At 63.4% G+C, this 230199-nt stretch carries 214 protein-coding genes, 3 tRNA genes and 2 pseudogenes (1 of these 219 running past the window's edge); 84 read left to right on the plus strand and 135 right to left on the minus strand.

Annotated elements, in window-relative coordinates; genetic code table 11:
- Nucleotides 1-215: 215 nt before the first annotated feature.
- Entirely contained in the window at nt 216-1124 is a 909-nt protein-coding gene (locus N7650_RS02320; RefSeq protein ID WP_279896946.1) for a 2-dehydropantoate 2-reductase, read from the plus strand.
- Nucleotides 1125-1200: 76 nt separating this feature from the next.
- The gene (locus N7650_RS02325; protein ID WP_279896948.1) at nt 1201-2676 is read left to right on the plus strand and encodes an aldehyde dehydrogenase family protein; all 1476 of its coding nucleotides are present in this window, start codon (nt 1201-1203) and stop codon (nt 2674-2676) included.
- A gap of 41 nt (nt 2677-2717) precedes the next feature.
- Here the strand turns inward: N7650_RS02325 and N7650_RS02330 are convergent, their stop codons facing one another.
- Complete coding sequence (locus tag N7650_RS02330) at nt 2718-3869, minus strand: alpha-hydroxy-acid oxidizing protein (protein ID WP_279896950.1); 1152 nt, start codon at nt 3867-3869, stop codon at nt 2718-2720.
- 185 nt (nt 3870-4054) lie between these two features.
- Between N7650_RS02330 and N7650_RS02335 the strand changes: the two genes are divergently transcribed.
- Nucleotides 4055-4837 (plus strand): EAL domain-containing protein, encoded by a 783-nt coding sequence (locus N7650_RS02335; RefSeq protein ID WP_279897128.1) that lies wholly within the window; start codon nt 4055-4057, stop codon nt 4835-4837.
- Nucleotides 4838-4965: 128 nt separating this feature from the next.
- Here the strand turns inward: N7650_RS02335 and N7650_RS02340 are convergent, their stop codons facing one another.
- From N7650_RS02340 to N7650_RS02400, 13 genes are all read right to left on the minus strand, one after another.
- Entirely contained in the window at nt 4966-6396 is a 1431-nt protein-coding gene (locus N7650_RS02340) for an aldehyde dehydrogenase family protein (protein ID WP_279896952.1), read from the minus strand.
- A gap of 75 nt (nt 6397-6471) precedes the next feature.
- The gene (locus N7650_RS02345; RefSeq protein WP_279896954.1) at nt 6472-7971 is read right to left on the minus strand and encodes a CoA-acylating methylmalonate-semialdehyde dehydrogenase; all 1500 of its coding nucleotides are present in this window, start codon (nt 7969-7971) and stop codon (nt 6472-6474) included.
- A gap of 41 nt (nt 7972-8012) precedes the next feature.
- A complete protein-coding gene (locus N7650_RS02350) occupies nt 8013-8372 on the minus strand; it encodes a RidA family protein (protein ID WP_009399638.1) in 360 nt (119 codons plus the stop codon).
- Between the two features lie 48 nt (nt 8373-8420).
- Nucleotides 8421-9455: a zinc-dependent alcohol dehydrogenase gene (locus N7650_RS02355; RefSeq protein ID WP_279896957.1), complete on the minus strand. Its 1035-nt coding sequence runs from the start codon at nt 9453-9455 to the stop codon at nt 8421-8423.
- A 104-nt stretch (nt 9456-9559) separates the two neighbouring features.
- The gene (locus N7650_RS02360) at nt 9560-10351 is read right to left on the minus strand and encodes an IclR family transcriptional regulator (protein ID WP_009399642.1); all 792 of its coding nucleotides are present in this window, start codon (nt 10349-10351) and stop codon (nt 9560-9562) included.
- Nucleotides 10352-10443: 92 nt separating this feature from the next.
- Nucleotides 10444-11613 (minus strand): FAD-dependent oxidoreductase, encoded by a 1170-nt coding sequence (locus tag N7650_RS02365; RefSeq protein ID WP_279896960.1) that lies wholly within the window; start codon nt 11611-11613, stop codon nt 10444-10446.
- Entirely contained in the window at nt 11610-13091 is a 1482-nt protein-coding gene (locus N7650_RS02370; protein WP_279896962.1) for a 2Fe-2S iron-sulfur cluster-binding protein, read from the minus strand. The genes N7650_RS02365 and N7650_RS02370 overlap by 4 nt, the downstream gene beginning before the upstream one ends.
- On the minus strand, nt 13088-13903 hold the full coding sequence (locus N7650_RS02375) for an ABC transporter permease (RefSeq protein WP_279896963.1): 816 nt from the start codon (nt 13901-13903) through the stop codon (nt 13088-13090). Before N7650_RS02375 ends, N7650_RS02370 begins: the two co-directional genes overlap by 4 nt.
- 4 nt (nt 13904-13907) lie before the next feature.
- A complete protein-coding gene (locus N7650_RS02380) occupies nt 13908-14789 on the minus strand; it encodes an ABC transporter permease (protein ID WP_279896965.1) in 882 nt (293 codons plus the stop codon).
- The gene (locus N7650_RS02385) at nt 14786-15844 is read right to left on the minus strand and encodes an ABC transporter ATP-binding protein (protein WP_279897129.1); all 1059 of its coding nucleotides are present in this window, start codon (nt 15842-15844) and stop codon (nt 14786-14788) included. The genes N7650_RS02380 and N7650_RS02385 overlap by 4 nt, the downstream gene beginning before the upstream one ends.
- Nucleotides 15845-15959: 115 nt before the next feature.
- Nucleotides 15960-16970 carry an ABC transporter substrate-binding protein gene (locus N7650_RS02390; protein WP_279896967.1) on the minus strand — a complete coding sequence of 337 codons (1011 nt, stop codon included), beginning with the start codon at nt 16968-16970 and terminating at the stop codon, nt 15960-15962.
- A 38-nt stretch (nt 16971-17008) separates the two neighbouring features.
- A complete protein-coding gene (locus N7650_RS02395) occupies nt 17009-18040 on the minus strand; it encodes a polyamine ABC transporter substrate-binding protein (RefSeq protein WP_279896969.1) in 1032 nt (343 codons plus the stop codon).
- 144 nt (nt 18041-18184) lie between these two features.
- On the minus strand, nt 18185-19483 hold the full coding sequence (locus tag N7650_RS02400) for an FAD-binding oxidoreductase (protein WP_279896971.1): 1299 nt from the start codon (nt 19481-19483) through the stop codon (nt 18185-18187).
- A gap of 524 nt (nt 19484-20007) precedes the next feature.
- Between N7650_RS02400 and N7650_RS02405 the strand changes: the two genes are divergently transcribed.
- Nucleotides 20008-20904: a thioredoxin domain-containing protein gene (locus N7650_RS02405; RefSeq protein ID WP_279896972.1), complete on the plus strand. Its 897-nt coding sequence runs from the start codon at nt 20008-20010 to the stop codon at nt 20902-20904.
- 259 nt (nt 20905-21163) lie between these two features.
- On the opposite strand, the gene N7650_RS02410 is transcribed toward N7650_RS02405, so the two are convergent.
- The 18 genes from N7650_RS02410 to N7650_RS02495 all read right to left on the minus strand — a co-directional run bounded on the left by N7650_RS02410 (nt 21164) and on the right by N7650_RS02495 (nt 34820).
- A tRNA-Lys gene (locus tag N7650_RS02410) sits at nt 21164-21239 on the minus strand.
- 61 nt (nt 21240-21300) lie between these two features.
- A complete protein-coding gene (gene queC, locus N7650_RS02415; protein WP_009402074.1) occupies nt 21301-21975 on the minus strand; it encodes a 7-cyano-7-deazaguanine synthase QueC in 675 nt (224 codons plus the stop codon).
- A gap of 14 nt (nt 21976-21989) precedes the next feature.
- Nucleotides 21990-22637, minus strand: a complete 648-nt coding sequence (queE, locus tag N7650_RS02420; RefSeq protein WP_009402076.1) for a 7-carboxy-7-deazaguanine synthase QueE — start codon at nt 22635-22637, stop codon at nt 21990-21992.
- Between the two features lie 157 nt (nt 22638-22794).
- Nucleotides 22795-23622, minus strand: coding sequence for a tol-pal system protein YbgF (ybgF, locus tag N7650_RS02425; RefSeq protein ID WP_037061050.1), 828 nt, complete (start codon nt 23620-23622; stop codon nt 22795-22797).
- 6 nt (nt 23623-23628) lie between these two features.
- On the minus strand, nt 23629-24126 hold the full coding sequence (gene pal / locus N7650_RS02430; protein ID WP_003178634.1) for a peptidoglycan-associated lipoprotein Pal: 498 nt from the start codon (nt 24124-24126) through the stop codon (nt 23629-23631).
- 52 nt (nt 24127-24178) lie between these two features.
- Nucleotides 24179-25429 carry a Tol-Pal system beta propeller repeat protein TolB gene (gene tolB, locus N7650_RS02435; RefSeq protein WP_205346411.1) on the minus strand — a complete coding sequence of 417 codons (1251 nt, stop codon included), beginning with the start codon at nt 25427-25429 and terminating at the stop codon, nt 24179-24181.
- Between the two features lie 47 nt (nt 25430-25476).
- A complete protein-coding gene (tolA, locus tag N7650_RS02440; RefSeq protein WP_009402101.1) occupies nt 25477-26565 on the minus strand; it encodes a cell envelope integrity protein TolA in 1089 nt (362 codons plus the stop codon).
- Complete coding sequence (gene tolR / locus N7650_RS02445; RefSeq protein WP_009402103.1) at nt 26565-27017, minus strand: protein TolR; 453 nt, start codon at nt 27015-27017, stop codon at nt 26565-26567. The genes tolA and tolR overlap by 1 nt, the downstream gene beginning before the upstream one ends.
- Nucleotides 27018-27031: 14 nt before the next feature.
- The gene (tolQ, locus tag N7650_RS02450; protein ID WP_009402105.1) at nt 27032-27727 is read right to left on the minus strand and encodes a protein TolQ; all 696 of its coding nucleotides are present in this window, start codon (nt 27725-27727) and stop codon (nt 27032-27034) included.
- 2 nt (nt 27728-27729) lie between these two features.
- Nucleotides 27730-28185 carry a tol-pal system-associated acyl-CoA thioesterase gene (gene ybgC, locus N7650_RS02455; protein WP_009402107.1) on the minus strand — a complete coding sequence of 152 codons (456 nt, stop codon included), beginning with the start codon at nt 28183-28185 and terminating at the stop codon, nt 27730-27732.
- A 124-nt stretch (nt 28186-28309) separates the two neighbouring features.
- The gene (ruvB, locus tag N7650_RS02460) at nt 28310-29362 is read right to left on the minus strand and encodes a Holliday junction branch migration DNA helicase RuvB (RefSeq protein WP_009402109.1); all 1053 of its coding nucleotides are present in this window, start codon (nt 29360-29362) and stop codon (nt 28310-28312) included.
- Entirely contained in the window at nt 29363-29971 is a 609-nt protein-coding gene (gene ruvA, locus N7650_RS02465; protein ID WP_009402111.1) for a Holliday junction branch migration protein RuvA, read from the minus strand.
- Between the two features lie 66 nt (nt 29972-30037).
- Complete coding sequence (gene ruvC, locus N7650_RS02470; protein ID WP_009402113.1) at nt 30038-30562, minus strand: crossover junction endodeoxyribonuclease RuvC; 525 nt, start codon at nt 30560-30562, stop codon at nt 30038-30040.
- 80 nt (nt 30563-30642) lie between these two features.
- Nucleotides 30643-31389, minus strand: coding sequence for a YebC/PmpR family DNA-binding transcriptional regulator (locus N7650_RS02475; RefSeq protein ID WP_009402115.1), 747 nt, complete (start codon nt 31387-31389; stop codon nt 30643-30645).
- 121 nt (nt 31390-31510) lie between these two features.
- The gene (gene aspS, locus N7650_RS02480) at nt 31511-33286 is read right to left on the minus strand and encodes an aspartate--tRNA ligase (RefSeq protein WP_037061084.1); all 1776 of its coding nucleotides are present in this window, start codon (nt 33284-33286) and stop codon (nt 31511-31513) included.
- 119 nt (nt 33287-33405) lie between these two features.
- Nucleotides 33406-33621, minus strand: coding sequence for a zinc ribbon domain-containing protein (locus tag N7650_RS02485; protein ID WP_009402119.1), 216 nt, complete (start codon nt 33619-33621; stop codon nt 33406-33408).
- A 112-nt stretch (nt 33622-33733) separates the two neighbouring features.
- On the minus strand, nt 33734-34087 hold the full coding sequence (locus N7650_RS02490) for a ribbon-helix-helix domain-containing protein (protein ID WP_009402121.1): 354 nt from the start codon (nt 34085-34087) through the stop codon (nt 33734-33736).
- A 259-nt stretch (nt 34088-34346) separates the two neighbouring features.
- The gene (locus tag N7650_RS02495) at nt 34347-34820 is read right to left on the minus strand and encodes a Dps family protein (protein WP_009402123.1); all 474 of its coding nucleotides are present in this window, start codon (nt 34818-34820) and stop codon (nt 34347-34349) included.
- A gap of 302 nt (nt 34821-35122) precedes the next feature.
- Between N7650_RS02495 and N7650_RS02500 the strand changes: the two genes are divergently transcribed.
- Nucleotides 35123-35713: a cold-shock protein gene (locus N7650_RS02500; protein WP_037061086.1), complete on the plus strand. Its 591-nt coding sequence runs from the start codon at nt 35123-35125 to the stop codon at nt 35711-35713.
- 70 nt (nt 35714-35783) lie between these two features.
- Here the strand turns inward: N7650_RS02500 and N7650_RS02505 are convergent, their stop codons facing one another.
- Nucleotides 35784-35990, minus strand: coding sequence for a SlyX family protein (locus N7650_RS02505; protein ID WP_009402128.1), 207 nt, complete (start codon nt 35988-35990; stop codon nt 35784-35786).
- A 3-nt stretch (nt 35991-35993) separates the two neighbouring features.
- Nucleotides 35994-36419, minus strand: coding sequence for an HIT domain-containing protein (locus N7650_RS02510; protein WP_009402130.1), 426 nt, complete (start codon nt 36417-36419; stop codon nt 35994-35996).
- 781 nt (nt 36420-37200) lie between these two features.
- Here N7650_RS02510 and N7650_RS02515 point away from each other — a divergent pair.
- The 3 genes from N7650_RS02515 to N7650_RS02525 all read left to right on the plus strand — a co-directional run bounded on the left by N7650_RS02515 (nt 37201) and on the right by N7650_RS02525 (nt 41360).
- Complete coding sequence (locus N7650_RS02515; protein ID WP_279896986.1) at nt 37201-38505, plus strand: OprD family porin; 1305 nt, start codon at nt 37201-37203, stop codon at nt 38503-38505.
- A 165-nt stretch (nt 38506-38670) separates the two neighbouring features.
- A complete protein-coding gene (locus N7650_RS02520) occupies nt 38671-40386 on the plus strand; it encodes a proline--tRNA ligase (protein ID WP_009402134.1) in 1716 nt (571 codons plus the stop codon).
- Nucleotides 40387-40406: 20 nt separating this feature from the next.
- Entirely contained in the window at nt 40407-41360 is a 954-nt protein-coding gene (locus N7650_RS02525; protein ID WP_009402136.1) for a hypothetical protein, read from the plus strand.
- Nucleotides 41361-41405: 45 nt separating this feature from the next.
- Here N7650_RS02525 and dinB read toward each other — a convergent pair whose 3' ends face one another.
- A complete protein-coding gene (dinB, locus tag N7650_RS02530) occupies nt 41406-42470 on the minus strand; it encodes a DNA polymerase IV (protein ID WP_009402137.1) in 1065 nt (354 codons plus the stop codon).
- Nucleotides 42471-42682: 212 nt separating this feature from the next.
- On the opposite strand from dinB, the gene N7650_RS02535 reads away from it, so the two are divergent.
- From N7650_RS02535 to N7650_RS02550, 4 genes are all read left to right on the plus strand, one after another.
- Nucleotides 42683-42759, plus strand: a tRNA-Met gene (locus N7650_RS02535).
- 135 nt (nt 42760-42894) lie between these two features.
- Nucleotides 42895-42971: transfer RNA gene (locus N7650_RS02540), tRNA-Met, on the plus strand.
- Between the two features lie 219 nt (nt 42972-43190).
- Entirely contained in the window at nt 43191-45830 is a 2640-nt protein-coding gene (gene mprF / locus N7650_RS02545; protein ID WP_279896987.1) for a bifunctional lysylphosphatidylglycerol flippase/synthetase MprF, read from the plus strand.
- Nucleotides 45830-47125, plus strand: a complete 1296-nt coding sequence (locus N7650_RS02550) for an AcvB/VirJ family lysyl-phosphatidylglycerol hydrolase (protein ID WP_009395155.1) — start codon at nt 45830-45832, stop codon at nt 47123-47125. The genes mprF and N7650_RS02550 overlap by 1 nt, the downstream gene beginning before the upstream one ends.
- A gap of 150 nt (nt 47126-47275) precedes the next feature.
- On the opposite strand, the gene N7650_RS02555 is transcribed toward N7650_RS02550, so the two are convergent.
- Nucleotides 47276-49174 (minus strand): potassium transporter Kup, encoded by a 1899-nt coding sequence (locus tag N7650_RS02555; RefSeq protein ID WP_009395156.1) that lies wholly within the window; start codon nt 49172-49174, stop codon nt 47276-47278.
- Between the two features lie 363 nt (nt 49175-49537).
- Between N7650_RS02555 and N7650_RS02560 the strand changes: the two are divergent.
- From N7650_RS02560 to tsaA, 6 genes and pseudogenes are all read left to right on the plus strand, one after another.
- Nucleotides 49538-49854, plus strand: a pseudogene (locus N7650_RS02560) (type II toxin-antitoxin system RelE/ParE family toxin).
- Nucleotides 49855-50181, plus strand: a complete 327-nt coding sequence (locus N7650_RS02565; protein ID WP_064302315.1) for an addiction module antidote protein — start codon at nt 49855-49857, stop codon at nt 50179-50181.
- A gap of 263 nt (nt 50182-50444) precedes the next feature.
- Nucleotides 50445-51782: a 30S ribosomal protein S12 methylthiotransferase RimO gene (gene rimO, locus N7650_RS02570; RefSeq protein WP_279896994.1), complete on the plus strand. Its 1338-nt coding sequence runs from the start codon at nt 50445-50447 to the stop codon at nt 51780-51782.
- Nucleotides 51783-51874: 92 nt separating this feature from the next.
- Nucleotides 51875-52585 carry an rRNA pseudouridine synthase gene (locus N7650_RS02575; RefSeq protein WP_009395168.1) on the plus strand — a complete coding sequence of 237 codons (711 nt, stop codon included), beginning with the start codon at nt 51875-51877 and terminating at the stop codon, nt 52583-52585.
- A 41-nt stretch (nt 52586-52626) separates the two neighbouring features.
- The gene (locus N7650_RS02580) at nt 52627-53088 is read left to right on the plus strand and encodes a DUF1456 family protein (protein WP_009395169.1); all 462 of its coding nucleotides are present in this window, start codon (nt 52627-52629) and stop codon (nt 53086-53088) included.
- A gap of 7 nt (nt 53089-53095) precedes the next feature.
- Nucleotides 53096-53794, plus strand: a complete 699-nt coding sequence (gene tsaA / locus N7650_RS02585) for a tRNA (N6-threonylcarbamoyladenosine(37)-N6)-methyltransferase TrmO (RefSeq protein WP_279896997.1) — start codon at nt 53096-53098, stop codon at nt 53792-53794.
- A gap of 125 nt (nt 53795-53919) precedes the next feature.
- Here the strand turns inward: tsaA and fpr are convergent, their stop codons facing one another.
- Nucleotides 53920-54699: a ferredoxin-NADP reductase gene (gene fpr, locus N7650_RS02590; protein ID WP_009395171.1), complete on the minus strand. Its 780-nt coding sequence runs from the start codon at nt 54697-54699 to the stop codon at nt 53920-53922.
- Between the two features lie 123 nt (nt 54700-54822).
- Between fpr and N7650_RS02595 the strand changes: the two genes are divergently transcribed.
- Entirely contained in the window at nt 54823-55749 is a 927-nt protein-coding gene (locus tag N7650_RS02595; protein ID WP_009395172.1) for a LysR family transcriptional regulator, read from the plus strand.
- Nucleotides 55750-55765: 16 nt separating this feature from the next.
- Here N7650_RS02595 and N7650_RS02600 read toward each other — a convergent pair whose 3' ends face one another.
- From N7650_RS02600 to N7650_RS02610, 3 genes are all read right to left on the minus strand, one after another.
- The gene (locus tag N7650_RS02600) at nt 55766-56128 is read right to left on the minus strand and encodes a diacylglycerol kinase (protein WP_009395173.1); all 363 of its coding nucleotides are present in this window, start codon (nt 56126-56128) and stop codon (nt 55766-55768) included.
- 75 nt (nt 56129-56203) lie between these two features.
- The gene (gene erdR, locus N7650_RS02605; protein ID WP_009395174.1) at nt 56204-56854 is read right to left on the minus strand and encodes a response regulator transcription factor ErdR; all 651 of its coding nucleotides are present in this window, start codon (nt 56852-56854) and stop codon (nt 56204-56206) included.
- 77 nt (nt 56855-56931) lie between these two features.
- Nucleotides 56932-57642 (minus strand): tRNA-uridine aminocarboxypropyltransferase, encoded by a 711-nt coding sequence (locus N7650_RS02610; protein ID WP_009395175.1) that lies wholly within the window; start codon nt 57640-57642, stop codon nt 56932-56934.
- A 216-nt stretch (nt 57643-57858) separates the two neighbouring features.
- On the opposite strand from N7650_RS02610, the gene N7650_RS02615 reads away from it, so the two are divergent.
- A complete protein-coding gene (locus N7650_RS02615) occupies nt 57859-58278 on the plus strand; it encodes a quorum-sensing-regulated virulence factor family protein (protein ID WP_009395176.1) in 420 nt (139 codons plus the stop codon).
- Here N7650_RS02615 and N7650_RS02620 read toward each other — a convergent pair whose 3' ends face one another.
- A complete protein-coding gene (locus tag N7650_RS02620) occupies nt 58279-58479 on the minus strand; it encodes a hypothetical protein (RefSeq protein WP_009395177.1) in 201 nt (66 codons plus the stop codon).
- A 300-nt stretch (nt 58480-58779) separates the two neighbouring features.
- Here N7650_RS02620 and N7650_RS02625 point away from each other — a divergent pair, with 300 nt between their 5' ends.
- Complete coding sequence (locus tag N7650_RS02625) at nt 58780-59898, plus strand: TIGR00730 family Rossman fold protein (RefSeq protein ID WP_279897004.1); 1119 nt, start codon at nt 58780-58782, stop codon at nt 59896-59898.
- 6 nt (nt 59899-59904) lie between these two features.
- Here N7650_RS02625 and recX read toward each other — a convergent pair whose 3' ends face one another.
- From recX to N7650_RS02730, 21 genes are all read right to left on the minus strand, one after another.
- Nucleotides 59905-60372 (minus strand): recombination regulator RecX, encoded by a 468-nt coding sequence (gene recX, locus N7650_RS02630; RefSeq protein ID WP_279897005.1) that lies wholly within the window; start codon nt 60370-60372, stop codon nt 59905-59907.
- An 8-nt stretch (nt 60373-60380) separates the two neighbouring features.
- Nucleotides 60381-61448: a recombinase RecA gene (gene recA, locus N7650_RS02635; protein ID WP_009395182.1), complete on the minus strand. Its 1068-nt coding sequence runs from the start codon at nt 61446-61448 to the stop codon at nt 60381-60383.
- A gap of 104 nt (nt 61449-61552) precedes the next feature.
- Nucleotides 61553-62035 carry a CinA family protein gene (locus tag N7650_RS02640; RefSeq protein ID WP_279897006.1) on the minus strand — a complete coding sequence of 161 codons (483 nt, stop codon included), beginning with the start codon at nt 62033-62035 and terminating at the stop codon, nt 61553-61555.
- A 39-nt stretch (nt 62036-62074) separates the two neighbouring features.
- A complete protein-coding gene (locus N7650_RS02645) occupies nt 62075-62572 on the minus strand; it encodes a lysis system i-spanin subunit Rz (protein ID WP_279897008.1) in 498 nt (165 codons plus the stop codon).
- Nucleotides 62569-63120, minus strand: a complete 552-nt coding sequence (locus tag N7650_RS02650; RefSeq protein WP_279897009.1) for a glycoside hydrolase family 19 protein — start codon at nt 63118-63120, stop codon at nt 62569-62571. The genes N7650_RS02645 and N7650_RS02650 overlap by 4 nt, the downstream gene beginning before the upstream one ends.
- Nucleotides 63117-64172 (minus strand): contractile injection system protein, VgrG/Pvc8 family, encoded by a 1056-nt coding sequence (locus tag N7650_RS02655; RefSeq protein WP_279897012.1) that lies wholly within the window; start codon nt 64170-64172, stop codon nt 63117-63119. Before N7650_RS02655 ends, N7650_RS02650 begins: the two co-directional genes overlap by 4 nt.
- A 59-nt stretch (nt 64173-64231) precedes the next feature.
- On the minus strand, nt 64232-64438 hold the full coding sequence (locus N7650_RS02660) for a tail protein X (protein WP_009395192.1): 207 nt from the start codon (nt 64436-64438) through the stop codon (nt 64232-64234).
- On the minus strand, nt 64413-65258 hold the full coding sequence (locus tag N7650_RS02665; protein WP_009395193.1) for a phage tail protein: 846 nt from the start codon (nt 65256-65258) through the stop codon (nt 64413-64415). Before N7650_RS02665 ends, N7650_RS02660 begins: the two co-directional genes overlap by 26 nt.
- A gap of 9 nt (nt 65259-65267) precedes the next feature.
- Nucleotides 65268-67511 (minus strand): hypothetical protein, encoded by a 2244-nt coding sequence (locus N7650_RS02670; protein ID WP_279897015.1) that lies wholly within the window; start codon nt 67509-67511, stop codon nt 65268-65270.
- 137 nt (nt 67512-67648) lie between these two features.
- On the minus strand, nt 67649-67948 hold the full coding sequence (locus N7650_RS02675; RefSeq protein WP_279897017.1) for a phage tail assembly protein: 300 nt from the start codon (nt 67946-67948) through the stop codon (nt 67649-67651).
- Nucleotides 67949-67965: 17 nt separating this feature from the next.
- Nucleotides 67966-68475 carry a phage major tail tube protein gene (locus N7650_RS02680; protein WP_279897019.1) on the minus strand — a complete coding sequence of 170 codons (510 nt, stop codon included), beginning with the start codon at nt 68473-68475 and terminating at the stop codon, nt 67966-67968.
- Nucleotides 68476-68488: 13 nt separating this feature from the next.
- Nucleotides 68489-69655, minus strand: a complete 1167-nt coding sequence (locus tag N7650_RS02685; protein ID WP_009395204.1) for a phage tail sheath family protein — start codon at nt 69653-69655, stop codon at nt 68489-68491.
- An 89-nt stretch (nt 69656-69744) separates the two neighbouring features.
- Complete coding sequence (locus N7650_RS02690; protein WP_279897022.1) at nt 69745-70173, minus strand: phage tail assembly chaperone; 429 nt, start codon at nt 70171-70173, stop codon at nt 69745-69747.
- A gap of 3 nt (nt 70174-70176) precedes the next feature.
- A complete protein-coding gene (locus N7650_RS02695) occupies nt 70177-72021 on the minus strand; it encodes a phage tail protein (RefSeq protein WP_279897024.1) in 1845 nt (614 codons plus the stop codon).
- Nucleotides 72018-72623, minus strand: coding sequence for a phage tail protein I (locus N7650_RS02700; RefSeq protein ID WP_279897026.1), 606 nt, complete (start codon nt 72621-72623; stop codon nt 72018-72020). Before N7650_RS02700 ends, N7650_RS02695 begins: the two co-directional genes overlap by 4 nt.
- Before the next feature lies 1 nt (nt 72624).
- On the minus strand, nt 72625-73506 hold the full coding sequence (locus N7650_RS02705; RefSeq protein ID WP_279897027.1) for a baseplate J/gp47 family protein: 882 nt from the start codon (nt 73504-73506) through the stop codon (nt 72625-72627).
- Nucleotides 73503-73829: a GPW/gp25 family protein gene (locus tag N7650_RS02710; RefSeq protein WP_064302334.1), complete on the minus strand. Its 327-nt coding sequence runs from the start codon at nt 73827-73829 to the stop codon at nt 73503-73505. Before N7650_RS02710 ends, N7650_RS02705 begins: the two co-directional genes overlap by 4 nt.
- A gap of 121 nt (nt 73830-73950) precedes the next feature.
- Complete coding sequence (locus tag N7650_RS02715; RefSeq protein ID WP_009395211.1) at nt 73951-74511, minus strand: phage baseplate assembly protein V; 561 nt, start codon at nt 74509-74511, stop codon at nt 73951-73953.
- Nucleotides 74508-75005: a hypothetical protein gene (locus N7650_RS02720; RefSeq protein WP_279897030.1), complete on the minus strand. Its 498-nt coding sequence runs from the start codon at nt 75003-75005 to the stop codon at nt 74508-74510. The genes N7650_RS02715 and N7650_RS02720 overlap by 4 nt, the downstream gene beginning before the upstream one ends.
- Nucleotides 75002-75337 carry a phage holin family protein gene (locus N7650_RS02725; protein ID WP_009395213.1) on the minus strand — a complete coding sequence of 112 codons (336 nt, stop codon included), beginning with the start codon at nt 75335-75337 and terminating at the stop codon, nt 75002-75004. Before N7650_RS02725 ends, N7650_RS02720 begins: the two co-directional genes overlap by 4 nt.
- A gap of 474 nt (nt 75338-75811) precedes the next feature.
- Complete coding sequence (locus tag N7650_RS02730; protein ID WP_037058740.1) at nt 75812-76555, minus strand: XRE family transcriptional regulator; 744 nt, start codon at nt 76553-76555, stop codon at nt 75812-75814.
- A 176-nt stretch (nt 76556-76731) separates the two neighbouring features.
- On the opposite strand from N7650_RS02730, the gene mutS reads away from it, so the two are divergent.
- Complete coding sequence (mutS, locus tag N7650_RS02735) at nt 76732-79308, plus strand: DNA mismatch repair protein MutS (RefSeq protein ID WP_279897032.1); 2577 nt, start codon at nt 76732-76734, stop codon at nt 79306-79308.
- A gap of 140 nt (nt 79309-79448) precedes the next feature.
- The gene (gene fdxA, locus N7650_RS02740; protein ID WP_009395216.1) at nt 79449-79772 is read left to right on the plus strand and encodes a ferredoxin FdxA; all 324 of its coding nucleotides are present in this window, start codon (nt 79449-79451) and stop codon (nt 79770-79772) included.
- Nucleotides 79773-80265: 493 nt separating this feature from the next.
- Here fdxA and rpoS read toward each other — a convergent pair whose 3' ends face one another.
- The 8 genes from rpoS to N7650_RS02780 all read right to left on the minus strand — a co-directional run bounded on the left by rpoS (nt 80266) and on the right by N7650_RS02780 (nt 87416).
- Nucleotides 80266-81273, minus strand: coding sequence for an RNA polymerase sigma factor RpoS (rpoS, locus tag N7650_RS02745; RefSeq protein ID WP_009395217.1), 1008 nt, complete (start codon nt 81271-81273; stop codon nt 80266-80268).
- Nucleotides 81274-81378: 105 nt separating this feature from the next.
- Nucleotides 81379-82239 carry a peptidoglycan DD-metalloendopeptidase family protein gene (locus tag N7650_RS02750; protein ID WP_009395219.1) on the minus strand — a complete coding sequence of 287 codons (861 nt, stop codon included), beginning with the start codon at nt 82237-82239 and terminating at the stop codon, nt 81379-81381.
- Between the two features lie 187 nt (nt 82240-82426).
- Nucleotides 82427-83065 (minus strand): protein-L-isoaspartate(D-aspartate) O-methyltransferase, encoded by a 639-nt coding sequence (locus N7650_RS02755; RefSeq protein ID WP_009395221.1) that lies wholly within the window; start codon nt 83063-83065, stop codon nt 82427-82429.
- A 38-nt stretch (nt 83066-83103) separates the two neighbouring features.
- On the minus strand, nt 83104-83853 hold the full coding sequence (gene surE / locus N7650_RS02760; RefSeq protein ID WP_009395222.1) for a 5'/3'-nucleotidase SurE: 750 nt from the start codon (nt 83851-83853) through the stop codon (nt 83104-83106).
- On the minus strand, nt 83841-84899 hold the full coding sequence (gene truD, locus N7650_RS02765; protein ID WP_279897035.1) for a tRNA pseudouridine(13) synthase TruD: 1059 nt from the start codon (nt 84897-84899) through the stop codon (nt 83841-83843). Before truD ends, surE begins: the two co-directional genes overlap by 13 nt.
- On the minus strand, nt 84896-85369 hold the full coding sequence (gene ispF / locus N7650_RS02770) for a 2-C-methyl-D-erythritol 2,4-cyclodiphosphate synthase (RefSeq protein WP_279897037.1): 474 nt from the start codon (nt 85367-85369) through the stop codon (nt 84896-84898). The genes truD and ispF overlap by 4 nt, the downstream gene beginning before the upstream one ends.
- A 71-nt stretch (nt 85370-85440) precedes the next feature.
- Entirely contained in the window at nt 85441-86295 is an 855-nt protein-coding gene (gene fghA, locus N7650_RS02775; protein ID WP_279897039.1) for an S-formylglutathione hydrolase, read from the minus strand.
- A gap of 8 nt (nt 86296-86303) precedes the next feature.
- Nucleotides 86304-87416, minus strand: coding sequence for an S-(hydroxymethyl)glutathione dehydrogenase/class III alcohol dehydrogenase (locus N7650_RS02780; protein ID WP_064303302.1), 1113 nt, complete (start codon nt 87414-87416; stop codon nt 86304-86306).
- Nucleotides 87417-87522: 106 nt separating this feature from the next.
- Here N7650_RS02780 and N7650_RS02785 point away from each other — a divergent pair, with 106 nt between their 5' ends.
- The gene (locus tag N7650_RS02785) at nt 87523-88419 is read left to right on the plus strand and encodes a LysR substrate-binding domain-containing protein (RefSeq protein ID WP_279897042.1); all 897 of its coding nucleotides are present in this window, start codon (nt 87523-87525) and stop codon (nt 88417-88419) included.
- Nucleotides 88420-88423: 4 nt separating this feature from the next.
- On the opposite strand, the gene ispD is transcribed toward N7650_RS02785, so the two are convergent.
- The 23 genes from ispD to rpsB all read right to left on the minus strand — a co-directional run bounded on the left by ispD (nt 88424) and on the right by rpsB (nt 114353).
- Entirely contained in the window at nt 88424-89128 is a 705-nt protein-coding gene (gene ispD, locus N7650_RS02790) for a 2-C-methyl-D-erythritol 4-phosphate cytidylyltransferase (protein WP_279897044.1), read from the minus strand.
- Nucleotides 89125-89403 (minus strand): cell division protein FtsB, encoded by a 279-nt coding sequence (ftsB, locus tag N7650_RS02795; protein ID WP_009395237.1) that lies wholly within the window; start codon nt 89401-89403, stop codon nt 89125-89127. Before ftsB ends, ispD begins: the two co-directional genes overlap by 4 nt.
- Before the next feature lie 156 nt (nt 89404-89559).
- Nucleotides 89560-90849: a phosphopyruvate hydratase gene (eno, locus tag N7650_RS02800; protein WP_009395240.1), complete on the minus strand. Its 1290-nt coding sequence runs from the start codon at nt 90847-90849 to the stop codon at nt 89560-89562.
- Between the two features lie 149 nt (nt 90850-90998).
- Nucleotides 90999-91844 carry a 3-deoxy-8-phosphooctulonate synthase gene (kdsA, locus tag N7650_RS02805; RefSeq protein WP_009395243.1) on the minus strand — a complete coding sequence of 282 codons (846 nt, stop codon included), beginning with the start codon at nt 91842-91844 and terminating at the stop codon, nt 90999-91001.
- 3 nt (nt 91845-91847) lie between these two features.
- Nucleotides 91848-93476, minus strand: coding sequence for a CTP synthase (locus tag N7650_RS02810; protein WP_009395244.1), 1629 nt, complete (start codon nt 93474-93476; stop codon nt 91848-91850).
- Nucleotides 93477-93748: 272 nt separating this feature from the next.
- A complete protein-coding gene (gene tilS, locus N7650_RS02815; protein ID WP_279897047.1) occupies nt 93749-95047 on the minus strand; it encodes a tRNA lysidine(34) synthetase TilS in 1299 nt (432 codons plus the stop codon).
- Between the two features lie 66 nt (nt 95048-95113).
- Complete coding sequence (gene accA, locus N7650_RS02820; protein WP_009395248.1) at nt 95114-96061, minus strand: acetyl-CoA carboxylase carboxyl transferase subunit alpha; 948 nt, start codon at nt 96059-96061, stop codon at nt 95114-95116.
- A gap of 97 nt (nt 96062-96158) precedes the next feature.
- Nucleotides 96159-99683 carry a DNA polymerase III subunit alpha gene (gene dnaE, locus N7650_RS02825; protein ID WP_279897049.1) on the minus strand — a complete coding sequence of 1175 codons (3525 nt, stop codon included), beginning with the start codon at nt 99681-99683 and terminating at the stop codon, nt 96159-96161.
- Between the two features lie 105 nt (nt 99684-99788).
- The gene (gene rnhB, locus N7650_RS02830; RefSeq protein WP_009395250.1) at nt 99789-100418 is read right to left on the minus strand and encodes a ribonuclease HII; all 630 of its coding nucleotides are present in this window, start codon (nt 100416-100418) and stop codon (nt 99789-99791) included.
- Nucleotides 100418-101545, minus strand: a complete 1128-nt coding sequence (gene lpxB / locus N7650_RS02835) for a lipid-A-disaccharide synthase (protein ID WP_009395251.1) — start codon at nt 101543-101545, stop codon at nt 100418-100420. The genes rnhB and lpxB overlap by 1 nt, the downstream gene beginning before the upstream one ends.
- A 1-nt stretch (nt 101546) precedes the next feature.
- Complete coding sequence (lpxA, locus tag N7650_RS02840) at nt 101547-102323, minus strand: acyl-ACP--UDP-N-acetylglucosamine O-acyltransferase (RefSeq protein WP_009395252.1); 777 nt, start codon at nt 102321-102323, stop codon at nt 101547-101549.
- Nucleotides 102320-102760: a 3-hydroxyacyl-ACP dehydratase FabZ gene (gene fabZ, locus N7650_RS02845; protein ID WP_009395253.1), complete on the minus strand. Its 441-nt coding sequence runs from the start codon at nt 102758-102760 to the stop codon at nt 102320-102322. Before fabZ ends, lpxA begins: the two co-directional genes overlap by 4 nt.
- Before the next feature lie 111 nt (nt 102761-102871).
- Nucleotides 102872-103927, minus strand: coding sequence for a UDP-3-O-(3-hydroxymyristoyl)glucosamine N-acyltransferase (lpxD, locus tag N7650_RS02850; protein WP_009395254.1), 1056 nt, complete (start codon nt 103925-103927; stop codon nt 102872-102874).
- A gap of 1 nt (nt 103928) precedes the next feature.
- Nucleotides 103929-104432, minus strand: coding sequence for an OmpH family outer membrane protein (locus N7650_RS02855; protein ID WP_009395255.1), 504 nt, complete (start codon nt 104430-104432; stop codon nt 103929-103931).
- A 45-nt stretch (nt 104433-104477) separates the two neighbouring features.
- Complete coding sequence (gene bamA, locus N7650_RS02860; RefSeq protein WP_009395257.1) at nt 104478-106829, minus strand: outer membrane protein assembly factor BamA; 2352 nt, start codon at nt 106827-106829, stop codon at nt 104478-104480.
- A 75-nt stretch (nt 106830-106904) separates the two neighbouring features.
- Nucleotides 106905-108257 carry a sigma E protease regulator RseP gene (gene rseP / locus N7650_RS02865; protein ID WP_009395258.1) on the minus strand — a complete coding sequence of 451 codons (1353 nt, stop codon included), beginning with the start codon at nt 108255-108257 and terminating at the stop codon, nt 106905-106907.
- 42 nt (nt 108258-108299) lie between these two features.
- On the minus strand, nt 108300-109490 hold the full coding sequence (ispC, locus tag N7650_RS02870) for a 1-deoxy-D-xylulose-5-phosphate reductoisomerase (protein ID WP_009395260.1): 1191 nt from the start codon (nt 109488-109490) through the stop codon (nt 108300-108302).
- On the minus strand, nt 109487-110302 hold the full coding sequence (locus N7650_RS02875) for a phosphatidate cytidylyltransferase (RefSeq protein WP_009395262.1): 816 nt from the start codon (nt 110300-110302) through the stop codon (nt 109487-109489). Before N7650_RS02875 ends, ispC begins: the two co-directional genes overlap by 4 nt.
- On the minus strand, nt 110302-111057 hold the full coding sequence (gene uppS / locus N7650_RS02880; protein ID WP_009395263.1) for a polyprenyl diphosphate synthase: 756 nt from the start codon (nt 111055-111057) through the stop codon (nt 110302-110304). Before uppS ends, N7650_RS02875 begins: the two co-directional genes overlap by 1 nt.
- A gap of 16 nt (nt 111058-111073) precedes the next feature.
- Entirely contained in the window at nt 111074-111631 is a 558-nt protein-coding gene (frr, locus tag N7650_RS02885; protein WP_009395264.1) for a ribosome recycling factor, read from the minus strand.
- Nucleotides 111628-112371, minus strand: coding sequence for a UMP kinase (pyrH, locus tag N7650_RS02890; protein WP_009395265.1), 744 nt, complete (start codon nt 112369-112371; stop codon nt 111628-111630). The genes frr and pyrH overlap by 4 nt, the downstream gene beginning before the upstream one ends.
- Nucleotides 112372-112566: 195 nt before the next feature.
- The gene (tsf, locus tag N7650_RS02895; protein WP_009395266.1) at nt 112567-113433 is read right to left on the minus strand and encodes a translation elongation factor Ts; all 867 of its coding nucleotides are present in this window, start codon (nt 113431-113433) and stop codon (nt 112567-112569) included.
- A gap of 188 nt (nt 113434-113621) precedes the next feature.
- The gene (gene rpsB / locus N7650_RS02900) at nt 113622-114353 is read right to left on the minus strand and encodes a 30S ribosomal protein S2 (protein WP_279897056.1); all 732 of its coding nucleotides are present in this window, start codon (nt 114351-114353) and stop codon (nt 113622-113624) included.
- A 343-nt stretch (nt 114354-114696) separates the two neighbouring features.
- On the opposite strand from rpsB, the gene map reads away from it, so the two are divergent.
- The 3 genes from map to dapC are packed head-to-tail and all read left to right on the plus strand — an operon-like array spanning nt 114697 to nt 119419.
- The gene (map, locus tag N7650_RS02905; RefSeq protein WP_009395272.1) at nt 114697-115479 is read left to right on the plus strand and encodes a type I methionyl aminopeptidase; all 783 of its coding nucleotides are present in this window, start codon (nt 114697-114699) and stop codon (nt 115477-115479) included.
- A gap of 17 nt (nt 115480-115496) precedes the next feature.
- A complete protein-coding gene (locus tag N7650_RS02910) occupies nt 115497-118199 on the plus strand; it encodes a [protein-PII] uridylyltransferase (protein WP_009395273.1) in 2703 nt (900 codons plus the stop codon).
- Nucleotides 118200-118222: 23 nt separating this feature from the next.
- On the plus strand, nt 118223-119419 hold the full coding sequence (dapC, locus tag N7650_RS02915; protein WP_279897057.1) for a succinyldiaminopimelate transaminase: 1197 nt from the start codon (nt 118223-118225) through the stop codon (nt 119417-119419).
- Between the two features lie 23 nt (nt 119420-119442).
- Here the strand turns inward: dapC and N7650_RS02920 are convergent, their stop codons facing one another.
- Together N7650_RS02920 and N7650_RS02925 are read right to left on the minus strand one after the other, a co-directional pair.
- Nucleotides 119443-120099, minus strand: a complete 657-nt coding sequence (locus N7650_RS02920) for a hypothetical protein (RefSeq protein ID WP_279897059.1) — start codon at nt 120097-120099, stop codon at nt 119443-119445.
- 245 nt (nt 120100-120344) lie between these two features.
- Nucleotides 120345-121991: a Na+/H+ antiporter gene (locus N7650_RS02925; protein WP_009395276.1), complete on the minus strand. Its 1647-nt coding sequence runs from the start codon at nt 121989-121991 to the stop codon at nt 120345-120347.
- A gap of 220 nt (nt 121992-122211) precedes the next feature.
- Between N7650_RS02925 and pncA the strand changes: the two genes are divergently transcribed.
- From pncA to N7650_RS02950, 5 genes are all read left to right on the plus strand, one after another.
- On the plus strand, nt 122212-122865 hold the full coding sequence (gene pncA, locus N7650_RS02930; protein ID WP_279897130.1) for a bifunctional nicotinamidase/pyrazinamidase: 654 nt from the start codon (nt 122212-122214) through the stop codon (nt 122863-122865).
- A gap of 129 nt (nt 122866-122994) precedes the next feature.
- Nucleotides 122995-123342 carry an ArsC family reductase gene (locus N7650_RS02935; RefSeq protein WP_009395278.1) on the plus strand — a complete coding sequence of 116 codons (348 nt, stop codon included), beginning with the start codon at nt 122995-122997 and terminating at the stop codon, nt 123340-123342.
- A gap of 39 nt (nt 123343-123381) precedes the next feature.
- Nucleotides 123382-124416 (plus strand): 2,3,4,5-tetrahydropyridine-2,6-dicarboxylate N-succinyltransferase, encoded by a 1035-nt coding sequence (gene dapD, locus N7650_RS02940; protein WP_009395279.1) that lies wholly within the window; start codon nt 123382-123384, stop codon nt 124414-124416.
- Between the two features lie 54 nt (nt 124417-124470).
- Complete coding sequence (locus N7650_RS02945; protein ID WP_279897062.1) at nt 124471-125676, plus strand: cysteine desulfurase; 1206 nt, start codon at nt 124471-124473, stop codon at nt 125674-125676.
- A complete protein-coding gene (locus tag N7650_RS02950) occupies nt 125673-126083 on the plus strand; it encodes a SufE family protein (protein WP_009395282.1) in 411 nt (136 codons plus the stop codon). Before N7650_RS02945 ends, N7650_RS02950 begins: the two co-directional genes overlap by 4 nt.
- On the opposite strand, the gene tcdA is transcribed toward N7650_RS02950, so the two are convergent.
- A complete protein-coding gene (gene tcdA, locus N7650_RS02955; RefSeq protein ID WP_009395285.1) occupies nt 126062-126886 on the minus strand; it encodes a tRNA cyclic N6-threonylcarbamoyladenosine(37) synthase TcdA in 825 nt (274 codons plus the stop codon). The genes N7650_RS02950 and tcdA overlap by 22 nt on opposite strands.
- Before the next feature lie 292 nt (nt 126887-127178).
- On the opposite strand from tcdA, the gene N7650_RS02960 reads away from it, so the two are divergent.
- The 4 genes from N7650_RS02960 (at nt 127179) to N7650_RS02975 (ending at nt 132378) form a co-directional block, all read left to right on the plus strand.
- A complete protein-coding gene (locus N7650_RS02960; RefSeq protein ID WP_279897064.1) occupies nt 127179-129770 on the plus strand; it encodes a glycosyltransferase in 2592 nt (863 codons plus the stop codon).
- Nucleotides 129771-130017: 247 nt separating this feature from the next.
- Entirely contained in the window at nt 130018-131169 is a 1152-nt protein-coding gene (gene dapE / locus N7650_RS02965) for a succinyl-diaminopimelate desuccinylase (protein WP_279897066.1), read from the plus strand.
- Nucleotides 131169-131981, plus strand: coding sequence for a putative RNA methyltransferase (locus tag N7650_RS02970; protein ID WP_279897068.1), 813 nt, complete (start codon nt 131169-131171; stop codon nt 131979-131981). The genes dapE and N7650_RS02970 overlap by 1 nt, the downstream gene beginning before the upstream one ends.
- A 19-nt stretch (nt 131982-132000) precedes the next feature.
- Nucleotides 132001-132378: a hypothetical protein gene (locus N7650_RS02975; RefSeq protein WP_009395289.1), complete on the plus strand. Its 378-nt coding sequence runs from the start codon at nt 132001-132003 to the stop codon at nt 132376-132378.
- A 54-nt stretch (nt 132379-132432) separates the two neighbouring features.
- Here N7650_RS02975 and N7650_RS02980 read toward each other — a convergent pair whose 3' ends face one another.
- Entirely contained in the window at nt 132433-132642 is a 210-nt protein-coding gene (locus N7650_RS02980) for a cold shock domain-containing protein (protein WP_009395290.1), read from the minus strand.
- Nucleotides 132643-132861: 219 nt separating this feature from the next.
- Here N7650_RS02980 and plsB point away from each other — a divergent pair, with 219 nt between their 5' ends.
- The 3 genes from plsB (at nt 132862) to N7650_RS02995 (ending at nt 136597) form a co-directional block, all read left to right on the plus strand.
- Complete coding sequence (gene plsB, locus N7650_RS02985; protein WP_279897072.1) at nt 132862-135351, plus strand: glycerol-3-phosphate 1-O-acyltransferase PlsB; 2490 nt, start codon at nt 132862-132864, stop codon at nt 135349-135351.
- 120 nt (nt 135352-135471) lie between these two features.
- The gene (locus N7650_RS02990) at nt 135472-135870 is read left to right on the plus strand and encodes a YbaY family lipoprotein (RefSeq protein ID WP_279897074.1); all 399 of its coding nucleotides are present in this window, start codon (nt 135472-135474) and stop codon (nt 135868-135870) included.
- 37 nt (nt 135871-135907) lie between these two features.
- A complete protein-coding gene (locus N7650_RS02995; RefSeq protein WP_279897076.1) occupies nt 135908-136597 on the plus strand; it encodes a DUF4197 domain-containing protein in 690 nt (229 codons plus the stop codon).
- 138 nt (nt 136598-136735) lie between these two features.
- Here N7650_RS02995 and N7650_RS03000 read toward each other — a convergent pair whose 3' ends face one another.
- Both N7650_RS03000 and N7650_RS03005 read right to left on the minus strand, forming a co-directional pair.
- Nucleotides 136736-139804: an efflux RND transporter permease subunit gene (locus N7650_RS03000; RefSeq protein ID WP_009403248.1), complete on the minus strand. Its 3069-nt coding sequence runs from the start codon at nt 139802-139804 to the stop codon at nt 136736-136738.
- A 6-nt stretch (nt 139805-139810) separates the two neighbouring features.
- Complete coding sequence (locus N7650_RS03005) at nt 139811-140911, minus strand: efflux RND transporter periplasmic adaptor subunit (protein ID WP_009403249.1); 1101 nt, start codon at nt 140909-140911, stop codon at nt 139811-139813.
- 256 nt (nt 140912-141167) lie between these two features.
- Here N7650_RS03005 and N7650_RS03010 point away from each other — a divergent pair, with 256 nt between their 5' ends.
- From N7650_RS03010 to N7650_RS03025, 4 genes are all read left to right on the plus strand, one after another.
- On the plus strand, nt 141168-141401 hold the full coding sequence (locus tag N7650_RS03010) for a Phd-YefM (RefSeq protein WP_080604787.1): 234 nt from the start codon (nt 141168-141170) through the stop codon (nt 141399-141401).
- A gap of 10 nt (nt 141402-141411) precedes the next feature.
- Nucleotides 141412-141696, plus strand: a complete 285-nt coding sequence (locus N7650_RS03015) for a type II toxin-antitoxin system RelE/ParE family toxin (RefSeq protein ID WP_009403252.1) — start codon at nt 141412-141414, stop codon at nt 141694-141696.
- 207 nt (nt 141697-141903) lie between these two features.
- Nucleotides 141904-142140 carry a hypothetical protein gene (locus tag N7650_RS03020; protein ID WP_279897080.1) on the plus strand — a complete coding sequence of 79 codons (237 nt, stop codon included), beginning with the start codon at nt 141904-141906 and terminating at the stop codon, nt 142138-142140.
- A 123-nt stretch (nt 142141-142263) separates the two neighbouring features.
- Nucleotides 142264-142899 (plus strand): TetR/AcrR family transcriptional regulator, encoded by a 636-nt coding sequence (locus N7650_RS03025; RefSeq protein ID WP_009403255.1) that lies wholly within the window; start codon nt 142264-142266, stop codon nt 142897-142899.
- Between the two features lie 138 nt (nt 142900-143037).
- Here the strand turns inward: N7650_RS03025 and N7650_RS03030 are convergent, their stop codons facing one another.
- The gene (locus N7650_RS03030; protein WP_009403257.1) at nt 143038-143817 is read right to left on the minus strand and encodes a class I SAM-dependent methyltransferase; all 780 of its coding nucleotides are present in this window, start codon (nt 143815-143817) and stop codon (nt 143038-143040) included.
- Between the two features lie 90 nt (nt 143818-143907).
- Between N7650_RS03030 and N7650_RS03035 the strand changes: the two genes are divergently transcribed.
- Nucleotides 143908-144528 (plus strand): hypothetical protein, encoded by a 621-nt coding sequence (locus N7650_RS03035; RefSeq protein WP_009403258.1) that lies wholly within the window; start codon nt 143908-143910, stop codon nt 144526-144528.
- Here N7650_RS03035 and N7650_RS03040 read toward each other — a convergent pair.
- From N7650_RS03040 to ppc, 7 genes are all read right to left on the minus strand, one after another.
- Entirely contained in the window at nt 144525-145214 is a 690-nt protein-coding gene (locus N7650_RS03040; protein ID WP_009403259.1) for an extensin family protein, read from the minus strand. The genes N7650_RS03035 and N7650_RS03040 overlap by 4 nt on opposite strands.
- A gap of 7 nt (nt 145215-145221) precedes the next feature.
- Entirely contained in the window at nt 145222-146052 is an 831-nt protein-coding gene (locus N7650_RS03045) for an isocitrate lyase/phosphoenolpyruvate mutase family protein (RefSeq protein ID WP_009403260.1), read from the minus strand.
- A gap of 29 nt (nt 146053-146081) precedes the next feature.
- Complete coding sequence (locus N7650_RS03050; RefSeq protein ID WP_009403262.1) at nt 146082-146951, minus strand: DUF72 domain-containing protein; 870 nt, start codon at nt 146949-146951, stop codon at nt 146082-146084.
- Between the two features lie 4 nt (nt 146952-146955).
- On the minus strand, nt 146956-147255 hold the full coding sequence (locus N7650_RS03055) for a hypothetical protein (RefSeq protein WP_009403264.1): 300 nt from the start codon (nt 147253-147255) through the stop codon (nt 146956-146958).
- Nucleotides 147256-147384: 129 nt separating this feature from the next.
- Nucleotides 147385-148059, minus strand: a complete 675-nt coding sequence (tsaB, locus tag N7650_RS03060) for a tRNA (adenosine(37)-N6)-threonylcarbamoyltransferase complex dimerization subunit type 1 TsaB (protein ID WP_009403267.1) — start codon at nt 148057-148059, stop codon at nt 147385-147387.
- 85 nt (nt 148060-148144) lie between these two features.
- Entirely contained in the window at nt 148145-148792 is a 648-nt protein-coding gene (gene adk / locus N7650_RS03065; RefSeq protein WP_009403268.1) for an adenylate kinase, read from the minus strand.
- A 267-nt stretch (nt 148793-149059) separates the two neighbouring features.
- Nucleotides 149060-151687 carry a phosphoenolpyruvate carboxylase gene (ppc, locus tag N7650_RS03070; protein ID WP_279897081.1) on the minus strand — a complete coding sequence of 876 codons (2628 nt, stop codon included), beginning with the start codon at nt 151685-151687 and terminating at the stop codon, nt 149060-149062.
- Nucleotides 151688-151814: 127 nt separating this feature from the next.
- Between ppc and N7650_RS03075 the strand changes: the two genes are divergently transcribed.
- The 5 genes from N7650_RS03075 to N7650_RS03095 all read left to right on the plus strand — a co-directional run bounded on the left by N7650_RS03075 (nt 151815) and on the right by N7650_RS03095 (nt 154550).
- The gene (locus N7650_RS03075; protein ID WP_279897082.1) at nt 151815-152159 is read left to right on the plus strand and encodes a pilin assembly protein; all 345 of its coding nucleotides are present in this window, start codon (nt 151815-151817) and stop codon (nt 152157-152159) included.
- Between the two features lie 340 nt (nt 152160-152499).
- Nucleotides 152500-152928, plus strand: coding sequence for a DUF4398 domain-containing protein (locus N7650_RS03080; protein WP_009403273.1), 429 nt, complete (start codon nt 152500-152502; stop codon nt 152926-152928).
- 48 nt (nt 152929-152976) lie between these two features.
- A complete protein-coding gene (locus tag N7650_RS03085) occupies nt 152977-153768 on the plus strand; it encodes an OmpA family protein (protein WP_009403275.1) in 792 nt (263 codons plus the stop codon).
- Between the two features lie 220 nt (nt 153769-153988).
- Nucleotides 153989-154264 carry a type II toxin-antitoxin system Phd/YefM family antitoxin gene (locus N7650_RS03090; RefSeq protein WP_170395107.1) on the plus strand — a complete coding sequence of 92 codons (276 nt, stop codon included), beginning with the start codon at nt 153989-153991 and terminating at the stop codon, nt 154262-154264.
- Nucleotides 154227-154550: a type II toxin-antitoxin system RelE/ParE family toxin gene (locus N7650_RS03095; protein ID WP_009403283.1), complete on the plus strand. Its 324-nt coding sequence runs from the start codon at nt 154227-154229 to the stop codon at nt 154548-154550. Before N7650_RS03090 ends, N7650_RS03095 begins: the two co-directional genes overlap by 38 nt.
- A 114-nt stretch (nt 154551-154664) precedes the next feature.
- Here the strand turns inward: N7650_RS03095 and N7650_RS03100 are convergent, their stop codons facing one another.
- From N7650_RS03100 to N7650_RS03170, 15 genes and pseudogenes are all read right to left on the minus strand, one after another.
- The gene (locus tag N7650_RS03100; RefSeq protein ID WP_009403285.1) at nt 154665-154991 is read right to left on the minus strand and encodes a hypothetical protein; all 327 of its coding nucleotides are present in this window, start codon (nt 154989-154991) and stop codon (nt 154665-154667) included.
- Nucleotides 154988-155911, minus strand: a complete 924-nt coding sequence (locus N7650_RS03105) for an alpha/beta hydrolase (RefSeq protein ID WP_279897083.1) — start codon at nt 155909-155911, stop codon at nt 154988-154990. Before N7650_RS03105 ends, N7650_RS03100 begins: the two co-directional genes overlap by 4 nt.
- The gene (locus N7650_RS03110) at nt 155883-157166 is read right to left on the minus strand and encodes a flavohemoglobin expression-modulating QEGLA motif protein (protein WP_170394947.1); all 1284 of its coding nucleotides are present in this window, start codon (nt 157164-157166) and stop codon (nt 155883-155885) included. The genes N7650_RS03105 and N7650_RS03110 overlap by 29 nt, the downstream gene beginning before the upstream one ends.
- 25 nt (nt 157167-157191) lie before the next feature.
- Nucleotides 157192-157737 carry a hypothetical protein gene (locus N7650_RS03115; RefSeq protein ID WP_279897084.1) on the minus strand — a complete coding sequence of 182 codons (546 nt, stop codon included), beginning with the start codon at nt 157735-157737 and terminating at the stop codon, nt 157192-157194.
- A 28-nt stretch (nt 157738-157765) separates the two neighbouring features.
- Nucleotides 157766-158482, minus strand: a complete 717-nt coding sequence (locus N7650_RS03120; RefSeq protein WP_279897085.1) for a TetR family transcriptional regulator — start codon at nt 158480-158482, stop codon at nt 157766-157768.
- A 153-nt stretch (nt 158483-158635) separates the two neighbouring features.
- Entirely contained in the window at nt 158636-160138 is a 1503-nt protein-coding gene (gene lysS / locus N7650_RS03125) for a lysine--tRNA ligase (RefSeq protein WP_009403296.1), read from the minus strand.
- Nucleotides 160139-160231: 93 nt separating this feature from the next.
- Nucleotides 160232-161327 (minus strand): peptide chain release factor 2 gene (prfB, locus tag N7650_RS03130; RefSeq protein WP_158467776.1). Its coding sequence is split into 2 segments (ribosomal slippage): nt 160232-161254 and nt 161256-161327, totalling 1095 coding nucleotides; the frame shifts between segments, so codons are not numbered across the junction.
- Nucleotides 161328-161505: 178 nt separating this feature from the next.
- Nucleotides 161506-162544, minus strand: a pseudogene (locus N7650_RS03135) (PleD family two-component system response regulator); the annotation flags it as partial.
- A 52-nt stretch (nt 162545-162596) separates the two neighbouring features.
- The gene (locus N7650_RS03140) at nt 162597-163610 is read right to left on the minus strand and encodes a chemotaxis response regulator protein-glutamate methylesterase (protein WP_009403302.1); all 1014 of its coding nucleotides are present in this window, start codon (nt 163608-163610) and stop codon (nt 162597-162599) included.
- Nucleotides 163607-165877, minus strand: a complete 2271-nt coding sequence (locus N7650_RS03145; protein ID WP_279897086.1) for a hybrid sensor histidine kinase/response regulator — start codon at nt 165875-165877, stop codon at nt 163607-163609. The genes N7650_RS03140 and N7650_RS03145 overlap by 4 nt, the downstream gene beginning before the upstream one ends.
- Complete coding sequence (locus N7650_RS03150; protein ID WP_009403310.1) at nt 165874-166533, minus strand: chemotaxis protein CheW; 660 nt, start codon at nt 166531-166533, stop codon at nt 165874-165876. The genes N7650_RS03145 and N7650_RS03150 overlap by 4 nt, the downstream gene beginning before the upstream one ends.
- Nucleotides 166530-167792, minus strand: a complete 1263-nt coding sequence (locus N7650_RS03155; protein ID WP_279897087.1) for a CheR family methyltransferase — start codon at nt 167790-167792, stop codon at nt 166530-166532. The genes N7650_RS03150 and N7650_RS03155 overlap by 4 nt, the downstream gene beginning before the upstream one ends.
- Nucleotides 167789-168304: a chemotaxis protein CheW gene (locus tag N7650_RS03160; RefSeq protein ID WP_009403314.1), complete on the minus strand. Its 516-nt coding sequence runs from the start codon at nt 168302-168304 to the stop codon at nt 167789-167791. Before N7650_RS03160 ends, N7650_RS03155 begins: the two co-directional genes overlap by 4 nt.
- A 7-nt stretch (nt 168305-168311) precedes the next feature.
- On the minus strand, nt 168312-169934 hold the full coding sequence (locus tag N7650_RS03165; protein ID WP_009403321.1) for a methyl-accepting chemotaxis protein: 1623 nt from the start codon (nt 169932-169934) through the stop codon (nt 168312-168314).
- A gap of 138 nt (nt 169935-170072) precedes the next feature.
- Nucleotides 170073-170753, minus strand: coding sequence for a tellurite resistance TerB family protein (locus N7650_RS03170; RefSeq protein WP_009403322.1), 681 nt, complete (start codon nt 170751-170753; stop codon nt 170073-170075).
- 342 nt (nt 170754-171095) lie between these two features.
- Here N7650_RS03170 and N7650_RS03175 point away from each other — a divergent pair, with 342 nt between their 5' ends.
- The 14 genes from N7650_RS03175 (at nt 171096) to N7650_RS03240 (ending at nt 187355) form a co-directional block, all read left to right on the plus strand.
- Nucleotides 171096-171500 (plus strand): hypothetical protein, encoded by a 405-nt coding sequence (locus tag N7650_RS03175; RefSeq protein ID WP_009403685.1) that lies wholly within the window; start codon nt 171096-171098, stop codon nt 171498-171500.
- A 78-nt stretch (nt 171501-171578) separates the two neighbouring features.
- Nucleotides 171579-172478 carry a transporter gene (locus tag N7650_RS03180; RefSeq protein WP_009403684.1) on the plus strand — a complete coding sequence of 300 codons (900 nt, stop codon included), beginning with the start codon at nt 171579-171581 and terminating at the stop codon, nt 172476-172478.
- 11 nt (nt 172479-172489) lie between these two features.
- Nucleotides 172490-173233 (plus strand): DUF2092 domain-containing protein, encoded by a 744-nt coding sequence (locus N7650_RS03185; RefSeq protein ID WP_279897088.1) that lies wholly within the window; start codon nt 172490-172492, stop codon nt 173231-173233.
- Nucleotides 173230-173799: a hypothetical protein gene (locus N7650_RS03190; RefSeq protein WP_009403680.1), complete on the plus strand. Its 570-nt coding sequence runs from the start codon at nt 173230-173232 to the stop codon at nt 173797-173799. The genes N7650_RS03185 and N7650_RS03190 overlap by 4 nt, the downstream gene beginning before the upstream one ends.
- A 46-nt stretch (nt 173800-173845) precedes the next feature.
- The gene (locus N7650_RS03195) at nt 173846-174823 is read left to right on the plus strand and encodes an AAA family ATPase (RefSeq protein ID WP_279897089.1); all 978 of its coding nucleotides are present in this window, start codon (nt 173846-173848) and stop codon (nt 174821-174823) included.
- 10 nt (nt 174824-174833) lie between these two features.
- A complete protein-coding gene (locus N7650_RS03200; protein ID WP_279897090.1) occupies nt 174834-175784 on the plus strand; it encodes a DUF58 domain-containing protein in 951 nt (316 codons plus the stop codon).
- Nucleotides 175781-176272, plus strand: coding sequence for a DUF4381 domain-containing protein (locus N7650_RS03205; protein WP_009403675.1), 492 nt, complete (start codon nt 175781-175783; stop codon nt 176270-176272). Before N7650_RS03200 ends, N7650_RS03205 begins: the two co-directional genes overlap by 4 nt.
- A complete protein-coding gene (locus tag N7650_RS03210) occupies nt 176259-177254 on the plus strand; it encodes a VWA domain-containing protein (RefSeq protein ID WP_279897091.1) in 996 nt (331 codons plus the stop codon). Before N7650_RS03205 ends, N7650_RS03210 begins: the two co-directional genes overlap by 14 nt.
- Complete coding sequence (locus N7650_RS03215) at nt 177244-178752, plus strand: VWA domain-containing protein (RefSeq protein WP_279897092.1); 1509 nt, start codon at nt 177244-177246, stop codon at nt 178750-178752. Before N7650_RS03210 ends, N7650_RS03215 begins: the two co-directional genes overlap by 11 nt.
- Nucleotides 178749-179774, plus strand: a complete 1026-nt coding sequence (locus tag N7650_RS03220; RefSeq protein WP_279897093.1) for a hypothetical protein — start codon at nt 178749-178751, stop codon at nt 179772-179774. The genes N7650_RS03215 and N7650_RS03220 overlap by 4 nt, the downstream gene beginning before the upstream one ends.
- Nucleotides 179771-180778, plus strand: coding sequence for an HAD family hydrolase (locus N7650_RS03225; RefSeq protein ID WP_279897094.1), 1008 nt, complete (start codon nt 179771-179773; stop codon nt 180776-180778). The genes N7650_RS03220 and N7650_RS03225 overlap by 4 nt, the downstream gene beginning before the upstream one ends.
- 69 nt (nt 180779-180847) lie before the next feature.
- Complete coding sequence (locus tag N7650_RS03230) at nt 180848-182425, plus strand: arylsulfatase (protein ID WP_279897095.1); 1578 nt, start codon at nt 180848-180850, stop codon at nt 182423-182425.
- 145 nt (nt 182426-182570) lie between these two features.
- Complete coding sequence (locus N7650_RS03235) at nt 182571-185078, plus strand: fused MFS/spermidine synthase (RefSeq protein WP_279897096.1); 2508 nt, start codon at nt 182571-182573, stop codon at nt 185076-185078.
- 42 nt (nt 185079-185120) lie between these two features.
- A complete protein-coding gene (locus N7650_RS03240) occupies nt 185121-187355 on the plus strand; it encodes a tetratricopeptide repeat protein (protein ID WP_279897097.1) in 2235 nt (744 codons plus the stop codon).
- A gap of 112 nt (nt 187356-187467) precedes the next feature.
- On the opposite strand, the gene N7650_RS03245 is transcribed toward N7650_RS03240, so the two are convergent.
- On the minus strand, nt 187468-188247 hold the full coding sequence (locus tag N7650_RS03245; RefSeq protein WP_279897098.1) for an AraC family transcriptional regulator: 780 nt from the start codon (nt 188245-188247) through the stop codon (nt 187468-187470).
- 419 nt (nt 188248-188666) lie between these two features.
- Here N7650_RS03245 and N7650_RS03250 point away from each other — a divergent pair, with 419 nt between their 5' ends.
- From N7650_RS03250 to N7650_RS03270, 5 genes are all read left to right on the plus strand, one after another.
- On the plus strand, nt 188667-190289 hold the full coding sequence (locus tag N7650_RS03250; RefSeq protein WP_009403641.1) for an APC family permease: 1623 nt from the start codon (nt 188667-188669) through the stop codon (nt 190287-190289).
- A 30-nt stretch (nt 190290-190319) separates the two neighbouring features.
- Nucleotides 190320-191246 carry a 4-hydroxyproline epimerase gene (locus N7650_RS03255; RefSeq protein ID WP_279897099.1) on the plus strand — a complete coding sequence of 309 codons (927 nt, stop codon included), beginning with the start codon at nt 190320-190322 and terminating at the stop codon, nt 191244-191246.
- 101 nt (nt 191247-191347) lie between these two features.
- Entirely contained in the window at nt 191348-192295 is a 948-nt protein-coding gene (locus N7650_RS03260; protein ID WP_279897100.1) for a dihydrodipicolinate synthase family protein, read from the plus strand.
- 60 nt (nt 192296-192355) lie between these two features.
- Entirely contained in the window at nt 192356-193933 is a 1578-nt protein-coding gene (locus tag N7650_RS03265) for an aldehyde dehydrogenase (NADP(+)) (protein ID WP_279897101.1), read from the plus strand.
- 3 nt (nt 193934-193936) lie between these two features.
- Complete coding sequence (locus tag N7650_RS03270) at nt 193937-195205, plus strand: FAD-dependent oxidoreductase (RefSeq protein WP_279897102.1); 1269 nt, start codon at nt 193937-193939, stop codon at nt 195203-195205.
- A gap of 110 nt (nt 195206-195315) precedes the next feature.
- On the opposite strand, the gene N7650_RS03275 is transcribed toward N7650_RS03270, so the two are convergent.
- Nucleotides 195316-195558 carry a hypothetical protein gene (locus tag N7650_RS03275; protein ID WP_279897103.1) on the minus strand — a complete coding sequence of 81 codons (243 nt, stop codon included), beginning with the start codon at nt 195556-195558 and terminating at the stop codon, nt 195316-195318.
- 354 nt (nt 195559-195912) lie between these two features.
- Nucleotides 195913-197811 carry an acyltransferase family protein gene (locus tag N7650_RS03280; protein WP_279897104.1) on the minus strand — a complete coding sequence of 633 codons (1899 nt, stop codon included), beginning with the start codon at nt 197809-197811 and terminating at the stop codon, nt 195913-195915.
- 176 nt (nt 197812-197987) lie between these two features.
- Here N7650_RS03280 and N7650_RS03285 point away from each other — a divergent pair, with 176 nt between their 5' ends.
- From N7650_RS03285 to N7650_RS03330, 10 genes are all read left to right on the plus strand, one after another.
- Nucleotides 197988-198899 (plus strand): LysR family transcriptional regulator, encoded by a 912-nt coding sequence (locus N7650_RS03285; protein ID WP_009403633.1) that lies wholly within the window; start codon nt 197988-197990, stop codon nt 198897-198899.
- A gap of 125 nt (nt 198900-199024) precedes the next feature.
- The gene (locus N7650_RS03290) at nt 199025-200485 is read left to right on the plus strand and encodes a gamma-aminobutyraldehyde dehydrogenase (protein WP_009403632.1); all 1461 of its coding nucleotides are present in this window, start codon (nt 199025-199027) and stop codon (nt 200483-200485) included.
- Between the two features lie 87 nt (nt 200486-200572).
- A complete protein-coding gene (gene ydcS / locus N7650_RS03295; protein ID WP_009403630.1) occupies nt 200573-201724 on the plus strand; it encodes a putative ABC transporter substrate-binding protein YdcS in 1152 nt (383 codons plus the stop codon).
- Nucleotides 201725-202121: 397 nt separating this feature from the next.
- Nucleotides 202122-203159 carry an ABC transporter ATP-binding protein gene (locus N7650_RS03300; RefSeq protein WP_009403628.1) on the plus strand — a complete coding sequence of 346 codons (1038 nt, stop codon included), beginning with the start codon at nt 202122-202124 and terminating at the stop codon, nt 203157-203159.
- A gap of 1 nt (nt 203160) precedes the next feature.
- Nucleotides 203161-204114 carry an ABC transporter permease gene (locus N7650_RS03305; RefSeq protein ID WP_279897105.1) on the plus strand — a complete coding sequence of 318 codons (954 nt, stop codon included), beginning with the start codon at nt 203161-203163 and terminating at the stop codon, nt 204112-204114.
- Entirely contained in the window at nt 204104-204910 is an 807-nt protein-coding gene (locus N7650_RS03310; protein WP_009403624.1) for an ABC transporter permease, read from the plus strand. Before N7650_RS03305 ends, N7650_RS03310 begins: the two co-directional genes overlap by 11 nt.
- Nucleotides 204911-204938: 28 nt before the next feature.
- On the plus strand, nt 204939-206363 hold the full coding sequence (locus tag N7650_RS03315; protein WP_279897106.1) for a gamma-aminobutyraldehyde dehydrogenase: 1425 nt from the start codon (nt 204939-204941) through the stop codon (nt 206361-206363).
- 9 nt (nt 206364-206372) lie between these two features.
- Nucleotides 206373-208235 (plus strand): NAD(P)/FAD-dependent oxidoreductase, encoded by a 1863-nt coding sequence (locus N7650_RS03320; RefSeq protein ID WP_279897107.1) that lies wholly within the window; start codon nt 206373-206375, stop codon nt 208233-208235.
- 481 nt (nt 208236-208716) lie between these two features.
- Nucleotides 208717-208971, plus strand: a complete 255-nt coding sequence (locus N7650_RS03325; RefSeq protein ID WP_279897108.1) for a type II toxin-antitoxin system HicA family toxin — start codon at nt 208717-208719, stop codon at nt 208969-208971.
- Complete coding sequence (locus N7650_RS03330; protein ID WP_009403617.1) at nt 208968-209300, plus strand: type II toxin-antitoxin system HicB family antitoxin; 333 nt, start codon at nt 208968-208970, stop codon at nt 209298-209300. Before N7650_RS03325 ends, N7650_RS03330 begins: the two co-directional genes overlap by 4 nt.
- Before the next feature lie 34 nt (nt 209301-209334).
- Here N7650_RS03330 and N7650_RS03335 read toward each other — a convergent pair whose 3' ends face one another.
- From N7650_RS03335 to N7650_RS03345, 3 genes are all read right to left on the minus strand, one after another.
- The gene (locus N7650_RS03335; RefSeq protein ID WP_009403615.1) at nt 209335-210441 is read right to left on the minus strand and encodes an NADH:flavin oxidoreductase/NADH oxidase; all 1107 of its coding nucleotides are present in this window, start codon (nt 210439-210441) and stop codon (nt 209335-209337) included.
- Nucleotides 210442-210549: 108 nt separating this feature from the next.
- Entirely contained in the window at nt 210550-212259 is a 1710-nt protein-coding gene (gene recJ / locus N7650_RS03340) for a single-stranded-DNA-specific exonuclease RecJ (RefSeq protein ID WP_279897109.1), read from the minus strand.
- Nucleotides 212260-212270: 11 nt separating this feature from the next.
- Complete coding sequence (locus N7650_RS03345; RefSeq protein WP_279897110.1) at nt 212271-212813, minus strand: YaeQ family protein; 543 nt, start codon at nt 212811-212813, stop codon at nt 212271-212273.
- A 152-nt stretch (nt 212814-212965) separates the two neighbouring features.
- Between N7650_RS03345 and N7650_RS03350 the strand changes: the two genes are divergently transcribed.
- Both N7650_RS03350 and N7650_RS03355 read left to right on the plus strand, forming a co-directional pair.
- Nucleotides 212966-214165, plus strand: coding sequence for a CaiB/BaiF CoA-transferase family protein (locus tag N7650_RS03350; protein ID WP_279897111.1), 1200 nt, complete (start codon nt 212966-212968; stop codon nt 214163-214165).
- 38 nt (nt 214166-214203) lie between these two features.
- A complete protein-coding gene (locus tag N7650_RS03355; protein WP_347815649.1) occupies nt 214204-215037 on the plus strand; it encodes a TIGR02285 family protein in 834 nt (277 codons plus the stop codon).
- Between the two features lie 154 nt (nt 215038-215191).
- On the opposite strand, the gene N7650_RS03360 is transcribed toward N7650_RS03355, so the two are convergent.
- The 6 genes from N7650_RS03360 to xerD form a co-directional block, all read right to left on the minus strand.
- Complete coding sequence (locus N7650_RS03360; RefSeq protein WP_279897131.1) at nt 215192-215476, minus strand: DUF3509 domain-containing protein; 285 nt, start codon at nt 215474-215476, stop codon at nt 215192-215194.
- 172 nt (nt 215477-215648) lie between these two features.
- The gene (locus N7650_RS03365; protein WP_279897113.1) at nt 215649-216869 is read right to left on the minus strand and encodes an EAL domain-containing response regulator; all 1221 of its coding nucleotides are present in this window, start codon (nt 216867-216869) and stop codon (nt 215649-215651) included.
- A 482-nt stretch (nt 216870-217351) separates the two neighbouring features.
- Nucleotides 217352-218761, minus strand: a complete 1410-nt coding sequence (thrC, locus tag N7650_RS03370; protein WP_009403601.1) for a threonine synthase — start codon at nt 218759-218761, stop codon at nt 217352-217354.
- Between the two features lie 49 nt (nt 218762-218810).
- A complete protein-coding gene (locus tag N7650_RS03375) occupies nt 218811-220115 on the minus strand; it encodes a homoserine dehydrogenase (protein ID WP_009403600.1) in 1305 nt (434 codons plus the stop codon).
- Nucleotides 220116-220201: 86 nt separating this feature from the next.
- The gene (gene dsbC / locus N7650_RS03380; RefSeq protein ID WP_279897114.1) at nt 220202-220933 is read right to left on the minus strand and encodes a bifunctional protein-disulfide isomerase/oxidoreductase DsbC; all 732 of its coding nucleotides are present in this window, start codon (nt 220931-220933) and stop codon (nt 220202-220204) included.
- A gap of 141 nt (nt 220934-221074) precedes the next feature.
- Nucleotides 221075-221971 carry a site-specific tyrosine recombinase XerD gene (gene xerD, locus N7650_RS03385; protein WP_009403596.1) on the minus strand — a complete coding sequence of 299 codons (897 nt, stop codon included), beginning with the start codon at nt 221969-221971 and terminating at the stop codon, nt 221075-221077.
- Between the two features lie 78 nt (nt 221972-222049).
- Here xerD and N7650_RS03390 point away from each other — a divergent pair, with 78 nt between their 5' ends.
- Complete coding sequence (locus tag N7650_RS03390; RefSeq protein WP_279897115.1) at nt 222050-223849, plus strand: sodium:proton antiporter; 1800 nt, start codon at nt 222050-222052, stop codon at nt 223847-223849.
- Between the two features lie 385 nt (nt 223850-224234).
- Here N7650_RS03390 and N7650_RS03395 read toward each other — a convergent pair whose 3' ends face one another.
- Complete coding sequence (locus N7650_RS03395; protein WP_064303510.1) at nt 224235-225095, minus strand: DUF2242 domain-containing protein; 861 nt, start codon at nt 225093-225095, stop codon at nt 224235-224237.
- A 203-nt stretch (nt 225096-225298) separates the two neighbouring features.
- Between N7650_RS03395 and N7650_RS03400 the strand changes: the two genes are divergently transcribed.
- The 3 genes from N7650_RS03400 to N7650_RS03410 all read left to right on the plus strand — a co-directional run.
- The gene (locus N7650_RS03400) at nt 225299-226963 is read left to right on the plus strand and encodes a cyclic peptide export ABC transporter (protein WP_279897116.1); all 1665 of its coding nucleotides are present in this window, start codon (nt 225299-225301) and stop codon (nt 226961-226963) included.
- Between the two features lie 175 nt (nt 226964-227138).
- Nucleotides 227139-229529, plus strand: a complete 2391-nt coding sequence (locus tag N7650_RS03405; RefSeq protein WP_279897117.1) for a TonB-dependent siderophore receptor — start codon at nt 227139-227141, stop codon at nt 229527-229529.
- A 265-nt stretch (nt 229530-229794) separates the two neighbouring features.
- Nucleotides 229795-230199: the beginning of a TonB-dependent siderophore receptor gene (locus tag N7650_RS03410; protein WP_009403121.1), read on the plus strand. Its footprint extends 1833 nt past the window's final position; 405 of the gene's 2238 nt are visible here — the first part of the coding sequence; it begins with the start codon at nt 229795-229797; the stop codon falls past the right edge of the window.

Genomic DNA, 230199 nt, shown 5'->3' on the forward strand with positions numbered 1-230199 from the left:
GTAAGTGCAGCCTCATTCTATGGAGCGGGCTTGCCGCGCTTTTTCCCCTGCGTTGCGCAAAAGTTGCCTGGGCGTAGCAAATTCGGAGTCAAGACCTGGAACAGCGGATGGCCCTACCCCCATAAATACCTTCTATGTTTTCACTCTCAATTATTTATTTGTGAGATATCCGGCGAGTTCTTACAGTGTGTTTTTATTCACTCGGAGGAACAGCGATGAAGATTGCGATTGTTGGTGCGGGCGCCATGGGCGGGTTGTTTGGGGCGCGTCTGGCATTGGCAGGGCAAGATGTTTCGTTCGTTGAAGCCTCCGATCACGCTATCGAAGTCATCAGTCGGCATGGGTTGCGCCTTGATACTCCCGATGTGCAAACGACCGTGCAGGTGCCGATTGCTCGGGCAGCACAATTGTCAGGCCACTTTGATTTGCTGGTGATCTTCACCAAAGGCTTTCATACCGCAGCGGCAATCGACTCGGTGCGCCATTTGGTCGGGCCCGACACCTGGGCGCTGTCAGTACAGAATGGCCTGGGCAACGCCGAACTGATTGCCGGCGTGGTGCCTGCCGAACGCGTGATCGTGGGCATGACCAATCTGCCTGCGGACCTGGTGGCGCCTGGCGTGGTTCATAGCCATGGCGAAGGCCACGTCAACCTCTGGTCCTACAGCGGCAAAGAGAGTCCGGTGGTCCAGAAAGTGGCCGCTGTGTTCAGTCAAGCTGGCTTGCCTTGCGAGGCCGATCCACAGGTGCAGGTAGCGATCTGGGAAAAGGTTACCTTTAACGCAGCCCTCAATTCGGTGTGTGCCGTTACCCGCCAGACTGTGGGTGCGGTTGGCAGCTCCGAGCAGGGGCGGCAAGTGTTGGCCAGCATCCTTGCGGAAACGGTGGCCGTTGCCCGGGCGAACGGGATTGCGGTCGATAGCGAGCGCGTCAACGCGGCGGTGGACCACGCCTTGCGCAATCACCAGCAACACAAGCCGTCGATGCTGCAGGATCTGGAGGCAGGGCGAAAAACCGAGATTGATTTCATCAATGGGGCAGTGGTGGCCCAGGGCAAGCGCCTTGGGGTAGCAACGCCCGTCCTGCAGGCCCTGTACAACCTGGTGAAAGTCAGCGAAGGCTGAATCCCTCGAGGCTGCTGACGGAATTCCCGACGACTCATCAAGCGATGCGTCCCATTCAAATAAAAAGAGGTAACCCATGACTCATCTTGCCAATCAATTTCCAGCCTTCAATCAACAATTCATTGCCGGTCAGTGGCGAGACGGCCGTGACGGCAGCGTGCTGCGAGTCACCAACCCGTTCGATGGCAGCCAACTGGCGGAGATTGTCCAGGCGGATCGCGATGACCTTGACGAAGCCTATCGCAAGGCCGCCGAAGCGCAGGTGAAGTGGGCCGCCACAGGCCCTGCCGAGCGGGCAGCGGTGATGCACCGGGTGGTGCAGTTGTTCGACGAGCACCGCGAAGCGATCATCGACTGGATCATCCGCGAGTCTGGCAGCACCAGGATCAAGGCGCAGATCGAATGGGGCGCGGCCCGCAGCATTACCCTGGAGTCTGCTTCGTTTCCGGCCCGGGTGCATGGCCGGATACTGCCGTCCAACGTACCCGGCAAGGAAAACCGCGTGTACCGCGAGGCCCTAGGTGTAGTGGGTGTGATCAGCCCCTGGAATTTCCCCCTGCACCTGTCGCAGCGCTCCGTGGCGCCTGCCCTGGCGTTGGGCAACGCAGTGGTGATCAAGCCTGCCAGCGATACCCCGGTTACCGGCGGCCTGCTGCTGGCCAGTCTTTACGAAGCGGCGGGCTTGCCGGCCGGGCTGCTCAGCGTCGTGGTGGGTGCAGGATCGAAGATCGGCAATGAATTCGTCGAACACGAGGTGCCCAAGTTCATTTCCTTCACCGGCTCGACCCCGGTCGGCCTGAACATAGGCCGCCTGGCTTCAGGCGGGCAGCACCTCAAGCATGTGGCGCTCGAACTGGGTGGCAACAGCCCGTTCGTGGTCCTGGCCGATGCCGACCTTGAACAGGCTGCCAGCGCCGCGGTGATGGGCAAGTTCCTTCATCAGGGACAGATCTGCATGGCGATCAACCGGATCATCGTCGAAGACGCGGTCCATGACGATTTTGTCCAGCGTTACGCCGAAAAAGTAAAAGCATTGAAGGTTGGCAACCCGCACGATGCCGATACCGTGGTCGGCCCGATCATCAATGCCAAACAGCTGCAAGGCCTGCTGGAAAAGATCGCACGCGCCAAGGAGGAAGGTGCCCGGACGGTGGTCGAAGGCGAGGTACAAGGCCAATTGCTGCCGCCCCATGTGTTCGCTGATGTGACCAAGGATATGGAAATCGCCCGTGAAGAGATATTCGGGCCCCTGGTCGGTATCCAGCGTGCCCGCGATGAAGCCCACGCACTGGAGCTGGCCAACGATAGCGAGTTCGGGCTGTCCAGCGCGGTCTTCAGCGGCGACCTGGAGCGTGGGGTGCGTTTCGCTCGCCGGGTCAAGGCAGGTATGACCCATGTCAACGACATCCCGGTGAATGACGAAGCCCACGCCCCGTTCGGCGGCGAAAAGAATTCCGGACTCGGCCGCTTCAACGGCGACTGGGCAATCGAGGAGTTCACCACCGATCACTGGATCAGCGTGCAAGGCGGCCCGCGTCGCTATCCCTTCTGAACAAACCTGGGTGCCCGACCTCGCGGGCACCCTTTACACCGCTAAGAGAACGAGCGCACCACATGCTCGGGAGACAGTTCCACTACTGATGCACAGCCCATGTTGGCCAGGGTTCGGCTTATTTCATCAGCGAAAATGCCCAGCACGCTGCTCGCCCCCTCCTCGCCGGCCGCCGCCAGTCCATAAAGCAAGGGGCGCCCGACAAGTACGCCGCTCGCTCCGAGCGCAAGCGCCTTCACCACATCGGACCCGCGCCGGAATCCACTGTCTATAAGTACCTTGCCAGGGTGCGCCAGTGCGATCCGCTCGAGCGTAGCCATCGGTGAACAACTTGAATCAAGCTGGCGGCCACCATGGTTCGACAGGATCACACCGTCTGCGCCGAGCTCGATGCAACGGGATGCGTCTGCAGGATGAAGAATGCCCTTGACCAGAAGACGATGGGGCCAGATCCGACGCAGTCTTTTCAACGATTCCCAATCGAAGCCAGCGTCCATCTTTCGCGACAGAAGCGCAGCCTGCAGCTCCACATCGCACGCCTCATCGCTTGCGAAGTTGGCCATCTGCGGGATCCCTCCTGCCAACAGACGCATGGACCAGCGGGGATGCAGCATACCGTCGAGAATCACCCTGGGGGTATATCTGAACGGCAGGCCGAACCCGCTGCGCAGATCACGCTCACGCTTGCCGTTGACCGCCACATCGGTGGTCAGCACCAGGGTTCGGTAGCCTGCGTCAAGGGCACGGGCTACCAGGCGGTCTGCAAGGGTCGGGTGCACAACATACAACTGGAACCAAAGATCACCGCCGACCTTCTCGGCGACTTCCTCGATCGATGCATTGGCCGCGGTGGAGAGAATGAAAGGGATTCCAGCCCTCTTGGCTGCACGTGCAAGTTCAAGGTCGCCCTTCGGCCAGAAAACCCCGTTCAGCCCCATGGGTGCAACCATCAAGGGTAAAGATTGCGCTTGGCCAAAAACCTCGCAGCCAAGGTTCCTTTCAGCAACATTCACCAGGCGGCGAGGGAGGAACTCCAGTCGGTCAAAAGCACTCAGGTTACGTCCCATGCCCTTCTCGTCATCGGCACCACCCTCCAGGTAGTCGAATACCATCCGAGGCAGACGCCGGCGCGCAAGTTCACGATAACCCGCAACATTGAAAACTGGACTCATATCAACCTCAAAGTAGGCCAAGGCCAGAATGAGTCGATTCTAGAAACTGGAAAAAAGTAATCAAATCAATACTGAACGATTGGGATATAAATCAAGTCTATAAATCCATCACCTCCCTTGCAGTCCGGGTCGAGCAGGAAAATCCTGGAGACCTGTAAGACCCTGTGCGAGGCTGGTCGACATTCCGAACCCACGAGATTGGCTATATGCGAACCATCCCACTAAAACCGTTCAAGCCAATCGGATGTGCCGAGTGCCGCAACCCTGACGGCCTGGGATTCGACTTCACCATGGCGTTTCAACCCATCTTCAATGTCACCACCGCAAAGCCTTATGCCTATGAGGCTCTGGTTCGGGGCCTTGATGGGCAGTCCGCAGCCAGCATCCTGGCCAGGGTCAATGAAACCAACCGCTATCGATTCGACCAGGCGTGCCGGGTCAAGGCGATCGAGTTGGCGGCACAACTCGGCATGCCGGCGATACCGGACTGCAAGCTGAGCATCAACTTTCTTCCCAACGCGGTCTACCGCGCCGAGACCTGTGTCCGCGCAACGCTGGAAGCCGCCAGTGAATGGGCATTCCCCATCGACCGGATCATGTTCGAAGTCACCGAAGGTGAGCAGGTCGAGGATCCCGACCATCTGAAATCCATCTTTCTGGAGTACGAGCGCCAGGGATTCACCACGGCAATCGATGATTTCGGCTCGGGGTATTCGGGCCTCAACCTGCTGGCCATGTTCCAGCCCCAGGTGCTGAAAATCGACATGGCGCTGACCCGCGGCATCGGCCAGGACAGTGTGCGACGCGCCATTGTCGAAGGGATCGTCCTGGTTTCCAGGCGCCTGGGCATCACCGTCATCGCGGAGGGTATCGAAACACGCGAGGAACGAGACGCCCTTGCAGCACTGGGTATCGAGTTGATGCAGGGGTACCTGTTCGCGAAACCGAGCATCGGCGTATTGCAATCGATGCCAACGGAGCTGATCTGAACGCTGGCTGGCCTCTGGAAACCCCATGAACGAAAAAGCCCGCTGACCGTCACCGGCAGCGAGCCATTTCATCTTTCATTCACCTTGAAGCGCGCCCGGGTTTGCTGATCAAGCGAGCTGCCGGCGAGTCACTGCTGTCCCCAGCCGACGATGCCCTTGATCTCCAGGAAGTCATGGATACCCCACCCCGCATACTCGCGTCCGTTACCCGACTGCTTGTAGCCACCGAAGGGTGCGAAGGTGTCCCAGCTTGGGTAGTTCAGGTAGACCGAGCCGGCCCGCATGCGACCGGCGACGGCGCGGGCTTTTTCGAGATCCCGTGACTGCACGTAGGCCGCCAGGCCGTAGACCGTGTCGTTGGCCATCTCGATCGCCTGTTCCAGCGTGTCATAGGGCATGATCGACAGCACGGGACCGAAGATTTCCTCGCGGGCGATGGTCATGTGCGGCGTGACGTTGCCGAACACGGTCGGTCGCACGTAATAGCCTTTGTCCAGCCCGTCAGGCCGCCCGAGGCCGCCGGCGACCAGCGTGGCGCCCTCTTCGATGCCGCTGGCGATCAGCCCCTGGATCTTGTTGAACTGTGCCTCGCTGATGACCGGCCCGAGATTGGTTTTTTCGTCCAGCGGGCTGCCGGTGACCAATTGCCCGGCAGTCAGCCTGGCGATCTCCAGCGCGCGGGCATGCAGGCTGGCCGGCACCAGCATACGGGTCGGCGCGTCGCAGGATTGCCCGGAGTTGGAGAAACAGCCCTGCACGCCCTTGGCCACCGTCACGTCGAGGTCGGCGTCCTCGAGCAGGATGTTGGCCGACTTGCCGCCCAGTTCCTGGGCCACGCGCTTGACGGTATCGGCCGCCGTCTTGGCGACGATGATGCCGGCGCGAGTGGAGCCGGTGAACGAAACCATGTCCACTTTCGGGTGGCTGGCCATGTGCTGGCCCACGTCGGGACCGGTGCCGTTGAGCAGGTTGAACACCCCCGCCGGCACGCCGGCCTCATGCAGGATCTCGGCAAAGATGATGCCGGTGAGCGGCGCGATTTCGCTGGGCTTGAGTACCACGGTGCAGCCGGCGGCGATGGCCGGTGCCACCTTGCAGACGATCTGGTTCAGCGGCCAGTTCCACGGCGTGATCAGGGCGCACACGCCAATGGCCTCGCGCACCACATGAGTGGCGCCGTGCTGCTCGCTGAACCGGAAGTTTTCCAGGGCGCTGATGGTGGATTCCAGGTGCGCGCGACCGCTCCAGATCTGCGCATCACGGGCAAAATGCAGGGGTGCCCCCATCTCCTGGCTGACAGCCTTGACCAGGTCTTCGTAGCGCAGGTTGTACACCCGCAGGATTTCCTTGAGCAGGGCCAGGCGTTCAGCAACGGACGTATTCGAGAACGCCGGGAAGGCCCGGGCAGCGGCCTCTACCGCCTTGTCGACATCCCGGGCGTCGCCCACGGCGATCTGGATGAACGCCTGCTCGGTGGCAGGATCGATCACGTCCAGGGTGCTGGCGGCCTGCGGGGCTACCCACTGGCCGTCGATGTAAAACTTCAATGCGTTGTTCATAGTTGTCTCCACGGTGAGCAGGACGCCGCGTGAGGCTCATCGCCCACGCGGCAGGATTGACCTGGCCTTGGCCACTCAAGCGTTGCTGGGGAACGCGAACTGGGCGGCTTCATGGCTGGCACGGCGCGGCCAGCGCTGGGTAATGGCTTTCTTGCGCGTGTAGAAACGCACACCGTCGGGGCCGTAGGCATGCAGGTCGCCGAACAGCGAACGCTTCCAGCCACCGAAGCTGTGGTAGCTGACCGGCACCGGCAACGGCACGTTGACACCGACCATGCCCACCTCGATCTCGTCGCAGAACAACCGGGCCGCTTCGCCGTCGCGGGTGAAGATGCAGGTGCCGTTGCCGTATTCGTGCTCGTTGATCAACTGCATCGCCGCTTCCAGGCTCGGCACGCGGACGATGCACAGCACCGGGCCGAAAATCTCGTCGGTGTAGATGCTCATCTGCGCGGTCACCCGGTCGAACAGCGTGCCGCCGACGAAGAAACCCTGTTCATGGCCGGCCACCACCAGGTCGCGACCGTCCACCAACAGCGTGGCGCCCTGGGCGACGCCTGCGTCGATGTAGCCCTTGACCTTGTCCCGCGCAGCGCCGGTCACTAGCGGCCCCATGTCCAGGCCGCACGAGGTGCCCGCGCCGATCTTCAAGGCGCGCACCTGCGGCACCAGTTTTTCCACCAGTGCATCGGCGATCGCATCGCCCACGCAGACCGCCACCGACAACGCCATGCAGCGTTCGCCACAAGAGCCATAGGCCGCGCCCATCAGCGCGCCGACGGCATTGTCGAGGTCGGCGTCGGGCATCAGCACCGCGTGGTTCTTCGCCCCGCCAAGGGCCTGCACGCGCTTGCCGCGCCTGGTGCCTTCGCTGTAGATGTATTCGGCGATGGGCGTGGAGCCGACAAAGCTCAGCGCCTTGACGTGCGGCGACTCGATCAGGCCGTCGACCGCTTCCTTGTCGCCATGCACCACGCTCATGACGCCAGCGGGCAGCCCCGCCTGGATCAGCAGTTCGGCGATGTACAGGGTGGAACTGGGGTCGCGCTCGGAAGGCTTGAGGATGAAACAGTTGCCACAGACGATGGCCAGCGGGTACATCCACAGCGGCACCATGGCCGGGAAGTTGAACGGCGTGATGCCGGCGACCACACCCACCGGCTGCAGGTCGGTCCAGGCGTCGATGTGCGGGCCGACATTGCGGCTGTAGTCACCCTTGAGCAGCTCGGGTGCGCCGCAGGCGAACTCCACGTTCTCGATGCCACGCTTGAGCTCGCCTGCCGCGTCCTCGAGCGTCTTGCCGTGCTCTTCGCTGATCATCGCCGCGATGTCGGCTTCGTGTTGCTCCAGCAAGTGCTTGAAGCGGAACATGATTTGCGCACGCTTGGCCGGCGGCGTGTTACGCCATGCCGGGAAGGCAGCCCTGGCAGCCTCGATGGCCTGCTGCAGGGTGGCCGCATCGGCCAGCGCCACCTGCCTGACCACGGTGCCGGTGGACGGGTTGTAGACGTCAGCAGTGCGCCCGGTCCCCTGGACCCGCACACCGTTGATGAGATGAGGAACGATACTGCTCATGCATATTCTCCGATGCCGAAAGCCGGCTGTTCAGGGGCCGGTCAGGCCTTGACCGCTGCCTGCAGGGCGATTTCGACGAGGATGTTCTCCGCCGCCATGTTGGCCTCCACCGTGGCCCGTGCCGGCAGCGCGTCTTGCGGGATCCACTCGCGCCACACGGCGTTCATGGCGGCAAAGTCCTGCACGGCATGCTTGAGCCAGATCTGCGCGAACAGGATGTGCGACTTGTCGGAACCGGCTTCGGCCAGCAGTGCATCGATCCGCGCCAGGACCTGGGCAGTCTGCCCGGAGACATCCTGGGTGCGGTCGGCCGGCACCTGGCCGGTGATGTAGACGATGCCGTTGTGCACCAGCGCGTGGCTGAGCAGGCCGGGGTTGGGTTGCAGACGAGTGATGGTCATGACGTGATTCCTGTTGGGGAGGTGAATGCTGTTGGGAAGGTAAATAGCTCAGGCAATTTTCAGCACGGTGCGACCCACCAACTGGCCCTGGCGCATGCGTGCAAAGATGTCGTTGATGTCGTCCAGGCGCTCCAGATTGACCTGGGCCTTGACCTGGCCGCGGGCGGCGAAGGCCACCGCCTCGTTGAGGTCCTGCCGGGTGCCGATGTTCGAGCCGGTGATGGACAGCTCCCAGCCGCTGATGCTGGAGATCGATGCGCGCACCGTATCGGCATCGCCACCGGGCAAGCCGATGAACACCGCCGTGCCGCCAGGGCGCAGCATCTTCACCGACTGCTCGAAGGCGGCATTGGCAGTGGCCGTCACCAGTACCGCGTGGACCCCACCCGGAATGTGCCGCTTGAGGGTTTCCACCGGGTTGTCGAGGGCGTCGACCAGGCACTCGGCGCCGTAACTGCGTGCAAGCTCCAGCTTGTCGGCGGACACATCGATGGCCGCCACCCGCAAGCCCATGGCGACGGCGTACTGCACCGCCACATGGCCCAGGCCGCCGATGCCCATGACCGCCACCCACTGCCCCGCCCGGGCGCGGGAGCGCTTCAGGCCCCGGTACGTGGTCACTCCGGCGCAGAGGATGGGCGCCAGGGCGTAGAGATCGACCCCAGGCTCGATGGTGGCGACAAAGCCTGCCGGCGCCACCATGTACTCGGCGTAGCCGCCCTGCTTGCTGTAGCCGGTGGATTCGCGCTGGGCGCAGATGGTTTCCATGCCGCCCAGGCAGAACTCGCAGGTGCCGCACGCGCTGTACATCCACGGCATGCCGACGGCTGCGCCGATCGGCGGTTCGCTGACCCCGGCACCATGGGCCGCCACATGCCCGGTGATTTCATGACCGGGGATCAGCGGCAAGGTCGGCAACGCGGACCAGTCGCCATCAATCGCATGCAGGTCGCTGTGGCACACGCCACAGGCCGCGATACGGATGAGGATTTCGCCGGGGCCCGGCTTAGGAACGGGCACTTGCTCGATACGCAGCGGCTCACCTACAGCGTGCAGGACCGCAGCCTTCATGGTCTGACTCATAACTCTCTCCTTCACGTACGCCTGGGTTTCGGGCAATGGGGCACCTATACCGCCGGCCAGGGCCGGCAGCAGGGTGTTCGGGTGCAAGGGGGTTCCCCGGGGCGTCAGCCCACGGGGCGTAAACTGCGCGTCGCGCTGGCTATGTTTCGGGCGGTGTTGATGACCTTGGGCGCCAGTTGGCTACGCGCGTCCTCGAGGGTCCAGCGGCTGAACGGCACGGAAATATTGACCGCGCCCAACGGATAGCCATCGGCATTGACCACGGCGGCGGCAACGCTGATATCGCCGGCGAAGTACTCTTCCTGAGCATAGGCATACCCGGCGCTGCGGGCTTCGGCGACCAACGCACGCAGTTGGTCCAGTTCGGTCACGGTGCTGGCGGTATAGCCCTGACGCTCGGAGGCCATCAGGATCGCGTCGGACTCGTCCTCCGGCAGCGCTGCCAGGTAAGCACGGCCCGCCGATGTGCAGTACATGGGCAGGTGCCGGCCCAATGGCATGTGGATGGCGATCTGCTTGTGGCTTGGGAAACGTGCCACGTAGAGCATGTCCAACCCGCAGGGTTCGAGCAGGTTGCAGCTTTCCTCGACATTGCGGTTGAGCTCATGCAGGTACGGATTGGAGCGCTCGATCAATTCGCTGGTCTGCAGATAGCCGGTGCCCAGGTCCAGTGACTTGGGCGCCAGGCGAAGACGCTTGGTCACCGGCTCCTTGTACAGATAGCCCAGCGCTTCGAGGGTAAAGGCGGAACGCTGCACGGTGCTTTTGTTCAGCCCCGTGTGTTCGGCCAGCTCGACCAGGCTCATGCTCGGCCGCCCGGCTCGGAATGCCGTCAGGATCGAAAGCCCTTTCGACAGGGCAGTGATGAAAAGTGGTGAGTCTTCCAGGGAACTCATGGATTTATCCTTATTCTGCAGCATCGGCATACGCATCACGGTACGTTTCAGGTTATGCGGGTTCGAGGGCGTACGGTACCCGTTTGGTTCGCTCATTCGAAATGACTCAGTACGATGCCAGGTTCTACCACTGGCCGGTTCAGTTCGAATCGGTCCACGGCGAACGGGCGCATGCGCTCGTCCACCTGCCCGCTGACAATTGCCTTGGCCAACAGCTCGCCGGCAGCCGGGGCGCCTGCGTGGCCGTAACACCAGCCAGCGCTGACAAACAGCCCCGGCAACGCATGATGGGCGCCCAGCAGCGGCCCGAAATCCTTGGAGATGTGTACCAGCCCCGCCCATTGGCGCAGGATCCGCGCGTGACCCAGTTGCGGAAACATCTCCAGGTACGCACGCGCGGTGGCGGCCATCACGGGCACATCGGCATTCAGAGTGTGTTGCGGGCGCTCGGCCACCTCGGCCCCTCCCACCACTTCCCCGCGCGCGGTCTGATGCATATAGCAAAGCCGATCCAGCAACGCCACGGCCGGACCGATCAGGGGCCGCGTGGGTTCCAGCGCCATGGCCTCCAGGCGCATCGGGTAGCCATCCAGCGGTACTCCGGCCATCTGCGCCAGGGCATTGCTCTGGGCACCGCCGGCCAGTACCAGGGTGTCGCTGGCAATCCGCTGGTCGCCGACCCGCACCCCGGCAACCCGCCCGGCGCTCTGGTCGATGGCGGTGACGCAGGTGCGATAGTGAATGCTTACGCCCCGGGCCTCGCACGCCCGGCGATAGGCATGCATGGCCGCGTGGTGAGGCGCCACGCCACTGTCAGGCAGGTGCAACGCCGCGCTCACCCGTTCATGGGCCAGGGCGGGTAGCACTTCACGCAACCGGCCCGGTGTCAGCAGGTGGGAATGGATCCCGCATTCCTTGTGCACGGCCAGCGTGCGGTCGAGCAATCCGGCCGTGGCACTGCGCTCGCCTACCATGGTGTAGCCGCGGCGGGAATACATGACATTCTCGCCCAGGCGCCTGGACAGGCCTTGCCACAATTCGCAGGAATGGGCGAAGAAACGTGTCCATTCGGGAGAGCTGAAGGCACCGCGAATCAGCGTACCGTTGCGGCCCGAGGCTCCGCCCTGCCAGTAGCCGGCGTCGAGCACGAGTATGTCGCGCACGCCCAGTTCCGCCAGATTAAACGCCAGCGACAGGCCCTGGATCCCTGCGCCGACAATGATGATCGATGCCTTGGCAGGCAAAGGATTAGGCGTATTCATTTCAAAGGCTCGACTACATCGGCCAGGCCCGCGGCCTGAGCGACGCTCAGGGCCCGGCGTGGCGGGCGCAGCGTCGGCCTGGCCAGCAGCTCCAGGGCGATACCGCTTCGGGCACTGACCCAGGCGCGCAGCGAATCCCAGCAGGGTTGTCCCTGGCAAGGGCCCATGCCGCACGAAGTCAGGCGTTTGATCACTTCCAGATCGGTGATGCCCTGCTCTATCAACGCTTGCACCTCATGGCTGGACACGTCGAAGCACGGGCACAACAAGGTGTGACGGGACGCTGGCGCCGCTACGGGCACCGGCTGGTCCGGCTCGGCAGCGGCCCCCACCAATTGCCAGTCGCAAGGGCGTTGCTCGCGCAACTGCAGCAAGCCTTCGGCGCGGCCCTGGAAGGTCAGGCTGGCCTCTGTCAGCCAAGAGCCGGAATGTACCAGCGCATCGCAGGCAATGCGCTCGGCAAAGTGCGCTGCCTTGACCCCGTTGCGCCCCGCTACACGGCGCAAGTCGCCCAACGGGCGAACCGCCACGACGTTCACGCCCAACTGGCGCAAGCGCCTGGCCAATGCCTCCTGATCACCATTGCCCACCACGACCACCCGCTCGCCCGGCGCCACGGCCTGCTCACTGGCCATGATCAGGGCCGTGCGTGCCTCCATCACCCCCGGCAGCCACATACCGGGGACCACCGGCGGGCAGGCGCGCCGTCCGGTGGCCAGGACAATCTCCTCGGCTTCGAGCGCCAGCGCACCCAGGCGTGGGTCGTGGGGCGCGCCCAGCAGCAGCTCGCCCTCGCGGTAGGCACCAAACACCTCGACGCCCGTGACCAGCGTTACCCGCTCGTCCAGGACTGGCCGAGCCAGCCCGGCGGCCCGGGCATACCGCGCCAGGTCATGACCACGGGTGACCAGCACCACATCCAGGCCTTGCGCAGCCGCCTCGTTGGCCGCCGCGCAGCCGGCGGGCCCGCCACCGATCACCAGGCGCCCGGCGCTCAAGCGACGGGCCGGCGGCACTGCGACCTCCCCGGTGTGGGTGGCCGGCCTGGCCGACCCGGCCAGAAACGCCAGGATCGCTTCCCAACGCTGGAACAACGCCGTGCCACTGGGCACAACATTGGTGTGCTCGAAGCCGCCCTGGATCCAGCCCGACGGAATCAGCCGCGACAGGCGCAACACATCGAACGCCGGGCTCGGCCAGCAGTTCTGCATCTCCACCCGCACTCCGGCCGCCACCGGGAACAAGTCCAGACGCACGTTGGGCACGCCATCCACCCGCGCGAGCACGCCGCTCAGGTAATTGCCCGAGTAGCCCAACGGCCGATGGGATTTGCGCGTCCAGGCCAGCACCTTGATGCCGTTGGCCAACAAGGCCGTGGCCAGGCTTTCGCCCCGGCGCCCCTGAACCGGGCGACCGTTCCAGAAGAACCCGACCACCTCGCCGCTGGCGTGTTCGAGCCGCAGGTCGACACCCCTCATGCCGCCGCCCTCCGAGCCTTGCGCTGGGCCATGATGCTGATGCACAGCATGCTGATCGACAGCAGCGTCATCAGTGTCGCTACCACCGCGATCAGTGGATCGATCTCCGAGCGCAGCGAACTGAACATGCGCTTGGTCAGGGTGGAACTGTCACCGCCACTGATGAACAGCGAGATCACCGCTTCGTCCAGGGAGATGGCAAAGGCGAACATGGCGGCGGCGATCACCGAAAAGCGGATCTGCGGCAACGTCACGTCGAAGAACGCCCGCAGCCGGGTCGCCCCGAGAATGCATGCGGCCTGCTCCAGGGTCATGTCGTAGCTGCGCAGGCCGGCGCTGACGTTGATTACCACGTAAGGCAGCGCCAACAGCGTGTGCGCCAGCACCAGCCCGGGGATGGTGTTGTTCATGTCCATGCGGGCATAGACAAAGAACAGGCCGATGGCGATGAAGATCGTCGGCACGATCATCGGCGCCATCAGCAGGCCGCGCAGCACGCCCGTCAGCCGCGACTGGGTGACATGCAGCGAATAGGCGGCCGCCGTGCCCAGCGTGGTGGCCAGCAGCATGGTCAGCGTCGCGGTGATCAGCGACACCACCGTCGCGCTGCGCCACTCCAGGGAGGCGAAATAGCTGAAGAACGGCTCGATGCTCAGCGACTTGGGCGGAAAACTCAGGTAGCGCGCATCGGACAGCGACATGGGGATCACGATCAGGGTCGGCAGGACCAGGAACAGCATGGTCGCCAACACCAGCATGTACAGCCAGGAACCACGCAGGGCAGCCATCAGGGTTTGCTTGAATGCGGTCATGATCTCACTCGCTGCGCCGGCCGAGGCCAGCGCCCTTCTTGACGATGAACAACATGAGCAGGGTGGCCAGCAACAGCACCACGCCCAGCGAAGACGCCGCTCCCCAGTTTGCATACATCGAGACATCGCTCTCGATCCGCATGGAGATCATCTGCACCTTGCCACCACCCAGCAGCGCAGGTGTGACGTAGAAGCCCAGCGTAATCACGAATACCAGGGTGGCACCGGCCGCCAGCCCTGGCAGCGACAACGGCAGGAACACATCGCGAAAGGCCCGGGAAGGCGACGCGCCGAAGGTGGCAGCCGCCTGGTTGTAGATCGGGTCGATGCTCTTCATGGCGGCATACAGAGGCAGGATCATAAATGGCAACATGATGTGCACCATGCCGATCACCGTGCCGGTCAGGTTATGCACCAGTGCCAGCGGCGTGTCGGTCAGGCCCAGGCTCATCAGCAGGTCGTTGGCGATTCCGCGACGCTGCAGGATGATCAGCCACGCGTAGGTACGCACCAGCAGCGAGGTCCACAGCGACACCAGCAGCAGCCCCATGGCCAGGTTGGCCAGCCAGCGCGCGCCCTTGACCATGAAGTAGGCGTAGGGGTAGCCGATCAGCACGCAGGCGATGGTGACGATGATGCTGATCTTGAAGGTCTGCACGAACGTCAGCACATAGATCGGCTCCAGCAGCCGGGTGTAGTTCTCCACCGTCAACTGGCCGTTGGCATCGAACAACGACAGCCAGAACAACCAGCCGATCGGCAGGACGAAGGTCAGCAGCACCAGCAGCAACGCAGGCAATCCCGAGCCGAACAGATACCAGCGGTGACGCCGCTCGGCACCGCGCAAGCGACGGGCATTCAACGCGTCCAGATCGCCAATGCTCATGGTTCGTCTCCAACCACCAGGGTGTCCTGCGGGTGCAGGCCCAGCACCACGGCCTCGCCACGGGCCGGCAGGCGGCCGCTTTCGGAGCTGCGGGTCGGCCGGCGGATGGCGACCGACATGCCCTCGCCCAGGTCGATCTGCACCAGTTGGCTCTCACCCTGGAAAATCACATCGGTGACATGGCCGTAAAGGCGGTTGTACTCACTAGCGTCGGCCGAAATAAATTGCAGCTTTTCCGGACGGACCACCAGGCTAGGGTTCTTGAGCCCGGCCACCGCGCTGACAGTGGCCGGGGAACGTCCCTGGAATCGAGCGCCCCCTTCGTGCGGCACCACCGGCAGGCAGGACGATTCGCCGACGAACTCTGCAACGAAGCGATTGGCCGGGCGCTCGTAGAGGTTCACCGGCGTATCGATCTGGCGAATCCTGCCCTTGCTCATCACCGCAATGCGGTCGGACATGGTCAAGGCTTCGCGCTGGTCGTGGGTCACGTAGACCACGGTCATGCCCAGGCGCTCATGCAAGCGGCGCAGTTCCAACTGCATGGTTTCCCGCAGGCGTTTGTCGAGCGCCGACAGAGGCTCATCCATCAACAGGATCTTTGGCTCGAAGACAATGGCCCGGGCCAGGGCAATCCGCTGGCGCTGACCACCCGACATCTCGGTGATGTTTCGCTCGATCAAGTGGTCGAGCTCTACCGTGGCCAACGCCTGCTCCACCCGCTGGCGAATGTCCGCCCGTGCGTAACCACGCAGCTTCAGCGGGTAGGCAACGTTCTGGAACACGTTCATGTGCGGGAACAGCGCGTAGCTCTGGAACATCATGCCGACATCGCGTTTGTGTGGCGGCTCGAAAATCATCTCCCGACCGCCAAAGCGAATACTGCCGGCGTCAGGGCGAACAAAACCGGCCAGCGCCATCAATAGCGTGGTCTTCCCGGACCCCGAGGAACCGAGCAGAGAAAGGAATTCGCCACTCTTGATCGAGAGTGAGACATCATCCAACGCAGCAAAGCTGTCGTAGGTCTTAGTAAGGTTCTCGATGTCGATCGACATCGAAAGTTTAGGATCTTCGGACATACACACACTCGGCACACGGGCAACTTCAGCCCTTTTTATTGAAGCAGGGACGCCGAGGCGCCCCTCCTCACTTCGCGTCTGGCAGCAACCGTCAATGCGCCAGGAACAAGGCGAAGCGCTGGCGAACGGCAGCTTGATTGCTTACCCACCACTCGGGAGACACCGAGACCACCTTGTCGATGTTCTGCGGCGAGGTTGGCAGGCGTGCCGCCAGTTCCTCGGTGATCGCCGGCTCCTGGTATGCCTGGCTATTGACCGGCGAGTAGGGAATGAGCGTCGCCAGGGCTGCCTGGCTCTGCGGCGTCATGATCTGGGCGATCAGCTTCATTGCCAGGTCCTTGTTGGCCGCCCCCTTGGGAACGATCAGGCAGTCATGGCTCAACAGGGCGCCGTCGAAGCTGTAGTTCACCTTCTCGCCGCTGGCCTTGACATCATTCACCCGTCCGTTCCAGATCGCCAGGAAGTCGACCTCGCGGCTGCGCAACAACTGCGCCGAGTCGGCACCGGCACTCCACCAATTGACCACCTGTGGCTTGATGCGCTCGAGTACCTTGATGGCGCGCTCGACATCCAGCGGATACAGGTCTTTCGGCGCAACGCCGTCACCCAGCAACGCCGCCTCCATGGTCAACCAGGGTTGCCGATACAGGGCACGAGCGCCCTTGACCTGCGGATCGAAAAACTGCTGCCAGTTCTTCGCCACGGGAGCACCGGTGTCATCGGCCCAAGCCACGACGGTGGCGTAGGCATGGCTGGCGATCCAGTGACTGCTGACCACGCTCTTGTCGACATGAGTCGCATCGATCACCGAGTAGTCGAGGGGTTCGACCAGGCCTTCCTGCTGGGCCTGGGCGCACTCTGTACTGCCCAACTCCACGACATCCCATTTCGGCTTGCCCGACATGACCTGGGCGCGCACCGCCGCCAGGCCATCCATGTTGTCTTCTTTGATCGTCACGCCCAGCGCCTTGGCCGCAGGCTCCAGGTAGGCCTTGCGCTCGGCATCCTGCAATGCCCCACCCCAGCCCGAAAACGTCAGGCTGTCGGCCAGCGCGGTACAGCTTGCGGCGAGGGCCAATGCGGCCACGACGGCCGTATGCAAAGTTTTTCTCTTGAAACCGGACATACCCGAGCCTCCCATCAATTCTGGATGAACAAGTCAAAACGACGCTGGACTTCCGCCTGGTGCGCCTGCCACCAGACCGGGTCGAAGAACACCACCTTGTCGACGTTCGCAGGTGCGGTTGGCAAGGTCGCGGCCATGGCGGGCGGGATGATGTCGGTGTCGTAGGCCTTGACGTTGATGGGCGGGTTCGGAATCAGGGTGACCAGCGTCGCCTGGCTTTCCGGCTTCATGATCTGCGCAATCAGCTTCATGGCCAGTTCCTTGTTCGGCGCGCCCTTGGGCACGACCACACAGTCGTAGTCGAGCAGCGCGTGGTCATAGGTGTAGTCGACGTTCTCACCGGACTTCTTCAGGTCCTCGACCCGCGAGGCCCAGATCGCCAGGGCGTCCACTTCGCGGCTGCGCAGCAATTGCGCGGAGTCGGTACCGCTGCGCCACCAGTTGACCACTTGCGGCTTGATACGCCCCAGCACCTTGAAGGCACGGTCGACATCCAATGGATAAAGGGCCTTGGGCGACACGCCGTCAGCGATCAGTGCCAGTTCCAGCGTGGTATAGGGCTGGCGATACATGGCGCGGGAGGCCTTGACCTGGGGATCGAAGAATTCTGTCCAGGTTTTTGGCGCATTGCCGTTGGCATCGTTGGCCCAGGCCAGCACGGTGGAGTAGGCATTGCTGGCGATCCAGTTCTTGCCGTAGAAGTTGGCTGCCACGCCTTCGGTGCTGATCACCGAGTAATCGAGGGGTTCGGTCAGGCCCTGTTCCTGGGCGAGCACGCAATCATTGGAGGCCAGCTCGACCACGTCCCACTTCGGCTTGCCCGACATCACCTGAGCACGCACTGCAGCCAGACCGTCCATGTTGTCTTCCTGGATCCTGATCCCCAGGGCCGCCTCTGCCGGTTTGAGATAGGCCTTGCGTTCAGCGTCCTGCAACGCCCCGCCCCAACCAGCGAATGTAACGGTACCCGCAGCCTGCACAGGGGCCACGGAACACACGGACAAGGCCAGCGCCACGCCAGCCAAGCGCTTATTGATCGAATGCATTTTCAACTCCTGAGTTATTTTAGTTAGACAGTTGAATCGAACGCGGGGCGATATCACCCGAACCACTCTTTTTATAATGACGGAGGCAGCACGGGTGCCTCTCTAATTCCGGCCTCTACCGCAAACATACGGGATGCGAAAAGCCTATTGGGAATCCTTGAAGCGATACCAGGCGTAAGTCATGCGTTGCCCCAACCGCAGGAACGGCTGGAAGGGAAAACGCTTGGGAACCTGGTGCAGGAAATCGATCGAGGTGGGCTGCGTTGTCCCCGTCAGCATCTGCGCCAGGCGCTTGCCGGTCTGCACCGAGAACGACACACCGCTACCGGCATAACCACCACCGGCGTACACGTTGTCGAGCCCCGGCACCCGGCAGATGAAGGGCAGCGAGTTTTCGCTGACGGCGACCCAGCCGCCCCAGTTGTAATCCACTTCAATACCGGCCAGTACCGGAAACTTGCGGCACAGCGCGTCGTGCAGGTTCTGCCTGTGACGAGGATCGTCCGCCTCCCGACCGGTGATGGCGCTGCGTCCACCGAACAAAATGCGGTCGTCCGGCAGGCGTCGGTAATACGAGAGCAGGTTGCGGGTATCGAACATGCATTCGCTGCCTGGAAGGCTGAGCCGCTTCTCTTCCGAAGTCAGGGGGCGGGTCACGATGATTTGCGAATGAACCGGCAGCACACGTCCGGCAGTGGCCCTGTTCAGTGCTGGCGAGGTGTAGCCATTGGTCGCCACCACGACCTTGCGGGCCGTAACCACACCACCAGGCGTGACCAAGCGATGAACACCGTTGCTGCTGTGCCACTCCATCACCGGTGACGAGGTGTGCACCCTGGCACCGGCCGTGCGCGCCATGCGGTGAAGCCCCCAGGCCAGCTTGAGCGGGTGCATGGAAAACCCGTCCGGCATATACAAGGCTCCGAATGCCTCGGCGCCGCTGTGCACCGAATGCACCTGGCTGCCACTGACAAACTCGGCGCGGTAGTTCAATACATCGTTGTACAGGCCCACCTCGTGCTTGAGTGCCTCGACGTGTGACGCATGGCTCGCCACCTTGTAAACGCCATCGGGCTGTGGATCGCATGCGATCGCTCCGTCGCGGATCAGTCCGCGAACGGTGTTGAGCCCGTCGGACATCTCCTCGAAATAGGCCTTGGCCCTGGTTGCGCCGTAGCGCTTGATCAACTGTGCCAGCGGCACACGACCACCAGAAATACGCGCAAAACTGCCATTACGACCGCTGCACCCCCAGGCCACCTGATTCGCCTCCAGCACCACGGCATTGATCCCATGATCACGAGCCAGATGCAGCGCGCAACTGAGCCCCGTGTAGCCGGCCCCGATGATGGCAACCTCTACATCGACTGCACCCGAGATCGGGCCATCGTCATCCGGGGCCTCACCCGCTGTATCAACCCAATAGGAGGGCGAATGTGGCATTCCTGCGCCTGGGGTAGCACTGACAAGAGGATCGTACAATTTAGACTCCGTATCGCTGTGCGATTCGACAAAATCACTTAACAAAAATAATCCGTCACATATCGATCCATGTCAATCGAATTGATGGAATGCAGGGCATTTTTTGATTTACTAAGGGGAACCTTCAGAAACAAGCCGTGCTGTTCGAGCAACCGCTTGCGGGGTGTAGCAGGTGCTGCCTGTGCTGCTCGTTGTAGCCACTAGGCGATGCTGCTGGGATGCAGTAATGACTATGCGTAGCTGAAATCGCCGGCTGGGACGCTGGCGGCGCTATATGGGGGCCGGGAGGCGACGAAATCCTCTGCTAGGCTTTTATAACTCCCAGTGGAACGCGGAGCAGTCCGGGAGCTTATTTGCCATATTGGCAGAAATCCGTAGGAATCACGGGCGCAGGACCTGCAAGGTATTGTGTTGAGCGAGTCCGGTTTACAAATACAGATGTAGCCCGAATTTCTTAACTTGATGCAACACCAGGGATAAAGCAGATGAGCGACAACGATTACGAACTTCGCATGCTCAAGGTCATGGAATCAATCACTAACTTTTTCGGGCCGGGCCATTCAAAGCCGCAGGAGAAAGTTTACGAGCACCAAAAAAGCTGTGTTAAGTCGATCACGCTTCATATCGGGAACCACAGCTGGTATTTACTGAAGCTCGATTCGAAATCCGTGATAGGAAAAGTTTTTTCTGACGCCGGACCAGACATCACTCCCACGGGGCTGAAATACGACGTCGTTTGGGCTGCGGGCGCCCACTCTATGAACGAGGAGGTTCGTCTGCAATTGAACTACGAGCTCAAGAAAGGGAACTCGTCCCCCGAGGTCGACAGCCCCATCCGCATCGCCATCGAAATCGCGGACGGTCCGGACGGGATGCCCTTCAACGTGACTTGGTCGGGGCCCGATACGAACGCCTTATACGAGCGCGGACTGGAGCTGACGCACACTACGCTGGTCGAGGGTAGCCATTGGGTGGTCGGCGTCAATCTCACTCAAGAAGGGTTTCCAGAGCATAGCGCGAAGCCTGTCGGCGCCCGGCCCGCAGCGATAGTAGATTGGGTGCCGGGCGGTGTCACCACGTTGACCGACGATAACTTGCCTGAGGCAATCAAGAGTTCGACGCCGGTCCTGATCGATTTTTGGACGGAGTGGTGCGGCCCATGCAAGGCGCTGGAAAAGACACTGCGTGAGCTATCGCCACAGTACGGGGGGAATCTGCGGGTCGCGAGAGTGAACACTGATGAAAACTCTGCTTCCGGGAGCAAGTTTCACATCACCAGTGTTCCGGTCATGAAGCTGTTCAAGAACGGGGAGGAACTCGAAACTATTCCGGGACACCAGCCCGAGAGTCGGATCAAGGAAATATTGTCTCGGCATATGTAGTGCGTGCGGAACAATGTGCTGGTGGACCTGACGCCGGTTATTACAAAGCACGCCCGCATCCTATTTGGAGTTATGACTGCTAATGAGGCGTGGTATCGCTGGCGGGACCAAAGAAAAAGCCCGCGAACCTGTACAGGCCGCGGGCTATTTCATATTTACATCACATCGAAGCGACTCTAGGGCTCACTTCATACGGCATCATGACTGGGCTGGCTCTTACAGGCCTTCCCTTCCTAGTACATACGAACCGCTGTGAAAATGGTGGGTCGTGTAGGATTCGAACCTACGACCAATTGGTTAAAAGCCAACTGCTCTACCAACTGAGCTAACGACCCGTTGGATGGCGCGTATAATACTGATTTCTAACGGGAAATCAACACCCCATCGCAAAATAATTCAAAAATATCGCGTCGGGTCCTGAATACCGGCCGCTGCGAAGCCTTCGGCACGCAGGCGGCAGCTGTCGCACTTGCCGCAGGCTCGTCCGTCATCGTCCGCCTGATAGCAGGAAACGGTGAGGCTGTAGTCCACTCCACGCGCGATGCCCGCCTGGACGATCTGTGCCTTGCTGAGGTTCTGCAGCGGTGCCTGGATGCGGAAGCCCTGCCCTTCCACGCCGGCCTTGGTCGCCAGGTTGGCCATGCGCTCGAAGGCTTCGACGAACTCGGGACGGCAGTCAGGGTAGCCGGAATAATCCACGGCGTTGACACCGATGAAGATGTCGCGTGCCTGCAATACTTCGGCCCAGCCCAGGGCCAGGGAGAGGAACACCGTGTTGCGCGCCGGCACGTAGGTTACCGGAATGCCTTCACTAGGAGCCTCGGGGACGTCGATGCTGCTGTCGGTCAGGGCCGAGCCGCCGATGCCATTCAGATTCAAGCCAATCACCTTATGCTCCACGACACCCAGGTCACGGGCGACCCGGGCGGCGGCATCCAGCTCGGCGCGGTGGCGCTGGCCGTAATCGAAGCTCATGGTGTAGCACTGGTAGCCCTCGGCCTTTGCCATGGCAACCACAGTGGCCGAATCCAGCCCGCCGGACAGCAGAATTACCGCACGTTTCTCAGTCATTGCAGAAGCTCCTCTCAGCGTCCCGGCTCATCGTTCCAGAGCAGTTTGTGCAACTGCATCTGCAAGCGAACCGGCAGGTTGTCGGCGACGATCCAGTCAGCCAGATCAGTGACGTTCAGTTCATGGTGGCTGGGCGAGAACAGGACTTCGCCGGCACGCTTGTCGAGCCCGTACTGGGTCAGCTTGGACACCGCCCAGTCGTAGTCCTCCCGCGAGCAGAGCACGAACTTGACCTGGTCGTTGGCGGTCAGCAGTTCGATGTTCTCGTAGCGGTTGCGGTGGACTTCGGCGGAACCAGGGGTCTTCAGGTCCACCACGCGACTGACCCGCTCATCGACGGCGGAGATATCCATCGAACCACTGGTTTCCAGGGAGACCTCGTAGCCGGCGTCACACAGCTGCTTCAGCAGGGGAATGACGTTCGGCTGGGCCAGTGGCTCGCCACCCGTTACACACACGTAGCGCGGGCGATAGCTGGCGACCTGCTCCAGCAGCGAGTCGAGGGTGCGAAGAGTGCCGCCACTGAAGGCGTAGGCGCTGTCGCAGTACTGGCAGCGCAGCGGACAGCCGGTGAGACGCACGAATACCGTGGGCAGCCCAGCGGTGCGCGTTTCACCCTGCAAAGAGTAAAAGACTTCGGTGATGCGTAATGTGTCTTGCATAGTCGCCACGGGCTGGACAGCTGAACAGGCTGTCCGCCTCCGTCAGGCACCGCCGCGAACTCGACATAGCGTTATTCGCGGCAGCGTTTCAATAAAAGGGGGCAGATTCTAACGAAAAAACCCGCGACAGGCGCGGGTTTCTTTCAAACGCTGTGATTCAGAGCTTCTGCAGGTCGCGTTGGGCGAGCTGGGCAGCCGAAGTACCAGGATACTGGGTCACCACCTGCTGGAGGATGCCCTTGACCCGATCGGTATGACCGAGACGGCGCTCCACGTCGGCCAGCTTGTACAGCGAGTCCGGCACCTTGTTGTGCTTCGGATATAGCTGGCTGACCTTGGCGAAGGCCTGGCCTGCGCCTTGCAGGTCGCCTTTGGCCAGGTTCACTTCACCCAGCCAATACTGGGCGTTGCCGGCGTACTGGCTGTTCGGGTACTTGCGCAGGAAGGCATTGAACGCCTGGGCGGCCTTGTCGAAATCCTTGGCCTTGATCAGGTCGAACGCTGCATCGTAGTACAGCTTTTCCTTCGCCGGATCACCCGGTTCGCTGCTTGCGGCCGGCTGGTTGGCCGCTGCCGCAGTGTTGCCGGCGGCCGGCGCAGTCGCGCCACCGTCAGCGGAATTCTCGGAGGTTGCAGACGGAGCCGGAGCCGCGCCGCTGGAGATACGCCGATCCAGGTCCTGGTAACGCTCCAGGCCCTCCTGTTTCAGGCGGGATACTTCATTCTGCAGGATCTCGATGGTGTTCTGCTGCCGATCGATCTGTTCCTGCATTTGTTGCAACTGCATGAAAAGCTGGCCCTGCGCCGAGGCAGGGGTCGAAACCCCTCCCCCGGCGTAGGCGCCGTTCGTACCGTAACCTGCCGGCGGATAACTGCTTGCGCCGTTATATCCACCAGCATTGTCATCGACAACAGGAACCTCGGCCGCTGCCACGAGAGGCAGGGCGAGAGCCAGGACGGTTACAGCACGACGGCACGCTCGCATATCGAATTACTTACGCAGTTCGACGCGACGGTTTTGAGCCCAGGACTGCTCGTCGTTGCCGGTGGCAACTGGACGCTCTTCGCCGTAGGAAACCAGTTCCAGCTGGGCTGGGGAAACGCCTTGCAGCACCAGGTAGCGCTGAACGGCCTTGGCACGACGCTCGCCCAGAGCCATGTTGTACTCGCGAGTACCGCGCTCGTCGGTGTTGCCTTCCAGGACGACGCGAGCGCCGTTGGCTTTCAGGTCCTTGGCGTGAACGTCCAGGGCGCGCATGGCTTCTGGCTTCAGGTCCGAGCTGTCGTATTCGAAGTAGAAGGTGGTGATTGCGCGCAGAGCAGCTTCTTCGCTCAGGCTGCCGTCGACGGCACCGGTGTTTGCGCCGTAGCCAGCGTTTGGATCAACAGCGCCTTCGCCAGCGTTGTCACCGCCTTTCGAGGAGCAACCTACAGCTACGGCCATGGCCAGAGCCAGCGCAGCAAACTTACCAAACTTCAGCATTTCCATCGTGAAACTCCTAATGAACCCCAGTGTGTTAAGTAAAACGTATATCGCCGCATCAGTTCAGGTAAGGGGACCAGGACGGTTCTCTGACTTCGCCTTGAGCGGTAGGAAGCGGGAGCCTCACGCGTCCATTGAGAGAGACGAGCATCAAGACTCCCCGGCCCTGCTGGCGGGTGGCGTAGATTAGCATGGTGCCGTTTGGCGCAACAGTGGGAGACTCATCAAGGTTGGTATCCGTGAGGATCTTTACACTGCCGCGCTGCAGGTCTTGTGCAGCCACTTTGAAGTTGGTGAAACCGTCCTGGCGGTGGATCATCACCAGAGTCTTTTCATCCGCCGAAAGTTTCGGGTTGGCGTTGTAGTTGCCGACGAAAGTCACGCGCTCGGCGCCGCCGCTGCCGATGGTGGTCTTGTAGATCTGCGGCTTGCCGCCACGGTCCGAAGTGAAGTACAGGGTCGAACCGTCCTTGCCGAAGAAAGGCTCGGTGTCGATGGCCGGGTTGTTGGTCACACGGGTCAGCTGCCGCGAGCCCATGTCCATCACGTAGATCTCCGGGTTGCCGTCGCGCGACAGCACGAACGCCAGGCGGTTGCCATCAGGCGACCAGGCCGGAGCACCGTTCAGGCCTTCGAAGTTGGTGATCTGCTCGCGGCGGCCGGTATCGATGTGCTGCACGAAAATGCGCGGGCGACGCTGCTCGAAGGACACATAGGCGATGCGCTTGCCATCCGGCGCGAAGCGCGGCGACAGGATCGGCTCGCGGGATTGCAGCAGGGTCACTGCACGAGCGCCGTCGTAGTCGGAGCGCTGAAGGGTGTAGCGGGTGCTGTTGGCGGAGAAACGCTCGGCCGTCACGTAGAGCATGCGGGTCGAGAATGCGCCCTTGATGCCGGTGAGTTTCTCGAACGACTGGTCGGCGATGTAGTGGGACATGTCGCGCAACTGGTCGACGGTGCCCGACACGCTGCCGGTCAGCACTTGCTGCTCGGTGGCAACGTTGAACAGCGCGTACTGCACCTGCAGGCGACCGCCCGCCGGCACGATGCTGCCGACCATCACGTACTGCGCACCCAGCGCTTTCCAGTCGCGGAAGATGACTTCGCTGGCCTGGCTCGGCTGGCTGATCATGTTCTGTCGCGGAATCGGCGAGTAGTAACCCGAGTTGCGCAGGTCATTGCCGATGATGTCGGCCATGTCCTCGGGCAGGACGCTGCCGCCCTGCAGACCGAAAGGCACTACGGCGATCGGGGTGGCCCGGTCGCTGCCGCTGGTCACCAGGATGTTCTTTTCTTCTGCGTTGGCCATCCCTGCTGCACAGCAGAGAACGACCAGCAGTCCTCTAAGAAGGTTAATCACAAGGCTAGGTCCTCAGGTGTGAATGTCATCTTGAATGAACGATACGGATTGAATTCGCTCGGTTTCAAACCCTGCATTTCGGTCAGGCGCCCGATGTTCTTGACAGCCGCCACGGCGGAGCTGTCGAACGGACCGTCACCACTGGAGCGTGCGACGCTGACGTTGGTGATGGTGCCATCGGGCAACATGTTGATCTGCAGGACCACTGTCATGTTCTTGCGCGCAGAAGGTGGTCGCGCCCAGCCTTCGGCTGCCCGTGCCCGGATCAGGTCGTCGAAGTCGCCGGCGACCTGGTCGCCCTGCTCGTCCGCCAGTGCCTGCTGGCGCTCGGTGGTGTCGGACAGCAGCTCGGCCAGGGCCTGGGCTTTCTTGTCTTCCGCCGCCTTGCGGGCTGCCTCGGTGGCCTTTTTCTTGGCCGCGTCGGCTGCTGCTTTCTTCTTCGCTTCCTCGGCTGCCTTCTTCTTCGCTTCTTCAGCGGCGGCCGCTTTTTTCTTCGCGTCCTCGGCGGCCTTCTTCTTGGCGTCCTCGGCTGCTTTTTTCTTGGCCTCTTCAGCCGCTTGCTTCTTCGCCTCTTCTTCAGCCTTTTTCTTGGCTTCGTCCTCGGCCTTCTTCTTGGCAATATCGGCGAGCTGCTTCTCTTCGGCCTTCTTGGCTTCCTCGGCTTTCTTCGCCGCCTCGGCCTTCTTCGCCTCGTCAGCAGCCTTGGCCTGCTCGGCCTTCTTCGCTTCTGCAGCCGCGCGCGCTTCCTCGGCCTTTTGAGCCGCCTCTTCTTTCTTTTGTTCCGCGGCCTTCACAGCCTCCTGTTTCTGCTGCTCGACCTTCTTCTGCTCCATCTGTTCTTCTTCGGTCTGGCGCGAAGCGGTCTTCTTCGCTTCCCCGGCAATCTTCTGATTGGTCTGGGTAGTGGCCTGACTCTTGGACTTCAGCTGGTACAGGGTAGCCTGGACGATAGGCTTGGACGGCGGCAGTTCAGGGGTCATGGCGAAGCTGACGAACAGCATGCCGAACACCAGGACGTGCAGCGCGATGGCCCAGATACTGGGCCAGAAGTAGCTTTCCGAGGCGGATGGCTCTCGCTGTTGCATCAGGGCGCCTCGGTAATCAGGCCAACGTTACCGACACCGGCCTTCTGCAACCCGCCCATGGCGCCCATTACCGCACCATAGTCGACAGCCTTGTCGCCACGGATGAAGACCTGGGTCTGTTTGCCCTGATCACGGCCGGCGGCGATGATCTTGGTCACCGCGTCGGTCATTTGCGGCAAGGTCATGGCCTTGTCCATCTGCTTGTCGGTGTCGACTTCGCTGCCAAGGTTCCAGTAGTAGGTCTTGTCGGCCTTGATCGAAATGGTCAGGACCTGGACGTTGTTGTCCTGCGGCAAGGCTTCGCTGGAAACCTTGGGCAGATCGACCTTCACGCCCTGGTTGAGCATGGGTGCGGTGACCATGAAGATGACCAGCAGTACCAACATCACATCGATGTAGGGCACCACGTTCATCTCGGCGACCGGCTTGCGTTTCTGGCGAACTCGGGCCATGGGTGTCTACCTGATCACTCTTCGCTGGTGTGCACTTTGCGGTGCAGGATGGCCTGGAACTCGTCGGCGAACGTGTAGTAGCGACCGATCAGCACTTCACTGCGGGCAGAGAAACGGTTGTAGGCGATAACCGCCGGAATCGCGGCGAACAGGCCGATCGCGGTGGCGATCAACGCTTCGGCGATGCCCGGGGCAACGGTGGCCAGGGTGGCCTGTTGTGCCGAGGCCAGGCCACGGAAGGAGTTCATGATGCCCCAGACGGTACCGAACAGGCCGATGTACGGGCTGGTGGAGCCGACGGTGGCGAGGAACGGCAGGCTCTGCTCGAGTTTTTCTTCCTCGCGGGAGATGGCCACGCGCATGGCACGACCGACGCCTTCCATCACCGCGTCAGGATCGACGCCCGGCTGCTGGCGCAGACGGGAAAACTCCTTGAAGCCGGCCCGGAAGACCTGCTCTACCCCGGAATCCGGATCGGGATTGCTCCCTGCCTGGCGATACAGCTTGGACAGGTCGATACCCGACCAGAAGCGCTCTTCGAAGCTGTCCAGGGCACGACGACCGGCGCGCAGCATGGTGCTGCGCTGAAAAATCATGATCCATGAAGTCACCGATGCGGCAACCAGTGCCAGCATGACCAGCTGCACCACGATGCTGGCATTGCTGACCAGGCTCCACATGGAGGTATGGTCGACGACGTTAGCTTCCACGCTTAATCTCCTGCGTTTGAATGAATGCCCGGACTGCCCGCCTCGACGAAGGCCGCTCGCAGTTCGGGGGGAATAGCCCGGGGTTTGAAGGTATCGGCGCGCACACAGGCCACCAGGAACTGCCCTTCGCAGAGCAGCGTTGCATCACTTTCGCGCCAGACCTGCTGCACGAAGCGCAGGCTGGCACGGTTCAATTCAAGCACTTGCGCGGTCACCCGCAATTCGTCGTCCAGTCGTGCCGGCGCGTGGTAGCGCGCTTCGCTGGAGTGAACCACGAACAAGGTGTTCTGCTGCGCCAGTTGCGACTGGGCAAAGCCCAGGTCGCGCAGCCTTTCGGTGCGGGCGCGCTCCATGAATTTCAGATAATTGACGTAATACACCACGCCGCCCGCATCGGTGTCCTCGTAATAAACGCGACAGCGATGTGCGAACGGCTCGACCCCATTTTGCGCGCGCATACTCTAGTGCTAACTCCTCAGCTTGCCAATCCGCCCAACCAACTGTTTTTGCGGATCATGTCGTATTGCTAGCGCCGTCATGGCCAGTCGGCGATTAGGACCACAAATCCGCAAGATAAATCTGTCACGCATCATCCGAATCAGAAAAATCGCTACCGGATGCTTCACCCAACTGTTTCGGAATGTTCAGCCCGAAGTGCAGATAGGCATGACGGGTCACCACCCGCCCCCGGGGCGTACGCATGATGTAGCCCTGCTGGATCAGATAGGGCTCCAGCACATCCTCGATGGTGTGACGCTCCTCGCTGATCGCCGCCGCCAGGCTGTCCACGCCTACCGGGCCGCCATCGAACTTCTCGATCATGGTCAGCAACAGGCGGCGGTCCTGATGATCGAAGCCACGCTCGTCGACATCCAGCAGGTTCAGCGCCATATCCGCCACGCCCTTGGTGATCTCGCCCTTGCCGCGCACTTCGGCGTAATCGCGCACCCTGCGCAACAAACGGTTGGCGATCCGCGGCGTTCCACGGGCACGGCGGGCAATTTCGAAGGCGCCCTCTTCCTCGATGGGCAGCCCGAGAATACCGCCGGAACGGCTGACGATGGTGGCCAGGTCGGCGTTGCTGTAGAACTCAAGACGCTGGACGATACCGAATCGGTCACGCAGCGGATTGGTCAGCATCCCGGCACGGGTGGTAGCGCCGACCAGGGTGAATGGCGGCAGGTCGAGCTTGATCGAGCGCGCCGCAGGCCCTTCGCCGATCATGATGTCCAGCTGGAAGTCTTCCATGGCTGGATACAGCACTTCCTCGACCACCGGCGACAGGCGATGGATCTCGTCGATGAACAGCACGTCGTGCGGTTCGAGATTGGTCAGCAGCGCGGCCAGGTCGCCCGGACGCTCCAGGATGGGCCCCGACGTGCTCTTGATCGACACGCCCATTTCCTGGGCGATGATATTGGCCAGGGTGGTCTTGCCCAACCCCGGCGGGCCGAAGATCAGGGTGTGGTCGAGAGATTCGCTACGGTTGCGCGCGGCCTGGATGAACAGCGCCATCTGCTCGCGCACCACCGGCTGGCCGATGTATTCGGCCAGGCGCAGCGGGCGTATCGCCCGGTCCTGGACTTCTTCCCGGTCGCGCCCGGTGGCGGTTATCAAACGGTCGGCTTCGATCACTTAAATCATCCCTTTCAGGCTGCGCCGGATCAGCTCTTCGCTGCTCAGGCCCTTGGCATCCACGGCGGCCACCGCGCGGCTGGCCTCCTGGGGTTTGTAGCCCAGGGAAATCAGGGCGCTGACCGCGTCGGCTTCGGCGCTGGATACGGTCGCCAGTGGCGCAGGACCATTCGGCACCAGCTGGAACATGCTCGGCACCGTCTCCCAGGCCTTGAAGCGATCCTTCAGCTCGACCAGCAGACGCTCGGCGGTTTTCTTGCCGACTCCCGGCACCTTGACCAAGGCCGACGCATCCTGCGCCTGGACACAGCGCACCAGTTCATCGACATCCAGGCCGGACATCAGCGCCAGGGCCAGCTTGGGACCGACGCCATTGAGCCGGATCAATTCGCGGAACAGCTCCCGCTCGCGCTTTTCAAAGAAGCCATAAAGCAGGTGGGCATCCTCGCGCACGATCAGGTGCGTGTGCAAGGTTACGGTTTCCCCCACCTTCGGCAGGCGATAGAGGGTCGTCATCGGCACTTCCAGCTCGTAGCCGAGGCCATTGATATCGACAATCAGGTGCGGCGGCTGCTTTTCAGCCAAGGTGCCGCGCAAACGTCCAATCACGCTCGGATCCTTTCTCGTGAGCGCCGCGGTCAACCGGCAGCGCTTCTATATAAAGCAGGGATGCTATCAGAGACGCAGCCGTCCGTTGCGACTGCGCGCCACACCCAGGCCATGCGGTACCAGGCTGGAACGGGTATGGGCGTGACACAGGGCGATGGCCAGGGCGTCCGAGGCATCGATCTGTGGCTTCTGCGTCAGCTTGAGCAGATGCATGACCATCATCTGCACCGCCTCCTTGTTCGCGCCGCCACTGCCAGCCACTGCCTGCTTGACCTGGCTGGCCGTGTATTCGGCAATTTCCAGCCCGGCCTCGGCCGCCGCGACTATGGCCGCGCCCCGGGCCTGGCCGAGCTTGAGCGCAGAGTCGGCGTTGCGGGCCATGAACACCCGCTCGATGCCCATGGTTACCGGACCATGCTGACGGATGATCTCGCTCACGCCACGAAACACGATTTGCAGGCGCTCATGCAGCTCGCCGCTGCCCGTGCGGATACATCCCGACGCCACGTACTCGCAGCCGCGTCCGGTATGGCGAACCACACCGTAACCGGTTATCCGCGAGCCGGGGTCGATACCAAGAATCAGAGTCATTGCACCTGCGCCGTGTTGCACATACAAAAAGCCGGCCCCGCCTCCAGGGCGGGACCGGCCTCGGACAATGCAGAAAAACCTTAGCCGAGCTGTTCCATGATCTCGTCAGGAATTTCAGCATTGGAATAGACGTTTTGCACGTCGTCCAGGTCTTCCAGCATGTCGATCAGCTTCAGTACCTTCTGCGCACCGTCCAGGTCCAGCTCGGCGCTGGTGGTCGGCTGCATCACGATTTCCGCGTCAGAGGCCTTGAAGCCCGCGGCTTCCAGGGCGCTGCGCACGGCATAGAAGCTGGCGAACGAGGTGAACACATCGAAGGAGCCGTCGCCATTGCTGACCACGTCATCGGCGTCGGCTTCCATTGCCGCTTCCATCAGGGCGTCTTCATCGACGCCTTCGCCGAAGCTGATCTGCCCCTTGCGTTCGAACAGGTAGGCGACGGAGCCGTCGGTACCGAGATTACCGCCGCACTTGCTGAAGGCATGACGCACGGCCGCTGCGGTCCGGTTGCGGTTGTCGGTCATGGCCTCGACCATGATCGCCACGCCGCCCGGGCCGTAGCCCTCGTAGCTCAGTTCCTCGACGTTGTCCGCTTCGGCAGTGCCGGCGCCACGGGCGATGGCACGGTCGATGATGTCGCGGCTCATGTTCGCACCCAGCGCCTTGTCCAGCGCCAGGCGCAGACGCGGGTTGGACGCAGGGTCGCCACCGCCCTGCTTGGCAGCGACGGTCAGCTCACGAATCCATTTGGTGAAGATCTTGCCTCTCTTGGCATCCTGGCGCTCTTTGCGGTGCTTGATGTTCGCCCACTTGGAATGACCCGCCATAACTGACTCCAAAAATCCTTGAAACAAAATCAAGTGCCTTACCGCCGATGCGGAAGACACGACTGAATCGGGGTGCCTTAAAGCGAAGACGCATCCCGTGGGATGCGCCTTTCAGACCGGCTTACTCGGCCTTCTGCTGCTCACGCAGGCGAATGTGCAGCTCGCGCAGCGCCTTGGCATCGACCAGGCCCGGGGCCTGGGTCATGACGCAGGCAGCGCTCTGGGTTTTCGGGAAGGCGATCACTTCACGGATCGACTGGGCGCCGGTCATCAACATGACCAGGCGGTCCAGACCGAAGGCCAGGCCACCGTGTGGCGGTGCACCGAACTTCAGGGCGTCGAGCAGGAAGCCGAATTTCTCTTCCTGTTCCGCCGCCTCGATACCCAGCAGGCGGAATACCGCCTGTTGCATTTCCTTGCGATGGATACGGATCGAACCGCCACCCAGCTCGGTACCGTTCAGCACCATGTCGTAAGCGCGGGACAGCGCGGTAGCCGGGTTGGCTTCCAGCTCTTCCGGAGTGCACTTCGGTGCGGTGAACGGGTGGTGCAGCGCGGTGAAACTGCCGTCTTCGTTTTCCTCGAACATCGGGAAGTCGACGACCCACATCGGCGCCCACTCGCAGGTGTACAGGTTGAAGTCGGCACCCAGCTTGATACGCAGCGCGCCCAGGGCCTCGCTGACGATCTTGGTCTTGTCGGCGCCGAAGAAAACGATGTCGCCATCGACCGCGCCGACGCGATCCAGGATCACGTTCAGGTTGGCCTCGGGAATGTTCTTGACGATCGGCGACTGCAGGCCTTCGACGCCCTTGGCGCGCTCGTTGACCTTGATGTAGGCCAGGCCCTTGGCACCGTAGATGCCGACGAACCGGGTGTACTCGTCGATCTTGCTGCGCGGCATGCTCGCGCCGCCCGGCAGGCGCAGGGCGGTAACGCGGCACTTCGGATCGTTGGCCGGGCCGGCGAACACCTTGAAATCGACATCCTTCAACTGGTCGGCGACATCGACCAGTTCCAGCGGGATACGCAGGTCAGGCTTGTCGGAACCGTAGCGGCGCTGGGCTTCCTCGAAGGTCATGTGCGGGAATTCGCCGAATTCCAGGTCCAGGACTTCCTTGAACAGCTTGCGGATCATGCTTTCGGTCAGGCCCATGATCTCGGACTCATCGAGGAAGCTGGTCTCGATGTCGATCTGGGTGAACTCGGGCTGGCGGTCGGCACGCAGGTCTTCGTCACGGAAGCACTTGGCGATCTGGTAGTAACGGTCGAAGCCGGCGACCATCAGCAACTGCTTGAACAGCTGCGGCGATTGCGGCAGGGCGAAGAAGCTGCCGGCGTGGGTACGGCTCGGCACCAGGTAGTCGCGTGCACCTTCCGGCGTGGCGCGGGTAAGGATCGGCGTTTCGACGTCGAGGAAACCGTTCTCGTCGAGGAACCGGCGGATGCTCGAAGTGATGCGCGAACGCAGGCGCAGTTTCTCGGCCATCTCCGGACGACGCAAGTCGATGAAGCGATAGCGCAGGCGGGTTTCCTCGCCGACGTCGGAGTATTCGTTCAGCGGGAACGGCGGGGTTTCCGCTTCGTTCAGCACTTCAAGGTCGTAGCCCAGCACTTCGATGGCGCCCGACGCCATGTTCGGGTTGACCGCGCCGGCAGGACGCAGGCGCACGCGGCCGGTGATCTTCACCACATACTCGCTGCGCACGCGATCGGCGGCGGCGAAGCTGTCGGCGCGATCAGGATCGAACACGACCTGGGCCATGCCTTCGCGATCGCGGATATCGAGGAAGATCACCCCGCCGTGGTCGCGACGACGATGAACCCAGCCGCAAAGGGTGATTTCCTGACCGTCCAGGCTCTCGTTCAGTTGGCCGCAATAGTGGCTGCGCATCATGATGGTGGTTTCGCTTCTCGTCATTCGTGAATTCGTTCAGGCCCGGGCTAGTACGATGGGTACGGGCCCTGGCGGCCGCAAAGGGTCAATAGTGCAAGACCCGGGCAGTACAGTTCAACTCAGTCGCCGTTGCCGGCCAGATTCTTTTTCGCACCGGTCTTGAAATCGGTTTCGTACCAGCCCTTGCCGCTCAGGCGAAAACCGGGGGCGGACAGGACCTTTTTCAGTTCGGGCTGCTGGCAGGCGGGACAGTCGGTCAGCGGCGCCGCGCTGATTTTCTGCAGCACTTCCATCTGGTGGCTGCAGGAACCGCATTGATAGTCGTACAGAGGCATGAGGTGTATCTCGGGTGAGTCCTGCGCGGACCGCGCCACGCAGCAAAAAGCGGGATTATATATGGTTAGCCGGGGCTGTGCAGCCCACGGACGACACCTGCGTGGCGAACGGTCATCGGACCGGATCGCCCTCCTCGTCCGCCTCGTCGGCTGCGTTGAGCAGGAACACCACGCAGATGACCCGCACCAGCCCGCTGAAGTTCTTGACCCCGCCATGGCGCAGATGAACCTCCCGGTCGACATGGGACAGCACCGAGTTGACCGTGCAGCCGTTGGCCCGGGCAATCCGCTCCAGCACGGCCCAATAGATGTTTTCCAGGCGCAGGCAGGTTGCGAAACCGTTCAGTCGCACCGAGCGCGACAAGGGCTGGGCCAGTTGCATGTTGAAATCCGACTCGAACGGGTCGATATCGATGCCCCGCGGCTCGCCGGGCTTGCACAGGCTCTGATTCAGGGATCGGGACATTGCCACACCACTCACCAGGACAGGAAGGAAAGCGCGGGCGAAGGCACCGCGCACGTCCCGTCATGAAGCGCCGATGGATCCGGCTGCACTAGCAGACGACCGCCCTCGTGATGTAGGAGGTATCAGCAAACCGCGGCCTATCGGATAACCGGAGAAAACGCTTCCAGGCCTTGCGAAACGTGGCCGGCAGGCACAAAAAACCCGGCGCCTTTTCGAGGACGCCGGGTTTTGCGCTTAGCCTGGACAGGTCAGCGGTGAATCATTTCTCTTCGAGCAGGACGCGCAGCATCCATGCAGTCTTCTCGTGGACCTGCATGCGCTGGGTCAGCAGATCGGCTGTCGGCTCGTCGCTGACCTTGTCGGTCAACGGGAACAGGCTGCGGGCGGTGCGCACAACGGCCTCCTGGCCTTCGACCAGGTACTTGATCATCTCGTCCGAGCTCGGCACACCTTCGGTTTCCTTGATCGAGGCCAGACGCAGGTACTGGGCATAGGTGCCGGGGGCCGGGAAGCCCAGGGCACGGATCCGCTCGGCGATCGAGTCGACGGCCAGCGCCAGTTCGTTGTACTGCTCTTCGAACATCAGGTGCAGGGTGCGAAAGCTGGGACCGGTCACGTTCCAATGGAAGTTGTGGGTCTTCAGGTACAGCACGTAGGTGTCGGCAAGCAGGCGGGACAGGCCGTCGGCAATGGACTTGCGATCTTCTTGGCTGATTCCGATATCGATTGCCATCTGAAAATTCCTTCCTCTGATTTTTCGGTTCAAACGCTCTGGTGTCACTGTATCAAGAGTTTTCACAGCGTGCAGCCCAGACCCCGTGACACGATGCTGCAGGCCTCGCGAGCCGGGCGTCCCGCTGATTTGAGAAGCCCCGGGCTTTGCGGTTAAATAGGCGGCGTGCCGCCATGGCCAAGTCTCAGCGCCATGGCGCATAGGCTGGAAACGCCACGCTTTTGCGCTTTTTCCATGTACCGCGCACCGTGGTTCCAGCTCTTACTGTGATCCGCCTGAATAATGATGCGAGCCAAACCAACATGTTCAAGATCGTCCACCTCCTGACGGGCGCAGCTGCCTTGCTGCTGTCCTTCATACCCAGCCTCAGGGCCGATACCACGCCCTACCTGCAACAACCCGACGCCATCTACCTGGCACTCCTGGGCCTGGCCAACCTGATCCTTGCCCCGATCGTTCCGCAGTACTACAAGGGCGTACGCCAGTATCTGCAGATCGCCGCCAGCGTATTCCTGGTGCTTGCAGTGATCCTGCAGGCGCTGGCGCTGCTGGCATTGCCCGACATGGATGCCCTCGCCGCCCTGCTGGTTGCGCTGCTCGCCGCGGTGCTTCACCTCGGTGCCGGCTTCATGAGCCAGCCCAAGGCCCGCAGCACCGGCAACACCCAGTACGACATGAGCAACCGCGATACCGGCACGGTAAAGTGGTTCAACACGTCCAAGGGCTTCGGCTTCATTTCCCGGGACTCGGGAGACGACATCTTCGTGCACTTCCGCGCGATTCGCGGCGAAGGCCACCGGGTATTGGTCGAAGGCCAGCGTGTCGAGTTCTCGGTCATGAATCGGGACAAGGGGCTGCAGGCCGAAGACGTGATCGCTGCACCTCGCCGCTGATCACTGACCGCTGCAAACGAAAAAGCCGCGAAGCCTTGTAGGCTGTCGCGGCTTTTTCATGGAGGAAACTTCAGTAATGCGGCGGCGGCGCTTCCTCTTCGCCTGCCCCATATTGCCCCATCACCTCCTCATAGCGCTTGAGCAGGGCGGCCATCTGCAACTGCAGGCGCTCCACGACACGCTGCTGCTCGACGATCACATCGTTCAGGGCCAGCAAAGTATCATCCTGGAAGGCCAGGCGACTCTCCAGCTCCATTACCCGCTCTTCAAGGTTCATTGCTCAAGCCTCCACGAACCGGAAGTCATCACCCAGTACTGCCGCGATGCGCTGGCGGACTTCATTCAACTGATCGGCCGTATATCCGACTGCAGGTTTTTGCCCCCAAACCGGCGCCGGCCATGCAGCGTCATTACGACGGCGAACGATCACATGCATATGTAGCTGGCTGACGACATTACCCAGCGCGGCCACATTCATCTTGTCCGCGGCAAAACATTCCCCAAGCGTTTTACTCAGGAAATCGGTTTCCTTCCAAAGTTGCAGGCGATCACTGTCATCCAATTGAAATATTTCACTGATGCCAGGGCGACGGGGCACCAGGATGAACCAGGGATAGTTAGCATCCTTACTAAGTAACAAACGGCAAAGAGGAAAGTCCCCCAATGCGAAAGTGTCTTGTTCAAGACGCGAATCCAATGCAAACACGGGGCAATCTCCTCATCATTCAGTGCAGCCCACCTGCGCGACACAGGAGCGCAGGATACTCCTGTTACCGGTATCGGGCACGGGCGGACAACAAAGCACCGAAAAGCAGCCCGCAAAACCGGGCCGCCGAAGCGTTTCACCCCGTGTTTCAGGGCACCGGTAACAAAATGCTACTTTCCGCACCAAAATGGCGCTTCGCGACCTACCGAGGAGCGCCGGACATCCACAAACTACCCACTCAAGGCCCTGCGACGGTAACGTTCTGACTTCGAGGTCGATTTTTCCCTTATTCCAGAAAAATACCGACAAAAGAGCGGAGCGTTCTTTGAGCCCCGATTTTTCGGTCCTTTTCCGGTGCCAGACTGGAAAAAGTGAAAATTTCGTCAACACTTGGCGGCTTTGAGCACGCTTGTTGCATTGCACCTTGGCATGGTCGGCATGTCGTCTGCATACACAGCCGGGGTGCGACAAATAACAACAGCTGCACGGGCGACCAGGGAGTTTGGGGATCGCGGATCCAGGGTTATGAAGCATGGTCTTGGGTCCGACCGAAACAGCGCTGGAGTTGTACGATCCGTCCTACGCGGAACGTAATTTGCGACATGGATATAAGTATTTGCGACACGACCGTAAAGTTACCGAAAGGTTCAATTCGCAAGTATCGCTAATGACAGTCAGCGTGATATACATTTCCGCCGACTCAAACAAGAAAGAGCAGCCCCGATAAAAAAACCAGGTGGGGCAGCAGCAATCTTCCTAAAAACCAAAGGAGCAAATCACGATGCGCGTGATGAAGTGGAGCATGATCGCCCTGGCCGTAGCTGCCGGGACCTCGCAACTGGCTGTAGCGTCCTCGCAGGATGAGTCCAAGGGTTTCGTCGAAGACAGCACCCTGACCGCAAAAACCCGCGCCATGTACATGAACCGCGACCTGAAGCACGGTGAGGCCAACACCAACGTCAAAGGCGATCGCAAAGGCTATCGTGAAGACGCTGGCGTCTCCGAGCTGGTGACCTTCGAATCCGGCTTTACCCAAGGCACCGTAGGTGTCGGTGTGGACGCCATGGCAATGGGCTCGGTCCGCCTGGACGGCGGCAGTGGCCGCACCCGCGGCGACAGCGGCAACGGCCTGTTCCGTAACGACAGCGACGGCAACCCTGAAAAAGCCCAAGGCAAGGGCGGCGCCGCAGTCAAGTTCCGCATCTCCGACACCGTACTGAAGTATGGCCAGCAGTTCGTAGCCAGCCCGGTATTCGCCACCGACGACAGCCGTCTGCTGCCGGAAGTCGCTACTGGCACCTTGATCACCAGCAAGGAGATCAAGGGCCTGGAACTGAGCGCCGGTCGCTTCACCGCGCTGAGCTCGCAGACTGGCATGGGCCGTGACAGCATCAACGGTCGCAATGCCAAAGGCCTGACCTCGGCCAACATCGTCGGCGCCACCTACGCGTTCACCGATTCCTTCACCGGCACCCTGGCTGCATCGGACGTCGAAGACTACTGGAAGAAGCAATACATCAACCTGAACTACACCCTGCCGATCAATGACACACAATCGCTGAACTTCGACTTCAACGGCTATCGCTCGAAGGATCAGGGCGAAACAATAGCCAACGAACTGGACAACAAACTGTGGAGCCTCGCCGGTGCCTATAGCTTCGGCGCCCACAAGTTCACCCTGGCCTACCAGCGTTCCAGCGGTGACACCGGCTACAACTACGGCGTAGATGGTAACGGCACGATCTTCGTTGCCAACTCCATCCAGATTTCCGACTTCCTCGGCAAGGACGAGAAATCCTGGCAGGCTCGCTACGACCTGAACATGGCATCCTTCGGCGTACCAGGCCTGACCTTCATGACCCGCTACATCAAGGGTGATGACATCAGCACCACTTCGGGCAACGAAGGCAAGGAACACGAGTGGAACTTCGAGTCCAAGTACGTCATGCAGGAAGGCCCGGCCAAAGACCTGTCCTTCCGCGTTCGCTACGCCGTGTACCGTGCCAACGATGCTTACCAGGAAGACTACACCCCTGACAACAACGATGTACGCCTGATCATCGAGTACCCACTGAGCATCCTGTAAGCCCTCCGGCCCGCAGACCTCAGTACGAAGAAGCCCGGCCCTGCCGGGCTTTTTCATTTGTGTCATCGACTTACGACAGATTAGGTTTCCTGCGTCCTATACGTTACCGATTCCCCCCCGTACAATGCGGGGTCATTTCAGTTAAGCAACCGACAACGGCCTATCATGCGCACCAGTCAATATTTGCTCGCCACACAGAAAGAAACCCCTTCCGACGCGGTCGTCATCAGCCACCAGCTCATGCTGCGTGCCGGCATGATCCGCAAGCTCGCCTCCGGCCTGTATACCTGGCTGCCGATGGGCCTGCGCGTGATGCGCAAGGTCGAAGCCGTGGTTCGCGAGGAAATGAACGCCGCCGGTGCCCTGGAAGTGCTGATGCCGGCCATCCAGCCGGCTGAGCTGTGGCAGGAGTCCGGTCGCTGGGAACAGTACGGCCCCGAGCTGCTGCGCCTGAAAGACCGCCACAACCGCGAATTCTGCGTCGGCCCGACCCACGAAGAGGTCATCACCGACCTGGCCCGCAACGAGCTGAGCAGCTACAAGCAGCTGCCGCTGAACATGTACCAGATCCAGACCAAGTTCCGCGACGAGATCCGTCCGCGCTTCGGCCTGATGCGCGGCCGCGAATTCATCATGAAGGACGCCTACTCCTTCCATGCCGACCAGGCTTCCCTGCAGGAAACCTACGACCGCATGCACCAGGCCTACTGCAACGTGTTCACCCGCCTGGGCCTGAACTTCCGTCCGGTGCAGGCCGATACCGGCTCCATCGGCGGCAGCTACTCCCACGAGTTCCATGTGCTGGCCGAGTCCGGTGAAGACGACGTGATCTTCAGCGACAGCTCCGACTACGCCGCCAACATCGAAAAAGCCGAGGCCATCCCGCGGGAAACCGTGCGCCCTGCGCCGACCGAAGCCCTGCGCCTGGTCGATACCCCGAACACCAAGACCATTGCCGCCCTGGTCGAAGGCTTTGGGGTGCCGATCGAGCGCACCATCAAGACCCTGATCGTGCATGGCGCGGAGGAAGGCAAGCTGGTGGCCCTGGTGGTCCGTGGCGACCACGAACTCAACGAAATCAAGGCGACCAAGCTGCCCCAGGTCGCCGAACCGCTGGTCATGGCCAACGAAGAAGAGCTGCGCGCAGCCATTGGCGCCGGCGCCGGCTCCCTTGGCCCGCTGAACCTGCCGCTGACCTGCATCATCGACCGTTCGGTCGCCCTGATGAGCGACTTCGCCATCGGCGCCAACATCGACGACAAGCACTACTTCGGCGTGAACTGGGAACGCGATCTGCCGGTTCCGGAAGTCGCCGACCTGCGCAATGTGGTCGAAGGCGACCCTAGCCCGGACGGCAAGGGCACCCTGCAGATCAAGCGCGGTATCGAAGTGGGCCACATCTTCCAGCTCGGCACCAAGTACAGCGAAGCGCTGAAGTGCCAGGTGCTGGGTGAGAACGGCAAGCCGGTCACCCTGACCATGGGCTGCTACGGCATCGGCGTTTCCCGCGTGGTCGCTGCCGCCATCGAGCAGAACTACGACGACAAGGGCATCATCTGGAGCGACGCGCTGGCGCCCTTCCATATCGCCCTGGTACCGCTGCGCTATGAAACCGAGGAAGTCCGTGCGGCCACCGACAAGCTGTACGCCGAACTGACCGCCGCCGGCTTCGACGTGCTGCTCGACGATCGCGACAAGAAGACCAGCCCCGGCATCAAGTTCGCCGACATGGAACTGATCGGCATTCCGCACCGTATCGTCGTCAGCGATCGCGGCCTGGCCGAGGGCAAGCTGGAATACAAGCACCGCACCGAGAGCGAGGCCCAGGCCCTGCCCGTGGCGGACGTCGTGTCGTTCCTGCAAGCCCGCATCCGTCGCTGATAGCCAATGCCAGAGTAGCCATGTTCAAGCGAAGTACCTTTACCTTCGGCGGCGCCGCCTTGTGCGGCGCCCTGCTCCTGGGCGGTTGCGCCAACCAGATGTCGCAGCGCAGCGACCACGAGGAACGCATCGAGCGCAAGCTGCTCGAGCACAGCCTGCAGATCGATGTCGGAGAGCCCAAGGTACTCGAGCTGCCGCAACGCCGTGTGCGCATCCATGAGCAGAAGAACTTCGAAGTGACCGAATTCGAAGTGACCCGCCGCTACGATCGCTACACCCCGTATCAACCCTGGCGGGAAATCTATGAGATTCCGCTGGGTGCGGTGGCGGTGGTCGCCGGGGTCGGCGCCAACGTGGTGAACGTTTTCGCCCTTGGCAGCCTTCCCGACAGCGTCACTCATGACTGGCTCAGTTATGGCATCGCCGGCCTCAACCCGTTCATGAACGTGCAGTCCAATGGCCGCGCGCAGCAGAACCTGGCCGGCATCGATGAAGTGCAGAAGGACAAGCGCCAGGAATACAGCAGTGTTCCCTGGAGCGAGCGGCCGGTCGAGGTGAAGGCTGGCAAGAGCACCTACGAGCTGACCACCGATCGCAATGGCGTCCTGCGCCTGAACCTGCTGGACAGCCCGTTCAGCGAACAGAACCTGACCCATGTCGGCACCCTTCACCTGTCGGTGGTCGATGACGACAGTGCGGTGCGCGCCGACGCCAGCTTGCTGGTGAGCGGCACCCTGCGCAACAAACTGGTAGAAGCCCATGACCTGATCTTCGACGACCTCGAGGACGACGATGTCAGCCAGTGGGTGCACCGGGTCAAGCGCCTGTCGGACCTGGGCCTGGAAGAGGAAGCCAGCGAACTGGAACAGAGCCTGATCGAGCTGACCCGCAACGATCCGGAGCTGCAACAGGAATTCCTGCAGTCGCTGAGAAAGGATGCGCATCGCCTGGTCGCAGATCCTGCCGCCCAGTGAGTGAAATACCCTCCGCAAAAGCACCGTTAAGGTGCTTTTTGCATTTCAGGAGACGGGAAACAGCTCCAACTGTTCATGAGCGCCGCGCAGGTCCTGCAAGCGCACGCCGATACCCAGCAGGCGAACCGGCCGCCCACCGCGAGCGAAGGCCTGGCCGAGCAACTGCTGGTAACTGTGCAAGTCTCGCCCTGCCCCCGCCTGCTCCAGGGTGGTCTGGCTGAAATCATGGAACTTGACCTTGACGAATGGCTTGCCAGGCCGATAGCTGCTGTCGATTCGCTGCATGCGGCCATTGAGTGATTCAAGCAATTCCGGGAGCTTCTCCAGGCAACTGGCCAGGTCCGGCAAATCCTGGTCGTAGGTGTTTTCCACGCTGATGGACTGGCGCCGGCTGTCGTTCTGTACCGGGCGCTCATCGATACCGCGGGCCAGATTGAACAGGCGCTCGCCAAACCCGCCGAACTCCCTTACCAGCGCCAACCGCTCCCACTGACGAAGGTCGAGGCAGGTCACGATGCCCAGGCGATGCAGCTTGTCCGCGGTAACCTTGCCCACGCCGTGCAGCTTGCTTACCGGCAAGCCTGCGACGAAGCCTTCCACCTCCGCCGGGGTGATCACGAAGCAGCCGTTGGGCTTGCGCCAGTCGCTGGCGATCTTGGCCAGGAACTTGTTGGGCGCCACTCCGGCGGAAACGGTGATATGCAGGCGCTGGGCGATCTTGCGCCGGATATCCTGGGCGATCAGCGTGCCACTACCCGAACAGCGCTCGCTGTCGCTGACATCCAGATAGGCTTCATCCAGCGACAGGGGCTCGATAAGGTCGGTGTATTCTCGAAAAACGTTGTGGATCTCCCGCGACGCCTCCTTATAGGCATCCATGCGCGGCTTGACGATCAGCAGGTCCGGGCATAGACCCAAGGCGTGCCGCGACGACATCGCCGAGCGCACGCCGAAGGCCCGGGCCTCATAGTTGCAGGTGGCAATCACGCCACGACGCTCGGCCGAACCACCAACGGCAAGCGGCCGCCCGGCCAGGCGCGGGTCGTCACGCATCTCGATGGCCGCGTAAAAGCAATCGCAGTCGATATGAATGATCTTGCGTTGGCGCATGTATGACCGTTAATGCGGAAAAATCGTACGCGCAGTATCTCACTCGCCTTGCCCGACCGCATCACCCCTCTATACCGCCCCGATCAGCGCGGTGCGTGCCCCGCCGCCGGGCCCAGGCCCCTCCCAGAATGCTAACCATTTGAAGAAAAAAGGATTTTTTGCAGCTTTTGCTTGACAGGGAAACGCATCCCTGTAGAATTCGATCCCACAGGCGCGGGATGGAGCAGCCTGGTAGCTCGTCGGGCTCATAACCCGAAGGTCGTCGGTTCAAATCCGGCTCCCGCAACCAGATACAGGAAAAGGCCAATCGAAAGATTGGCCTTTTTCATTTGCCTGCGATTTGGCCAGGGTCAGGTTTTTCAGGAAAATCAACAATTAAGCATTGACAGCAAGAAACAAGGCTGTAGAATGCGCACCCATCAGACGCGGGATGGAGCAGCCTGGTAGCTCGTCGGGCTCATAACCCGAAGGTCGTCGGTTCAAATCCGGCTCCCGCAACCAGATACAGAAAAAGGCCAATCGAAAGATTGGCCTTTTTCGTTTGCGCGGGAAAATTCCCCCACCTCTCGCCCTGGCGCCGGCAACGTAAATATTCTTTAACTATCATGACCGGCACGGATCCGCCTGAACGCTAGTAATATTCAGACATTATTTTTCCATAGGGATTGGTAAATTGACTGGATACGCCCATCCTGTCGCGCACAGTCCCCGAGGTGATTGATGCGCCCTACCGCTGAAACCGACATTCCCGTTACTGCCGCCCATCCTATTGCCGACAGCCGCCTGCGCTGGCTCGATCTGCTGAGCAAGTATCGTCAACCCATCGGCCTGGCCGTGACCCTGGTGCTGTTCGGGATAGCCCTGATCGCCTGCCGACACTTGCTCAGCGAGCTGGATATCTACGCCCTGCATGACCAGTTGCTGAGCGTGCCGTTGCCTGCACTCGGCGGCGCCTTGCTGGCAACCGCAATCGGCTTCGTGATCCTGCTTGGCTATGAGTGGTCGGCCAGCCGTTATGCCGATGTCAAACTGCCTGCTGGCAGCCTGGTCATGGGCGGCTTCTGCGCCTTTGCCATCGGCAACGCCATTGGTTTGTCGCTGCTTTCCGGCGGCTCGGTGCGTTACCGCCTGTATGCCCGGCAAGGCGTCGGTGCGGCCGAAGTGGCGCGCATGACCTTGTTCGCCAGCCTGTCCCTGGGCTGCGCACTGCCACCGCTGGCAGCGCTGGCAACCCTGAGCAACCTGCCCGCTGCAGCCGAAGCGCTGCGCCTGCCTGCGGGCGTGCTGGCCGCTATCGCCATTACGGTGCTGCTGCTCAGCGCAGCCCTCGCCTACGGCCTGTATCGTCGCCGCTTGCCTGAACAACCGTTCGCCCACGCCCTGCTGGCCCGGGTCGGTCGTCGTACCCTGCGCTTGCCGGGCGCCAGGCTGGCCCTGCTGCAACTGGTCATAACGGCCCTGGACGTGGCCGCCGCCGCGACCGTGCTCTACCTGCTGCTACCCGAAGCCCCACCTTTCGGCGCCTTCCTGCTGGTCTACCTGCTGGCCCTGGCGGCAGGCGTCCTCAGCCATGTACCTGGCGGCGTCGGTGTATTCGAAGCGATCCTGCTGGCCGCCTTTGCCAACCAGTTGGGCGCTGCGCCGCTGGCCGCCGCGCTGCTGCTGTATCGCCTCATCTACGTGGTGCTGCCGATGCTGGTGGCCTGCGTGATCCTGCTGGCCAGCGAAGCGCGCCGCTTCCTCTTTGCGCAACAGGCGATCAAGGTCGCCTCGGGCCTGGCTGCGCCAGTGCTCGCCGTGCTGGTATTCCTTTCCGGCGTGGTGCTGCTGTTCTCGGGTGCCACCCCGGAAATCGATACCCGTCTCAAGCATCTGGGCTTCCTGATCCCGCACCGCCTGATCGATGCCTCGCACTTCGGCGCCAGCCTGATCGGCGTGCTCTGCCTGCTGCTGGCCCAGGGCCTGCGCCGTCGCCTTTCGGCAGCGTGGATGCTGACCACCATATTGCTGCTGGTCGGCGCCCTGCTGTCCCTGCTCAAGGGCTTCGACTGGGAAGAAGCCAGCATCATGATCTTCACCGCGAGCCTGCTGGCCCTGTTCCGGCGCTCGTTCTACCGTCCGAGCCGATTGCTGGAACTGCCCTTCTCGCCAGTCTACCTGGTAGCCAGCGCCTGCGTGGTCGGTGCGTCGATCTGGCTTTTGCTGTTCGCCTACCAGGATGTGCCCTACAGCCATCAACTGTGGTGGCAGTTCACCCTCGATGCCGATGCCCCGCGCGGCCTGCGCTCGGCGCTGGGCAGCGCGGTGCTGCTGGTCGTGCTGGCCCTGACCTGGCTGCTGCGCACCGCCCGCCCGACGATCCATCTACCGACCGCCGAAGAACTGCAGCGCGCCAACCGCATCCTGCTGGCGTCGGACCAGCCCGACGGCGGCCTGGCCTTGACCGGCGACAAGGCGCTGCTGTTCCATCCCAACGATGATGCCTTCCTGATGTACGCGCGCCGTGGTCGCAGCCTGGTCGCGCTGTACGACCCGATCGGCCCGACCCAGCGTCGCGCGGAGATGATCTGGCAGTTCCGCGACCTCTGCGACGTTCATCACGCCCGCCCGGTGTTCTACCAAGTGCGCGCCGAGAACCTGCCGTTCTACATGGACATCGGCCTGACGGCGATCAAGCTGGGCGAAGAGGCACGGGTCAACCTGCCGCGCTTCGACCTGGAAGCCAAGGGCAAGGAGATGAAGGACCTGCGCTACACCTGGAACCGAGGTAGCCGCGATGGCCTGAGCCTGGAAATCCACGAACCCGGCCAGGCGCCGCTGGAAGAACTGAAGGTTATTTCCGATGCCTGGCTCAGCGGCAAGAACGTGCGCGAGAAAGGTTTTTCCCTGGGCCGCTTCAGCGAAGACTACCTGCAACACTTCCGCATCGCCCTGATCCGCTTCCAGGGCCAACCGGTGGCCTTTGCCAACCTGCTGGAAACCCATAGTCGCGAACTGGCCAGTCTCGACTTGATGCGCGCCCATCCGGAGGCGCCGAAGCTGACCATGGAATTCATGATGATCGGCCTGATCCAACACTATAAACAGCATGGATATGCCCGCTTCAGCCTTGGCATGGTGCCCCTGTCGGGCCTGCAGCCGCGGCGCGGCGCACCACTGACCCAGCGCCTGGGCTCGATGGTGTTCCAGCGCGGCGAGCAGCTCTATAACTTCCAGGGCCTGCGCCGCTTCAAAGACAAGTTCCAGCCAGACTGGGAACCCCGTTACATGGCCGTCCCTGCCGGACTCGATCCGCTGGTCGCACTGGCCGATACCGCCGCCCTGATCGCGGGCGGTCTTACAGGATTGGTGAAACGCTGATGATTCGACGTTACTGGCATTACCTGCTCGGCGCGCTGCTCGCGGCGCTGCTGGCAGCGGCGGCAGGCTTCTGGCTGTGGACGCGCCCGGCTCCGGAGGCGCACCTGGAGCACATCACCCTCGGCGACGGCAGCACTGCCGTGCGCGCCACCCCCGGCACCGACGCCCGGGCCCGGGTGCTGATCGCCTCGCCACAGGACCAACTGCTGAGCGACAAGCAACTGCTGGACCTCAGCCAGAGCGGTGAAGCGCAGTTGGTCCAGGTCACCCTGCCGCTGGGCGACTGCGCTCAGCAGCAAAAAGCCGTGCAGCTTGCCATCGAGCAACTCAAGGGCGCGCCGACCCTGGTCGCCGGCATCGGCCCCGGCGCCAACCTGGCCTGGGACTGGCTGGCCGCGCAAAAGGACGACAAGGCCCAGGCCATTTCCGTGGGCTTCAACCTGGAACGCCCGGGCTGCACGCTTCCGCTCGCCAAGTCGGCCCCCCATGGCCACTGGAACGTGGCGTGGAACGACAACCCTGACGATGCCAGCGCCGCTTTCGTGCGCGACCAGGCCAACGCCGAAACCAGCATCTCCGACTACGACGTGCACCTGCCGCAGGTGCTCAAGGCGCAACTGACCACCGCCCTGCTGGGCGAAGACGGCAACGCGATGAGCATCCCAGTGGTGGAGGTGCCCGCCGGGCAGACGACCGACACCGTGACCCTGTTCCTTTCCGGTGACGGCGGCTGGCGTGACCTGGACCGCGACGTCGCCGGCGAGATGGCCAAGCTTGGCTATCCAGTGGTGGGCATCGACACCCTGCGTTACTACTGGCAGCACAAGACTCCGGAACAAAGCGCCGTGGACCTCTCCGAACTGATGCAGCACTACCGGCAGAAATGGGGCACCAAGCGCTTCGTACTGACTGGCTACTCCTTTGGCGCGGACGTGCTGCCGGCGATCTACAACCGCTTGCCGGAAGCGGACCAGAAGCGCATCGATGCCGTTATCCTGCTGGCTTTCGCCCGTAGCGGCAGCTTCGAGATCGAAGTGGAAGGCTGGCTGGGCCAGGAAGGCAAGGAGGCCCCGACCGGCCCGGAAATGGCGAAGATGCCGGCAGCCAAGGTGCTCTGCGTGTATGGCGTGGAAGAAACCGATGAAAGCGGCTGCACCGACAGCACGGCAGTGGGCGAGAAGCTCAAGCTGCCGGGCGGGCACCACTTCGACGAGAACTACCCGGCATTGGCGCGCAAGCTGATCGGCGAGATCGAAAGCCGCCAGGGCAAGACCAGTGTGGCTGAGCAGAATTGAGGTGGCCCTAGGCCTCATCGCTGGCAAGCCAGCTCCCACAGGGTCCGCGTGCACCGCTGAACCTGTGGGAGTCAGAGCCTGCCAAGGATTTTGTGATCACTGCGGACACTGTGGGAGCTGGCTTGCCAGCGATGAGGCCCTGGAAGCCCGTTAGATCTCGACCTGGGTTCCCAATTCAATCACCCGGTTCAGCGGCAGATTGAAGAACCGCAGGTTCCCGTTGGCATTCTTCAACAGGAATGCGAACAGATTCCCTCGCCACCGCGCCATCCCTTCCAGCCGCGAGGCGATCACCGTCTCCCGGCTGAGGAAGTAGGTGGTGCGCATAGGGCTGAAGTCCAGCTCGTCCAGATGGCACAGGCGCAGCGCCGCCGGTACGTCCGGCTCGTCCATGAAGCCGAAGTGCAGCAGCACGCGGAAGAACCCGTCGCCATACGCCTCGACCTCGAAACGCTCCTGCTCCGGCACCCGCGGCCGGTCTTCGCTGACCACCGTCAACAGCACCACCTGGCTGTGCAATACCTGGTTATGCAGCAGGTTGTGCAACAGCGCGTGGGGAACCGCATCCGCCCGCGCGGTAAGGAACACGGCGGTGCCCTCCACCCGGTGTGGCGGCTGCACGCGAATACTGCCGATAAACACCGGCAGCGGCAGCGCGCCCTCGTCGATGCGTTCGACAAGAATCTGCTTGCCACGCTTCCAGGTGCTCATCAACAGCAGCAACACCGCACCGGCCAGCACCGGGAAGGCACCACCCTGGACCACCTTGGGCAGGTTCGCGGCGAAGAACAGGCCATCGACCAGCAGGAAGCCAAGCAGGATCGGCACGGCCAGCAACGGTGGCCATTTCCACAGCAGCAGCATCACGGTGGACACCAGCAAGGTGGTCATCAACATGGTCCCGGTCACCGCCACGCCGTAGGCTGCGGCCAGGGCGCCGGAAGACTCGAAACCTATCACCAGCAGGACCACTGCCACCATCAGCGTCCAGTTCACCGCGCCGATATAGATCTGTCCCTGCTCGTCGCTGGAGGTGTGCTGGATCTGCATGCGCGGGATATAGCCGAGCTGGATGGCCTGGCGGGTCAGGGAGAACGCTCCGGAAATCACCGCCTGGGACGCGATCACCGTGGCCAGGGTCGCCAGGGCGATCAACGGGAGCAGTGCCCAGCCCGGAGCCAGCAGGTAAAACGGGTTGCGCGCGGCATCCGGGTTCTGCAGGAGCAAGGCACCCTGGCCGAAATAGTTGAGCACCAGCGCCGGCAACACCAGGGCGAACCAGGCCCGGGCAATGGGCTTGCGGCCGAAGTGGCCCATGTCGGCGTACAGCGCCTCGGCGCCGGTCAGCGCCAGCACCACAGCCCCGAGAATGGCTACGCCCATGCCGGGATGAACGATGAAGAAACGCACCGCCCACACCGGGTTGAACGCCTTGAGCACCTCAGGGCTCTGGGCAATGCCGTGCAGGCCTAGCAGCGCCAGGACCACGAACCAGGCGACCATTACCGGACCGAACAGGATGCCGATCTTCGCCGTACCGTGTTTCTGCACCAGGAACAGCGCCACCAGGACGACCAGGGCAATCGGCACCACCCAGTGATCGATGCCGTCGAAGGCCAGCTCCATGCCCTCTACCGCCGACAACACCGACACCGCCGGGGTGATCATGCTGTCGCCATAGAACAGCGCAGCGCCGATAAGGCCGCAGATCACCATCATCGCCCTGAGCTTCGGCCGTGACGCCGAGGCCCGGGTGGCCAGCGCCGTCAGGGCCATGATCCCGCCCTCGCCCTGGTTATCGGCACGCAGGATGAAGGTCACGTACTTGATCGACACCACCCAGATCAGCGACCAGGCGATCAGGGAAAGAATGCCCAACACACCATCATGGTTGACCGGCACCCCGTAACCGCCGGTAAAGACTTCCTTGAGGGTATACAAGGGGCTGGTCCCGATATCGCCATAGACCACCCCGACAGCTGCCACCAGCAGGCCCAACGACTTGGTCGCCCCATGCCCCGCAGCGGCTTCACTGCTCGCCTGACCCATCAACCACTCCCGCAAAAAAGAACCGGAAACCGGTGAATCTCGTACCAGACGTCATGATTTTTCTCGTCGGCCGAACCGCGTTGCGCCTGTCATGAATTGACACAGGCGCAACGCGGCGAAGCATAGCGCAGCGTTCGTCGTTTTTCTGCTGGGTGGAGACCCAAGGACGCCATCGACGCCTAGTCCGGGCGCACTGCGATGCTCCAAACAAACGCTCACACTCCTGTGCTCCCTGCCCGCCAGTCAGTCACTACACTCCCGGTCACCTCGCAAGCATTGCGCTCCGATATCTCATTTTGGCTGTATTCGCTGGATCCGATAAAAACATGCAATCCACGATCTGTCGCCTTTAAGGTACAGTTTATGTATGAAGTGGAACACGTACTGTCTCCCAACGGAGTGGATATCTATCAAGCCTGGCTCGACACCGTGCGAGACAAGCGCTCCAAGGCAAGGATCACTACGCGGGTGGACCGTGCCTCAGTAGGCCACTTCGGAGATGTCGAATCAGTGGGTGAAGACATCTTCGAAATGAAGATCAATTTTGGGCCTAGGTTTCGCGTCTATTACGCCTGCAGGATCGCAAGATCATTTTCCTGCTGGGCGGAGGTTCGAAAGACAAGCAGCAAAAAGACATCGACCAGGCCAAGGCCCTTTGGAAATCTCATAAGGTGAATTGAATGAAAGCTCGCAGTCGCCCTCATGAAGACAGCGTTCTCGACATGCTGCGGGATGACGAGGACTTTGCCATCGAATATCTCGCCGCCGCCCTTGAGGAAATTGACGAACCTGGTGGTGAAGACGTGTTTCTTCTCGCAATTCGGCGCATCGTGGAAGCAAGAGGTGGCATGAGTAGCCTCTCACAAAGTACAGGCCTGGCCAGACCCAGCCTGTACCGTTCGATAGCAGCAGGAGGTGACCCGAAACTCTCCACTGTTCTGAAGGTGCTTCAGGCTCTGGGCATCGGCATGTCCAAAGTCGTATCCCACAGAACTGAAGAAGCATGAGACCGACTCGTTATCCGGGGCTTTTCTTTCGCTCCAGCGTCTGCAACGCCGAACAGACAGCACCATCAACATCCTGAGGAAGGGTCGAGCTTTCATCACCCGGCACATCCTGAAGTGAGCGGCACAGCGTTCGTCGTTTTTCTGCTGGTCAAGCAGGCGAACGCTCGCTAGAATTGCGCACTTTTTGACCAGAGGCGCCTGGAAGCGCCCGCCAGGGTTGCCTCCTCCTTCTATCCGGCAGCCCCTCTACACCGAGGTTAACCATGTCCACGACCGATACTCCCACCACGCCGAAGGTAGGATTTGTCTCACTCGGGTGCCCGAAGGCTCTCGTCGACTCCGAGCGCATCCTCACCCAACTGCGGATGGAAGGCTACGAAGTCGTGCCCACCTATCAGGACGCTGACGTGGTGGTGGTCAACACCTGCGGCTTCATCGATTCGGCCAAGGCCGAGTCCCTGGAAGTGATCGGCGAAGCCATCAAGGAAAACGGCAAGGTCATCGTCACCGGCTGCATGGGCGTCGAAGAAGGCAACATCCGCGATGTGCATCCGAGCGTGCTGGCCGTGACCGGCCCGCAGCAGTACGAGCAGTTGGTCAGCGCCGTGCACGAGGTGGTTCCACCGCGTCAGGACCACAACCCGCTGATCGATCTGGTGCCGCCACAGGGCGTCAAGCTGACACCGCGCCACTACGCCTACCTGAAGATTTCCGAAGGCTGCAACCATAGCTGCAGCTTCTGCATCATCCCGTCGATGCGCGGCAAGCTGGTGAGCCGCCCGGTTGGCGAAGTGCTCAGCGAGGCCGAGCGCCTGGTCAAGGCCGGGGTCAAGGAAATCCTGGTGATTTCCCAGGACACCAGCGCCTACGGCGTCGACGTCAAGTACAAGACCGACTTCTGGAACGGTCGCCCGGTCAAGACCCGCATGCTGGAGTTGTGCGAAGCCCTGAGCAGCCTGGGCGCCTGGGTTCGCTTGCACTATGTCTATCCATATCCGAACGTGGACGACGTGATCCCGCTGATGGCTGCCGGCAAGATCCTGCCGTACCTGGATATCCCGTTCCAGCACGCCAGCCCGAAAGTGCTCAAGGCCATGAAACGTCCGGCCTTCGAAGACCGGACCCTGGCGCGCATCAAGAAATGGCGCGAACAGTGCCCGGACCTGATCATTCGCTCCACCTTCATCGTCGGCTTCCCCGGTGAAACCGAAGAAGACTTCCAGTACCTGCTGGACTGGCTCACCGAAGCACAGCTCGACCGCGTTGGCTGCTTCCAGTACTCACCCGTCGAAGGCGCGCCGGCCAACGACCTGGGCCTGGACGAAGTCCCGGACGAGATCAAGCAGGACCGCTGGGACCGCTTCATGGCTCATCAACAGGCCATCAGCAGCGCCCGCCTGCAACTGCGCATCGGCCGCGAGATCGAAGTGCTGATCGACGAAGTCGAGGAGCAAGGTTCGGTGGGTCGCAGCTTCTTCGACGCACCGGAAATCGATGGCAACGTGTTCATCGATGGCAACCATGGCTACAAACCGGGCGACAAGGTGCGCTGCCGAGTAGTGGATGCCGATGAGTACGACCTCTGGGCCGAGCCTGTCTAAGGCCCCCAGCGGAAAAAACCAGGCCCCTTTCCGGGGCTTTGTTTTTTCTGCGGTTACAATGCCACCCATTACCCCGCAACACGGCCTTTCCAATGTCTGAAACCACCCGTCTCTCCAAACGCCTTATCGCCCAACTGGGTTGCTCCCGTCGCGAGGCCGAACTCTATATCGGCGGCGGCTGGGTCACCGTGGACGGCGAGGTCATCGACGAGCCGCAATTCCAGGTCGACCAGCAGGTCGTCGCCCTGCTGCCCGGCGCCAAGGCCGATGCACCCGAGCCGGTGACCCTGCTGCTGCACCAGGAAGCCGGGCAGACTGCCGAAAGCGCTCGCCTGGGCATGACCGCAGCCACTTTTTCACCCGCCCACAGCGAGGGCCGTCGCGTATTGCGCGGGCATTTCGCCCGCCTCAAATGCCTCGCCGAGCTGCAAGCCGGCGCAAGCGGCCTGCAGGTGTACACCCAGGACTGGCGCACCGAGCGCAAGATCACCTCCGACCTGCGCAAGCTGGAACAGGAATATGTGGTCGAGGTCAGCGGCGAGATCATCAAGCACGGCCTGGAGCGCCTGAACCGCGGCTTTGAGTGGAAAGGCCATGAACTGCCTCCGGTCAAGGCCAGCTGGCAGAACGAAACCCGCCTGCGCCTGGCGCTGAAGAACCCAGCAGCCGGCTTGATCGACCTGCTGTGCCGCAGCGTCGGCCTGCAGGTGGTCGGCATGCGCCGCATCCGCCTTGGCGGCGTGGCCATGGGCAAGCTGCCCGCCGGTCAATGGCGCTACCTGGAAAGCAAGGAAAAATTCTGAGCTACGCCGTACTGGCGAGGCTCCCGAACAGGACTCCATACATGATCCACAATGACGTACTGCGCAGCCTGCGCTACATGCTGGATATCACCGACACCAAGATGGCGCAGATCGCCCGCAGCAATGGCTTCAAGCTGAGCGACGCAGACATGGCCAGCTACCTGAAGAAAGAGGATGACAAGGACTTCGTGCACTGCCCGGACGAAGCCATGGCGCACTTCCTTGATGGCCTGGTGATCTTCCGCCGCGGTCGCGATGAAAGCCGTCCGCTCCCGCCGATCGAGCTGCCGGTCAGCAACAACACCATCCTCAAGAAGCTGCGGGTAGCCTTCGAACTCAAGGACGACGATATCCTCGCCCTGCTCAAGGCGGTGAACTTCCCGGTATCCAAGACCGAATTGAGCGCGCTGTTCCGCAAGGTCGGGCATGACAACTTCCGTCCTTGCGGCGACCAGTTGCTGCGCAATTTCCTCAAGGGTCTGAGCCAACGGATCCGTGGCTGATACGAAGATGGACTATAAGGTCTCGCCGGTCGGTTTCATGCGCTCCTGCTTCAAGGAGAAGTTCGCCATACCGCGTCAGCCGCAACTGGCGCCAGCGGCCCGTGGCGTGCTGGAGCTGGTGCCGCCGTTCGATACCGGCGAGGCTGTGGCCGGGCTGGAGCAGTGCAGCCACGTTTGGCTGCTGTTCCTGTTCCACCAGGCGCTGGAGGACAAGCCGCGCTTGAAGGTTCGCCCTCCCCGCCTCGGCGGCAATGCATCCATGGGCGTGTTCGCGACCCGGGCGACGCATCGTCCGAACGGCATCGGGCAATCAGTGGTCACGCTGGAGAAGGTCGAGCCAGGACGGCTGCTGCTGTCGGGCATCGACTTGCTGGACGGTACGCCCGTTCTCGATATCAAGCCCTATGTGCCCTACGCCGACAGCATCGCCGGGGCGAGCAACGGCATGGCCAGCGCTCCGCCTACGGCGATCGCCGTGGAATGGAGTGATGAGGCGCTGGTACAGGCGCATGAGCATGCACAACGGCTGGCCGAGCCGCTGGTGGCGTTGATCGAGCAGTGCCTGGCCCAGGATCCGCGGCCGGCCTATCAGGTGCCGCCGCCGGAACGAGTGTATGGGGTGAAATTCTGGGATGTGCAGGTCAGGTGGCACTATCCGGAGCCGGAGAGGATCAGGGTGCTGGAAGTGGTGGCTGATCCTGTATAGATGTTTTGAGCAGCGCTGCCGAACCCTGTGGGAGCTGGCTTGCCAACGATGGGGCCCGAAAGCACACCACATAAATCCCAGACAAAAAAAAGCGCAGGCCAAGGCCTGCGCTTTTTTATATCAGCTTACTTCTCGACGAAAGCACGCTCGATCAGGTAGTCACCTGGCTCACGCATGCGCGGCGAGATCTTCAGGCCGAAGCTGTCCAGCACTTCGCTGGTCTCGTCGAGCATGCTCGGGCTACCGCAGATCATCGCGCGGTCGTCCTGAGGGTTGATCGGCGGCAGGCCGATGTCGCTGAACAGCTTGCCGCTGCGCATCAGGTCGGTCAGGCGTCCTTGGTTCTCGAAGGGCTCGCGGGTCACGGTCGGGTAGTAGATCAGCTTTTCACGCAGCGCTTCGCCGAAGAACTCGTTCTGCGGCAGGTGCTCGGTGATGAACTCGCGGTAGGCGACTTCGTTCACGTAGCGAACGCCGTGGACCAGGATGACTTTCTCGAAACGCTCGTAGGTTTCCGGGTCCTGGATGACGCTCATGAAGGGCGCCAGGCCGGTGCCGGTGCTGAGCAAGTACAGGTGCTTGCCCGGATTCAGGTCGTCGAGGACCAGGGTACCGGTAGGCTTCTTGCTGATGATGATCTCGTCGCCTTCCTTCAGGTGCTGCAGCTGGGAAGTGAGCGGACCGTCGGGCACCTTGATGCTGAAGAACTCCAGGTGCTCTTCCCAGTTCGGGCTGGCGATGGAGTAAGCACGCATGAGCGGGCGGCCGTTGGGCTGTTGCAGGCCGATCATCACGAACTGACCGTTCTCGAAGCGCAGGCCCGGGTCGCGGGTGCACTTGAAGCTGAACAGGGTGTCATTCCAGTGGTGAACACTGAGGACACGTTCGTGGTTCATGTTGCTCATGTTAAGGGGGCTCCTGAGAAAAACGCAGCGCTAAAACCGAGAGCGCGATTGCGCGATAGTTTAATGCGGAGGACAATATCTGTTAAATGAATTATCAAGATATGTCTTATCGGTTATATAGATATGCGATTTACCCTACGTCAGCTTCAGGTCTTCGTCGCCGTCGCGCAACACCAGAGCGTTTCACGTGCCGCCAGCGTGCTGGCGTTGTCGCAATCGGCAGCCAGCACTTCCATTACCGAGCTTGAACGGCAATCCAGTTGCCAGCTCTTCGACCGCGCCGGAAAACGCTTGAGCCTCAATGCCCTGGGCCATCAACTACTGCCCCAGGCGGTGGCACTGCTGGACCAGGCCAAGGAAATCGAGGACCTGCTCAACGGCAAGTCCGGTTTCGGCTCACTGGCGGTCGGCGCGACCCTGACCATCGGCAATTACCTGGCGACCCTGCTGATCGGCAGCTTCATGCAGGTACACCCGGAAAGCCAGGTCAAGCTGCACGTGCAGAACACTGCACATATCGTGCAACAGGTGGCTCACTACGAAATTGATCTGGGTCTAATCGAAGGCGACTGCAACCATCCGGACCTGGAAGTACAGCCTTGGGTGGCGGATGAGCTGATCGTCTTCTGCGCCCCACAGCACCCCTTGGCCAAGCGCGGCAGCGCCAGCCTCGACGAACTGACCCGAGAGGCGTGGATCCTTCGCGAGGAAGGCTCCGGTACCCGCCTGACCTTCGACCAGGCCATGCGCCACCACCGTTCGGAACTGAATATCCGCCTTGAGCTGGAACATACCGAGGCGATCAAGCGCGCGGTGGAGTCCGGGCTGGGCATCGGCTGCATTTCCCGCCTGGCCCTGCGCGATGCTTTCCGCCGCGGCAGCCTGGTACCGGTGCAAACCCCGGAACTGGACCTGGCGCGGCAGTTCTTCTTTATCTGGCACAAGCAGAAGTACCAGACCTCGGCGATGAGGGAATTCCTGGAGCTGTGCAGGAGCTTTACCGCTGGGGTGAGTCGGAGCGATGAGATCGTGCTGCCCAGTATCGCCTAGGCTCTGTACGGAAAAACTAGAGCAGGATCACGCCCCACACCAGCCCGACCATGGTCAGCGCCACGAACTGGGCGGCGCTGCCCATGTCCTTGGCGTTCTTCGACAATGGATGGCGATCGAGGGAAATACGGTCGATCGCCGCCTCTACTGCGGAGTTGAGCAGCTCGACGATCAGGCCCAGGAGGCACACCGCGATCAGGATGGCCCGCTCGGCACGACTGACATCCAGCCAGAATGCCAACGGCACCAGGATTACATTGAGCAGCACCAGCTGGCGGAAGGCCGCCTCGCCAGAGAACGCCGCACGCAGGCCATCGAGGGAGTAGCCCGCCGCATTGAAAACACGTTTGAAACCGGTCTGACCTTTGAAGGGCGACATAGAAGAACCACTTCCGACTGTGGAAAGCGCTGCAGACTAGTGCACCGCGAGTCAAAAAACCGTGAAGGTCGTTAATCAGCTGGAGGAAACCGACTCCAGTTGCTGCAACAGCAGTGCGGCCTGGGTCCGTGTGCGCACACCCAGCTTGCGGAAGATGGCCGTGACGTGGGCCTTGATGGTCGCCTCGGAGACATTCAGCTCATAGGCGATCTGCTTGTTCAGCAACCCTTCGCAAACCATGGTCAGGACGCGGAATTGCTGCGGCGTCAGGCTGGCCAGGCCTTCGCTGGCAGCCTTGGCCTCGGCGGAGACATCGACCTTCTCGAAGGCCTGCGGCGGCCACCAGACCTCGCCATCGAGCACCTTGCGCACAGCATCCTGGATGTCCTCCAGCGGGCTGGACTTGGGAATGAAACCACTGGCGCCGAATTCCCGGGACTTGACGACGACCGCCGCTTCTTCCTGGGCCGAAACCATCACCACCGGAATCTGCGGATACTGCCCGCGCAGCAGCACCAGACCGGAGAACCCATAGGCACCGGGCATGTTCAGGTCAAGCAGGACCAGGTCCCAATCGGATTTTTCGGCGAGACGGGTTTCCAGTTCGGCGATGCTGGCGGCCTCCACCAGACGCACGTCAGGGCCGAGCCCCAGGGTCACGGCCTGGCGCAGGGCGCTGCGGAAAAGCGGGTGGTCATCGGCAATCAGGATTTCGTAGGTGGCCATCGATCTAATGAACCTGTTCTGTGCTGGATCCGGAAGTTTCATCATTATGAAGCAAAGTGCAACATTTGCCCCTTGGACTATAGGAAGGGCCTAAGGCGCTGATGGACAGCATCGTCGATGTCCAGCGGCAGGCGGAACTTGGCCCCCAGGTAGTGAGCACTGAAAACATCGAGGTAGGCATCCAGTGCCTGCGCGGCATCCTGGTCGCCGGCCAGCTCCAGGCACATCGCCGCCACTTCTGCGGTACAGAAATGGTCGTCGCGCTTCGAGCGGCGCAGACGGTATCGGGAGATCTGCTCGGGCTCCAGGCTCAGCACCGGGAAACGGTCCAGGTAAGGACTCTTGCGGAACATCTTGCGTGCCTCGGTCCAGGTCGCATCCAGCAGGATGAACAACGGCCGCTTGCCCGGCTGCGGACGCACCTCGGTGACCACGCGCGACGACTCGACGAACTCACCCGGGAACACGATATAGGGTTGCCAGTCGGGCTTTTCGAGCAGGGCGAGCAATTGTTGGTCCACCATCGTACGCTGCCAGCCGAAGGCGCTGGTATCGTCGATTACGTCGGCAATAAGCCAACCGGTGTTGGTTGGCTTGAGTGGCTCGGTGTCATGCATCAGCAGGCACATCGCCGACGCCGCCGCGACCCGTGGGCGCCATGCGCACAGGCAATAATCGAAGATAACCCGGCAATCAGGACAACGCGGAGCGCGGGAACCACGGGCGACAAAGGGTTTGATACTGAGGGCCAGGCGCTCGGCGCGCAGGCGTGAGACAGCGTGGCTCATGAAGACATTCGACGAGAAAGGATAACGACAGGCAACGGCAAGCGCTCGGACGGGCGGAATCGGCGGGAGTTTACGGCACAAAGCTTTACCGTGCAGGGAAATCTCCGACTCCACTATAATCCCGGGCTTATTGATGGTTGCGAATGACTGCGCTCGTGACGGAACACGACGTGCGGATGCGGGTCAAAGCGCCAGTTACCGAATCTGGAGAAGTGAATGCTGCGTTTCATCGCCCCCACCCTGAGCCTGCTGCTGGTCCTGCCGATCGCCGCCAATGCCGCGTCCAAGCAGGAATACGAACTGAGCCAGATGCTCGAGAAAGTCGCGCGGGACAGTAGCGTCGGAACCCCACGCGCCATCAACGAAGACATCCTCGACCAGGGTTACACCGTCCAGGGCCCGCAACTGATCAACCATTTGAGCGTCCGCCCCAGCCACGCCGAGCAGATGCGCGCCAATCCGGACAAGGTACGTGACCAGTTGGGCGCCAGTGTCTGTACCAACAATGGCTATCGCCAGTTGCTGGCACGAGGGGCTGTATTGACTTACCAGTTCACCGAATACAAGACCAACCGTCCGGTGGCCGTGGAGAACTTCAACGCGCAAAGCTGCGGCATCAACGGCAAGAAGAAGTAACTACATCAATTGACTGCTTTCGCGCCGTTGTTCCTCATCGGCGCGCAACTCCGCGACCAGCGCCTGCAGATAGCGTGAACGGCGCTCGCCGCCTTCCAGCCGGCGCAGGCATTCCTCTTCGAACGTCAGGTTGTTGGCCCGGGCGGCATTTTGCAAAAGCCGGAACAGCTGGCTATCGACCTCCAGACTGATACGTTGCATTGGCAGCCTCCCTGAGCCGCATATCGCCAAGGTTCAGTTAACCAGAGCATTCGAAATATTGGATCCGATCTGACGAGCGGCGCATGTGGTTGCCGAGAGAAACACGACGACGATCTGTCATGACCTCATGCGTACATGGGCGATGGAGCGCAAACACATGGTAGGGTCTAGATTGATTACAAACATCTTTCCAATACCGGACAGACACAGGAGGCTGTCCGCGCCCGGTCCGTGCCGCGACAAAATCCCGAAAAAGAGAACACAAAGGGATAGGTCATTGCTGCAAAAAGGAGACGTTTGATGCCTTATCTACCCAACGAGCTGCTTGCCAGCCACTTCAGGAACCAGGGAATCGACCTGGACCACATCGACCGGCAACTGAGCCTGGTCGCCGCCGACAGCCCCAACCTGCCGCTTTACCGGGACATGATGCTCACCGTGCTGCGCATGGCCCACGACGACAGCAACCGCTGGAACGCCAAGATCACCCTCCAGGCCCTGCGTGAACTCGACCACGCATTCCGGGTGATGGAACAGTACAAGGGACGCCGCAAGGTCACCGTATTCGGCTCGGCCCGCACCCCGGTCGAACACCCCATGTACGCCCTGGCCCGGGAGCTGGGCGCGACTCTGGCCCACTCGGGGCTGATGGTAATTACCGGCGCCGGGGGCGGCATCATGGCCGCTGCGCACGAAGGCGCCGGCGTGGACAACAGTCTGGGCTTCAATATCACCCTGCCTTTCGAGCAGCACGCCAATGCGACGGTGGACGGCACGGACAAGCTGCTGCCGTTCCATTTCTTCTTTATTCGCAAACTGTTCTTCGTCAAGGAAGCCGATGCACTGGTACTGTGTCCAGGCGGGTTCGGCACCCTGGACGAAGCACTGGAAGTGTTGACCCTGATCCAGACCGGTAAAAGCCCGCTGGTGCCGGTAGTATTGCTGGATGCGCCCGGCGGCAGTTTCTGGGAGGACGCGCTGGCCTTCATCAAGCGACAACTGGAAGAGAACCGCTACATCCTGCCCACCGACATGAAACTGGTACGTCTGGTCAACAGCGCCGAAGAGGCGGTCGCCGAGATCAACCAGTTCTACGCCAACTATCACTCCAGTCGCTGGCTGAAAAACCAGTTCGTGATTCGTATGCAGCATCCCCTGAGCGAAGCGGCGCTGCTGGACATGCAGGAGAGCTTTGCCGACCTGCGCCTGAGCGGGGATTTCAGTCAGCACGGCTATACAGGGCCGGAACAGGACGAGGCCGGTTTCAGCCATTTGCACCGTTTGGTATTTGCGTTCAACGGACGCGATCAGGGCCGTTTGCGGGAACTGGTGGACTTCATCAACCTGCCGGAAAACCGTGAATCCCAGTCATCCATGCCTGCCGCACAGCGCACACGGCAACCATCCAGGGTCACCTGAGCGCTATCAATCGTCGAAGCTTCGGCCGCTGAGCAGGCGGCCGACCCTCTCCATGGAAAAACCGCGATAGACCAGGAAGCGGGTCTGTCTGGCCCGCTCGCGCGGGTCACTCGGTAACTGACCGGAAAACTTGCGCTGCCAGAGATCAACCAGTTGTGCCTGCCAATCGATGTCGGCGTCACGCAATGCCTGCTCGACATCGCCCCGTGGCAGACCGCGCTGGGTCAACTCCTCGCGAATACGCGACGGTCCATAGCCCGAACGCGCGCGTGAGCTGATATAGCTTTCCAGATAGCGGGTTTCACTCAGCAGCCCCTCGTCCGCCAGGCGGTCGAGTTCGTGCTCGATCATTTCAGGAGAGGCGCCGCGCTGACGCAACTTGCGCGTCAGCTCGGCTCGACCGTGCTCGCGACGCGCGAGCAGGTCCATGGCTGTCCGCCTGACGGCGACGGGGGTGTCGAGTACAACGGACATGCGCGGGCTCAGAAGTCGGCGTCAGCGTCGGCCATGTCTTCCGCAGATTCGTTTTCTGCTGCGGCTTTGCCGGCAGCATCGACGGCACCCGGGTTCAGCAGTTTTTCGCGGATCTGCTTCTCGAGGGTCTCGGCGATTTCCGGGTTCTCGGCAAGGAACTTGGCCGAGTTGGCCTTGCCCTGGCCGATCTTGCTGCCCTGGTAGCTGTACCAGGCGCCGGATTTCTCCAGCAGACCGTGCAGCACGCCCAGGTCGATGATCTCGCCGTTGCGGTAAATGCCCTTGCCGTAGAGGATCTGGAACTCGGCCTGACGGAACGGAGGCGCGACCTTGTTCTTGACGATCTTGACGCGGGTTTCACTGCCGACCACTTCGTCGCCTTCCTTCACCGCGCCGGTACGACGGATGTCCAGGCGCACCGAGGCGTAGAACTTCAAGGCGTTACCACCGGTGGTGGTTTCCGGGCTGCCGAACATCACGCCGATCTTCATGCGGATCTGGTTGATGAAGATGACCAGGCAGTTGGCGTTCTTGATGTTGCCGGTGATCTTGCGCAGGGCCTGGGACATCAGGCGGGCCTGCAGGCCTACGTGCATGTCGCCCATCTCGCCTTCGATCTCGGCCTTCGGCACCAGGGCCGCAACGGAGTCGACGATGATCACGTCGACGGCGTTGGAGCGCACCAGCATGTCGGTGATTTCCAGGGCCTGCTCACCGGTGTCCGGCTGCGAGACCAGCAGGTCGTCGACATTGACGCCCAGCTTGCCGGCGTATTCCGGGTCCAGCGCGTGCTCGGCATCGACGAAGGCGCAGGTGGCGCCGGCTTTCTGGGCCTGGGCGATGACCGAGAGGGTCATGGTGGTTTTACCGGACGATTCCGGACCGTAGATCTCGACGATACGGCCTTTTGGCAGGCCGCCGATGCCGAGGGCGATGTCCAGGCCCAGGGAGCCGGTGGAAATGGCCGGGATCGCCTGACGTTCATGGTCGCCCATGCGCATGACCGCGCCTTTACCGAATTGACGTTCGATTTGACCCAGGGCCGCAGCCAAGGCACGCTTCTTGTTGTCGTCCATTGAAGTCCTCACGTAATCGATAGGGCCTGACGGCCAGAAACAACTGTATAAGTAGCCAGTATTATTCCACAGGGTTTTGTTTCCGCCTACCCCCGATTCGTGAATTACTCCGAACCAAGCTGTAACAAGCCCTCTAGCGCGGCGATTACCGTTTGTCGGCGCACGCTTTCGCGATCGCCGTCGAAGTGCCGGCGCTCGCTGCTGACGTGCTCGCCGTCGGCCCAGGCCAGCCATACCGTGCCCACCGGCTTGGCGGCTGAGCCACCGTCGGGCCCGGCCACGCCGCTGACCGCCACGGCGAACCGCGCGCCGCTGGCAGCACGGGCGCCGCGGACCATGGCCTCGACCACCTCCTGGCTGACCGCGCCGACTTGGTCGAAAAGCGCTTCCGGCACCTGCAACTGACGGGTCTTCTGCGCATTGGAATAGGTCACGTAGCCCGCCTCGAACCAGGCCGAACTGCCGGGCACGCGGGTGATGGCCTCGGCGATGCCGCCACCGGTGCAGGACTCCGCGGTAGTGACCTGGGCATTGAAATGACGCAGACGTCCGCCCAGGCGGATGGAAAGAACGGTGATCGGGTCCATGGCAAGCTCCTTGGGGAAAACCGCCCTACCCTACACCACTCAGAAGGCCAGCGCGCGTACATAGGCCTGGCAGGCATGCAGGGCGATCAATCCTTCGTCGCCGTCGGCGGTGATGGCGATAATTCGTTGAGCATGCGCCGGGTCAAGTCGGGCTCGCGAGGGGCCATGAACCAGGCCGCCGGCGGGGGGGGTGGCAGGCACAATGGTGGAGTCGGTGTCGCTGGCGAGGAGGACTGACAACCGCAGATCAGCAGTAGCCAGGCGGTCGCGCAGACGCGCCTGAGTCTGTCGGGCATCGATAAGCTCCCGGGAATGGATCTGGTCAGCGGACTGGATGCGTTGTTCGAGGGCCAGGCGGCGGCCCTGCTCATCCTGCAATTGTGCGGCAAAGGCCTCGGCCTGTTGCCGACGCTCGTCGGCGTATTCGTTTTCGCGCACGGCCATGGCCCGCTCATGACGCCAGGCCTGGACCTGCCAGGTCAGCGCGCAGGCCGCCAGCACCAACAGCGCCAGCGCGATCAGGCGTGCGCCGTTCAACACAGCACCTCCCGCGCCCGAACCCAGAGTTTGAGGCGATCCTCCAGCCCGTTGAGCCCGCCATTGATGTGCCGGGTGATGCGATTGAACTCGCCAAGATCGGCCAATCGATTGAGCCCGCGCGAATGCCAGAACCAGGCGGCAGACTCCGTCGCCCACTGGGGTTCCTCAAGCATCTGCGGACGCGCCAGCAGGCGCTCGTCCTGGAACAGCGCCATGCTGCAGGCACGGTAGTTGTTGCGTCCGGTGATCTGGATCAGGCCGCGGCCGCAGTACAGTTGGCCATCGCCATCGGCCTCGGGGGTGTTACCCAGGCGCAGGGCCAGGGTGCCGGTGTCGTAGCGCGCCAGGTAGTGGTCCTGGCCCAGTTCCTTCACGTAGCGCAGTTGCCCGGACTCGTGGCCGATCTGGGCGAGAAAAGCGGCCATGCGGCGTGGTGTGTCGATGGACCAGTGCACCATGGCAGCATTCAATGGCGCAACGAAAACGCCCGCTGAGGTGCGGGCGTTGGGATAGATGCGGAACAGCTCGGATTCTGTCAGGTTCATTTGGGCTCCTTGCTCTGCGTAACCTTGAGCGGCTTGCTCTGCCGGGTCTTTTGGCTTTTCGCCGTGGACTTGCCCTGGTTGGTGCCGTTGCATTGCACGGTGGTGTCCCAACCCGAAACGGTGAAGGTCTGGGTTACCGTGTCGATCAGGTAATCGCCATCCAGCCCATCCTTGAAACCCTGCACCCGCAGCATGCGCTCGGCAAACAGGTCGGTGCGTCCGGCCATTTCCAGGGACACCGTGGCGGTACTGCGCTTGAAGGCCTCCATGCGGGCCTTGGCTGCCTGTTCCGCGGCGCTTCTGTTTGGATAGATATGCCGCTCGGTAAAGACCGCACCGACATCATCGGGCTTGTCTTCGTTATCCACCCGGACGGCCTGCTGATGGCCGCTGGCCGGGTCCTGGTAATGGGTCTGGGCCGCCTTGTACGTAGCCCGGTCCTTCAACTGGAACTTCCAGCGGCGCACATCATGCAGCGCTATCCCGACCACCCCGAGGTCCTTGCCACTGGCGCTCTTGCCGGCCTGGCGGGGCAACACCAACAGCGCACTGTCGGCGATCTTGGCGGTACAGCCGTATTGCTGCGCGATGCGGGTAATAAAGTTGAAATCCGATTCCTTGACCTGTTCGATCCGGGGAATGACCGTGGTCACCGGGCACTGTGGCTGCCAGCCATTGCGCGCGGCGATGTCGCGGACAATCTGCTGCAGCGTCCTGTTCTCCCAGCTACCACTGCGAATGGTCTTGCCGGTCCCGCGCATATCCGCTGCCTTGCCGCGGATTTCCATGGTCTGGGCCGGTCCGCTGAGATCGATCTGATCCACCGTATAGCGCCCCAGCCGTGTCAGCTCCTGACCGGAATAGCCGAGGTAGACCTCCAGTTGCGCTCCCCGCGCCGGCAGGGCCAGGGCACTGTCACGATCATCGAGCCTAAGCTCGAAGTCATCGGACTCCATCCCCGTCTTGTCGGTAGTGCGCAGGAGCAGGACACGGTCGTTGATCAGCGCCGTTATGTCCTCGCCGTCGGCGATGATGCGAAACACAGGTTGCATGTTCAGGCTCCCGAAAAAAGCAGACCCCGCACGAGGCGGGGTCTGACACTGCAAATGGCTCAATCCCACAGCATGAGCATGGAGTCGCTGGCGCCGGACAACACCGGCAGCCTGATCAGCACGCCAGCGCGAAACGGCTGGGCTTCGTCGGCCAGGCCCTGGTTGGCTGCCAGCACCGCCTCGACACTGCCGCGCAGATGCCCGTAGTAGTGCTGGCACAGGGTATCGAGCAGATCCCCTTCAGAGGTTCGGCATATCGTCGCCATAGCTCACGAACTCCAATGTGAAAGCTTGCTTGCCCGGGATGCCGCCTGCCAGGAGGCTGTCCTGGGTTTCGGTCACGCTGACCAGGCACCAGTTGCCGAGGATCTCCCCGTAGCCGGTGGCAAGACTGAAGGGTTTCAGTTGCTGGCCGATGCTGCGCAGGCGCTCAAGTTGACCGAGCCCGCCCTTGAAGGAAGGAAAGATCGCGCCGTCCAGGGTGATCTTGTCATCCCCCATGGCCACGGCCTGCTGCGCCTTGCTGCGCGACAGGCGATCCTGACCGGCCCAGTTGAACGCCTTGGTGCGCTTGAACTGGCTGAACGCTGCGGTATCAAGGTTGAAGTAAAAAGCTTCCGCGCCGTTTTCCAGCGGTTGCAGAACCAGCAGGTGTGGAAAGGGCTTGACCGCTTCTTCCGCCGGCGTCGTCCGGGGCGCGAAAGCGCCGGTCGGCAGGATCGCGCCCAGCGACGGGCTGATCTTGCCGGCAACCCGGTTGATCGCTGCGGCGGCCTTGCCGGCTTGCTCGGAGAAACTCTCCAGCCGGCCCTCGACCTCGCTTATGACACTGACCGCCCGGTTGTACGTCGCCGCAACCGTCCCCACCGTCGATTGCGCCACCTCGATGGCGCGCAGGGTGCGTTGCAGCTTCTTGCCGATGATTTCGCCCACGAAGGGCAGGTTTTCCAGCTCGGTAGCGGCACCGGTGATATCGCTGACGGCGCCATTCAAGGGCCCCAGCATTTCATCGGCACTGCGCCGCCCGGCCTCGCCCGCCGCTACCAGTGAGCGCAGGCTGGATTGCATCGATTCCATGTAAGCCATGATTTCTCCTCAGGCGACAAAGGTGACGGCAGGTGTGTCCCAGATATGCCCGCCGCTATTGGCCTGCGCGGCGTAGCCGTTGAACAGGCGCTGGATCTCCGGCTGCAGGACCCGAACCAGTTCGGCAGGGTCGGTCACGCTGCCCTGGATATTGATGGCAATGGTGGGCGACACCGCAAAATGCTGCGGCGTGCTGGTAGTGATCGACACGGGCGCGGGAGCAGTGGGCGCCGGCAAGCCGGCGGCCGACGGAACGGCTTCGCCCAAGGAGCGGACCACGTCACCGGTTTTCAGAGGCAAGGGAGGTCGCTCACCTGCCGGTTGGCCAATCGCCGGATTGGGGCTGTCGATCCTCGCGCCCCGGAACGGGATGACCGGTGCCAAAGGACGAACGCCCTGCCCCGGATCACCCGTTTCGCCGGGCGTCTTGAGCAACAGGGCAGCCGCCTCGGGTGCCTTGACGACCGTCAGCAACTTGCCGGCATCCGCCCCGGGCAGTTCCGCCAGGGGAGGCCTGGCGCCAGACGCATCCGGCCTGGCCTCGTCGCCCCAGAGTTCATTGACCTTGCGCCCCGCAACCTTTCCGAGCTCGCCACCGATGTAACCACCGGCCAGCGCCCCGACAGGCCCGAGGAACGCCCCAAGCAGGCCCCCGGCCAATGCCCCCGCGGCCTGACCATAGCCTTCGGCTTTTTCCCGACCGGTTTCGGCGTTCTGGTAAGTATTGATCGCCATGACCGCGCTACCTGCTACCGCCAGGGCACCGCCCAAGAGTTTTGGCACAAGCGGAACCTTGGAAGGGCGCGGAACTTCTGGCAGAAGCGTCCCGACCTTGGTCACAGCCTGCCCGACACGCGCGCGCCACCCGGGCGCGCCGGGTGCCGGCTTGAAGATCGTTGCAGCCGCCTCCGCCAGCACCTTGCCGCGCGGTCCCGCGACCGTCCGTACCGCATCCAGCAAGGCCTTGCCCTTGGCCAGCACGGCGAACGAGGTCACCAAAGCGGCCCCCCCTACCACGACCCCGCCAAGCACGGTTACCACCCCGCCCAACTGCTCGACCACCATGCCCAGGATGTTGGCGCCGGTGGTCATCAGGGAGGTCCATTGCGAGTAGAGCGGTGCCAGGGCATCGCCTACCGCAACCGAGACCCCGTCGTAGGCGGATTGCTGCGCCTTGCCTTGCCACTCGAGCGTTTGACGGCGGTCCGCCAGATCATTTTCGATGTAGTTCGGGGTCGGCCCCTTGGCGCTCGACGGCATGAACGCCTGGCCGTACCGGCCCATGTCGGCCGCGGAATTGCCTCTCTCGCGCTGGTACTCGAGAAAGAGCGCTTTGGAATTGCTGACGATGTCGTTGTAGTTCCCGGTCTTGCCCGATTCCTGTTGAAGAATCGCCGAGAGACGAATGGCGTCCTGCGGATCTCCTCCTACTTGCGGAAGCAGCCGCGTGATCGCCTCGGCTGTCTGGGAAATGCCAAGCGATCCGGCGCCAGCCTGGCCGACAAGGGTATTGAGCAGGCGTTCGAGCCCATCGCTGCCCTGCCCCGGGGAAAGGGTACGAAACAGTCCGGCAGTCACGCCTTCGCTTACCTGCTGGCCATCGCTGAACCTGGCGGCAAGACGCCCCTCCGGCACCAGCGCGTTGAGACCCATGCCGGCATCGAACATGCCCAGGAGCTGGCTGGCAGCTTCGGTTTTGCTCAGGCTGGTGCCATAGGTCATCCTGCCGATCTGCGCCTCGATCCTTGCCCTCTGTGCCTCTCGCTGCGCGGGATCCTTCTCTCCCTGGATCACCAGCTTGCTGACGATGCCCTCGTAGGTGGCGAAACGATCCACAGCACCGTCCGCCGACTGCAGGACGGTTCGGGATGCATCGTTAACCCGCTCCTGCGCATCCTCCCTGCCGGATGACTGCCCGGCAGCCGGAAAACGCACGGCCCCCATGGCCTTGCCCAGCTCGTCGTAGGATTTGGTCAACCTGGGCAAGGTCTCCAGCTGGGTGGACAACCTCTTGCCGATCTCCCCCAGGGAGGCCTGCCATTTCTGCGCCGACTCCGCCGCCGCGTCGTTGGTCATCCTCAAGGCCGAGGCAAGCGGTAACGCCTGCTCGGTGGCGCGCCTCAGGGCCTCGCCGATGCGCAATGCCAACGACTCGATCCGCACCACCTGGGCCTCGACCAGGTCGAAGACCTGGCCAAGGACAGGTTCGACGGCACCTCCTATGTTTATCTGGACTTTCAGTTCGCCCGCCATATGTCCTCCATGCGCGCAAACCGGCTCACTCGGTGAGCCACCAGACCATGTCGGAATACGACATGGTCATGATCTCGGTGGCAGAGAAATTCAGCTCCCTGGCGAGCCGCTTCGCTGCCGCTTTCTGACGCGAGGGATCAAAGCTCGTCGTCCTGCACCAGGCGAAAATAGCCGGCCTGCAGACGGCTGTAGTCCTTCAGGGCCAGGCCTTCCAGATCCTTGACAGCGACTTCGGCGAGGGAGGCGAACAGGTTCAGCTCCCGGGTTTCGTCGTCGACACCGCCCGATTGCGCGGCGCGCAGGTCACGCACCGTGGGCGCCCGCAGCGACAGGCTGTCGACCTGAATGCCGTTGGCCTCGGTGGCGCGGCTCAACTTCACCATCACGCTGTCCGCGCTGACGGTCAGCCAGGCGGGTACCTTCGTTGCTTGCTTCATACGAGCTTGTCCTTGTGTCAGAGGCCGAGGGCGGTACGCTGGGCGGCGAGCTGGTCAACGCCATTGACGACGCGCTTCATGCCCAGCGGGTCGATCTCGTACAGCAGCCGGCCATCGATCTCCAGCTTGTAGTAGGTCAGGGACACGACGTGATTGGTCTCCGGCTTTTCCGAGGCTTTCCAGTCGCCCATCTCGACCTCCTTGAGCATGCCGCGCAGGGTCACCACCACCGGCGTGATCGCCCCTTTCAGGCCCTTGAATGCTCCACGGAACGTGCCGTTGAATGCCGAGCTGTCGGCCAGGCCGAAGAACTTCAGCGCTTCACGGCGAACGCCGGTGGTCTTGAAGCTCGCGCTCAGCGCCTCCATGCCCTGGTCGATCTCGATCGCGGTATCCATGCCACCGACACGGTGGCTCTCGACCTTGATGGCGAGCTTGGGCAGGGTCAGGCTAGTGACGTCGCCCTGGAAGCTGACGCCATCGACGAACAGGTTCAGGTTCGCCAGGGTTTGCGGAATCATTGCCATCTGTTGTTTCTCCTTAAGCGTTTTGGTCGAGGACTTCGGTCAACCACTGGTTGGTGACCTCGACGCGGAAGTTGGGGTTTTCGGCAGGCGGTACGTCGGTGAAGCGGATGTTCCAGTAGACCTTGCCCTGCTCCAGCTGGCTGGCGGTGTTCAGGTCCGGGTCGGCGTAGACCTCGAAATTGATGATAGCGCCCTGGGCCTTCAGGTCGCGCATGAAGTTCTCCAGGCCCTCGGTCACGTCCTTGACGTAGGTCGCGGTGATCGAGCGGTCCACCGCCCACTTGTGGCCGTAGAGGATCGCGTCCATGACGATGTCCATGGTCCGCACGCGGGTGACGAAGGCCCATTTCGGATCGCTGGACAGGGTGCGGTTGCCCCACAGGCGGAAGCCGTCGTCGCGGATGATGGTGGTGATGTTGGCGTTGTTCAGCAGGTTGGCCCGGCAGCTTTCATCACCGTCGAGGAACTCCACGGCACGGGTGGTACCGGTGATGCCGACGAACTCCTTGTTCGACGGCGAAGCCCAGAAGCCGTACTCGTTGTCGGTCCAGGCGAACAGACCGGCGACCCAGGCCGAGGCCGGTGCATCGATGGTGGCGTCGGCGCCGGTGTCCCAGTACTGCACGCCCGGATCGACCATGAACGCGCGCTTGGCGCCGAAGTTTTCCGCATAGGCCAGGGCGGCCTCGTCGGTGGTGCCCGGACCGTCGATGATGGCCAGGCCGCGCAGCTTGTCGGCCAAGGCCACCAGGGCGGTGCCGACGGCTTGGGTGGCGCTGTGTTTCGGGGTTACCAGCAGGCGTGGCTGGGCGTTGAAACGGCTCTTGCCGTCGAGCAGCGCCTGCAGGCCGGTACGCTTGCCGTTGGCCTCGACGCCGCCGATGATCGCCGAGGTCTGCTCGGCGGCGTCGCTCAGCCTGGCCACGCCGCAAGCGACGATGACTGCCTTGGCCCGGGCAAAGACGGCCTGGCAGGACTTGGTGATGGCGGCATCGGCACCGAACGCAGCCACAGCTTCACGCTCGCTGGTGATCAACACCAGGTCGTTGGCCTTGGCCGTGGCGGTCGGGCCCTCGGTGAAGGTGTCGACCAGGCCGATGATGGAAGAAGACGGCAACGCGATGCTGCGCGCACCGGTGTCGACGTTGGTTACGGTGACGCCGTGGAAGAATCCACTCATAGGTATTTCTCCAGATGTGAGAAGGCCCCGTCGGTGCGGGGCCTTCGTGGGGTGTTACGGATAAGAAAAAGCCCCGGCTATGCGGGGCTCTATTGATTTTGAATAACGGTCCAAAGGGGCGCTTCGGGGCGCTGTTCACTGTCGGGGAACCCCTCGGAAGCGGGCCAGTCACGCAGGCGCTGACGGTATTCCAATAGCTCGGAATACTGTTCGAGCGTATTCGACGTGGTCAGCTCGAGGCTGCGCTCTTCGTTGTAACGCGCAACGAGCCATTGGGTAGCATTCAGCTGACCATCCCGCCAGGCGCGCTCGGAAGTATCAACGTCGAGGTCTTCTACTGCAGGATGTTTGACAATGCTGCCTTCGGAGTCGATACGCCATGTTCCGTCGTTTTCCTGGATCGTCTGGCTCCAAAGCTCATCGGAGACTTCAACCGCACCTTCAGGGATATTGTGTAGCCCCCCGATGAGCCGCGCCCTCAGGACACCCTGCTCATCAAATTCGATATACGTTTTCATTTTTCAGCTCCCTATCGCGATCCAACGCGCAGCGACCGACTGATCGGTTCTGGTATTTTCAAAAGATGCCCAGAAGCCAGCTTGGTCATAAACGTTCGAGGTAACCCCGCTGCTACGTGGCTCGGCCGTCCCAACGCTGCCGGTCATAACGCACAGCGCGCCCGAGGGGAACGCGATGGGATAAGCGAAATAAGCGGTTTTGACGCCGATAGTATTGACCAGTTGGCTCGGAGTGACTCCCCATTGAAGGATCAACCCGCCCAACCACCCGGGTAGGACTATATAGCCGTTACCACCGATTAGCAGACGGAACCCCGAGCGCAGCTTCTTCGGTGTAACCACCACCTCATCGCTCGCTCCAGCATTGGTTTCTTCCTGAGTCGCGATCTGACCGGTCAGCACAGGCTGGCCACGCCACTTCAGCTTGCCAACAGAATCCATCGCCAGCTTTCCGGCGATCCGACCCAACCAGTGAAAGCCAATCCCAGGAGCGAACGAATCCTGAGACTCACTCGCTCCGACCTCCATTACCTCACGAAGAATCAATGCGCCAGTGGAGTAACTTTCAGGCGGGCTTCCCGTGACAGGAGAGGCCAAAATGGGTTGCTGTCGGCTGACGTTGCCACCCAGAACCAGAAGATCGCTCTTGTTGGCTTTGCTGGACGGATCGAAGTTCTTTTCAGTCCAAACCTTACGGAAGGTTCCCGCGCCCTGGTAGCAACTGCGGACGAAGAACTCCTCCTGGCCGTTGAGCGCCCCAACAAAGTCGACACACTGCTCACCGCCGCCCCAGGTAACGTGGATACCCGCCGCATAGTTGATCCCGTCCGGGCGATCTTCCGTAGCGGGGCTCGTCGAGAAGAAACGCGTTTCGGGAATGGCGCTGATACGCCCCTGCACCGGGGTTGTCTGCGTCATCAGCCCCCCCGCATTTTTCGGCATGGCATCGGTGATGCCATAGCCACCAAGCGTGGTGGCCTTGTCCGCCTTTGTCGCAGGGTTGAAGTTGCCCTCATGGTAGATACGCTGTGCCTTCCACTGCAGTTGCCCCAGCGAATCCATGGCGATATCACCCGAGACAACACCCGTCCAATGCATCATGACCCGCGGTGCATAGGCGAAGCTCTTGTTCGACGCGCCGACCTCCTGCGCTTCACGTATCTCGATGGCGCCGCCTGACTCGGCCGCGCTGCCGTAACCCAGGCCCGAGAGGATCGGACGCTGGTAACTGGTGATACCGACCCTGAGTGCGTCGACGATCCCATAACCCGCAAGCGTCGTCGGATTCGAACCCTCCTGCACCACCCCACGATCATTGATCCTTACCTTGGTATAGCTCCCGGCCACCTTGTTCTTCGGCAGCACGCTGATGATCGAGCTGTCGACATACTCCCGCGTCGCCAGCACCACCGCCGGATCAATCTTGAGTTGCACATTGGCGGTACTGGTCACCACCAGGTTTAACCGCACCACTTGGGTCTTGCCGGTGCCTTGCGCCAGCAGCGGCTTGTAGCTAGGCGCGCAGTTGGCCACGGCAACCAGATCACCGGCCGCATCGTAGAGACCGATCTCGCGGATCCACCAACCACCGGCGTCCGGCGGAATCACCTGCTCGGCGATGATGATGCTGGCATCCTTCGGGTCCACCGAAAGCTGGTTGAGTGGCGCCCGACGGCGCTCGTTGATCAGTCTGGTCTGGGTGCGCGAAGGCACCGGGTCGGTATTGTTGGCATCGCCTACGCCCATCTGGGCGAAGGTCCAGGCCACGCCCAAGGCATTCGCATTGGCCTGCTTGGCCTCCCCCACCGCAGTGAGGATCGCGAAGAACTGGCTGTTCTGGTCAGTCATGAGTAAACGTCCAGGGTTTCGATTTGATGATCACGGCCAATGAAGCCGTGGTTGCCGCGAACCTCGATATCGCGCAAGGCAGGCGGGTAGATGTCGATGACGTCGCCTTCGCTGAGGCCGAGGGCGCTGCGCAGGTAACCCTTGCTGTCGAGGGTGATGGCCAGGCCGATCAAATGCCGGCTTACCGGCCTGGCATCGTCGATCACCGCGGTGAGTTCGTCGTAGGTCTCTTCGCTGATACCGGACTCGGAAACACCGATCTTCAGTGCGAAGGTGCCCGGCACTCCCGGTGGTACGGTGTTGAACCATTCGGCGACTTCGATCAGGTAGCCGAACGGTTCGACCACCCGCCGCAATGCACCCAGGGTGCCCTTGCGGGCATGGACGCTGAACGAACCCCGGATCACCGCGCGCTTGACCGATTCCGGCCAGTTCTCGTCCCAACGGTCCACCGACCAGGCCAGCGCCAGTTGGTGCAGCAAGTGCGCGGGGCATGTGTCGGGGTTGTAAAGGGTACGCAGGGGAATCTCGGTCACCTGCGCAGAGGCCTCTTCGAGCGCCCGCTCCAGCAACGTGCTGTTAAGTGGCAGGAGACTGGTCATTTCAGCCTCCCGCGATGACGTTGAACCCCGTGCACCAGGCCGCCTGGCCCTTGCTCGGACGGAGGTCCTGCCAGTCAACCAGTTCGACACGGCCGACACCGCTGATATGCAGCTGGGCGTCGATCCCCGAACGGGCGACTTCGACGCCGAGACGCCGGCGGGGATTGATCCAGGCCTGCAGGCGGCGTCGACATTCGACCAGGGTCGCCTCGGTTTCCGGTCCATTGCTGGCCATGTGCAGGATCGCGTCGATCCGGTAGGGCAGGATCTCGGCGCTGCGTACGGTCAAGCGATCCGCCACTGGACGTACCTCATCGTCGTTGAGGTAAGCCGCGACATGCGCCAGCAACTCCGGACTGGCGACACCATCGTCATCGAAGCTCAGCACCGTCACATCCACCACCGCCGGCGACGGGCTTTCCGCCGTGGCATCGGCGACCTGCCCCGAAGCATTGCGAGCATGCAGGATGTAGCTGTTGCGCGGGCCAGCCGTGGTCAGTCCTTCGTAGACCAGCTCGATGCGCTCGCGCAGGGCGTCGTCTTCTTCCAGTACCTGCTCGGTCGGAGGCACGGTGCTCGGGTCAGCGGCACGTACCACCAGGCGTTGCAGTTGCACATTGGCAGCCAGTTGGTCCAGGTCGCTACCCTGCGCATACGCCAGCAGCAGTGCCTTGGCCGCATCATTCACCCGGGCCCGGTTGAGCAGGGTGCGATAGGCACCGACCTCCAACAGTTTGGTCACCGGGTCGCTTTCCAGTTGCGCGGTCCAGCTGTCGCCCATGTGCGCCCGAAAGGTCGCCAGGTCAGCCTGGAAGATGTCCTCGAAATCCAGGTCTTCCAGGACCTGCGGCGCGGGCAGCGCCGAAAGGTTCACGATGCTCATGCCGTCACCTCCAGGATCTGGCTGTCACCCAGGTATTGCCCGGTGAGCTGCAGGCTGATCTGTCCGTTCACCACTGCCGTCACCCGCACCCGTTCCAGCTTCAGGCGAGGCTCCCAGCGCACCAGCGACCTGGCTACTTCAGCCTGTACCGCGCTTTTCCAGCCTTCGTTCACAGGAAGGTCGACGAAGCGGCGCAGCTTGCTGCCGTAGTCGGGACGCATGCGCCGGCTGCCCAGCGGTGTGGTCAGGATGTCCTCGATGGACTGGCGCAGGTGGGCGAGACCGGAGAGCGGTTGGCCAGAGCGGCGATCCATTCCGATCATGGCGCTACTCCTGTGCTTGATTGGGGTTGTGCACCGCGGCGCGGACGCCGGGTGCGAAATACTTTTTGGTGGGCGCCATGGCGTTCCTCCGTGGCATGAAAAAGCCCGCAGCAGGCGGGCTTCAGTGCTTGTGGTTCGGCGTGTTGCCTGCGGTATCGATGATCGTGCCGCCGCCGTGGATATTTCCCGTTACCTGTAACGCGCCGTTGATCTGCACCGGGCCATTCAAGGTCAGGTTGCCAGAGGTCAGCGTGATGGAATCGGGGGTGGCCGTCAGCGTGGTGCCGCCGACCTTGAGGGTGATGCTGCCGCGGGGCAGTTCGATGGTGTAGGCGCTGGCTTGCCAGTCGTAGACCAGCGAGCCGCCATCGTCGAAACGCCAGGTTTCGACATGCTCGCGGTTGTCCGGCGCGCTGCCGGCGTTGCCATAAAGGCCGGGTATGAAGGTGCCCTGGGCCGGTTCGCCACTGGGACTGATGAGCATGCCTTGCTCGTCCAGGCTCGGTGCCCGCCAGTGCCTGGCCTTGCCGGCAGCATGGCTGTGCCAGCGCAACCAGGCGCTGGTCCAGCCGGCGCCGTCGGAAACCCGTACCCGTGCCGCCGCGAGATCGACTGCAACGACCCGGCAGGGAATCAGCAGGCCGGCGATCATGCGGTCGTGCATAGCGCTGACGTAGCTCATGCGAAATCCTCCGGGGCCTGGTAGCCGCTCTCATGTTCTGGTCCGGTATCAGGGTCGAAAGCAATTACCAACGACCCGGGCGGCTGGTTCGGCCAGGGCCATTGCACCTCGCCGAGGTGCAGCGCCTGTTGCCATTGCACCGTCCAGGTCGAGGATGAGGTGGTCGTCGGCATCGCCTGGATGGCCACGGCTTCCTCGACGAAATCGATGTCCCAGTACTGCTTGCGCAGCAGCACCATCAACTGTGTCGCCAGGATCACGGCGTCCAGCGCCGCCTGCCCATCGCAGTTGATACGGGCTTCGAACGTGACTACGAGCCGGGAATGCCCATCCACAGGATCGGCGCCCGGCTTTATATCGACGATGCCGTGAAACAACGCAGGTAGCGGTGTGTCCTGTTGCACGCCGGCATAGCTGCCGACCGTCGCCAGTTGCGGCATCGCCGCGTGGATGGTTGCGCTGATGGCCTGATGCAATGCATCGAGGTCGCTCATGATCTCTCCTTGCTGTCGGTGCCGAGCCCCAGGCGCTTCGCAGCCCAGCGCTCGTACAGCCCCATGGTGATGTCCGCGCCGCCTACGGCGGTCAGGCAGCCCAGGGCACTGGCCGCCCACATCGACAGGCCGCTGGCATACAGCAGCATCACGGTGGATACGCCGCAGACCATGCAGGCCCCCGAACGCAGTACCAATCGCCTGAGCAGGGCGCCGCCTCGCGCCCCTGCCTTGTCCGCTCGCCACATCTCGCCGGAAACCCCGCCCAGCAGCGCCAGGACGATCACCAGCCAGATCGGCATTTCCAGTAGCGTTTGTTGTTCGCTTGTCACGGTCCTGCCTCCTTTCTGCTTCCCGCACGGCGCCAGCCGAACGGGGAATGGGACCGAGCATTCACTCGGCATTCCAAAAAGCCCGGGCATGCCCCGGGCTTTTCAGTAATGCGTCGTAGAGATGCCCGCCACTACTGGTGCGCTGGGCATCTGCGCTTCGAATTGTTGACTCCGACCGCGGCCACCTGCCCGCCGGATAACTGCTTCTGGTGCTTTACGCTGCACACCCGGGCCAGTTGCCAACCCTCTGAACAGTCGAGGCCTGTTCATCGCTGCCTTTCTCGTCGCCGGTGTCTGACCGGCTTGAGACAAAAGATATGCATTTATGCATATACAGTCAATGCATTTTTGGAAGAATTTGCACATAGGGATTTGCTTAAATGCATGAAGGCCTTGTCCTACCTGGCTCCAGGCAGTTTCCGACAGGCGAAAAAAAACCCGCCGAAGCGGGTTTTCGATAACTCGGGAAGGCGATCAGCGGGCGTACATGCCCCACCAGAACACATGACCGAGGATGGAAATCTGCTCTTCCTGCATCTGCTGGAAGCTGTAGTCCTCGTCGGGATGTTCGTCGCGATTGAAGCTGCGCAGACGGATGCCGGTGGGCATGCGGTAGAGCTGCTTCACGCGGAGCTGGCCATTGTGGTTGATGGCATAGAGATCACCATCGATGATGTCGCCAATCGAGCACTTGCCCGTATTGACCCCCACGGTGGCGCCATCACGCAGCACCGGCAGCATGCTGTTGCCACGCACCGTCACGCACTTGGCCTGGTCGAACTGCACCCCGTTATGGCGCAGGCTGCGCTTGCCAAAGCGAAGGCGGGCGCGTTCGCTTTCCTCGATGACGAATCTTCCTGATCCTGCTGCCAACTCGACCTCACGGAGAAAAGGAACGGACACCTCGTCGTCCTCGACGGGGGTTTCATCGTCCCACAGGCTGATATCGCGCAATTCATCGTGCCCCGGCTCCCGCTCGGGCATCTGGCTGTCGCCCAGCTCGGCGCGCCCGCGCAACTGATCGGTGCTCACCCCGAAGTACCCGGCGATCTTCGACACATGCTTGTCTGAAGGATCGACGATCTTCTCGCTGAGAATCCGCGACAGGGTAGATTGAGGCACGCCGGTACGACGGTGCAGCTCCGTGGCGGAGATTCCGTGGCGGTCCAGCAGTGATTTAAGGACGGTTGCTACATTGCGCTTGTGCATGGCGTGCATATTGCCGAGGGTTGGAGGGAAATGCAATTGCAAATATGCATCGACTAAAATGCCCGACCCGGTTCGACGCAGGATGATGCAGACCAGTCGCCCTTCGGTCTCGGCACCTGCTGGAGAATCCCTGTACTATTAGCGGTTTCATACCCTTTCGACGACACCCTGCTCCAAGGCCTTGAATGTCCGATCTTTCCGCACACACTCCGATGATGCAGCAGTACTGGAAGCTGAAGAACCAGCATCCAGACCAACTGATGTTCTACCGCATGGGCGATTTCTACGAGATCTTCTACGAAGATGCGAAGAAAGCCGCGAAACTGCTGGATATCACCCTGACCGCGCGCGGCCAGTCGGCTGGCCAGTCGATTCCCATGTGCGGTATTCCCTTCCACTCGCTTGAAGGTTATCTCGCCAAGCTTGTGAAGCTGGGCGAGTCGGTGGTGATCTGCGAGCAGATCGGCGATCCGGCTACCAGCAAGGGGCCCGTTGAGCGCCAGGTGGTGCGCATCATCACTCCGGGTACGGTCAGCGACGAGGCGCTGCTGGACGAGCGCCGCGATAACCTGATCGCGGCGGTGCTCGGCGACGAGCGCTTGTTCGGCCTGGCAGTGCTGGATATCACCAGCGGCAATTTCACCGTGCAGGAACTCAAGGGGTGGGAAAACCTGCTGGCCGAGTTGGAGCGGACCAATCCGGTGGAACTGCTGATTCCGGACGATTGGCCACAGGGCCTGCCGGCTGAAAAACGCCGTGGTTCCCGCCGCCGTGCACCGTGGGATTTCGATCGCGATTCCGCGCGCAAGAGCCTGTGCCAGCAGTTCGCGACCCAGGACTTGAAAGGCTTCGGTTGCGACAAGCTGACCCTGGCCATCGGAGCTGCCGGTTGCCTGCTGACCTATGCCAAGGAAACCCAGCGGACCGCCCTGCCCCATTTGCGCAGCCTCAAGCATGAGCGCCTGGACGATACGGTCATTCTCGATGGCGCCAGCCGCCGCAACCTGGAACTGGACGTCAACCTGGCCGGCGGTCGCGACAATACCCTGCAGTCGGTGATCGATCGCTGCCAGACTGCCATGGGTAGCCGCTTGCTGACCCGCTGGCTGAACCGCCCGCTGCGCGATCTGAAAGTACTCCAGGCGCGCCAGGGCTCGATCCGCTGCCTGCTCGACAACTATCGTTTCGAGCGACTGCAACCGCAATTGAAGGATATTGGCGATATCGAGCGGATCCTCGCCCGTATCGGTCTGCGCAACGCCCGTCCCCGCGACCTGGCACGGCTGCGTGATGCCCTCGGCGCCCTGCCCGAACTGCAGAACGCCATGGCCGAGCTGGAGGCGCCGCATCTCGCGCGCCTGGCAGCCATAGCCGGTACTTATCCAGAGCTGGCCGACCTGCTGGACAAGGCAATCATCGACAACCCGCCTGCGGTAATCCGCGACGGCGGCGTACTGAAGGCCGGCTACGATGCCGAGCTCGATGAGCTGTTGTCGATAAGCGAAAACGCCGGGCAGTTCCTGATCGATCTGGAAGCCCGGGAGAAAGCCCGTACCGGCCTGGCCAACCTCAAGGTCGGTTACAACCGCGTCCACGGCTACTTCATCGAACTGCCAAGCAAACAGGCCGAACAGGCCCCGGCCGATTACATCCGCCGCCAGACCCTCAAGGGCGCCGAGCGCTTCATCACCCCCGAGCTGAAAACCTTCGAAGACAAGGCGCTGTCGGCCAAAAGCCGCGCCCTGGCGCGGGAGAAGATGCTCTACGACGCACTGCTGGAAACCCTGATCAGTCATCTGGCACCACTGCAGGACACCGCCGCCGCGCTGTCCGAGCTGGACGTGCTGAGCAATATGGCCGAGCGCGCGCTGACCCTGGACCTGAACTGCCCGACCTTCGTCGACGAGCCGTGCATGCAGATCAGCCAGGGTCGTCACCCGGTGGTCGAGCAGGTCCTCACCAGTCCCTTCGTAGCCAACGACCTGGCCCTGGACGACGGCACCCGCATGCTGATCATTACCGGCCCGAACATGGGCGGTAAATCCACCTACATGCGCCAGACCGCGTTGATCGTGCTGCTCGCCCATATCGGCAGCTACGTGCCGGCGGCCAGTTGCACACTGTCGCTGGTGGACCGCATCTTCACCCGTATCGGCTCCAGCGATGACCTGGCCGGTGGCCGCTCCACCTTCATGGTGGAAATGAGCGAAACCGCCAATATCCTGCACAACGCCACCGATCGCAGCCTGGTGCTGATGGACGAAGTGGGCCGTGGCACCAGCACCTTCGATGGCCTTTCGCTGGCCTGGGCTGCCGCCGAGCGCCTGGCACAGCTGCGCGCCTACACGCTGTTCGCTACCCACTACTTCGAACTGACCGTATTGCCGGAAAGCGAACCGCTGGTGGCCAACGTGCACTTGAATGCCACCGAGCACAACGAGCGCATCGTCTTCCTGCACCACGTCCTGCCCGGACCGGCCAGCCAGAGCTATGGCCTGGCAGTGGCGCAGCTGGCTGGCGTGCCGACACCGGTGATCCAGCGCGCCCGTGAGCACCTGGGCCGCCTGGAGACTTCCAGCCTGCCACATGACGTGCCCAAAGCCGCGACCGACAGTCGCAGCGCGCCAGCCGTCCCGCACCAGAGCGATCTCTTCGCCAGCCTGCCCCATCCGGCCATAGAGAAGATCGGCAAGCTCGACGTGGACAACATGACCCCGCGCCAAGCTATCGAAATGCTCTATGAACTGAAGACTCTGTTATAACGCGCGGCCTCACAAGCTGCTAGAATCCCGCGCGGTTTGGCGGAGCGTCGAGTTATTAGCCTGGCTCGCCGCAACCTACCAGACCGAGCGGCCCTGACTGGAAAGGGCATCGCTGCCGTCGCCTGAGGAGAAAATTAGAAATGACCTTCGTCGTCACCGACAACTGCATCAAGTGCAAGTACACCGACTGCGTAGAAGTCTGTCCGGTGGACTGCTTCTACGAAGGCCCGAACTTCCTGGTCATTCACCCGGACGAGTGCATCGACTGTGCGCTGTGCGAGCCTGAATGCCCTGCCCAAGCCATCTTCTCGGAAGATGAAGTACCTGACGACATGCAGGAATTCATCGAGCTGAACGCCGAGCTGGCAGAGATCTGGCCGAACATCACCGAAAAGAAAGACGCACTGCCGGATGCCGAAGAGTTCGACGGCGTCAAAGGCAAGATCAAGGATCTGGAGCGCTGAGTCCCGGACTCGCTCCCGACCAACGAAAAAGGCCCACGCGGGCCTTTTTTCATTTTCACCGGGCAAAAAAAAGGGGCGGTTTGACCCGCCCACATTTTTTCCGTAGTCCCTGTATTCCCTATCATCGTCCTGATGAATCGCATCCTGCGATGTCCTTGGTCGTCATCCTGACAACCTGTGTCAGTCCGTAGACACAGGACAAATATTAACGCGTAGAACGCTCGTCGCAACTGGCAATGGCTCTCAAAAAAAGACAGCTGGGTAGCCCGAGCAGAAAATAAAATCTTTTATTTTCATAGAGTTACGAAATGCTCCAATCACAAGCAGGGCAGTTTTTACGCTTCTTTACTGCAATCGCTTACATGCCCTGTAAGCGATTACTTACGCAAAAAGACTCACCGCTGACAGAACTGACTGACGATCCTCAGATACAAACGCAAACGCCCCGATCTGGTCGGGGCGTTTGCGTGCAAGGCGAACGTGAACGTTCTAGTTATTGAAACAGCGACTCGCTGGAAAGGCCGTTCTTTTCCAGGATCTCGCGCAGACGCTTCAACCCTTCGACCTGGATCTGCCGCACCCTCTCGCGAGTCAGGCCGATCTCCAGGCCGACATCCTCGAGCGTGCTGCTTTCATGACCACGCAAACCGAAACGACGGATGACCACTTCACGCTGCTTGTCGGTCAGCTCGCTCAGCCATTGATCGATGCTCTGGGACAGATCGTCGTCCTGCAGAAGCTCACATGGATCGGTTGGCCGATCGTCCGTGAGGGTATCGAGCAATGTCTTGTCCGAGTCGGGCCCGAGGGATACGTCTACCGAGGAAACCCGCTCGTTCAGGCCGAGCATACGCTTGACCTCGGCCACCGGTTTTTCCAGCAGGTTGGCGATTTCTTCCGGGGAGGGTTCGTGATCGAGCTTCTGGGTGAGCTCCCGAGCCGCACGCAAATAGACGTTCAGCTCCTTGACCACATGAATCGGCAGGCGGATGGTGCGGGTCTGGTTCATGATCGCCCGCTCGATCGTCTGGCGAATCCACCAGGTCGCATAGGTGGAGAAACGGAAGCCACGCTCCGGGTCGAATTTCTCGACCGCACGGATCAACCCCAGGTTGCCCTCCTCGATCAGGTCGAGCAGCGAAAGCCCCCGATTCACGTAGCGGCGGGCTATCTTTACCACCAGGCGCAGGTTGCTCTCGATCATCCGCTTGCGACCTGCAGGATCGCCACTTTGCGACAGGCGCGCAAAATGAACCTCCTCTTCGGGAGTCAGCAGCGGGGAAAAACCGATTTCATTGAGATAAAGCTGAGTCGCATCAAGTGCCCGGGTGTAATCGATGTACTTGTGCTGTTTTAGCGAAGAGCCCTGTCTGGCTCTGGTCCGAACCGAAGGTACAGCAGGTTCGTCTGACACCACATCCGTTTCCAAAACGATGCCGGTCTCCATGAGAAGAACCTCATCGTCGATGTCAAACTCCGGCGCTTCTTTGCTGAGAGCCATTGTTATAGTCCTTTGCTGAGTTCGAACTCAGACTCGAGCGTACCTTGTCCATGGCATCGCCAGAGCCTGTCCCCATTACGCTAAGGAACAGGCCGGAATCAACAATCAACGGTTTGGCAGGAACTGCAACGGGTCTACCGGTTTACCCAGGCGGCGAATTTCAAAGTGAAGCTTCACGCGATCGGTGCCCGTGGACCCCATTTCGGCAATTGTCTGCCCTACCTTGACTTGCTGTCCCTCCCGAACCAAAAGCCTACGGTTGTGACCGTAAGCACTCACGTAGGTTTCGTTGTGCTTGATGATTACGAGTTCACCGTAGCCCCGTAGACCACTACCGGCGTACACCACCGAACCATCAGCGGCAGCAAAAACAGGCTGTCCCAAATCTCCGGCGATATCAATGCCTTTATTCAAACTACCGTTTGAAGCGAATTTTCCAATCAGAACGCCGTTCGCCGGCCATGCCCAGCCACCGCTGGAGCGCTCTGCTGCGGGAACCTGGGTCGGCGCCGTGGAGGGTGTCACCACCGGTGTGGTCGCCGCCGTGCTGGTACTTTTCGGCGGCGGCGGGGTACCGGCAGGACGTCGGGTAACCGTGGTCTTGCTCGACGGAGAAGTGGAGGTCACGACACGGGAAGAGCCGGAGGAAGGCTCGTCGAAGCGGATCGCCTGGCCCGGGCGTATGGTATAAGGCGGCTCGATGCCGTTGCGCGCAGCCAGGGATTTGTAATCCCAGCCATAACGGAAGGCGATGGAGAACAAGGTATCACCAGGACGCACCACATATTGCCCGGAAGTTACCGCAGGGCGCTTGGGCGCTGCGTTATTACGGTCCACGACCCGTGCGCCACTGGAAGAAGAAGAAGTGCTGGAGCAACCCGTCACCAACATGCCAACGGCAAGTGCAACCACCAGAAGCCTGATGCTTGAAAGACCCATACGCTGCCGAATGACTGTTGAACTCACCCGCCGCTCCCTTAAATGGTGATCGAGTTTGAAAATGCAATAATGTTGCAATTATAACCATGCACCGGACACTTGCGCGCGATATACAAACGCAAAACGTGAACGGTTGCCGCTCCGGATATGGGGCACCCGCCTCATAGACCTGACGCCACGCCGAGAATTCGCCACTCGCGAAAATAAAGAAGCGTCAGGAGAGTGTGCCGTTGAGCAGCGGAACGAAACGTACCGTTCCCAGCACCCGTCGGGAGAAACCGTGCTCCTCGCGCACGATCAGCAGAAGTTGTTGCACTTCCCCGACATTCCCCACCGGAATCACCATACGCCCGCCCGGAGCCAGCTGGTCCAGCAATGCCTGGGGGACTTCCGGCGCCACTGCGGTAACGATAATGCCGTTGTAAGGCGCCAGGGCTGGCCAGCCTTCGCTGCCGTCGCCCCAGCGAAACACCACGTTGCGCAGGTTCAGTTCGGTCAGGCGTTCCTTGGCCCGATCCTGGAGCACCTTGATCCGCTCCACGGAAAACACACGCTCCACCAGTTGCGCCAATACGGCGGTCTGGTAGCCGGAGCCGGTACCGATCTCCATGACCTTGTCCAGCGGACCTGCTTCCAGCAGCACTTCGCTCATATGCGCAACCATGAAAGGTTGCGAGATGGTCTGGTTATGGCCGATCGGCAGGGCAGTATCTTCATAGGCGCGATGCGCCAATGCTTCATCGACGAACAAATGCCGCGGTGTGCGACGCAGTACATCCAGTACCCGCGGGTTCGAGACGCCTTCCTCGCACAGGCGCTGGATCAGCCGCTCACGGGTGCGCTGGGAGGTCATGCCGATACCGCGGCGCATCATATCGTCCTGATCGCGCATCAGAGCACACCCTCCAGCCAGCCATCCAGGCGATCGAAGGCATCATTGAAGGTTCGGTCCAGTTGCAGCGGGGTGATCGACACATACCCCTGCATGACCGCATGGAAGTCGGTACCCGGCCCGCCATCCTCGACATCACCGGCAACCGCGATCCAGTAACCCTCCTTGCCCCGCGGGTTGACGTCCTTGATCGGTGCGGCGGCGCGAGCACGATGCCCCAGGCGGGTCAGCTGGATACCGCGAATATGATCCAGCGGCAGGTTGGGGATGTTCACGTTGAGCACGGTTCGCGGCGGCAGCTCCAGGCGCGGGTGCGCTTCGACCAGCTTGCGCGCAACGTAGGCGGCTGTCGGCAGGTTGTCGGGCAGACGCGACAACAGCGAGAAGGCAAACGAGGTATTGCCGAGGAAACGCCCTTCCAGCGCTGCAGCCACGGTTCCGGAGTAAAGAACGTCGTCGCCGAGGTTGGCCCCCAGGTTGATCCCCGACACCACCATGTCCGGGGTCTGCGGCAACAAGCCGTTGAGACCGAGATGAACACAGTCGGTCGGGGTGCCGTTGATGCTGATGAAGCCGTTGGGCAGGGTTTGCGGATGCAGCGGACGGTCGAGCGTCAGCGAACTGCTGGCACCGCTCTTGTCCTGGTCCGGGGCGATCACCACGCACTCGGCATAATCCGCCAGCGCGCCGTGGAGCGCAGCGAGTCCGGGCGCGAGAACGCCATCGTCATTGGAAATCAGAATACGCATGGGCTGTCCGTCTGCCCTGCCGGGACCAGATCGACGAGTTCGCGCACCACCACGGTGGCGAAACATCCGGCCGGAAGGACGAATTCCAGTTGCAGGATATCAGGCTCGGGATAATGCCACGTCAGCCGACCAATGGGCAGTCGCAGAATGCGTCGTTCCTGCTTCATCGCGGCGTGCCCAAGCCATTCGCAGAGTGCCGGATTCTCCTCGCCGACACGCTGTTCGAGGGCGCCGGCCGCGCCCTGCGTGGCTGGAAGCCCTTCACCCCAGAGCGGACCGGTGGGATGCAGGTCGAGAATGCCGAGGCGAGGATCGCTGCATTCCGACTCACCTGCCGGAAAGAAGCTACGGCTCTCAGTGAACGCCAACAGGTCGCCGATCTGCGCACGCTGCCAACTGCCATCCTCGACACGCTGGGCGAGGACACGGTTGAACAGGTAGCTACGCGCGCTCGACAGCAACCGCGAGCGCAGGTTGCGCTGCTCCGGCAACGCCTTGCGTTCGGCCCAATGGCGCGCCTCCTCGACGTTGCCTCCGTCATGACCAAAGCGCTGCGCCCCGAAGTAGTTCGGGACGCCTTGGGCGCGCAGCCGTTCGAGACGGGCATCGAGCGCGGCGTGATCGGCCTGGAGCCGGGTCAGGCGCAGGGTGAAGCCGTTGGCCGAATGGGCACCGCGTTGCAGCTTGCGTGAATGCCGGGTGCGCTCGAGGATGCGCAGGCTTTCATTTTCGGCGGCAGTGAAATCGGGATCGGCCTTGCCCGGCAGATGCAGGCTGAACCACTGGCGGGTCAAGGCCTGGCGATCCTTGAGACCGGCATAGCTGATGGTCTTCAGCGGCACACCGGCGGCACGGGCCAGGCGGCGGGCAGCTTCCTCGGTATTGAGATCGCGCTTTTCCACCCACAACCACAGGTGTTCGCCCTGGCCGGACAGCGGGATGTCCAGCACTTCATCGACCTGGAAATCCTCCGCCACCGCTTTCAGTACCGCGCTGCCCAGCGCCGGCCCGCTGGCGCGCGGGCCGAGCAGTTCGAGTTCGTTCATGCTGGCAGCAGCAAGGCGACGGCGTGAACCGCAATACCTTCCTCACGTCCGGTGAAGCCGAGCTTCTCGGTAGTGGTGGCCTTGACATTGACCTGGTCGAGCCCGACCTGCAGGTCGGCCGCGATCAACTCGCGCATGCGTTCGATGTGCGGTGCCATCTTCGGCGCCTGGGCGACGATGGTGGCGTCGACATTGCCGACCTTCCAGCCCTTGGCCCGGACGATGGCGACCACATGACGCAGCAGCACGCGGCTGTCGGCGCCCTTGAATTGCGGATCGGTATCGGGGAAATGGCGACCGATGTCACCCAGCGCGGCAGCGCCGAGCAAGGCATCGCTCAGGGCGTGCAGCAGCACGTCGCCGTCGGAATGGGCCAGCAGCCCGTATTTGTGCGCGATCTGTACGCCGCCCAAGGTGATGAAATCGCCTTCCGCAAAGCGGTGCACGTCGTAGCCGTGGCCAATACGCATAAAAAAACGCCCTGATTGAGTCAGGGCGTGATTCTACCTGCTTTGCCGGGCGTTGGGCTTGAATTGTCGCCTCAAGCGCGCAGTACACCCAGCGCTGCGGCATGATGCCGCAAGTGATCATCGATGAAACTGGCGATGAAGTAGTAGCTGTGGTCGTAGCCTGGCTGCAAACGCAGTTGCAGCGGATAGCCCGCGGCTTGTGCCGCCTGTTGCAACACCTGTGGCTTGAGCTGGTTTTCCAGGAAATCGTCGCGATCACCCTGGTCCACCAGCAGCGGCAGGCGCTCGCTGGCCTGGGCGATCAGCACACTGGCATCCCACTCGCGCCAACGCGCGCGGTCTTCGCCGAGGTAGCGGCTGAACGCCTTCTGCCCCCAAGGGCAATCCATCGGGTTGCTGATCGGCGCAAAGGCCGACACCGACGAATAACGCCCGGGATTGCGCAAGGCGCAAACCAGCGCACCGTGCCCGCCCATGGAGTGACCGCTGACGGAACGTTTGTCCGAGGCCGGGAAATGCGCCTCGATCAGGGCCGGCAGTTCGTCCACCACGTAGTCGTACATGCGGTAGTTGGCTGCCCACGGATGCTGGGTCGCATTGACGTAGAAACCGGCGCCAAGGCCGAAGTCCCAGGCACCGTCCGGATCCCCCGGCACCTGAGCACCCCGCGGACTGGTGTCCGGCGCGACGATGATCAGCCCCAGCTCGGCGGCCAGCTTGTGCGCACCGGCCTTCTGCATGAAGTTCTCGTCGGTGCAGGTCAACCCGCTCAGCCAATACAGCACCGGCAGCTCGCCGCCCTGCTCGGCCTGCGGCGGCAGGTACACGGCGAAGACCATGTCGCAGCCCAGCACTTCGGAGCGATGACGGTAACGCTTGTGCCAGCCACCGAAGCTTTTCTGGCAGGAAATGTTTTCCAGGCTCATGAGCGACCTCAGAAGTGGATGACGCTGCGGATGCTCTTGCCTTCATGCATCAGGTCGAAGGCCTTGTTGATGTCTTCCAGGCCCATGGTATGGGTGATGAAGGTATCCAGCGGGATCTCGCCCTTCTCGGACATCTCGACGTAGCTCGGCAGCTCGCTGCGACCACGCACGCCACCGAAGGCGGAACCGCGCCAGACGCGGCCGGTCACCAACTGGAACGGGCGGGTGGCGATTTCCTGGCCGGCACCGGCCACGCCGATGATCACCGACTCGCCCCAGCCCTTGTGGCAGCACTCCAGCGCCGCACGCATCAGATTGACGTTGCCCACGCACTCGAAGGAAAAGTCCACGCCGCCATCGGTGAGGTCGACGATCACTTCCTGGATCGGACGATCGTAGTCCTTCGGATTGACGCAGTCGGTGGCACCGAGCTGGCGGGCGATCTCGAATTTGCCCGGGTTGATGTCCACGGCGATGATACGCGAGGCCTTGGCCTTGACCGCACCGATGATCGCCGACAGGCCGATGCCACCCAGGCCGAAGATGGCCACGGTGTCACCTGGCTTGACCTTGGCGGTGTTCAGCACCGCGCCGATACCGGTGGTCACGCCGCAACCGAGCAGGCAGACCTTTTCCAGCGGGGCCTCCTTCTGGATCTTGGCTACGGAGATTTCCGGCAGCACGGTGTACTCGGAGAAGGTCGAAGTGCCCATGTAATGGAAGAGCTGCTGCCCCTTGTAGGAAAAGCGCGTGGTGCCGTCCGGCATCAAGCCCTTGCCCTGGGTGGCGCGGATGGCCTGGCACAGGTTGGTCTTGCCCGACAGGCAGAATTTGCACTTGCCGCATTCCGGGGTGTACAGCGGGATCACATGATCGCCTACGGCCAGGGAGGTCACGCCCTCGCCAACGGCCTCGACGATTGCACCGCCTTCATGACCGAGGATCGACGGGAAGATGCCTTCCGGATCGGCACCGGACAGGGTGTAGGCGTCGGTATGGCAGACACCGGAAGCGACCACGCGCAGCAGCACCTCACCGGCCTTGGGCATGGCTACGTCGACTTCGACGATTTCCAGCGGTTTCTTGGCCTCGAAGGCTACGGCGGCACGGGACTTGATCATCAATCTTCTCCAATGAAAGGACATTTCAGACAGCCAGTGTAATTCAAGGCTTTTTGATGAATAATCCGGCCAAAGACAAAACATTATTGCCACGCAGGGATAATCAATGAGTAGCCGCTGGGAAGGCATAGACGAATTCGTCGCCGTGGCCGAATCCGGGCAGTTCACGGCAGCCGCCGATCGCCTTGGGGTGTCCTCGTCCCACATCAGTCGCCAGGTCGCGCGGCTTGAAGAGCGCCTGCAAACCCGCCTGCTGTACCGCAGCACCCGCCGCGTCACCCTGAGCGAGGCAGGCCAGACCTTTCTCCAGCATTGCCAGCGCTTGCAGGACGGCCGCGAGGAAGCCCTGCGCGCCATGGGCGACCTGACCAGCGAGCCCAAGGGGCTGTTGCGCATGACCTGCGCGGTCGCCTACGGCGAGCGCTTCATCGCGCCACTGGTTGCCAGTTTCATGAGCCAATACCCGCAACTGAGGGTGGATATCGAGCTGACCAACAACACCCTTGACCTACTCCACGAAGGCATGGACCTGGCGATCCGTCTCGGTCGCTTGCAAGAATCACGACTGGTAGCGGCACGATTGGCGCCACGACGCATGTACCTGTGCGCCTCGCCGGATTACCTGAATCGTTATGGCCGCCCGCACAGCCTGTCCGAACTGGCGCGACACAATTGCCTGATCGGCAGCTCCGATATCTGGGTGATGCAGCAGGACGGGCGGGAAGTCACCCAGCGGGTCCAGGGCAACTGGCGCTGCAACAGCGGACAGGCGGTACTCGACGCAGCGCTGCAGGGCATGGGGTTATGCCAGTTGCCGGACTACTACGTGCTTGAACATCTGAGCAGCGGCGCGCTGGTGTCGCTGCTCGAGGCGCACCAGCCGCCAAATACGGCGGTATGGGCGCTGTATCCGCAGCAACGGCATCTTTCGCCCAAGGTGCGCAAGCTGGTCGATCACCTGCGCGAGGGCCTGGCGCAGCGACCGGAATATCAGGGGATATAAGGAATCAGCGCTGGGACCAGCGCTGACGCAGCCATTCCAGATCTTCGGGACGGGTGACCTTGATGTTGTCGTTGCGCCCTTCGATCAGCCGCGGCGCCTGGCCGGACCACTCGATGGCCGAGGCTTCGTCGGTGATCGCCACATTCGCCACGAGGCTGTCGGCCAGGGCCCGGTGCAAGGCGCCAAGCCGGAACATCTGCGGGGTATAGGCCTGCCAGATGGTGCTGCGGTCAACCGTGACCTCGACCCGACCATGGGCATCGGCGCGCTTGAGGGTATCCCGGGCCGGAACAGCGAGCAGCCCACCCACCGGATCATCCGCCAGTTCCAGGAGCAGGCGATCCAGGTCATCACGCGACAGGTTGGGCCGCGCAGCATCGTGGACCAGTACCCAGTCGCCGTCCGCCGCCCCTTGCGCATGCAGGAGCAACAGGGCGCTGAGCACCGAGTCGGCCCGCTCGCGGCCACCGGCAGCGCGCTGTATACGTGGGTCGCTGGCGCAGGCGAGGCCGGGCCAGAAGGGATCGTCAGCAGCAATGCTGACCACCACCCCTTTCAAGGAGGGATGGTCGAGAAAACAGTTGAGGCTGTGTTCGAGAATAGTGCGTCCGCCCAGTTGCAGGTACTGCTTGGGCCGGTCGGCGGCCATGCGCGCACCCACGCCGGCGGCGGGGATCACTGCCCAGAAGGCAGGAAGGGACGTGCTCATTGGGCCAGTTGGTAGAGGGTTTCACCCTCCTTCACCATTCCCAATTCGTGGCGGGCCCGCTCTTCGACGGTTTCCATGCCCTTTTTCAATTCCAGCACCTCGGCATCGAGCACGCGGTTGCGCTCCAGCAGACGCTCGTTCTCGGCGTGCTGGTCGGCGATCTGTTGCTTGAGTTCGGCCACCTGGGCCAGGCTGCCATTGCCCACCCACAGCCGGTACTGCAAGCCACCGAGCAGTGCGAGAAGGACAAGGAACAACCAGTAAGGACTACGCATCAGGACATCCAGTGGCGAAAGACCGCGTGTGCGAAGGGCTGATGGCACGAAGCCTGACCGAAGCCAGGCTTTGTGATTCAAGCATTCGCAGCGCCCGTGAAAGACACCAGGACAAAGCCCTGGGTTTCACGGTGCTGTCTTTTTACCATCTATCGCTTAGCCGCGAAACTCGTCGCGACCACGGTACACCGCCTTGGCGCCCAGTTGCTCTTCGATACGCAGCAGCTGGTTGTACTTGGATACGCGGTCGGAACGGCACAGCGAACCGGTCTTGATCTGACCAGCGGAAGTACCTACGGCCAGGTCGGCAATGGTCGAGTCTTCGGTTTCGCCCGAACGGTGCGAGATTACCGCGGTGTAGCCAGCGGCCTTGGCCATCTGGATGGCTTCCAGGGTCTCGGTCAGCGAGCCGATCTGGTTGAACTTGATCAGGATGGAGTTGGCGATCTTCTTGTCGATGCCTTCCTTCAGGATCTTGGTGTTGGTCACGAACAGGTCGTCACCGACCAGTTGAACCTTCTCGCCGATCTTGTCGGTCAGGACTTTCCAGCCAGCCCAGTCGGACTCGTCCAGACCGTCTTCGATGGAGATGATCGGGAAGCGCTCGGTCAGGCCTTTCAGGTACTCGGCGAAACCTTCGGCGTCGAACGACTTGCCTTCACCGGACAGGTTGTACTTGCCGTCTTCGAAGAACTCGCTGGCGGCGCAGTCCAGGGCCAGGGTCACGTCGGTGCCCAGCTTGTAGCCGGCGTTGGCCACGGCTTCGGCAATGGCGCCCAGGGCGTCTTCGTTGGAGGACAGGTTAGGCGCGAAACCGCCTTCGTCACCGACCGCAGTGTTCAGGCCACGGGCCTTCAGCACGGCCTTGAGGTGATGGAAGATCTCGGTGCCCATGCGCAGCGCGTCGGAGAAGGTCTTGGCGCCAACCGGCTGAACCATGAACTCCTGGATATCGACGTTGTTGTCGGCGTGCTCGCCGCCGTTGATGATGTTCATCATCGGTACCGGCATGGAGTACTGGCCAGGGGTGCCGTTCAGGTTGGCGATGTGCGCGTACAGCGGCAGGTCCTGGTCCTGGGCGGCAGCCTTGGCAGCGGCCAGGGACACGGCGAGGATGGCGTTGGCGCCCAGCTTGGCCTTGTTCTCGGTACCGTCCAGTTCGATCATGGCGCGGTCCAGGGCTTTCTGGTCTACCGGGTCCTTGCCCAGCAGCAGGTCGCGGATCGGGCCGTTGATGTTGGCGACGGCTTTCAGCACGCCCTTACCCAGGTAACGGCTCTTGTCGCCATCACGCAGCTCCAGTGCCTCGCGGGAGCCGGTGGAAGCACCCGACGGCGCGCAGGCGCTGCCGATGATGCCGTTGTCGAGCAGCACGTCCGCTTCCACGGTCGGGTTGCCGCGGGAGTCGAGAACTTCACGACCTTTGATGTCGACGATTTTTGCCATTGTTGTAAGCACTCCAGAATTGACGAAAACAACGCAGCTTGAAGAATCCGCTCTTTCGCAGGCACGGGGCACGGGCAGGCCTGACGCGGAGAACCCCCGACCGCGAGGTCAGGGGTGAAACGGGCGGTACTTTACCGGAGAAACGCGGCTTATGCGGTTTCTACCGTCGGAAAACTCTTCACCAGGTCATCCAGTTGCTTGAGCTGGGTCAGGAAAGGCTCCAGCTTGTCCAGGCGCAGGGCGCAGGGACCGTCGCACTTGGCGTTGTCCGGGTCCGGGTGGGCCTCGAGGAACAGGCCAGCCAGGCCCTGGCTGAGACCGGCACGGGCCAGTTCGGTGACCTGGGCACGACGACCGCCGGCCGAATCGGCACGACCGCCCGGCATCTGCAGGGCGTGGGTCACGTCGAAGAACACCGGGTACTGGAACTGCTTCATGATGCCGAAGCCGAGCATGTCCACCACCAGGTTGTTGTATCCGAAGCTGGAACCACGCTCGCACAGGATCAACTGGTCGTTACCCGCTTCCTCGCACTTGGTCAGGATGTGTTTCATTTCCTGGGGGGCGAGGAACTGGGCTTTCTTGATGTTGATCACCGCACCGGTCTTGGCCATTGCCACCACCAGGTCGGTCTGGCGCGAGAGGAAGGCCGGCAGCTGGATGATGTCGCAAACCTTGGCCACGGCTTCGGCCTGGAACGGCTCGTGCACATCGGTGATGACCGGAACGCCGAAGGTCTTCTTCACTTCCTCGAAGATCCGCAGGCCTTCTTCAAGGCCAGGACCGCGGTAGGAATTGATCGACGAGCGATTGGCCTTGTCGAAGCTGGCCTTGAACACGTAGGGGATACCGAGTTTCTCGGTAACCCGCACGTATTCCTCGCAGACCTTCAGGGCCAGGTCACGGGACTCCAGAACGTTCATGCCGCCGAACAGGACGAACGGCTTGTCGTTGGCGATCTCGATGTTACCGACGCGAATGATCTTCTGGGTCATGGATCAGGCCTTGTTCTTCTGCGCCAGGGCCGCCTTGACGAAGCCGCTGAACAGCGGATGGCCGTCACGCGGGGTCGAGGTGAACTCTGGGTGGAACTGGCAGGCGACGAACCATGGATGATCCTGGGACTCGACCACTTCCACCAGTGCACCGTCGCCGGAACGACCGGAAACCTTGAGGCCGGCTTCGATCAATTGCGGCAGCAGATTGTTGTTCACTTCGTAGCGGTGGCGGTGACGCTCGACGATCACGTCCTTGGCGTAGCAATCGTGGACCTTGGAACCGCTTTCCAGCTGGCATTCCTGGGCGCCCAGGCGCATGGTGCCGCCCAGGTCGGACGCTTCGGTACGGGTTTCCACGGCGCCGGTAGCATCGGCCCACTCGGTGATCAGGCCAACGACCGGGTGGCCGCTGTTGCGATCGAACTCGGTGGAGTTGGCGTCCTTCCAGCCCATGACGTTACGGGCGAATTCGATGACCGCGACCTGCATGCCGAGGCAGATCCCCAGGTACGGGACCTTGTTCTCGCGAGCGTACTGGACGGCGGTGATCTTGCCTTCCACGCCGCGCAGACCGAAGCCGCCCGGCACCAGGATGGCGTCGACGCCTTCCAGCAGACCGGTGCCCTGGTTCTCGATGTCTTCGGAATCGATGTAGCGCAGGTTGACCTTGGTACGGTTCTGGATGCCGGCGTGGCTCATCGCTTCGATCAGCGACTTGTACGCGTCAAGCAGTTCCATGTACTTGCCGACCATGGCGATGGTGACTTCGTGCTCGGGGTTCAGCTTGGCATCGACGACCTTTTCCCATTCGGAGAGGTCGGCACCGTTGCATTGCAGGCCGAAGCGCTCGACGACGAAGTCGTCCAGGCCCTGGGCGTGCAGCACGGCAGGAATCTTGTAGATGGTGTCGACGTCTTCCAGCGAGATGACCGCACGTTCTTCGACGTTGGTGAACAGGGCAATCTTGCGACGGGACGACACATCGACCGGATGGTCTGAACGGCAGATCAGCACGTCAGGCTGCAGGCCGATGGAGCGCAGTTCCTTGACCGAGTGCTGGGTCGGCTTGGTCTTGGTCTCGCCGGCGGTGGCGATGTACGGGACCAGGGTCAGGTGCATCAGCATCGCGCGCTTGGAGCCGACTTCGACGCGCAATTGACGGATGGCTTCGAGGAACGGCTGCGACTCGATGTCGCCGACGGTGCCGCCGATCTCGACCAGGGCCACGTCGGCATCGCCGGCGCCCTTGATGATGCGACGCTTGATCTCGTCGGTGATGTGCGGGATGACCTGGATGGTGGCGCCCAGGTAGTCACCACGACGCTCCTTGCGCAGCACGTGCTCGTAGATGCGGCCGGTGGTGAAGTTGTTGTTCTGGGTCATGGTCGTGCGGATGAACCGCTCGTAGTGGCCCAGGTCCAGGTCGGTCTCGGCGCCGTCGTGGGTAACGAACACTTCGCCGTGCTGGAACGGGCTCATGGTGCCCGGGTCGACGTTGATGTACGGGTCCAGCTTGAGCATGGTGACCTTGAGCCCCCGCGCCTCCAGGATGGCCGCCAATGAAGCCGAGGCAATGCCTTTCCCCAATGAAGAAACAACACCGCCCGTGACGAATATGTAGCGCGTCATGAAAAACCCTAGAAGTCTGCGTTAAAGCGGTCTGCGCCGCCGGGGAAAGCGAAGGAAGGCCGAAGCCCCCGATCACCTGCGTCAATCACAGTGCATCCGAAAATACTGCCGCGTCTGTACAGACCGGGGGTTGAAATCCCGGTACGGAGCTCGCTACACATTTTGAGAATCGCCCAGCAAAAAACTGCTTGGTAATCGGCAACTCCTGCGGCTCGAATCGGGCTCACAGAAGCTGTATCAAGAAGGGAGCGTAGTCTACCCGAAGATGCCCATCACCTCAAACCTTGCTCACTCGTCGGTACCTGCCACACAAGTTGCAAATCGCCATCAACAAGGTCCGGCAGGTTGGCCACGGCGACCAGTCGATCACCGGCGAACAGCAGTGGCAAACGGCCGCGAACGAAGGCGGGAACCCCGCGTTCATTGAGCAAACGCTTGAGATCGCGATGGCCGCGACCGGCGATATGCATGTTTTCGCCGCCCTGGCGGTAGGCGATCCGCAGGGTCTCCCCGGGCTTATTCCCTTTCAGGATAACGAATCCGTTGCCAGGCAGTTCCAGCGCCAGTGGTGGATCTTTCCAGCATTCCGCCCCATCGGGAGCGCCGAGCCACTCGCCACTCAACCAGTAGATGCGCTCACCAGCCCGGTGCAGCTCGCCATCGGCGAGTTTCCAGATCGGTGAAGCATCGGGGCGGGCATCGAGTAGAGCGTCCCAGCCGGCCCAATGATCGGCATCGGGCAGGCGAGTGAAATACGCGAGCCAAAATCGCAGGGCGTTACGCTGGCGCGCTGGAGAAAGCCGGAGCAGACCCGGTAAATGCAGGGAGGGAATACCGAGCCAGGGAAAATCACCCTGCGTCTGGGCCTGCGCCAGATCGCCCGAGGCCAGTGCATCGAGCAACTCGCCCGCCTCGGCGAGATGATCGGCAGTACGGGCCAGCGTGCGACTGACCTGTGGCCAGCGTGAAGACAGGGCCGGAAGCACCTCTTGTCGCAGGTAATTGCGCGTGAATCGGATATCGCCATTCGACGGATCTTCGATCCAGTCCAGGCCACGATCACGGGCATAGCGCAGAAGCTCGTCACGAGAGCTGTCGAGCAAGGGCCGAAGCAGCCAGGCGTCACCCAACTGCCGCAGTCCGCGCATCGCCATCAACCCACGCAATCCGGCACCACGAAGCAGGCGCAACAACAGGGTTTCGGCCTGGTCCTCACGATGCTGGCCGGTCAGCAGGACTTCTCCATCCCGAAGCACTTCACTGAAGGCCGCATAGCGGGCATTGCGCGCGGCCTGTTCGAGGCTGGCGCCCTCTCCCACTGTCACATGGCGTACCAGCAGCTCGACGCCCAGCGAGTCGCACAGGCGCTGGCAGTGTTCCGGCCAGGCATCCGCGACCGATTGCAAGCCGTGATGGACATGGATGGCGCGCAATGATGGGCGATCCGTCATGGCTGCCAGCAGGTGCAGGAGTACAGTGGAATCCAGACCGCCCGACAAGGCCACGCACCAACCGGGCGCGTTCTGCCAGGGGGCTAGCTTGTCCTTCAGGCGGGCGACGAGGTCGGTCATGTTCAGGGTCCGACAAAAGCAATCGGGGCCGCTTTGCGGCCCCAATTCCTGACAGATGGCTTCAGGTCAGAGACCGTAGCTCATCAGGCGGTCGTAACGGCGCTTGAGCAACGCGTCGTTGTCGAACTTCTTCAGCATGTCCAGTTGCTCGAGCAGCTCACTGCGAACCGAGGCTGCCATGGCTGCCGGATCACGGTGCGCACCGCCCAGGGGTTCGGAGATGACCTTGTCGACGATGCCCAGGCCTTTCAGGCGTTCGGCAGTGATGCCCATGGCCTCGGCGGCGTCGGCAGCCTTTTCGGCGGTTTTCCAAAGGATCGAGGCGCAACCCTCCGGCGAGATCACCGAGTAGGTCGAGTACTGCAGCATGTTGAGCTGGTCGCAGACACCGATGGCCAGCGCACCGCCAGAACCACCCTCGCCGATAACGGTGGCGATGATCGGGGTCTTCAGGCGCGCCATGACCCGCAGGTTCCAGGCGATGGCTTCGCTCTGGTTGCGCTCTTCGGCGTCGATGCCCGGATACGCACCCGGGGTGTCGATGAAGGTCAGGATCGGCATCTTGAAGCGTTCGGCCATTTCCATCAGGCGACAGGCCTTGCGGTAGCCTTCCGGACGCGGCATGCCGAAGTTGCGGCGAACCTTTTCGCGCACTTCACGGCCCTTCTGGTGGCCGATGACCATCACCGGGCGGTCGTCCAGGCGGGCGATACCGCCGACGATCGCGGCGTCGTCGGCGAAGTGACGGTCGCCGTGCAGCTCGTCGAACTCGGTGAAGATGTGCTCGATGTAGTCCAGGGTGTACGGCCGGCGCGGATGGCGCGCCAGGCGGGCGATCTGCCAGCTGGTCAGATTGCCGAAGATGCTCTTGGTCAGCTCGCTGCTCTTGTCCTGCAGACGGCCGATTTCATCGCCGATGTTCAACGAGTTGTCATTGCCTACCAGGCGCAGCTCTTCGATCTTGGCTTGCAGGTCAGCAATCGGCTGTTCGAAATCCAGAAAATTCGGGTTCATAGGCATCCGTCTTGGGTCGACGGCCAGGCGGCCGGCCGGTTGATCCGTTTGGCGCCCTACCTTAAGGGAGAGGCGCGTTCAGGTCGAGATTAAAAATTCATCGATAGTGCAAAAAGACGTTCTCACGGCCGAACTGGTCACGCAGGGCCTGAATCAAGCCATCGGCCGGGTCGATCCGCCAATCCTCGCCGAACTGCAACTGGGCTTTCGCGTCACTGCCGGTGTATTCCATGCTCACCGGGCAGGCGCCGCGGTGGCGCTTGAGCAGGTCGCCCAGCCAGGCCAAACGATCGCCCTTGAGCGCATCGGCGTGCAGCTTCAGGCGCAGGCTGTCGGCCAGGTTGGTGCGCGCATCCTCCATGCTCATCACCCGCTTGACGCGCAGGCGCAGGCCGCCCGAGAAGTCGTCATTGCTGACCTCGCCCTCGACCACCACCATGGCATCGTTCTGCAGCAGCGCTTGCGAGGCCATGAAAGCGTCGGCGAACAACGAAGCCTCGATCCGCCCGGAGCGATCGTCGAGGGTGACGAAGCCCATCTTGTCGCCTTTCTTATTCTTCATCACCCGCAGAGCAATGATCATGCCGGCGACTGTTTGGGTATCGCGTGCCGGCTTCAGGTCGACGATACGCTGGCGGGCGAAACGGCGAATCTCGCCTTCGTACTCGTCGATGGGGTGGCCGGTGAGATAGAGGCCGAGGGTGTCCTTCTCGCCGCGCAAACGTTCTTTCAGGGTCAGCTCGCGGGCCTTGCGATGGTTGGCGTAGACATCGGCATCCGGCTCGTCGAACAGGCCACCGAAGAGGTCCGAGTGACCGCTGTCATGGGTGCGGGCGGTCTGCTCCGCCGATTTGATCGCTTCCTCCATCGCCGACAGCAAGACTGCACGGTTGCGATCGATATTGGCCTGGTAGGCCTTGATCTCGTCATGGAAGAACGGCCCGAGGCGGTCCAGCGCACCGCTGCGCACCAGGGCGTCGAGGGTGCGCTTGTTGATGCGCTTGAGGTCGACCCGCGCGCAGAAATCGAACAGGTCGTTGAACGGACCACCTGCGGCCCGTGCCTCCATGATCGCTTCCACCGGACCCTCGCCGACGCCCTTGATCGCACCGAGGCCATAGACGATGCGTCCGTCGTTGTTCACGGTGAACTTGAAGTCGGAGAAATTCACGTCCGGCGCGTCGAGGCGCAGCTTCATGCTGCGCACTTCCTCGATCAGGATCACCACCTTGTCGGTGTTGTGCATATCCGCCGAGAGTACCGCGGCCATGAACGCAGCCGGGTGGTGGGTCTTCAGCCAGGCAGTCTGGTAGGAGACCAGGCCATAGGCGGCGGAGTGGGACTTGTTGAAGCCGTAGCCGGCGAACTTCTCCACCAGGTCGAAGATGTTGCCCGCGAGGTCGGCGTCGATTCCGTTGTTGACGCACCCTTCGATGAAACCGCCACGCTGCTTGGCCATTTCCTCGGGCTTCTTCTTGCCCATGGCCCGACGCAGCATGTCCGCACCGCCGAGGGTGTAACCGGCCATGACCTGGGCAATCTGCATCACCTGTTCCTGGTACAGGATGATGCCGTAGGTCGGTGCCAGTACGGGCTTCAGGCCATCGTACTGATAATCCGGATGCGGATAGGCCAGCTCGGCACGACCGTGCTTACGGTTGATGAAGTCGTCCACCATGCCCGATTGCAACGGACCGGGACGGAACAACGCCACCAGTGCGATAAGGTCTTCCAGGCAGTCGGGCTTGAGCTTCTTGATCAGCTCCTTCATGCCGCGGGATTCCAGCTGGAATACCGCTGTTGTTTCTGCCCGCTGCAGCAGTTCGTAGGTCTTGCGGTCGTCCAGCGGGATGAAGTCGATGTTCACATCCGGCAGGCCGGCCTTGGCCTGCTCGCGGTTGATGATCTCCATCGCCCATTTGATGATGGTCAGGGTACGCAGGCCGAGGAAGTCGAATTTCACCAGGCCGGCGGCCTCGACATCGTCCTTGTCGAACTGGGTTACCAGGCCACCGCCTTCTTCGTCACAGGCGATCGGCGAAAAGTCGGTGAGCTTGGTCGGGGCGATGACCACGCCCCCGGCGTGCTTGCCGGTACCCCGGGTGACACCCTCGAGCTTGAGGGCCATGTCCCAGATTTCCTTGGCGTCCTCGTCGGTCTTGAGAAAGTCCCGCAGCATTTCTTCCTGTTCGTAGGCCTTTTCCAGGGTCATGCCGACTTCGAACGGAATCATCTTCGACAGACGATCCGCCAGGCCGTAGGACTTGCCCTGCACCCGCGCAACGTCGCGCACCACCGCCTTGGCCGCCATGGTGCCGAAGGTGATGATCTGGCTCACCGCATTGCGCCCGTAGGCCTCGGCCACGTAGTCGATCACCCGGTCGCGGCCATCCATGCAGAAGTCGACGTCGAAGTCGGGCATGGAAATACGTTCGGGGTTGAGGAAGCGCTCGAACAGCAGGTCATAGGCCAAGGGGTCGAGGTCGGTGATCTTGAGCACATAGGCCACCAGCGAGCCAGCTCCCGACCCCCGGCCCGGGCCCACCGGCACGCCGTTGTTCTTGGCCCACTTGATGAAGTCCATAACGATCAGGAAGTAACCGGGGAAACCCATCTGGATGATGATGTCCAGCTCGAACTTGAGCCGATCCAGATAGACCTGGCGTTTCTCTTCGTAGTCGGGCGTGGTTTCCTTTGGCCAGAGCACGGCCAGGCGCTCTTCCAGGCCTTCATGGGAAACATGGCGCAGATAGTCGTCGATCCCCATGCCGTTGGGCGTGGGGAAATCGGGAAGGAAGTATTTGCCCAACTGCACAGTGATGTTGCAGCGCTTGGCGATCTCGACGCTGTTTTCCAGGGCCTCGGGCAGGTCGCTGAACAGCTCGGCCATTTCCTCCGGGCTCTTCAGGTACTGCTGGTCGCTGTAGTTGCGCGAACGGCGCGGATCGTCGAGGGCACGGCCCTCGCCGATGCACACGCGGGTCTCGTGGGCATCGAAATCGGATTGCTTGATGAAACGCACATCGTTGGTCGCCACCAGCGGCGCCCCCAGGCGATCGGCCAGGGCCACCGCGGCATGCAGATACTCTTCGTCGCCAGCGCGATTGGTGCGCTGCACCTCGACGTAGAAGCGGTCGGGAAACATCGCCATCCAGTCCTGCAGCAGCGCCTCGGCTTCAGCCTCGTTGCCGTTCATCAGGGCCATGCCGATATCGCCTTCCTTCGCTGCGGAAAGCGCGATCAGGCCTTCAGCGGCCTCGGCGATCCATTCCCGCTGGATGACCACCAGGCCATTGCGCTGGCCGTCGGTCCAGCCACGGGAGATCAGTTCGGTGAGATTGCGGTAGCCCTTGGCATCCATCACCAGGAAGCAGATACGTGCCAGGGGCGCTTCCGGGTCGTCGCCGGCCAGCCACAGGTCGGCGCCGCAGATCGGCTTGATGCCCGCCCCCATGGCCGTCTTGTAGAACTTGACCAGCGAACACATGTTGCTCTGGTCGGTCACCGCCACCGCCGGCATGTTCATCCCGGCCAGGGCCTTGGCGAGCGGCTTGATTCGCACCAGTCCGTCGACCAGCGAGAATTCGGTATGCAGGCGAAGATGAACGAAGGAAGCCGACATGTTGATCCTATAGCAGCGCAAAACGACAAGGCCCGGATTGTACCGGGCCCCGATCAAAACAACAGCCGGCGTGAAGTGATCCGGACTGGTGGTGGAAGTGTGGGCTCAGACCAGGATGGACTGGCCGCCGAGCAGCTCGCGCGCCTCGTACGCGGCACGTACCGGGGCGAAGGAGCGCCGATGGATCGGCGTCGGCCCCAGGCGGGCCAGTGCTTCAAGATGTATCGGCGTGGGGTAGCCCTTGTGCCCGCCGATGCCGTAACCGGGATAGATCAGCTCGAAAGCGGACATCTCGCGGTCGCGGGTGACCTTGGCCAGGATCGACGCTGCCGCGATTGCGGGCACCTGGCTATCCCCCTTGACCACCGGGGAGGCCGGAACCTGGAGTTTCGGGCAGCGGTTACCGTCGATCAGCGCCAGTTTCGGGGCCACGTGCAGCCCTTCGACGGCTCGCTGCATGGCCAGCATGGTGGCATGCAGGATGTTCAGTTCGTCGATTTCATCGACTTCGGCGCGGGCGATGCAGAAGCTCAAGGCTTTTTCGCAGATCTCGTCGAAAAGCTTCTCGCGCCGCGCTTCAGTGAGTTTCTTCGAGTCGTTGAGACCAAGGATGGGGCGCGCAGGATCGAGGATCACTGCGGCAGTCACCACCGCGCCGCACAACGGGCCGCGGCCGACTTCATCGACACCGGCGACCAGGTCTTCGACCAGATTGAAGTCAAGTCCCATTTGCATTATCGATCTTCCAGCAAAGCCAGCACGGCATCGGCAGCCTGGTTCGAGGCGTCCAGACGCAAGGTGCGATGAATACGGTCGAAACCGTCGGTCTGTTGCGCACCATCGCCAACCAGCGGCGCCAGGGTTTGCGCAAGCGCCTCCGCAGTGGCGGCATCCTGCAACAATTCCGGAACCAGCAGGCGCTGGGCCAGCAGGTTGGGCAAGGAAACGTAAGGGCTTTTTACCAGGCGCTTGAGAATCCAGTAGCTCAATGGCGCCAGGCGGTAGGCTACCACCATCGGCCGCTTGAACAGCAAGGCTTCAAGGGTCGCAGTGCCCGAGGCGATCAAGACCGCGTCACACGCCGCCAGGGCCTGATGGGAGCGGCCATCGAGGAGTGTCAGCGGCAGGTCACGACCGACCAGCATCTGCTCCAATTGTGCACGGCGTGCGGCATTGGCGCAGGGCGAAACGAAGCGTACACCGGGGATCAGTTCGCGAAGGCGCTGTGCAGTATCGAGGAACAAGGCGCCCAGACGCCCCACCTCGCCGCCGCGACTACCCGGCATCAGCGCTACCAAAGGCCCGTCGGGCAAGCCCAGCGCCTGGCGCGCAGCCTGACGGTCGGCTTCCAGCGGTATGGTGTCGGCCAGCGGATGCCCGACGAAACGAACCGGCACGCCCTGCTCTTCGTAGAACTTCGCTTCGAAGGGGAACAGGGTCAGCATCAGGTCGCAGCCCTCGCGAATCTTCAGCACCCGCTTCTGCCGCCAGGCCCAGACCGACGGGCTGACATAGTGAACGGTCCTGATACCGGCCCGACGCAGTTTCAACTCGATATTGAGGGTGAAATCCGGAGCGTCGATACCGATAAAGACATCGGGTTTTTCCTCGATCAGCGTCTGGATCAACAGCTTGCGGCGCTTGAGCAACTCTGGCAGGCGGCCGAGCACCTCGACCAGGCCCATGACGGCAAGGCGCTCCATCGGGAAATAGGAGGACAGACCTTCGGCCTCCATCAATGGACCGCCGACACCGATGAAACGGATATCAGGATGGCGTGCCTTGAGCGCTCGCATCAGCCCCGAGCCGAGAATGTCGCCGCTGGCCTCGCCAGCCACCAACGCTACGCAGAGTGCCGACATATCAGCGGGTGATGCCGCGGGCGGAATTCTGGATCGACTGACGGAACAGTTCGACTTCGGGGAACTGCTGCGCCGAGGCTTCCAGTTCGATGACAGCCTGCTCGACGGTCAGACCCTGGCGGTAGACCACCTTGTAGGCGCGACGCAGGGCGTGGATGGCATCCTCGCTGAAACCACGGCGGCGCATGCCTTCGAAGTTCATGCTGCGCGCTTCGGCGGGGTTGCCGAACACGGTGACGAAGGCCGGGACATCCTTGCCGATCGCCGTACCCATGCCGGAGAAACTGTGGGCACCGATATGGCAGAACTGGTGAACCAGGGTGAAACCCGAGAGGATCGCCCAGTCTCCCACGTGCACATGGCCGGCCAGAGCGGTGTTGTTGACCAGGATGCAGTGGTTGCCGATCACGCTGTCGTGGCCGATGTGGGCATAGGCCATGATCAGGTTGTGATTGCCGATCGTGGTTTCCGAACGGTCCTGGATGGTGCCACGGTGGATGGTCACCCCTTCGCGAATGACATTGTCGTCACCGATCACCAGGCGCGTGGGTTCGCCTTTGTACTTGAGGTCCGGGGTGTCTTCACCGACCGAGGAAAACTGGTAGATGCGGTTGTTGCGGCCGATACGGGTCGGCCCCTTGAGCACCACATGCGGACCGACGACGGTTCCTTCGCCGATCTCGACATCCGGGCCGATGATCGACCAAGGACCGACCTCGACACCCTCGGCCAGCCTGGCCGAAGGATCGATGATTGCCCGAGGGTCAATCAAACTCATAGTTTACGTTCCGCGCAGATGATCTCGGCGGAGCACACCGGCTTGCCGTCGACCGAGGCCTGGCAGTCGAACTTCCAGATCTGGCGTTTGCAACTGATGAACTTCGCTTCGAGGATCAGTTGATCGCCCGGCAGTACCGGCTGGCGGAAGCGCAGCTTGTCGGAACCGACGAAGTAGTAGAGGGTGCCGTCCGTCGGCTTGGCATCGAGCATCTTGAAGCCGAGAATGCCGGCAGCCTGAGCCATTGCCTCGATGATCAGCACGCCCGGCATGATCGGGTGCGCAGGGAAGTGACCATTGAAGAAGGGTTCGTTGATGCTGACATTCTTGTAGGCACGAATGCGCTGACCCTCGACGTCCAGTTCCACTACCCGATCCACGAGCAGGAACGGATAACGGTGGGGCAGGTATTCGCGAATCTCGTTGATGTCCATCATTTCTGGGGGAAGCCTGTAGTAAAGATAGGAAACACGTGCATGGCGCCGTGCACCTTGGGCTATGTGGGACCATCACTGGACAGCCCCACGGCCTTGATCAGGAAAAAGGTGTCAGCCATCAGATGAAGGCTGGCCGCCCGAGGTCACGGCATCGACGCGCTTTTCTACCTGTTGAAGTCGTTTGGCCATGTCGTCCAGCTGACGAATCCGCGCAGCGCTCTTGCGCCAGTCGGCCAGGGTCTGCATCGCCGTGCCGGAGGAATAGCCGCCTGGCTCGGTGATGGACCGGGTGACCATGGTCATGCCGGAGACGAAAACGTTGTCACAGACATCGATGTGACCCACCATGCCCACGCCGCCGGCGATGGTGCAATGCTTGCCGATCTTCGTGCTGCCGGAGATACCGACACAGGCCGCCATGGCCGTATGGTCGCCGACCTGGACGTTGTGGGCGATCTGGATCTGGTTATCGAGCTTGACGCCATCACCGATACGGGTGTCAGCCAGCGCGCCCCGATCGATCGCGGTATTGACCCCGATCTCCACGTCGTCGCCGATGGTCACGCCACCGATCTGGGCGATCTTCTGCCAGATACCCTTCTCGTTGGCGAAGCCGAAGCCCTCGCCGCCAAGCACCGCACCGGACTGAATGACCACGCGCTTGCCGATACGCACGTCGTGGTACAGGGTCACGCGCGGTGCGAGCCAGCCACCCTCGCCGATCACACTGCGGGCGCCGATGAAGCAATGGGCACCGAGGGTGACATTGGCGCCGATCACCGCGCCGCTCTCGATGACCACGAAAGGACCGACACTGGCACTGGCATCGACCTGCGCGTCCGCCGCCACCACGGCGCTGGGATGAATCCCCGCCACAGCCTTGGGTTTGGGGTCGAACAGGTGGGAAATGCGGGCGTAGGCCAGGTAGGGATCGGGCACAAGCAGCGCGTTGCCGGAGAACCCTTCGGCATCGGCGGCACGCAGCAGCACCGCGGCAGCCTGGGTATCGACCAGGTATTTGCGGTACTGGGGATTGGCGAGGAAGCTCAATTGGCCAGGGCCGGCTTCCTGCAGGGTCGCGAGGCCGGAGATTTCGAGCTCGGCAGGACCCTGCAGGGTCGCGCCGAGGAACTCGGACAACTGGCCAAGATTCATGGTCGCCGTCATATCAACGGGACTGGTTCATGCGCTCGATGACCTGGCGGGTGATGTCGTACTGAGGCTTGACATCGATGACCGCGCCACGCTCGAGAACCAGGTCGAAGCCGCCTTTCTTGATGACTTCCTCGACAGCGCCATCGAGCTTCGGCTTGAGCTGCTTGAGCATGTCACGATCGGCGACGGCCTTGGCCTCGTTCAGTTCCTTGGACTGGAACTGGAAATCACGGGCCTTCTGCTTGAATTCCAGCTCCAGGCGCTCGCGTTCGCCCTGGGGCATCTTGTCGCCGCCCTTGACCAGGCGATCCTGGATGCCCTTGGCGCTGCTTTCCAGGTTCTTCAGCTTGGTCAGTTGCGGACCGAACTTCTTCTCGGCATCGACCGCGTAGGCTTTCGCCGCGTCGGACTCCAGCAGGGCCATCTGATAGTTCAGAACGGCTACTTTCATTTCGGCAAACGCCGGGGTCGCGACCAGGGCCGCAGCCAGTACCGCCAGTTGAGTCAGCTTACGCACGATGCACTCCTACAGAATCCGTTGTCGTTTACGTGGACCAGACCCTTAGAAGGTCTGCCCCAGAGAGAATTGGAACACCTGGGTATCGGCATCGTCCGGTTTCTTCACCGGCATCGCCAGGCTGAAGCTCAACGGACCCAGTGCAGTGATCCAGGTCACACCCAGGCCGACGGAGCTGGCCAGGCCGGAAAGGCCGACCTTCTCGCAGTCTGGCTTGGAGCCGCAGTTGGTATCGAAGACGTTACCCACATCCCAGAATACCGAGGTACGCAGGGAGCGCTGGTCCTTGACGAACGGCAGCGGGAACAGCAGTTCGACACCACCCTGCACGAGGACGTTACCACCGAACGGCAACGGATCCTGGTCCGGGTCAAGTGCGGTACCGGGATTGGTTCCCTTGCTCGGCGTACTGCGCGGGCCAAGGCTGCTGTCCTTGAAACCGCGAACCGAGTTGAAGCCACCAGCATAGTAGTTTTCATAGAACGGTAGGCCCGAGGTCGAACCATAGCCGTCGCCATAACCCAGCTCGGTATGCAGGCGCAGGGTGTAGTCGTTGGTGATCGGCTTGAACAGCTGGCCACGGTAGTCGAGCTTGAAGAACGACAGGTCGCTGCCCGGCGTGGTCGCTTCCAGGGTCAGGCTTTGCGAATGACCGCGGGTCGCCAGCACGCCCTTGTTCAGGGTGGATTCGGACCAGCCGGCCGAAGCCTTGAAGTTCAGGAAGCTGTCGTCACCTTCCTCGCGCAGGAAGTCGAAGATCTCGTCGACGGTGTAGGTACCGGTCTTGATCTTGTCCTGCTGCACGCTCAGGCCGAAGGTCAGGCGCGACGTCTCGCTGATCGGATAGCCGACGTTGACACCGGCACCCAGGCTGTCCACCGCATAGCTCGCCACGTCGACATCGAGGTCGTCGTAGTTGGTGGTGCGATAGAAGGCGTTGTAGCCCAGGCTGACGCCGTCGGCGGTCCAGTAGGGGTCGACGAAGCCGAAGTTGTATCGGCTCTGGTACTCGGAACGGGTCAGGCCGATGGAGACCTTGTTACCGGTACCCAGGAAGTTGTTCTGGCTGATCGAACCACCGAGGATCAGGCCGGCGCTCTGGGCAAAGCCGACGCTGGCGGTGATCGAGCCGGAAGCCTGCTCTTCCACGGTGTAGTTCACATCGACCTGGTCGTCGGTACCCGGAACGGCCGGGGTCTCGACGTTGGCTTCCTTGAAGAAGCCCAGGCGCTCAAGACGGGTCTTGGACTGGTCGATCAGGTAGGTCGAAGCCCAGCCACCTTCCATCTGGCGCATTTCGCGACGCAGCACTTCGTCTTCGGACTTGGTGTTGCCACGGAAGTTGATGCGGTTGACGTAGGCACGCTTGCCCGGATCGACCACGAAGGTGATATCGACGGTGTGGTCTTCGTCGTGGGGTTGCGGCACGCCGTTGACGTTGGCGAAGGTATAGCCTTCGTTGCCCAGGCGACGGGTGATCAGCTCGGAAGTGGTGGTCATCACCTTGCGCGAGAATACCTGGCCTGGCTGGGCCAGCAGCAACGCCTTGACCTGGTCTTCCGGAACCTTGAGGTCACCGGAGAGCTTGACGTCGCGGACGGTGTACTTCTCGCCTTCGTTGATGTTGACGGTGATGTAGACGTGCTTCTTGTCCGGGGTGATGGAGACCTGGGTGGAAGCGATATCCATGTTGATGTAGCCGCGGTCCAGGTAGTAGGAACGCAGGCGCTCAAGGTCACCGGAGAGTTTTTCACGGGCGTACTTGTCGTCGTTCTTGAAGAACGACAGCCAGTTGGTGGTCTTGAGTTCGAACAGGCCTTGCAGGTCTTCGTCGGAGAACACGGTGTTGCCCACGACGTTGATGTGCTGGATCGCAGCGACCGTGCCTTCGTTGATCTTGATCTTCAGGCCGACGCGGTTGCGCGGCTGTGGCACCACCTCGGCGTCAACCTCGGCCGAGTAGCGGCCCTGGGCGACGTACTGGCGCTGCAGCTCGTTGCGCACACCTTCGAGGGTCGCGCGCTGGAAGATCTCGCCTTCGGCCAGGCCGGACTGTTTCAGGCCCTTCATCAGGTCTTCGGTGCTGATCGCCTTGTTGCCCTCGATCTCGATGCTGGAGACCGACGGACGCTCAACGACGTTGATGATCAGGACGTTGCCGTCGCGGCTGAGGTTGATGTCCTGGAAGAACCCGGTCTTGAACAGCGAGCGGGTCGACTCCACCAGGCGGCTGTCATCAGCCTGGTCACCGACGTTCAGAGGCAGGGCGCCGAAAACGCTGCCGGCGGAAACCCGCTGCAGACCGTTGACGCGAATATCGGAGATGGTGAAGGACTCGGCGTGAACTTCAGCGATCATCAGTGCGGCGAGAGCCGCAGTTAGCAGCAGACGTTTCATGAAGTCCTTTTTTATTCCAACTGGCAATGAACGACCCGCCACAAGGGCGCGGCAGGATCGCAATTGAGCGAAGCGTTACAGTCGACCCAGATCGTTGATCAGGGCGAGCAACATCACCCCGACTACCAAACTGATACCGATCTGGACCCCCCAACCTTGCACCCGGTCCGACAGCGGACGACCACGCACCCACTCGACCAGGTAAAACAGCAAATGCCCCCCATCCAGTACCGGAATGGGCAGCAAGTTAAGAACCCCCAGGCTAATGCTCAGATAGGCCAGGAAATTCAGGAAATCTCCGAGGCCGGACTGGGCCGAAGCGCCCGCCACTTTAGCAATGGTTATCGGTCCGCTCAAGTTTTTTACCGAGAGCTCGCCGAAGAGCATTTTCTTCAGCGAATCAAGGGTCAGGACGCTCATGTTCCAGGTCCTGGAAAGGCCCTCGCCTACCGCTTCCAGCGGCCCGTAGCTGACTTCGCGAAGCATCGTGGCGGGCCACTCCACCGCAGCGACACCGGCCCCGAGGTAACCGGCGGCAGCCTTGCCCTCGCCGCGGCTGGCCAGGGTCACCGGCACATCGAGGCGAGCACCGTCGCGCTCCACAGCCAGCACGACGCGACTGCCGGCACGACTGCGCACGCTATCGACCACCTGCTGCCAGTCGGTCAGCGCCTGCCCGTCCAGGGCCAGCAGGCGATCACCGGTTTTCAGACCGGCGGCCTGGGCCGGACCTTTCGGGTCGAGCTCAGCAAGCACCGGGGCCAAGGCCGGGCGCCACGGGCGAATACCCAGGGAATTGATCGGATCAGGCTCGTCGGCGCCCTTGAGCCATTGCTCGAGCGCCACCGTATGGGTGCTGCCGGTAGAGGCGCCGTCGTCGCGAACATCGATACGCAGCGAACCGCTCTCGCCCAGACGCCGCACCAGCTGCAGATTGACCGCAGCCCAGCCGCTGGTCGGCTTGCCATCGATGGAAACGATCTCCTGACCGGCACTCAAGCCTGCTACCGCGGCCAGGCTCCCCGGCTCGACGGCACCGATGACCGGGCGCACCTGCTGGCTGCCGAGCATGGCCAGGATCCAGAAGAACAGGATGGCGAGCAGGAAGTTGGCGATCGGCCCGGCAGCGGTAATGGCGATACGCTGGCCAACGCTCTTGCGATTGAAGGATTGCTCCAGCAGCGCCGAAGGCACGTCGGCCTCGCGCTCGTCGAGCATCTTCACGTAGCCGCCGAGAGGAATGGCGGCGATCACGAACTCGGTGCCCTGGCGATCATGCCAGCGCACCAGCGGCGTACCGAAGCCGACGGAGAAACGCAGGACCTTGACGCCGCAACGCCGAGCCACCCAGAAGTGCCCGAACTCGTGGAAGGTAACCAGTACACCCAGTGCGATCAGGGTGCCGATGATCATGTAGAGCGCGCTCATGTCTTTCTCCGAATAACCTTCAACCGGGCCGGGTTCGACAGCTCATCGGCCGTGACGCGTCAACCACTCTCCCGCCAGTTCCCTGGCGCGCTGGTCAGCGGCGAACACTGCATCGAGCGAGTCCAGCGCAACCACCGGTTCGCGTTCGAGCACCTGCCCGATCATACTCGCGATCTCCGGGAAGCGGATGCGCCCCCGAAGAAAGGCATCCACCGCGATCTCGTTGGCCGCGTTGAGCACCGCCGGGGCGCTGTTGCCTGCCTCGGCCGCTTCACGGGCCAGGCGCAGGCAGGGGAAACGCCGCTCGTCGGGCGCCTCGAAGTCGAGGCGGGCAATGGCGAAAAGATCCAGCGGCGGGACCCCGGAGTCAATGCGCTCGGGCCATGCCAGGGCATTGGCGATCGGCGTGCGCATGTCGGGATTGCCCAACTGGGCCAGGACCGAGCCGTCGACATAATCGACCAGGGAGTGAATCACACTTTGCGGATGCACCACCACCTCGACCCGCGACGGTGGCGCATCGAACAGCCAGCACGCCTCGATCAGCTCGAGGCCCTTGTTCATCATGCTCGCGGAATCGACCGAGATCTTGCGGCCCATGGACCAGTTGGGATGGGCACAGGCCTGCTCGGGAGTTACACGCTCGAGTTCAGCGGACGGCGTCTGACGGAACGGACCGCCGGATGCGGTCAGCAGGATCCGCCGCACCCCGACCCGGTCAAGGCCACGGGCATAGTCGCCAGGCAGGCACTGGAAGATAGCGTTGTGCTCGCTATCGATCGGCAGCAGTACCGCATTGTTGCGCCGTACGGCCTCCATGAACAGGGCGCCGGACATCACCAGCGCCTCCTTGTTGGCCAGCAGGACCTTCTTGCCCGCCTGCACCGCCGCCAGGGTCGGGCGCAAGCCTGCCGCGCCGACGATGGCCGCCATCACCGCATCGACCTGCGGGTCCGCCGCCACGGCACACAGGCCCCGTTCGCCGGTCAGCACCTCGGTACGCGAACCGCCGGCATCGAGCCCGGCACGCAGGGTTGCCGCCGCGGCTTCATCCGGCACCACGGCGAATACCGGAGCGTGCTTCAGGCACAGCGCCAGCAACTCGTCCAGCCGCGAGTAGCCGCTCAGGGCAAAGGTTTCGTAGCGATCCGGATGCCGGGCAATGACATCCAGCGTGCTCAGGCCAATGGAGCCGGTAGCTCCCAGCACGGTAATGCGCTGCACGCGACTCACATCACGCCCCAGTCGGCAGCCCAAAGCAGCACGGCGAACAACGGGATGGCCGCGGTCAGGCTGTCGATGCGATCGAGAATGCCACCATGCCCCGGCAGCAGGTTGCTGCTGTCCTTGATACCGGAGCGGCGCTTGAACATGCTTTCGGTCAGATCGCCAACCACCGAGCCCATGACGATCAACGCAGCGCCGAACAGGCCCAGCAGCAGTTCGCCAACGCTCCAATGTCGCACCAGGCCGACGCCCAGGGTGATGGCCAGGCTCAAGGCCAGCCCGCCATAGACGCCTTCCCAGCTCTTGCCGGGGCTGACCTGTGGCGCCAGCTTGCGCTTGCCAAAGGCCCGACCGGAGAAGTAGGCACCGATGTCGGCCCCCCATACCAGGACCATGACCGCAAGAATCAGCCAGTTACCCATGGACCAGTGCTTCAGCAGCACCAGCCCCTGCCAGGCAGGCAGCAGGATCAGCGCGCCGATCAGCAGCCGGCAGGCCGCACTGGCCCATAGTTCACTGCTGCGTGGATAAGTCATCACCAGCCAGGTCGCCAACCCCCACCACAACACCGAAGCGCCCAGCACCCAGGGCGCCAGGTCCGGCATCAGGTAGAGCAGCATCAGCAACCCGGCGATCACCGCGGCATAGGCCACCCGCAGCACCTGTGCCTCGAGGCCGGCAAGCCGGGCCCATTCCCAGGCGCCCAGCGTGACCACCAGGCCGATGAACAAGGCGAAGTCCGCCCCATCGAGCAGGAAGAAGCCACCGAGGGCGATCGGCAACAGGACAAGGGCAGTAATGATGCGTTGTTTGAGCATTAAGCACGGGCTCCGGCTTCGACCTGCTCGCTGGTTTTACCGAAGCGGCGCTGGCGCGAAGCGAAATCAGCCAATGCACTACGCATGGCCTCGTGTTTGAAGTCCGGCCAGAACAGGTCGGAGAAGTACAGCTCGGCGTACGCCAACTGCCATAGCAGGAAATTGCTGATGCGGTGCTCGCCGCCGGTGCGGATGCACAGGTCCGGCAATGGCAGGTCACCGGTAGCCAGGCAGGTCTGCAACAGTTCGGGAGAGATGTCCTCCGGGCGCAGATGGCCAGCCTGGACTTCACGCGCCAGACGCTGGGCGGCCTGGGCGATATCCCACTGACCGCCGTAGTTGGCGGCGATCTGCAGGATGAAGCGATTGTTGCCGGCAGTCAGCGCTTCGGCTTCGCGCATGGCTGCCTGCAACTCGGGATGGAAACGCGAACGATCGCCGATGATGCGCAAACTGATGTTGTTCTCGTTGAGGCGCCTGGCTTCCCGGCGCAAGGCCGAGAAGAACAGCTCCATCAACGCACCGACCTCATCGGCCGGGCGCTGCCAGTTTTCGCTGGAGAAGGCGAACAGGGTCAGGACCTCGACCCTGGCTTCGGCGCAGACCTCGATCACGGCCCGCACCGCATCCACGCCAGCCTTGTGCCCGGCGACGCCGGGCAGCAGGCGCTTCTTCGCCCAGCGATTGTTTCCGTCCATGATGATCGCGACATGGCGCGGCACCGAGGACGGCACACCTTGCTTGCTCTTTTCCATTGAAAAAACCCCGACCTTAGACGGCCATCAGGTCCTTTTCCTTGGCTTCCAGAGCCTTGTCGACTTCAGCGACGAACTTGTCGGTGAGCTTTTGCAGCTCGTCGGAGGCGCGACGCTCTTCGTCTTCGCTGATTTCCTTGTCCTTGGCGAGCTTTTTCAGGTCAGCCAGGGCATCGCGACGCACGTTGCGCACGGCAACCTTGGCTTCTTCAGCAACGCCACGGGCCTGCTTGGTGTAGCCCTTGCGGGTTTCCTCGGTCAGGGCCGGCATCGGAACGCGGATGGTGGTTCCGGCGCTGCTCGGGTTCAGACCCAGGTCGGAGGTCAGGATGGCCTTCTCGATCGCGGCGCTCAGGTTCTTGTCGTGAGCGACGATCTTCAGGGTGCGGGCGTCCTCGACGGAAACCGCAGCGACCTGGTTCAGCGGCATCTCGCTACCCCAGGCTGGCACCTTGACGCTGTCCAGGATGCTCGGGTGGGCGCGACCGGTACGGATCGCCGCCAGGTTGCGACCCAAGGCCTCGATGGACTTGCCCATGCGGTCCTGGGCATCTTTCTTGATATCGTTGATCATTGTTCGCCTTCCTCGATCAGAGTTCCTTCAGCGCCGCCCACTACGATGTTCAGCAAGGCGCCAGGCTTGTTCATGTTGAAAACCCGCAATGGCATCTTGTGGTCACGGCACAGGCAGATTGCGGTCAGGTCCATCACACCCAGTTTGCGGTCGAGTACTTCATCGTACGTCAGATGGTCGAACTTCTCGGCATGCGGATCCTTGAACGGATCGGCAGTGTACACGCCGTCGACCTTGGTTGCCTTCAACACGACGTCGGCATCGATCTCGATCGCCCGCAGGCAGGCAGCGGAGTCGGTGGTGAAGAACGGGTTGCCGGTACCGGCGGAGAAGATCACCACGTCACCGGAGTTCAGGTGGCGGATGCCCTTGCGGCGGTCGTAGTGATCGGTGACACCGACCATGGAAATGGCCGACATGACAATAGCGGGGATATTCGAACGCTCCAGGGCATCGCGCATGGCCAGAGCGTTCATGACGGTAGCCAGCATGCCCATGTGGTCACCGGTGACGCGATCCATGCCGGCTGCGCTCAGGGCCGCACCCCGGAACAGGTTGCCGCCGCCAATCACCAGGCCGACCTGGACACCGATACCGACCAACTGGCCGACTTCCAGGGCCATCCGGTCCAGCACCTTCGGGTCGATCCCGAAGTCTTCCGAGCCCATCAGGGCCTCGCCGCTAAGTTTGAGCAAAATGCGTTTATAGCGAGGTTGACGACCACTCACCTGCTGAGCCATTGCGAATCTCTCCTGCGGCGTTTGTATAAATTCCGGGCGGGCTGTTTTCAGCCTGCGCCAACTGTAGCTTGGCACCCACGGGGCGCCAGCGCGCTGGCGAATCTCGGCTTGTGGCTCGAAAAGCGCCTGCGCTTTGACAAAGAGGCTGCGCGCGTGAGCGGGCAGCCTCTTTGGGGCGACAGATGTGAATCCGTCTTATTGCTTCTGGGCAGCAGCCACTTGAGCGGCAACTTCGTCAGCGAAGTTGTCGACTGGCTTCTCGATGCCCTCACCTACCGCGAAGCGGGTGAACGAAACGATTTCAGCGCCGCCTTTCTTGGCCAGAGCACCAACGGTGATGTCCGGATCCTTGACGAAGGCTTGCTCGACCAGGCTGGCTTCCGACAGGAACTTGGTGATACGGCCGCTGATCATCTTCTCGACGATTTCAGCAGGCTTGCCTTTCATCTTGTCTTCGTTGAGGCTCAGGAACACGCCTTTCTCGCGCTCGATCGCTTCAGCGGAAACTTCCGATGGCAGCAGGAACTCAGGGTTGCTGGCAGCCACGTGCATGGCGATGTCCCTGGCCAGCTCGACGCTGCCGCCCTTCAGGGAAACAACGACACCGATCTTGTTGCCGTGCAGGTACGAACCCAGAACGTCGCCTTCAACACGCGCCAGACGGCGGATGTTGACGTTTTCGCCAGTCTTGGCAACCAGGGCGAGGCGAGCCTCTTCCTGAGCTTCGATCAGCGGAGCGACTTCGGTCAGCTTGTCGTTGAAGGCTTTTTCGACGCTGGCAGCAACGAATGCCTTGAAGTCGTCTTGCAGGGCCAGGAAGTCGGTCTGCGAGTTGACTTCGATCAGAACGGCGGTCTTGCCGTCGTCCTTGATGGCGATGGCGCCTTCGGCGGCAACGTTGCCAGCCTTTTTGGCAGCCTTGATGGCGCCCGAAGCGCGCATGTCGTCGATGGCTTTTTCGATGTCGCCGCCGGCCTTGGTGAGGGCTTTCTTGCAGTCCATCATGCCTTCGCCAGTACGCTCACGCAGTTCCTTGACCAACGCTGCAGTAATTTCTGCCATTTCAAAATCCTCTTGGATAGGTTTTCAACCATTCCACCCGCGATTAACGGGGGCTCAATTCTGGAAATCAACAGCCTGTCTCAAAGGCGAAGCGTCGATGATGCGGACACTTGGCGACAGGAGGATTTCAAGGTGGCAAAAAGGGGGCCTAGCCCCCTTTTTGCGTGCCAAGTCGACGCGAGCGTCGCTTACTCGGCAGCTGGCGCTTCTTCAGCGTAAACTTCGGTGCCGCCGGCAACGTTGTTGCGACCACGGATGACGGCATCAGCCATCGAACCCATGTACAGCTGGATTGCGCGGATGGCGTCGTCGTTACCTGGGATAACGTAGTCAACACCTTCCGGGCTGCTGTTGGTATCGACAACGCCGATGACCGGAATGCCCAATTTGTTTGCTTCGGTGATGGCGATGCGCTCGTGCTCGACGTCGATCACGAACAGTGCGTCCGGCAGGCCGCCCATGTCCTTGATACCACCCAGGCTGCGATCCAGTTTTTCCAGATCACGGGAGCGCATCAGGGCTTCTTTCTTGGTCAGCTTGGCGAAGGTACCGTCTTCAGCCTGGGTTTCCAGCTCGCGCAGACGCTTGATCGAAGCGCGGATGGTCTTGTAGTTGGTCAGCATGCCGCCCAACCAGCGGTGATCGACGTACGGCGAACCGCAACGTGCTGCTTCATCAGCAACGATCTTGCCAGCGGAACGCTTGGTGCCGACGAACAGGATCTTATTCTTGCCCTGGGCCAGACGCTCTACGAAGGTCAGAGCCTCGTTGAACATTGGCAGGGTTTTTTCCAGGTTGATGATATGGATCTTGTTGCGCGCGCCGAAAATGAACTTGCCCATTTTCGGGTTCCAGTAACGGGTCTGGTGGCCGAAGTGCACACCGGCCTTCAGCATATCGCGCATGTTGACTTGGGACATGATAGTTCCTTGATAAGTCGGGTTGGGCCTCCACGCATCCCAATGACCAACCCGCAGATCCAGTGGATCGGGGCACCCAGGTCACCGTGTCGATACGTGTGTGGGTTTATGCTTTGGGGGCCATCCCCACAAAGCGGCGCACTTTATACCACACTCGGATGACCAACGAAACCTGATTTGCCAATCGTGTTGCGGCCTTGGCATCGCGCCAGGGATCACACCAGAATGCCATCATCTATATAGGCAGCCATGCGCCGCACAACACCCAGAACGCCGGCGCGCTCTGTTAGAATCGCCACTTTCCTGTTCGCCCGCGCCACCAAGGCGCCGTAGAGAGCCTGCAATGACCGTCACCATCAAAACCGCCGAAGACATCGAAAAGATGCGCATCGCCGGCCGCCTTGCCGCCGAAGTCCTGGAAATGATCGAGGAACACGTCAAGCCCGGCGTGACCACCGAGGAACTGGACCGCATCTGCCACGACTATATCGTCAACGTCCAGCAGGCCATTCCCGCGCCGCTCAACTACAAGGGCTTCCCCAAGTCGATCTGCACCTCGATCAACCACGTGGTGTGCCACGGCATTCCCAACGAGAAGCCGCTCAAGGCCGGTGACACCCTGAACATCGACGTCACCGTGATCAAGGATGGCTACCACGGCGACACCAGCCGCATGTTCCACGTCGGTACCGTACCGGTCTGGGCCGAACGCCTGTCGAAGGTCACCCAGGAGTGCCTGTACAAGGCCATCGAGATCATCAAGCCGGGTACCCGCCTGGGCGATATCGGCGAAGTGATCCAAAAACACGCGGAAAAGAACGGCTTCTCGGTGGTTCGCGAATTCTGCGGCCACGGTATCGGCAAGGTCTTCCACGAGGAGCCGCAGATCCTCCACTACGGCCGCGCCGGCACCGGCATGGAGCTGCAGGAAGGCATGACCTTCACCATCGAGCCGATGATCAACCAGGGCAAGGCCGACACCAAGGTCCTGGGCGACGGCTGGACCGCCATCACCAAGGACCGCAAGCTTTCCGCCCAGTGGGAACACACCCTGGTGGTGACCGCCACCGGTTATGAAATCTTCACCTTGCGCAAAGACGACACCATTCCCCGTACTTCAGCCTGACCAGACAGGACGATTCGATGCCCCAGGTGGATCCCGAGCTGTTCGATCGCGGTCAGTTCCAGGCGGAACTGGCCCTCAAGTCAAGCCCCATCGCGGCGTTCAAGAAAGCCATCCGCCGCGCCGGCGAGGTGCTTGACCAGCGTTTCCGCGAAGGCCGCGATATCCGCCGCCTGATCGAGGACCGCGCCTGGTTCGTCGATAACATCCTGCAACAGGCCTGGAACCACTTCGACTGGAGCGACGAAGCCGATATCGCCCTGGTCGCGGTGGGTGGCTACGGTCGTGGCGAGCTGCATCCGCATTCGGACATCGACCTGCTGATCCTGCTGGACCACGCCGACCATGAGATCTTTCGCGACTCGATCGAGCGTTTTCTCACGCTTCTGTGGGATATCGGCCTGGAAGTGGGCCAAAGCGTCCGTTCGGTGGAGGAGTGCGCCGAACAGGCCCGCGCCGATCTCACGGTGATCACCAACCTGATGGAAAGCCGCACCATCGCCGGCCCCGAACGCCTGCGCCAGCGCATGCTGGAGGTCACCAGCACCGCGCATATGTGGCCGAGCAAGGAGTTCTTCCTGGCCAAGCGCGCCGAGCAGAAGGCCCGCCACCATAAGTACAACGACACCGAATACAACCTGGAACCTAACGTAAAGGGTTCCCCCGGCGGCCTGCGCGACATCCAGACCGTGCTCTGGGTCGCCCGGCGCCAGTTCGGCACCCTCAACCTGCACGCCCTGGCGGGCGAAGGCTTCCTGCTGGAAGACGAGAACAAGCTGCTGGCGTCGTCCCAGGAATTCCTCTGGAAAGTCCGCTATGCCCTGCACATGCTCGCCGGGCGCGCCGAAGACCGCCTGCTGTTCGACCACCAGCGCAGCATCGCCGCCCTGCTCGGCTTCGTGGATGAAAACCCGAAGCGCGCCATCGAGCAGTTCATGCAGCAGTATTACCGGGTGGTCATGAGCATCGCCGAGCTCAGCGACCTGATCATCCAGCATTTCGAGGAAGTCATCCTCGCCGACGACAGCAGCGCCAGCACCCAGCCGCTGAATGCGCGCTTCCAGTTGCATGACGGCTATATCGAGGCGGTACGCCCGAACGTGTTCAAGCGCACGCCGTTCGCCATGCTGGAGATCTTCGTGCTGATGGCCCAGCACCCGGAAATCAAGGGCGTGCGTGCCGACACCATCCGCCTGCTGCGGGAAAACCGTCACCTGATCGACGACAGGTTCCGCAACGACATCCGCAATACCAGCCTGTTCATCGAGCTGTTCAAGTGCGAAATCGGTATCCACCGCAACCTGCGAAGGATGAACCGCTACGGCATCCTTGGCCGCTACCTGCCGGAGTTCGGCCTGATCGTCGGGCAGATGCAACATGACCTGTTCCACATCTATACGGTAGACGCCCACACCCTCAACCTGATCAAGCACCTGCGCAAGCTGCAGTACACGCCGGTGTCGGAAAAATTCCCACTGGCCAGCAAGCTCATGGGCCGCCTGCCCAAGCCGGAGCTGATCTACATGGCCGGGCTCTACCACGACATCGGCAAGGGCCGCCAGGGCGACCACTCCGAGCTGGGCGCGGTAGACGCCCGGGCCTTCTGCGAGCGCCATCAACTGCCGGCGTGGGACAGCCGCCTGATCGTCTGGCTGGTGCAAAACCACCTGGTGATGTCGACCACCGCCCAGCGCAAGGACCTTTCCGACCCGCAGGTGATCCACGACTTCGCCCAGCATGTCGGCAACCAGGTCAATCTCGACTACCTCTATGTGCTGACCGTCGCCGATATCAATGCGACCAACCCCAGCCTGTGGAACTCCTGGCGCGCCAGCCTGCTGCGCCAGCTCTACACCGAAACCAAGCGCGCCCTGCGCCGCGGCCTGGAAAACCCGCTGGACCGAGAGGAGCAGATCCGCCAGACGCAGAGCGCGGCACTGGACATCCTGGTCCGCGAAGGCAACGACCAGGACGACGTCGAACAGCTCTGGTCGCAACTGGGCGACGACTATTTCCTGCGCCACACCGCCGCCGACGTGGCCTGGCACTCCGACGCGATTCTCCAGCAGCCGGCCGACAGCGGCCCGCTGGTGCTGATCAAGGAAACCACCCAGCGCGAGTTCGAGGGCGGCACGCAGATCTTCATCTACGCCCCGGACCAGCACGACTTCTTCGCCGTGACCGTGGCGGCCATGGACCAGCTGAACCTCAACATCCACGATGCGCGGATCATCACCTCGAGCAGCCAGTTCACCCTCGACACCTATATCGTCCTGGACAACGACGGCGGCTCGATCGGCAACAACCCGCAGCGGGTCAAGCAGATCCGCGACGGCCTGAGCGACGCCCTGCGCAACCCGGACGACTACCCGAGCATCATCCATCGCCGGGTACCGCGCCAGCTCAAGCACTTCGCCTTCCCGCCGCAGGTAACCATCCTCAACGATGCCCAGCGCCCGGTGACCATCCTCGAACTGATCGCCCCCGACCGCCCAGGCCTGCTGGCGCGTATCGGCAAGATCTTCCTGGACTTCGACCTGTCGCTGCAGAACGCCAAGATCGCCACCCTCGGCGAGCGCGTGGAAGACGTGTTCTTCATTACCGATGCCGACAACCAGCCACTTTCCGACCCCCAACTGTGCAGCCGCCTGCAGGACGCCATCGTCGAGCAGTTGCGGGTCGACCAGGCCAGCGGAACCGAATCCTTTCGCCTGACCATTTGATGCCTTGACGAGACCTTGCGCCGATGAACAACGCTTTGAACCAGCTTCAGCCCTACCCGTTCGAGAAACTCCGCGCCCTGCTGGGCGGCGTTACCCCTGCGGCGGACAAGCGCGCCATCGCCCTGTCGATCGGCGAGCCGAAGCACACCTCGCCGGCCTTCGTGGCCAAGGCGCTGGCCGACAACCTCGACCAGATGGCCGTCTACCCGACCACCCTCGGCCTGCCGGCCCTGCGCGAGTCCATCGCCCACTGGTGCGAGCGGCGTTTCGGCGTGCCGGCCGGCTGGCTGGACGCCGCGCGCCATGTGCTGCCGGTCAACGGCACCCGCGAGGCGTTGTTCTCCTTCACCCAGGCAGTGGTCAATCGCAGCGATGACGGCCTGATCATCAGCCCGAACCCGTTCTACCAGATCTACGAAGGCGCGGCCCTGCTGGCCGGGGCCAAGCCGCATTACCTGGCCTGCCTCGACCGCAACGGCTTCAACCCGGACTTCGACGCGGTGCCGGCAGACGTCTGGCAGCGCTGCCAGATCCTCTTCCTGTGCTCGCCGGGCAACCCTACCGGCGCACTGGTGCCATTGGAAACCCTGAAAAAGCTGATCGCCCTGGCCGACCAGTACGACTTCGTCATCGCCGCCGACGAATGCTACAGCGAACTGTACTTCGACGAACAAAGCCCGCCGCCAGGCCTGCTCACCGCCTGCGCCGAACTCGGCCGCAGCGACTTCAAGCGCTGCGTGGTGTTCCACAGCCTGTCCAAGCGCTCCAACCTGCCAGGCCTGCGCTCCGGCTTCGTCGTCGGCGACGCCGAGATCCTCAAGGGCTTCCTGCTGTACCGCACCTACCACGGCTGCGCGATGCCGGTGCAGACCCAACTGGCGAGCATCGCCGCCTGGAACGACGAAGCCCACGTGCGTGACAACCGCGACCTGTATCGCGAGAAGTTCGACGCCGTGCTGGAAATCCTCGGCCCGGTGCTGGACGTGCAAAAGCCGGACGGCGGCTTCTATTTGTGGGCCAAGGTTCCGGGCAACGACGACGCGGCATTCTGCCGTGGCCTGTTCGAGCAACAGCATGTGACCGTGGTGCCGGGCTCGTACCTGTCCCGTGAGGTGGATGGCGTCAACCCGGGTGCCGGTCGTGTCCGCATGGCACTGGTTGCCCCGCTGGCCGAGTGTGTCGAAGCGGCGAAACGGATTCGCGCGTTCATCGAAGGCTGAGACAGGTGCGGCGCTGAACGACCTCAGCGCCGCACATTTTCTGCGGCAAACCGCAGAAAGTAGCCGAAGAACACAAGCAGACCTCCCGCTACTGCCAGGGCGACGTAATCGCCAGTCGCCAGTGCAACGCCTGACAGCACCAGACACACCAGCGCCAGTAGCGCTGCGACGCCCCTGCTGACCCTCCCTGTACCCCGCATACCCCGGCATGCCTGATAGAGAAATGGCGCCAGCAACAGCCATAACGCCAGGTCGAGCAGCACTATCACCAGCCAGGCCGGCCCCAGACTGTCGCCCCAGGCCGGATACAGGTTGCGTACCTGATCCCGGATGGTCATGTCGATGGCCAGCAACGGAAACAGGACGAGGGTGCCGAAGCCATGGATCAGAAGCCGCCTGCGCCCTGACTGCCCGCCCCTGGGTATCTGCATCATGAACACCGACAACAGCAGGAAGCTCATCCCATAGCCTTCCAGCTTCAACTTGGGCGTCAGCTCTTCCTTCACTGCCTGGTTGAACCGCTCGGTCTTGAGCCGGTAATCGACATTGTCCTCATGCCTGTTGATCGCCTCGATACGCGCGGCATCGCGGAACACCGGCATGTCGGAGCTGATGCCGAGCAACAGGATGGCAGGCAGCAGGCAGGCCAGTGCCAGCCAATGGCGGAAATCGAAAGACATCGATGAAAGCCTCGAACCAGGAGAGATGGGCAGAGGCTATGTCCTTGGGTTTCTGCGAAATAGAGGATTGCGGAACTCTCCAGAGAATCTCCATGAACTCGTCATGGAACTTCACTTGCCCAGGCGTTTGACGTCGTTGCTGATGGCCTCATCGCTGGCAAGCCAGCTCCCACAGGTTTAGCGGTGCACGCGATCTCTGTGGGAGCTGGCTTGCCAGCGATGAGGCCATCAGCAGCAACGAAGATTCACTTCACCTGTCCGAGATTCGCCTCGCTCATGTCCAGCTCCCCCAGCACCTTGCGCACCACGTCGTCGCCGACCTCGTGATGCCGGTGCATGCGGTACAGCTCCAGGCGCTGAGCCCGCAGCGCGCGCAGGCGCAGGCGGCGTTCGAGCTGGTCCATCTGCTCGGCCAGGGCCCTGGCCTCGGCGCTGTCGTTGTAGGCGTCCAGTTGCTGGCGGTATTCAGCCATCAGGCGGGCCTTGAGCTCTGCCGCCAATGCCGCCTGCGACGCATCCTGGGCGGCGCCCGGTTCGGCGGTTTCCTCCGCTTCGAGCGCATGGATCGCGGCAACTGCGGTTCGCCGCCAGGTTTCGTCGGCCTCCTGTTGCAAGGCGTCGTCCGGACTTTTCTCGACGCCGCGAAGCAACAACGGCAGCGCAATGCAGGCGGCAACCAGCGACAGCAGGATCACCCCGGCCGCAATGAAGATCAACAGATCCCGTTCCGGAAAGCCGGTGCCAGCACTGATCAGCAAAGGCACCGACATGACACCCGCCAGGGTCACCGCCCCCCGCACCCCGCCGATGGTCAGCAACCAGCAGGAGCGCGCGTCCGGCAGCAGCACCAGCTCCGATTTGCCACGCCAGCGCCGCACCACGCCGATCAGGCGCCAGATGCTCTGCACCCAGACGAAACGCAGGACCACCAGCACGGCGAAGATCGCCACCACATCCAGGCAGCGCCAGGCCAGGGTCGGCCACAGCGAAGCCTCGTGACTGGTCACCGCCTTGATGATGTCCGGCAGTTGCAAGCCCAGCAGCAGGAAGATCAAACCGTTGAAAGCGAACTCCAGCAACGACCAGACACTGCGGTTGAGCAGGCGCGTGCTGGTCTGGCGCGGCAGCAGGTCGAGCCAGCTCTGCATCATCCCTGCCGCCACCGCCGAGAGGATCCCGGAAGCGCCAAGACGTTCGGCCAGCACATAGGCGGCGAACGGCAGCAACAGCATGAACACCACATGGGTGGCCGGGTCATCCCAGCTACGGGCGATCATCCAGGCGCGCAGGCGCCCTACCAGCCAACTCAGGGCCACGCCGATGGCCAGGCCGCCGAGGGCAACAAGGACGAAGGTCAGGCTGGCTTCGGTGAGGGAGAATACCCCGGTGATCGCAGCGGCCAGGGCAAACTTGAAGGTCACCAGGCCAGAGGCGTCGTTCATCAGGGCCTCGCCCTGGAGCATATGCATCAGCGGCGTGGGCAGGCGGTCCTGGGCGATCGCCGACACCGCCACCGCGTCGGTCGGCGAGAGCACGGCGGCCAGGGCGAAGGCAACCGGCAGCGGGATGCTCGGGATGATCCAGTGAATGAAGTAGCCGGCCCCGACCACAGTGAACAGCACCAGGCCCACCGCCAAGGTCAGGATCGGCCCGCGCAAGCGCCAGAACTCGCGCTTGGGCATGCGCCAGCCGTCGGAGAACAATAACGGCGGCAGGAACAGGAAAAGAAACAGTTCCGGATCCAGCGCCACGTGCAGGCCGAGTGTCGGCCAGGCCAATAGCGCCCCGGCCCCGATCTGCACCAGCGGCAGGGGCAACGGAATCATACGCCCCACCAGCTTGGACACGCTGACCAGCATCAGCAGGATAAGGACGGTATAGGCTGACTGCATGTAACGCGTTTCCTGTTCGATTCAAAAGCTTGCCTGCCCGGGCTGGACAGGCCCCGGGCATTGGACACATATAGTAACGAGCCGTGCCACCGACAAGCCGCTGAACCTAAGTCGCAGGTCGCCGGGCAATATGTAACACCATGCTACACAACAGGAATATCCAGAACGCCCTGCCATGATCCGCAGCGTGATTACCAGGAAGGCCCCGATGAGCACAGTAATGAGCAACGATGCAGTAAAGACCGATAGCCCCGATCGCGCCCTGCTGGTGATCGATATCCAGAACGACTTCACGCCCGGCGGCGCCCTCGAGGTGCCTCGTGGCGACGAGATCGTGCCGCTGGTCAACCAGATCGCCGCAGGTTTCAGCAATGTGGTGCAAGCCCAGGACTGGCACCCGGCCGGGCATATTTCCTTCGCCTCCAGCCATCCAGGCAAGGAACCCTACGACATCATCGAGTTGCCCTATGGTCCACAGGTCCTGTGGCCGGACCACTGCATCCAGGGCAGCCACGGCGCAGAATTCCACCCCGGCGTGGACCTGCCCCACACCCAACTGATCGTGCGCAAGGGCGGCAATCCGCTGGTAGACAGCTACTCTGCCTTCTACGAAGCTGACCAGCAGACCACCACCGGCCTCGCCGTTTATCTGCGGGAAAAGGCCATCGAGACCGTCTATGTCGTGGGTCTGGCCCTGGATTTCTGCGTGGCCTGGACCGCCCTCCACGCTCGCCGCGAAGGCTTCGCCACCTATGTGGTGCTCGATGCCTGCCGGGCCATCGACAACGACGGTTCGCTGGAAAACGCCATGAACGAGATGCGCAGGGCCGGGGTGGTGTTCATCGAATCCCGACAGTTGCTCGGCGATGCCTGAAACTCGTCGGTCAGAAGCCGGCGCCACAGCCGTGGCGCCGTGCCGTTCGATCCCGCATAATCCCGCCCACCCCACTTTTCGAGGAGTTGCGGGGTCGCCCCGGGCAAGCCCGGCGCCCCTTTGAGTTCAATGGCTTACATTCTCTACGGCATCAAGGCCTGTGACACGATGAAGAAGGCGCGTACCTGGCTCGAAGAAAAAGCCATCGGCTACGACTTCCACGACTACAAGACCCAGGGCATCGACCGCGACAGCCTGAACCGCTGGTGCGACGAGCACGGTTGGGAAAAGATCCTCAACCGCGCCGGCACCACCTTCCGCAAGCTCGATGACGCGCAGAAGACCGACCTCGACCAGGCAAGGGCCGTCGAGCTGATGCTGGCCCAGCCGTCGATGATCAAGCGGCCGGTCCTCGACCTTGGCGGCAAGACCCTGGTGGGTTTCAAACCGGACCTGTACGCGGCCGCCCTGTCGTGAGCCGCCCGCTTTCAATCAATTTCAGTACGAGGTAACTGCATGTCCAATTCCCTGTTCAGCCTGGCCTTCGGTGTCGGCACCCAGAACCGCCAGGGCGCCTGGCTGGAAGTCTTCTACGCACTGCCCCTGCTCGATCCGTCCGCCGAACTGGTCGCTGCGGTCAGCCCGCTGCTGGGCTATGAAGGCGGCAACCAGGCGATCGCCTTCAGCCCGGCCCAGGCCGGTCAACTGGCCGACGCGGTGAAGTCGATCGACCCACTGCAGGCCGCCCTGCTGACCCGCCTGGCGGAAAGCAGCAAGCCGCTGGTCGCCACCCTGCTGGCCGAAGACGCCACCCTCAGCTCGACCCCGGAAGCCTACCTGAAGCTGCACCTGCTCTCGCACCGCCTGGTCAAGCCGCATGGCCTGAGCCTGGCCGGCATCTTCCCGCTGCTGCCGAACGTGGCCTGGACCAGCCAGGGCGCCATCGACCTGGCCGAACTGGCCGAAGCGCAACTGGAAGCGCGCCTGAAGGGCGAGTTGCTGGAAGTGTTCTCCGTAGACAAGTTCCCGAAGATGACCGACTACGTGGTACCGAGCGGCGTGCGTATCGCCGACAGTGCCCGCGTACGCCTGGGCGCCTACATCGGCGAAGGCACCACGATCATGCACGAGGGCTTCGTCAACTTTAACGCCGGCACCGAAGGCCCGGGCATGATCGAAGGCCGCGTCTCCGCGGGCGTCTTCGTCGGCAAGGGCTCGGACCTGGGCGGCGGCTGCTCGACCATGGGCACCCTGTCCGGCGGTGGCAACATCATCATCAAGGTCGGCGAAGGCTGCCTGATCGGCGCCAACGCCGGTATCGGCATCCCGCTGGGCGACCGCAATACCGTGGAAGCCGGCCTGTACATCACCGCCGGCACCAAGGTGCAACTGCTCGACGAGCAGAACCAGCTGGTAAAAGTGGTCAAGGCCCGCGACCTGGCCGGCCAGACCGACCTGCTGTTCCGCCGCAACTCGGTGACCGGCGCAGTGGAATGCAAGGCCCACAAGTCGGCGATCGAGCTGAACGAAGCGCTGCACGCCCACAACTAAGTGGTACGATCGGGTCTGGCCATTCGCCAGACCCGATACCCAGGCCCTACGAACATGTTCCAACCCTCTTCCTGGCGCGCGGACTTTCCCGCCATCGCCACCCTGCAACGCCAGCACCAGACCTACCTGGACAGCGCGGCGACCACGCAGAAACCCCAGGCCCTGCTCGATGCCCTGAGCCATTACTACGTGCATGGCGCAGCCAACGTGCACCGCGCCCAGCATTTGCCCGGCGCATTGGCGACCCAGGCCTTCGAAGCCAGCCGCGACAAGGTCGGCGCCTGGTTGAATGCCGGGGCCGGCAGTCAGATCGTCTTCACCCACGGCGCCACTTCTGCGCTGAACCTGCTCGCCTATGGGCTGGAACACCGCTTCGAAGCGGGTGAAGAGATTGCCGTCAGCGCCCTCGAGCACCACGCCAACCTGCTGCCCTGGCAACAACTGGCCAAGCGTCGTGGCCTCAAGCTGGTGATCCTGCCGCTGGCGGACAACGGCCAGATCGACCTTGACGCCGCCTTGCAGTTGATAGGCCCCAGGACCCGGGTGCTGGCGGTCAGCCAGCTGTCCAACGTGCTGGGTACCTGGCAACCACTGCAACCCCTGCTCAACCACGCCCGCGCCCAAGGCGCGATTACCGTGGTCGATGGCGCCCAGGGCATCGTCCACGGTCGCCACGACGTCAGTCAGCTGGGCTGCGACTTCTACGTGTTTTCCAGCCACAAGCTCTACGGCCCGGATGGCCTGGGGGTTCTCTACGGGCGCAACGACGCCCTGGCGAAGCTGCGCCACTGGCAGTTCGGCGGCGAAATGGTGCAACTGGCCGGTTACCAGGACTCCAGCTTCCGCCCTGCCCCGCTGGGCTTCGAAGCCGGCACCCCGCCGATCGCCAGCGTGATCGGTCTGGGGGCGACCCTCGACTACCTGGCCAGCCTCGATGCCACTGCCGTGGCCGAGCATGAAGCGGCCCTGCACCGTCATCTGCTGCGCGGTCTCAACGACCGTGAAGGCGTGCGCATCCTCGGTGCTCCGCAAGCGGCCCTGGCCAGCTTCGTGGTGGAAGGCGTGCACAACGCCGACCTGTCCCACCTGCTGACCGAGCAGGGTATCGCCGTGCGCGCCGGTCACCATTGCGCCATGCCGCTGGTCAACAGCCTTGGCCTGGACGGCGCGATCCGCGTGTCGCTGGCGCTGTATAACGATTCGGACGATCTGCAGCGCTTCTTCAACGCTCTGGACCAGGCCCTGGAGCTGCTGCGATGAGCTTGCCGCCGGATGCCCGGGAAGCCCTCGACAGCTTCGCTGCCGCCGCCGGCTGGGAACAGCGCGCCCGCCTGCTGATGCAGTGGGGCGAGCGCCTGGCACCGTTGACGGACGAAGAGAAATCGGACGACAACCGTGTCCATGGTTGCGAAAGCCAGGTCTGGCTGGTGGCCCGTCAGGACGACGGGCATTGGCGCTTCGCAGCGGCCAGCGACGCACGCCTGATTCGCGGCCTGCTGGCCTTGCTGCTGGTGCGGGTCGAGGGCCTGTCCAGCGCCGAGCTGCGGCAATTGGACCTGCCGGGCTGGTTCAGGCAACTGGGCCTCGACCGCCAGCTTTCCCCTTCGCGCAGCAACGGCCTGAACGCCGTGCTGCAACGCATGGCTCAGCTGGCTTCGGGCGCCTGAGCCGCCTTGCGCTCGGACGGCCGCCGTGCGCCGGCCACCAGCTTGTCCACCGCCTTGCTCGCCGCGACCATGCCAAAGGTCGCGGTAACCATCATCACCGCGCCAAAGCCTCCGGCGCAGTCCAGCCGGGTGCCTTCGCCCACGAAACCCTTGTCCAGGCACACGCTGCCATCCGGCTGCGGGTAGCGCAGTTGCTCGGTGGAGAACACCACCGGCACGCCGTAGCTGCGGCTCTGGTTGCGCGAGAAGTTGTAGTCGCGACGCAGGGTCGAGCGCACCCGTGAGGCCAGCGGATCGTTGTAGGTGCGGTTGAGGTCGGCAACCTGGACCTGCGTCGGGTCGATCTGTCCGCCAGCGCCGCCGGTGCTGATGATGGTGATCTTGCGCCGCTTGCACCAGGCGATCAGCGCCGCCTTGGACATCACGCTGTCGATGCAGTCGATGACGCAATCGATTCCTTCGGTAATGTACTCGGCCATGGTCTCGCGGGTGACGAAGTCGCTCACTGCATGCACCCGGCAGGCCGGGTTGATGGCGCGCAGGCGCTCAGCGGTGACCTCTACCTTGGCCTTGCCCACGTTGCCTTCCAAGGCATGGGCCTGGCGGTTGGTATTGCTCACGCAGACATCGTCCAGGTCGAACAGGGAAACCTCGCCCACCCCGCTGCGCGCCAAGGCCTCGGCCGTCCACGAGCCGACGCCGCCGATGCCGACCACCGCCACGTGGGCATCGCGCAAGCGTTGCAGGCCATCGAGGCCATACAGCCGGGCAATGCCGGCGAACCGTGGATCTTCGTTGCTCATGAGGCACACCCCGCAAAAAACCGGCGCGCATTATAGGCCCCTGCGATGGCAATGACAGCGCCTTCGGACAGCCCGCGCATTGGCATGAGGGACGGCAATGCTGCTTTAATGTCCGCCGAAATGTCCTACGCTGCAAAAAGTCTTGGACGACACCAACGGGTTTGAGAACTTAGCCTTCTGAAGAAAATCCAATGGCTGCCCGGTCGAAATTCCTACAAGAACTGACCCGACGTTGCCCTGGATCCGCGCTTCCCGCGCCGGCCCGTTCCACTCTCCGGAACCAGAACTACTTATGTCATCGCGTAAATTTGGTATCAACCTGGTGATCGTCATGGCGATCGCCGCGCTATTCACCGGGTTCTGGGCGCTGATCAACCGCCCGGTATCCGCGCCGAACTGGCCGGAGCAGATCTCCGGTTTCTCCTATTCGCCGTTCCGTCTTGGTGAAAGCCCGCAAAAGGGCCAATACCCCACCGAGGCGGAGATGCGCGAAGACCTCGAGCAAATGAGCAAGCTGACCGACAGCATCCGGATCTACACCGTCGAAGGCACCCAGGCGGAGATTCCGCGCCTGGCCGAGGAGTTCGGCCTGCGTGTGACCCTGGGCGTGTGGATCAGCCCCGACCAGGAGCGCAACGAGCGGGAAATCCAGAAGGCCATCGAACTGGCCAATACCACCCGCAGCGTGGTGCGGGTGATGGTGGGTAACGAAGCGCTGTTCCGCGAGGAGATCACACCCGAGGAACTGATCAAGTACCTGGACCGGGTGCGCGCTGCGGTGAAGGTGCCGGTGACCACCTCCGAGCAGTGGCACATCTGGAAGGAGCACCCTGAGCTGGCCAAGCACGTCGACCTGATCGCCGCGCACATCCTGCCGTACTGGGAATTCATCCCGATGAAGGACGCCGGGCAGTTCGTCCTCGACCGCGCCCGCGACCTGAAACATCTGTTCCCGCGCAAGCCGCTGCTGCTGTCCGAGGTCGGCTGGCCGAGCAACGGGCGCATGCGCGGCGGCGCCGACGCGACCCAGGCAGACCAGGCCATCTACCTGCGTACCCTGGTCAACAAGCTCAACCGCCAGGGCTACAACTACTTCGTCATCGAAGCCTACGACCAGCCGTGGAAAGCTAGTGACGAAGGCTCGGTGGGCGCCTACTGGGGCGTGTTCAACGCCGCCCGCCAGCAGAAATTCAACTTCGAAGGGCCGGTGGTGGCGATCCCGCAATGGCGGGTGCTGGCGGTGGGCTCGGTGGTCCTTGCCCTGCTCTCCCTGACCCTGCTGCTGATCGACGGCTCGGCCCTGCGCCAGCGCGGCCGCACCTTCCTGACCTTCATCGCGTTCCTCTGCGGATCGGTGCTGGTGTGGATCGGCTATGACTACAGCCAGCAATACAGCACCTGGTTCAGCCTGACCGTGGGCTTCCTCCTCGCCCTAGGAGCGCTGGGGGTGTTCATCGTCCTGCTGACCGAAGCCCACGAACTGGCCGAGGCGGTCTGGACCCACAAGCGCCGCCGCGAATTCCTCCCGGTGCATGCCGACGAAGCCTACAGGCCGAAAGTCTCGGTGCATGTGCCGTGCTACAACGAGCCGCCGGAGATGGTCAAGCAGACGCTGAATGCCCTGGCCGCGCTGGATTATCCGGACTACGAAGTCCTGATCATCGACAACAACACCAAGGACCCGGCCGTCTGGGAGCCGATCAAGGCCCACTGCGAACTGCTCGGCGAGCGCTTCAAGTTCTTCCACGTTTCGCCGCTGGCCGGCTTCAAGGGCGGTGCGCTGAACTACCTGATCCCGCATACCGCGCCGGATGCCGAAGTGATCGCGGTGATCGACTCGGACTACTGCGTCGACCGCAACTGGCTCAAGCACATGGTCCCGCATTTCGCCGATCCGAAGATCGCCGTGGTGCAATCGCCACAGGACTACCGCGACCAGAACGAAAGTACCTTCAAGAAGCTCTGCTATTCGGAATACAAGGGCTTCTTCCATATCGGCATGGTCACCCGCAACGACCGCGACGCGATCATCCAGCACGGCACCATGACCATGACCCGCCGCTCGGTCCTGGAAGAACTGGGCTGGGCCGACTGGTGCATCTGCGAGGACGCCGAGCTGGGCCTGCGCGTGTTCGAAAAAGGTTATTCGGCCGCCTATGCCCACAACAGCTACGGCAAGGGGCTGATGCCGGACACCTTCATCGACTTCAAGAAACAGCGGTTCCGCTGGGCCTATGGCGCCATCCAGATCATCAAGCGCCACGCCGCCGCGTTGCTGCGCGGCAAGGACACCGAGCTGACCCGCGGCCAGCGCTACCACTTCCTGGCCGGCTGGCTGCCCTGGATCGCCGACGGCATGAACATCTTCTTCACCATCGGCGCGCTGCTCTGGTCGGCGGCGATGATCATCGTCCCGCAACGGGTCGATCCACCGCTGCTGATCTTCGCCATCCCGCCGCTGGCACTGTTCGTGTTCAAGGTGGGCAAGATCGTGTTCCTCTACCGCCGTGCGGTCGGGGTCAACCTCAAGGACGCCTTCGCCGCAGCGCTGGCCGGGCTGGCGTTGTCCCACACCATCGCCAAGGCGGTGCTGTACGGGTTCTTCACCAGCAGCATTCCGTTCTTCCGCACGCCGAAGAATGCCGACAGCCATGGTTTGCTGGTGGCCCTCTCCGAGGCGCGCGAAGAACTGTTCATCATGCTCTTGCTATGGGGCGCGGCCGCCGGGATCTACCTGGTCCAGGGCCTGCCGAGCAATGACATGCGCTTCTGGGTGGCGATGCTGCTGGTGCAGTCGCTGCCGTATGTCGCGGCGCTGGTGATGGCAATGCTGTCGTCGCTGCCCAAGCCGGCCGAGGCCGTGGAGCAGGCTCCCGCCGCCTGACTCAAGCACTGCACCCTGTGGGAGCTGGCTTGCCAGCGATAGGGCCGGATCTGACAACATCATCGTCAGTGCCGGCCTCATCGCTGGCAAGTCGGGGCGCCGAACCGCAGCTCCCACAGGTGCGGTGCAGTCCCTGCCACTACCTTTCTTTCCCAGACAAACAGCAGCGATCCGGCGTCCTGCCAGCGCGCTTTTGCTATAAGATAACGCCCCAAAATCGTACCCTGCCTTGCACCCGGAGTCCTTCATGACGGCCCCCGCCGAACTCTCGCCTACCCTCGAACTGGCCTGCGACCTGATCCGCCGGCCCTCGGTGACCCCGCTCGACTTCGATTGCCAGAAACAGATGATGCAGCGCCTGGGCGACGCGGGTTTCACCCTAGAGCCGATGCGCATCGAGGACGTGGACAACTTCTGGGCCACCCACGGTACCCAGGAGGGCCCGGTGCTGTGCTTCGCCGGCCATACCGACGTGGTCCCCACCGGCCCGGTGCAGGCCTGGCAGAACGATCCGTTCGAGGCGCTGGTCGATGCCGACGGCATGCTTTGCGGGCGTGGCGCCGCTGACATGAAGGGCAGCCTGGCCGCGATGATCGTCGCCACCGAGCGCTTCGTCGCCGACTACCCGAACCACCGCGGCAAGGTCGCCTACCTGATCACCAGCGATGAAGAAGGCCCGGCCCATCATGGCACCAAGGCTGTGGTCGAGCGCCTGCGCGAGCGTGGCGAGCGCCTGGACTGGTGCATCGTCGGCGAACCGTCGAGCACCACCCTGGTCGGCGACGTGGTCAAGAACGGCCGTCGCGGCTCCCTTGGCGCCAAGCTCACCGTGCGCGGCAAGCAAGGCCATGTGGCCTACCCGCACCTGGCCCGCAACCCCATCCACCTGGCCGCCCCGGCCCTGGCGGAGCTCGCCGCCGAGCACTGGGACGAAGGCAACGCGTTCTTCCCGCCGACCAGCTTCCAGATCTCCAACCTGAACTCCGGAACCGGCGCCACCAACGTGGTCCCGGGCGAACTGACCGCACTGTTCAACTTCCGCTTCTCCACGGAATCGACCGTCGAAGGGCTGCAACAGCGCGTCTCGGCGATCCTCGACAAGCACCAACTGGACTGGGACGTGGAATGGGCGCTGTCCGGCCTGCCGTTCCTCACCGAACCGGGCGACCTGCTCGACGCCGTGTCAGCCAGCATCAAGGCGGTCACCGGGCGCGAAACCGAGGCCTCCACCAGCGGCGGAACCTCGGACGGACGCTTCATCGCCACCCTGGGAACCCAGGTGGTCGAGCTGGGCCCTGTGAACGCCACCATCCACCAGGTCAACGAGCGCATCCTCGCCAGTGATCTCGACGTACTGACCGAGATCTACTACCAGACCCTGGTCCGGTTGCTCGCCTGATGCTGACCTGCCCACTCTGCCGCGAGCCACTGCGCGACCTCGACAACGGTGTCGGCTGCCCTGCCGGCCACCGGTTCGACCGGGCCCGCCAGGGCTACCTGAACCTGCTGCCGGTGCAGCACAAGAACAGCCGCGATCCCGGCGACAACCAGGCCATGGTCCAGGCCAGGCGCGACTTTCTCGACGCAGGCCATTACGCGCCGGTAGCCAGGCGCCTGGCCGAGCTGGCAGCCGAGCGCAATCCGGGGCGCTGGGTGGACATCGGTTGCGGAGAGGGTTACTACACCGCGCAACTCGCCGAAGCCCTGCCGACCTCGGAAGGCTACGCGCTGGACATTTCCCGCGAGGCCGTCAAGCGAGCCTGCAAGCGCAGCCCGCGAGTGACCTGGCTGGTAGCGAGCATGGCACGGGTTCCGCTGGCCGACGCCAGTTGCCAGTTCATCGCCAGCGTCTTCAGCCCGCTCGACTGGCAGGAGGCGCGCCGTCTGCTCGCTCCCGGTGGCGGGCTGATGCGGGTCGGCCCGACCAGCGGCCACCTGATGGAACTGCGCCAGAAGCTTTACGACGAAGTTCGCGAATATGCCGACGACAAGCACCTGGCCCTGGTCCCGGCGAACATGGCCCATGCCCACAGCGAAACCCTCGAATTCCGCCTGAGCCTGGCCAATCCCGCCGACCGCGCCAACCTGCTGGCGATGACACCCCACGGCTGGCGCGCCAGCGCCGAACGACGCGCGGCGGTCATCGACCAGGCGGAGCCGTTCGACGTCACGGTGTCGATGCGTTACGACTATTTTGTCCTGCAGGACTGACCCCTTTCCGGAGAACCCCATGCGCCAACCCGATATCGAGATCTACCTGAAGGACGCCGACGTCGACCACAAGCAGATCACCGCCTGGCTGACCGAGGCCGTTGGTCCGTGCAGCGAATGGAAGCAAAAAGGCCAGACCTTCAAATGCACTGCCGGTGACATTCCTGTTACCTGGCTGCCCAAGGCCGTAGGAAAATGGAACAGTCTTTACCTGGAAAGTGACAACACACCGTGGGAAGACGACATAGCCTGTGCTCGCGCTGCCTTCGCCGCATTGAACGTCGAAGTACGCTGCGCACCTGGAAGCTGGGTCGAGGAAGAAGGCGAGGACGACGCCGATCGCTGGATCCGCATCAGTGCCGATGGAGAAGAGGAAATCACCTGGCGCACCAGTTGAGGGACTGCAAGCTGCAAGCCTGGCGCGGTCAGCTTGCAGCTTGTGGCTGAAACCTTACAGTCCGACCACATCCTCGGCCTGAAGGCCTTTCTGGCCTTGGGTCAGGCTGTACTCGACCTGCTGCCCTTCGAGCAGCGTGCGATGCCCTTCACCCCGAATCGCACGGTAGTGAACGAAAACGTCCGCCCCGCCTTCACGTTGAATGAAGCCATAGCCCTTGGCGTCATTGAACCACTTCACACTTCCAGTCTCACGAGACGACATCAGTAACACTCCGGATTTTTATTTTGGACTCGCCTTGTCGACGGGGGTGGGAACCCCTGCCTACGCCGCTTGCCGAATATTCCTGCAAACAGCGGACCGAGTATAAGACAGCGATAAATTATTTTTCATGACCAGGGCGGTTTTTGCTCAACTTGCGCGGATACGTCACACTTGCCCGCCTGTCTGCACGACCGTTCCATTTTCCAGAGCACACTCCACATGATCCATTCCCCCCTGCGCCGCCTGATCTTCGGCGCACTGCGCCGACTGTTGTACCTGTGGGTTCGCTCCGAGACCATCAACCAGTCCGCTTTCACCCTCAACCTGGACCGCAGCCGTCCGGTGTTCTATGCCATCCAGTCGCCGTCGCTGACCGACCTGGCCGTACTGGACAAGGAATGCACCAAAGCAGGGCTGCCGCGCCCGGTATTGCCCGTGGCCGTCGGCAGCCTGATGGAGCCCGCCGCGTTCTTCTACCTGACCCCGGAGCCGGACTGGCTCGGCCGCCAGTACAAGCGCGGTGCCCCGCCGACCCTCGGCCGGCTGGTCAGTGCGGTCAGCCAGCAGCCCGAGCAGGATGCGCAGATCATTCCGGTCAGCGTGTTCTGGGGCCAGACCCCGGCCAGCGAATCGAGCCCGTGGAAACTGCTGTTCGCCGATAGCTGGGCCGTCACCGGACGCCTGCGTCGGTTGCTGACCGTGCTAATTCTCGGGCGCAAGACCCGCGTGCAGTTCTCCGCACCGATCCACCTGCGCGAGCTGGTCGATCACAACAAGGGCCACGAACGCACCGTACGCATGGCCCAGCGCCTGCTGCGGGTGCACTTCCGCAACCTGAAGACGGCCGTGATCGGCCCGGACATCTCCCACCGGCGCAACCTGGTCAAGGGCCTGGTCCATGACCCGCTGGTGCGCCAGGCGATCCTCGACGAAGCCGAGCGCGAGAAGATCCCGGTGGCCAGGGCCGAAGCCACAGCGCTGAAGTACGGCAACGAGATCGCCTCGGATTACACCTACACCGCGATCCGCTTCCTCGAGGTGGTGCTGAGCTGGTTCTGGAACAAGATCTACGACGGTATCAAGGTCAACCATATCGAGCAGGTGCAGGGCATCGCCCCGGGTCACGAGGTGATCTACGTGCCGTGCCACCGCAGCCATATCGACTACCTGCTGCTGTCCTACCTGCTGTTCCGCAACGGCCTGACCCCGCCGCACATCGCTGCCGGCATCAACCTGAACATGCCGGTGATCGGCGGCCTGCTGCGCCGCGGCGGTGCCTTCTTCATGCGCCGCACCTTCAAGGGCAACCCGTTGTACACCGCAGTGTTCAACGAGTACCTGCACACCCTGTTCACCAAGGGCTTCCCGGTGGAGTACTTCGTCGAGGGTGGCCGCTCGCGTACAGGACGCATGCTGCAACCCAAGACCGGCATGCTGGCCATCACCCTGCGCAGCTTCCTGCGTTCGTCGCGTACGCCGATCGTCTTCGTCCCGGTATACATCGGTTACGAGCGGGTGCTGGAAGGCCGCACCTACCTTGGCGAACTGCGCGGGGCAAGCAAGAAGAAGGAATCGATCTTCGACATCTTCAAGGTACTTGGCGCGCTCAAGCAGCGGTTCGGCCAGGTCTCGGTGAATTTCGGCGAACCGATCCGCCTCAACCAGTTCCTCGACCAGCAGCAACCCGGTTGGCGCGAACAGCAACTGGCGCCGCAATTCCGTCCGGCCTGGCTGAACGAAACCACCTCGCGCCTAGGCGAGAAAGTGGCCCGTCACCTGAACGAAGCGGCGGCGATCAATCCGGTCAACCTGGTGGCCCTGGCCCTGCTCTCTACCAGCCGCCTGGCCCTGGACGAACGGGCCCTGACCCGGGTGCTCGATCTTTACCTGGCGTTGCTGCGCCAGGTGCCCTATTCGCCCCACACCACCCTGCCGGAAGGCGACGGCCTGGCGCTGATCGGCCATGTCCGCGGCATGGACCTGCTGGCCGAACAGCGCGACGCGCTGGGCCGGATCCTCTACCTGGACGAGCAGAACGCCGTCCTGATGACCTACTACCGCAACAATGTCCTGCACATCTTCGCCCTGCCGGCGCTGCTGGCGAGCTTCTTCCAGATCAGCTCTCGGATGAGCCGCGAACTGATCCTGCAATACGTCCGCGCGCTGTATCCGTATCTGCAATCGGAGCTGTTCATCCGTTGGGAGCTGGATGAACTGGACGACGTGGTCGACCAGTGGCTGGCCGCCTTCATCGACCAAGGTCTGCTGCGCAAGGAGAACGACGTTTACCTGCGTCCGCCACCCAGCTCGCGACAATTCGTCCTGCTGACGCTGCTGGCCCGGGCCATCACCCAGACCCTGCAGCGCTTCTACATGGCCACCGCGCTGCTGCTCAACAGCGGCCAGCACAGCCTCAGTGCCGAGGAGCTGGAGGACCTGTGCGTGGTCATGGCCCAGCGCCTGTCGATCCTGCATGGCCTGAACGCCCCGGAGTTCTTCGACAAGAGCCTGTTCCGCCACTTTATCCAGACCCTGGTCGAGCAGGGCGTGCTGCGCCCGGACGAAGCCGGCAAGTTGGGCTTCCACGACAAGCTCGGCGAACTGGCCGAAGGCGCGGCCAAGCGCGTGCTGTCGGCAGAGGTGCGCCTGTCGATCCGCCAGGTCGCCTTGCACCGTGACGAGCCAGGCAGCAGCGAACACCCCGCCTGATCGCCATCCCGGCCTGCTATTGACGAATAGTCCTACAGCAGGCCGGGACATCGGCCACCGAATATTCCGCTAAAGTCCTGAAATGTCGGCTTGTCGCCGACGCTCAGTTACGGAGACCCCATGAAAAAAATCTTGATGCTTTGCTGCGCCTCGCTGTTGGCCGCCTGTTCCAGCAACGCGCCTTCGTCCAAGGCCACGCTCGACGGCGAAGTTTTCTATCTGCAACGCAGCGCCCTGCCACCGACCGCGACCCTCAACGTCGCCCTGCAGGACATTTCCTTGGCCGATGCTCCCGCCATTACCCTGGCGCGTCAGAGCGGTCCGATCCAGGGCCAGGTGCCACTGCCCTTCCATCTGAGCTACGATCCTGCCCAGGTAAAACCCGGCCATCGTTACGCCGTCAGCGCCCGCATAGAAGTGGATGGCAAGTTGCTGTTCATCAACACCCGGCAACACAGCGTCATGCTCGACGGCAGCGACCCGCAGCCACTGAAGATCAAGGTTGATCCAGTGCGTTGATTTCCCGTTCACCCGTTTGCAGATCAAGGAAACCACCATGCTCCGTCGTACCCTTACCCTGACCGGCCTGTGCGCCGGCGTGCTGCTGTACGCCAGCGCCATGGCTCTGTCACTCAGCGACCTGTCGCAGAAAGATGCCTCCGGCGGCCTGAAGGATGCCCTCAGCCAGGGCGCGCAGATTGCCGTCAAACAACTGGGTACGCCGGGCGGTTTCAGCAACAACCCGGACGTGCGCATCGAGTTGCCGGGCAACCTTGGCAAGGCAGCGAAAAAGCTCAAGCAGTTCGGCATGGGTGCGCAGGTCGAAGAGCTGGAAACCAGCATGAACAAGGCCGCCGAAACTGCGGTTCCGCAGGCCCAGGCACTGTTGCTGGATGCAGTGAAGAAGATGACCGTGGACGATGCCAAGGCCATTCTCGGCGGTGGTGACAATGCTGCCACCCAGTACCTGAGCAAGACCAGCCGCGAGCAGATCCGCGAGAAATTCCTGCCGATCGTGAAGAACGCGACCGACAAGGTTGGCGTGGCGCAGAAGTACAATCAGTTCGCAGGCCAGGCCGCAGCCTTTGGCGTAGTGGACGCCAAGAGCGCGAACCTGGAAGGTTATGTCACCGAGCAAGCACTCAACGGCCTGTTCGAGATGATCGGCAAGCAGGAGGCCAGCATTCGCGAAAACCCGGCGGCAGCGGCGACCAGCCTGGCGAAGAAGGTCTTCGGGGCACTGTGATCCGGGCCTGCTTTGCAGGCCATCGCCGGCAACGCCGGCTCCCACAGGATTAGCAGTGCACACGGCCTCTGTGGGAGCTGGCGTTGCCAGCGATGAGGCCGGCACTGACACAGAAAATGCCAGTGCCGATCAGATACCTCACTCCTCTCTCTTGACCCTGAACCACGCCGCATACAACGCCGGCAGGAACAGCAGGGTCAAGGCCGTCGCGACGATCAGCCCGCCCATGATGGCCACCGCCATCGGCCCGAAGAACACGCTGCGCGACAGCGGGATCATCGCCAGCACTGCCGCCAGCGCGGTCAGCACGATGGGCCGGAAACGCCGCACCGTGGCTTCGATGATCGCTTGCCAGCGTCCCAGCCCCGCCGCGATGTCCTGCTCGATCTGGTCCACGAGGATCACCGAGTTGCGCATGATCATCCCCGACAGGGCGATGGTTCCGAGCATCGCCACGAAGCCGAACGGCTGGCGGAACACCATCAGGAACAGCACCACGCCGATCAGCCCCAGCGGCGCGGTGAGGAACACCATGGCGGTCCGCGAGAAGCTGCGCAGTTGCAACATCAGCAGGGTGAGCACCACTACGACGAACAGCGGCACCCCGGCGTTCACCGAGTTCTGCCCGCGGGTCGAATCCTCCACCGTCCCGCCGACCTCCAGCAGGTAACCATCGGGCAGTTCGGCCCGCACCGGCTCCAGTGTCGGCAGGATCTGCTTGACCAGGGTCGCCGGCTGGTCCTTGCCGTAGATATCGGCGCGCACGGTCACGGTCGGCAAGCGGTTGCGGTGCCAGATGATGCCCTCCTCGAAGCCGTACTCCAGGGTCGCCACCTGGGACAAGGCGATGCTGCGACCGTTGTCGGTGGGCACCGACAGGCTCGACAGATGCTCCAACTGAGTACGCTCCTCCTGGGTCCCACGCAGCAGGATTTCGATCAGCTCGTTGTCCTCGCGGTACTGGCTGACGCTGCTGCCGGTCAGGGAGCTCTGCAGGAAGCGCGACAGCGCGGCGGTACTGACGCCCAGGGCCCGGGCGCGGTCCTGGTCGATATTCAGGTAGACCACCTTGCTCGGCTCTTCCCAGTCCAGATGGACGTTGGCCACGTGCGGGTTCTCGCGCACCCTGGCCGCCACCTTGCGGGCCAAGGCGCGGACTTCCTCGATATGCTCGCCGGTCACCCGGAACTGCACCGGGTAACCCACCGGCGGGCCGTTTTCCAGACGGGTGACCCGCGAACGCAGATCGGGGAACTGTTCGTTGAGGGTTTCGATCAGCCAGGTGCGCAGGGCCTCGCGGTCCTCGATGGTTTTCGCCAGCACCACGAACTGGGCGAAGCTGGCAGCCGGCAATTGCTGGTCCAGCGGCAGGTAGAAGCGCGGCGAACCGGTGCCGACATAGGCCACGTAGCTGTCGATGCCTTCGCGCTTCTTGAGCATGGCCTCCAGGCGCTTGACCTGCTCGGCGGTATTGCTCAGGGAAGCCCCCTCGGCCAGCTTCAGATCGACCATCAGCTCCAGGCGCCCGGAGGCCGGGAAGAACTGCTGCTCGACGAAACGGAAGCTCATCACGCTGCCGACGAACAAGGCGATGGTCAGCACGATCACCGTCTTGCGCCGGCTCACGCACCAGCTCACCACCCGGCGTACACGCTGGTAGAACGGCGTGCCGTAGGGGTCGGTCTCGCCGTTGGTGGTGCCATGTTTCTTCGCATGCAGCCTGGCCAGGTCCGGCAGCAGGCGCTCGCCCAGGTAGGGCACGAACACTACCGCCGCGATCCACGACGCCAGCAAGGCGATGGTCACCACCTGGAAGATCGAGCGGGTGTATTCGCCCGTGCCGGACTGCGCCGTCGCGATAGGCAGAAAACCCGCCGCCGTGATCAGGGTGCCGGTGAGCATCGGGAACGCCGTGCTGGTCCAGGCGTAGCTGGCCGCCTTGAGCCGGTCGAAGCCCTGCTCCATCTTGATCGCCATCATCTCCACGGCGATGATCGCGTCGTCCACCAGCAGGCCGAGGGCCAGCACCAGGGCGCCGAGGGATATCTTGTGCAGGCCGATGCCCAGGTAATACATGGTGGCGAAGGTCATCGCCAGCACCAGCGGGATGGCCAGGGCCACCACCAGCCCGGTACGCATGCCAAGGGAGAAGAAGCTCACCAGCAGGACGATCGCCAGCGCCTCCACCAGCACCTGGACGAACTCGCCCACGCCGGTCTTCACCGCCGCCGGCTGATCGGACACCTTGCGCAACTCCATGCCCGCCGGGAGGTTGGTGGAAATCCGGGCGAACTCCACCTCCAGGGCCTTGCCCAGCACGAGGATGTCGCCGCCGGGCTTCATCGAAACCGCCAGGCCGATGGCATCCTCGCCCATGAAGCGCATGCGCGGCGCAGGCGGATCGTTGAAGCCGCGATGGACCTGGGCCACATCGCCGATGCGGAAGGTGCGCTCACCCACGCGGATCGGGAACTGCTCGATCTGCTCGACGCTGTCGAAACGCCCGGTCACCCGCAATTGCAGGCGCTCGCTCGGGGTCTCGAAGAAGCCGGCGGTGCTCACCGCGTTCTGCTCTTCCAGCGCTTGCTGCACCGCAGCCAGCGGCAGGCCAAGGGTGGACAGCTTGGTGTTGGACAGCTCGATCCAGATTTTCTCGTCCTGCAGGCCGAGCAACTCGACCTTGCCCACGTCCTTGACCCGTTGCAGCTGGATCTGCACGCGGTCGGCGTAATCCTTGAGCACGGCGTAGTCGAAGCCCTGCCCGGTCAGCGCGTAGATATTGCCGAAGGTGGTGCCGAACTCGTCGTTGAAGAACGGGCCCTGGATGCCTGGAGGCAAGGTATGGCGGATATCCGCGACCTTCTTGCGGATCTGGTACCAGAGCTCGGGAATATCCGCCGAATGCATGGAATCCCGCGCCATGAAGGTCACCTGGGATTCGCCGGGCCGCGAGAACGACACGATCTTTTCGTACTCGCCGGTTTCCATCAGCTTCTTTTCGATGCGTTCGGTGACCTGGCGCGAGACCTCCTCGGCGCTGGCGCCAGGCCACAGGGTGCGGATGACCATCGCCTTGAACGTGAAGGGTGGGTCCTCGCTCTGTCCGAGCTTGGTATAGGACAGCGCCCCGACGAGGGCGAGAAGAATCATCAGGAACAGTACGATCTGCCGATTGCGCAGGGCCCAGGCGGAAAGGTTGAAACCCATCGGGACTTACTCCTTGGCCGCCAGATTCACCGTACGATTGGACCGGTCCACCGGTCGTATCCGCTCGCCCTCATGCAACACATGGCCGCCGGCAGCCACCACCCAGTCGCTGGCGCTGAGGCCTTCGAGCACCGGAACGCTATCCTGGCCGTAGGCGCCGACCCGCACTGGCACGCGCTGCAAGGTACTGTTGGCATCGACACGCCAGACGTAGGTCTGGCCATTCTCCGCACTCAGCGCCGACAACGGCACCGCCAGCGGAATCTGCTCGGTATGCTGGATGAACACCCGGGCGCTCTGACCCAGCTCGGCGGGAACCTTGCCGGTATTGAAGGCGATGCGCGCGGCGAAGGTGCGCGAACGCGGATCGGCGGCCGGCGACAGCTCGCGGATACGGCCGTCGAAGCGCTGCCCAGGTTGCGACCACAATTCCACGGTCACCGGCTGGCCCACGCTGAAACGGCCGAAGTTCTGCTCCGGCAGGCTGATCAGCACTTCGCGCTCGCCATCGGCGGCGAGGGTGAACGCGGTCTGCCCGGCGGCCACCACCTGGCCGACTTCCACCTGGCGCTTGGACACGACCCCGTCCTGGGACGCGCGCAGCACCGAGTAGCCGGCCTGGTTGCCGGCCACATCGAACTCGGCGCGCATCTGCTTCACCCGGGCTAGGCCGGCGCGATAGAGGTTCTCCGCATTGTCGTACTGCGACTGGCTGACCATCTGCCGCTCCAGCAGCCTCTTGTAGCGATCGCGCTCGGCCTGCACCAGGTTCAGGTTGGCCTCGGCCGCGGCGACTTGGGCGCGGGTCGCTTCCAGTTGCAGGCGCACGTCCTGCGGATCCAGTTCGGCCAGCGGCTGATCCGCCTTGACCCGCTGCCCCTCCTCCACCAGGCGCTTGCTCACCTTGCCGCCGATCCGGAACGCCAGCTCCGGCTCGAAGCGCGCGCGCACCTCGCCGGGATAGCTGTCCACCGCGGCCGAAGCCGGCTGCGGCTGCACCACCATGGCGGGACGGATAACGGTGGGTGCCGCGGCTTCCTGCCCGCAAGCGGACAACAGCGCGGCCAGGAGGGCAGGCAGAGCGAGGGGCAAGGCATGACGCAACATGAGTGATGACCTTTCGCGAGGAGGGGCGCTTCGAATATTTATACTGGCGGGTATATTAAATCAGCGGGTTGCGGCGGGGAAGGTGGATTTTTTGGTCTGGATAGATCAATAAATGCGCATTGTTTTACGCATTACATTGCATATACTCCAACTCATGTGTGTCGCGCTCAGTGCGGCCATCCTCTGCAAACATATTGAGGCAAATGACATGAGTGCACTTCTTGACCGGGCCGAGCAGGCGGTGTCTGCTACCGCGATGGTTCGAAGCTTCAGCGCCAAACTGAAGGAGGTTACCAGCGGGAAGCACTCCCACTTGGTGATTTTCAAGGACAACGAGCCCGCTGCGGTATTGATTGGAGTCAAGTCCTTTCAAGCGCTTCAGGACGAACTCGAAGACCTTCGCGCCGAGCGGCTCGCCATCGATCGCCTGTCCACCCTGGATGAAGAGAAAACGGTGAGCCTCGAGGACATGGAGGCTCGCTTCAAATAGGCAGCGACCCATGAAGTGGCGTGTACGGTTTCACCCTGAAGTCGAGCGGGATCTCAAGCAGTTGGGAAAGGTCGAGGCCCAGAGGGTACTGGTGGTGATCCGCGAGCGCATTGCCGAGGGAGAGCCGGATAAGATCGGCAAACCGCTGCGTGGCGCGCTTACCGGTTACCGACGTATCAGGACCGGGGATGTCAGGGTCGTCTACAGGATCAATGGCACCGAGATCGTGCTGGTCCTCTGCGTGGGGGCCCGCCGCGATGATGAGGTCTATATCAGCGCCACTCGGCGTATCTGATCCCGCCGCGCTCAGGCAGAAGTCCAGACTGCGCTTTGGCAGGCATCTGAGGTCGTAAAGCCAGGTTGCTATGGCAGCTGTGCGTGTGGGCACCTTCGGGTGCGCCAGGCTTTCTATGGCCCCTGGTCTGTCAACCCGCGCACAGTTGCCACCCTCCGTTTGACAGCGGACTTGGCAAATCCCGATCAACGGCCATAGAGATACACCATGAAAAAACTCGTCCCCGATCCACCTCCCGTCCTGTGCATCCGCGCGGGGATCTCTCACGAAAAATCCATCCATCTGGCGCAGCAGCACATCGACAGCGCCATGAACATCGCCCACGAAATCGCCGCACATGCCTGCACTGACCAACAGGAGCGGATCAACGCGGCCATCCTGCAGATGCAGATCACCCGTGCCTTGCTGAAGGTCTCGGCGGCAACGCTGGACGTGGTGGTATAACCGCCAATCGCGACGGTTCGACAGCCTCATGGCCGTCGCGATTGCAGCATTTCGACAACCTGACCTGACCCCGCCTCGCCCGCGTTGTACTATTCCTCGCTTCAATCCCTGCAAAAGTGACCCATGTCCCAAGATCCCACCGTATCCAGCGGCCCAGGACGGCCCAAGGATCTGGCCAAGCGCCAGGCCATCCTCGAGGCCGCCAAGGACCTGTTCCTCGCCAATGGTTATGCCAGCACCAGCATGGATGCGGTCGCGACAGCGGCAGGTGTGTCGAAACTCACGGTCTACAGCCACTTCAATGACAAGGAAAACCTGTTCGCCGAGGCCATCATCGCCACCTGCCAGGCGCAGTTGCCGGGGCTGATCTTCGAGCTGCCCGAAGGCGTGCCGCTGGAGCAGGTACTGATGAAGATCGGCCGCGGGTTCCAGGTGCTGATCAACAGCGATCATTCGGTGAAGCTGCATCGCCTGATCATCACTCAGGGACCACAGGATCCGAAGCTTGGGCAGATGTTCTTCGAGGCGGGACCGGCACGGGTGCTGCGCGAAACCGAGGCACTGCTGAGGCTGGCGGACGAACGCGGCATGCTGCGGATTGCCAATCCGGCTTCGGCGGCGGAGCATTTTTTCTGCCTGCTCAAGGGCGGGGCGAATTTCAGGCTGCTGCTCGGGTGTGCCGGGCCGCTGGAGGCTGAAGAGGCCGAGGCGCATGTGCGGGAGGTGGTGGAGCTGTTTCTGCGGGCTTATCGCGTCTAGCCCAGGCACCGCAACCCCCTGTGGGAGCTGGCTTGCCAGCGATGAGGCCGGCACTGACAAAGATGTTGTCAGGTTGGGCCCAATCGCTGGCAAGCCAGCTCCCACAGGGATTTGTGGGGTCTGCCAAATCAAGTCAGATCAGGGCTTGAGCGCCTTTTTCGGATAGATGTCATAGCGACTGGATTTGCCCTCCAGGCTATGGCTCGGCTTCGTGCCCTCGATGATCGGCGCTTTGCGCGGGCGCTTGACCACGACCCGGTGGGTCGCCAGGGCCAGCGCGGCTTCGAGCAGGGCCGGGGCATCAAGGTCGTCCCCCACCAGCGGCCGGAACACGCGCATTTCCTTTTTCACCAAGGCGCTCTTGTCGCGGTGAGGGAACATCGGGTCGAGGTAGATCACCTGTGGCGGCTCGCCTTGCCAGTTGCGCATGCGCTCGATGGAGTTGCCATGCAACAGCTCCATGCGCGCCACGATCGGGCCGACCTCTGCATCCCCGGCAGCCCGCGCCAGACCATCCTCGAGCAGTGCCGCCACCAGCGGCTGGCGCTCGATCAGTTGCATCCGGCAGCCGAGCGTGGCGAGCACGAAGGCGTCCTTGCCAAGCCCGGCCGTGGCGTCCAGCACATGGGGGCGTACGCCCTGGGCGATACCGACCGCCTTGGCGATCATCTGCCCCGCACCGCCGCCATACAGGCGCCGATGGGCCGCGCCGCCCTCAAGAAAGTCGACCCGCACCGGCCCCGGTGCCTGCGGCCCGAGCTGCTGGATCTGCAGGCCGTCCGCGCCCACCTGCACGGCGAACGCCGCCTCGGCATCGTCCAGTGGCAGCCCCAGGCGCGCCGCCCATTGCTCGGCCTGCGCCTGATACCCGGCGTCCAGTGCCTCGACCCGGATCCCGCCTTCGACCTGCTGCTCCACGCTCACCTTCCTGCCCAAAAAAAGTTAAAGATCGGCGCCTGCGGCCGATACACAAAGTACGCGCCATTTTGCCAGAGCTCTTCGACAACCATGTCAGAGATTCTTCAACTTCCCTCAGGCTACCTGTCACCCGTCGGTGACTACAGCCGCCACAACACCCAGGCCCTGGGCGGCGTCAGCCACCTGTGGTCGGACTTCTTCGCCCGTGCCCTGGCTGCGCAGCAGGAAGAAGGCGTGGTGCGCGAGGCGCTGCCGGTCGAAGAAGTGGACGTGCAGACCGGCGAACCGATCAGCGGCAGCCAGACCCTGGCGCAGATCCACAGCCAGCGCCTGTGCGAGGTCACCGATACCGAGATCGCCCCGCCGGAGCCCCTGTTCCTGCCGATTGCCGAATTCGAGCTGGACCTGCTGGACAAACCCGCCCCGCCCTTCAGCGCTGCCGAACTGATCGAGCAGCAGCGCCAACTCGACATCAGCAACAACTGGGTGCGCCCGGTGGTCATGAGCCAGGGCCATCCGCTTCCCGAGCCGGGCCCGGCACCGGCGCCTTATCCACTGCACCTGCCGATCGCCGAACTGGAGCGCAAGCTGCTGGACCCGGCGCCGGAGCCTTTCGACGAGGCCACCCTGGCCAAGCAGCAGCACGACCTGGAGTTCGATATTCACTGGGCTCGCCCCGTCGTGCTGAACAACGTGCGCATCGCCGCCTAACGGCAGACCCGCCAACGCCCCATATCCAGATGAAAGTGGTTGTGATGGGCGCTGTTGTAGTCCGGCCCGAGTACCGTGTTGAAACTCTCGCAGGCAGCATCCCGCGCTTCGCGCAGAAAGCGGGCCTTGGGCCCGTCGCCGCTCCAGTCCTTTTGCAGCTCAATGCGCCGGCCGTCCTTCAGGCGAAACCCGGAAATATCCAGGGCATTGGCCGTAGCGTGCTGGCTGAGCCGGCCTTCGGCACGGTTGTAGACGTTGCGACAGGCATAGCTGCCCAGATGATCGACCTGGGTCACCGGCTGCCCGAAAACCCGTTGCGCCGCCGGTTGCAGGCCATGCCGCTCGAACAGGGCGAAGGCTACGGCTACCGGGCAGGTAGCAAGAAAGCTGCTGCTCAGTTTCACTTCTGCGCCCTGGACGCGGACCACGTTGGTCAGGGGGCAATTGCCGCCAGTGGTATTCGCCTGCGGGCTGTAACGCAGGCCGGACGTGGCCAGCACCTCGGCGCACAACTGCGGATCGTCGCGCAGGCGGCCCAGTTTCCATGAGGTCAGGAGGTTGGGCGGCTCGCGCACATCCAGCGGCGCCCAGGGGTTCCATTGTCCGGGCAGGCGCCAACCCTGTCGCCAGCCGAACAGCGCCACGCCGGCCAGCACCACCAACAGCACCAGTGCGCCATGGCGCATGATCACCTCAGCGCCGGAACAGGTCGTTGAGCTGGGCGAAGGTCATGGCCTTGTCGCCATGGTCGAAGCGCCCTTCCCCGCGAATCCGCGTCGCCGCTTCGAAGAATGCACCGTAGGCGACCCGGGCCAGGGACGAACCCACGCTGATGCGCTTCACGCCCAGCGCCTTGAGGTCCTCCAAACCCAGGTCCACGCCTGCCAGCCCCATCAACACGTTGACCGGTTTCGGTGCCACCGCCTTGACCACCCGCTGGATGTCCTCGGCAGTGCGCAATCCCGGCGCATAGAGCACATCGGCCCCAGCCTCGGCGAAGGCCTGCAGGCGGGCGATGGTGTCGTCGAGATCATTGCGCCCGTGCAGCAGGTTTTCCGCACGGGCGCAGAGCATGAAGGGAAAGTCCAGGCTGCGGGCGGCCGCAACCGCGGCCTCGACCCGCTCCACGGCGCGATGGAAGTTGTAGATGGGCTCATCCTCGCGACCGGTGGCGTCCTCGATGGAGCCGCCTACCAGGCCCATCTTCGCTGCCTGCAGGATGGTGTCGGCACACCCGCCCGGCTCATCGCTGTAGCCGTTCTCCAGGTCTGCCGCCACCGGCAGGGCCGTGGCATCGACGATGGACTGGGCATTGGCCAGGGTCTCGTCGCGACTCACCGCACCTTCGGCATCCGGCCGCCCAAGGGCGAAAGCCAGGCCGGCACTGCTGGTAGCAAGGGCCTCGAAGCCGAGGCTGGCAAGCAGCTTGGCCGAACCGGCATCCCACGGATTGGGAATGACGAAGGTTCCGGGGCGTTCGTGCAGCGCCTTGAAGGCTTCGGCACGCAGGGTTTGCACATCCATGGTGGAACTCCCAGGCAGACGACGGGAAATCACAACAGTCCGAGTTGTTCGACCTGCGGCCCCCGATCGGGTTCATGCAACGGCGCAAGCCCCGGCAGGCGTTCCATCAAGCCTTGATGGAAACGCCGGGCCAGGGCTGCGGCCAGGCGGTTGTCAGCGGTATGCAGGAAAACGTAGGGGCTGCGCCCTTCCTCGATCCAGGCGGCGACCTTGTCCAGCCACGGCACCAGGAACGGCTCGTTCGCCGCCAGTTCCGGATGGCCGATGAAACGCACCTGCGGTTGCTGGCTGAAGGCAGCGGGGCGCGGCGGCACCCGTGGCTTTTTCGATTGGGCGTGGAGCACGCTCGGGTCGCGGGAGGTGCAACTGAACAATGCCCGCGGGTCGAGACAGATGCGCTCGATGCCACGCTCGTTGAGCAGCCGGTTCAGCAGGCGCTCGTCCTCGCCCTTGGCGAAGAAGGCATCGTTGCGCACCTCGACGGCCACCGGCACGGCAAGCTCGTCGATGAACTGCATCAGTTCGCCGAGGCGCGCCGGCCCGAAGCTCGCCGGCAACTGCAACCAGTACGGCGATACCCGTGTGCCCAAGGGTGCGAGCAACTGCACAAAGGTGCGCGCTGCCTCCAGTTGCGCATGCAAGTCGCCGCTGTGGCTGATATCACCGGGAAACTTGGCAGTGAAGCGAAAGTGCGCGGGCATGACCTTGGCCCAGCGCTCGATGGTGGCCGGCGCAGGCCGGGCATAAAAGGTGGTATTGCCCTCGACGGCATTGAACACCTGGCAGTAGAGGCCAAGAAAATCGCTGCTTTTCGCGTCGCTGGGGTACAGATAGTCACGCCAGGCGTTTTCACTCCAGGACGGACAACCGAGGAAATAAGGTAAGGATGCTGAGCTCATTGGCTCAAATGTACAGATCCAGCCCCAGCACTTCCATCTCCCAATCGACGAACCCGGCAGTGGTCAGGTAGCTGGCCAGGGCGCCGGCGGTGCGCCGGTCGCGGGCGCGGGGGAAGATCATGTCCTGCGGACGGGCCGGCAGGTTGGGGAGGGCCCGCTGCGAATTGCCAGGGTTATCGGCGGCTTGCGCCTCGACTTCGAACTCGCCGGCGATGTCTTCCTGCGATTCCTCCACCCGCACCGGCCCTTTGCGCTGAGGGCGCTTGAGCGGGTAACTCGATGAAGAAAAGCCGTCGATACGCATGGCAATGAACTCGGGGTCGATGATGGCAATTTAGCGGCACCTGACACCTTGCGCAAATGCCCTACTGATAACTGGACCACATATACACAAATTGGTTTACCGCCTTTGGCGATAACCGACCGGAGGTCGTCAGGCTTTCTTGGGCGTGGCGACCTTGTCACGCAGGTACACCGGCTGGGCCTGCTCGGCCGGGACGCTCTCGCCGCGCGCCCAGGCGAATCCGGCCAGGGTCAGCAGGTCGAGCGCGTGGGGCAGCATGGCCTGGTCCTGCGCGGCGACCTTGACCGCCAGGCGTTCGGCATAGCCCCAGCCGGTACCGGCACCGAACCAGGAATCCCCGTTACCGTCGGGAAGCGCCACCTGCCCGGGCGGCAGCACGGCCTCGCTCCCCTGCAATTGCATTTCGCCCTTCACTTCTTGATAGCAGCCCCAGTAGACCTCGTCCATGCGCGCATCGATGGCCGCCGCGACCCGGGTGGCGCCGTGTTCGCGCAAGGCGCGCTGGGCCAGCACCGCCAGGTTGGACACCGGCAGCACCGGGCGCTCCAGGGCGAAGGCCAGGCCCTGGACCACGCCGATGGCGATACGCACCCCGGTGAAGGCTCCCGGGCCGCGGCCGAAGGCGATCGCATCCACCGCCGAAAGCGCCACACCGGCATCGGCCAGCAGGGCCTGGATCATCGGCAACAGCTTTTGCGCGTGCAGGCGCGGAATCACCTCGTAATGGCTCGTGATCTTGCCCTCGTGCAGCAGGGCGACGGAGCAGGCTTCAGTGGCGGTATCCAGGGCCAGCAAGGTGGTCATCGGGGTGTTCCAGGCGAGAAAAAAAGAGCGGCAGTATAAACGACAACGGCCCGCAGACGGGGCGTTGGCGATACAACGAAAGGGATCAGCTCAGGGCTGCCAGGACCTTGGCGGTGATCGCCTCGACCGAACCGACGCCAGGAATGTGGCTGACCTTCGGCTTGCCATTGGCGGCTTCGAGCTTCTGGTAGAAGTCCACCAGCGGCTTGGTCTGCTCGTGGTAGACCTTGAGGCGGCCACGCACGGTTTCTTCGTTGTCGTCCGGGCGCTGGATCAGGTCCTCGCCGGTGACGTCGTCCTTGCCTTCCACCTTCGGCGGGTTGTACACGACGTGGTAGACACGACCGGAGTCCAGGTGAACGCGGCGGCCGGCGATGCGCTGGACGATTTCTTCATCATCGACAGCGATCTCGACTACCGCATCCAGGGACACGCCAGCGGCAACCATGGCTTCGGCTTGAGGGATGGTGCGCGGGAAACCGTCGAACAGGAAACCGTTGGCGCAGTCAGGCTGGGCGATACGGTCCTTGACCAGGTTGATGATCAGGTCGTCGGAAACCAGCTTGCCGGCATCCATCACGGCCTTGGCTTCCAGGCCCAGCGGAGTGCCGGCCTTGACCGCGGCACGCAACATGTCGCCGGTGGAGATCTGCGGAATACCGAATTTTTCGGTGATGAACTTTGCCTGAGTACCTTTACCGGCCCCGGGAGCTCCCAGCAGAATTACGCGCATCTTGTGCTCCTCATTTTTTATAAGCAAATCAATGGATTCGCGAGCGTTGGCGAATCGCAGGAAATCGGGCGATGACCATAAATCGGTCAAAAGGCTGCCCAAGATACACAGCGCATGGGGACCATACAAGCGGTCGAAAGTCGGAAAAACCTGCGACAGGACGCCACGGTGTATACAGGTTGCGCCCGGCGCAACCTGCCCTTTATACGGTCAATTCCTACGACCCTGGGAACACATTCCGACGCCTGACAGCCGTTCAACCGACGCTCAACCCGTGTTGCGCAACCCTGCGGCGATGCCTGCCACGGTCACCAGCAAGGCCTGCTCCAACGGGCTGTCCAGAGCGGCTTCGCGCTCTCGCGAGCGGGCCAGCAGCTCGGCCTGGAGCAAGTGCAACGGATCCAGGTAGGTATTGCGCAGGCGGATGAACTCCAGGGTCTCCGGGCTGTGCGCCAGTAGCACCGGCTGCCCGGTCAGGCCCAGCACCACCTGGCATGCCTGCGACAATAGGTCGCGCAAATGCTCACCCAAAGGTCGCAGGTGCGGTTGCACCAGACGTTCGTCGTAGGACGCGGCGATTTCCGCGTCGGCCTTGGCCAGGACCATCTCCAGCATGTCGATGCGGGTGCGGAAGAACGGCCACTGCTCGCGCATCTGCGCCAGCAGCGGCCCCTGGCCACGAGCCAGGGCGTTGTTCAGCGCGGCTTCCCAGCCGAGCCAGGCTGGCAGCATCAGCCGGGTCTGGGTCCAGCCGAAGATCCACGGGATGGCCCGCAGGCTCTCGATGCCACCGGCGCGGCGCTTGGCCGGGCGGCTGCCCAAGGGCAGGCGGCCAAGCTCCTGTTCCGGCGTGGACTGGCGGAAATACTCGACGAAATCAGGGTTTTCCCGCACCACGCCGCGGTAGGTCTTCACCCCGTCGGCGGCCAACTGGTCCATCACCTCGCGCCAGGCCGGCTGAGGGGGCGGCGGCGGCAGCAAGGTGGCTTCCAGCACGGCGGCCAGGTACAGATTGAGGTTCTGCTCGGCGATATCGGCCAGCCCGAACTTGAACCGGATCATCTCGCCCTGCTCGGTGGCGCGGAAACGCCCGGCCACCGACCCCGGCGGCTGCGACAGGATCGCCGCGTGGGCCGGCGCGCCGCCGCGCCCGACGGTGCCGCCGCGGCCATGGAACAGCAGCAGCTCGACTTCCTGCTCCCGGCAGATCTGCACCAGGGTCTCCTGGGCGCGGTACTGCGCCCAGGCTGCAGCGGTGGTGCCGGCGTCCTTGGCCGAGTCAGAATAGCCGATCATCACTTCCTGCGGGCCGTGCAGCCCGGCGCGGTAACCCGGCAGGGACAGCAGGCGCTGCATCACCGGCCCGGCGTTATCCAGGTCGGCCAGGGTCTCGAACAGCGGCACCACGCGCATCGGCCGTTGCAGGCCAGCCTCCTTGAGCAGCAGTTGCACCGCCAGCACGTCGGACGCCGCCCCGGCCATGGAGATGACATAGGACCCGAGGGACGCGGCGGGCGCCGCAGCGATCTCGCGGCAGGTGGCAAGCACTTCGGCAGTGTCGGCCTGGGGCTGGTAATGCGCCGGCAAGAGCGGGCGGCGGCTGGCCAGCTCGCGCTGGAGGAAGTCGATCCGCGCTTCCTCGTTCCACTCGGCATAGCTGCCCAGGCCAAGGTATTCGGTGATTTCGCTGAGGGCAGCGGCGTGGCGGGTGGAGTCCTGGCGCACATCGAGGCGCACCAGGAACAGGCCGAACGTCACGGCGCGGCGCAGGCAATCCAGCAGCGGACCGTCGGCGATCACCCCCATGCCGCATTCATGCAGGGACTCGAAGCACAGGTGCAGGGGCTCGAAGAGTTCGCGGTTGTCCTGCAACACCAGCGGGCCCGGTGGCTGTGCCGTAGTCAGGGCCGACTGGGCCCAGGCTCGGGTTTCCCGCAGCCGCTCGCGCAGCGGCTTGAGCAGCGCACGATAGGGCTCGGCGCAATCACCGACCCTGGCGCGCAAGGCCGGGCTGGCCTGCTGCATGGACAGCTCGGCGGCGAGGGAATGCACGTCGCGCAGGAACAGGTCGGCAGCCATCCAGCGCGCCAGCAACAGTACTTCGCGGGTGACGGCTGCGGTGACATTGGGGTTGCCGTCACGGTCACCGCCCATCCACGAGGCGAAGCGGATCGGCGCAGCCTCCAGCGGCAGGTGCAGGCCGGTGGCGGCGTGCAGGGCCTTGTCGGCCTTGCGCATGTGGTTGGGAATGGCGTGCCAGAGTGAGTGCTCGATCACCGCGAAGCCCCACTTGGCCTCGTCCACCGGAGTCGGTCGGGTGCGGCGGATTTCCTCGGTGTGCCAGGCCTCGGCGATCAGCCGTTGCAGGCGCTCGCGGACCTGCTCGCGTTCGGCGGGGGTCAGGTCGCGGTGATCCTGGACGGCAAGCTGCGCGGCGATGGCGTCGTACTTCTGGATCAGCGTGCGCCGCGCCACCTCGGTGGGGTGGGCGGTCAGCACCAGTTCGATGTTCAGCTTGCCGAGCTGGCGGGCCAAGGCGTCGTCGCTATGGCCGGCGGCCTTGAGGCGGGCCAGCAGCTCGGGCAGCACCCGGGCCTCGAACGGCTCCGGCTGGTCGGCGTCGCGACGGCGGATCAACTGGTACTGCTCGGCGATATTGGCCAGGTTGAGGAACTGGTTGAAGGCCCGGGCCACCGGCAGCAGCTCATCGTCGGCGAGGTCGGCGAGGGTCGAACTGAGCTGTTCTTCGCCGCCGCTACGGTCGGCCTTGGCGCTGTGGCGGATCGCCTCGATCTTCTGCAGGAACGTCTCGCCATGTTGCTCGCGTACCGTATGGCCCAGCAGCTCGCCCAACAGATGAACATCTTCCCGCAAACGCACATCGATATCGGTCATCAACCTTCTCCACCCTGGAAATACTGCGTCGTTGCAGAGTGCCCCACTACCGGTCGTGCTTTCAAGGCACGGGCGCGGGCGAACTGGCTACGCTGTAACCAGTCGCCATGGTTTTACGGAGGGCATCATGAAGATTCGCGAACTTGCACAGTACTGGGAACAGCACGCCAAAGGACGTCTGAGCCCGACCGGTCATGTCCTGCACCTGGACGTCGAGGCCTCGGCGCGCCTGGCGGCGCTGACCGAGATGTACCCCAAGCGCACCCCGGAAGAATTGCTCGGCGAACTGCTGGGTGCGGCACTGGAAGAGCTGGAAGCGAGTTTCCCGTACGTTCAGGGGCAGCAGGTGATCGCCACCGATGAGGAAGGTGATCCGTTGTACGAGGATGTCGGGCCGACGCCGCGCTTCCTGGCGCTTTCGCGCCAGCATCTGCATGCGTTGAGCAGTGGCGAGGAAGGTTCTACCCACTGAAATCACTGACACATTAGCCCCTGTGGGAGCTGGCTTGCCAGCGACGAGGGCAGATCGGCCAACCTCATTGCTCAAGCCGGCCAAATCGCTGGCAAGCCAGCTCCCACAGGGATCTCCATCGGCGGAAGGGTCGGTGGATACCACTCCATCCCCGCAAAAGTTCCCGCCCCTCCCCACTGACCGATCAGTCAGAAAAACTCGCCCATCAAGCGGCACTTTTTGTGAACTTTTCAAAAAACCGGCGACTCCGAGCCAATAGCCACTACGGCAAAATTCCTCCCGGTTCCCTCCGGAGAGGTGTGTCGATGGACTGTTACGGATGTTCATCAGGAGTGATCCAATGGAGTTGACCACCATGAAGACCCGCATCGAGAAATCCCCGTTCCAACTGCGCGGGATCAAGCTGGCCGCCCTGGCCCTGGGCAGCAGCCTGGTTCTGGCCGGCTGTGCTGGCAAGCCACCCACCGAGCAATACGCCGTGACCCAGTCGGCCGTTAACTCTGCGGTGAGCGCCGGTGGCACCGAGTTTGCCGCCGTCGAGATGAAGGCCGCGCAGGACAAGTTCAAGCAAGCCGAAATCGCCATGCACGACAAGAAGTATGACGAAGCGAAGATTCTCGCCGAACAGGCCGAATGGGATGCCCGTGTTGCCGAACGCAAGGCCCAGGCCATGAAAGCCCAGAAAGCCGTGCAGGATGCCCGCCAGGGCGTCCAGGACGTACGCGAGGAAGGCATGCGTGCCGCTGACCCGCTGCAGCCGCAGCAGTAAGCGCCGCCGCGCTCCGTGCATTCGAAATTCGATCAAAGGACGAACACTATGCGTAACCACGTGATGATTCCCGCCCTCCTGGCCGTGAGCATGGGCCTGGTCGCCTGCGCCCACCAGCCGAACCCCAACCTGGAGTCGGCCCGGACCAACTTCTCCGCCCTGCAAAGCGACCCTCAGGCGAGCAAGGTAGCCGCCCTCGAGACCAAGGACGCCCAGGACTGGCTGAACAAGGCCGACAAGGCCTACATGGACAAGGAAGACGACAAGAAGGTCGACCAGTTGGCCTACCTGACCAACCAGCGCGTCGAGGTGGCCAAGCAGACCATCGCCCTGCGCACCGCCGAAGCCGAGCTGAAAAACGCCGCCGCCCAGCGCGCCCAGGCCCGCCTGGACGCTCGCGACGCGCAGATCAAGAAGCTCCAGGAAAGCCTCAACGCCAAGCAGACCGAGCGCGGCACCCTGGTGACCTTCGGTGACGTGCTGTTCGACTTCAACAAGGCCGAGCTGAAGAGCAGCGCCTACCCGAACATCACCAAGCTGGCCCAGTTCCTCCAGGAAAACCCGGACCGCAAGGTGATCGTCGAGGGCTACACCGACAGCGTCGGCAGCGCCGGCTACAACCAGTCCCTGTCCGAGCGCCGCGCCAACTCGGTGCGCATGGCGCTGGTCCGTGCCGGTGTGGACCCGGCCCGTATCGTCGCCCAGGGTTATGGCAAGGAGTATCCGGTAGCGGACAACTCCAGCAACTCCGGTCGCGCGCAGAACCGTCGGGTGGAAGTGACCATTTCCAACGACAACCAGCCGGTGGCACCGCGCAGCAGCGTGAGCAGCGCGCAGTAACCTGCTGGCTATGACGAAAAATCCCGCCGGTTGGCGGGATTTTTTTTACCCACCAAAAAGCAAAAGCACCTATAAAAGCACCTTTAAAGACACCTATTAAAGAGCTACCATTCCGGCCACGCAGTATCGGCTTCGATCAGGGTCTGAAATACAGATCCGGACTACCGATCCCGGAGCTCTCTCCCGACAGCAGAACTCGACAGGAAGTGTTGCCATGGCAATGACATTCGCGGTGTTGGCCGATGTAGCGGCATCGGTCACCGACCTTAAAAAAGATCCAATGGGCACTTTGCGCGAAGGTAAAGGCGAAACCGTGGTCATCCTCAACAGAAACGCACCGGCCTTCTATGCAGTTCCACCGGACCGCTATGAGGCGATGATGGATCTGATCGACGATGTCCAGTTGGCAGAGCTTGTACGCCAGCGGCGTGGCGAGCCCACTGTCAGGGTAGATATCGATGAGCTCATCGCAGACGCCAAAGGAAGCGGCAACTGACTACGCGCTGGAATTCAATCTGAGGGCCAAAAAGGAGTTCGACAGGCTGGATGCAGCGATCCGCCTGCAACTGGCCAAAAAGCTGAAATCCAGGCTGGCTGAACCGAGGGTGGACGCCGACAAGCTTTCAGGGATGCCGGACTGCTACAAGATCAAGTTGCGCAGTTCTGGTTATCGGCTGGTGTATCAGGTTTTCGATAAGCGATTGGTGGTGCTGGTAATTGCGGTGGGCAAGCGGGAGAACAACCAGGCTTACGGCGCGGCCTTATCACGGTTCACACACTGATAGCGCTTGCACCACCGCTATCGCGGGCAACGCCAGCTCCCACAGGGTCTGCGGTGCACGCGTCCCTTGTGGAGCTGGCGTTGCCAGCGATATGACAGGGAAGACACAACAAACCTACTGGACCGCCTGCGGCGTCTCCTGCCCCATGCAGCGCACCGCCTGCTTCTTGCTGTCCACCAGCACGCCGGTCAAGCCCTTCTGCTGCATGTCGAACAGCACCAGCACGCCGTCGATGCACTGGGCCATCTGCGGTGCCGGGTTGATCGATAGCTTGTAGTCCTCGCCCGGCACCGTCTTGAGCATGGTGAACTCCGACAGCAACAAGGCGTCCTCCGGCTTGGCGAAATGCAGGTAGCCGTAGTACCACAGGGCGCAGACCGTGCCGACGATGCTGCAGACCCCGGTGATGATCAGGGGGATGGCGTTGCGTTCTTCACTCATTGCGACTTCTCGTCAGGGTAGTTGGGGACTTCGGCCAGGCGGCGCAGGCCGTTGAAATGTTCGGGGTCGTCGAGGAACCGCAGCATGACCTGGCGCCAGGTCGGGTCGCCGAAGGTCTGCACGTGCCCGCCGCGGACCAATTGCAATACCCGCGGCGGCGGCGCGGCCTGGTACAGGCGGATACCGTTGTCCAGGGGCACCAGCGCATCGTCGATGCTGTGGAAGAACAGCTTGGGCGGGCTGTCCAGGCGCGCGATGGAACGGATCGCACTGTCTCCATCGGGCACCAGCCACGACAACGGCACCTGCATCGGCCAGGTCAGCCATGAGGTCCCCAGGGCGAAACGTCCGACATCGCGGTAACTGGCCGGGACGCCGTCGAATACCAGCGCCTTGAAGCGCGCAGCCTGCTCGGGATGCTGCGCCAGGTAGTGAATGGCCATCGCCCCGCCCAGGCTTTGCCCAAGCAGCACCCGCGGCTTGCCCTGGACTTGCGGGGCCTTGTCCAGCCAGTCGAAGGCGGCGGCAAGGTCCTGGTAGACCTCGGGCAGCGTCGGCTTGCCTGCCGACAGCCCATAGCCGCGGTAATCGATCATCAGCACCTGGTAGCCCTGTTCCGGCAGCCAGTAGCTCGCCCCCAGGTGCCAGGCCAGGTTGCCGCCATTGCCGTGCAGGTGCAGCACCGTGCCCTTCACCTCGACGCCTTCCTTGGCCGGCAGCCACCAGCCATGCAGGCGCGTGCCATCGGCGGCGGTGAGGGTCACGTCGCGCCAGGCGATCCTGGCCTTTTCTGGCGTGAACGGCTGCCCGGGCTCGGGATAGAACAGCAGCGAACTGCACCCGGACAACCCCGGCAGCAAAAGGCACGTGAGCACTATCGCGCGCCAGCGCTCAGAGAATGTTCGAATAGTCGGCTTCAATGCGATCCAGGCTCAGGTGATTGAGGAAGTTGGAGAAGCACATCCATGCCGACAGGGCATTGAGGTCGCGGAACTGCTCCGGCAGGTACTTGGGCGGTTCCACCAGCCCTTCGTCGACCAGCTGGCGCAGGGTGCGCATGTCTTCCAGGGTGGTCTTGCCGCAGAACAACAGCGGGATCTGCTCGAGCTTGCCCTTCCTCACGGCCAACTGAATGTAGTTGTAAACCATGATGAAACCCTTGAGGTAGGACAAGTCCTTGGTAAATGGCAGGCCGTTCGGCACCGAACCCCGGAACACCCGGCTGGCATTGCCATAGCTCTCCGCCATTTCGAAGCCCTGGTCGCGGAAGAACTGGTAGATCTGCAGGAAGTCGGCGCCCTCCTCCACCATATGGATGGCGCGGGTGCGGTTGGTCAGCTTGCGCAGGCGGGTCGGGTAGGAGGCGAAGGCAATCACTTCCATGAGGATCGCCAGGCCTTCCTGGGTGACGGTGGACGACGGCGGGCCCTTGGCGAGAAAGGTGCAGATCGGCTGGTTGAGGCCGTTGAGAGTAGTGCCGACGTGGACCAGCCCTTCGTGGACCTCCAGCGCCCGCACATCACGGCTGTTGAACATGGCGTCGGCGCGGATCTTGATGTAGTCGGCGCCCGCCGCCGCGTCGGCGACGATACCGTCGGACTCGAACACCCGGATGGTCCCCTCCGCCTCGCCGAACACGGTATTCAGGCGGCGCTGGAGGATTTCCACGGCTTCCTTGGCGGTGAGGTTCTTCGGCTCGTCCTTGAGGTCGCCACGGCCGTCGATGTTGTTCAGGTAGTCGGAGAGCATCAGGCCGAGATCGGCGAGAGTCGGGTCACCCGCATGGAACGCGTCGGACGCGGCGCCGTAGAGCTCCTGGGAGATCAAGCCGAAATCCTCGGTGCCACGCGCCTCGAGCATGCGCACCACCATGCGGTACTCCTTGCACATGCGCCGCATGATCTGCCCGACCGGGTTGAACTGGCCGAGCTGACGGGTGATATCGCGCTCGATGTTCTGGAATTCCAGCTTCAGCGCAGCGGAATCGAAGGACAGCGGCCGGTTCTGGTAGTACTCGCGGCTGATCGCCGGTGGCTCCTTGCCCTTGGCCTTGAAGAAGCCCTGGCGGATGCTGTCGTCCCACTTCACCGCATCCAGCACGCGTATCGGCGTCTGCGCCTGGACGATACGGTCGGAAAGGGTGCGAATCGTCTGCTGGTACTCGTCCACGCTCATGCCTCGCTGTTCCTTTTGTTTCGGCTTACTTCCCCGCCCGCTGGAAGCGCGCCACTTCCACGAACAGATCGGAGTTGGCTGGATCGTCCAGATAGGCCAGGACCCGCTCGGCCGGGCTGTCGATCAGCACACCCTGGCCGTTGTCCTCGGGGACTTCGATGCTGCGTCCGCTCAGTTCCTTGTTGTCCAGGGCTTGGGTGACCTGCTCGACGTCGAGGTTGTAGACCACCAGTTCGTTGTTATCGATCACTTCGAAGCCGCCGATCAGGAAGTTGCCGCCAAGCTTCTTCGGCACCCCGGCCGACAGGTACCAGCGGTTGCCGTGCCGGGACACAGTGAAGGCGTATTCCTCGCGCGGCTTGCCCTTGGCACTGGCCACGGCCTTGTAGGCATTGCCGCCGGACCGGCTGATCTGCAGGATCAGCGGCTCGCCCCAGGCGTCCTTGCTCGACCACTTGCCGAGCAACGCCCTGGGCGCCGCCTGGTTGGCCGGGATCGGCTCGTTAAAGGTCACCAGGCAGCCATTCAACAGCAGGAAAGACAGGGCCAGCAGCACACGCCAGGCTTTCATCGAAATCTCCTTGAAAGGCGCTCGCGGCTCACTCCGCCGCCAGCACCAGGTGCAGGTATCGGACAAGAATAGCGAGCATCTGCCCTTCAGCCTGCGGTTTTGCGGCTTCGAGCAGGCCCTGATACTCCATCTGCTCGATGATTGCCGTCAATACAATGGCGTCCTGTTGCGGCTGGCGCGAGCCCACCACCTGCAAAAGCTGGCAAGCGCCACGCAGGAGGATCTGCTCGTGCGACTTCACCAGCTCGGCCAGGCGCGGGCTCAGCAGCGCTTCCTGGCGGAAGGCCTGCTCGGCCATGAGGAAGTCGCGGCGATTGTGCAATTGGCGCTGGACATACTCGCAGGTCATCTTGGCCACCTCGTCAGCCAGCCGCGCGCGGGAAGCCGGGCTGCCATCACCCTGGGCCAGCAACTGGCGCAGGACCACCTCGGTGCTTTCCCACAGCTTGGCCATGTAGGCGGCACTGCGTTCGACGTACTGGGCGAAGGTATCGCTGAGCAGGTCCTGGATATCGTCGAAGTAGTAGGTGGTGGCCGACAGCGGCACGCCCGCCTCTGCCGCCACGGCACGGTGGCGCACGCCACGCACGCCGTCACGGACGACGATGCGCATGGCCGCATCGAGGATCTGCTGACGGCGCTGCTCGCTGCCCTGGCGGCTGGCCTTGCGGCCCTGGTACTGGACGCTTTCGGCGACGGCGGAGGCAACGCCGGCGGCGCCTTGTTGGGGCTGGTAGGGAGTCACGGGCGGTTACCTCGAAATCGGGATTTTCGGGCATGAAAAAGCCGCTCTTGGCGGCTGATTCATAGTGTCCTTCAGGGCCTCATCGCTGGCAAGCCAGCTCCCACAGGTGCGGCGTGGCTTGCCAGCGATGGGGGCCTTCAAGCCTGGTGAAGATCAGGCCTGCGGACGCATATGCGGGAACAGGATCACATCACGGATCGACGGCGAGTTGGTCAGCAGCATCACCAGGCGGTCGATACCGATGCCTTCACCGGCAGTCGGCGGCATGCCGTATTCCAGGGCGCGGACGAAGTCGGCGTCGTAGTGCATGGCTTCGTCATCACCGGCGTCCTTCTCGGCCACCTGGGCGAGGAAACGCTCGGCCTGGTCTTCGGCATCGTTGAGCTCGGAGTAGGCGTTGGCGATCTCGCGGCCACCGATGAACAGCTCGAAGCGGTCGGTAACGTTCGGGTTGGCGTCGTTGCGGCGCGCCAGCGGCGAGACTTCGAACGGGTACTCGGTGATGAAGTGCGGCTGCTCCAGCTTGCTCTCCACCAGTTCCTCGAAAATCATCACCTGCAGCTTGCCCAGGCCTTCGTGACCGAGCACCTTGGCGCCGGCCTTCCTGGCGATTTCGCGAGCCTTGTCGACATCCAGCAGGTCAGCCTCGGTCAGTTCCGGGTTGTACTTGAGGATCGAGTCGAATACCGACATCCGCGCGAAGGGTTCGCCGAAGTGGAATACCTTGTCGCCGTACGGCACGTCGGTAGTGCCGAGCACCAGTTGCGCCAGCTCGCGGAACAGTTCCTCGGTGAGGTCCATGTTGTCGGTGTAGTCGGCGTAGGCCTGGTAGAACTCCAGCATGGTGAACTCGGGGTTGTGCCGGGTCGAGACGCCTTCGTTGCGGAAGTTGCGGTTGATCTCGAAGACCTTCTCGAAGCCACCGACCACCAGGCGCTTGAGGTACAGCTCCGGCGCGATGCGCAGGAACATCGGCATGTCCAGGGCGTTGTGGTGGGTTTCGAACGGCTTGGCCGCGGCGCCGCCCGGAATGGTCTGCAGCATCGGCGTCTCGACCTCGAGGAAGTCGCGCTTGGCCAGGAAGCTGCGGATATGCGAGATCACCAGGGAACGCACGCGGAAGGTCTCACGGGTGTCTTCGTTGACGATCAGGTCGACGTAGCGCTGGCGATAGCGCTGCTCGGTGTCGGTCAGGCCATGGTGCTTGTCCGGCAGCGGGCGCAGCGACTTGGTCAGCAGGCGCACGCGGGTCATCTCGACGTACAGGTCGCCCTTGCCGGAACGGGCCAGGGTGCCTTCGGCGGCGATGATGTCACCCAGGTCCCAGGTTTTCACCTCGGCCAGGGTTTCTTCGGGCAGGGTCTTGCGGTTGACGTAGACCTGGATGCGCCCGGTCATGTCCTGGATCACCATGAACGAACCGCGGTTGAGCATGATGCGCCCGGCAACCTTGACCGGGATCGCAGCCGCTTCCAGCTCTTCCTTGGTCTTGTCGACATACTGCTTCTGCAGGTCGTTGCAGTAGCTGTCGCGGCGGAAGTCGTTGGGGAAGGCCTGGCCCTTGGCGCGCGCTGCGGCAAGTTTTTCCTTGCGCAGGGCGATCAGGGCGTTTTCTTCCTGTTGCAGGTCTTGCGATTCGGTCTTGAGTTCGCTCATGTCGTCATTCTTTCCATCAGGTATTCGTTGCCCGTTCCGGGCAGGGCACGCGCCCCAGGCGCTTGGCCTGGGGGCGCGGCAGTGGTGTACGGCTTACAGCCCCTGCTTGAGGCTCGCTTCCAGGTACTGGTCGAGGTCGCCGTCCAGGACCTTCTGGCAGTCGCTGCGCTCGACGCCGGTACGCAGGTCCTTGATACGCGAGTCGTCCAGCACGTAGGAGCGGATCTGGTGCCCCCAGCCGATGTCCGACTTGCTGTCTTCCAGGGCCTGGGAGGCGGCATTGCGCTTCTGCATCTCCAGCTCGTACAACTTGGCCCGCAGCATCTTCATGGCGGTGTCCTTGTTGGCGTGCTGGGAGCGTTCGTTCTGGCAGGCCACCACGGTGTTGGTCGGCACGTGGGTGATACGCACCGCCGAGTCGGTGGTGTTGACGTGCTGGCCGCCGGCGCCGGAGGAGCGGTAGGTGTCGATGCGCAGGTCGGACGGGTTGATCTCGATCTCGACCTTGTCGTCGATCTCGGGCGAGACGAATACCGCCGAGAACGAAGTGTGGCGACGGGCGCCGGAGTCGAACGGGCTCTTGCGCACCAGGCGGTGCACGCCGATCTCGGTACGCAGCCAGCCGAAGGCGTACTCGCCCTTGATATGCACGGTCGCGCCCTTGATGCCGGCGACCTCGCCTTCGGACAGTTCGATGATGGTCGCGTCGAAGCCGCGCTTGTCGGCCCAGCGCAGGTACATGCGCAGCAGGATGTTGGCCCAGTCCTGCGCTTCGGTACCGCCGGAGCCGGCCTGGATGTCCAGGTAGGCGTTGTTCATGTCCATCTCGCCGCTGAACATGCGCCGGAATTCCAGCTTGGCCAGGTGTTCCTCGAGTTGCTGCAACTCGGCCACGACGTCTTCGACGGCGCTCTCGTCGTTCTCCTCGACGGCCATGTCGAGCAGGTCCTTGCAGTCGGCGAGGCCGCCGGAGAGCTTGTCCAGGGTGTCCACCACCTGCGCCAGCATGGCGCGCTCGCGGCCAAGGCCCTGGGCGTATTCAGGCTTGTTCCAGACGTTCGGGTCTTCGAGCTCGCGGTTGACTTCGATCAGGCGGTCATGCTTGTGATCGTAGTCAAAGATACCCCCGAATGGACTCGGAACGCTCGGTGAGGTCCTTGATGGTATTCAGGATCGGATTGATTTCCATGGGCGGGCTGCTCTCGTGCGTAATTCGGTGAAAAGCCGGGGAGTATAGCGCAGGGGGGGTGGCGGGGGACAAGCTGGAAGCTACGGGCGGCAGGCTGATTTACAGGGGAATATCGGAAAATGGCGGTGCTTTTGCTGGCCTCATCGCTGGCAAGCCAGCTCCCACAGGGACTGCATGCACCTGTGGGAGCTGGCTTGCCAGCGATGGGGCCCTCAAGCCACGGCTACACGGTTGCGGCCGCCGTTCTTGGCCTGGTACAGGGCATTGTCCGCCGCCGAGATCAGTTGCCGGCAGTGGCTGCCGATCCCGGGGGTCTGGGTGGCCAGGCCGATGCTGACGCTGAGCACCGAGTCCTGCTCCGGCATGATATGGGCGATACGCGCGGCCTCCACGGTCTGGCGCAGTTTCTCGGCCAGCAGGCGGGCGCCACCCGGCGAGGTATTGGGTAGCACCAGGGCGAACTCTTCGCCGCCATAGCGCGCCGGCAGATCGCTTGGCCGTGCGCAGCACGAGCGAATGGCCTCGGCCACCTGGCGCAACGCCTCGTCGCCGGCCAGGTGGCCGAAGGTGTCGTTGAAAGACTTGAAGTAATCCACGTCCACCATCAGCAGCGACAACTGCGACTGCTCGCGCATGGCCCGGCGCCATTCCAGCTCCAGGTACTCGTCGAAGTGGCGACGGTTGGACAACCCGGTCAGGCCATCGGAGTTCATCAGCCGCTGCAGCACCAGGTTGGTATCGAGCAACTGCTGCTGGCTGACCCGCAGCGCACGATAGGCCTCGTCGCGCTGCAACAGGGTCATGTAGGACCGCGAGTGATAGCGGATCCGCGCCACCAGCTCTATGTTGTCGGGCAGCTTGACCAGATAGTCGTTGGCCCCGGCGGCGAAGGCCGCGCTTTTCACCAGCGGGTCTTCCTTGGTCGAGAGGACGATGATGGGGATGTCCTGGGTCGCCGGGTTGGCGCGGTACTCGCGCACCAGGGTCAGGCCGTCGAGGCCCGGCATGATCAGGTCCTGGAGGATCACCGTCGGCTTGATCCGCACCGCCTGGGCCACGGCCTCGTGCGGATCGGCGCAGAAGTGGAAGTCGATGTTGTCTTCCTGGGCCAGGCCCCGGCGCACGGCTTCGCCGATCATCGCCTGGTCATCGACCAGCAGCACCATCGCCGAATTCTCGTCAGAGGTTGAAAAGCCGTCGATCGGTAGATCATTCATGCGCTGTCACCTGGGCACTGCCGGCGCCGCCGGCGTGACTCAATACATATCGTCATTTCGGGAAAATTTCCATTAGTCGTGGGGCTATCCGCTCCAGCGGACGCACTTCCACGGCCGCGTCGATGGCGACGGCGGCCTTGGGCATGCCGTACACCGCACTGCTCTGCTGGTCCTGGGCGATGGTCAGGAAGCCCTGCTCGCGCATGAGCTTGAGCCCCTGCGCACCATCGCGGCCCATGCCGGTGAGCAGCACGCCCACCGCATCGCCACGCCAGAACCGCGCCACGCTCTCGAAGAACACGTCGATCGAGGGGCGGTAGATCTCGTTCACCGGCTCGGCCGTATAGGCCAGGGTGCCATCCCTGAGCAGGCGGATATGATGGTTGGTCCCGGCCAGCAGCACGTGCCCGGGTTGCGGCGGTTCGCCCTCGCGGGCCAGGCGCACCTTCTGCTCGGAACTGCTGGCCAGCCACTCGGCCATGCCGCCGGCGAACACCTGGTCGACATGCTGGACCAGCACGATCGAAGCCGGAAAAGCCTTGGGCAAGCCCTTGAGCAGCACTTCCAGCGCGGCCGGCCCGCCTGCGGACGAACCGATGGCAACCAGGCCCTGGCGTTGCACCGCCTGGCGCACCGGGGCCGCCACCGGGCGTACGCTGCTGCCGCGCTGCTGGCCGATGAGCCAGGAGATATTGAGGATCTTGCGCAACAAGGGGGCCGCGGCTTCCTTCGGATCGCCGCTGCCCAGCGCCGGCGTATCGACCACGTCCAGGGCGCCATGCCCCATGGCCTCGAATACCCGGTGCACGTTCTGTTGCCGATCGACGGTGACGATAACGATGGCGCACGGCGACTCGGCCATGATCCGCCGGGTCGCCTCCACACCGTCCATCAGCGGCATGATCAGGTCCATCAGCAGCAGGTCCGGGGTCTGCTCGGCGCAGCGCTGCACCGCCTCCACGCCATTGCTGGCGACCCAGATCACCTCGTGCGCCGGCTCGAAGGCCAGCGCCCGGCGCAGGGCCTCGACGGCAAGGGGCATATCATTGACGATGGCGATCTTCATCCCTGGGCACTCCCGATCAGCTCGACTACGGCATCCAGCAAGGCGTCGTCATGGAAACTCGCCTTGGCCAAATAATAGTCAGCCCCGGCATCCAGCCCGCGCCGTCGGTCTTCTTCCCGGTCCTTGTAGGACACCACCATGACCGGCAGCGATTGCAGGCGGCTGTCGCGGCGCACCAGCGTCACCAGCTCGATACCGTCCATGCGCGGCATGTCGATATCGGTAATGAGCAGGTCGAAATCCTCGCTGCGCAGGGCGTTCCAGCCGTCCATGCCGTCCACCGCCACCGCCACCTGGTAGCCGCGGTTGCTTAGCAGCTTGCGTTGCAGCTCGCGCACGGTGAGCGAGTCGTCTACCACCAGCACGCGCTTGCGCGCCGCTTCACGGGCACTGCCGCGGCGCTCGATACGCTCCAGGCGGCCGGTACCGAGCAGTTTTTCCACCGAACGCAGCAGGTCCTCGACATCGACGATCAACACCACCGAACCGTCGTCCAGCAAGGCCCCGGCAGAAATGTCCTGGACCTTGCCCAGGCGCGAATCCAGCGGCATGACCACCAGCACGCGCTCGCCGACCAGGCGGTCGACGGCCACGCCGTACAGCGTCTCGCGCTCGCGGATCACCACCACCTTGATGCTCTGCTCGCTGTTCTGGCCGACCGGCCGATTGAGCAACTGGCTGGCCGACACCAGGCCCACGGCCCGGCCTTCGTGCCAGAACTGCTGGCGCCCCTCGATCTGCACGATCGCCTCGGCGGACAGTTCCAGGGTGCGTTCGATATGAGCCAGGGGGAAGGCGTAGGCTTCGCCGCTCACCTGCACCACCAGGCTGCGCACCACCGACAGGGTCAGCGGGACTTCCAGATGGAAGCGACTGCCGCTGCCGTCGCCCTGGGTCATCCCGACCTGGCCGCGCAACTGGCGGACCATGTGCTGCACCGCGTCCAGGCCGACACCGCGCCCGGACACCTCGGTAACCTTGTCGCGCAGGCTGAAGCCGGGCAGGAAGAGGAAGGTCAGCAGCTCCGCCTCGCTCATCTGCGCCACGGTCTCGGCCGGTGACAGATTGCGCTCTACGATGCTGCGACGCAGGCGCTGCAGATCAACGCCGCCGCCATCGTCGCTCAATTCGAGCATCAGCAATCCGGCCTGGTGGGAAGCGCGCAAGCGGATGGTACCTTCCGCCGGCTTGCCCGCGGCCAGGCGCTGCTCCGGCAGTTCGATGCCGTGATCGACGGCATTGCGCAGCAGATGGGTCAGCGGCGCTTCGAGTTTTTCCAGCACGTCGCGGTCCACCTGGGTCTTCTCGCCTTCGACTTCCAGGCGCACCTGCTTGCCGAGGGAACGTCCCAGGTCGCGGACCATGCGGCTCTGTCCGGCCAGCACGTCGGCGAACGGGCGCATGCGACAGGCCAGGGCCATGTCGTAGAGGTTCTGCGCGCGCTGCCCGGCCTGCCAGCCCAGCTCGTCGAGATCGACCACCTGCTGCTGCAGCATCTGTTGTGCTTCGCCCAGCAACTGTTGGGTCAGGGCCAGGGCCTGGTGAATGTCTTCACCCTGCCCGCCGGCCTCGATCTGCGCCTTGAGTTCGTCGAGGGCGCGCAGGCTCTGGCCCTGCACGCGCTTGAGGCGCTGCAGGGTGGCCAGGAACGGCTTGAAGCGCTGGGTTTCCACCAGGGCCTTGCTGGACAGGTCGAGCAGGCTGTTGAGGCGCTCGGCCGTGACCCGCAGGACCCGTTCGCCACCCTCGACCGCCTTGCCCTTGGACACCGGTCGCGGTTCGGGCTCGGCTGGCGGCTCCTCGGGCGCAGCCGCTGCCACGGGCTCCGGCTCCGGCTCGGGCACCGGTGGCGAAACCGGCACCGGTGCCGGCGCAGCACCGGGCTGCAACAGCTCGGCCACCTGCACCAGGTACGCCTGCACCGCCGCGTCCACCGTCGTATCCCCCGGCGTGGCAATACGCATCAGCAGATCGGTGCCCTGCAGCAACGCATCGATATGTTCCGGACGCAGGCGCAGGCGTCCTTCCTGGGCTTCCACCAGGCAATCTTCCATGACATGGGCCACGCTGACCCCGGCATCGATGCCGACGATCCGTGCCGCGCCCTTGAGCGAGTGCGCAGCACGCATGCACGCTTCGAGCTGGTCGGCCTGGGCCGGATTGCGCTCGAGCGCCAGCAGCCCGGCGCTGAGCACCTGGGTCTGGGCTTCGGCTTCGAGGCTGAACAGCTCCAGCAACGAGGCATCGCGCATCTGCTCTGGGGTCATGAAAGGCTCCGCTCGACTGCAGACAACAACTGGTCTTCATCCAGGATTCGCACGCTTCGCCCGCGCCATTGAAGGATGTGCCGGGTAAAACGGTTTTCGTGGGCGGTTTCGCCGCGCAGGCGCAGGTCGAGGGCGTGGATGCCGTCCACCTCGTCCACCGGCAGCACCACCGCGCCGCCCCTGGCAGCCAGGATCAGCATGCGCGGCATGACCCGGCCGGTACCGGGCGGGGCTTCGGTCAGCTCCAGCCCGAGCAGGTCACCGAGGGCCAGGCAAGGCACCAGTGCGCCGCGCACATTGGCCACCCCCAGCAGCATCCGCGAGCGCTGGTGCGGCAGCGAGTGCACCGGTTGCACCGGCGCCACTTCGGCCAGGCAGCGGGTGGCCAGGGCCAGCCATTCCTCACCGAGACGGAACAGCAGCAGCGAAGGCCCCTGCTCCGCCTGTTCCTCGACCACTTCGCGGACATGGGCGTCCTGGGCCAGGGCATAACGGTCCAGCAGGCGCGTGGCCGCAGCGGCATACACCGGGCAATTGCGACAATGCACATGCTCCTCGAGCAACGGGCAGCTCTTGTCGCCGTGCACACCGATACGGTTCCAGCAGTCGTCGATGCGCTGCACATCGCCGGTCAGCACGTTGATTCCTTCGCTCATCGATCAGCCTCCCGCTCGCGCCGCGCGGCGCGCTCCTGCAAGCGCCGGGCACCGGCCGTATCGCCCCGCGAGGCGAGCAATGCCGCCAGGTGGGCCAGGGCCTCGGGATGCTGCGGTTCCAGATACAGCGCCTTGCGGTACTGGTTGACGGCGTCGCTGCTGTCGCCGGCGGTGTCGCTGAGCAGCCCCAGCCAGTAGAACACCTGGGCCGAAGGCTCGAACTGCTTGAGGTAACGCTGGCAGGCGGCGCGGGCCTGCTCGCTGTTGCCGGCATTGGCGAGGACGGCGATCTGCGCCAGCAATTCGCCGGGCTGCTCGTTGCGCGCGGGCTGCGCCGGTCCAGGGGCCGGCGCGGGGATCCTGCGCCGCGCAGGTGGCGGCGCGGCCACTGCGGCCTGACGCAGCGGCGCGGCCCGAGGCGCTGCTACCTGCGCGGCCGGGCGCGGCGCCGGCATGGCTTCGGCGACCTGGCGGACATAGGCGAACGACTGGGCGATGCCCACCGGGCGCATGCCCAGGCGCGCCAGCAGGCTGCCTTCGGCCGGGCCGATGAACAGCACGCCATCGGCATGGGTCAGATTCTTCAGCACCTCGAATACGCGCTGCTGGGTCGCCAGGTCGAAATAGATCAGCAGGTTGCGGCAGAACACGAAGTCATAGCTGCCCTGGCGAACCAGCAGGGCCGGGTCCAGCACATTGCCAACTTCGAAACGCACCTGGCGCTGCACCCTTGCGTCGAGCTCATGGCCCTCCTCGCCTGCGCTGAAATGCCGCTCGCGAAACGCCTGGTCGGGCCCGCGGAAGGAGTTGCGCCCATACAGGGCGCGCTGGGCGCGGGTAATGGAATTGGGGCTGATGTCCATGGCCTCGACCGTGAACGCCTGGGCCGGCACACCGCCATCAAGCAGGGCCATGGCAATGGAATAGGGCTCCTCGCCGGTGGAACAGGGCAGGCTGAGAATCTTCAGAGGCCGCGCACCGCCCAGTTCCGCCAGGCGTTTGCGCGCCAGTTCCAGAAGCGCAGCGAAGGACTCCGGATAGCGGAAGAACCAGGTCTCGGGAACGATCACCGCCTCGATCAGTGCTTGCTGTTCGGCGTGGGACTGCTGCAACTGCACCCAGTAATCGTCCAGGTCATTGGCCGCCAGCGCCGCGCAACGCTGGTGTAGGGCGCGCTCGACCATTTGCTCGCCGACCGAGCTGACATCCAGCCCGATGCGCTCCTGAAGAAAACGGAAGAAACGCCGCTCGATGGTCATGCCGGGCCCCCGTCGGCGGGGAACAGCATCGAACGCACCTGCTCGTCGAGCAGGTCCTGCACGCCGATCCATTGCAACAGGCCATCGGCATCCTCGCGCACCGGGCCGAGATAAGGCGCCTCGCGGTTGTCCACGCCGTAGGGGCGGAACTGTGCCGGATCGCAGCGCAGGGTATCGCTGGCCTGTTCGAGGATCAGCCCGAGCAGCAGGTCCGGCCGCGCCGGATCGAAACGGTAATGCACCAGCACCAGGCGCGTGCTGGTGCGCTGCGGCGCTGGCGTACCGAAGGTCAGGGCGCTGACATCAATCACCGGCACCAGCACGCCACGGTGGGCCAAAACCCCGGCGACATAGCCCGGGGCATGGGGCAGCGGTTTCAAGGGCAGGCGCGGCAACACCTCGGCGACTTCCCGGGTGTCCAGGGCAAAACGCTCGGCGCCGATACGGAACACCAGGAACAGGCGTTCCTGGCAAGCCGCGTCCGGGCTGCGGCGGGGCGTGGGCTCGGTCATCGTCACGTCAGACTTTGAACCGCGAGACACCGCCGCGCAGACCGACCGCGACCTGGCTCAATTCGTCGATGGCAAAACTGGCCTGGCGCAACGACTCCACGGTCTGGCTGCTGGCATCGCTGAGCTGGGCCAGGGCGTGGTTGATCTGCTCGGCGCCCGTGGCCTGGGCCTGCATGCCTTCGTTGACCATCAGCACCCGCGGCGCCAGGGCCTGGACCTGATGGATGATCTGGCTCAACTGCTCGCCGACCTGCTGGACCTCGAACATGCCGCGGCGCACTTCCTCGGAGAACTTGTCCATGCCCATCACCCCGGCGGAGACCGCCGACTGGATCTCGCGGACCATCTGCTCGATGTCGTAGGTGGCCACGGCGGTCTGGTCGGCCAGGCGGCGCACCTCGGTGGCGACCACTGCAAAACCGCGACCGTACTCGCCAGCCTTTTCAGCCTCGATCGCCGCGTTGAGCGAGAGCAGGTTGGTCTGGTCGGCGACCTTGACGATGGTCACCACCACCTGGTTGATGTTGCCGGCCTTCTCGTTGAGGATCGCCAGCTTGTTGTTCACCAGGTCGGCGGCGCCCATCACCTGGTGCATGGTTTCCTCCATGCGCGCCAGCCCTTGCTGGCCGGAGCCGGCGAGCACCGAGGCCTGGTCGGCGGCGGTGGTCACTTCGGTCATGGTGCGCACCAGGTCGCGGGAGGTGGCGGCGATTTCCCGCGAGGTGGCGCCGATCTCGGTGGTGGTGGCCGCGGTTTCGGTGGCCGTGGCCTGCTGCTGCTTGGAAGTGGCGGCGATCTCGGTCACCGACGTGGTCACCTGCACCGAGGACCGCTGGGCCTGGGAGACCAGGCCGGTGAGTTCGCTGACCATTTCGTTGAACCCGGTTTCCACCGCGCCGAACTCGTCGTTGCGCTCCAGGTTCATGCGTACGCTGAGGTCGCCGCCGCGCAGGGTTTCCAGGGAGCGCACGATTCGCTGCATGGGCTCGGTAATGACCCGCATCAGCAACAGGCCGCAAACGCCGGCGGCGATCACCGCCAGGATCAGCGACACCACCATGCTCAGCTTGGCGGTACTCACTGCCGAAACGATGCTGTCGGTGGCCTGGTCGGCATAGCGACGGTTCCAGTCGATCAGGTTGTTGACGCTCTTGCGCCCGGCGGCCCAGGTCGGCATCAGGTCTTCCAGGAGCACGCGCTGGGCTTCGGCGTAGTCCTGCTTGCCGTAGGCGTTGAGCACGGTGGTGAGGTACTGCTTGTACTCGGCGACCATGCCTTCGAACTGGGCGAAGTTGGCCTGGTCTTCCGAGTCGTTCATGGTCTTGCGGTAGTTGCCCATCTGCTGCTGCAGGTGCTCGTCGTAGCTCCTGTACAAGGCCATGTCGGCATCGGTCAGCGCGCGCCGGTCGTTGAGGCCGACCAGGCGCTGGGTCAGGATGAAACTGTCAACCCAGGCGCTGCGGATCATCGAGCTGTAGTAGACGCCGGGCATGCTGTCGGCACGGACTGCCTGCTCGCTTTCCTCGATGGTGATCAACCGCGAATAGGCGGCGACCACCATCAACGACATGATGGCGATGATCACGGCGAAACTTGCCAGGATCCGTTGGCGCAATGTCCAGTTCTTCACAATCAGCCCTCGAGCGTTGTACGCGGCAGGAAAAATGGGCTGATTATAGCCTAGGGCCTACGTATCGATAGGACTGATCCTACAGGGTTGATTGGGCAAAATGGCGACGCGCCGTGGCCATTTGCCCGGTTTGTTGACTCAGGTCGCACGAACCTGACGTTCCAGCTCGGCTTTCAGCGCCGGATCGAGGCGCAACTGCTTGGCCAGTTCGTCGAGGTAGGCGCGCTCCATGAAATGCTCCTCGTCCACCAGCATCACGCTGGCCAGGTACATTTCCGCAGCCATTTCCGGGGTGGTGGCAGCACGCGCGACCTCGGCCGGGTCCAGCGGCTTGCCCAGCTCGGCGTGCAGCCAGTGCTGCAGATCGCGGTCATCGCCGGACAGCCTGACGAACTCGCCCTCGATCAGTTCCCGCTCGCGTTCATCCACATGGCCGTCGGCCCTGGCGGCGGCGACCAGCGCCTTGAGGATCGCCTGGCTATGCTGCTCCACCTGGGCCGGGGGCAGCCGGTCGACGGTCTGCGGCTCGCCCTTGGGCGCTGCCGCCTGCTGCGCCTGCCAGTTGCCATAGGCCTTGTAGGCCAGCACGCCAAGCGCCGCCAGGCCACCGTAGGCCAGGGCCTTGCCGCCGTATTTGCGGGCTTTCTTGCTGCCCATCAGCACACCCAGCGCCCCGGCCGCCGCCGCGCCGCCGCCCATGCCGGAAAGCAGGCTGCCCAGCCCGCCGCCGCTTTTCGATGCGCCGGGCGCGCCGGTCTGTTTTTGCAGCAGGTCCTGCCCGGACCTGAGCAGTTGATCGAGCAAACCTCGGGTATTCATTGCAATGCTCCTCGGAGAATCAATGTAGGAAAAATCCATTGACTGTTAAGAGAGGCATGCTACCCGGGGGTTTCCCGAAAGCAGGATGAAAATCTATTTCCGGTAATGACAAAGGACCGGTTGGCAAACGTATCAGGTTCAACAGTCGGGAAATGATTCAGCACACAGTTTCGCAGTTGCCCTTTTCGATAAATCAACTAGCGCCTAACTTCCAGAAGGTCACTGGTTTTATCTGGACGACTACTTATAGCGATTTCTAATAACCCTGCCTTGGTATTAATCCGAACTCTCTACTAACGTCTCAGCAGTCTTGTAACACGCGTTCTTTGAAAGGAGTCGACGATGAAGACAGTCCTCGGGCGTTGCCTCCCCGCCGGCCTCGTCGCCATGGGGTTGCTGCTGGTCGGATGCAGCAGCATCGACGCCCGCACCACCGAGTATGTCGGCGCACCCCACGCTGCGCCTACGTCTGCCGCCCAGGTGGCGGTGCTGCGCACGGAACCGACCCGCCCTCATGTACGCCTCGGCGAAGTCCTGATCGATGCCAGTATCGAACCGCCGCCGGCCATCAGCGAAGTCGAGCAGAAGTTGCGCGAACAGGCCGCCAGCATTGGCGGGGATGCCGCCGTCGTGGTCTACGACCGCATCCAGCCCGTCGCCACCTATGTCGAAGGTCCGTTATGGAACCGCGATATCCGCGATGTCGAGGGGCGCAAGCTCAAGGCCGTGGTCATCAAGTACCAGTAGTTTCGCTCGTTGAACAACAGCGTTATCCGAATAGCGCGGGATGCACTCGTCCGTTACTTGAATTGCAAGGAATGTCGTATGGGGATTCGTCGTATTTTCCTGTCCATGTCCCTAATGCTGGGCATTGCCAGCCCGGCCCTGGCCGATAATGCCCGCGACTGGCAGAACACCCCGATCGACCTGAACATGGTGTTCGGCTACTACAACCGGATCGACACCAACACCCCCATCGACACCACCCTGCCCATCGACGGGCTATCGCTCAATGCCGACCTCTACCTGTTCCGCTACGCCCGCAGCTTCGCCATCGACGGGCGCAACAGCGCCATCCAGTTGATCCAGCCCTACGCCGATGTCTCGGCGTCGTTCGATGATGCGCGCTTCTTCGATGGCACCAAGCACAACGGCGGCATGGGCGATACCCAGGTCGTCTTCGCCCACAATTTCTTCGGCGGCCCGGCCCTGACCGCCGAGGAGTTCGCCAAGTGGACCCCGGAAACCTTCATGAGCGGCGCGCTGTGGGTGACGCTGCCCAACGGCGATTACGACAAGGACCGGGTGATCAATATCGGCGCCAATCGCTGGGTGGTGAAGCCGGAGATCGCCTTCGGCCACCCTATCGGCCCGACCTGGCTGGAAATCAACGGCTACGTCTCGCTGTACGGCGACAACGACGACTACCTCGGTGACAGCAAGCTGGAGCAGAAGCCGCTGTACGCCGTGGAAGGGCACTACAGCTACAGCGTCAACCGCGCATTGTGGGTGTCGTTCGACGCGACCTACAGCACCGGCGGCGAAACCCGCGTAGACGGCGTGGACCAGGACAACAAGCAATCCAACACCCTGCTCGGTGCCAGCCTGGGCTTCATGCTTTCGCCGCAGTTCGGCGGGCTGGTGGCCTACACCGATACGGTCTCGGAACGCACCGGCTCGCCGGACGTGAACACCTGGACCCTGCGCCTGCAGTACGTCTGGTAAGGAGGCACGGCATGAAACCGCGTCATATCGCCCTTGCCCTGCTCCTGGCCTGCGGCTGCGCCCAGGCCGCCGACAAGAACGAGCGCGACCCCGCCGCCCTCGCCGCGCTGTCCTCGATGGGCAGCTACCTGCAGGGCCTGGACCGCTTCAGCCTGAGCACCCGCAGCGAAACCGACCAGCAACTGGACAGCGGCCAGACCATCGCCTTCCAGCACCATACCCAGGTACTCGCGGTGCGGCCCGACAAGCTCTACGTCAATGTCGACCAGGCCGGAGCCAGCCGCCGCTTCTTTTATGACGGCAAGCACTTCACCCTCTACGACCAGCGCCTGAACTACTACACCCGGGAGCCTGCGCCCGAGAGCATCGACAAGCTCCTGGACCTGCTGGACGACCGCTACGGCATCGAGCTGCCATTGGCCGACCTGTTCCGCTGGAGCCCCGGCACCGCCGACGAGGTGGGCATCAGCCAGGCCTACACCATCGGCAAGGACAGCATCGATGGCCTGCGCTGCGTGCATTACGCCTACCGCCAGCCCGAGATCGACTGGCAACTGTGGCTGCGCGAAGGTCCGCAGCCGCTGCCCTGCCGCCTGGTGATCACCCGCCGCGACGACGCCGAGCGGCCCCGGCACAGCGTCAGCTTTGCCTGGGACCTGAGCTCGCCGATCAGCCCGGACGCGTTTGCCTTTACCCCGCCAGCCAAGGCGCTGCCGGTGCCGCTGGTGCAATTGCGCGCAGGAGAACGACCATGAGCCGGACCAGGGCGCTCTTCAGCCTGGGCCTCGCCGCCTGCCTGGCGCTGCCGGCGGTTGCCGAGGCATGGCAATTGCGCGGCGGTGGCGGCGGGCGCAGTTTCGTGGTGCCGCATCATATGGGCGGGGGTGGTTTCCAGAGACCGGCGTTGCAGCCTGGCTATCGGCCCGCCTACCACCCGCAGCCACAGCCCATGCCGCGGCCGCAACCGGCGCCGTATCCGATGCCGGGCCCTGGACCACATCCGCAGCCCGGCCCGGGTCCACATCCCGGGCCCGGGCCGCATCCTGGGCCGGGCCCCGGTCCGATGCCACCTCCACCGCCGCCGCCACCGCCACCTCCGCCACATCATGACGATTGGTACAACCCCTGGGCGGCGGCTGCCGTGGTAGGCGCCACCACCGCGGCGGCCATCGCCATCGGCACCCAGGTCGACGCGATCCCGCCGGACTGCGTCTCGGTGGTCGCCAATGGCGTGGCCTACCAACATTGCGGCGCTACCTGGTACCGGCCGCAATACGTGGGCAACAGCATCAGTTTCGTGGTGGTGGCTTCGCCATGGTGAACCACAACGATCCTGTAGGAGCTGCGCCGAACCCAAGGATGATTCCATGACCGCCCTCACCGACATCAAGGCCCTGCACGCCGCCATCGCCCGCTCGGTCCTCGGCCAGGATGCGGTGATCCGCCAGGTCCTGATCGGCCTGTTGGCCAACGGGCATGTCCTGCTCGAAAGCCTCCCCGGGCTGGCCAAGACCCGCACGGTCAAGGCCCTGGCCCGGCACCTGGACGCACGCATGAGCCGCATCCAGTTCACCCCCGACCTGCTGCCCTCGGACATCACCGGTGCCGAGGTCCTGCAGCAAACCGGCGGCCAGAACCAGATCCGCTTCCAGCCCGGTCCGCTGTTCGGCAACCTGATCCTGGCCGACGAGATCAACCGCGCCCCGGCCAAGGTCCAGGCCGCCCTGCTCGAAGCCATGGAGGAGCGCCAGATCACCGTGGCCGGTACCAGCCACGCATTGCCTGAACTGTTCATGGTGATCGCCACCCAGAACCCCATCGAACAGGAAGGCACCTACCCGCTGCCGGAAGCGCAGATGGACCGTTTCCTGCTCAAGGTCCTGCTCGACTACCCGGCTCCGGACAGCGAAAGCCAGGTCCTGAAGATGCTGCGCGAAGAGGAAAACGTGCCCACCGGCGCCAGCGCCGGCGATGGTTTCGCCCTGCCCCAGGACACGCTCTTCCAGGCCCGCCGCGAAATCGCCGCGATCCAGGTGGCGCCGGCCATCGACCGTTACCTGGTCGACCTGCTCGACGCCACCCGCCATCCCGAGCGCTACGACAGCGACCTGGCCCGCTGGCTGCAACTGGGCAGCAGCCCCCGCGGCGGCATCGCCCTGGACCGCTGCGCCCGCGCCGAAGCCTGGTTGCGGGGCGAGGATTTCGTCACCCCCGAGCATGTGCGCGCCGTGCTCGCCCCGGTTTTGCGCCATCGCCTGCAACTGAGCTACGACGCCGTGGCCGACGGGGTCGACGCCGAGGCAGTGCTCGAACGCCTGCTGACCAAGGTCGCCATTGCGGCATGAGGAGCGAGCGATGGATGCCCCGCAACAGTCCGCCGACGGACAGGTTTATGTCTCCCTCGCCCAACTGATGGCGCTGGAGTTCGCGGCCCGCGGCCTTAGTTTCATTGCCCGCCAGCCCCGTGCCAGCCTGCTTTCGGGCAACCACGCTTCGCGCCTGCGCGGCCGCGGCCTGGACTTCGACGAACTGCGCCGCTACCAGCCCGGCGACGATCTGCGCCATCTCGATTGCAAGGCCAGCCTGCGCAGCGGCACGCCCATCGTGCGCACCTGGACCGAGGAGCGCGACCGCCCCCTGCTGCTGGTGCTGGACCAGCGCATGTCGATGTTCTTCGGCTCCCGGGTCAGCTTCAAATCCGCGATTGCCGCCGAACTGGCTGCGCTCTGCGCCTGGATCGGACTGAAGGCCGGCGACCGTGTCGGCGCGGTGGTCTTCGACGACCATGAATGCCAGTGCCTGTCGCCCTTGCGCAGCCGGGCCCGGCTCCAGGCGATCTGCGCCACGGCGACGCGCTTCAACCACGGCCTGGCCGCCGACGTCCCCGCCGGCGATTCGCGGCAGAGCCTGGACAACGCCCTGCAACGTTGCCTGCAACTGGCCCGGCATGATCATCTGGTCTGCGTGATCAGCGATTTCGCCGGGGCCAGCGACACCACCCTCAAGCAACTGCGCCAACTGCGTGCGCACAACGATGTTCTGGCCTTGCAGGTCTTCGACCCGCTGGCCCTCGACCTGCCGCAGCAGGGCCGCCTGGTGATCAGCCAGGGCCGGTTGCAAGTGGCCCTGGCCATGGAGCGCCAGCGCATCCGCCAGCCATTGAGCGACTTTCTCGGCGGGCGCCTCAAGGATGTCGCCCACCTGCTGCGGCGCAGCCAGGTGCCACTGCTGATGTTCAGCACCGCCCTCCCAGCCGCCGCGCAATTGCGCCTGGAACTCGGCCGCCTGCGGGAGCTCAAGCCATGACCCGCCAGGTGCCGGACATCGACCAGTTGCAGGAAATCGCCCTGCCCGCGCCGGTCAGCTATTGGCCACAGACCTGGGGCTGGACGGTGCTGCTGATCCTGCTGCTGGCCGCCGTTCTGGTGTGGGCGCTACGTGCCTGGCGCCATTGGCAACGAAACCGCTATCGCCGCGAAGCCCTGGCCCGGCTCGACGCCCTGGAGCGACGCCTGGAACAGCACCCGGACGACTGCCAGGCGCTGCGTGCCCTGCCCGAACTGCTCAAGCGCGTGGCCCTGTCCATGCCTGGCGGCCGCGCCGTAGCGCCGTTGCATGACAGCCAATGGCAAGCTTTCCTGGTCGCCCATGCCAGTGCGCCACTACCGGATAACTTCGCGCAGCTTCTCGCGCACCTGGCCTATGCCCCGCAGGCCCGCCTGCACGAGGTGGACGCCCGCGAACTGCTGCGCCATAGCCGTGCCTGGGTGGAGCAGCATCATGTGGCAGCTTGACTACCCCTGGTTGCTGCTCCTGCTGCCGCTGCCATTGCTCGGCTACCGCCGCCTGCCGCCCTGGCAGGAGGCCCGCAGCGCCGTGCGCATGCCGTTCTTCGACGAGATCAGCCAGGCGACCGGCCAGCGCCCCGACCTGCCGGGTACCCGCCACGACCATTGGCAACTGGCCCTGCATATCCTGGTGGGGAGCCTGCTGTGCTGCGCGGTGGCGCGACCGGTCAAGGTCGAGCCGCCCATCGAACACCAGCAACCGGTGCGCGACCTGATGCTGGCGATCGACATTTCCCAGTCCATGGACAGCGTCGATATGCCCGGCGCGGATGGCCAGCCCGTGTCGCGCATCAGCGCCGTCAAGGCGGTGGTGGCCGACTTCATCCGCCAGCGCCCGCAAGACCGGCTCGGCCTGGTGGTGTTCGGCAGCGGCGCCTTCGCCCAGGCCCCGCTGACCCTGGATCACGCCACCCTGTCGATCCTGCTGGCGCAGACCGATGTCGGCATGGCCGGGCCCAACACGGCCATCGGCGATGCCATTGGCCTGAGCCTGAAGATGCTGGAAAAGGCCGACGAGCCGGAGAAAGTGCTGATCCTGCTCACCGACGGCAACGACACCAGCAGCGCCATCACACCGGCCCACGCCGCCGAAATCGCCGCCGAACGTGGCGTGGTGATCCACACCATCGGCATCGGCGACCCGCAGGCCCAGGCCGAAGCCCGGGTGGACCTGACCACCCTGCAACAACTGGCCGCGAGCACCGGTGGCCGCTTCTTCCGCGCCAGCGACCGCAGCGCCCTGGGCGAGGTCTACCGCACCCTCGATGCGATCACCCCGCATGCCGTGACGACCCTCAGCCACCAGCCGAGGACCGAGCTGTTCTGGCTGCCGCTGGGGTTCGCGCTGATGTCGTTCGTGCTCTTCCACATGCTGGCCTGGTCGGCGGCGCGCTGGAATGAACGGGAGGTAGCGGCCCATGGACATTGATCTGGCTGCCCTGCATTTCCTGCGCCCTGCCTGGCTGTGGCTGTTGCTGCCGGCCCTGCTGCTGCCCCTGCTCTGGCACCGCCAGCAACGACAACGTCTGCACAGCGTGCGCATTGCCGCCCATCTGCTGCGTTATCTGCGCCTCGACGGCCAGCAGGCCAAGGGCGTCAAGCCGGTGCACCTGGCCTGCGCCCTGCTGGCCCTCGGCGCCCTGGGCATGGCCGGGCCGGCCTGGCAGCAGGACCGCCCGGATTTTCTCGACGACCGTGCGCCGCTGTTCATCGCCCTTGACCTGTCTGCGTCCATGAACACCGCCGACATCCAGCCCTCGCGCCTGGAGGCAGCCAGGCACAAGGTGCACAGCCTGATCGAACGCCGTCGCGGCGCAGCCACCGGGCTGATCGCCTACGCCGGCAGCGCGCACCTGGTGATGCCGGCAACCCGCGATCCGGCCCTGCTCGACAGTTACCTGCAAGCGCTGTCCAGCCCGTTGATCGCGCAGGCGGGGAAGGATGTCGCCGGGGTACTGGACGTCACCCGGCAATTGCTGCCGGCTCGAAACGCACCGGCGACCCTGGTGCTGGTCACCGATGGCGCCGACGACAGCCAGTTCGCCACCCTGCAGGTGCCGCCGTCGTTGCAGGTGCTGGTCCTCACGGCGGGCAATGCCGACGGCCAGCCTGGCGGACTCGACCGCAAGGCCCTCGAAGGCCTGGGCAAGGCGCTGGACGCTCCGCTGGGCAGCCTGACCGCCAACGACGACGACCTCGACTGGATCGAAGCCCACGCCCGTCGGCATTTCCAGAACGCCTCGGCAGACGGCGAGCCCCTGCACTGGAAAGATGCCGGCTACTGGCTGTGCTGGCCGCTGCTGCTGATCGCGTTCTTCTGCGTGCGCCGCGGCTGGAGCCTGAACTGGAGCGCGGCGCTGCTGCTCGGCCTGCTGCTGAACGCCCCGGACACACGGGCCAACCCTCTGGTGGACGCTTTTCTTACCCCCGATCAGCAGGGCCGTTGGGCTTTCGAACATCGGCGCTACCCTGCCGCCGCCCGGCATTTCCAGGACCTGTACTGGAAGGGCATAGCGGCCTACAACGCCGCCGACTACGACCTGGCCCTGAGCTGCTTCAGCCGCCTGCACACGGCGCCCGCGTACTTCTACATCGGCAATATCCAGGCGCGCCGTTTCAAGTTCGCCCCGGCCATCGCCGCCTACCGCCAGGCCCTCGTCCTGCAAGCCGACTTCCCGCAGGCACGGGACAACCTGGCCCTGGCCCTCGCCTTGCAGAAGGATGCCGAATCGACCGGCGAAAACGCCCCGGACGTCAAGGCCGACCAGATCGCCTTCGACAAGCCGGCCGGCAAGGACCGCGGCAAGGCTGTGCAAACCCCGCAAGCCGCCTCGGATGCCCTCTGGCTGGACAACCTCAGCACCTCGCCCGGGCAGTTCCTGCAACGCAAGTTCGCCTTGCAGGACGCCGCCAGGGAGGCGCCATGAGACCGATCGCCGTGCTGGTACTCATGTTCCTCGGCCAGGCCGATGCCGCGCCGCAGTTACGGGTGCAGGCACAACTGCCCGACGGCAACCAGGCGGTCGTCGGCCAGACCTTGCCCTTGCAGGTGGATGTGCTCACCGACAGCTGGTTCACCAGCGCGCCGCAACTGCCCGACCTGATGCTGCCGGGCGTGGTGGTCACGCCGCCGGGTGATCGCGCCCAGCATTTGACCCTGAGCCTGGATGGCACGCCCTTCTTCGGCATGCGCTACACCTACCGGCTGACCCTGCGCCAGCCCGGCCAACTGGAGATTCCCGCGCTGCTCGTCAGTGCGCAGCCAGGCAATGCCGACGCCCCGTCGAGCGCCAGTAGCCAGCCGCTGCAGCTCAAGGTGGACTGGCCCCAGGCAGCGGGGCAGAACCTGCCGGTCGCCAGCGACCTGCAACTGAGCCAGACGCTGGAACCAGGCGAAGGCCTCAAGGCCGGCGACAGCGTGACCCGCACCGTCACCCTGCGCGCCACCGATACCCTGCCGCTGATGCTCCCGGTCACCCCGCTGGCCGCCGTGGACGGGCTCAGCCGCTTCGTGAAAAACCCACGCATCACGGCCAGCGACAATTCCGGCGGCCAGCGCATCGACAGCGCCAGCTACCGCATCGAACGCGCTGGCGACTTCCAGCTACCGCCCATCGAAGTGCAGTGGTGGAGCACCCGCGATCACCGCCTGCACAACGCCCGGCTGCCCGCCGTCGGCTTTTCCGCCGCAGCCGCCCCCGCCAACCTCACGCTGTATTCGGTCAGCGAAGACCTGCAACGGCTGGGCCGCGAAGGCACGCTGCACCTGTCCCGCCATTGGCTGGCCGCACTGCTGCTGGTACTGGCCATCGTCGTGACCGGCTATGCAGTGCGCCGCCACGCGCCCTGGCTACGCGAGCGTTACCGGCAATGGCGCCGGCGCCCATCCGCCCGCGAGCGCTACGGACTGCGCCCGCTCAATCCCACGCCACACAGGACCTCACCATGAAGCGCATCCCTGATTGCCGCTGGCTGCTGCTGGCCTTGCTGCTGCTGAACGGGCCGACCCAGGCCCAGGCCCTGGCCTCGTGGAACGACAGCGCGCCGAGGCAGGCGCTGCAACGGTTCGTCGCCGAGGTAACACAGACCGACTCGCCGCAATTCGTCCCGGTAGCCCAGCGCATTGCCGTGTTCGACAACGACGGCACCCTCTGGAGCGAGCAGCCGGCCTACTTCCAGGTGCTGTTCGCCTTCGATGAAATCAGGCGCATGGCGCCCGCCCACCCGCAGTGGAAAACCACCCAGCCGTTCCAGGCCGTGCTGGAGAACGACCAGCAGGCGCTGGCCGCCGCGGGCACGGACGGGCTGATGAAGATCATCGCCGCGACCCACACCGGCATGAGCAGCGAAGACTTCGCCCAGCGCGTGCGCGCCTGGTTCGACCGCGCCCGCCATCCGAAAAGCGGCAAGCCCTACAACGAGATGATCTACCAGCCGATGCTGGAGCTGATGGATTACCTGCGCGAGCAGGAATTCAAGGTGTACATCGTCTCCGGCGGCGACAGCGCCTTCATGCGCACCTTTACCGAGCAGGTCTACGGCGTACCGCCGGAACAGGTGATCGGCTCGGCTTTCGTTACCGAATACCGCCTGGTGGACGGCCAGCCGACCCTGCTGCGCCTGGCCAGGCTGGCACGCAACGACGATGGCCCGGGCAAGCCGGAAAGCATCGACGCGATCATCGGCCGGCGCCCGCTGCTGGCCTTTGGCAATTCCGACGGTGACCTGCAAATGCTGCAGTGGACTGCCGCCGGCCAGGGCCCGCGCTTCATGGGCCTGGTCCATCACACCGATGCCCGTCGCGAATGGGCCTACGACCGCCAGTCCCATATCGGACGCCTCGACAAGGCGCTCGACGAAGCCCGCCAGCGCGGCTGGACCGTGGTCGACATGGCCCGCGACTGGACGCAGGTGTTTGCCTTCGACAATCCACCCAAGGAGCCCACCCGTTAACCACGCAGTACTGCGGCATTCATGGGCCGGCGACAACCCGGCCTGAACGACGAAATGGAGGTAGATCGAATGACACGCTTACGCAGATGGGGACCGAAACTCGCGTTGCTGGCGGCATTGGCCAGCACTGGCGCGAATGCAGCGGACAAACCCAATATCCTGGTGATCTTCGGCGACGATATCGGCCAGACCAATATCAGCGCCTATTCCATGGGGGTGGTCGGCTACCAGACGCCGAACATCGACCGCATCGCCAAGGAAGGCATGCTGTTCACCGATTACTACGCGGAGAACAGTTGCACCGCCGGGCGTTCCAGCTTCATCACCGGGCAGACGCCCTTGCGCACCGGCCTGACCAAGGTCGGCGCGCCGGGCGCCTCGGTGGGCCTGCAGGACCGCGACATCACCATCGCCCAGGCACTCAAGGGCCAGGGCTACGCCACCGGCCAGTTCGGCAAGAACCACCTGGGCGACAAGGATGAGTACCTGCCGACCAGGCACGGCTTCGACGAGTTCTTCGGCAACCTGTACCACCTCAATGCCGAGGAAGAGCCGGAACGCCCGTATTGGCCACAGGACCCGAACGACCCCTACGTGAAGAACTTCAGCCCTCGCGGCGTGGTGCATTCCTTCGCCGACGGCAAGATCGAGGACACCGGTGCGCTGACCACCAAGCGCATGGAAACCATCGACGACGAAACCACCGCCGGTGCCCAGGAGTTCATCAAGAAGCAGGTGGAGGCCGGCAAGCCGTTCTTCGTCTGGATGAACACCACGCGCATGCACGTCTATACCCACGTGCGCGACTCGATGAAGGGCCAGAGCGGCATGCCCGGCAACGAGTATGCCGACGGCATGCTCGAGCATGACGGCGATGTCGGCAAGCTGCTCAAGACCCTCGATGACCTGAAGATCGCCGACAACACCATCGTCGTCTACACCACCGACAACGGGCCGAACCAGTTCTCCTGGCCGGACGCGGCAACCACGCCGTTCCGCAGCGAGAAGGACTCCAACTGGGAAGGCGCCTTCCGCGTGCCGGCGATGATCCGCTGGCCGGGCAAGATCAAGGAAGGCTCGGTGTCCAACGAGATGTTCTCCGGCCTCGACTGGTTCCCGACCCTGCTGGCCGCCGCCGGCGTGCCGGACGTCAAGGAAAACCTGCTCAAGGGCTGGACCCCGGCGTCCGGTGGCAAGAGCTTCAAGGTTCACCTCGACGGCTACAACCAGTTGCCCTACCTGACCGGCCAGCAGCCCAAGGGCGCGCGGGACGAGTTCTTCTACTTCAACGACGATGGCGACCTGGTGGCCATGCGCTGGGGCAACTGGAAGGCGGTGTTCTGCGAGCAACGCCAGCCGGGTGGTTTCCAGGTCTGGCAGGACCCGATGGTATGCCTGCGGGTGCCGAAGGTCTTCAACCTGAGGATGGACCCGTACGAGCGCGCGGACATCGTCTCCGACCAGTACAACGACTGGCTGGTGAAGAACTCCTACCTCACGGCCATCGCTACCCTGAAGGCCAGCCAGTTCCTGGAAACCTTCATCGAGTACCCACCTAGCCAGCACCCGGCCAGCTTCAGCATCGACCAGGTGAGGAAACAGGTGGATGCGAAGATTGCAGAGAAGATGAAGCAGCAGGCCAAGTGACAGAGGTGTGTCGTGGCTGATGGCCCTATCGCTGGCAAGCCAGCTCCCACAGGATTTTGCACAACCTGTGGGAGCTGGCTTGCCAGCGATTAGGCCATCAACAGCACCCTCGATACAGAATTGAAACAAGGATGTTGAGGCCCTGATGTCGACAGCCCGTACCGCCCGTCTCACCCGCGCCACCCGCACCGCCCTGCCCCTGGCCTCGACCCTGCTGGTGGTGTCCGGCGCTGCGGGGCTGATCTACCAGGTCCTGTGGATCAAGCAGCTGTCCCTGGTGGTGGGCGTCGAGGTGCAAGCCATCAGCGCCGGGATCAGCGCATTCTTCGCCGGCCTGGCGCTGGGGGGATGGTGGCTGGGCCGGCATGCCGACCGGCTGCAACGCCCGGTGCGCCTGTACGCGCTGCTGGAACTGGCGGTCGCCGTGCTCGGCGTGGCCGCGACCCTGGCCCTCGGTGCCAGCGCCGGGCCTTTCGCCCGCCTGCAGAACCTGGTCGGCCCCCTCGCCTGGTTGCTGCCGTTCGCCCTGGTGGGCATCCCCGCCTTTCTCATGGGCGGCACCCTGCCGGTGCTGGTCCGTGCCCTGACCAACGACACCAACGCGGTGGGGCGTGCCGGCGGCCAGCTGTACGCGGCCAATACCGCAGGCGCCATCCTCGGCACCCTGCTCGCCGCCTTTTTCCTGCTGCCCCAGCTTGGCGTGCTCGCCAGTGCCAAGGCTGCCGCACTGTGCAACCTGCTGGCCGCCGCCGGTGCCCTGTGGTGGCTGCGCGATACCGGCAGCGCGGCGGTCAACGAAGAAACCAACCAGGCCCTGCGCAGTCGCGGCTCGCGCCTGGCCCTGGCGTTGTATGCCGTGGCCGGCGGCGTCGCACTGGGCTACGAGGTGATCTGGTCGCAAGCCATCGTGCCCTTCATGAGTACTCGCGCCTTCGCCTTTGCCGTGGTGCTTTCCAGCTACCTGGCCGGGCTGATGCTCGGCAGCGCCCTGATCGCCCGGCGGGTGCACCGGCTGCGCGATCCCTGGGCCTGCTTCGCCCTGCTGATCGCCGCTGCCGGCCTGATCGCGCTGCTGGAGATCGCCGGTCTCGGGCGCTGGCTGATCGCCCTGCAGACCCAGGCCGAAGCGGCGGTGCTGGCACTGGGCGGCAGCGCCCTGGGCGGGATGAGCGCGCGCTTTGCGGTCGCCGCGCTGAGCATCGTGCTGCTGCCCACCACCCTGCTGGGCGCCGCCTTTCCCCTGGCCTTGCACCTGGCCAGCGAACGCGGGCATGTGGGCCGTGATGTCGGCTCGGTGGTGGCGCTCAATACCCTCGGCGGAATCATCGGCGTGACCCTGGCGGGCTTCGTGCTGGTGCCGCAATTCGGCCTGGTACGCAGCCTCGGCCTGCTCGGGGTGCTGGCCGGGCTGGTGGCGCTGATCGCAGTGCTTGCCAGCCAGGGCACGGCGCGCAAGATGCGTGCAGCGGTGCCGGTCATTGCGCTGGCCAGCCTCGTCCTGGCCGTGCTGACCCCGCCCCAGCGCCTCGCGGAACTGCTGCCCGGTGCGCGCAACGGCACCCTGGTGTTCTACGAGGAAGGACGCGGCGGCACCGTCGCCGTGGTCGAACAGCAGAAGCGCCAGGGCAGCTTCCGCCGCCTGTATATCCAGGGCGTCTCCAACACCGGCGATGCCATGCCGTCGCTGCGCTACATGCGCCTGCAAGCCTTGCTGCCGCTGCTGATCCACAACGGCGAGCCGCGTTCGGCGCTGGTGATCGGCCTGGGCACCGGCATTACCGCCGGCGCCCTGTTGCGCTACCCGGGGCTGGAACGGCGGGTGGTCGCCGAGCTGCTGCCAGCGGTAGTCAAGGCTGCGCCACTGTTCCAGGGCAATTACCAGGCAACCGAAGACCCGCGTCTCGACCTGCGTCTGCGCGACGGACGCCGCGAGCTGCTGGTCAGCCCGCAGGCCTACGACCTGATCACCCTGGAGCCGCCACCGCCCTCTGCGGCCGGCGTGGTCAACCTGTATTCGCGCGACTTCTACCAGCTCGCCGCCGCGCGCCTGAACGAACACGGCATCGTTGCCCAATGGCTGCCGCTGCCGACCCAGAACGAAGACGACAGCCGCGCCCTGGTGCGCAGCTTCCTCGATGTATTCCCCCATGCATCGCTGTGGACCAGCGAGTTCCACGAGATGCTGCTGGTGGGTTCGTTGCAACCGCTGAAATTGGATGCCGCGCGCATTGCCGAGCGCCTGCGGCAACCCGAAGTACGCGACACCCTCGCCGCCGTCGGCGTCGATTCGCCGGCCGCCCTGCTGGCCACCTGGGTTACCGACCGCCACGGCCTGGAGCGTTTCGCCGGCGACGCCGCCGCAGTGACCGACGACCAGCCGCGCATCGAATACGCGCCCTGGGTGCGCAGCGACGAGATCGTCCGGGTCTTGCCGGGCCTGCTGGCCCTGGCCACGCCGGTACCGCTGGAAAACGCCGACAGCCTGCTGAAACTGCAGATCGCTGATCAACGCCGGCGCCTGCTGCGGTTCTACGAAGTGGGCCTGACCGCTTACCGCGGCCAGCGCGAACGTTGGGCCCGGCAAGTGCCGGAAGTGCTTCGGGAAGACGCCGGAAATCCGTACTATCGCTGGTTCCTGGGCCTGCAACCCTGAGCGCCGCGCAGGCCCCATTAGAAAAAAGATACGGAAATCCGCATGTCGAAAAAGCCTGATGTGGTCTCCCCTGCGCGCCACCGCAGTGCGCTCTGGCCGGTCCTGGCTGGGTTGTTGTTGCTGGTTGTCGCGGGCGTCTGGTTCGCCCTGGACCGAGGGCCGGCGCCGTTGCCGGTGACCACGCCACGCGCGGCGCCGGTCGCCGACGCCAAGCCCGTACGCCCGGCGCCGCATTTGGTGGACGAAAACCAGTGCCAGGGCTGCCACAGCCAGCAAGTCGAGCACTGGAAAGGCTCCCACCACCAACTGGCGATGCAGGTGGCGGACGACGCCAGCGTGCTCGGCAACTTTGCCGATGTCACCTTCAAGAGCGACCGCGAGACGACCCGTTTCTTCAAGCGCGACGGCGGTTTCTGGGTCAACACGCCGGGTAGCGACGGCAAACCGAAGGACTTCCCGGTGGCCTATGCCTTCGGCATCGAACCCTTGCAGCAGTACCTGATCGACACGGGCGCCGGGCACTTGCAGGCGCTGGGTGTCGCCTGGGATACCCGGCAGAACACGTGGTTCCACCTGTACCCGGGCCAGGGCGTGGACTTCAGGAACCCGCTGCACTGGAGCAAGCCGCAGCAGAACGCCAACTTCATGTGCGTGGAGTGCCATACCACCGGTTTCAAGCGTAATTTCAGCGCCGCCGCAAACAGTTTCTCCAGCCAGTGGCAGAGCCTTGGTGTAGGTTGCCAAGCCTGCCATGGCCCGGCCTCGGATCACCTCGAATGGGCGACGAAAAAGACCCCGCTCGACCACGCCGGCTTCCAGCAAAGCCTGCTGGGCGGCAACAACCTCAAGGAAGTGGAAACCTGCGCCCGCTGCCATGCGCGCCGGGCGCCGCTGGGCGATGGTTTCGTCGATACGCACCGGCTGATGGACGACTTCCTGCCCAGCCGCCTGACCCGCGAGCTGTATGAACTCGACGGCACGATCAAGGACGAGGTGTTCGAATACGGCTCCTTTACCCAGAGCAAGATGTTCGCCAAGGGCGTGCGTTGCAGCAACTGCCATGAGCCCCACAGCACACGGCTGCGGGCCGAGGGCAACGGGGTCTGCCTGCAATGCCACAACCCGGCGGGCAAGACCAGCGTGGCCGGGGTCGATGGCAGCGGCCTCAAGGCCAGGGACTATCAGTCACCCGAGCATTACCAGCAGGTGCCGGGGCTTTCGGGTTCGCAGTGCGTGGATTGCCATATGCCGGGCAAGTTCTACATGGTCAACGACTGGCGGCATGACCATGGTTTCAGCATTCCGCCGCAGGCCCGGGCGCTGCTCGGTGACAGCCCGACCCAGCGCTACGCCCAGAGCCTCGATGCCTTGCGCAGCGGCAAGCCGGGCGCGGCAGCGGCGCTGTTCGAACAACTGCAACGCAATGACCTGCCAGCGATTCGCCGGGCCACCCTGCTGGCCGAGCTGCCCAACTATCCCAGCCAGCGCGCCCTCGAACTGGCCTCAAGGGACCTGCGCAACGACGGACCGCAAGTGCGGCTTGCTGCCGTGGAAGCCCTGGCTGCACTGCTGCCTGGCGAACAGCGGGTGCAGCCACTGGCGCCGCTGCTCAAGGACCCGATCCGCGCGGTCCGCACTGCGACCGCCTACGCCCTGTTACCGGCGCGCCAGGCGGTATCGGGCGCTGATTTCGACAAGGCGCTGGGTGAATACGAGCAGGTCCAACTGAGCCTGCTGGAACGGGCCGAGGCCAATCTCAACCTGGCGATGCTCTATCGCGCCACCGGGCGGCTCGACCAGGTCGAGCCCCATCTTCGCGCGGCGCTGGTGCGCGACGAAGGCTTCGATCCGGCGCGGGTGGCGCTGGTGCAATGGCTTGATGGCCAGGGACAGCAGGCGCAGGCGCGGCAGTTGCTGGACGACGGGCTGGCGCGGCATCCCGAATCGGCGCTGTTGCAGCACGCCAAGGGCCTGGCGCTGGTGCGTGCCGGGCAACGGGACGAAGCGCTGAAGGCCCTGCGCAAGGCCGCAGAACTGGAGCCCGGCAACACCGGCTTCGGCTATGTGCTGGCAGTGGCGCTGCATGACCAGGGCCAACGTGGCGCGGCCATGGCGCAATTGTCGAAGAGCCTGGAGCAGCAGCCGTACAACCGCGATGTACGGCTGGCGCTGATGCATTACCTGCAACAGGCGGGCGAGGTGGACAAGGCCAACGGGCTGGTCGAGGCGTTAAGGGCGATCAATCCGGAGGATCCGATGTTGCAGCCGAGGTCGTGAAGTGTCGGTGTCGCTGATGGCCTCATCGCTGGCAAGCCAGCTCCCACAGGTCTTGTGGGAGCTGGCTTGCCAGCGATGAGGCCGGTAAAAGCCACAAGTGGCCGTAGCGGCCTCAATCCCCCAACCCCATCGCCCGCCGATACTGCTTCGGCGTAAACCCGGTCAACTGCTTGAACTGCCGGGTGAACGCGCTGTGGTCGGTGTACCCGCACTGCAAGGCCACCTCGGTGATCGGCAGCCCCGTCGACAACAAGCGGTGCGCATGCTCCAGGCGTACCTTGTGGATCATCTGCCGCGGCGTGAGGTGGAACACGCGCTTGCAGTAGCGCTCCAGTTGCGCCACGGAAATCCCGGCGATCCGGGTCAGTTCGTTCAAGGTCACCGGGCGATGGAAATGGGTGCGGATGTATTCGTCCACGGCCCCCAGGCGCTCGTAGCCCGGGTGCGCGGAACTGGCAGATTGCAGGTCTACCGATACGCCGGCCAGGCCGATGATCTGCCCCTCGCGGTTGAACAGCGGCCGCTTGTGGGTCAGGCACCAGCCCGGCTCGCGCGAGCCATACAGGTGCAGTTCCAGCTGATCTTCCAGTACCCGCCCTTCCTGCAGAACGCGCCGATCCTGCTCGGTATAACCCGGCCCGAATTGCGCCGGAAAAACTTCGGCACTGGTCTTGCCCAGCAACGGTTTCAAACTTTTCAGGCCACAACGCTGAACCAGCGCAGCATTGGCCAGCAAATAACGCGCCTGTACATCCTTGATGAATATCGTCGCATTGGGAATGGCGTCGAACAGCGGCAGCAGGCAGGCCAGCCCGGATAACAACTCCTCGATAGTAATGGGTCGATAGTGATCGTTGCCCTGGAACAGGATGGCAAATGCATTGGGGTTCACGTGAGGGTGCCTCCGGTTCCTGACCGACTGGTAAAAATCCGCTCGTACTTCAAGCCGGACGCCAGCTTGCCGCAGCCGGGCATGGCTGTCGAGCAGCGCGCCAAACCTGACGGGGCGCGGCCTGCAAGGCTTCAGAAATTTCCCAAGAATGTTGTCGAAATTTCCTAACTATGCCGATTTCGTCATTTCCAGTGGAGAAAAACATCAAGCGCCAAGGGCCTCGATGGGTTCACTGTATGGGCATTGCCCGGGTCGTCGAAGTGCACTGGCGGCTTATCGGCAATAGCACTTTCAGGGGCGGGCGATTAGGCCGGCCAATTGAAGTGGAAGTATCGGAGAACAACGCTCCAGAACTCGCGAACATGTTTTAACAGTGACATCCACCCTGCCTATCCAATAACCCACAAGAAGGCAACGCCATGTCAGGCAAGTTCAAGAAACAATTGTCGTTGATAGACCTCACCTTTATCGGGCTGGGCGCGATATTCGGCTCCGGCTGGCTGTTCGCAGCAAGCCATGTATCCGCCATCGCCGGCCCCGCCGGGATCTTTTCCTGGCTGCTCGGCGGCTTCGCCGTGCTGCTGCTGGGCATCGTCTACTGCGAGCTGGGCGCGGCATTGCCCCGGGCCGGTGGCGTGGTGCGTTACCCGGTGTATTCCCACGGTCCGCTGCTTGGCTACCTGATGGGCTTCATCACCCTGATCGCCTTTTCCAGCCTGGTCGCCATCGAGGTGGTCGCCGCACGCCAGTACGCCGCCGCCTGGTTCCCGGAATTGACCAAGAGCGGTTCCAGCGACCCGACCCTGCTCGGCTGGCTGGTGCAGTTCAGCCTGCTGTGCCTGTTCTTCGTGCTGAACTACAACAGCGTGAAGACCTTCGCCAAGTCCAACAACCTGGTGAGCATCTTCAAGTTCATCGTGCCGCTGCTGGTGATCGGCGTGCTGTTCACCTTCTTCAAACCCGACAACTTCACCTCCCACGGCTTCGCCCCGTTCGGCCTGTCGGGCGTGGAAATGGCGGTGTCTGCCGGCGGAATCATCTTCGCCTACCTGGGCCTGACCCCGATCATCTCGGTGGCCTCGGAAGTGAAGAACCCGCAACGCACCATCCCCATCGCCCTGATCCTTTCGGTGCTGCTGTCCACCGCCATCTACGCCCTGTTGCAGATCGCCTTTCTCGGCGGCGTGCCAAGCGACATGCTGGCCAACGGCTGGGCGGGCGTGACCCGGGAGCTGGCCCTGCCCTATCGCGATATCGCCATCGCCCTTGGTGTCGGCTGGCTGGCCTGGCTGGTGGTGGCCGATGCGGTGATCTCCCCCAGCGGCTGCGGCAACATCTACATGAACGCCACCCCACGGGTGGTCTATGGCTGGGCCCGGACCGGCACCTTCTTCAGCATCTTCACCCGCATCGACGAGAAATCCGGCATCCCGCGCCCGGCGCTTTGGCTGACCTTCGGCCTGTCGGTGTTCTGGACCCTGCCGTTCCCGTCCTGGGAGGCGCTGATCAACGTGGTGTCCGCCGCGCTGATCCTCAGCTACGCCGTGGCCCCGGTGACCGTCGCCGCCCTGCGTCGCAACGCCCCCGAGCTGGTGCGTCCGTTCAAGGTCAGGCACATGGCGCTGCTCGGTCCGCTGTCATTCATCATCGCCGCGCTGATCGTCTACTGGTCCGGCTGGAAGACCGTGTCCTGGCTGCTCAGCCTGCAGATCCTGATGTTCGTCATCTACCTGCTGTGCGGTCGCTTCGTACCCACCATGCACCTGAGCATCGCCCAGCAGGTGCGTTCCTCGGCCTGGCTGATCGGCTTCTACGCCGCGACCATCCTGCTGTCCTGGCTGGGCAGCTTCGGCGGCATCGGGGCCATCGGCCATCCGTTCGACACCCTGGCCGTCGCCCTCAGCGCCCTGGGCATCTACTACTGGGGCGCGGCGACCGGCGTTCCGGCGCACCTGGTGCAGGTGGATGCCGAAGACCACGAAAGCGAAGCCGAGAACGAGCGCCCACATGCACCACTCGTGGTCAGCCCACGGGTGTCCTGAACCGAACCATCCAATGAAGGGGACAGCTTCATGAAACGCATCCACGTGATCGACTCCCATACCGGCGGCGAACCGACGCGCCTGGTACTGGAAGGCTTCCCGGAGATCGCCGGGGAGACCATGGCGCAAAAGCGCGACACCCTGCGTGAACAGCACGACCAATGGCGCCGCGCGTGCCTGCTGGAACCGCGCGGCAACGATGTGCTGGTCGGAGCGCTGCATTGCGCGCCGGTCTCGGCGGATGCCACCTGTGGCGTGATCTTCTTCAACAACGCCGGCTACCTGGGCATGTGCGGCCACGGCACCATCGGCCTGGTCAACTCGCTGCAGCACCTCGGCCTGATCCAGCCCGGCGAGCACCGGATCGATACGCCGGTCGGCACCGTCAGCGCCACCCTGCACGAGGATGGCCGGGTCACCGTGGGCAACGTGCCGTCGTACCGCTATCGCCGGCAGGTCGAGGTGTCGGTGCCAGGCCATGGCAACTTCCTTGGCGATATCGCCTGGGGTGGCAACTGGTTCTTCCTGGTCAGCGAACATGGCCAGGACCTGCGCCTGGACAACGTGGAGCACCTCACCGACCTCACCTGGAAGATGCTCCGGGCCCTCGAAGCGCAAGGCATCACCGGCGAAGGCGGCGCGCTGATCGACCATATCGAACTGTTCGCCGACGACGCCACGGCCGACAGCCGCAACTTCGTCATGTGCCCGGGCAAGGCCTACGACCGCTCGCCCTGTGGCACCGGCACCAGCGCCAAGCTGGCCTGCCTGGCCGCCGACGGCACGCTGGAGCCCGGGCAGACCTGGGTCCAGGCAAGCATCACCGGCAGCCGCTTCGAAGCCCGCTACGAGCGGGACGGCGAGAGGATTCGCCCGTTCATCACCGGGCAGGCCTTCATGACCGCCGACAGCACCTTGCTGATCGATGACGCGGATGCGTTTGCCTGGGGCATTTGAGTCGCCCATTCGATCGCAATCGCTGGCAAGCCAGCTCCCACAGGGTTCGCGGCGCGCTGGCTTGCCCACCACCTGACTGAACAATCCAAAGGACCACCACCATGACCAGCAACATCTTCACCGGCACCATCCCGGCCCTGATGACCCCATGCACCGCAGAGCGCAAACCCGACTTCGATGCCCTGGTGCGCAAGGGCAAGGAGCTGATCGAGATCGGCATGAGCGCCGTGGTGTATTGCGGCTCCATGGGCGACTGGCCGCTGCTGACCGAGGCCGAGCGCCAGGAAGGCGTGGCCCGCCTGGTCGCGGCCGGGGTGCCGACCATCGTCGGCACCGGCGCGGTCAACACCCGCGAAGCGGTTTCCCATGCCGCCCACGCCGCCAGGGTCGGTGCCCATGGCCTGATGGTCATTCCCCGCGTGCTGTCCCGCGGTGCCTCGCCGGTGGCCCAGGAAGCCCACTTTGGGGCCATCCTCGAAGCCGCACCGAACCTGCCGGCCGTGATCTACAACAGCCCCTACTACGGCTTCGCCACGCGCGCCGAGCTGTTCTTCAAGCTGCGCCGCAAATATCCCGGCCTGATCGGTTTCAAGGAATTCGGCGGCGCCGCCGACATGCGCTACGCCGCCGAGCACATCACCTCCCAGGATGACCAGGTGGTGCTGATGGCCGGCGTCGATACCCAGGTGGTGCACGGCTTCGTCAACTGCGGGGCCACCGGGGCAATCACCGGGATCGGCAACGCCCTGCCCCGCGAAGTCCTGCTGCTGGTCGAGCTGAGCAAGCGTGCCGCCCGCGGCGATGCCGTCGCGCGCAGCCGGGCGCTGGAGCTGTCCGAAGCCCTGCACGTGCTGTCCACCTTCGACGAAGGCTGCGACCTGGTGCTGTATTACAAGTACCTGATGGTGCTCAACGGCGACCTGGAATACACCCTGCACTTCAACGCTACCGACGTGCTCAGCGACGCCCAGCGCAACTACGCGCACAGCCAGTACACCCTGTTCCGCCAGTGGTTCGCCAACTGGTCGAGCACGCACAACCTGGCCTGACCCACCGCTATCCGGCCGGCGGCCTGCCGCCGGCCCCGAATTCCTTTTCCAGGAGGCGCCATGACCCTGACAGGCAAGATGCTCATCGGCCAACAGGCCGTTACCGGCAGCCGCGAAGCGATCCGCGCGATCGATCCGGCCACCAACCTGCTGCTGGATCCGCTGTATCCGGGCGGCACCCTCGCCCAGGTGGAACAGGCCTGCGCCCTGGCCTGGGCAGCCTTCGACCGTTTCCGCGAAACCTCGCTGGAGGCCCGCGCGACCTTTCTCGAAACCATCGCCGCGCAGATCGAAGCACTCGGCGATGTTCTGATCGACCGCGCCGTGGCCGAGAGCGGCCTGCCCCGCGCCCGTTTGCAGGGCGAACGCGGCCGTACCTGCGGCCAGTTGCGCAGCTTCGCCCGCACCGTGCGTGCCGGGGAATGGCTCGATGTGCGCGTCGACAGCGCCCAACCCCAACGCCAGCCACTGCCCCGCGCCGATCTGCGCCAGCGCCAGGTTCCGCTGGGCCCGGTGGCGGTGTTCGGCGCGAGCAATTTCCCCCTGGCCTTCTCGGTCGCCGGTGGCGATACCGCCTCGGCCCTGGCGGCCGGCTGCCCGGTGGTGGTCAAGGCCCACGGCGCCCACCCGGGCACCAGCGAACTGGTCGGCCAGGCCGTGGCCCGTGCGGTGCAGGTGTGCAACCTGCCGGAAGGGGTGTTTTCCCTGCTCTACGGCTCCGGCCGTGAAGTGGGCATCGCCCTGGTGTGCGACGAGCGAATCAAGGCCGTGGGCTTCACCGGCTCGCGCAGCGGTGGCATCGCCCTGTGCCAGGCCGCCCAGGCCCGGCACGAACCGATCCCGGTGTATGCCGAGATGAGTTCGATCAACCCGGTGTTCCTCTTTCCGGCAGCTCTTCAGGCCCATGCTGAAACCCTCGCGCAAGGCTTCGTCGCATCACTGACCCAGGGCGCTGGGCAGTTCTGCACCAACCCCGGGCTGGTCATTGCCCGCCAGGGGCCGGACCTCGACCACTTCATCGCCAGCGCAGCGCAGCACATCTGGCAGAGCCCGGCACAAACCATGCTCACCCCAGGGATATACAGCGCCTATCGCAGTGGCATCGAGGCCCTGGGCGCCAATCCGCATGCCGATATCGCTGCCACGGGCACGCCTGCCGAAGGGCCCAACCAGTGCCAGGCCCATTTATTCGTCAGCACTGCCCGGGATTTCCTGGGCGACCCGAGCCTGCAGGCGGAAGTCTTCGGTTCGGCGTCGCTGGTGGTCACCTGCGAAGATGAACGGGAGATCCGTGAGGTCGCTGAACACCTGGAAGGCCAATTGACCGCTACCCTGCACCTGGACGACGCCGACCTCGACCAGGCCCGCGCCCTGCTGCCGGTGCTGGAGCGCAAGGCCGGGCGCCTGCTGGTCAATGGCTGGCCGACCGGGGTGGAAGTCTGTGACGCCATGGTCCATGGCGGCCCCTTCCCGGCCACCTCGGACCCGCGCGCGACCTCGGTGGGCACGGCGGCGATCCGGCGCTTCCTGCGCCCGGTGTGCTACCAGGATTTCCCCGACAGCCTGCTGCCGGTGGCCCTGCAACACGGCAACCCGCTGCATCTGCGGCGGCTGCTCGATGGCGAGCGAGAAGCCTGAAACATGGTCACGACCTGTGCTTCGCGCGAGCTCGATATCGCTGTGATCGGCGCCGGCATCGTCGGCGTCACCTGTGCCCTGCAACTGGCGCGACAAGGCCTGCGGGTGGTGCTGATCGACCGCCAGGCGCCCGGCATGGGCGCCTCGTTCGGCAATGCCGGGCACCTGGCGACCGAGCAGGTGTTTCCCATCGCCGACCTGTCGATCCTCAAGCGCTTGCCGAACATGCTGATGGACCCGATGGGGCCGTTGCGCCTGGACTGGAAGTACCTGCCCAGCGCCATGCCGTGGTTCGTCCGCCTGCTGCTGAACCTGCGTCCGGCGCCATATCGCCGAAGCGTTGCAGGCATCCGTGCCCTGAACGAAGCCAGCCTGGAGGCGTGGCGGCGCCTGCTCGGTTCACTGGGCCAGGCTGAAATGCTGCAGGAAGATGGGTCGCTGCTGGTCTTCGAAAAACCGCAATCCGCTGCGGCCGTCGACGCTCTGCAAGCGCGCATGCTGGGGCAAAACGTCCCGGTGCAGCGCTGGCAGGCAGATACCATTCGCCAGGCGGCACCGCAGTTGAGCGAGCACCTGCGCGGTGGGCTGTTCTTCCCCGCCACCGGGCATTTTCTTGATCCTCATGCCACGGTGATGGCGCTGTACGAGGCTGCCGTGGCGGCAGGCGTTCGCTTCATTCGACGGGATGTACGGGGTGCCCGGTTGAAGGCGGACAGCATCGGCCTCGCCACCGACCAGGGCGAGCTGAACGTCCCGCGGGTGCTGGTCAGTTGCGGCGCGCACTCGGCGCGGCTCACCCATGCCCTGACCGGCAAGCGCGTGCCGCTGGATACCGAGCGCGGCTATCACCTGATGCTGCCCCATGAGCACCGGCGCCTGCCGTTCGCGGTGACCTCGCTGGAGCGCAAGTTCATCATGACGCCGATGTCCGCAGGCCTGCGCCTGGCCGGCACGGTGGAATTCGCCGGGCTGGAGCGCCCGGCGAACATGGACCGGGCCTGGCAGTTGCAGAGGTTGAGCCGGGGCTTGTTCAAAAAAGAACTGGACGCCCGCGACGCCACGCCGTGGATGGGCTTCAGGCCATCCCTGCCGGACTCGCTGCCGGTGATCGACCGGGTCTGTGACGGACGGGTGCTGCTGGCGTTCGGGCATCAGCACCTGGGGCTGACCCAGGCGGCGGTGACGGCGCAGATGATCGGCGGGTTGATGGGGTCGGGAGTGGAGGGATTGCCGGACCTCGAGCCCTATCGACTCGATCGTTTCTGGAGGTGATCTTGAGGGCCTCATCGCTGGCAAGCCAGCTCCCACAGGTTTCGCGGCGTACACAGAACCTGTGGGAGCTGGCTTGCCAGCGATGAGGCCATCAAATACACACCAGTCAATCAGACCTGAACACTCAAGGTCGAATCCGCCATCGCTACCGTCATCATCGCCTTGCTGACCTTCAGCTCGATCAGTGCATCGTTGAGCATATCCAGATGGTGCTCCATCGGTGGAGCGGGCAGCAGGGATATATTGCCCAAGGCCTTTTCGAGGTAGTTCAGCGCGTGCTGCAGGGCTTCTTCGCGGGTGAGGCCCGGTTTGGTGTGGAGGGCGTAGGGTGGATCGGGGACGCGTTTTTTCATGATTTCGGACTCAGAGATTTGAAGGGTCGAAATCCACGATTCGCTGCTAAACGAAGGGTGGCGACTGTACGCGGGTTAGCAGACCGAGCCTCCAGAGTCCCGTTCACTCGGCGCACCATGAGGTGCCCACGCGCACAGCCGCCATGAAAATGGTTGCTGAAGGGACGAATCTGAAGGATGTCGGACTGCTAAATCCGGTCATTGCGCTAACAACGACCGACGCAGACTAGGCACCCTTTTCACCCCACGCAACCCAAAAGCGGGCCGGGGAGTATGCTTGGGAAATTGCCTACAAGAAAGTCGGAAATCGATGAACTTTTCAGCGCGTAGGCAACACTTTTTCATCGCCCCCTATCAGAAAAAGCCACGAAACATCCCCTGCAACTGCCGATTCCCCGAGTCCACCAGATGGTTGTCATCGAAGTACAACGCCCTGCCCTGCAGCGACCCCATGCACGCTCCGTCCGGGCATAGCCACGGCGCCGGATCCAGCACCTGCACCTGGCAACGGGCGGCTGCGTAGTCGATGGCTTCGTTGGCCCGGCGGTTGCGCTCGTGATAGGCCTCCAGCGGCACCGAGATATCCGATGTGCTGCCCAGGATGCGCGCCTGCAGATTGAGCCCTTTGTAGACGCTGAACGGCATTTCCGGAATCGGCCGCACGATGTACACCGGGCGTTGCTCGGCCAGGGTGCAGACGGTGCGGGCGTATTCGGCATCGAATTGGCGGGCGAAGGTGGCGGAATCCGGGTGGCGCTGGCCGTCGAAGTAGACGCGGAAGCGGTTTTCCCGGCGGTTGTCGGAGTACAGCGCAGCACGGCTGAGCAGCACCACCGGCACCCCGGGGTATTCATGCTTGAGCAGCTCGAAGCGGCGCTGGTTGAACGCGTGGCATTTGCTTTCCAGCTCGCGGTCCTGCATCTGGAAGTCCATCAGGGTCGGGCAGCCACCACGGGACCAGGACAGCGCGGCCTCACGGTTGACGATCTGCACCGCAGCGGCGGTCGATTCGGCATGGCTGTCGCCGAACAGGATCACCCGCACTTCGCCTTCGCCCAGCCGGCAGTCCACCACGTCGCGGTCCGCCGCATCCGGGTAGCACTCACGGGTGTACAACGTGCTGGCGTAGACCGGCCGCTCGTGCTCTTCGAAGGCGAAACGCAGCGCCGGGTATTTCTTCACCAGCGAGCCCCCGGCCGAAGCCACCACCACCAGCACCAACGCCATACCGCAGTGCTTGAGCAAAGCCCGCGAAGGCCGACGGACTTTCCCCACGCTGGATTCGACCCAGCGATACGACAGGTAGCCGAGGGCCAGGGTGAGCAGCAGCGCGACGAGTACGTGGGGCGCGCTGTGGAGCAGCCCGCAGATGTACAGGAAGACCACCAGCGGCCAGTGCCAGAGGTACACCGAGTAGGAAATGCGCCCGACCCACTGCAGCGGCACCACCCGGCTGAACAGCGAGTTGCTGTTGGCCTGGATCACCATTGCCGCCCCCAGCGCAGGCAGCAGGGCCAGGTGCCCCGGCCAGGGGTCGCTGCCGGAAAACGCCAGCACCGCGATCAGGATCATCGCCAGGCCAGCGCCTTCGAGCAGGCCGCGCCCCACCCGCGAGAGGCCCAGCGGAAAGATGAACACCAGCCCGCCAAGGATCATTTCCCAGGCCCGGGTCGGCAGCAGGTAGAAGGCCGCCACCGGATGGCTCTCGGTCAGCAGCACCGACGCGGCCAGCGAAACGCCGCCCAGCAGCGCCAGCGTCCAGGCCATTGCGCGTTCACCCAACCAGCGGAACAGCAGCGGCAACAACAGTGGGTAGAACAGGTAGAACTGCATTTCCACCGACAGCGACCAGGTGTGCAGCAGCCAGTTCTCGTGCAGCGGCGCGGAGAAGTAGTCGCCATCCTCGGCGAAATGCAGGTTGGAGGTGAACAGCAGGCTGTTCTTTGCCGTGCGCAACAGCTCGCGGTAATCATCCAGCGGCAGGTAGACGAAGCCGAACAGCATCAGCGCCAGGCACAACACCGCCAGTGCCGGGATTATCCGCCGTGCCCGCGACGCATAGAAACCGAGCAGGAAGAAGCCGCCACGGCGCAGGCCATCGACGATGATTCCGGTCATCAGGAAGCCGGAAATCACGAAGAACACATCGACGCCGACAAAGCCGCCATCGAAGCCTGGAATACGGAAATGGAAAAGCACCACGGCGATCACGGCGAGCGCGCGCAGGGCGTTGATGTTGTTGCGAAAAAGCATCGGGAATATCCGTGTTCTTTGTTTTTATCGGCCCATCAGTGGACCGTCATGGGTGGAGCCAGCCCCCACCATAGCCGGTTGGGCAGTTGCTTGCAGGATTCGTTCTGCACTTCTGTCCATCGAAAAAAAAGATATAGACTAGCGACCACTCATAAAAATCAATAAAGCACACCGCCATGATGACCCTGCGCCAGATCCGCCACTTCATCGCCGTCGCGGAAACCGGTTCGATCTCCGCCGCTGCCCAGGCGGTGTTCATTTCCCAGTCCACCCTGACCCTGGCCATCCAGCAACTGGAGCAGGAGATCGGCGTCAGCCTGTTCAACCGCCACGCCAAGGGCATGACCCTGACCCACCAGGGCCATCAGTTCCTGCGCCAGGCGCACCTGATCCTCGCTACCGTGGATAACGCCAAGCGCAGCCTGCAACAGAGCACCGACCAGGTCGCCGGCCAGCTCACCATCGGCGTGACCAGCCTGGTTGCCGGTTACTACCTGGCCGACCTGTTGACCCGCTTCCAGCGCGCCTACCCCAATGTGGAAATCCGCGTGACCGAGGACGAACGGCCCTATATCGAGCACTTGCTGGTGGCCGGCGAGATCGATGTGGGGGTGCTGATCCTGTCCAATCTCGAAGACCGTCTGGCGCTGCAGACCGAGGTGCTGACCCACTCGCCACACCGCCTGTGGCTGCCGGCCCAGCATCCGTTGCTGGAGCGCGACAGCATCAGCCTTGCCGATGTCGCCAACGAGCCGCTGATCCAGCTCAACGTCGATGAAATGGAACAGAACGCCCGGCGCATGTGGTCCGGCGCGGGGCTGCAGGCGCAGATCAGCCTGCGCACGGCCTCCACCGAGGCGGTGCGTAGCCTGGTGGCGGCGGGGCTAGGGGTGTCGATCCAGCCGGACATGACCTACCGGCCCTGGTCGCTGGAAGGCGACATCATCGAGGCCCGGCCGCTGGCCGACCTGAGCCAGACCCTGGATATCGGCCTGGCCTGGCGCCGTGGCACGGCCCGGCCGGCGCTGGTCGATCCATTCCTGACCGTGGCCCGCGAACCCGGCTCGGGGCGCAAGCTTTCGATTTAATCGAACGGCCCCTTCAATATTTAGCATTTGTCGACCTGCGCGCTCCGCTCTAGGCTCTGTAAGAAATATCGCCCACCCACGTAGGGCGACAGTTCAAAAAAACAGAACAACAGAGAACTTCCACGATGTCCGGCGCGCACCCGACCTTCTCCACCGCATTGCTGATCGACGGCGAACTGGTTGCCGGCGAGGGGTTGGCCGAGCCGATCTTCAACCCGGCCACGGGCGAAGTCCTGACCCATATCGCCGAAGCCAGCAACGAGCAGGTGGAAACCGCGATCCAGGCCGCGCACCGTGCCTTCGCCGGCTGGTCGCGGACTACGCCGCAACAGCGCTCGAATATCCTTCTGAACATCGCCGATGCCTTGCAGCGCCAGGCCGACGAACTGGCCCGCCTGGAAGCCCTGAACTGCGGCAAGCCGCTGCACCTGGCGCGGCAGGACGATCTGCCGGCGGCCATCGACGTATTCCGCTTCTTTGCCGGCGCGGTGCGCTGCCAGACCGGGCAACTGGCCGGCGAGTACGTACCTGGCTACACCAGCATGGTCCGCCGCGATCCGCTGGGCGTGGTGGCCTCCATCGCGCCGTGGAACTACCCGATCATGATGGCGGCATGGAAGATCGCCCCGGCGCTGGCGGCCGGCAACACCTTGGTATTCAAGCCGTCCGAACATACCCCGTTGTCGATCCTGGCCCTGGCCCCTGCCCTTGCCGAGCTGTTGCCGGCGGGCGTGCTGAATATCGTCTGCGGCGGCGGCGAAAGCGTCGGCAGCCATCTGGTCAGCCACGCCCGGGTGCGCATGGTCTCGCTGACCGGCGATATCGTCACCGGGCAGAAAATCCTTCAGGCCGCTTCCAGGACCGTCAAGCGCACCCACCTGGAACTTGGCGGCAAGGCCCCGGTGATCGTCTGCAACGATGCCGACCTCAAGGCCGTGGTCGAGGGCGTGCGCACCTGGGGCTACTACAACGCCGGCCAGGACTGCACCGCCGCCTGCCGCATCTACGCCCAGGCCGGCATCCACGACAAGCTGGTGGCCGAGCTCGGCTGGGCAGTCAGCAGCCTGCGCTTCGCCAGCAAGCGCGATGCCGACAACGAGATCGGCCCGCTGATCAGCACCCGCCAGCGCGACCGCGTGGCGAGCTTCGTCGAGCGCGCCCTGAGCCAGCCGCACATCGAACGGGTCACCGGCGCCGCCGTGCATTCGGGGGCCGGCTACTATTACCAGCCAACCCTCCTGGCCGGTTGCCAGCAGCGCGACGAGATCGTCCAGCGCGAGGTGTTTGGCCCGGTGGTCACGGTGACCCGCTTCGACGAGCTGTCCCAGGCCGTGGACTGGGCCAACGACTCCGAATACGGCCTGGCCTCCTCGGTGTGGACCCGCGATCTGGACAAGGCCATGCAGATCGCCGCCCGCCTGCAATACGGCTGCACCTGGATCAACAGCCATTTCATGCTGGTCAGCGAGATGCCCCACGGCGGGCTCAAGCGCTCCGGCTATGGCAAGGACCTGTCCAGCGACTCGCTGCAGGACTACAGCGTGGTCCGCCACATCATGGCGCGCCACGGCGAACACCTGGCCTGAACCCGATTTGCATCACCTAATAAAACGCTGGATCGCTGCACCGTTTGCCAATCTGCCCCGACAACTATTTGAACAAGAGGGAACACCATGTTCGCGCACAAGACCGCCCTGCTCAGTGCCCTGGGCACCGCCCTGCTGGCCAGCGCCAGCCTGCACGCCGCCGAACCGCTGAAGGCCGTGGGTGCCGGCGAAGGCCAGCTGGATATCGTCGCCTGGCCCGGCTACATCGAGCGCGGCGACAGCGACAAGGCCTACGACTGGGTCACCGGCTTCGAAAAGGAAACCGGCTGCAAGGTCTCGGTCAAGACCGCCGCCACGTCCGATGAAATGGTCAGCCTGATGGCCAAGGGCGGCTACGACCTGGTTACCGCCTCGGGCGACGCCTCGCTGCGCCTGATCGTCGGCAAGCGGGTGCAACCGATCAATACGGCGCTGATCCCCAACTGGAAGAACATCGACCCGCGCCTGCAGGACGGCCCGTGGTACGTGGTCAACAAGCAGGTCTACGGCACCCCGTATCAGTGGGGCCCGAACGTGCTGATGTACAACACCAACGTGTTCCCCAAGGCGCCGGACAGCTGGGGCGTGGTGTTCGAGCCGCAGAACCTGCCGGATGGCAAGCCGAACAAGGGCCGGGTGCAGGCGTATGACGGCCCGATCTACATCGCCGACGCGGCGCTGTACTTGAAGACCGCCAAGCCGGAGCTGGGGATCAGCAACCCCTACGAGCTGACCGAAGCACAGTACAAGGCCGTGCTCGACCTGCTGCGCCAGCAACAGCCGCTGATCCACCGCTACTGGCATGACGCGACGGTGCAGATGAGCGACGTGAAGAACGAAGGCGTGGCCGCGTCCAGCTCCTGGGGCTACATGGTCAACGGCCTGAAGGCCGACAACCAGCCGGTGGCGTCGGTGATTCCGAAGGAAGGCGCAACCGGCTGGGCCGACACCACCATGCTGCATGTCGAGGCCAAGCATCCGAACTGTGCGTACAAGTGGATGGACTGGTCGCTGCAGCCGAAGGTCCAGGGCGATGTGGCGGCGTGGTTCGGTTCGTTGCCGGCGGTGCCGGCGGCCTGCACCGGCAGCGAACTGCTTGGAGCAGAAGGCTGCAAGACCAACGGCTTCGACCAGTTCGACAAGATCGCCTTCTGGAAAACCCCGCAGGCCGAGGGCGGCAAGTTCGTCCCGTATAGCCGCTGGACCCAGGACTACATCGCGATCATGGGTGGGCGGTAAGCCCTAGCCCCGGGTTGCTTTCGAGGGCCCTATCGCTGGCAAGCCAGCTCCCACAGGGACCGTGTGTACCGAGGCTTTGTGGGCTGGCTTGAGAGCCTCATCGCTGGCAAGCCAGCTCCCACAGGGACCGCATGTACCGGAGCTTTGTGAGCTGGCTTGAGGGCCTCATCGCTGGCAAGCCAGCTCCCACAGAGACCGCATGTACCGGGGCTTTGTGGGCTGGCTTGAGGGCCTCATGCAGGGTTCGCGGCGCACACAGAACCTGTGGGAGCTGGCTTGCCAGCGATAGGGCCCGAAAGAGCAACCCAAAAACCACCTGCAAAAACACGCACCACCGTCGTCAGTCGTCCAGGCCTGGGCCGCTGCACACACCCACGCCTATCCGGAGCATCGCACCATGACCCTTGCAGTCCAGTTCACCCAGGTTTCCCGCTTGTTCGGCGAGGTCAAGGCCGTCGACCGGGTATCCATCGATATCCAGGACGGCGAGTTCTTTTCCATGCTCGGGCCGTCCGGCTCGGGCAAGACCACCTGTCTGCGCCTGATCGCCGGCTTCGAACAACCCAGCGCCGGCTCGATCCGCATCCATGGCGCCGAGGCCGCCGGCCTGCCGCCCTACCAGCGCGACGTCAACACGGTGTTCCAGGATTACGCCCTGTTCCCCCATATGAGCGTGCTGGACAACGTTGCCTACGGCCTCAAGGTCAAGGGTGTCGGCAAGCAGGAACGCCACGCCCGCGCCGAAGAAGCGCTGTCGATGGTCGCCCTCGGCGGCTACGGCAGCCGCAAGCCGGTGCAGCTGTCCGGCGGCCAGCGCCAGCGCGTGGCCCTGGCCCGTGCCCTGGTCAACCGTCCACGGGTGCTGCTGCTCGACGAGCCCCTAGGCGCCCTAGACCTGAAGCTGCGCGAACAGATGCAGACCGAGCTGAAAAAGCTCCAGCGCCAGCTCGGCATTACCTTCATCTTCGTCACCCACGACCAGACCGAAGCGCTGTCGATGTCCGACCGGGTCGCCGTGTTCAACCGCGGTCGCATCGAGCAGGTGGACACCCCGCGCAACCTCTACATGAAGCCGGCCACCACCTTCGTCGCCGAGTTCGTCGGCACCTCCAACGTGCTGCGCGGCGATCTTGCCGGCCAGTTGAGTGGCAGTGCGCAGCCCTTCTCGATCCGCCCGGAACATATCCGCCTGGGCGATTCGGCCGTGAGCGGCCAGGTCCAGGTCAGCGGCGTGCTCCACGATATCCAGTACCAGGGCAGCGCTACCCGTTACGAACTGAAACTGGACAACGGCCAATTGCTCAATGTCAGCCAGGCCAACACCCAGTGGCAGGCCGACGCCGCCCAGTTGCAGCCGGGCCAGCGCCTGGCCGCGCACTGGGCCCGCGAGGCGATGACGCCGCTGCAGGAAACCGTGCTGGGCGAGGGCCGCTGAGATGAGCCTGGCCCTGGAAAAACCGGCACCACGCGTGTCTTCGGGATCGCCCATGCGGCGCTTCTCCAACCTGCTGTACCGCAAGCCCAACCTGTACCTGGCGCTGCTGCTGATCCCGCCGTTGATCTGGTTCGGCGCGATCTACCTCGGCTCGCTGCTGGGCCTGCTGTGGCAAGGGTTCTACACCTTCGACGACTTCACCATGGCGGTGACGCCGGACCTGACCCTGGCCAACTTCGCCGCGCTGTTCAACCCGGCGAACTTCGACATCATCGTGCGCACCCTGGCCATGGCCATCGCCGTGTCCATTGCCAGCGCCGCCCTGGCCTTCCCCATCGCCTACTACATGGCGCGCTACACCACGGGCAAGACCAAGGCCTTCTTCTATATCGCGGTGATGATGCCGATGTGGGCCAGCTACATCGTCAAGGCCTACGCCTGGACCCTGCTGCTGGCCAAGGGCGGCGTAGCCCAGTGGTTCGTGCAGGTGCTGCACCTGGAGCCGGTGCTGCAATTCCTTCTCGGCATCCCCGGGGTCGGCGGCAGCACCCTGTCGACCTCGCACCTGGGGCGCTTCCTGGTCTTCGTTTATATCTGGCTGCCGTTCATGATCCTGCCGATCCAGGCTTCCCTCGAACGGCTGCCGCCTTCGCTGCTGCACGCCTCGGCAGACCTCGGCGCGACGCCACGGCAGACCTTCATGCAGGTAATCCTGCCGCTGTCGGTGCCGGGTATCGCCGCCGGCTCGATCTTCACCTTCTCCCTGACCCTGGGCGACTTCATCGTGCCGCAACTGGTGGGCCCGCCCGGCTACTTCATCGGCGGCATGGTCTACGCCCAGCAGGGCGCGATCGGCAACATGCCGATGGCCGCGGCCTTCACCCTGGTGCCGATCGTGCTGATCGCCATCTACCTGTCCATTGTCAAACGCCTGGGAGCCTTCGATGCACTCTGAAAAAGCTTCGCTGGGCCTGCGTATCGCGGCCTGGGGCGGGCTGGTGTTCCTGCACTTCCCGATCCTGATCATCTTCCTCTATGCCTTCAACACCGAGGACGCGGCGTTCAGCTTCCCGCCCCAGGGCTTTACCCTGAAGTGGTTCAGCGTGGCCTTCTCGCGGCCGGACGTGCTGGAGTCGATCAAGCTGTCGCTGCAGGTTGCCTGCCTGGCCACCCTGATCGCCCTGGTGCTCGGTACGCTGGCCTCGGCGGCGCTGTACCGGCGCAGCTTCTTCGGCAAGGAAGGCATTTCGCTGATGCTGATCCTGCCGATCGCCCTGCCCGGCATCATCACCGGTATCGCCCTGCTCTCGGCGTTCAAGAGCCTGGGCATCGAGCCGGGGATCTTCACCATCGTGGTCGGCCACGCGACATTCTGCGTGGTGATCGTCTACAACAACGTGATCGCTCGCCTGCGCCGTACCTCGCAGAGCCTGATCGAGGCCTCCATGGACCTCGGCGCCGACGGCTGGCAGACCTTCCGCTACATCATCCTGCCGAACCTCGGCTCGGCGTTGCTGGCCGGCGGCATGCTGGCCTTCGCCCTATCGTTCGACGAGATCATCGTTACCACCTTCACCGCCGGGCACGAACGCACCCTGCCGATCTGGCTGCTCAACCAGCTCAGCCGGCCGCGCGACGTGCCCGTCACCAACGTGGTGGCCATGCTGGTGATGATGGTGACCATGCTGCCGATCCTTGGCGCCTACTACCTGACCCGCGGCGGCGAAAGCGTCGCCGGCAGCGGCAAATAACCCCGACTTGCCTGACGAGGACTGACTCATGCACACCCAACTGCTGATCAACGGCCAACTGCTCGATGGCGAAGGCCCGAGCCATGACGTACTGAACCCGTCGCTGGGGACTACCCTGGTGAGCATCAAGGAAGCCAGCGCGGCCCAGGTCGATGCCGCCGTGCGCGCCGCCGACCATGCCTTCGATGCCTGGTCGCAAACTGCGCCGAAGGACCGCTCCGGCCTGCTGCTGAAGCTGGCCGATGCCATCGAGGCCCACGCCGAAGAGTTGGCCAGACTGGAATCGGACAACTGCGGCAAGCCCTACAGCGCCGCGCTGAACGACGAGATCCCGGCCATTGCCGATGTGTTCCGCTTCTTCGCCGGTGCCAGCCGCTGCCTCAATGGTTCGGCGGCCGGCGAGTACCTGCCGGGGCATACCTCGATGATCCGTCGTGACCCGGTGGGCGTGATCGCCTCCATCGCACCGTGGAACTACCCGCTGATGATGGTGGCCTGGAAGATCGCCCCGGCCCTGGCCGCCGGCAATACCGTGGTGCTCAAGCCGTCCGAACAGACGCCACTGACCGCCCTGCGCCTGGCGCAACTGGCCAACGGGATCTTCCCGGCCGGCGTGCTCAATATCGTCTTCGGCAAGGGCCCGAGCGTCGGCGCGCCGCTGGTCAGCCATCCGAAGGTGCGCATGGTGTCGCTGACCGGTTCCATCGCCACCGGCTCGAACATCATTTCCAGCACCGCCGACAGCGTGAAGCGCATGCATATGGAACTGGGCGGCAAGGCCCCGGTGATCATCTTCGACGACGCCGATATCGATGCGGCGGTGGATGGCATCCGCACCTTCGGCTTCTACAACGCCGGCCAGGACTGCACCGCAGCCTGCCGCATCTATGCGCAAAGCGGTATCTACGAGAAATTCGTCGAGAAGCTCGGTGCGGCGGTCTCGACCATCAAGTACGGCCTGCAGAACGACCCGGAGACCGAACTGGGCCCGCTGATCACCGCCCAGCACCGCGACCGCGTGGCCGGCTTCGTCGAGCGCGCCATCGCCCAGCCGCATATCCGCCTGGTCACCGGCGGCAAGGCAGTACCGGGTGACGGTTTCTTCTTCGAACCGACCGTACTGGCCGACGCCCAGCAGGATGATGAAATCGTGCGTCGCGAGGTATTCGGGCCCGTCGTCTCCGTCACCCGCTTCGACGACGAAGCCCAGGTGCTGGCGTGGGCCAACGACTCCGACTATGGCCTGGCCTCCTCGCTGTGGACCGCCGATGTCGGCCGCGCCCACCGCGTTTCGGCGCGCCTGCAATATGGCTGCACCTGGGTCAATACGCACTTCATGCTGGTCAGCGAAATGCCCCACGGCGGCCAGAAGCTTTCCGGCTATGGCAAGGACATGTCCATGTACGGCCTGGAAGACTACACCTGCATCCGTCATGTGATGTTCAAGCACTAAGGGATTTTCATGCAGATCACACGACGCGATTTCCTCAACGGCGTCGCCATCGGAATTGCAGCGGGAATGACCCCGCTGCAGATTCTCCAGGCCGCTCCGGACGGGCGCTACTATCCGCCCTCCCTGACTGGCCTGCGCGGCAGCCACCCGGGCGCCTTCGACGTGGCGCACCAGATGGGCTGGGAGAAAAAGACCTTCGACACCGACGCCCTGCCGATCGCCGAGCAGTACGACCTGGTGGTGGTCGGGGGTGGCATCAGTGGCCTGTCGGCAGCCTGGTTCTATCGCCGGAAACATCCGCAGGCGCGGATCCTGGTGATCGAAAACCACGACGACTTCGGCGGCCACGCCAAGCGCAACGAGTTCAGCGCCGACGGGCGGATGATCATCGGCTATGGCGGCAGCGAGGCGTTCCAGTCGCCAAACCATCTGTACAGCCAGGAAGTGAACGGTCTGCTCAAGGCACTAGGGGTGGAGATCAAGCGCTTCGAAACGGCGTTCGAGCGCAACTTCTACCCGGACCTGAACCTGTCCCGCGCAGTGTTCTTCGACAAGGAGACCTTTGGCGAGGACAAGCTGGTGACCGGCGACCCAACGCCCATGGTGGCCGACGATATCGCCCCGGACCGGCTGAATGCCCGCTCGATCCGCGACTTCATCAACGACTTCCCATTGCCGCAGGCGGATCGCGCGGCGCTGATCGACCTGCACGAAGCGCCCCGGGATTACCTCGCCGGCAAGAGCCTCGAACAGAAAACCAAACACCTGGAGACCACCAGCTACCGCGACTTCCTGCTCAAGGACGTGGGGCTGTCGCCAGTCGCCGTGGCCTACTTCCAGGGGCGCACCAACGACTTCATGGCCTTGGGCATCGATGCAGTGGCGGCCTATGATGCCTACAACTTCGGTTTCCCCGGCTTCGCCGCGATGAACCTGGAGCCGATCAGCGAGGAAGCCCGGGCGGAGATGGAAGAGCCCTACATCTACCACTTCCCCGATGGCAACGCCTCGCTGGCGCGCCTGCTGGTACGCGACCTGATTCCCCAGGTGGCGCCGGGCAAGGGCATGGAGGATATCGTCCTGGCGAAGTTCGACTACAGCCAGCTGGACCAGGCTGCGCACCCGGTGCGCATCCGCCTGAACAGCACGGCGGTCAGCGTACGCAATGTGGATGGCGGGGTGAACATCGGCTACAGCCGTGGCGGGCAACTGGCACAGGTGCGGGGCAGGCACTGCGTGATGGCCTGCTACAACATGATGATCCCCTACCTGCTGCGCGACCTGCCGGCGGAACAGGCCCATGCCCTGAGCCAGAACGTCAAGTTCCCGCTGGTGTACACCAAGGTGGTGGTGCGCAACTGGCAGGCGTTCCACACGCTCGGCGTGCACGAAATCTATGCGGCGACCCAGCCCTACAGCCGGATCAAGCTGGATTATCCGGTGAGCATGGGCGGCTACGAGCACCCGCGGGATCCGGCCAAGGCCATCGGCCTGCATCTGGTCTATGTGCCGACCACGCCGAATGCCGGCATGAATGCCCGGGACCAGGCGCGCACCGGGCGGGCGAAGCTGTACGGGCAGAGTTTCGATCAACTGGAAGCGCAACTGCGCGAACAGTTGCAGCGGATGCTTGGCGCGGGTGGGTTCGATCACCAGCGCGATATCCTGGCAATCACGGTCAATCGCTGGTCGCACGGCTATGCCTGCTTCACCAACAGCCTGTATGACGACCCGGCACAGACCGAACAATGGATGGAAACAGCGCGCAAGCCGCTGGGGAATGTAAGCATCGCCAACTCGGATGCGGCATGGAGTGCGTATGCCCATGCAGCGATCGATGAGGCCTGGCGGGCGGTGGGGGAACTGGCCTGACCCCAGAGGACAACATCAAACCCTGTGGGAGCTGGCTTGCCAGCGATTGCGCCCGACCTGACAACATCATTGCTCAAGCCGGCCTCATCGCTGGCAAGCCAGCTCCCACAGGGCCTTTGTCGAACACGGATCCCATGGCTGGCTCAGGACGTTGTGGGAGCTGGCTTGCCAGCGATTGCGCCCGACCTGACAACATCATTGCTCAAGCCGGCCTCATCGCTGGCAAGCCAGCTTCCACAGGGCCTTTGTCGAGCACGGATCCCATGGCTGGCTCAGGACCTTGTGGGAGCTGGCTTGCCAGCGATTGCGCCCGACCTGACAACATCATTGCTCAAGCGGCCTCATCGCTGGCAAGCCAGCTCCCACAGGGGCCCGGTGATAAGGCGAACCACAGCTCTTCCGGAAAATTCCTACTCAAGTTACTTCTCTTGCCTACCCCCAAAAGATTGAACCATGCCACCTGGTATCATAGTTTGATACCATGAATAGTCATCAGCTCAGTACCCTGAAGCTACTCTTCAGCAAACCACCCCCGAAGAACCTCGAATGGTCACGAATCGAGTCGCTGTTAGTCAGCTTGGGATCCCAGATCATTGAAGGCAGGGGTTCAAGGGTCCGTTTCGAACTGAACGGTGAAGTCGCGACCTTCCATCGCCCTCACCCCGACAAGCAGGCCAAGCATTATCAGATCCGCGACGCGCGCCGGTTCCTTGAACTGGCAGGAGTGACACCATGAATGTAATGACCTACAAGGGATACGCAGCGCGTATCGAATACAGTGATGAAGACCAGTTGCTGATCGGCCATGTAGCGGGCATTCGCGATGTAATTGGCTTCCACGGAGAGTCTGTCGCGGAACTGCGTAGCGCCTTTGAAGAAGCAGTGGACGATTATCTGGAAACCTGCATCAGATTGGGCAGGGAACCGCAAAAGACCTATTCGGGAAAGCTGAGCCTGCGACTGGAGCCTACTCTACACGCCAGCGTCGCCGCCAAAGCAGAACTGGAGAACAAGAGCATCAATCAGTGGGTGAGTGACGTGTTGAATCACGCGGCCCATGCATAAAAAGGGCAGACCACAAGGCCTGCCCCTCTCGCGTTCAATCCCTCAAATCCGACTCATGAATCGGCTGCTCCCGGCTGGTCGCGCGCTGGTACTGCGCCGGCCAGGTCGCCTTGTTGCCGCCTAGGTCGTCATCGGCATGCAGCGGCCAGTACGGATCACGCAGCAGCTCGCGAGCGAGGAAGATCAGGTCGGCCTGGCCGGTGCGCAGAATGTGCTCGGCCTGCGCCGGCTCGGTGATCATGCCGACCGTGCCCGTGGCGATCCCCGACTCCTTGCGTACTTTTTCCGCAAAACGCGTTTGATAGCCAGGGCCAGTAGGGATCTCGGCATGCATGGATGTGCCGCCGGACGACACATCGATCAGATCGGCACCCAGGGTTTTCAGGCGCTTGGCCAGTTCCACCGTTTCATCCGGGTTCCAGCCATCCTCCACCCAGTCCGTCGCCGAAACCCGCACGAACAGCGGCAGCGACTCCGGCCAGACCTCGCGCACCGCCTCGGTGACCTGCAAGGTCAGGCGAATACGGTTTTCAAAGCAACTGCCATAGCTGTCACGGCGCTGGTTGCTGAGCGGCGAGAGGAACTGATGCAGCAGGTAACCATGCGCGGCATGGATCTCCACCACCTTGAATCCCGCCACCAGCGCACGTTTGGCGGCAGCGACGAAGTCGTCGATGATGTCGCGGATCTGCGACTCGTTCAGCTCGCTAGGCGTGGTGTGCTGCGGGTCGAAGGCGATCTTCGACGGCCCGACCGGCACCCAGCCACCGTCCTCGGGCTTGACGCTGCCATGCTTGCCGATCCACGGCCGATGGGTACTGGCCTTGCGCCCGGCATGGGCCAGCTGGATGCCCGGGACCGAGCCCTGTGCCACGATGAAACGGGTGATGCGTTGCAGTGGCGGGATTTGCGCATCGTCCCACAGGCCCAGGTCCTGGGCGGTGATGCGACCCTCGGCGGTGACCGCAACGGCTTCGGTGATGACCAGCCCGGCACCGCCGACCGCACGGCTGCCGAGGTGCACCAGGTGCCAGTCATTGGCCAGGCCATCGACGCTGGAGTACTGGCACATGGGCGACACGACGATACGGTTCGGCAGGGTCAACTGACGCAGGGTGTAAGGCTCAAGTAACAGACTCATGAGGGCACCTCTCCAGGACTCCGAATGGTGGACCGAACCGAGCGCTCGTTTTTCCCTTTGGCTCAGTGCCGGTCCTACAAAGCCTAGACCAGTTTCCTACCCCCAGATTCAGCGCGGTTCCATATGCGCGATCATCAGTTGCACCGTTTCCTGACCGCGGAACTCGTTTACATCGAGCTTGTAGGCCAGTTCGACCCAGCGCACCGTGGGGTTCGGCCAGACGTCGCGGTCGATGCCGAAAGCGATGCCGTCGAGCTTCAGCGCGCCGCATTCGCTCTTGAGCACCACCTTGAGGTGGCGTTCGCCGACAACGCGCTGCTCCACCAACTGGAACACCCCATGGAACAGTGGCTCGGGGAAGTGCTGGCCCCAGGGCCCGGCGTGGCGCAGGGCGCGGGCCAGTTCGAGATGGAATTCCTCGACCGCCAGGGTGCCGTCTGACAGCAGGCGACCGGTCAGGTCTTCCTCGCGCAATTGCCGGCGCACTTCTTCGTCGAAGGCCTCGGCGAAGGCCGGGAAGTTGTCGGCGGGCAAGGACAGCCCGGCCGCCATGGCGTGGCCGCCGAACTTGCTGATCAGTTGCGGATGACGTGCCGCCACCGCATCCAGGGCATCGCGGATATGAAAACCCGGCACCGAACGGGCCGAGCCCTTGAGCATGCCTTCGCCCGCGTCGGCGAAGGCGATGGTCGGACGGTGATAGCGCTCTTTCAGGCGCGAGGCGAGGATGCCGATCACACCCTGGTGCCAGTCGGCCTCGAACAGGCACAGGCCGAACGGCATCGACTCCAGCGGCAGGTCCTTGAGCTGGGCCAGCGCCTCGCGCTGCATGCCCTGTTCGATGGACTTGCGGTCCTGGTTGAGTTCGTCCAGCTGCACCGCCATGTCCCGGGCCAGGGCCTCGTCATCGCAGAGCAGGCATTCGATGCCCAGGCTCATGTCGTCGAGACGGCCAGCGGCGTTCAAGCGAGGGCCGAGGATGAAACCGAGATCGGTAGAGGTGATGCGCCGGTGATCGCGGCGGGCAACTTCGAGGATCGCCTTGAGCCCCGGACGGGCGCGGCCGGCACGGATGCGTTCCAGGCCCTGGTGCACCAGGATGCGGTTGTTGGCATCCAGCGGCACCACGTCGGCGACGCTGCCCAGGGCGACCAGGTCGAGCAGTTCGCCGAGGTTCGGCTGCGGCTTGTTGTCGTAATGCCCCAGGCCACGCAAACGCGTGCGCAAGGCCATCAGCACGTAGAAGATCACCCCGACCCCGGCCAGCGACTTGCTCGGGAATCCGCAGCCTGGCTGGTTGGGGTTGACGATGGCATCGGCCAGCGGCAACTCGTGGCCCGGCAGGTGGTGGTCGGTGACCAGTACCTTTAGCCCCGCAGCCTTCGCTGCCGCCACGCCCTCGACGCTGGAGATGCCGTTGTCCACGGTGATCAACAGCTCGGGTGTGCGCTGCAGGGCCACGGCGACGATTTCCGGGGTCAGGCCGTAACCGTATTCGAAGCGGTTGGGCACCAGGTAATCGACATGGGCCGCGCCCATCAGGCGCAAACCGAGCACGCCGACACTGCTGGCGGTGGCGCCGTCGGCGTCGAAATCGCCGACGATTAGGATGCGCTGGCGCCTGGCCAGGGCCTCCACCAGCAAATCCACCGCCGCGTCGATGCCCTTGAGCAGGCTGAAGGGCAACAGCCGCGCCAGGCTTTTGTCCAGCTCTTCGGCGCTCTGTACGCCGCGCGCGGCGTACAGGCGGGTCAGCAGCGGCGGCAGGTCGCCAAGGAAAGGTAGGGTCGGGGGCAGCGAGCGGGGTTCGATACGCATGGACTGATGGCTCAACCGCGCTCGCCCAGCAACCACTCCAGCTGCACTTCGTGCTGCCCGCGGTCGTCGGTGACGAAGACGGTGCCTTCGCTGATCATCACGTCCCACTTGATCGCACGCGGCATGTCGGTGGCCAGGGTTTCCAGGACGTCCTGGGGCACGGCGGCGATATTCAGGTTCTTCAGGTTCTTCACCGCATCCACCACCTTGTTCTGCCACACGCGCAGGCTGCCGTAGGCCAGCAGGCTGGTGCGCTCGGTGCGGCGCGAGCACCAGGTCAGGCGCTCGGCGTCCGGCTGGCCGACCTCGATCCAGTGCAGGATGCGGTCATCCAGGCTCTTTTCCCACAATGCAGCTTCATCGACATCCGACAGACCGCGACCGAACGACAGGTTCTCGTTGTACCAGAGCGCGTAGGCCAGCAGGCGTACGGCCATGCGTTCCTCGGTTTCCGAAGGATGGCGGGCGATGGTCTGCTTGACACTCTCGTAGACGCCTCGGTCAAGGTCCGTGAGGTTCAGTTCGAATTTGTAGGTGGTGGACGGCTGGGCCATGGGGACGGGCTTCTGGTAACGGGGAAAGTCGAGCAGTCTAACCGATGCGGCGGCAATCGACGAAGCGCGGCCACGATCCTGCGCTGCAACAGTATCTGCGCCTGTCGCCCTGTGATAAAAACGAGCGCACCGTTCATTGCCCCGGATGCCTTATGTCGCTGCCCAGCAAACCCCTCGCCGGTCTGAAAGTCGTCGAACTCGGAACCTTGATCGCCGGCCCCTTCGCCTCGCGCATCTGCGCCGAATTCGGTGCCCAGGTCATCAAGGTCGAGTCGCCGGACGGCGGCGATCCGCTGCGCAAGTGGCGCAAGCTGTACGAGGGGACCTCGCTGTGGTGGTTCGTCCAGGCCCGCAACAAGCAATCGCTGACCCTCAACCTCAAGCATCCCGAAGGCATTGCGATCCTCAAGCGCCTGCTCGCCGACGCCGACATCCTGATCGAGAACTTCCGCCCCGGCGTGCTGGAAAAGCTCGGCCTGGGCTGGGACGTGCTCAAAGCGCTGAACCCCGGGCTGGTGATGGTCCGCCTGTCCGGTTTCGGCCAGACCGGGCCGATGAAGGACCAGCCGGGCTTCGGTGCAGTAGGCGAATCCATGGGCGGGCTGCGCTATATCACCGGGTTCGAGGACCGGCCGCCGGTACGCACCGGGATTTCCATCGGTGACTCCATCGCCGCCCTGTGGGGTGTGATCGGCGCCCTGATGGCCCTGCGACATCGCGAGGTCAACGGGGGCGAAGGCCAGGTAGTGGACGTGGCACTGTACGAAGCCATCTTCGCCATGATGGAAAGCATGGTCCCGGAGTTCGATGTGTTTGGCTTCATCCGCGAGCGTACCGGCAACATCATGCCTGGCATCACACCGTCGTCCATCCATACCAGCGCCGACGGCAAGCACGTGCAGATCGGCGCCAACGGCGACGCCATCTTCAAGCGCTTCATGCTTGCCATTGGCCGCGCCGACCTGGCCGAGGATCCAACGCTGGCCAGCAACGATGGGCGCGATGCCCGGCGCGACGAGCTGTACGGGGTAATCGACCGCTGGGCCAACAGCGTGCCGCTGGAACAGTTGATGCGCACCCTCAACGACGCGGAAGTGCCCGCCAGCCGCATCTATAGCGCCGAAGACATGTTCAGCGACCCGCAGTACCTCGCTCGCGAAATGTTCCTGCAGGCGAAGCTGCCTGACGGCAAGCCCTTCAGGATGCCAGGCATCGTGCCCAAGTTGTCCGATACACCGGGCTCCAGCGAATGGGTGGGACCGACGCTCGGCGAGCACACCGACCAGCTGCTCGCCGGCCTGGGCTACGATCCGGCGGCCATCGGCGCGCTGCGCAAGCAGGGTGCCATCTGAAAGCGCTGCTACGCAGTACCGGCCTCGGCTTGCTGCTCGTGGCATTGCTGGGAATTTCCGGTGTGATCGAAGCCAGGGAGCGCCTGACCTGGCTGTTGCGCGACCTGCCGCCCTTGACCATCTTCGAAGGTTCGCAAAAGGGCCAGGGCGCGGTGGATCAACTGCTCGCCCGGTTGATCGAGCAAATGCCCGAATACGACCACAGCATCCTGCGGGTCAACCGGGCTCGCGCCATGCAGATGCTCGCCGAGCCCAGCTTCACCTGCGACCCGACCCTGCTGTGGACCCCGGAGCGGGCGAAATTCATTTATTTCTCGGTGCCGAGCATGGGTACCCTGAGCAACGGCCTGATCGTGCGCAAGCAGGATGCGGCGATGGTCGAGCCGTTCCTGGTGGACGGCAAGGTCGATCTGCAGCGCCTGCTGGCCAGCGGCTCGTCGCGCCTGGGCATGGTCGCCGAACGTAGCTACAGCCCGCCGGTGGACATGCTGCTCAAGGCCGCTCCGCCCGACACCCTGACCGCGCATTACGGCAACGACGCGATGCGCAGCCTGCTGCAGATGCAGCATCTGGGGCGCCTGAAGTGGTTGCTGGGGTATTGGACGGAAGTACGCTACCTCAGTGTCGAGTCGGACCAGCCGCTGGACGACCTGGCCTTCTATCCGATCCAGGGCATGGCCCAGTACCAGTTCATCCATGTTGGCTGCTCGGATACCCCGCAAGGACGCGAGGCCGTCAGCCATATCGACCGCTTGTTGCTGGAGATGCGCGAACAACGCCTGCCACCGCTGTACGCCGCATGGCTCGACGAACAGACCCGCAAGGCCTACCTGGAGGACGCGCGGCATTTCTTCGTCGAAGACCATCCGTAGCAGCAAAAAAGAAACCCCGAACGGTGGGGAGCCCGATCGGGGTTAAACGCTGGCCCTTGGATGGCCTTGCGTAGAGGCGGTGCGCAGGCATCGGAGCAAAATGCCAGTTCGCCACCTGTATAACGTCTGAGTGTCGTCTGCGCCAAAGGTTCCCTTACAGGCTGGCCGACAACTCGCGCCCCTGCCGGGCATGCTGCCAAGCGGCGATCACGCAGGGCTGCAAGCGCCCTTCGGCGATGCGCAGGTCACGCTGCAGGCCGTCTACCAGGTCCACCAGCAGGCGCTGGTCCTGCAACTGGCCGGCAGGTGTGGTGCGCTGCAAAATCTGAAAACCGTTCTCGTCACGCAACGACAGCGTGAAATTGCCCGTCCCCAGGGGCTCCAGGATGACCTGATAAGGTGCCAATGCTTCATTGAGCAACAAGCTGACAGATTCCATCTTGTTCACTTATTCACCTCGTTAGAACCAAGTGGTCTTTGACTGACCCCGCCAATCTCGAAAAAGTTCGACACCACGGGCTTTCACCAGGGGATTCACGGGAGCATGCCCGGCAAAGATGACAGCTTGAACATGTCCTCCCTTGCAGCAATATCAAAAAGCCATCAACGATTCAAGCCACGCCTTGCTGGCCATTGGTCGAAGGCTCGCGGGCATCGATCCATTGGAGCAATTCGCCGCCAGACATCGGCCAGGCGATGAAACCGCCCTGCAGGCAGGAACCGCCAAGCCCCTGTGCGGCGTGCCAGTCGGCCAGGGTGTCGACATCCTCCACCACCACGTCCAGTGCGCTGCGCCGGGCCAGGATCAAGGCCGAGGCCACCACGGCTGCCTTCTTGCCATCCTCGGCCATGCCACGGACGAACTCCCCGGGAAGCTTCACCTCGCTGAGCGGCAGGTCGAACAGTTGCCGGAGGTTGGCGGCACCACGGCCGAAGCCGTCCAGGCACAATTTGCAGCCGAGCTGGCGCAGGTCCGCCAGGCGTTGCAAGTGCACCGCATCGAGATCGGCGCAGTGGGATTCGCCGAGTTCGAGGGTCAAGGCACTGGCCGGCAGTCGATGCTGCAGCAGCATGGCGCGCAAGCGTTCGGCGAACGTATCGTCGAGCAGGCTCGGCGTAGGCAGGTTCACCGCCACCGGCATCGGGCGCCGGTCTTCCAGGCGGATCGCCGCGCTGAGTGCCACGGCCTTTTCCAGCACATGCCAGGTCAGCATTTCCAGCAGCCCGGCGCCCTGCAGCGCGACGAAGAACTGGCCCGGGGTGAGCGAGCCCAGGGTCGGATGCTGCCAGCGTACCGAGGCTTCGACACCCAACAGGATGCCCTCTTTGTCGACCTTGGGTTGGTAGCGGACTTTCCACTGCCCCCGGGCATGGGCCAGTTGTTCCGGGGAAAGCCGGGTCATCTCGAGGATGTGTGCCGTGGCTTCAAACGCGGGCAGTTCGCCGATGCGTTCAAGATAATCATTGAGCAAGCGATGCAGCAGCGCCCCGCTGGCTGGTTTCTGCACACAGCCGAGCAGGCGCAGGCCGAGTTGAGGGGCAAGTTCGGCGATGTTGTCGAGCAGCGCCGGCTCGGCGTCGCTGAGCACGATCACTGCCGCAGCCAGTCGGTGTTGCGCCAGGTAGCGGATCAGCGCCAGGCCGTCCGGGCCGTCCATGTACAGGTCGCAGATCGCCACGTCTACCGGACCACGGCGCTCCAGCATCTGCATGGCCGCCGCAACCGACTCGGCGACAAGCACATCGAACACGCCATTGGCATTGAGCATCTGGTGCAGGGCCATGAGCTGAAAGGGATGGTCTTCGAGGATCAGGACCTTGAGCGAGTGCATTGGGCAGGCCTCCGTGATGGCACGAAGCTGCGACTCTAGGGAAAGTGTGCGAGGCGACCTATAGGAAAAATCCGAAAGAACGGTGAATATTTCCGACTGGGGATCTGACGATAGATCAGGAAATGGCTGCCTTGTGCGCTTGGCCTCATCGCTGGCAAGCCAGCGCTCATAGAACAAGACATAACTCTTTGATTTGCAAGGACCCTGTGGGAGCGGGTTTACCCGCGATTACGTAGGTGAATTCACCATAGCAATCGCGGGTAAACCCGCTCCCACAGGGTACGCGTCGTGCCTTGGAACTGTTCTCTGTACGACAGCGCAGCCCGAAAGGCTGGGCGGACTCCCACAGGTCCGGTGCATGCCGCACCTTGTGTGGCTGGCTTGTCGGACCGCTGCACCGCAGCGATGAGGCCAGCGATTTGCCGGCACTCACGCATTAAAAAGCCCGTCACTGAGGACGGGCTTTCTTCACCGCGTACCGCTTACAGCGGCTTGCCACGATTGCCGTGCTGACTTACGAACGCCTGGACCTTGCCCAGGTCATTGGCCAGTACGGTGCACTTTTCCTCCCGCGAGAACAGGTCTGCCAGGTGCGCTGGCAGTTCCAGTGCCTTGCCGACACCGGCCTTTTCCACCGCTTCCGGGAATTTGACCGGATGCGCGGTGCCGAGCACCACCATTGGGGTGTCCAGGCTGCGGCGGCATTCGCGGGCGGCCTTGACGCCAATGGCGGTGTGCGGGTCCAGCACTTCGCCAGTCTGGGCGAAGACTTCGGCGATGGTTTCGCAGGTCTGTGCGTCGTCCACCGCCAGGGAGTCGAACAGCTTGCGCGCTTCGGTCCAGCGATCCTGCTCGACGCTGAAGCCGCCACCCTGCTTGAAGCTGGCCATCAGTTCGGCGATCGCCGCGCCGTTGCGGCCGTGCAGGTCGAACAGCAGGCGCTCGAAGTTCGAGGAAACCATGATGTCCATGGACGGCGACAGGGTCGCGTGCAGGGTTTCCTTGACGTACTGGTTGCCGCTCATGAAGCGGTGCAGGATGTCGTTGCGGTTGGTGGCGACGATCAGTTGGCTGATCGGCAGGCCCATGTTGCGCGCCAGGTAGCCGGCGAAGATGTCGCCGAAGTTGCCGGTCGGCACCGAAAACGCCACGGAACGGGCCGGGCCGCCGAGCTGCAGGGCCGCGTGGAAGTAGTAGACGATCTGGGCCATGATCCGCGCCCAGTTGATCGAGTTGACCGCCACCAGGCGAGTGCCCTTGAGGAAGCCCTGGTCGGCGAAGCTGGCCTTGACCATTTCCTGGCAGTCGTCGAAGTTGCCTTCGATGGCGATGTTATGGATGTTCTCGCCCATGATGGTGGTCATCTGGCGGCGCTGCACTTCCGACACACGCTGGTGCGGGTGGAGGATGAAGATGTCGACGTTGTCGCAGCGACGGCAGCCTTCGATGGCCGCAGAACCGGTGTCGCCGCTGGTGGCACCGATGATCACCACGCGCTCGCCGCGCTTGGCCAGGACGTGGTCCAGCAGGCGGCCGAGCAGTTGCAGGGCGAAGTCCTTGAACGCCAGGGTCGGGCCGTGGAACAGCTCGAGCACCCACTCGTTGCTGTTCAACTGGCGCAGCGGTGCCACTGCGGCGTGGGCGAACTCGCCGTAGGTTTCTTCGAGGATCTTCTTGAAATCGGCATCGGCGATGCTGCCGGTAACGAACGGACGCATCACCCGGAACGCCAGCTCGTGGTACGGCAGGCCGGCCCAGGAAGCGATCTCTTCCTGGGTGAAGCGCGGAAGGTTTTCCGGAACGTAGAGGCCACCGTCACTGGCGAGGCCCGCCAGCAGGACGTCTTCGAAATTCAGGGCAGGAGCCTGGCCACGGGTACTGATATAGCGCATTTGGGCAAACCTATGATTCAAGCGGCGGGCCTCGGCCCGCCGCAGACGATTAATTGAGCTGTTCGACGCGGATCCGCACGACCTTGCCGACCACATCCTGCAGGGCTTCCAGGGCGACGATGGCATCGTTCATGCGCTGTTCCTGCACCTCGTGGGTAAGCAGGATCATCGGTACCAGGCCGTCCTGTTCCTCGACGTCCTTCTGCATGATCGATTCGATGTTGATGCCACGCTCGGAGAGGATGCTCGCTACCTGCGCCAGTACGCCCGGGTGGTCCTTGGCCTGGATGCGCAGGTAGTACGCGGTCTGGCAGGCTTCGATCGGCAGGATCGGGTGGGCGGACAGCGAGTCCGGCTGGAAGGCCAGGTGCGGTACGCGGTTTTCCGGGTCGGAGGTCATGGCGCGAACCACGTCCACCAGGTCGGCGACCACCGAGGAAGCGGTTGGCTCCATGCCGGCGCCGGCACCGTAGAACAGGGTCGAACCCGCGGCGTCGCCGTTGACCATCACTGCATTCATCACGCCGTTGACGTTGGCGATCAGGCGGTCGGCCGGGATCAGGGTCGGATGCACCCGCAGTTCGATGCCGGCCGCGGTGCTGCGTGCAACGCCGAGGTGCTTGATGCGGTAGCCCAGGGCTTCGGCGTAGTTCACGTCGGCGGTGGTCAGCTGGGTGATGCCTTCGGTGTAGGCCTTGTCGAACTGCAGCGGGATGCCGAAGGCGATGGACGCGAGGATGGTCAGCTTGTGCGCGGCATCGATGCCTTCGACGTCGAAGGTCGGGTCGGCTTCGGCGTAACCCAGGGCCTGGGCTTCGGCCAGCACGTCAGGGAAGGTACGGCCCTTCTCGCGCATCTCGGTAAGGATGAAGTTGCCGGTGCCGTTGATGATGCCGGCAACCCAGTTGATGCGGTTGGCCGACAGGCCTTCGCGGATCGCCTTTATCACCGGGATGCCGCCGGCCACGGCCGCCTCGAAGGCGACGATGACGCCCTTCTCGCGGGCGCGGGCGAAGATTTCGTTGCCGTGCACCGCGATCAACGCCTTGTTCGCGGTGACCACGTGCTTGCCATTGTCGATGGCCTTGAGCACCAGGTCGCGGGCCACGGTGTAGCCGCCAATCAGTTCAATGACGATATCGATATCAGGGTTGCTCGCTACCTCGAACACGTCAGCGGTAATGGGGGTACCGGTAATCTGGCAGTTCGGGTTGGGCGAACGCATGGCAATCTGTGCCACTTCGATTCCACGCCCGGCGCGGCGGGCGATTTCCTCGGCGTTACGCTTAAGTACATTGAAGGTTCCGCCACCGACGGTCCCCAACCCACAGATGCCTACTTTGACCGGTTTCACTGTGAACTCCCCATTGAACGGCCAGCCCCTCGGCCAGCCGTGAAAAAAGCCGTCTCCCCATGAAGACGGCCCACTGATTGATTACATTACTTGCCGCCGGCCAGGGCCAGCGCGGCCACTTGCTTGGCCGGCTGGTAGCCCGGGATCACCTGGCCATCCTCGAGGACGATGGCCGGGGTGCCGTTGACACCGATCGACTGGCCCATGGCGAACTGCTTGCTCACCGGGTTCTCGCACTTGGCGGCCTTGATTTCCTTGCCGCCGATCATCTTGTCGAGGGCCGAGTTGCGGTCCTTGGAACACCAGACCGCCTGCAGCTGTTCATCACCCGGCGAGCCGAGGCCCTGGCGCGGGAAGGCGACATAGCGCACTTCGACACCGAGCCTGTTCAGTTCGGCGACTTCTTCGTGCAGCTTGTGGCAATACGGGCAGGTGGTGTCGGTAAAGACGGTGATATGCGACTTGGCCTGGCCCTTGGCCGGATAGACCACCATGTCAGAGGTCGGGATGGTGTTGATGGTCTTGGCGATGCCGGCACGCTCGGACTTCTCGGTGAGGTTCACCGGCTGGCCGTCCTTCACCTCGTACAGGTTGCCCTGCACCACATACTGGCCGTCAGCACTGGCATACAGGACGCGACCGCCCTGCAGCTTGACTTCGTACAGGCCGTTGAACGGGCTCTTTTCGATGCTCTCCACCGGGATGTCGGAAGCCAGCGACTTCAGCGTTTCGCGAATCGCCTTGTCGGCCTCGTCGGCCACGGCGAACGAGGTGACCAGCGCCAGGGCGGCGGCCGCGAGGGTCTGGATCAAGCGCATGAGGGGAAAACTCCTTGCATAGGACCGGAATAGGGACGCCCGTGCTGAAAACGCGGGGATTTCGCCGGCCCAGGACGTGAACATTGGAAGACTACCACATTCACTGCCCTGTACACGGGCCGTCGAGAAGCCGAATAGCGGCTAGCCCCGTGGATGATGACGGGCATGCAGCTCCTGCAGGCGGGCCTTGGCGACATGGGTATAGATCTGGGTGGTGGAGAGATCGCTATGGCCGAGGAGCATCTGCACCACCCTCAGGTCGGCGCCGTGGTTGAGCAGGTGAGTGGCAAAGGCGTGGCGCAGGGTGTGCGGCGACAGCGTCTTGCCGATACCGGCGACTTTCGCGTGGTGCTTGATACGGTGCCAGAAGGTCTGGCGAGTCATCTGCTCGCCCCGCTGGCTGGGAAACAGCACATCACTGGGCTGCCCCTTGAGCAGGTCGGCCCGCCCATCGCGCAGGTAGCGCTCGATCCACAGCACCGCCTCCTCGCCCATGGGTACCAGGCGCTCCTTGCTGCCCTTGCCCATCACCCGCAGCACGCCCTGGCGCAGGTTGATCTGGTCGAGGGTCAGGCTGACCAGTTCGGTTACCCGCAGGCCACAGGCATACAGCACCTCGAGCATGGCGCGGTCGCGCTGGCCGATGGCTTCGCTGAGATCCGGGGCCCGCAACAGGGCTTCCACATCCGCTTCGGACAGGGACTTGGGCAATGGTCGCCCCAACTGCGGCATGTCCACCTGCAGGGTCGGATCGACCTCTATCAGCTTTTCCCGCAGCAGATAACGATAGAAACCACGCGCACCGGAGAGGAAACGCGCCGTGGAACGGGGCTTGTACCCCTGGTCCAGGCGCCATGCCAGGTGATCGAGGATCAGCTCGCGGCCCGCGTCTGGCAGGGCGATGCCCTTGTCCTGCAACCAGCCGTTGAACAGGGCGAGGTCGCTGCGATAGGAGGCACGGGTGTTGTCTGAAAGGCCTTTCTCGAGCCACAAGGCATCGAGGAACTGGTCGATCAGGGGATGGTCGATGGCGGGCATGACAACTCGGAAAACACAGGATGAAAACGCTGAAAGACCGCTAGTCTTCCATAACCATGCCGGCATAGGGAAATCCGAATGAGCGAGCAACAGATCCTGCTGACGTTTGGCGGCATAGGGCTGGCGGCACTGGGCTGCCAGTGGCTGGCCTGGCGCCTGAAGCTGCCGGCGATCCTCTTTCTCCTGCTTGGCGGCATCCTTGTCGGTCCGGTGCTGGGCTGGCTCGATCCGCAGGCCATGTTCGGCCCGTTGCTGATGCCGCTGGTATCCCTGGCGGTGGCTTTGATCCTGTTCGAGGGCAGCCTGACCCTGCACCTCTCGCAATGGCGCGATATCGGCGCCGTCGTGCAGCGCATGGTGACCCTCGGGGCACTGGCGACCTGGATCGTCATCGCCCTGGCCACCCACTGGCTGCTGGGTTTCGACTGGCCGCTGGCGGTGCTGTTCGGCACCCTTACCCTGGTCACCGGTCCGACGGTGATCGTACCCATGCTGCGGGTAGTGCGTCCCAAGGCGACCATCGCCAATATCCTGCGCTGGGAAGGAATCGTCATCGACCCGATCGGCGCACTGCTGGCCGTGGTGGTGTACAGCTTCATCATTGCCAGCGCCGCCGACGAAGGCCTGAGCCAGAGCCTGAAGACCTTCGCCGGGGTGCTGTTCTGCGGTTGCGCCTTTGGCGCGGCGGGTGGCTGGTTGCTCGGCCAGGTGATGCGCGAACAATGGCTGCCGGAATACCTGCACAACCTGGCTTCGCTGGCGGCGGTGCTGGGAATTTTCGTCGCGGCCAACCAGGTCATGGCCGAATCCGGGCTGCTGGCGGTCACGGTCATGGGCATGTGGCTGGCCAATATGAGAGGCGTGGATGTGCGGCAGATCCTGCATTTCAAGGAAAACCTCAGCGTGCTGTTGATTTCCGGGCTGTTCATCCTGCTGGCAGCGCGTCTCGACCTGAACGCTCTGCTCGGTCTCGGCCCCGCAGTGCTGGCACTGCTGCTGGTCATCCAGTTGATTGCCCGGCCGCTGAATATCGCCCTTTCGACCTGGGGGTCGCCGCTGACCTGGCGGGAGCGGGCCTTGCTGGCCTGGGTCGCGCCGCGGGGCATAGTCGCTGCTGCCGTGTCGGCGATCTTCGCCATCCGCCTGGATGAAGCCGGGCATGAAGGCGCGCTGCTCCTGGTGCCACTGACCTTCGCCGTGATCATCGGCACTGTGGTCCTGCAAAGTGCTACCGCACGTCCCCTGGCGCGCCTGCTGAAAGTGGCGGACCCGGCGCCGAGCGGTTTCCTCATCGTCGGCGCCAACCCGCCGGCGCGGGCCATCGGCAAGGCGTTGCAGGAGATGGGCTGCCGGGTACTGCTGACCGACTCCAGCTGGGAGAACATCTGCGCGGCGCGCATGGACGGGCTACCGACCTATTTCGGCAACCCGGCGTCACAACATGCTGAAGTCCACCTGGATCTGGTCGGCCTCGGGCATCTGCTCGGGCTGTCCCCCGCCGGCGAGCTGAATGCACTGGCGTGCATGCGCTTCCGTCATGAGTTCGGCCCGCAACGCCTGTTCGCCCTGGCCAGCGGCCTTGAGGTCAGGCGCAGCGACAAGCACCGTGCCAGTCACGAACACCGTGGCGAGGCCCTGGGCAGCCAGGCACTGACCTATGTGCAACTGGCCAACCAGTTGCACCAGGGCGCCGAGCTATACAGCACGCACCTTACCGAGGCATTTGGCTGGGAGGCCTATCAAGCGTTGCATGGCGAGCGAGCGACGCTGTTGTTCGCCCGTGATGCCCAGGGCTGGGTGCATGTGTTCAGCCCGGACAGCCAGCCCAGGCCGGGAACCGGCTGGACATTGCTGGCGTTGATCCAGCCTCGGGACTGAGACGGGCTCAGAAGCCGGGCAATACCAAGGAGAGACGCGGCCCCTGTGGGAGCTGGCTTGCCAGCGATAGCTATGGTGAATTCACTAAAGCTATCGCTGGCAAGCCAGCTCCCACAGGGACCGCGTCGTCCTTACTAAAAAGGCCGGTTTCAAAACCGGCCCTTTTCATTTCATTCACAGCTCTGTCGCATCATCCGCCGGCTCCGGCACGTCCAGCTCCGAAGCGTGAAATTCGAGTAGTTCTTCCTGATAGTCGTCCATATTCCTGCTCCGTGTCTTCGTCTGTTTGTGTCCTGATTCACCCTAAAGTGCACCGGTGAAGGAAAAATGACAACAGCGTGTCCGAAAATAAACGTAGCAGGTGTTACAGGATTTATCCCGCGGGCTAGAGCGGTGCGGAAGGATCACCGTTGGTCGCCGGAGGCGCGGGTTCGTTCACCGCTGGCGTGGTCGGCTCCGCAGTCACCGGCGCAACCTGTTCGGCGGTGATGGGCGCAGCCTCGGCAGGCGGCGCCACCGGCTGCGAGCCCTGGCTGTCGTCCAGCACCGGCGCAGCCTGGGTTTCGGCGGCCGGCGCTGCGACCGGAGCGGTTTCGACCGGCGCCGCAGCCGGCACCTCGGCCTGGGGCGCAGCCAGCGCCGCCGGTTCCGGCACGCCCAGCTCGGCAGCCGGCTTGGCCGGCACCGGCGCTTCAGGCGCAGCGGCCTGCTTCTTTGGTGCCGGCGGCAGGAAGCTTTCCACCAGGGCGAAATAACGCTCGTAGAACTGTGCCGAGGTCACCGTCTCGCTCGCCACCTTGACCATCGAGTCGTCGGTGGAACCGATCGGCATCGACACCGAACCCAGCACCCCCACGCCAAGGCTTGCCGAGGTGTTGGACTTTTTCAGGGCATAGCGGTCCTGCAGGGCATTGGCGAAAACGGTGGAGCGCCCGCCGCCACCCATGTCGTCGGCGCAGACGACATTGAAGCTGATCTGCATATGGCTTTCACCGGTCTGCTGGAAGCTCTTGTTGCCGTTGACCTGGCCCTTGTCGGCCGTGGTGATGATGTAGCCCTGGCTGAGCAGCGCACGCCGCGCGGCTTCGCAGGAGCCGGCCTCGCTGACCGGGAAGCTGCGCGAATAGGTGCCCGAATCGTCGAAGTTCTCGTGTTCGTACACGGCGGCCTTCTTCGAGCTACAACCGGCGACACCCGCCAGCACAAGGGCCAGCCCGAGCGCAGCGCAGATGGTTGACTTGGACATTGCACATCCTGGAGAGGAAAAACGAACGGCGCCTATTGTGCTACAGCTGGCCGGGCACTGAAACCGCCAGGGCGCGAATCGGCGACAGAATTCATCTCGCCGACACGCGGTCGCAGCGCCTCGCCGCGCTAAATTTCCGGCGCCCGGGCTCGTCCTCTCCCTGACGGCGCAGAGCCCGTTTGCCCGCATTCCGAGAGAACCGCATGACCCTCAAGACCGAAAGCCTGGCCCGGGAAACCCTGAGAATCCTCAAGCCCTACTGGTGGCTGGTGGTTCTGTCCACGGTGCTGGGGATCGTCAGCGGTCTGAGTGTCACCGGCCTGCTCGCCACCATCAACCGCGCCATGACCCAGGACGGCGGGCCCGGCCTCGATGTCGCGCTGCTGTTCGCCGGCCTCTGCGTGCTGACCCTGGCCTGCTCCACCGGTTCCAGCCTGCTGAGCAACCGGGTCGGCCAGCGCGTGGTGGCCAACCTGCGCCGCGAACTGGCGGCGAAGATCCTCGTCGCGCCCATCGAACAACTGGAGCGCTACCGCTCGCACCGGCTGATCCCGGTGCTGCTCAACGACGTCACCACCCTGAGCAACTTCGCCCTGTCGGTGGCGCCCATGGTCATCGCCTTCACCGTGACCCTCGGCTGCCTCAGCTACCTGGCATTGCTCTCCTGGCAGATCCTGGCCCTGACCCTGCTCACCGTGATCACCGGCACCGGCGCCCAGTACCTGGCGCACCAGGCCGGGATGCGCAGCATCCTCCGCGCCCGGGACGGCGAGGACGAACTGCAGAAGCATTACCAGGCGATCTCCGCCGGGGCGAAGGAGCTGCGCATCCACCGCCGCCGGCGCCAGCACCTGCTGGACGAGCGCATCCACGGCACCACCGAGCGCATCTGCACCTCGAACATCCGCGCGGCGAACATCTTCGTCAGCGCCGAGACCTTCGGCTCCATGCTGTTCTTCGCCGTGATCGGCATCGCCATCGCCTTCCAGGCGCTATGGCCGGCCACCGACAAAAGCGTGCTGGGCGGCTTCGTGCTGGTGATGCTGTATATGAAGGGCCCGCTGGAGCGCCTGATCACCGCCCTGCCGATCATCTCCCGGGCGAAGATCGCCCTGCGCCGGATCGCCGAGCTGTCGTGGAAGTTTTCCTCGCCGGAGCCGCACCTGCTGGTCAACGACCGACCGTCGAGCCTGGGCGCCATGCAGACCCTGGAACTGCGCCAGCTTCGCTACGATTACCCGCCGGTGGACGGCGTCGACTCCTTCCACCTGGGCCCGGTCAACCTGAGCATCAAGCAGGGCGAGATCGTGTTCATCGTCGGCGAAAACGGCGGCGGCAAGACCACCCTGATCAAGCTGCTGCTGGGCCTGTACCCCGCGCAACAGGGCGAGATCCTGTTCAACGGCCAGGCGCTGGCCGCCGAGCAGCTGGACGACTATCGCCAACTGTTCACCACCATCTTCGCCGACTACTACCTGTTCGATGACCCGCTGCCAGGCGATGCGCCGGTGAGCGCCGATGCGCTGAAATACCTGGAACGCCTGGACATCGCGCACAAGGTCGGCATCCGCGACGGCGCCTTCACCACCACCGACCTCTCCACCGGCCAGCGCAAGCGCCTGGCGCTGATCAGTGCCTGGCTCGACGAGCGCCAGTTGCTGGTGTTCGACGAATGGGCCGCCGACCAGGACCCGGCCTTCCGCCGGGTGTTCTACACCGAGCTGCTGCCGGAACTGAAGCAACAGGGCAAGACCATCATCGTGATCTCCCACGATGACCGGTACTTCCCGGTGGCTGACCAGCTGGTGCGCATGCAGGGTGGGCGAATCACCGTGGAGCAGGTTGAGGACAGCGCCATTCCTGCCTGACACGAGACCGCCCGCCCCGACGGGCGAAAGTCTTTGCGCGGGACAATATGAAAATGTTTAGAAATGGATATCATTAACGTCGCGTGATAAGCCATCACCCTGACATCAACTGATTTCCAGATCCCGCCCAATGCACAGACTGCAACGACGCTGTTCGCTTCGCCTCGCGTGGCTGATGAAGCAGTGGCTACGCCGCTGGCCCGCGCCCCTGGCGAGCACCGCGCTGCTGGCATTCGGCAGCCAGGTGCAGGCCCAGGACGTCAGCTTCGACATCCCGGCGCAGCCGCTCTGGAGTGCTCTTCAGGAATGGGGCCGGCAAAGCGACCTGCAGGTTCTGGTCAATCCCGAGGCCATCCAGGGCAAGACCAGCACCCAGGTGCGCGGCCGCTACCCGCCGGAGCAGGCGGCGCGGATCCTTCTGCGCAACAGCGGACTCGACTTCAGCCTGGCAGGTGACACCCTGACCCTGACGATGCGCCAGGCCGCGGCAACCCTGGACATCAACCCGACCTCGATCAGCGCCGAGCCCGTCGAGCCGACCACCGAAGGCACCGGCTCCTACACCACGCCATCGTTGACCATCGGCAAGGCCGCCGAGTCGCTGCGCCGTACGCCGCAGTCGGTCACGGTGATGACCCGCCAGGTGATGGACGACCGCAACCTCACCAGCCTCGACCAGGTGCTGGCGCAGACCCCGGGCATGACCTTCGGCCAGCGCAACTACGGCTCGCACCTTTACCAGTCGCGCGGCTTCGTGGTGAACGACGAAAGCTACATGATGGATGGCATTCCCGGGCAGGCCTACAACCCCACCGCCTGGCTGCCCACCGACATGGCCATCTACGACCGCGTCGAAGTGCTGCGCGGCGCTGCCGGGCTGCTGATCGGCGCGGGCAGCCCGGGCGGCGCGGTCAACCTGGTGCGCAAGCACGCCACTGCCGAACCGCGCCTGACCCTGACCGCCCGCGCCGGCTCCTGGGACAGCTACCGTCTCGACCTCGACGCCGGTGGCAAGCTCAACGACCAGGGCACCGTGCGCGGACGCTTCATCACCGCCTATGAGGACGACGGCTCCTACCTCGACCAGAAACACACCAGCGCGCCGCTGCTGTACGGCATCGTCGATATCGACCTCGACGACGACACGGTACTGACCAGCAGCCTGCGCCATCAGTCGAGCACGGTCCGCGGCTATTCGATCTTCGGCCTGCCGCGCCATACCGATGGCAGCGCCCTGGACGTACCGCGCTCCACCGCCCTGGTGCAGGACTGGAATCGGCACCAGCCACGGATCACCGAGGTGTTCAACGAAATCACCCACCGCTTCAACGAAGACTGGACCGGCAAGCTGTCGCTGATCCATTCCGAGGGTGGCTTCCACCAGTCGATCGCCTACGCACGCGGCGCCGTGGATCCGGCAAGCGGGACCGGCGCGCAGTTTCGCGGCGTCGAGTTCCGCCACACCGACATCGACGGGACCGGGGTGGACAGCGTGCTCGACGGGCATTTCGAGCTGTTCGGCCAGGCGCACCAGATCACCAGCGGGATCAACTGGTCGCGCCAGGCGATACTGGAAAAGCGCGCGCCGGTGGCGCTGAGGGTCCCCATCGACCTGGATGACGTCGATCATCACGCCTTTCCCAAACCACCGCGGCCGGCCTGGTCGTCGATCAACAAGGTGATCGACGAGCGCTACGGGATGTTCGCCAAGGCCAACCTGCACCTGTCCGATCCCCTGGCGCTGATCCTCGGTGCGCGGCTCAGCTGGTACACCTACGACTTCGACTACCGCATCGGCGGCGGCGACTTCACCGACCACCAGCAGGGCCGTGTCACCCCGTTCGCCGGGCTGATCTACGACCTTGACGATGACTGGTCTTGGTACGCCAGCTACACCGACATCTTCCAGCCGCAAAGCATCTACCGCTCGGTGGATGGCTCGACCCTCGACCCGGCCATCGGGGCCAGCTACGAAACCGGGCTCAAGAGCGAACTGCTGGACAAGCGCCTGAACGTCTCGGCGGCGCTGTTCTACATCCGCCAGAAGGGGGTCTACGCCATCGACCCCGCCAGCGAGGGCAAGTGCCTGACCAACGATATCGCCGGCACCTGTTACATCAACGGCACGGTCCAGCGCAGCCGCGGCGTCGAGCTGCAGGCCAGTGGCGAAGCCCTGCCCGGCTTGCAGTTGCTGGCCGGCTACACCTTCAACCTGACCCGCAGCAGCGCCGGCGGACCGGTTTCGCCGGAAACTCCCAGGCACCTGCTGCGCGCCAGTGCCAGCTACACCCCGCCCGGCGCCTGGCACCGCCTGAGCCTGGGTGCAGGCGTCTCGGCCCAGTCCGGCTACCGCAGCGATGGCGGCCAGGGCATTGACTACGGCGCGCCCGGCCATGCGGTGTGGGATGCGCGCATCGCCTGGAAACTCGATGACCACTGGACCCTCGGCCTCAACGCCGACAACCTCTTCGACCGCACCTACTACACCGCCGCAGCCGCCCTGGACCGCGGCACCCTCTACGGCGACCCGCGCAGCTACGTGCTGAGCCTGCGCGGCGATTTCTGATTTTCAGACGCCCCCTGTCGCCACGAATCGACGGTATCAAGGCGCCATAAATCCGACGATCTGCACCCCAAAACCGCCATTGCGCAGCAAACAACGGAAAGTGAAATTTCCGTTAAATCCTCGCACCTGCAACTCGTTCTCTATAACGACAAAACGCGCTCCGCCAGGAAAGACCCGGCCTTGCCACGACGCCGGCGCAGAAGCGAGCCGTTGACTCAGCGACGCCAACACTCACGACACAACCCTTAGAACGAGTCTTCTGCACATGCACACACCGTCCCGCCTTACGCCCTTGAGCAAGGCCTTGCTGCTGCGCCAGGCCGCCTTCGGCCTGGCCTTGACCCTGCCCTTCGCTGCCCAGGCCTATGCCCAGGAAGCGGAGGCCGAGACCGAGGCCCAGGCCGCCAACGGCGCCCCGGCGACGCTGAACCTGGCACCGACCAACATCAACTCGCAGGTGCTGGGCACTACCACCGAGAACACCGGTTCCTATACCACCGGGGCGGTGACCATCGGCAAGGCGGCGCAGTCGTTGCGTGAAACCCCGCAGTCGGTGACGGTGATGACGCGGCAATTGATGGACGACAAGAACCTCACCAGCCTTGACCAGGTGCTGTCCAAGACCCCGGGCCTGTCCTTCAGCCAGCGCAACTTCGGCTCCCACGTCTAC

It is taken from the genome of Pseudomonas sp. GD04058, assembly GCF_029836855.1.
In the GTDB taxonomy this organism is placed as follows: domain Bacteria; phylum Pseudomonadota; class Gammaproteobacteria; order Pseudomonadales; family Pseudomonadaceae; genus Aquipseudomonas; species Aquipseudomonas bharatica.

Coding starts and splice junctions, on each gene's coding strand:
- N7650_RS02550 (WP_009395155.1), top strand. CDS start 45,830: ATGATTCGACGTTACTGGCATTACCTGCTCGGCGCGCTGCTCGCGGCG.
- N7650_RS02785 (WP_279897042.1), top strand. CDS start 87,523: ATGAGTAGCCGCTGGGAAGGCATAGACGAATTCGTCGCCGTGGCCGAA.
- tilS (WP_279897047.1), bottom strand. CDS start 95,047: ATGACCGACCTCGTCGCCCGCCTGAAGGACAAGCTAGCCCCCTGGCAG.
- N7650_RS02380 (WP_279896965.1), bottom strand. CDS start 14,789: ATGAGCATTGGCGATCTGGACGCGTTGAATGCCCGTCGCTTGCGCGGT.
- ydcS (WP_009403630.1), top strand. CDS start 200,573: ATGTTCGCGCACAAGACCGCCCTGCTCAGTGCCCTGGGCACCGCCCTG.
- N7650_RS03145 (WP_279897086.1), bottom strand. CDS start 165,877: ATGACCCCAGAGCAGATGCGCGATGCCTCGTTGCTGGAGCTGTTCAGC.
- N7650_RS02720 (WP_279897030.1), bottom strand. CDS start 75,005: ATGAGCGACCTCGATGCATTGCATCAGGCCATCAGCGCAACCATCCAC.
- N7650_RS03100 (WP_009403285.1), bottom strand. CDS start 154,991: ATGAGTGAAGAACGCAACGCCATCCCCCTGATCATCACCGGGGTCTGC.
- erdR (WP_009395174.1), bottom strand. CDS start 56,854: ATGGCCACCTACGAAATCCTGATTGCCGATGACCACCCGCTTTTCCGC.
- N7650_RS02990 (WP_279897074.1), top strand. CDS start 135,472: ATGAAAAAAATCTTGATGCTTTGCTGCGCCTCGCTGTTGGCCGCCTGT.
- N7650_RS03405 (WP_279897117.1), top strand. CDS start 227,139: ATGAAGCAGTGGCTACGCCGCTGGCCCGCGCCCCTGGCGAGCACCGCG.
- tolA (WP_009402101.1), bottom strand. CDS start 26,565: ATGCAACAGCGAGAGCCATCCGCCTCGGAAAGCTACTTCTGGCCCAGT.
- N7650_RS03265 (WP_279897101.1), top strand. CDS start 192,356: ATGACCCTGACAGGCAAGATGCTCATCGGCCAACAGGCCGTTACCGGC.
- N7650_RS03055 (WP_009403264.1), bottom strand. CDS start 147,255: ATGCGTATCGACGGCTTTTCTTCATCGAGTTACCCGCTCAAGCGCCCT.
- N7650_RS02650 (WP_279897009.1), bottom strand. CDS start 63,120: ATGAACCTGACAGAATCCGAGCTGTTCCGCATCTATCCCAACGCCCGC.
- N7650_RS02615 (WP_009395176.1), top strand. CDS start 57,859: ATGCTGCGTTTCATCGCCCCCACCCTGAGCCTGCTGCTGGTCCTGCCG.
- eno (WP_009395240.1), bottom strand. CDS start 90,849: ATGGCAAAAATCGTCGACATCAAAGGTCGTGAAGTTCTCGACTCCCGC.
- N7650_RS02335 (WP_279897128.1), top strand. CDS start 4,055: ATGCGAACCATCCCACTAAAACCGTTCAAGCCAATCGGATGTGCCGAG.
- ruvC (WP_009402113.1), bottom strand. CDS start 30,562: ATGACTCTGATTCTTGGTATCGACCCCGGCTCGCGGATAACCGGTTAC.
- N7650_RS03280 (WP_279897104.1), bottom strand. CDS start 197,811: ATGCTTTTTCGCAACAACATCAACGCCCTGCGCGCGCTCGCCGTGATC.
- xerD (WP_009403596.1), bottom strand. CDS start 221,971: ATGCCCGCCATCGACCATCCCCTGATCGACCAGTTCCTCGATGCCTTG.
- fpr (WP_009395171.1), bottom strand. CDS start 54,699: ATGAGCAACATGAACCACGAACGTGTCCTCAGTGTTCACCACTGGAAT.
- N7650_RS02685 (WP_009395204.1), bottom strand. CDS start 69,655: ATGAGTGGATTCTTCCACGGCGTCACCGTAACCAACGTCGACACCGGT.
- N7650_RS03045 (WP_009403260.1), bottom strand. CDS start 146,052: ATGGATGTGCAAACCCTGCGTGCCGAAGCCTTCAAGGCGCTGCACGAA.
- N7650_RS03305 (WP_279897105.1), top strand. CDS start 203,161: ATGAGCCTGGCCCTGGAAAAACCGGCACCACGCGTGTCTTCGGGATCG.
- N7650_RS02395 (WP_279896969.1), bottom strand. CDS start 18,040: ATGCATTCGATCAATAAGCGCTTGGCTGGCGTGGCGCTGGCCTTGTCC.
- fghA (WP_279897039.1), bottom strand. CDS start 86,295: ATGAGCCTGGAAAACATTTCCTGCCAGAAAAGCTTCGGTGGCTGGCAC.
- rpsB (WP_279897056.1), bottom strand. CDS start 114,353: ATGTCCCAAGTCAACATGCGCGATATGCTGAAGGCCGGTGTGCACTTC.
- N7650_RS02355 (WP_279896957.1), bottom strand. CDS start 9,455: ATGAGTCAGACCATGAAGGCTGCGGTCCTGCACGCTGTAGGTGAGCCG.
- N7650_RS02320 (WP_279896946.1), top strand. CDS start 216: ATGAAGATTGCGATTGTTGGTGCGGGCGCCATGGGCGGGTTGTTTGGG.
- N7650_RS03300 (WP_009403628.1), top strand. CDS start 202,122: ATGACCCTTGCAGTCCAGTTCACCCAGGTTTCCCGCTTGTTCGGCGAG.
- N7650_RS03160 (WP_009403314.1), bottom strand. CDS start 168,304: ATGACCGAGCCCACGCCCCGCCGCAGCCCGGACGCGGCTTGCCAGGAA.
- N7650_RS02365 (WP_279896960.1), bottom strand. CDS start 11,613: ATGAATACGCCTAATCCTTTGCCTGCCAAGGCATCGATCATCATTGTC.
- fabZ (WP_009395253.1), bottom strand. CDS start 102,760: ATGATGGACATCAACGAGATTCGCGAATACCTGCCCCACCGTTATCCG.
- N7650_RS02595 (WP_009395172.1), top strand. CDS start 54,823: ATGCGATTTACCCTACGTCAGCTTCAGGTCTTCGTCGCCGTCGCGCAA.
- N7650_RS02610 (WP_009395175.1), bottom strand. CDS start 57,642: ATGAGCCACGCTGTCTCACGCCTGCGCGCCGAGCGCCTGGCCCTCAGT.
- surE (WP_009395222.1), bottom strand. CDS start 83,853: ATGCGTATTCTGATTTCCAATGACGATGGCGTTCTCGCGCCCGGACTC.
- N7650_RS03360 (WP_279897131.1), bottom strand. CDS start 215,476: ATGGAATCTGTCAGCTTGTTGCTCAATGAAGCATTGGCACCTTATCAG.
- tsaA (WP_279896997.1), top strand. CDS start 53,096: ATGGACTATAAGGTCTCGCCGGTCGGTTTCATGCGCTCCTGCTTCAAG.
- N7650_RS02475 (WP_009402115.1), bottom strand. CDS start 31,389: ATGGCGGGTCATTCCAAGTGGGCGAACATCAAGCACCGCAAAGAGCGC.
- N7650_RS02875 (WP_009395262.1), bottom strand. CDS start 110,302: ATGCTCAAACAACGCATCATTACTGCCCTTGTCCTGTTGCCGATCGCC.
- N7650_RS02625 (WP_279897004.1), top strand. CDS start 58,780: ATGCCTTATCTACCCAACGAGCTGCTTGCCAGCCACTTCAGGAACCAG.
- N7650_RS02950 (WP_009395282.1), top strand. CDS start 125,673: ATGAGCTTGCCGCCGGATGCCCGGGAAGCCCTCGACAGCTTCGCTGCC.
- N7650_RS02375 (WP_279896963.1), bottom strand. CDS start 13,903: ATGACCGCATTCAAGCAAACCCTGATGGCTGCCCTGCGTGGTTCCTGG.
- dinB (WP_009402137.1), bottom strand. CDS start 42,470: ATGCGCCAACGCAAGATCATTCATATCGACTGCGATTGCTTTTACGCG.
- recJ (WP_279897109.1), bottom strand. CDS start 212,259: ATGCGTATCGAACCCCGCTCGCTGCCCCCGACCCTACCTTTCCTTGGC.
- recA (WP_009395182.1), bottom strand. CDS start 61,448: ATGGACGACAACAAGAAGCGTGCCTTGGCTGCGGCCCTGGGTCAAATC.
- N7650_RS03040 (WP_009403259.1), bottom strand. CDS start 145,214: ATGCGCCATGGCGCACTGGTGCTGTTGGTGGTGCTGGCCGGCGTGGCG.
- ybgF (WP_037061050.1), bottom strand. CDS start 23,622: ATGCGAGCGTGCCGTCGTGCTGTAACCGTCCTGGCTCTCGCCCTGCCT.
- N7650_RS02670 (WP_279897015.1), bottom strand. CDS start 67,511: ATGGCGGGCGAACTGAAAGTCCAGATAAACATAGGAGGTGCCGTCGAA.
- N7650_RS02505 (WP_009402128.1), bottom strand. CDS start 35,990: ATGAACCTTGAAGAGCGGGTAATGGAGCTGGAGAGTCGCCTGGCCTTC.
- rnhB (WP_009395250.1), bottom strand. CDS start 100,418: ATGCAAATGGGACTTGACTTCAATCTGGTCGAAGACCTGGTCGCCGGT.
- rseP (WP_009395258.1), bottom strand. CDS start 108,257: ATGAGCGCGCTCTACATGATCATCGGCACCCTGATCGCACTGGGTGTA.
- N7650_RS02675 (WP_279897017.1), bottom strand. CDS start 67,948: ATGAAGCAAGCAACGAAGGTACCCGCCTGGCTGACCGTCAGCGCGGAC.
- N7650_RS03215 (WP_279897092.1), top strand. CDS start 177,244: ATGGACATTGATCTGGCTGCCCTGCATTTCCTGCGCCCTGCCTGGCTG.
- dsbC (WP_279897114.1), bottom strand. CDS start 220,933: ATGCGCTTGATCCAGACCCTCGCGGCCGCCGCCCTGGCGCTGGTCACC.
- frr (WP_009395264.1), bottom strand. CDS start 111,631: ATGATCAACGATATCAAGAAAGATGCCCAGGACCGCATGGGCAAGTCC.
- tsaB (WP_009403267.1), bottom strand. CDS start 148,059: ATGACCACCTTGCTGGCCCTGGATACCGCCACTGAAGCCTGCTCCGTC.
- N7650_RS03005 (WP_009403249.1), bottom strand. CDS start 140,911: ATGTTGCGTCATGCCTTGCCCCTCGCTCTGCCTGCCCTCCTGGCCGCG.
- map (WP_009395272.1), top strand. CDS start 114,697: ATGACCGTCACCATCAAAACCGCCGAAGACATCGAAAAGATGCGCATC.
- N7650_RS02975 (WP_009395289.1), top strand. CDS start 132,001: ATGCGCCAACCCGATATCGAGATCTACCTGAAGGACGCCGACGTCGAC.
- pal (WP_003178634.1), bottom strand. CDS start 24,126: ATGGAAATGCTGAAGTTTGGTAAGTTTGCTGCGCTGGCTCTGGCCATG.
- N7650_RS03210 (WP_279897091.1), top strand. CDS start 176,259: ATGTGGCAGCTTGACTACCCCTGGTTGCTGCTCCTGCTGCCGCTGCCA.
- N7650_RS02910 (WP_009395273.1), top strand. CDS start 115,497: ATGCCCCAGGTGGATCCCGAGCTGTTCGATCGCGGTCAGTTCCAGGCG.
- N7650_RS02780 (WP_064303302.1), bottom strand. CDS start 87,416: ATGATCAAGTCCCGTGCCGCCGTAGCCTTCGAGGCCAAGAAACCGCTG.
- N7650_RS02340 (WP_279896952.1), bottom strand. CDS start 6,396: ATGAACAACGCATTGAAGTTTTACATCGACGGCCAGTGGGTAGCCCCG.
- N7650_RS03200 (WP_279897090.1), top strand. CDS start 174,834: ATGGATGCCCCGCAACAGTCCGCCGACGGACAGGTTTATGTCTCCCTC.
- N7650_RS03320 (WP_279897107.1), top strand. CDS start 206,373: ATGCAGATCACACGACGCGATTTCCTCAACGGCGTCGCCATCGGAATT.
- N7650_RS03050 (WP_009403262.1), bottom strand. CDS start 146,951: ATGAGCTCAGCATCCTTACCTTATTTCCTCGGTTGTCCGTCCTGGAGT.
- N7650_RS03205 (WP_009403675.1), top strand. CDS start 175,781: ATGACCCGCCAGGTGCCGGACATCGACCAGTTGCAGGAAATCGCCCTG.
- uppS (WP_009395263.1), bottom strand. CDS start 111,057: ATGGAAAAGAGCAAGCAAGGTGTGCCGTCCTCGGTGCCGCGCCATGTC.
- N7650_RS02680 (WP_279897019.1), bottom strand. CDS start 68,475: ATGGCAATGATTCCGCAAACCCTGGCGAACCTGAACCTGTTCGTCGAT.
- N7650_RS02655 (WP_279897012.1), bottom strand. CDS start 64,172: ATGCAACCTGTGTTTCGCATCATCGCCGACGGCGAGGACATAACGGCG.
- N7650_RS03310 (WP_009403624.1), top strand. CDS start 204,104: ATGCACTCTGAAAAAGCTTCGCTGGGCCTGCGTATCGCGGCCTGGGGC.
- N7650_RS03275 (WP_279897103.1), bottom strand. CDS start 195,558: ATGAAAAAACGCGTCCCCGATCCACCCTACGCCCTCCACACCAAACCG.
- N7650_RS03270 (WP_279897102.1), top strand. CDS start 193,937: ATGGTCACGACCTGTGCTTCGCGCGAGCTCGATATCGCTGTGATCGGC.
- lpxA (WP_009395252.1), bottom strand. CDS start 102,323: ATGAGTTTGATTGACCCTCGGGCAATCATCGATCCTTCGGCCAGGCTG.
- N7650_RS03190 (WP_009403680.1), top strand. CDS start 173,230: ATGAGCCGGACCAGGGCGCTCTTCAGCCTGGGCCTCGCCGCCTGCCTG.
- pyrH (WP_009395265.1), bottom strand. CDS start 112,371: ATGGCTCAGCAGGTGAGTGGTCGTCAACCTCGCTATAAACGCATTTTG.
- tsf (WP_009395266.1), bottom strand. CDS start 113,433: ATGGCAGAAATTACTGCAGCGTTGGTCAAGGAACTGCGTGAGCGTACT.
- dapE (WP_279897066.1), top strand. CDS start 130,018: ATGACGGCCCCCGCCGAACTCTCGCCTACCCTCGAACTGGCCTGCGAC.
- N7650_RS02995 (WP_279897076.1), top strand. CDS start 135,908: ATGCTCCGTCGTACCCTTACCCTGACCGGCCTGTGCGCCGGCGTGCTG.
- N7650_RS03090 (WP_170395107.1), top strand. CDS start 153,989: ATGACATTCGCGGTGTTGGCCGATGTAGCGGCATCGGTCACCGACCTT.
- N7650_RS02520 (WP_009402134.1), top strand. CDS start 38,671: ATGCGCACCAGTCAATATTTGCTCGCCACACAGAAAGAAACCCCTTCC.
- queC (WP_009402074.1), bottom strand. CDS start 21,975: ATGACTGAGAAACGTGCGGTAATTCTGCTGTCCGGCGGGCTGGATTCG.
- N7650_RS02600 (WP_009395173.1), bottom strand. CDS start 56,128: ATGTCGCCCTTCAAAGGTCAGACCGGTTTCAAACGTGTTTTCAATGCG.
- N7650_RS03345 (WP_279897110.1), bottom strand. CDS start 212,813: ATGGCCCAGCCGTCCACCACCTACAAATTCGAACTGAACCTCACGGAC.
- queE (WP_009402076.1), bottom strand. CDS start 22,637: ATGCAAGACACATTACGCATCACCGAAGTCTTTTACTCTTTGCAGGGT.
- dapD (WP_009395279.1), top strand. CDS start 123,382: ATGTCCAATTCCCTGTTCAGCCTGGCCTTCGGTGTCGGCACCCAGAAC.
- N7650_RS03390 (WP_279897115.1), top strand. CDS start 222,050: ATGAGCGAGCAACAGATCCTGCTGACGTTTGGCGGCATAGGGCTGGCG.
- N7650_RS02640 (WP_279897006.1), bottom strand. CDS start 62,035: ATGGACCCGATCACCGTTCTTTCCATCCGCCTGGGCGGACGTCTGCGT.
- N7650_RS02565 (WP_064302315.1), top strand. CDS start 49,855: ATGAAAGCTCGCAGTCGCCCTCATGAAGACAGCGTTCTCGACATGCTG.
- N7650_RS02925 (WP_009395276.1), bottom strand. CDS start 121,991: ATGCAGTCAGCCTATACCGTCCTTATCCTGCTGATGCTGGTCAGCGTG.
- N7650_RS03315 (WP_279897106.1), top strand. CDS start 204,939: ATGCACACCCAACTGCTGATCAACGGCCAACTGCTCGATGGCGAAGGC.
- N7650_RS02515 (WP_279896986.1), top strand. CDS start 37,201: ATGCGCGTGATGAAGTGGAGCATGATCGCCCTGGCCGTAGCTGCCGGG.
- aspS (WP_037061084.1), bottom strand. CDS start 33,286: ATGATGCGCAGCCACTATTGCGGCCAACTGAACGAGAGCCTGGACGGT.
- N7650_RS02345 (WP_279896954.1), bottom strand. CDS start 7,971: ATGAGCAGTATCGTTCCTCATCTCATCAACGGTGTGCGGGTCCAGGGG.
- N7650_RS03095 (WP_009403283.1), top strand. CDS start 154,227: ATGAGCTCATCGCAGACGCCAAAGGAAGCGGCAACTGACTACGCGCTG.
- fdxA (WP_009395216.1), top strand. CDS start 79,449: ATGACCTTCGTCGTCACCGACAACTGCATCAAGTGCAAGTACACCGAC.
- N7650_RS02665 (WP_009395193.1), bottom strand. CDS start 65,258: ATGGCTTACATGGAATCGATGCAATCCAGCCTGCGCTCACTGGTAGCG.
- N7650_RS02370 (WP_279896962.1), bottom strand. CDS start 13,091: ATGAGGGGTGTCGACCTGCGGCTCGAACACGCCAGCGGCGAGGTGGTC.
- N7650_RS03115 (WP_279897084.1), bottom strand. CDS start 157,737: ATGAAAGCCTGGCGTGTGCTGCTGGCCCTGTCTTTCCTGCTGTTGAAT.
- N7650_RS03225 (WP_279897094.1), top strand. CDS start 179,771: ATGAAGCGCATCCCTGATTGCCGCTGGCTGCTGCTGGCCTTGCTGCTG.
- N7650_RS03015 (WP_009403252.1), top strand. CDS start 141,412: ATGAAGTGGCGTGTACGGTTTCACCCTGAAGTCGAGCGGGATCTCAAG.
- ybgC (WP_009402107.1), bottom strand. CDS start 28,185: ATGCGCGCGCAAAATGGGGTCGAGCCGTTCGCACATCGCTGTCGCGTT.
- N7650_RS03180 (WP_009403684.1), top strand. CDS start 171,579: ATGGGGATTCGTCGTATTTTCCTGTCCATGTCCCTAATGCTGGGCATT.
- N7650_RS03175 (WP_009403685.1), top strand. CDS start 171,096: ATGAAGACAGTCCTCGGGCGTTGCCTCCCCGCCGGCCTCGTCGCCATG.
- tolR (WP_009402103.1), bottom strand. CDS start 27,017: ATGGCCCGAGTTCGCCAGAAACGCAAGCCGGTCGCCGAGATGAACGTG.
- N7650_RS03235 (WP_279897096.1), top strand. CDS start 182,571: ATGTCGACAGCCCGTACCGCCCGTCTCACCCGCGCCACCCGCACCGCC.
- N7650_RS03185 (WP_279897088.1), top strand. CDS start 172,490: ATGAAACCGCGTCATATCGCCCTTGCCCTGCTCCTGGCCTGCGGCTGC.
- N7650_RS02945 (WP_279897062.1), top strand. CDS start 124,471: ATGTTCCAACCCTCTTCCTGGCGCGCGGACTTTCCCGCCATCGCCACC.
- N7650_RS03140 (WP_009403302.1), bottom strand. CDS start 163,610: ATGAAGATCGCCATCGTCAATGATATGCCCCTTGCCGTCGAGGCCCTG.
- N7650_RS02555 (WP_009395156.1), bottom strand. CDS start 49,174: ATGGGTCAGGCGAGCAGTGAAGCCGCTGCGGGGCATGGGGCGACCAAG.
- kdsA (WP_009395243.1), bottom strand. CDS start 91,844: ATGACCCAGAAGATCATTCGCGTCGGTAACATCGAGATCGCCAACGAC.
- N7650_RS02970 (WP_279897068.1), top strand. CDS start 131,169: ATGCTGACCTGCCCACTCTGCCGCGAGCCACTGCGCGACCTCGACAAC.
- mprF (WP_279896987.1), top strand. CDS start 43,191: ATGCGCCCTACCGCTGAAACCGACATTCCCGTTACTGCCGCCCATCCT.
- N7650_RS02690 (WP_279897022.1), bottom strand. CDS start 70,173: ATGAAAACGTATATCGAATTTGATGAGCAGGGTGTCCTGAGGGCGCGG.
- N7650_RS03365 (WP_279897113.1), bottom strand. CDS start 216,869: ATGCACTCGCTCAAGGTCCTGATCCTCGAAGACCATCCCTTTCAGCTC.
- N7650_RS03285 (WP_009403633.1), top strand. CDS start 197,988: ATGATGACCCTGCGCCAGATCCGCCACTTCATCGCCGTCGCGGAAACC.
- N7650_RS02980 (WP_009395290.1), bottom strand. CDS start 132,642: ATGTCGTCTCGTGAGACTGGAAGTGTGAAGTGGTTCAATGACGCCAAG.
- N7650_RS02810 (WP_009395244.1), bottom strand. CDS start 93,476: ATGACGCGCTACATATTCGTCACGGGCGGTGTTGTTTCTTCATTGGGG.
- N7650_RS03075 (WP_279897082.1), top strand. CDS start 151,815: ATGAAGATTCGCGAACTTGCACAGTACTGGGAACAGCACGCCAAAGGA.
- N7650_RS02935 (WP_009395278.1), top strand. CDS start 122,995: ATGGCTTACATTCTCTACGGCATCAAGGCCTGTGACACGATGAAGAAG.
- dnaE (WP_279897049.1), bottom strand. CDS start 99,683: ATGTCGGCTTCCTTCGTTCATCTTCGCCTGCATACCGAATTCTCGCTG.
- N7650_RS02715 (WP_009395211.1), bottom strand. CDS start 74,511: ATGAGCTACGTCAGCGCTATGCACGACCGCATGATCGCCGGCCTGCTG.
- thrC (WP_009403601.1), bottom strand. CDS start 218,761: ATGCGCTATATCAGTACCCGTGGCCAGGCTCCTGCCCTGAATTTCGAA.
- ispF (WP_279897037.1), bottom strand. CDS start 85,369: ATGCGTATTGGCCACGGCTACGACGTGCACCGCTTTGCGGAAGGCGAT.
- adk (WP_009403268.1), bottom strand. CDS start 148,792: ATGCGCGTAATTCTGCTGGGAGCTCCCGGGGCCGGTAAAGGTACTCAG.
- N7650_RS03020 (WP_279897080.1), top strand. CDS start 141,904: ATGAAAAAACTCGTCCCCGATCCACCTCCCGTCCTGTGCATCCGCGCG.
- N7650_RS03195 (WP_279897089.1), top strand. CDS start 173,846: ATGACCGCCCTCACCGACATCAAGGCCCTGCACGCCGCCATCGCCCGC.
- dapC (WP_279897057.1), top strand. CDS start 118,223: ATGAACAACGCTTTGAACCAGCTTCAGCCCTACCCGTTCGAGAAACTC.
- N7650_RS03330 (WP_009403617.1), top strand. CDS start 208,968: ATGAATGTAATGACCTACAAGGGATACGCAGCGCGTATCGAATACAGT.
- N7650_RS03240 (WP_279897097.1), top strand. CDS start 185,121: ATGTCGAAAAAGCCTGATGTGGTCTCCCCTGCGCGCCACCGCAGTGCG.
- N7650_RS02960 (WP_279897064.1), top strand. CDS start 127,179: ATGTCATCGCGTAAATTTGGTATCAACCTGGTGATCGTCATGGCGATC.
- lpxD (WP_009395254.1), bottom strand. CDS start 103,927: ATGACGGCGACCATGAATCTTGGCCAGTTGTCCGAGTTCCTCGGCGCG.
- recX (WP_279897005.1), bottom strand. CDS start 60,372: ATGTCCGTTGTACTCGACACCCCCGTCGCCGTCAGGCGGACAGCCATG.
- N7650_RS03250 (WP_009403641.1), top strand. CDS start 188,667: ATGTCAGGCAAGTTCAAGAAACAATTGTCGTTGATAGACCTCACCTTT.
- N7650_RS02350 (WP_009399638.1), bottom strand. CDS start 8,372: ATGACCATCACTCGTCTGCAACCCAACCCCGGCCTGCTCAGCCACGCG.
- pncA (WP_279897130.1), top strand. CDS start 122,212: ATGAGCAACGATGCAGTAAAGACCGATAGCCCCGATCGCGCCCTGCTG.
- N7650_RS02500 (WP_037061086.1), top strand. CDS start 35,123: ATGTTCAAGATCGTCCACCTCCTGACGGGCGCAGCTGCCTTGCTGCTG.
- tcdA (WP_009395285.1), bottom strand. CDS start 126,886: ATGAGCAACGAAGATCCACGGTTCGCCGGCATTGCCCGGCTGTATGGC.
- N7650_RS02490 (WP_009402121.1), bottom strand. CDS start 34,087: ATGTCCCGATCCCTGAATCAGAGCCTGTGCAAGCCCGGCGAGCCGCGG.
- N7650_RS03000 (WP_009403248.1), bottom strand. CDS start 139,804: ATGGGTTTCAACCTTTCCGCCTGGGCCCTGCGCAATCGGCAGATCGTA.
- truD (WP_279897035.1), bottom strand. CDS start 84,899: ATGAACGAACTCGAACTGCTCGGCCCGCGCGCCAGCGGGCCGGCGCTG.
- N7650_RS03290 (WP_009403632.1), top strand. CDS start 199,025: ATGTCCGGCGCGCACCCGACCTTCTCCACCGCATTGCTGATCGACGGC.
- N7650_RS03230 (WP_279897095.1), top strand. CDS start 180,848: ATGACACGCTTACGCAGATGGGGACCGAAACTCGCGTTGCTGGCGGCA.
- N7650_RS03260 (WP_279897100.1), top strand. CDS start 191,348: ATGACCAGCAACATCTTCACCGGCACCATCCCGGCCCTGATGACCCCA.
- N7650_RS03170 (WP_009403322.1), bottom strand. CDS start 170,753: ATGAATACCCGAGGTTTGCTCGATCAACTGCTCAGGTCCGGGCAGGAC.
- N7650_RS02660 (WP_009395192.1), bottom strand. CDS start 64,438: ATGGCGACGATATGCCGAACCTCTGAAGGGGATCTGCTCGATACCCTG.
- rpoS (WP_009395217.1), bottom strand. CDS start 81,273: ATGGCTCTCAGCAAAGAAGCGCCGGAGTTTGACATCGACGATGAGGTT.
- N7650_RS03325 (WP_279897108.1), top strand. CDS start 208,717: ATGAATAGTCATCAGCTCAGTACCCTGAAGCTACTCTTCAGCAAACCA.
- rimO (WP_279896994.1), top strand. CDS start 50,445: ATGTCCACGACCGATACTCCCACCACGCCGAAGGTAGGATTTGTCTCA.
- N7650_RS02525 (WP_009402136.1), top strand. CDS start 40,407: ATGTTCAAGCGAAGTACCTTTACCTTCGGCGGCGCCGCCTTGTGCGGC.
- N7650_RS03150 (WP_009403310.1), bottom strand. CDS start 166,533: ATGAGCGAAGGAATCAACGTGCTGACCGGCGATGTGCAGCGCATCGAC.
- N7650_RS03220 (WP_279897093.1), top strand. CDS start 178,749: ATGAGACCGATCGCCGTGCTGGTACTCATGTTCCTCGGCCAGGCCGAT.
- plsB (WP_279897072.1), top strand. CDS start 132,862: ATGATCCATTCCCCCCTGCGCCGCCTGATCTTCGGCGCACTGCGCCGA.
- N7650_RS03155 (WP_279897087.1), bottom strand. CDS start 167,792: ATGACCATCGAGCGGCGTTTCTTCCGTTTTCTTCAGGAGCGCATCGGG.
- N7650_RS03395 (WP_064303510.1), bottom strand. CDS start 225,095: ATGTCCAAGTCAACCATCTGCGCTGCGCTCGGGCTGGCCCTTGTGCTG.
- mutS (WP_279897032.1), top strand. CDS start 76,732: ATGTCCGATCTTTCCGCACACACTCCGATGATGCAGCAGTACTGGAAG.
- N7650_RS02700 (WP_279897026.1), bottom strand. CDS start 72,623: ATGACCAGTCTCCTGCCACTTAACAGCACGTTGCTGGAGCGGGCGCTC.
- N7650_RS02580 (WP_009395169.1), top strand. CDS start 52,627: ATGATCCACAATGACGTACTGCGCAGCCTGCGCTACATGCTGGATATC.
- N7650_RS02705 (WP_279897027.1), bottom strand. CDS start 73,506: ATGAGCATCGTGAACCTTTCGGCGCTGCCCGCGCCGCAGGTCCTGGAA.
- N7650_RS02710 (WP_064302334.1), bottom strand. CDS start 73,829: ATGATCGGAATGGATCGCCGCTCTGGCCAACCGCTCTCCGGTCTCGCC.
- N7650_RS02920 (WP_279897059.1), bottom strand. CDS start 120,099: ATGTCTTTCGATTTCCGCCATTGGCTGGCACTGGCCTGCCTGCTGCCT.
- N7650_RS03400 (WP_279897116.1), top strand. CDS start 225,299: ATGACCCTCAAGACCGAAAGCCTGGCCCGGGAAACCCTGAGAATCCTC.
- N7650_RS02385 (WP_279897129.1), bottom strand. CDS start 15,844: ATGTCGATCGACATCGAGAACCTTACTAAGACCTACGACAGCTTTGCT.
- N7650_RS02325 (WP_279896948.1), top strand. CDS start 1,201: ATGACTCATCTTGCCAATCAATTTCCAGCCTTCAATCAACAATTCATT.
- N7650_RS02695 (WP_279897024.1), bottom strand. CDS start 72,021: ATGACTGACCAGAACAGCCAGTTCTTCGCGATCCTCACTGCGGTGGGG.
- N7650_RS02400 (WP_279896971.1), bottom strand. CDS start 19,483: ATGCCACATTCGCCCTCCTATTGGGTTGATACAGCGGGTGAGGCCCCG.
- ppc (WP_279897081.1), bottom strand. CDS start 151,687: ATGACCGATATCGATGTGCGTTTGCGGGAAGATGTTCATCTGTTGGGC.
- N7650_RS02405 (WP_279896972.1), top strand. CDS start 20,008: ATGAGCGACAACGATTACGAACTTCGCATGCTCAAGGTCATGGAATCA.
- N7650_RS03350 (WP_279897111.1), top strand. CDS start 212,966: ATGTCGCTGCCCAGCAAACCCCTCGCCGGTCTGAAAGTCGTCGAACTC.
- N7650_RS03010 (WP_080604787.1), top strand. CDS start 141,168: ATGGTTCGAAGCTTCAGCGCCAAACTGAAGGAGGTTACCAGCGGGAAG.
- N7650_RS03110 (WP_170394947.1), bottom strand. CDS start 157,166: ATGAGCGTGGACGAGTACCAGCAGACGATTCGCACCCTTTCCGACCGT.
- lysS (WP_009403296.1), bottom strand. CDS start 160,138: ATGAGCGAACTCAAGACCGAATCGCAAGACCTGCAACAGGAAGAAAAC.
- bamA (WP_009395257.1), bottom strand. CDS start 106,829: ATGAAACGTCTGCTGCTAACTGCGGCTCTCGCCGCACTGATGATCGCT.
- N7650_RS02495 (WP_009402123.1), bottom strand. CDS start 34,820: ATGGCAATCGATATCGGAATCAGCCAAGAAGATCGCAAGTCCATTGCC.
- N7650_RS02620 (WP_009395177.1), bottom strand. CDS start 58,479: ATGCAACGTATCAGTCTGGAGGTCGATAGCCAGCTGTTCCGGCTTTTG.
- N7650_RS02485 (WP_009402119.1), bottom strand. CDS start 33,621: ATGCCTCTGTACGACTATCAATGCGGTTCCTGCAGCCACCAGATGGAA.
- N7650_RS03255 (WP_279897099.1), top strand. CDS start 190,320: ATGAAACGCATCCACGTGATCGACTCCCATACCGGCGGCGAACCGACG.
- N7650_RS02730 (WP_037058740.1), bottom strand. CDS start 76,555: ATGCACGCCATGCACAAGCGCAATGTAGCAACCGTCCTTAAATCACTG.
- N7650_RS03035 (WP_009403258.1), top strand. CDS start 143,908: ATGTCAGAGATTCTTCAACTTCCCTCAGGCTACCTGTCACCCGTCGGT.
- lpxB (WP_009395251.1), bottom strand. CDS start 101,545: ATGTCGGCACTCTGCGTAGCGTTGGTGGCTGGCGAGGCCAGCGGCGAC.
- ispD (WP_279897044.1), bottom strand. CDS start 89,128: ATGAGCACGTCCCTTCCTGCCTTCTGGGCAGTGATCCCCGCCGCCGGC.
- N7650_RS03085 (WP_009403275.1), top strand. CDS start 152,977: ATGCGTAACCACGTGATGATTCCCGCCCTCCTGGCCGTGAGCATGGGC.
- N7650_RS02755 (WP_009395221.1), bottom strand. CDS start 83,065: ATGACCTCCCAGCGCACCCGTGAGCGGCTGATCCAGCGCCTGTGCGAG.
- ftsB (WP_009395237.1), bottom strand. CDS start 89,403: ATGCGTAGTCCTTACTGGTTGTTCCTTGTCCTTCTCGCACTGCTCGGT.
- tolB (WP_205346411.1), bottom strand. CDS start 25,429: ATGGCCAACGCAGAAGAAAAGAACATCCTGGTGACCAGCGGCAGCGAC.
- N7650_RS03080 (WP_009403273.1), top strand. CDS start 152,500: ATGGAGTTGACCACCATGAAGACCCGCATCGAGAAATCCCCGTTCCAA.
- N7650_RS02360 (WP_009399642.1), bottom strand. CDS start 10,351: ATGAGTTCCCTGGAAGACTCACCACTTTTCATCACTGCCCTGTCGAAA.
- accA (WP_009395248.1), bottom strand. CDS start 96,061: ATGAACCCGAATTTTCTGGATTTCGAACAGCCGATTGCTGACCTGCAA.
- N7650_RS03335 (WP_009403615.1), bottom strand. CDS start 210,441: ATGAGTCTGTTACTTGAGCCTTACACCCTGCGTCAGTTGACCCTGCCG.
- N7650_RS03025 (WP_009403255.1), top strand. CDS start 142,264: ATGTCCCAAGATCCCACCGTATCCAGCGGCCCAGGACGGCCCAAGGAT.
- N7650_RS02575 (WP_009395168.1), top strand. CDS start 51,875: ATGTCTGAAACCACCCGTCTCTCCAAACGCCTTATCGCCCAACTGGGT.